This window comes from Actinoalloteichus fjordicus (assembly GCF_001941625.1).
Classification (GTDB): Bacteria; Actinomycetota; Actinomycetes; order Mycobacteriales; family Pseudonocardiaceae; genus Actinoalloteichus_A; species Actinoalloteichus_A fjordicus.
In genome coordinates this window covers 3,055,103-3,285,788 of record NZ_CP016076.1, presented here as the reverse complement: position 1 = coordinate 3,285,788, position 230,686 = coordinate 3,055,103, and the positions used below count along the sequence as shown (strand labels likewise).

Annotated in this window: 191 protein-coding genes, 5 pseudogenes and 2 CRISPR repeat arrays (1 of these 198 only partly in view); of the genes and pseudogenes, 98 read left to right on the top strand and 98 right to left on the bottom strand. The window is 71.2% G+C overall.

Going from position 1 to position 230,686, the window contains the following annotated elements; genetic code table 11:
* Window positions 1-44 precede the first annotated feature (44 nt).
* The 6 genes from UA74_RS14565 to UA74_RS14535 all read left to right on the top strand — a co-directional run bounded on the left by UA74_RS14565 (window position 45) and on the right by UA74_RS14535 (window position 6,406).
* Window positions 45-815, top strand: a complete 771-nt coding sequence (locus tag UA74_RS14565) for a thioesterase II family protein (RefSeq protein ID WP_075743831.1) — start codon at window positions 45-47, stop codon at window positions 813-815.
* A gap of 119 nt (window positions 816-934) precedes the next feature.
* The gene (locus UA74_RS14560; protein ID WP_198043030.1) at window positions 935-1,663 is read left to right on the top strand and encodes a 4'-phosphopantetheinyl transferase family protein; all 729 of its coding nucleotides are present in this window, start codon (window positions 935-937) and stop codon (window positions 1,661-1,663) included.
* Between the two features lie 609 nt (window positions 1,664-2,272).
* Window positions 2,273-3,301: an iron-siderophore ABC transporter substrate-binding protein gene (locus UA74_RS14550; protein WP_075740790.1), complete on the top strand. Its 1,029-nt coding sequence runs from the start codon at window positions 2,273-2,275 to the stop codon at window positions 3,299-3,301.
* 14 nt (window positions 3,302-3,315) lie between these two features.
* Window positions 3,316-4,428, top strand: coding sequence for a FecCD family ABC transporter permease (locus UA74_RS14545; protein ID WP_232237763.1), 1,113 nt, complete (start codon window positions 3,316-3,318; stop codon window positions 4,426-4,428).
* Window positions 4,425-5,513, top strand: a complete 1,089-nt coding sequence (locus UA74_RS14540; protein ID WP_198043029.1) for a FecCD family ABC transporter permease — start codon at window positions 4,425-4,427, stop codon at window positions 5,511-5,513. The genes UA74_RS14545 and UA74_RS14540 overlap by 4 nt, the downstream gene beginning before the upstream one ends.
* The gene (locus UA74_RS14535) at window positions 5,510-6,406 is read left to right on the top strand and encodes an ABC transporter ATP-binding protein (protein ID WP_083683209.1); all 897 of its coding nucleotides are present in this window, start codon (window positions 5,510-5,512) and stop codon (window positions 6,404-6,406) included. The genes UA74_RS14540 and UA74_RS14535 overlap by 4 nt, the downstream gene beginning before the upstream one ends.
* 56 nt (window positions 6,407-6,462) lie before the next feature.
* On the opposite strand, the gene UA74_RS14530 is transcribed toward UA74_RS14535, so the two are convergent.
* From UA74_RS14530 to UA74_RS14500, 7 genes are all read right to left on the bottom strand, one after another.
* Window positions 6,463-7,083, bottom strand: coding sequence for an L-threonylcarbamoyladenylate synthase (locus UA74_RS14530; RefSeq protein ID WP_075740789.1), 621 nt, complete (start codon window positions 7,081-7,083; stop codon window positions 6,463-6,465).
* A gap of 405 nt (window positions 7,084-7,488) precedes the next feature.
* Window positions 7,489-8,697, bottom strand: a complete 1,209-nt coding sequence (locus UA74_RS14525; RefSeq protein ID WP_075740788.1) for a COG1470 family protein — start codon at window positions 8,695-8,697, stop codon at window positions 7,489-7,491.
* A gap of 151 nt (window positions 8,698-8,848) precedes the next feature.
* Window positions 8,849-10,744, bottom strand: a complete 1,896-nt coding sequence (locus tag UA74_RS14520; protein WP_075740787.1) for an alkaline phosphatase — start codon at window positions 10,742-10,744, stop codon at window positions 8,849-8,851.
* A gap of 587 nt (window positions 10,745-11,331) precedes the next feature.
* Window positions 11,332-12,288 (bottom strand): hypothetical protein, encoded by a 957-nt coding sequence (locus tag UA74_RS14515; protein ID WP_232237762.1) that lies wholly within the window; start codon window positions 12,286-12,288, stop codon window positions 11,332-11,334.
* Window positions 12,285-13,664: a hypothetical protein gene (locus UA74_RS14510; protein WP_232237761.1), complete on the bottom strand. Its 1,380-nt coding sequence runs from the start codon at window positions 13,662-13,664 to the stop codon at window positions 12,285-12,287. The genes UA74_RS14515 and UA74_RS14510 overlap by 4 nt, the downstream gene beginning before the upstream one ends.
* Complete coding sequence (locus tag UA74_RS14505; protein WP_075740786.1) at window positions 13,661-13,969, bottom strand: DUF6403 family protein; 309 nt, start codon at window positions 13,967-13,969, stop codon at window positions 13,661-13,663. The genes UA74_RS14510 and UA74_RS14505 overlap by 4 nt, the downstream gene beginning before the upstream one ends.
* A gap of 423 nt (window positions 13,970-14,392) precedes the next feature.
* Window positions 14,393-15,310, bottom strand: a complete 918-nt coding sequence (locus UA74_RS14500) for a helix-turn-helix domain-containing protein (protein WP_075740785.1) — start codon at window positions 15,308-15,310, stop codon at window positions 14,393-14,395.
* Between the two features lie 158 nt (window positions 15,311-15,468).
* Between UA74_RS14500 and UA74_RS14495 the strand changes: the two genes are divergently transcribed.
* A complete protein-coding gene (locus tag UA74_RS14495) occupies window positions 15,469-16,962 on the top strand; it encodes an aldehyde dehydrogenase family protein (protein WP_075740784.1) in 1,494 nt (497 codons plus the stop codon).
* A 349-nt stretch (window positions 16,963-17,311) separates the two neighbouring features.
* On the opposite strand, the gene UA74_RS14490 is transcribed toward UA74_RS14495, so the two are convergent.
* Window positions 17,312-17,530: a hypervirulence associated TUDOR domain-containing protein gene (locus UA74_RS14490; protein ID WP_075740783.1), complete on the bottom strand. Its 219-nt coding sequence runs from the start codon at window positions 17,528-17,530 to the stop codon at window positions 17,312-17,314.
* A 640-nt stretch (window positions 17,531-18,170) separates the two neighbouring features.
* Between UA74_RS14490 and UA74_RS14485 the strand changes: the two genes are divergently transcribed.
* Together UA74_RS14485 and UA74_RS14480 are read left to right on the top strand one after the other, a co-directional pair.
* Entirely contained in the window at window positions 18,171-22,112 is a 3,942-nt protein-coding gene (locus UA74_RS14485; protein WP_232237760.1) for a Dyp-type peroxidase, read from the top strand.
* Window positions 22,113-22,812: 700 nt separating this feature from the next.
* Window positions 22,813-23,985 (top strand): type I restriction endonuclease, encoded by a 1,173-nt coding sequence (locus UA74_RS14480; protein WP_075740782.1) that lies wholly within the window; start codon window positions 22,813-22,815, stop codon window positions 23,983-23,985.
* Window positions 23,986-24,317: 332 nt separating this feature from the next.
* On the opposite strand, the gene UA74_RS14475 is transcribed toward UA74_RS14480, so the two are convergent.
* Complete coding sequence (locus tag UA74_RS14475) at window positions 24,318-25,139, bottom strand: serine hydrolase domain-containing protein (RefSeq protein ID WP_075743823.1); 822 nt, start codon at window positions 25,137-25,139, stop codon at window positions 24,318-24,320.
* Between the two features lie 196 nt (window positions 25,140-25,335).
* Window positions 25,336-26,574: a D-arabinono-1,4-lactone oxidase gene (locus UA74_RS14470; protein ID WP_075740781.1), complete on the bottom strand. Its 1,239-nt coding sequence runs from the start codon at window positions 26,572-26,574 to the stop codon at window positions 25,336-25,338.
* 148 nt (window positions 26,575-26,722) lie between these two features.
* On the opposite strand from UA74_RS14470, the gene UA74_RS14465 reads away from it, so the two are divergent.
* Window positions 26,723-27,118: an effector-associated constant component EACC1 gene (locus UA74_RS14465; protein ID WP_075740780.1), complete on the top strand. Its 396-nt coding sequence runs from the start codon at window positions 26,723-26,725 to the stop codon at window positions 27,116-27,118.
* 6 nt (window positions 27,119-27,124) lie between these two features.
* Window positions 27,125-28,540, top strand: coding sequence for a caspase family protein (locus tag UA74_RS14460; protein WP_075740779.1), 1,416 nt, complete (start codon window positions 27,125-27,127; stop codon window positions 28,538-28,540).
* 80 nt (window positions 28,541-28,620) lie between these two features.
* Here UA74_RS14460 and UA74_RS14455 read toward each other — a convergent pair whose 3' ends face one another.
* Complete coding sequence (locus UA74_RS14455) at window positions 28,621-29,169, bottom strand: TetR/AcrR family transcriptional regulator (RefSeq protein WP_075740778.1); 549 nt, start codon at window positions 29,167-29,169, stop codon at window positions 28,621-28,623.
* A gap of 15 nt (window positions 29,170-29,184) precedes the next feature.
* On the opposite strand from UA74_RS14455, the gene UA74_RS14450 reads away from it, so the two are divergent.
* Entirely contained in the window at window positions 29,185-29,520 is a 336-nt protein-coding gene (locus UA74_RS14450; protein ID WP_075740777.1) for a nuclear transport factor 2 family protein, read from the top strand.
* Window positions 29,521-29,730: 210 nt separating this feature from the next.
* Here UA74_RS14450 and UA74_RS14445 read toward each other — a convergent pair whose 3' ends face one another.
* Window positions 29,731-31,656 (bottom strand): beta-N-acetylhexosaminidase family protein, encoded by a 1,926-nt coding sequence (locus UA74_RS14445; protein ID WP_083683207.1) that lies wholly within the window; start codon window positions 31,654-31,656, stop codon window positions 29,731-29,733.
* Between the two features lie 178 nt (window positions 31,657-31,834).
* Between UA74_RS14445 and UA74_RS14440 the strand changes: the two genes are divergently transcribed.
* Window positions 31,835-32,362, top strand: coding sequence for a DinB family protein (locus tag UA74_RS14440; protein ID WP_075740776.1), 528 nt, complete (start codon window positions 31,835-31,837; stop codon window positions 32,360-32,362).
* Between the two features lie 257 nt (window positions 32,363-32,619).
* Here UA74_RS14440 and UA74_RS14435 read toward each other — a convergent pair whose 3' ends face one another.
* From UA74_RS14435 to UA74_RS14415, 5 genes are all read right to left on the bottom strand, one after another.
* The gene (locus UA74_RS14435; RefSeq protein ID WP_075740775.1) at window positions 32,620-33,846 is read right to left on the bottom strand and encodes a right-handed parallel beta-helix repeat-containing protein; all 1,227 of its coding nucleotides are present in this window, start codon (window positions 33,844-33,846) and stop codon (window positions 32,620-32,622) included.
* 178 nt (window positions 33,847-34,024) lie between these two features.
* Entirely contained in the window at window positions 34,025-35,128 is a 1,104-nt protein-coding gene (locus UA74_RS14430) for a glycoside hydrolase family 43 protein (RefSeq protein WP_075740774.1), read from the bottom strand.
* Window positions 35,129-36,089: 961 nt separating this feature from the next.
* On the bottom strand, window positions 36,090-37,019 hold the full coding sequence (locus tag UA74_RS14425; RefSeq protein WP_075740772.1) for an AEC family transporter: 930 nt from the start codon (window positions 37,017-37,019) through the stop codon (window positions 36,090-36,092).
* Window positions 37,020-37,523: 504 nt separating this feature from the next.
* Entirely contained in the window at window positions 37,524-38,900 is a 1,377-nt protein-coding gene (locus UA74_RS14420; RefSeq protein WP_075764543.1) for a glutamate decarboxylase, read from the bottom strand.
* A gap of 260 nt (window positions 38,901-39,160) precedes the next feature.
* The gene (locus UA74_RS14415) at window positions 39,161-39,526 is read right to left on the bottom strand and encodes a group I truncated hemoglobin (RefSeq protein WP_318533303.1); all 366 of its coding nucleotides are present in this window, start codon (window positions 39,524-39,526) and stop codon (window positions 39,161-39,163) included.
* A 392-nt stretch (window positions 39,527-39,918) separates the two neighbouring features.
* Between UA74_RS14415 and UA74_RS14410 the strand changes: the two genes are divergently transcribed.
* A complete protein-coding gene (locus UA74_RS14410) occupies window positions 39,919-40,923 on the top strand; it encodes a small ribosomal subunit Rsm22 family protein (RefSeq protein WP_075764541.1) in 1,005 nt (334 codons plus the stop codon).
* A gap of 127 nt (window positions 40,924-41,050) precedes the next feature.
* Here the strand turns inward: UA74_RS14410 and UA74_RS14405 are convergent, their stop codons facing one another.
* Window positions 41,051-42,292 (bottom strand): MFS transporter, encoded by a 1,242-nt coding sequence (locus tag UA74_RS14405; protein ID WP_075764539.1) that lies wholly within the window; start codon window positions 42,290-42,292, stop codon window positions 41,051-41,053.
* 1,017 nt (window positions 42,293-43,309) lie between these two features.
* Between UA74_RS14405 and UA74_RS14400 the strand changes: the two genes are divergently transcribed.
* A complete protein-coding gene (locus UA74_RS14400; protein ID WP_075740683.1) occupies window positions 43,310-44,584 on the top strand; it encodes a cytochrome P450 family protein in 1,275 nt (424 codons plus the stop codon).
* A 124-nt stretch (window positions 44,585-44,708) separates the two neighbouring features.
* On the opposite strand, the gene UA74_RS33540 is transcribed toward UA74_RS14400, so the two are convergent.
* The 3 genes and pseudogenes from UA74_RS33540 to UA74_RS14390 all read right to left on the bottom strand — a co-directional run bounded on the left by UA74_RS33540 (window position 44,709) and on the right by UA74_RS14390 (window position 46,566).
* Window positions 44,709-45,020, bottom strand: a complete 312-nt coding sequence (locus UA74_RS33540; protein ID WP_232237759.1) for a hypothetical protein — start codon at window positions 45,018-45,020, stop codon at window positions 44,709-44,711.
* Window positions 44,954-45,604 (bottom strand): annotated as a pseudogene (locus UA74_RS14395) (LLM class flavin-dependent oxidoreductase). The gene UA74_RS33540 and the pseudogene UA74_RS14395 overlap by 67 nt, the downstream one beginning before the upstream one ends.
* On the bottom strand, window positions 45,601-46,566 hold the full coding sequence (locus UA74_RS14390; RefSeq protein ID WP_075740682.1) for a zinc-binding dehydrogenase: 966 nt from the start codon (window positions 46,564-46,566) through the stop codon (window positions 45,601-45,603). The pseudogene UA74_RS14395 and the gene UA74_RS14390 overlap by 4 nt, the downstream one beginning before the upstream one ends.
* Window positions 46,567-46,938: 372 nt before the next feature.
* Between UA74_RS14390 and UA74_RS14385 the strand changes: the two genes are divergently transcribed.
* Window positions 46,939-47,643 (top strand): lytic polysaccharide monooxygenase auxiliary activity family 9 protein, encoded by a 705-nt coding sequence (locus tag UA74_RS14385; protein WP_083683206.1) that lies wholly within the window; start codon window positions 46,939-46,941, stop codon window positions 47,641-47,643.
* A 123-nt stretch (window positions 47,644-47,766) separates the two neighbouring features.
* Here the strand turns inward: UA74_RS14385 and UA74_RS34265 are convergent, their stop codons facing one another.
* Window positions 47,767-48,105, bottom strand: a complete 339-nt coding sequence (locus UA74_RS34265) for an integrase core domain-containing protein (RefSeq protein ID WP_198043028.1) — start codon at window positions 48,103-48,105, stop codon at window positions 47,767-47,769.
* 68 nt (window positions 48,106-48,173) lie between these two features.
* A complete protein-coding gene (locus UA74_RS14375; RefSeq protein WP_075740681.1) occupies window positions 48,174-49,055 on the bottom strand; it encodes a dioxygenase family protein in 882 nt (293 codons plus the stop codon).
* 200 nt (window positions 49,056-49,255) lie between these two features.
* On the opposite strand from UA74_RS14375, the gene UA74_RS14370 reads away from it, so the two are divergent.
* The gene (locus tag UA74_RS14370; protein WP_075764537.1) at window positions 49,256-49,717 is read left to right on the top strand and encodes a MarR family winged helix-turn-helix transcriptional regulator; all 462 of its coding nucleotides are present in this window, start codon (window positions 49,256-49,258) and stop codon (window positions 49,715-49,717) included.
* Window positions 49,718-49,997: 280 nt separating this feature from the next.
* Here UA74_RS14370 and UA74_RS14365 read toward each other — a convergent pair whose 3' ends face one another.
* Window positions 49,998-50,603, bottom strand: a complete 606-nt coding sequence (locus UA74_RS14365; RefSeq protein ID WP_198043027.1) for a TetR/AcrR family transcriptional regulator — start codon at window positions 50,601-50,603, stop codon at window positions 49,998-50,000.
* A gap of 98 nt (window positions 50,604-50,701) precedes the next feature.
* Between UA74_RS14365 and UA74_RS14360 the strand changes: the two genes are divergently transcribed.
* Complete coding sequence (locus UA74_RS14360) at window positions 50,702-51,574, top strand: NAD(P)-dependent oxidoreductase (RefSeq protein ID WP_075740679.1); 873 nt, start codon at window positions 50,702-50,704, stop codon at window positions 51,572-51,574.
* 216 nt (window positions 51,575-51,790) lie between these two features.
* Window positions 51,791-52,558 (top strand): GNAT family N-acetyltransferase, encoded by a 768-nt coding sequence (locus UA74_RS14355; protein ID WP_075740678.1) that lies wholly within the window; start codon window positions 51,791-51,793, stop codon window positions 52,556-52,558.
* 53 nt (window positions 52,559-52,611) lie between these two features.
* On the opposite strand, the gene UA74_RS14350 is transcribed toward UA74_RS14355, so the two are convergent.
* From UA74_RS14350 to UA74_RS14335, 3 genes are all read right to left on the bottom strand, one after another.
* On the bottom strand, window positions 52,612-53,406 hold the full coding sequence (locus UA74_RS14350; protein WP_075740677.1) for a DeoR/GlpR family DNA-binding transcription regulator: 795 nt from the start codon (window positions 53,404-53,406) through the stop codon (window positions 52,612-52,614).
* 40 nt (window positions 53,407-53,446) lie between these two features.
* A complete protein-coding gene (locus tag UA74_RS14345) occupies window positions 53,447-54,808 on the bottom strand; it encodes a GntP family permease (protein WP_075740676.1) in 1,362 nt (453 codons plus the stop codon).
* Between the two features lie 225 nt (window positions 54,809-55,033).
* A complete protein-coding gene (locus tag UA74_RS14335; RefSeq protein WP_075740675.1) occupies window positions 55,034-56,416 on the bottom strand; it encodes a homoserine dehydrogenase in 1,383 nt (460 codons plus the stop codon).
* Window positions 56,417-56,633: 217 nt separating this feature from the next.
* Here UA74_RS14335 and otnK point away from each other — a divergent pair, with 217 nt between their 5' ends.
* Window positions 56,634-57,905, top strand: a complete 1,272-nt coding sequence (gene otnK / locus UA74_RS14330; RefSeq protein ID WP_075740674.1) for a 3-oxo-tetronate kinase — start codon at window positions 56,634-56,636, stop codon at window positions 57,903-57,905.
* Window positions 57,902-58,558 (top strand): class II aldolase/adducin family protein, encoded by a 657-nt coding sequence (locus tag UA74_RS14325; RefSeq protein ID WP_075740673.1) that lies wholly within the window; start codon window positions 57,902-57,904, stop codon window positions 58,556-58,558. Before otnK ends, UA74_RS14325 begins: the two co-directional genes overlap by 4 nt.
* A gap of 116 nt (window positions 58,559-58,674) precedes the next feature.
* On the opposite strand, the gene UA74_RS14320 is transcribed toward UA74_RS14325, so the two are convergent.
* Window positions 58,675-60,009 carry an MFS transporter gene (locus tag UA74_RS14320; protein WP_232237758.1) on the bottom strand — a complete coding sequence of 445 codons (1,335 nt, stop codon included), beginning with the start codon at window positions 60,007-60,009 and terminating at the stop codon, window positions 58,675-58,677.
* Between the two features lie 1,269 nt (window positions 60,010-61,278).
* On the opposite strand from UA74_RS14320, the gene UA74_RS14315 reads away from it, so the two are divergent.
* The gene (locus tag UA74_RS14315) at window positions 61,279-61,893 is read left to right on the top strand and encodes a glycoside hydrolase family 25 protein (RefSeq protein WP_075740672.1); all 615 of its coding nucleotides are present in this window, start codon (window positions 61,279-61,281) and stop codon (window positions 61,891-61,893) included.
* 114 nt (window positions 61,894-62,007) lie between these two features.
* Here UA74_RS14315 and UA74_RS14310 read toward each other — a convergent pair whose 3' ends face one another.
* The 5 genes from UA74_RS14310 to UA74_RS14290 all read right to left on the bottom strand — a co-directional run bounded on the left by UA74_RS14310 (window position 62,008) and on the right by UA74_RS14290 (window position 70,794).
* The gene (locus UA74_RS14310; protein ID WP_232237757.1) at window positions 62,008-63,222 is read right to left on the bottom strand and encodes an ABC transporter substrate-binding protein; all 1,215 of its coding nucleotides are present in this window, start codon (window positions 63,220-63,222) and stop codon (window positions 62,008-62,010) included.
* Between the two features lie 190 nt (window positions 63,223-63,412).
* Entirely contained in the window at window positions 63,413-65,620 is a 2,208-nt protein-coding gene (locus tag UA74_RS14305) for a hypothetical protein (RefSeq protein WP_198043026.1), read from the bottom strand.
* A 341-nt stretch (window positions 65,621-65,961) separates the two neighbouring features.
* Entirely contained in the window at window positions 65,962-67,890 is a 1,929-nt protein-coding gene (locus tag UA74_RS14300; RefSeq protein ID WP_075740671.1) for an ABC transporter ATP-binding protein, read from the bottom strand.
* 189 nt (window positions 67,891-68,079) lie between these two features.
* Window positions 68,080-69,636, bottom strand: a complete 1,557-nt coding sequence (locus UA74_RS14295) for an MFS transporter (protein WP_075740670.1) — start codon at window positions 69,634-69,636, stop codon at window positions 68,080-68,082.
* A 360-nt stretch (window positions 69,637-69,996) separates the two neighbouring features.
* Window positions 69,997-70,794 carry an isocitrate lyase/PEP mutase family protein gene (locus UA74_RS14290; RefSeq protein WP_075740669.1) on the bottom strand — a complete coding sequence of 266 codons (798 nt, stop codon included), beginning with the start codon at window positions 70,792-70,794 and terminating at the stop codon, window positions 69,997-69,999.
* A gap of 278 nt (window positions 70,795-71,072) precedes the next feature.
* Between UA74_RS14290 and UA74_RS14285 the strand changes: the two genes are divergently transcribed.
* Window positions 71,073-71,792, top strand: a complete 720-nt coding sequence (locus UA74_RS14285) for an ArsR/SmtB family transcription factor (protein ID WP_075764533.1) — start codon at window positions 71,073-71,075, stop codon at window positions 71,790-71,792.
* A 554-nt stretch (window positions 71,793-72,346) separates the two neighbouring features.
* Here UA74_RS14285 and UA74_RS14280 read toward each other — a convergent pair.
* Window positions 72,347-72,961 carry a winged helix-turn-helix domain-containing protein gene (locus tag UA74_RS14280; protein ID WP_075740667.1) on the bottom strand — a complete coding sequence of 205 codons (615 nt, stop codon included), beginning with the start codon at window positions 72,959-72,961 and terminating at the stop codon, window positions 72,347-72,349.
* Window positions 72,962-73,061: 100 nt separating this feature from the next.
* On the opposite strand from UA74_RS14280, the gene def reads away from it, so the two are divergent.
* Complete coding sequence (gene def, locus UA74_RS14275) at window positions 73,062-73,736, top strand: peptide deformylase (RefSeq protein ID WP_075740666.1); 675 nt, start codon at window positions 73,062-73,064, stop codon at window positions 73,734-73,736.
* Window positions 73,737-74,088: 352 nt separating this feature from the next.
* Window positions 74,089-74,748, top strand: a complete 660-nt coding sequence (locus UA74_RS14270) for an endonuclease V (protein ID WP_198043109.1) — start codon at window positions 74,089-74,091, stop codon at window positions 74,746-74,748.
* 299 nt (window positions 74,749-75,047) lie between these two features.
* Here UA74_RS14270 and UA74_RS14265 read toward each other — a convergent pair whose 3' ends face one another.
* Window positions 75,048-75,500, bottom strand: a complete 453-nt coding sequence (locus UA74_RS14265; RefSeq protein WP_075740664.1) for a GNAT family N-acetyltransferase — start codon at window positions 75,498-75,500, stop codon at window positions 75,048-75,050.
* Window positions 75,501-75,660: 160 nt separating this feature from the next.
* On the bottom strand, window positions 75,661-76,872 hold the full coding sequence (locus tag UA74_RS14260) for a citrate/2-methylcitrate synthase (RefSeq protein WP_075740663.1): 1,212 nt from the start codon (window positions 76,870-76,872) through the stop codon (window positions 75,661-75,663).
* A gap of 91 nt (window positions 76,873-76,963) precedes the next feature.
* On the opposite strand from UA74_RS14260, the gene UA74_RS14255 reads away from it, so the two are divergent.
* On the top strand, window positions 76,964-78,121 hold the full coding sequence (locus UA74_RS14255) for a citrate synthase (RefSeq protein ID WP_075740662.1): 1,158 nt from the start codon (window positions 76,964-76,966) through the stop codon (window positions 78,119-78,121).
* Between the two features lie 112 nt (window positions 78,122-78,233).
* Window positions 78,234-79,040 (top strand): LLM class flavin-dependent oxidoreductase, encoded by an 807-nt coding sequence (locus UA74_RS14250; RefSeq protein WP_075743811.1) that lies wholly within the window; start codon window positions 78,234-78,236, stop codon window positions 79,038-79,040.
* A gap of 366 nt (window positions 79,041-79,406) precedes the next feature.
* Here UA74_RS14250 and UA74_RS14245 read toward each other — a convergent pair.
* Together UA74_RS14245 and metH are read right to left on the bottom strand one after the other, a co-directional pair.
* A pseudogene (locus UA74_RS14245) lies at window positions 79,407-80,069 on the bottom strand (HAD family hydrolase); the annotation flags it as partial.
* A 518-nt stretch (window positions 80,070-80,587) separates the two neighbouring features.
* Entirely contained in the window at window positions 80,588-84,151 is a 3,564-nt protein-coding gene (metH, locus tag UA74_RS14235) for a methionine synthase (protein WP_075740659.1), read from the bottom strand.
* Between the two features lie 50 nt (window positions 84,152-84,201).
* Here metH and UA74_RS14230 point away from each other — a divergent pair, with 50 nt between their 5' ends.
* Window positions 84,202-85,107, top strand: a complete 906-nt coding sequence (locus UA74_RS14230) for a PAC2 family protein (protein ID WP_075740658.1) — start codon at window positions 84,202-84,204, stop codon at window positions 85,105-85,107.
* Window positions 85,108-85,420: 313 nt separating this feature from the next.
* On the opposite strand, the gene UA74_RS14225 is transcribed toward UA74_RS14230, so the two are convergent.
* A complete protein-coding gene (locus tag UA74_RS14225; RefSeq protein ID WP_075740657.1) occupies window positions 85,421-85,744 on the bottom strand; it encodes a DMT family transporter in 324 nt (107 codons plus the stop codon).
* Window positions 85,745-85,781: 37 nt separating this feature from the next.
* On the bottom strand, window positions 85,782-86,936 hold the full coding sequence (locus UA74_RS14220) for a carboxylate-amine ligase (RefSeq protein WP_198043025.1): 1,155 nt from the start codon (window positions 86,934-86,936) through the stop codon (window positions 85,782-85,784).
* A 646-nt stretch (window positions 86,937-87,582) separates the two neighbouring features.
* Between UA74_RS14220 and UA74_RS14210 the strand changes: the two genes are divergently transcribed.
* Window positions 87,583-88,299 carry a SanA/YdcF family protein gene (locus tag UA74_RS14210; RefSeq protein ID WP_075740655.1) on the top strand — a complete coding sequence of 239 codons (717 nt, stop codon included), beginning with the start codon at window positions 87,583-87,585 and terminating at the stop codon, window positions 88,297-88,299.
* A gap of 195 nt (window positions 88,300-88,494) precedes the next feature.
* Here UA74_RS14210 and mshC read toward each other — a convergent pair whose 3' ends face one another.
* Both mshC and UA74_RS14200 read right to left on the bottom strand, forming a co-directional pair.
* Window positions 88,495-89,733 carry a cysteine--1-D-myo-inosityl 2-amino-2-deoxy-alpha-D-glucopyranoside ligase gene (gene mshC, locus UA74_RS14205; protein WP_075740654.1) on the bottom strand — a complete coding sequence of 413 codons (1,239 nt, stop codon included), beginning with the start codon at window positions 89,731-89,733 and terminating at the stop codon, window positions 88,495-88,497.
* A gap of 199 nt (window positions 89,734-89,932) precedes the next feature.
* Complete coding sequence (locus tag UA74_RS14200) at window positions 89,933-90,196, bottom strand: hypothetical protein (RefSeq protein WP_075740653.1); 264 nt, start codon at window positions 90,194-90,196, stop codon at window positions 89,933-89,935.
* A 375-nt stretch (window positions 90,197-90,571) separates the two neighbouring features.
* Between UA74_RS14200 and UA74_RS14195 the strand changes: the two genes are divergently transcribed.
* The 4 genes from UA74_RS14195 (at window position 90,572) to UA74_RS14180 (ending at window position 95,360) form a co-directional block, all read left to right on the top strand.
* Window positions 90,572-91,540, top strand: a complete 969-nt coding sequence (locus tag UA74_RS14195) for an arsenic resistance protein (RefSeq protein ID WP_083683203.1) — start codon at window positions 90,572-90,574, stop codon at window positions 91,538-91,540.
* Between the two features lie 292 nt (window positions 91,541-91,832).
* A complete protein-coding gene (locus UA74_RS14190) occupies window positions 91,833-92,435 on the top strand; it encodes a TetR/AcrR family transcriptional regulator (protein ID WP_198043024.1) in 603 nt (200 codons plus the stop codon).
* Between the two features lie 116 nt (window positions 92,436-92,551).
* A complete protein-coding gene (locus UA74_RS14185; RefSeq protein WP_232237756.1) occupies window positions 92,552-94,279 on the top strand; it encodes an MDR family MFS transporter in 1,728 nt (575 codons plus the stop codon).
* A gap of 82 nt (window positions 94,280-94,361) precedes the next feature.
* Complete coding sequence (locus UA74_RS14180; RefSeq protein ID WP_157434174.1) at window positions 94,362-95,360, top strand: DUF6461 domain-containing protein; 999 nt, start codon at window positions 94,362-94,364, stop codon at window positions 95,358-95,360.
* Between the two features lie 263 nt (window positions 95,361-95,623).
* Here the strand turns inward: UA74_RS14180 and UA74_RS14175 are convergent, their stop codons facing one another.
* A complete protein-coding gene (locus UA74_RS14175) occupies window positions 95,624-96,109 on the bottom strand; it encodes a hypothetical protein (protein ID WP_075740648.1) in 486 nt (161 codons plus the stop codon).
* 181 nt (window positions 96,110-96,290) lie between these two features.
* Here UA74_RS14175 and UA74_RS14170 point away from each other — a divergent pair, with 181 nt between their 5' ends.
* The 3 genes from UA74_RS14170 to UA74_RS14160 all read left to right on the top strand — a co-directional run bounded on the left by UA74_RS14170 (window position 96,291) and on the right by UA74_RS14160 (window position 99,162).
* Window positions 96,291-97,562, top strand: a complete 1,272-nt coding sequence (locus UA74_RS14170; RefSeq protein WP_198043023.1) for a sensor histidine kinase — start codon at window positions 96,291-96,293, stop codon at window positions 97,560-97,562.
* 4 nt (window positions 97,563-97,566) lie between these two features.
* Window positions 97,567-98,229 (top strand): response regulator transcription factor, encoded by a 663-nt coding sequence (locus tag UA74_RS14165; protein WP_075740646.1) that lies wholly within the window; start codon window positions 97,567-97,569, stop codon window positions 98,227-98,229.
* A 117-nt stretch (window positions 98,230-98,346) separates the two neighbouring features.
* Entirely contained in the window at window positions 98,347-99,162 is an 816-nt protein-coding gene (locus tag UA74_RS14160) for a DUF4097 family beta strand repeat-containing protein (protein ID WP_075740645.1), read from the top strand.
* Window positions 99,163-99,405: 243 nt separating this feature from the next.
* Here UA74_RS14160 and UA74_RS14155 read toward each other — a convergent pair whose 3' ends face one another.
* Window positions 99,406-99,843, bottom strand: coding sequence for a nuclear transport factor 2 family protein (locus UA74_RS14155; RefSeq protein ID WP_198043022.1), 438 nt, complete (start codon window positions 99,841-99,843; stop codon window positions 99,406-99,408).
* Between UA74_RS14155 and UA74_RS31795 the strand changes: the two genes are divergently transcribed.
* Window positions 99,833-100,021, top strand: a complete 189-nt coding sequence (locus UA74_RS31795; protein ID WP_157434172.1) for a hypothetical protein — start codon at window positions 99,833-99,835, stop codon at window positions 100,019-100,021. The genes UA74_RS14155 and UA74_RS31795 overlap by 11 nt on opposite strands.
* A 430-nt stretch (window positions 100,022-100,451) precedes the next feature.
* Here the strand turns inward: UA74_RS31795 and UA74_RS14150 are convergent, their stop codons facing one another.
* Both UA74_RS14150 and UA74_RS14145 read right to left on the bottom strand, forming a co-directional pair.
* Window positions 100,452-102,461: a vWA domain-containing protein gene (locus UA74_RS14150; protein WP_404799991.1), complete on the bottom strand. Its 2,010-nt coding sequence runs from the start codon at window positions 102,459-102,461 to the stop codon at window positions 100,452-100,454.
* A gap of 23 nt (window positions 102,462-102,484) precedes the next feature.
* Window positions 102,485-103,903, bottom strand: a complete 1,419-nt coding sequence (locus tag UA74_RS14145) for a sigma 54-interacting transcriptional regulator (protein ID WP_075740643.1) — start codon at window positions 103,901-103,903, stop codon at window positions 102,485-102,487.
* 297 nt (window positions 103,904-104,200) lie between these two features.
* On the opposite strand from UA74_RS14145, the gene UA74_RS14140 reads away from it, so the two are divergent.
* The 3 genes from UA74_RS14140 (at window position 104,201) to UA74_RS14130 (ending at window position 105,760) form a co-directional block, all read left to right on the top strand.
* A complete protein-coding gene (locus tag UA74_RS14140; protein WP_232237754.1) occupies window positions 104,201-104,959 on the top strand; it encodes a HipA family kinase in 759 nt (252 codons plus the stop codon).
* Window positions 104,956-105,339, top strand: a complete 384-nt coding sequence (locus UA74_RS14135; RefSeq protein WP_075740642.1) for a DUF3037 domain-containing protein — start codon at window positions 104,956-104,958, stop codon at window positions 105,337-105,339. Before UA74_RS14140 ends, UA74_RS14135 begins: the two co-directional genes overlap by 4 nt.
* Window positions 105,340-105,511: 172 nt before the next feature.
* Complete coding sequence (locus UA74_RS14130) at window positions 105,512-105,760, top strand: hypothetical protein (protein ID WP_075740641.1); 249 nt, start codon at window positions 105,512-105,514, stop codon at window positions 105,758-105,760.
* A 186-nt stretch (window positions 105,761-105,946) separates the two neighbouring features.
* On the opposite strand, the gene UA74_RS14125 is transcribed toward UA74_RS14130, so the two are convergent.
* Together UA74_RS14125 and UA74_RS14120 are read right to left on the bottom strand one after the other, a co-directional pair.
* A complete protein-coding gene (locus UA74_RS14125; protein ID WP_075740640.1) occupies window positions 105,947-106,744 on the bottom strand; it encodes an SAM-dependent methyltransferase in 798 nt (265 codons plus the stop codon).
* 273 nt (window positions 106,745-107,017) lie between these two features.
* Window positions 107,018-107,485 (bottom strand): cytidine/deoxycytidylate deaminase family protein, encoded by a 468-nt coding sequence (locus tag UA74_RS14120; RefSeq protein WP_075766133.1) that lies wholly within the window; start codon window positions 107,483-107,485, stop codon window positions 107,018-107,020.
* 149 nt (window positions 107,486-107,634) lie between these two features.
* Here UA74_RS14120 and UA74_RS14115 point away from each other — a divergent pair, with 149 nt between their 5' ends.
* A complete protein-coding gene (locus UA74_RS14115) occupies window positions 107,635-108,030 on the top strand; it encodes a GNAT family N-acetyltransferase (protein ID WP_075740639.1) in 396 nt (131 codons plus the stop codon).
* Window positions 108,031-108,307: 277 nt separating this feature from the next.
* Here UA74_RS14115 and UA74_RS14110 read toward each other — a convergent pair whose 3' ends face one another.
* Both UA74_RS14110 and UA74_RS14105 read right to left on the bottom strand, forming a co-directional pair.
* On the bottom strand, window positions 108,308-109,102 hold the full coding sequence (locus UA74_RS14110) for an SCO1664 family protein (protein ID WP_075743806.1): 795 nt from the start codon (window positions 109,100-109,102) through the stop codon (window positions 108,308-108,310).
* Window positions 109,103-109,118: 16 nt separating this feature from the next.
* The gene (locus UA74_RS14105; RefSeq protein ID WP_075740638.1) at window positions 109,119-109,685 is read right to left on the bottom strand and encodes a DUF3090 domain-containing protein; all 567 of its coding nucleotides are present in this window, start codon (window positions 109,683-109,685) and stop codon (window positions 109,119-109,121) included.
* Between the two features lie 113 nt (window positions 109,686-109,798).
* Here UA74_RS14105 and UA74_RS14100 point away from each other — a divergent pair, with 113 nt between their 5' ends.
* The gene (locus tag UA74_RS14100) at window positions 109,799-111,763 is read left to right on the top strand and encodes a S9 family peptidase (protein WP_075740637.1); all 1,965 of its coding nucleotides are present in this window, start codon (window positions 109,799-109,801) and stop codon (window positions 111,761-111,763) included.
* Window positions 111,760-112,686 carry a S66 peptidase family protein gene (locus UA74_RS14095; protein WP_075740636.1) on the top strand — a complete coding sequence of 309 codons (927 nt, stop codon included), beginning with the start codon at window positions 111,760-111,762 and terminating at the stop codon, window positions 112,684-112,686. The genes UA74_RS14100 and UA74_RS14095 overlap by 4 nt, the downstream gene beginning before the upstream one ends.
* A 441-nt stretch (window positions 112,687-113,127) precedes the next feature.
* Here the strand turns inward: UA74_RS14095 and UA74_RS14090 are convergent, their stop codons facing one another.
* Window positions 113,128-113,691 (bottom strand): TIGR03086 family metal-binding protein, encoded by a 564-nt coding sequence (locus tag UA74_RS14090; protein WP_075740635.1) that lies wholly within the window; start codon window positions 113,689-113,691, stop codon window positions 113,128-113,130.
* A gap of 205 nt (window positions 113,692-113,896) precedes the next feature.
* Between UA74_RS14090 and UA74_RS14085 the strand changes: the two genes are divergently transcribed.
* A complete protein-coding gene (locus UA74_RS14085) occupies window positions 113,897-114,574 on the top strand; it encodes a class I SAM-dependent methyltransferase (protein ID WP_075740634.1) in 678 nt (225 codons plus the stop codon).
* 66 nt (window positions 114,575-114,640) lie between these two features.
* On the opposite strand, the gene UA74_RS14080 is transcribed toward UA74_RS14085, so the two are convergent.
* The 3 genes from UA74_RS14080 to UA74_RS14070 all read right to left on the bottom strand — a co-directional run bounded on the left by UA74_RS14080 (window position 114,641) and on the right by UA74_RS14070 (window position 116,266).
* Window positions 114,641-115,069 carry a hypothetical protein gene (locus UA74_RS14080; RefSeq protein ID WP_157442218.1) on the bottom strand — a complete coding sequence of 143 codons (429 nt, stop codon included), beginning with the start codon at window positions 115,067-115,069 and terminating at the stop codon, window positions 114,641-114,643.
* Window positions 115,070-115,327: 258 nt separating this feature from the next.
* Window positions 115,328-115,528, bottom strand: a complete 201-nt coding sequence (locus UA74_RS14075) for a cold-shock protein (RefSeq protein ID WP_075743805.1) — start codon at window positions 115,526-115,528, stop codon at window positions 115,328-115,330.
* Between the two features lie 291 nt (window positions 115,529-115,819).
* Window positions 115,820-116,266, bottom strand: a complete 447-nt coding sequence (locus tag UA74_RS14070; protein ID WP_318533302.1) for a very short patch repair endonuclease — start codon at window positions 116,264-116,266, stop codon at window positions 115,820-115,822.
* A gap of 472 nt (window positions 116,267-116,738) precedes the next feature.
* On the opposite strand from UA74_RS14070, the gene UA74_RS14065 reads away from it, so the two are divergent.
* Window positions 116,739-117,830 (top strand): DNA cytosine methyltransferase, encoded by a 1,092-nt coding sequence (locus UA74_RS14065; RefSeq protein WP_075743803.1) that lies wholly within the window; start codon window positions 116,739-116,741, stop codon window positions 117,828-117,830.
* A gap of 456 nt (window positions 117,831-118,286) precedes the next feature.
* Here the strand turns inward: UA74_RS14065 and UA74_RS14060 are convergent, their stop codons facing one another.
* From UA74_RS14060 to UA74_RS14045, 4 genes are read right to left on the bottom strand one after another with little or no spacing between them, the layout of a single operon-like run.
* Window positions 118,287-120,353 (bottom strand): ATP-binding cassette domain-containing protein, encoded by a 2,067-nt coding sequence (locus UA74_RS14060; protein ID WP_083683202.1) that lies wholly within the window; start codon window positions 120,351-120,353, stop codon window positions 118,287-118,289.
* Window positions 120,354-121,331 (bottom strand): ABC transporter permease, encoded by a 978-nt coding sequence (locus tag UA74_RS14055; RefSeq protein ID WP_083683201.1) that lies wholly within the window; start codon window positions 121,329-121,331, stop codon window positions 120,354-120,356.
* Window positions 121,328-122,386 (bottom strand): ABC transporter permease, encoded by a 1,059-nt coding sequence (locus UA74_RS14050; RefSeq protein ID WP_404799990.1) that lies wholly within the window; start codon window positions 122,384-122,386, stop codon window positions 121,328-121,330. Before UA74_RS14050 ends, UA74_RS14055 begins: the two co-directional genes overlap by 4 nt.
* A 1-nt stretch (window position 122,387) precedes the next feature.
* Window positions 122,388-124,208, bottom strand: coding sequence for an ABC transporter substrate-binding protein (locus UA74_RS14045; RefSeq protein ID WP_083683199.1), 1,821 nt, complete (start codon window positions 124,206-124,208; stop codon window positions 122,388-122,390).
* A gap of 350 nt (window positions 124,209-124,558) precedes the next feature.
* Between UA74_RS14045 and UA74_RS14040 the strand changes: the two genes are divergently transcribed.
* From UA74_RS14040 to UA74_RS14030, 3 genes are all read left to right on the top strand, one after another.
* On the top strand, window positions 124,559-125,386 hold the full coding sequence (locus UA74_RS14040; RefSeq protein ID WP_075764529.1) for a M55 family metallopeptidase: 828 nt from the start codon (window positions 124,559-124,561) through the stop codon (window positions 125,384-125,386).
* Window positions 125,387-125,681: 295 nt separating this feature from the next.
* A complete protein-coding gene (locus tag UA74_RS14035) occupies window positions 125,682-127,274 on the top strand; it encodes a DHA2 family efflux MFS transporter permease subunit (protein WP_075764527.1) in 1,593 nt (530 codons plus the stop codon).
* Between the two features lie 211 nt (window positions 127,275-127,485).
* The gene (locus UA74_RS14030) at window positions 127,486-128,391 is read left to right on the top strand and encodes a glycoside hydrolase family 16 protein (protein ID WP_075740630.1); all 906 of its coding nucleotides are present in this window, start codon (window positions 127,486-127,488) and stop codon (window positions 128,389-128,391) included.
* 351 nt (window positions 128,392-128,742) lie between these two features.
* Here the strand turns inward: UA74_RS14030 and UA74_RS14025 are convergent, their stop codons facing one another.
* Entirely contained in the window at window positions 128,743-129,360 is a 618-nt protein-coding gene (locus UA74_RS14025; protein WP_198043020.1) for a DUF4041 domain-containing protein, read from the bottom strand.
* A gap of 1,108 nt (window positions 129,361-130,468) precedes the next feature.
* On the opposite strand from UA74_RS14025, the gene UA74_RS30780 reads away from it, so the two are divergent.
* Window positions 130,469-131,473 carry a peptidoglycan recognition protein family protein gene (locus tag UA74_RS30780; RefSeq protein WP_232237753.1) on the top strand — a complete coding sequence of 335 codons (1,005 nt, stop codon included), beginning with the start codon at window positions 130,469-130,471 and terminating at the stop codon, window positions 131,471-131,473.
* Window positions 131,474-131,594: 121 nt separating this feature from the next.
* Here UA74_RS30780 and soxR read toward each other — a convergent pair whose 3' ends face one another.
* Window positions 131,595-132,146 (bottom strand): redox-sensitive transcriptional activator SoxR, encoded by a 552-nt coding sequence (gene soxR / locus UA74_RS14015; RefSeq protein ID WP_157434170.1) that lies wholly within the window; start codon window positions 132,144-132,146, stop codon window positions 131,595-131,597.
* Window positions 132,147-132,914: 768 nt separating this feature from the next.
* On the opposite strand from soxR, the gene UA74_RS14010 reads away from it, so the two are divergent.
* Together UA74_RS14010 and UA74_RS14005 are read left to right on the top strand one after the other, a co-directional pair.
* The gene (locus UA74_RS14010; RefSeq protein WP_075740628.1) at window positions 132,915-133,727 is read left to right on the top strand and encodes an SAM-dependent methyltransferase; all 813 of its coding nucleotides are present in this window, start codon (window positions 132,915-132,917) and stop codon (window positions 133,725-133,727) included.
* 692 nt (window positions 133,728-134,419) lie between these two features.
* A complete protein-coding gene (locus UA74_RS14005; RefSeq protein WP_157442216.1) occupies window positions 134,420-137,206 on the top strand; it encodes an AfsR/SARP family transcriptional regulator in 2,787 nt (928 codons plus the stop codon).
* 43 nt (window positions 137,207-137,249) lie between these two features.
* Here UA74_RS14005 and UA74_RS14000 read toward each other — a convergent pair whose 3' ends face one another.
* Window positions 137,250-137,606, bottom strand: a complete 357-nt coding sequence (locus tag UA74_RS14000) for a hypothetical protein (RefSeq protein ID WP_075740627.1) — start codon at window positions 137,604-137,606, stop codon at window positions 137,250-137,252.
* A 413-nt stretch (window positions 137,607-138,019) separates the two neighbouring features.
* Between UA74_RS14000 and UA74_RS13995 the strand changes: the two genes are divergently transcribed.
* Entirely contained in the window at window positions 138,020-138,385 is a 366-nt protein-coding gene (locus UA74_RS13995; protein WP_075740626.1) for a hypothetical protein, read from the top strand.
* Window positions 138,386-138,522: 137 nt separating this feature from the next.
* Here UA74_RS13995 and UA74_RS13990 read toward each other — a convergent pair whose 3' ends face one another.
* Window positions 138,523-139,947, bottom strand: a complete 1,425-nt coding sequence (locus UA74_RS13990; RefSeq protein WP_075740625.1) for a helix-turn-helix transcriptional regulator — start codon at window positions 139,945-139,947, stop codon at window positions 138,523-138,525.
* Window positions 139,948-140,333: 386 nt separating this feature from the next.
* Window positions 140,334-141,602, bottom strand: a complete 1,269-nt coding sequence (locus tag UA74_RS13985) for a mandelate racemase/muconate lactonizing enzyme family protein (protein ID WP_083683196.1) — start codon at window positions 141,600-141,602, stop codon at window positions 140,334-140,336.
* A gap of 200 nt (window positions 141,603-141,802) precedes the next feature.
* Here UA74_RS13985 and UA74_RS13980 point away from each other — a divergent pair, with 200 nt between their 5' ends.
* From UA74_RS13980 to UA74_RS13950, 7 genes are all read left to right on the top strand, one after another.
* A complete protein-coding gene (locus tag UA74_RS13980) occupies window positions 141,803-142,681 on the top strand; it encodes an ABC transporter permease (RefSeq protein WP_075740624.1) in 879 nt (292 codons plus the stop codon).
* 68 nt (window positions 142,682-142,749) lie between these two features.
* The gene (locus UA74_RS13975) at window positions 142,750-143,772 is read left to right on the top strand and encodes an ABC transporter substrate-binding protein (RefSeq protein WP_075740623.1); all 1,023 of its coding nucleotides are present in this window, start codon (window positions 142,750-142,752) and stop codon (window positions 143,770-143,772) included.
* A 28-nt stretch (window positions 143,773-143,800) separates the two neighbouring features.
* Window positions 143,801-144,616 (top strand): ABC transporter ATP-binding protein, encoded by an 816-nt coding sequence (locus UA74_RS13970; RefSeq protein ID WP_075743797.1) that lies wholly within the window; start codon window positions 143,801-143,803, stop codon window positions 144,614-144,616.
* A gap of 567 nt (window positions 144,617-145,183) precedes the next feature.
* On the top strand, window positions 145,184-146,344 hold the full coding sequence (locus tag UA74_RS13965) for a Gfo/Idh/MocA family protein (RefSeq protein ID WP_075740622.1): 1,161 nt from the start codon (window positions 145,184-145,186) through the stop codon (window positions 146,342-146,344).
* Between the two features lie 79 nt (window positions 146,345-146,423).
* Complete coding sequence (locus tag UA74_RS13960) at window positions 146,424-147,614, top strand: SLC5/6 family protein (RefSeq protein ID WP_157434168.1); 1,191 nt, start codon at window positions 146,424-146,426, stop codon at window positions 147,612-147,614.
* Between the two features lie 793 nt (window positions 147,615-148,407).
* A complete protein-coding gene (locus UA74_RS13955; RefSeq protein WP_075764523.1) occupies window positions 148,408-151,890 on the top strand; it encodes a ThuA domain-containing protein in 3,483 nt (1,160 codons plus the stop codon).
* Between the two features lie 99 nt (window positions 151,891-151,989).
* On the top strand, window positions 151,990-152,856 hold the full coding sequence (locus tag UA74_RS13950; protein WP_075740618.1) for a sugar phosphate isomerase/epimerase family protein: 867 nt from the start codon (window positions 151,990-151,992) through the stop codon (window positions 152,854-152,856).
* Window positions 152,857-153,069: 213 nt separating this feature from the next.
* On the opposite strand, the gene UA74_RS32815 is transcribed toward UA74_RS13950, so the two are convergent.
* Together UA74_RS32815 and UA74_RS34260 are read right to left on the bottom strand one after the other, a co-directional pair.
* Window positions 153,070-153,471 (bottom strand): PPOX class F420-dependent oxidoreductase, encoded by a 402-nt coding sequence (locus tag UA74_RS32815; RefSeq protein WP_232237841.1) that lies wholly within the window; start codon window positions 153,469-153,471, stop codon window positions 153,070-153,072.
* Window positions 153,472-153,564: 93 nt separating this feature from the next.
* A pseudogene (locus UA74_RS34260) lies at window positions 153,565-154,479 on the bottom strand (NAD(P)-dependent oxidoreductase); the annotation flags it as partial.
* Window positions 154,480-154,552: 73 nt separating this feature from the next.
* Between UA74_RS34260 and UA74_RS13940 the strand changes: the two are divergent.
* Entirely contained in the window at window positions 154,553-154,957 is a 405-nt protein-coding gene (locus tag UA74_RS13940; protein WP_075743796.1) for a MerR family transcriptional regulator, read from the top strand.
* Between the two features lie 629 nt (window positions 154,958-155,586).
* On the opposite strand, the gene UA74_RS13930 is transcribed toward UA74_RS13940, so the two are convergent.
* From UA74_RS13930 to UA74_RS13920, 3 genes are all read right to left on the bottom strand, one after another.
* Window positions 155,587-156,114, bottom strand: coding sequence for an avidin/streptavidin family protein (locus UA74_RS13930; protein ID WP_198043019.1), 528 nt, complete (start codon window positions 156,112-156,114; stop codon window positions 155,587-155,589).
* 458 nt (window positions 156,115-156,572) lie between these two features.
* Window positions 156,573-157,424, bottom strand: coding sequence for a hypothetical protein (locus tag UA74_RS13925; RefSeq protein ID WP_157434167.1), 852 nt, complete (start codon window positions 157,422-157,424; stop codon window positions 156,573-156,575).
* 309 nt (window positions 157,425-157,733) lie between these two features.
* Window positions 157,734-159,626, bottom strand: coding sequence for a S9 family peptidase (locus tag UA74_RS13920; protein ID WP_075764519.1), 1,893 nt, complete (start codon window positions 159,624-159,626; stop codon window positions 157,734-157,736).
* 296 nt (window positions 159,627-159,922) lie between these two features.
* Here UA74_RS13920 and UA74_RS13915 point away from each other — a divergent pair, with 296 nt between their 5' ends.
* Window positions 159,923-160,678, top strand: a complete 756-nt coding sequence (locus tag UA74_RS13915; protein WP_075764517.1) for a helix-turn-helix domain-containing protein — start codon at window positions 159,923-159,925, stop codon at window positions 160,676-160,678.
* Window positions 160,679-160,854: 176 nt separating this feature from the next.
* Window positions 160,855-161,853: a CRISPR direct-repeat array (repeat unit 37 nt; unit sequence GTTGCGATCCTCACCGGCCCCGAAGGGCCGGTGCCAC).
* A 128-nt stretch (window positions 161,854-161,981) separates the two neighbouring features.
* Here the strand turns inward: UA74_RS13915 and cas2 are convergent.
* The 7 genes from cas2 to UA74_RS13880 all read right to left on the bottom strand — a co-directional run bounded on the left by cas2 (window position 161,982) and on the right by UA74_RS13880 (window position 169,536).
* Complete coding sequence (cas2, locus tag UA74_RS13910) at window positions 161,982-162,290, bottom strand: CRISPR-associated endonuclease Cas2 (RefSeq protein WP_075764515.1); 309 nt, start codon at window positions 162,288-162,290, stop codon at window positions 161,982-161,984.
* Window positions 162,275-163,291, bottom strand: a complete 1,017-nt coding sequence (gene cas1 / locus UA74_RS13905; RefSeq protein WP_075764513.1) for a CRISPR-associated endonuclease Cas1 — start codon at window positions 163,289-163,291, stop codon at window positions 162,275-162,277. The genes cas2 and cas1 overlap by 16 nt, the downstream gene beginning before the upstream one ends.
* A complete protein-coding gene (gene cas4, locus UA74_RS13900) occupies window positions 163,284-163,919 on the bottom strand; it encodes a CRISPR-associated protein Cas4 (protein ID WP_075764511.1) in 636 nt (211 codons plus the stop codon). Before cas4 ends, cas1 begins: the two co-directional genes overlap by 8 nt.
* A gap of 12 nt (window positions 163,920-163,931) precedes the next feature.
* On the bottom strand, window positions 163,932-164,825 hold the full coding sequence (cas7c, locus tag UA74_RS13895; protein ID WP_075764509.1) for a type I-C CRISPR-associated protein Cas7/Csd2: 894 nt from the start codon (window positions 164,823-164,825) through the stop codon (window positions 163,932-163,934).
* Window positions 164,826-164,900: 75 nt separating this feature from the next.
* Window positions 164,901-166,658, bottom strand: a complete 1,758-nt coding sequence (gene cas8c / locus UA74_RS13890; protein WP_232237750.1) for a type I-C CRISPR-associated protein Cas8c/Csd1 — start codon at window positions 166,656-166,658, stop codon at window positions 164,901-164,903.
* The gene (cas5c, locus tag UA74_RS13885) at window positions 166,655-167,323 is read right to left on the bottom strand and encodes a type I-C CRISPR-associated protein Cas5c (RefSeq protein WP_075740606.1); all 669 of its coding nucleotides are present in this window, start codon (window positions 167,321-167,323) and stop codon (window positions 166,655-166,657) included. The genes cas8c and cas5c overlap by 4 nt, the downstream gene beginning before the upstream one ends.
* The gene (locus UA74_RS13880) at window positions 167,320-169,536 is read right to left on the bottom strand and encodes a CRISPR-associated helicase/endonuclease Cas3 (RefSeq protein ID WP_083683193.1); all 2,217 of its coding nucleotides are present in this window, start codon (window positions 169,534-169,536) and stop codon (window positions 167,320-167,322) included. Before UA74_RS13880 ends, cas5c begins: the two co-directional genes overlap by 4 nt.
* 428 nt (window positions 169,537-169,964) lie before the next feature.
* Between UA74_RS13880 and UA74_RS33530 the strand changes: the two genes are divergently transcribed.
* Window positions 169,965-170,099, top strand: coding sequence for an NUDIX domain-containing protein (locus UA74_RS33530; protein ID WP_318533310.1), 135 nt, complete (start codon window positions 169,965-169,967; stop codon window positions 170,097-170,099).
* A 433-nt stretch (window positions 170,100-170,532) separates the two neighbouring features.
* Here UA74_RS33530 and UA74_RS13870 read toward each other — a convergent pair whose 3' ends face one another.
* Together UA74_RS13870 and UA74_RS13865 are read right to left on the bottom strand one after the other, a co-directional pair.
* Window positions 170,533-171,024 carry an SRPBCC family protein gene (locus tag UA74_RS13870; protein ID WP_075740604.1) on the bottom strand — a complete coding sequence of 164 codons (492 nt, stop codon included), beginning with the start codon at window positions 171,022-171,024 and terminating at the stop codon, window positions 170,533-170,535.
* Between the two features lie 288 nt (window positions 171,025-171,312).
* A CRISPR array of direct repeats spans window positions 171,313-172,086; the repeat unit is 37 nt; unit sequence GTTGCGATCCTCACCGGCCCCGAAGGGCCGGTGCCAC.
* A 282-nt stretch (window positions 172,087-172,368) separates the two neighbouring features.
* Window positions 172,369-172,995, bottom strand: coding sequence for a 2'-5' RNA ligase family protein (locus UA74_RS13865; protein ID WP_075743794.1), 627 nt, complete (start codon window positions 172,993-172,995; stop codon window positions 172,369-172,371).
* 310 nt (window positions 172,996-173,305) lie between these two features.
* On the opposite strand from UA74_RS13865, the gene UA74_RS13860 reads away from it, so the two are divergent.
* From UA74_RS13860 to UA74_RS13835, 6 genes are all read left to right on the top strand, one after another.
* Window positions 173,306-174,529: a helix-turn-helix domain-containing protein gene (locus tag UA74_RS13860; RefSeq protein WP_083683192.1), complete on the top strand. Its 1,224-nt coding sequence runs from the start codon at window positions 173,306-173,308 to the stop codon at window positions 174,527-174,529.
* A 288-nt stretch (window positions 174,530-174,817) separates the two neighbouring features.
* Window positions 174,818-175,153, top strand: coding sequence for a hypothetical protein (locus tag UA74_RS13855; protein ID WP_075740602.1), 336 nt, complete (start codon window positions 174,818-174,820; stop codon window positions 175,151-175,153).
* Window positions 175,150-175,443 carry a hypothetical protein gene (locus UA74_RS13850; protein ID WP_157434166.1) on the top strand — a complete coding sequence of 98 codons (294 nt, stop codon included), beginning with the start codon at window positions 175,150-175,152 and terminating at the stop codon, window positions 175,441-175,443. Before UA74_RS13855 ends, UA74_RS13850 begins: the two co-directional genes overlap by 4 nt.
* Entirely contained in the window at window positions 175,440-175,679 is a 240-nt protein-coding gene (locus tag UA74_RS13845) for a hypothetical protein (RefSeq protein WP_075740600.1), read from the top strand. Before UA74_RS13850 ends, UA74_RS13845 begins: the two co-directional genes overlap by 4 nt.
* Window positions 175,676-176,071, top strand: coding sequence for a hypothetical protein (locus UA74_RS13840; RefSeq protein WP_075740599.1), 396 nt, complete (start codon window positions 175,676-175,678; stop codon window positions 176,069-176,071). The genes UA74_RS13845 and UA74_RS13840 overlap by 4 nt, the downstream gene beginning before the upstream one ends.
* A gap of 116 nt (window positions 176,072-176,187) precedes the next feature.
* On the top strand, window positions 176,188-177,093 hold the full coding sequence (locus tag UA74_RS13835) for a MarR family winged helix-turn-helix transcriptional regulator (protein ID WP_075740598.1): 906 nt from the start codon (window positions 176,188-176,190) through the stop codon (window positions 177,091-177,093).
* 327 nt (window positions 177,094-177,420) lie between these two features.
* Here UA74_RS13835 and UA74_RS13830 read toward each other — a convergent pair whose 3' ends face one another.
* Entirely contained in the window at window positions 177,421-177,801 is a 381-nt protein-coding gene (locus tag UA74_RS13830; RefSeq protein ID WP_157434165.1) for a hypothetical protein, read from the bottom strand.
* A 44-nt stretch (window positions 177,802-177,845) separates the two neighbouring features.
* Window positions 177,846-178,133: a hypothetical protein gene (locus UA74_RS13825; protein WP_075740596.1), complete on the bottom strand. Its 288-nt coding sequence runs from the start codon at window positions 178,131-178,133 to the stop codon at window positions 177,846-177,848.
* Between the two features lie 25 nt (window positions 178,134-178,158).
* Here UA74_RS13825 and UA74_RS13820 point away from each other — a divergent pair, with 25 nt between their 5' ends.
* Window positions 178,159-178,734 carry a CGNR zinc finger domain-containing protein gene (locus UA74_RS13820; RefSeq protein WP_075740595.1) on the top strand — a complete coding sequence of 192 codons (576 nt, stop codon included), beginning with the start codon at window positions 178,159-178,161 and terminating at the stop codon, window positions 178,732-178,734.
* A 50-nt stretch (window positions 178,735-178,784) separates the two neighbouring features.
* Here UA74_RS13820 and UA74_RS13815 read toward each other — a convergent pair whose 3' ends face one another.
* The 3 genes from UA74_RS13815 to UA74_RS31790 all read right to left on the bottom strand — a co-directional run bounded on the left by UA74_RS13815 (window position 178,785) and on the right by UA74_RS31790 (window position 180,545).
* On the bottom strand, window positions 178,785-179,345 hold the full coding sequence (locus tag UA74_RS13815; RefSeq protein WP_075740594.1) for a hypothetical protein: 561 nt from the start codon (window positions 179,343-179,345) through the stop codon (window positions 178,785-178,787).
* Window positions 179,338-179,907: an RNA polymerase sigma factor gene (locus UA74_RS13810; RefSeq protein WP_075740593.1), complete on the bottom strand. Its 570-nt coding sequence runs from the start codon at window positions 179,905-179,907 to the stop codon at window positions 179,338-179,340. The genes UA74_RS13815 and UA74_RS13810 overlap by 8 nt, the downstream gene beginning before the upstream one ends.
* 134 nt (window positions 179,908-180,041) lie before the next feature.
* The gene (locus UA74_RS31790) at window positions 180,042-180,545 is read right to left on the bottom strand and encodes a hypothetical protein (RefSeq protein ID WP_157442215.1); all 504 of its coding nucleotides are present in this window, start codon (window positions 180,543-180,545) and stop codon (window positions 180,042-180,044) included.
* Between the two features lie 377 nt (window positions 180,546-180,922).
* Here UA74_RS31790 and UA74_RS13800 point away from each other — a divergent pair, with 377 nt between their 5' ends.
* The 5 genes from UA74_RS13800 (at window position 180,923) to UA74_RS13780 (ending at window position 185,019) form a co-directional block, all read left to right on the top strand.
* Window positions 180,923-182,215 carry a sensor histidine kinase gene (locus UA74_RS13800; protein ID WP_075740591.1) on the top strand — a complete coding sequence of 431 codons (1,293 nt, stop codon included), beginning with the start codon at window positions 180,923-180,925 and terminating at the stop codon, window positions 182,213-182,215.
* Window positions 182,205-182,645: a roadblock/LC7 domain-containing protein gene (locus tag UA74_RS13795; RefSeq protein WP_075740590.1), complete on the top strand. Its 441-nt coding sequence runs from the start codon at window positions 182,205-182,207 to the stop codon at window positions 182,643-182,645. The genes UA74_RS13800 and UA74_RS13795 overlap by 11 nt, the downstream gene beginning before the upstream one ends.
* A 25-nt stretch (window positions 182,646-182,670) precedes the next feature.
* Window positions 182,671-183,027 (top strand): DUF742 domain-containing protein, encoded by a 357-nt coding sequence (locus UA74_RS13790; protein WP_075740589.1) that lies wholly within the window; start codon window positions 182,671-182,673, stop codon window positions 183,025-183,027.
* Window positions 183,002-183,598, top strand: coding sequence for a GTP-binding protein (locus UA74_RS13785; protein WP_075740588.1), 597 nt, complete (start codon window positions 183,002-183,004; stop codon window positions 183,596-183,598). The genes UA74_RS13790 and UA74_RS13785 overlap by 26 nt, the downstream gene beginning before the upstream one ends.
* Window positions 183,599-183,777: 179 nt before the next feature.
* Window positions 183,778-185,019 carry a styrene monooxygenase/indole monooxygenase family protein gene (locus UA74_RS13780; protein WP_075764507.1) on the top strand — a complete coding sequence of 414 codons (1,242 nt, stop codon included), beginning with the start codon at window positions 183,778-183,780 and terminating at the stop codon, window positions 185,017-185,019.
* Window positions 185,020-185,092: 73 nt separating this feature from the next.
* Here the strand turns inward: UA74_RS13780 and UA74_RS13775 are convergent, their stop codons facing one another.
* On the bottom strand, window positions 185,093-186,979 hold the full coding sequence (locus UA74_RS13775; protein WP_083683191.1) for an ABC transporter ATP-binding protein: 1,887 nt from the start codon (window positions 186,977-186,979) through the stop codon (window positions 185,093-185,095).
* Between the two features lie 155 nt (window positions 186,980-187,134).
* On the opposite strand from UA74_RS13775, the gene UA74_RS13770 reads away from it, so the two are divergent.
* On the top strand, window positions 187,135-187,707 hold the full coding sequence (locus UA74_RS13770; RefSeq protein WP_075740586.1) for a TetR/AcrR family transcriptional regulator: 573 nt from the start codon (window positions 187,135-187,137) through the stop codon (window positions 187,705-187,707).
* A gap of 161 nt (window positions 187,708-187,868) precedes the next feature.
* Here UA74_RS13770 and UA74_RS13765 read toward each other — a convergent pair whose 3' ends face one another.
* Window positions 187,869-188,762, bottom strand: coding sequence for a LysR family transcriptional regulator (locus UA74_RS13765; RefSeq protein ID WP_075740585.1), 894 nt, complete (start codon window positions 188,760-188,762; stop codon window positions 187,869-187,871).
* An 83-nt stretch (window positions 188,763-188,845) separates the two neighbouring features.
* Between UA74_RS13765 and UA74_RS13760 the strand changes: the two genes are divergently transcribed.
* The 13 genes from UA74_RS13760 to UA74_RS13700 all read left to right on the top strand — a co-directional run bounded on the left by UA74_RS13760 (window position 188,846) and on the right by UA74_RS13700 (window position 201,270).
* Window positions 188,846-189,571, top strand: coding sequence for an SDR family oxidoreductase (locus tag UA74_RS13760; RefSeq protein ID WP_075740584.1), 726 nt, complete (start codon window positions 188,846-188,848; stop codon window positions 189,569-189,571).
* A gap of 163 nt (window positions 189,572-189,734) precedes the next feature.
* Complete coding sequence (locus UA74_RS13755) at window positions 189,735-190,166, top strand: hypothetical protein (protein ID WP_075740583.1); 432 nt, start codon at window positions 189,735-189,737, stop codon at window positions 190,164-190,166.
* A gap of 52 nt (window positions 190,167-190,218) precedes the next feature.
* Complete coding sequence (locus UA74_RS13750; RefSeq protein ID WP_075740582.1) at window positions 190,219-190,959, top strand: hypothetical protein; 741 nt, start codon at window positions 190,219-190,221, stop codon at window positions 190,957-190,959.
* Between the two features lie 422 nt (window positions 190,960-191,381).
* Complete coding sequence (locus UA74_RS13745) at window positions 191,382-192,416, top strand: BMP family ABC transporter substrate-binding protein (protein ID WP_075740581.1); 1,035 nt, start codon at window positions 191,382-191,384, stop codon at window positions 192,414-192,416.
* A gap of 7 nt (window positions 192,417-192,423) precedes the next feature.
* Entirely contained in the window at window positions 192,424-193,998 is a 1,575-nt protein-coding gene (locus UA74_RS13740) for an ABC transporter ATP-binding protein (RefSeq protein ID WP_083683190.1), read from the top strand.
* Window positions 193,995-195,020, top strand: a complete 1,026-nt coding sequence (locus UA74_RS13735) for an ABC transporter permease (protein ID WP_075740580.1) — start codon at window positions 193,995-193,997, stop codon at window positions 195,018-195,020. The genes UA74_RS13740 and UA74_RS13735 overlap by 4 nt, the downstream gene beginning before the upstream one ends.
* The gene (locus UA74_RS13730) at window positions 195,017-195,931 is read left to right on the top strand and encodes an ABC transporter permease (RefSeq protein WP_075740579.1); all 915 of its coding nucleotides are present in this window, start codon (window positions 195,017-195,019) and stop codon (window positions 195,929-195,931) included. The genes UA74_RS13735 and UA74_RS13730 overlap by 4 nt, the downstream gene beginning before the upstream one ends.
* The gene (locus tag UA74_RS13725) at window positions 195,928-196,710 is read left to right on the top strand and encodes a nucleoside phosphorylase (RefSeq protein ID WP_075740578.1); all 783 of its coding nucleotides are present in this window, start codon (window positions 195,928-195,930) and stop codon (window positions 196,708-196,710) included. The genes UA74_RS13730 and UA74_RS13725 overlap by 4 nt, the downstream gene beginning before the upstream one ends.
* Window positions 196,707-197,894: an acyl-CoA dehydrogenase family protein gene (locus UA74_RS13720; RefSeq protein ID WP_075740577.1), complete on the top strand. Its 1,188-nt coding sequence runs from the start codon at window positions 196,707-196,709 to the stop codon at window positions 197,892-197,894. Before UA74_RS13725 ends, UA74_RS13720 begins: the two co-directional genes overlap by 4 nt.
* Window positions 197,895-198,117: 223 nt before the next feature.
* The gene (locus UA74_RS13715) at window positions 198,118-199,284 is read left to right on the top strand and encodes a s-methyl-5-thioribose-1-phosphate isomerase (RefSeq protein WP_083683189.1); all 1,167 of its coding nucleotides are present in this window, start codon (window positions 198,118-198,120) and stop codon (window positions 199,282-199,284) included.
* Entirely contained in the window at window positions 199,281-200,018 is a 738-nt protein-coding gene (mtnC, locus tag UA74_RS13710) for an acireductone synthase (protein WP_075740576.1), read from the top strand. Before UA74_RS13715 ends, mtnC begins: the two co-directional genes overlap by 4 nt.
* The gene (gene mtnB, locus UA74_RS13705) at window positions 200,015-200,692 is read left to right on the top strand and encodes a methylthioribulose 1-phosphate dehydratase (protein WP_075740575.1); all 678 of its coding nucleotides are present in this window, start codon (window positions 200,015-200,017) and stop codon (window positions 200,690-200,692) included. The genes mtnC and mtnB overlap by 4 nt, the downstream gene beginning before the upstream one ends.
* The gene (locus UA74_RS13700; RefSeq protein WP_075743791.1) at window positions 200,692-201,270 is read left to right on the top strand and encodes a 1,2-dihydroxy-3-keto-5-methylthiopentene dioxygenase; all 579 of its coding nucleotides are present in this window, start codon (window positions 200,692-200,694) and stop codon (window positions 201,268-201,270) included. The genes mtnB and UA74_RS13700 overlap by 1 nt, the downstream gene beginning before the upstream one ends.
* Before the next feature lie 333 nt (window positions 201,271-201,603).
* Here UA74_RS13700 and UA74_RS13695 read toward each other — a convergent pair whose 3' ends face one another.
* The 4 genes from UA74_RS13695 to UA74_RS13680 form a co-directional block, all read right to left on the bottom strand.
* Window positions 201,604-202,896 (bottom strand): glycosyltransferase, encoded by a 1,293-nt coding sequence (locus UA74_RS13695; RefSeq protein ID WP_075740574.1) that lies wholly within the window; start codon window positions 202,894-202,896, stop codon window positions 201,604-201,606.
* Between the two features lie 381 nt (window positions 202,897-203,277).
* Window positions 203,278-204,375, bottom strand: a complete 1,098-nt coding sequence (locus UA74_RS13690; protein WP_075740573.1) for an alcohol dehydrogenase catalytic domain-containing protein — start codon at window positions 204,373-204,375, stop codon at window positions 203,278-203,280.
* Complete coding sequence (locus UA74_RS13685) at window positions 204,372-205,829, bottom strand: aldehyde dehydrogenase family protein (protein WP_083683188.1); 1,458 nt, start codon at window positions 205,827-205,829, stop codon at window positions 204,372-204,374. The genes UA74_RS13690 and UA74_RS13685 overlap by 4 nt, the downstream gene beginning before the upstream one ends.
* Window positions 205,830-206,364: 535 nt before the next feature.
* Window positions 206,365-207,063, bottom strand: coding sequence for a TetR/AcrR family transcriptional regulator C-terminal domain-containing protein (locus UA74_RS13680; RefSeq protein WP_075740572.1), 699 nt, complete (start codon window positions 207,061-207,063; stop codon window positions 206,365-206,367).
* A gap of 167 nt (window positions 207,064-207,230) precedes the next feature.
* Between UA74_RS13680 and UA74_RS13675 the strand changes: the two genes are divergently transcribed.
* The 4 genes from UA74_RS13675 (at window position 207,231) to UA74_RS13660 (ending at window position 211,165) form a co-directional block, all read left to right on the top strand.
* On the top strand, window positions 207,231-208,382 hold the full coding sequence (locus UA74_RS13675; RefSeq protein WP_075764503.1) for an acyl-CoA dehydrogenase family protein: 1,152 nt from the start codon (window positions 207,231-207,233) through the stop codon (window positions 208,380-208,382).
* Window positions 208,383-208,502: 120 nt separating this feature from the next.
* On the top strand, window positions 208,503-209,690 hold the full coding sequence (locus UA74_RS13670; protein WP_075764501.1) for a thiolase family protein: 1,188 nt from the start codon (window positions 208,503-208,505) through the stop codon (window positions 209,688-209,690).
* Window positions 209,691-209,804: 114 nt separating this feature from the next.
* Window positions 209,805-210,563 carry a 3-oxoacyl-ACP reductase FabG gene (gene fabG, locus UA74_RS13665; protein WP_075764500.1) on the top strand — a complete coding sequence of 253 codons (759 nt, stop codon included), beginning with the start codon at window positions 209,805-209,807 and terminating at the stop codon, window positions 210,561-210,563.
* Window positions 210,560-211,165, top strand: a complete 606-nt coding sequence (locus UA74_RS13660; RefSeq protein ID WP_318533301.1) for a MaoC family dehydratase — start codon at window positions 210,560-210,562, stop codon at window positions 211,163-211,165. Before fabG ends, UA74_RS13660 begins: the two co-directional genes overlap by 4 nt.
* 98 nt (window positions 211,166-211,263) lie before the next feature.
* On the opposite strand, the gene UA74_RS13655 is transcribed toward UA74_RS13660, so the two are convergent.
* The 9 genes and pseudogenes from UA74_RS13655 to UA74_RS13615 form a co-directional block, all read right to left on the bottom strand.
* Window positions 211,264-212,628, bottom strand: coding sequence for a PucR family transcriptional regulator (locus UA74_RS13655; RefSeq protein ID WP_198043016.1), 1,365 nt, complete (start codon window positions 212,626-212,628; stop codon window positions 211,264-211,266).
* Window positions 212,629-212,831: 203 nt separating this feature from the next.
* The gene (locus UA74_RS13650; protein ID WP_198043015.1) at window positions 212,832-215,921 is read right to left on the bottom strand and encodes a helix-turn-helix transcriptional regulator; all 3,090 of its coding nucleotides are present in this window, start codon (window positions 215,919-215,921) and stop codon (window positions 212,832-212,834) included.
* A 713-nt stretch (window positions 215,922-216,634) separates the two neighbouring features.
* Complete coding sequence (locus UA74_RS13645) at window positions 216,635-217,624, bottom strand: NADPH:quinone oxidoreductase family protein (RefSeq protein WP_075764497.1); 990 nt, start codon at window positions 217,622-217,624, stop codon at window positions 216,635-216,637.
* A gap of 143 nt (window positions 217,625-217,767) precedes the next feature.
* On the bottom strand, window positions 217,768-219,414 hold the full coding sequence (locus UA74_RS13640) for a long-chain-fatty-acid--CoA ligase (protein WP_075764495.1): 1,647 nt from the start codon (window positions 219,412-219,414) through the stop codon (window positions 217,768-217,770).
* A gap of 34 nt (window positions 219,415-219,448) precedes the next feature.
* Window positions 219,449-220,618: an acyl-CoA dehydrogenase family protein gene (locus UA74_RS13635; protein WP_075740565.1), complete on the bottom strand. Its 1,170-nt coding sequence runs from the start codon at window positions 220,616-220,618 to the stop codon at window positions 219,449-219,451.
* Window positions 220,619-220,679: 61 nt separating this feature from the next.
* Complete coding sequence (locus tag UA74_RS13630) at window positions 220,680-221,441, bottom strand: ABC transporter substrate-binding protein (RefSeq protein ID WP_075764493.1); 762 nt, start codon at window positions 221,439-221,441, stop codon at window positions 220,680-220,682.
* 34 nt (window positions 221,442-221,475) lie between these two features.
* Window positions 221,476-221,757, bottom strand: a pseudogene (locus UA74_RS13625) (ABC transporter permease subunit); the annotation flags it as partial.
* On the bottom strand, window positions 221,754-222,692 hold the full coding sequence (locus tag UA74_RS13620) for an ABC transporter ATP-binding protein (RefSeq protein ID WP_083684040.1): 939 nt from the start codon (window positions 222,690-222,692) through the stop codon (window positions 221,754-221,756). The gene UA74_RS13620 and the pseudogene UA74_RS13625, both read right to left, overlap by 4 nt.
* Window positions 222,689-223,522, bottom strand: a complete 834-nt coding sequence (locus UA74_RS13615; protein WP_198043102.1) for an ABC transporter ATP-binding protein — start codon at window positions 223,520-223,522, stop codon at window positions 222,689-222,691. Before UA74_RS13615 ends, UA74_RS13620 begins: the two co-directional genes overlap by 4 nt.
* A gap of 843 nt (window positions 223,523-224,365) precedes the next feature.
* Here UA74_RS13615 and UA74_RS13610 point away from each other — a divergent pair.
* From UA74_RS13610 to UA74_RS13590, 6 genes and pseudogenes are all read left to right on the top strand, one after another.
* Complete coding sequence (locus tag UA74_RS13610; RefSeq protein WP_075743786.1) at window positions 224,366-225,370, top strand: phosphotransferase family protein; 1,005 nt, start codon at window positions 224,366-224,368, stop codon at window positions 225,368-225,370.
* 605 nt (window positions 225,371-225,975) lie between these two features.
* Window positions 225,976-226,083: pseudogene (locus UA74_RS33920) on the top strand (SDR family NAD(P)-dependent oxidoreductase); the annotation flags it as partial.
* An 80-nt stretch (window positions 226,084-226,163) separates the two neighbouring features.
* Window positions 226,164-226,778 (top strand): SDR family oxidoreductase, encoded by a 615-nt coding sequence (locus UA74_RS13605; protein WP_250637854.1) that lies wholly within the window; start codon window positions 226,164-226,166, stop codon window positions 226,776-226,778.
* A 401-nt stretch (window positions 226,779-227,179) separates the two neighbouring features.
* On the top strand, window positions 227,180-227,959 hold the full coding sequence (locus UA74_RS13600; protein ID WP_232237747.1) for an SDR family oxidoreductase: 780 nt from the start codon (window positions 227,180-227,182) through the stop codon (window positions 227,957-227,959).
* Window positions 227,960-228,091: 132 nt separating this feature from the next.
* Window positions 228,092-229,306 (top strand): acyl-CoA dehydrogenase family protein, encoded by a 1,215-nt coding sequence (locus tag UA74_RS13595; protein WP_075740558.1) that lies wholly within the window; start codon window positions 228,092-228,094, stop codon window positions 229,304-229,306.
* 323 nt (window positions 229,307-229,629) lie between these two features.
* The gene (locus UA74_RS13590; protein WP_157434607.1) at window positions 229,630-230,475 is read left to right on the top strand and encodes a metallophosphoesterase family protein; all 846 of its coding nucleotides are present in this window, start codon (window positions 229,630-229,632) and stop codon (window positions 230,473-230,475) included.
* Here the strand turns inward: UA74_RS13590 and UA74_RS13585 are convergent.
* A protein-coding gene (locus UA74_RS13585) for a hypothetical protein (protein WP_075764489.1) crosses the window boundary here: on the bottom strand, window positions 230,403-230,686 show its 3' portion. 61 nt of this gene lie beyond the right edge of the window; 284 of the gene's 345 nt are visible here — the last part of the coding sequence; its start codon lies off the right edge, out of view; its stop codon occupies window positions 230,403-230,405. The two genes, UA74_RS13590 and UA74_RS13585, sit on opposite strands and share 73 nt — an antisense overlap.

Genomic DNA, 230,686 nt, shown 5'->3' with positions numbered 1-230,686 from the left:
CGATCCACCATGACGAATCCCTGAAGGGAAGGATCACCAGCAGCATGACCACGATCGGCGACACGAACGACCGCTGGGTGCGGCGCTTCCATCCGACCCCGACGGCGACCGCGCGGCTGCTCTGCCTGCCGCACGCCGGGGGATCCGCGAGCTATTTCTTCCCGGTCTCACGAAGACTGGCTCCGGGCATCGAGGCACTCGCCGTCCAGTATCCGGGCAGACAGGACCGTCTCGGAGAGAAGTCGATCGAGTCGGTCGAGGAGCTGGCCGACCGCCTGGTGGACGTCGTACTGCCGTTCCGAGACAAGCCGCTGGGCCTGTTCGGCCACAGCCTTGGCGCACTGGTCGCATTCGAGCTGGCGTTACGCCTGGAGGAACGCGGCGTCGTGCCCGTCGGGCTGTTCGCCTCCGGCAGGCGCGCACCGGTCACCGTGCGGCAGGGCGAGGACGCTCATCTCCGCAGCGACGACGAGCTGATCGCGGCGGTCAGGCAGCTCGGCGGCACCAGTACGAGCCTGCTCGACGACAAGCAGATAATGGCGATGGTGCTGCCGTCGATCCGTGCCGACTACCGCGCGGCCGAGACCTATCGGCATCGGCCGGGACCCCGACTGGCCACACCCGTGTACGCCTTCCTCGGCGACGCCGACCCGAAGGTGACGGTCCCGGAGGCCGAGAGGTGGGCGGAGCACACCGAGGGCGGCTTCGACCTCACCGTCTATCCCGGTGGTCACTTCTACCTGAACTCCCACGCCGACGCCGTGATGGATCGGATCGCGGCGCAGCTGACCGACAAGGTGCCCGCGGGCGGCTGACCTTCGCCGGAGACGGTGTCCGGCGAGGGTCGCCGAACCGCCGGACTCGACGCAGCGCCGCCCTCGACCCTGCCGCACCGGCCGCGTCGAGGGTTGCGCTGCGCTGGTGCCCACGACCGATGAAGCTCGCGGCCGAGCCGCGTCCTGCCGAGAGGGAACTCGTGATCGAGAAGATCCTGCCGTCCGAGGTCGTCGCAGTGGAGAGGCGGGACGATCCACCGGAGGCGACGCTGTTCCCGGCCGAGGAGGCGGTGGTGGCGGCCGCGGTGGACAAGCGTCGACGGGAGTTCCGCACCGTGCGGCACTGTGCCAGGCTGGCGCTGGCGGAACTCGGCCTGCCGCCCGCTCCACTACTGCCCGGTGAACGGGGCGCCCCGGTGTGGCCTGCGCGCATCGTGGGAAGCATGACGCACTGTGCAGGCTATCGGGCCGCCGCCGTGGCCAGGACGTCGGCGGTGGTCTCGGTCGGCATCGACGCCGAGCCGCACGACCGACTGCCGGAGGGGGTGCTCGCCGCGATCGCCCTGCCCGCCGAGTGCGACCGCCACGCCACGCTGGCCCGCACCGCGCAGGGCGTGCACTGGGACCGCATCCTGTTCAGCGCCAAGGAGAGCGTCTACAAGACCTGGTTCCCGCTGACCGGTCGTTGGCTGGGCTTCGAGGAGGCCGACATCACGATCGAGCCGGACACCGGCACCTTCCGGGCGCGACTCCTGGTACCCGGCCACACGCGGGACGGTGGTGAGCTGACCGGCTTCACCGGCCGCTGGCTGGTCGACGACGGCCTGGTGATCACGGCGATCGCCGTGCTGCCCGAGGAGTCGGCGCACCGGGAGGACGGCAGCTGACGACGACCGGCAGCCGGCGCAGGACGGCGCCTGCTGCCGGTGCCGCCGCCGAGGAGAGTCCGGCTCTCGATCACCGTGGCCGCGACCCGATCGCGAGCTGCGAGCGTTCACACGGCTGCGGCGAGGTGACCATTCGCGCGTGCGCGGCGAAGCAGCCGCGTGATGGGGCCGCAGACGGTCTTCCCACCTGACGAGGATGGTCGACGACTCGGGCTCAGGTCGGCACCGGCTCGAGGCTCCGCCCTCGCCGCAGCGGCACAGCGGCGGGCCACCCCGGCAGACGACTCCGCCGGCCGGAACACCTGGTCGACGGCGGACGAGCCGCGTCGCGCCCGCGAGCCCGGTCCGCCGCAGGACGCCGACCGGCGGATCTGATCCGCACGGGCCTGCTCGCCGTCGGTGGTCGCCGGACCTCGGCACACGTGACGCCGACCACCGTCCGACACCACCGAACCGATCTTGCGGTTAGGTTAGTCTAACCTTCATCAACCATGCATGAAGTGCGATTGCGGCCCGCAGGCGTCTGACGCCGCGTGCCGCACCCGCATTGTGCACCGTCGGCGCCGACCGACGTGCATCACCTACTGGGACGAGAACGAGGAACCATCGATGAACTCCGCGCTGGGTCGACGTCGGACCGCAGGTGCCGTGATCGCCGTGGCGGTCGTCGCACTCGCGAGCTGCTCGACCACGACTGAGAACGGCGGCACCGAGGCAGGCACAGGTGACGGGACGTTCCCGGTCCTGATCGAGAGCGCCCTGGGCGAGGCGGAGATCCCCGAGAGTCCGGAACGCGTCGTGACGCTCGGGCAGGGCTCGGCGGAAACCGCCATCGCCCTCGGTCGCACCCCGGTCGGCGTCGAACGCTACGACTGGGGCAGCGACGAGACCGGTTACCTGCCCTGGGTGCACCAGGCGATCACCGAAACCGGTGAGGAGCTGCCGGAGCAGTTCACCGGCGGCGAGGACATCGACTTCCCCGCGATCGTGGAGCTCGCTCCCGACGTGATCCTGGCGCCCTGGTCGGGCATCACGCAGGAGCAGTTCGACATCCTCAACGACATCGCCCCCACCGTGGCCTACCCCGGCCTGGCCTGGAGCACCGACTGGGACGAGCAGATCGAGCTCATCGGCCGGGCGCTGGGCATGTCCGACGAGGCGGCGGCGCTGATCACCGACATCGAGGACCGGTTCGCCGAGGCGGCGGCCTCTCGCCCGGAGTACGCCGACGTCACGTTCTCCTACGTCTACACCACCGGCCCCGGCACGCTCGGCGTCTTCCTGCCCGACGAGCAACGGGTCGCGATGGTGAGCAGGCTGGGACTGACCGTCGATCCGGTGGTGGAGACCTTCCCCGAGACCGAGGGAACCGATTCGGCGTTGATCGGCCTGGAACAGGCCGACCAGCTCGCCGAGAGCGACCTGGTCTTCACCTTCTACTCGGACGCCGAGACCCGCGAGCAGATCGAGGGCCAGCCGTTGTACGCGGCGATTCCCGCCGTCTCCCGCGACTCGCTGGTGGCCAGCGACGAGAACCCCTTCGTCACCGCCTCGTCGATGATCAATCCGCTGACCGTCCCGTGGACGATCGACCGCTACCTGCCGCTGATCGACGACGCGATCTCCCGGATCGGCTGACGGACCGTACTGACGTGGCCTCCGTCTCCCCGTCGTCGAGCGCCTCGGTGACGAGTTCCTCGGCGACGAACCCCTCGACGACGTCCGCTCCGACCGCGTCCGCCCCGCCGCCGCGACGCGGCGGGGTTCGCGGCGGCGGCACCCGGCGGTACCTGCTGCTGCTCTGCGCGGGACTGGTGCTGCTGGCCTGCACGGTGCTCGCGAGCCTGGTCTTCGGCTCCAGGGTGACCACCCCGGCCGACGTGCTGTCGGTGTTCGACGGCACCGCCGACCCGTATCTGACCACGGTGATCGAGAGCCGGTATCCGCGCACGCTGCTGGGCGTCCTCGCCGGGGCGGGTCTCGCCGTCGCCGGAACCCTGCTTCAGGCGATCACCCGCAATCCGCTCGCCGAGCCGGGGCTGTTGGGCATCAACATGGGCGCGGCGGCAGGAATCGTGACGGCGACGATGTTCCTCGGCGCGCGGGCCGCCGTGACGACCGTGTGGTGGGCGCTGCCGGGTGCGATCCTGGCGGGTCTGCTGGTCTATGCGATCGGCGCGGCGGGCCCGGCCTCCGGGCTGGTCCGACTGGTGCTGGCGGGCGCGGTCGTCTCGGCCGTGCTGGGTGCCTACATCCAGGCGGTCACCCTGAGCCTGCCCGAGGTGTTCGACGGTCACCGGCACTGGGTGGTCGGATCGCTGGCAGGCCGGGACCTCGACGTGGTGCTGATGATCCTGCCGTTCATGCTGGTGGGAATGGCCTTGGCCCTGCTGTTGGGGCCCGCGTTGAACGCGCTGGCCCTCGGCGACGAGACTGCCTCGTCGCTCGGGGTCAACGCGACGCTGATTCGGGCGGGCGGGCTGGCCTCGGCCGTACTGCTCAGCGCGGCGGCCACCGCCGCAGCGGGCCCGATCGCCTTCATCGGCCTCGCCGTGCCGCACATCGGGCGCGCCCTGGTGGGCATCGACTTCCGACGACAGATCCCCTGCGCGCTGCTCCTCGGACCAACCATGCTGCTGGCCGCCGACGTCGTGGGTCGCGTCCTGCTGCGCCCTCAGGAACTCCTGGTCGGCGTGGTGGCGGCCTTCGCAGGGGCCCCGTTCCTGTTGCTGGCGGTACGCCGGATGAAGGGGGGCGCCTCGTGACACGTCACCGAGCGACCGCCGAACCGGTCGGGCAGGCACGGCCGGTGCGGATCGATCCCAGGCCCGTGCTGCGACTCGGCCCGGCTGTGACGCTGCCGGTGCGGCCGAGGTCGTTGCTGCTCGCGCTGATCCTGGTGCTGGCGACCCTGCTCGCGGGCGCGGCGACTCTCTCACTCGGGCGGCTCGGCGTCCCACTCTCCGACCTCTTCGCCGCGTTCACCGGTCGGCTCGACGCGCAGACGGCGTTCGCGCTGGAACGCCTGCGGGGGCCTCGCCTGGTCGTGGCGATCGGTACCGGGATCGCCCTGGGCATGGCGGGGGCGTTGTTCCAGTCCGTCGCCCGGAATCCCCTGGGCAGTCCGGACGTGATCGGCGTCGGAGCAGGCGCGGGAGCGGGTGCGGCGTTCTTCGCCCTCCTGGTTCCCGGCCTGCTGCCCGCGTCGGTCGGCGCGGTCGTCGGCGGGGCGGCTGCGGTGCTGCTGGTGTACGTGTCGACGGGCACCGGCTTTCGTGAACCCGGTCGCCTGATCATCGCCGGGATCGCCGTCGCCGCGATGGCGACCGCGTTCACCCACTACGTCGTGTTCGTGGTGGCCCGTGATCGGGCGTCGGTGCTGGCCGCATACCTCAACGGCAGCCTGTCGGCCCGGTCGTGGGAGCACGCCGCGACCATCGGCATCGCGCTCGCGGTGACGGTGCCGTTCGTGGCCGTCCTGGCAGGCCGGATCGCGGTGACCGAGATGGGCGACGAGCTGGCCGACGGATTCGGGGCCCGGCCGCAGGCGACCAGGGCATGGGCGGTCGTGCTGTCGGTGGTCTTGTCGGGGGCTGCGGTCAGCGTCGCGGGGCCGATCTCGTTCATCGCACTGACCGCGCCGAACATCGCCAAGCGGCTCTCGCGCAGCCCGGGCCCGAACCTGGCGCTGTCCGGCCTGACCGGCGCGCTGCTGCTTGTGCTCGCCGACCTCATCGCGCAACACTCCCCGCTGGGCGACGGGCTTCCGGTGGGGATCTTCACCATGGGAATCGGCGGGCTGTACCTGGGACTGCTGTTGATCCGCGAATGGAGGAAGGGCACGCTATGACTCCCCAGCACGGCCGCACCACGCGGCGGGCGCGGGTCGACGCCCGTGGCGCCGTTCCGTCCGACGAGTCCGATCACGAGGACGTCTGGTGTCTGCGGGCCGAGGGCATCACGCTCGGCTACGGCGGCGGCGAACCCGTGGTGCGGGATCTGAGCCTGGACATCCCGCGCGGCGGACTGACGGTAGTCATCGGGCCGAACGGCTGCGGCAAGTCGACCGTCCTCAAGGCGCTCGGTCGGGTGGTCGTGCCGTCCGAGGGCGACGTCCTCCTGCACGGCAGAAGCCTGCGGCGGTATCGCGGCAAGGCGGTCGCGCGTCGGCTGGCGCTGCTGCCGCAGACGCCGATCGCGCCGGAGCGGATCACGGTCCGGGACCTGGTGGGGCGTAGTCGCTATCCGCATCACTCGCTGCTGCGGCAGTGGAGCGACGCCGACGACGACGCGGTGGCCGAGGCGCTGGACCGCACCGGCCTGACCGACAGCGCGGACCGACAGGTCGGCGAGCTGTCCGGCGGGCAACGGCAACGGGCCTGGTTCGCGATGGTGCTCGCGCAGGAGACCGACATCGTCCTGCTGGACGAGCCGACGACCTTCCTCGACATCGCCCACCAGTTCGAGCTGCTGGAGCTGTGCGCACGACTGCATCTGGACGGCCGCACCATCGTCGCGGTGCTGCACGACCTGAACCAGGCCGCGCGGTATGCCACCCACCTCGTCGTGATGGCCGGAGGCCGCATCGTCGCGCAGGGGGCTCCGGCCGAAGTGCTGACCGCCGAGCTGGTCACCGAGGTCTTCGGCTTGGCGTGTGACGTCATCGTCGACCCGCATGCCGGGACCCCGCTGGTCATCCCGCTTCCCCGAGCGCGAGGGCCGCTGGCCGACGCGAGGGACTGACGGACGCCCCGCAGCGGCGCCGTGCCGCAGCACGGGCGCCGGGGCGGCCGACCGGGCTACTCGAAACGGCTCGGGTCGCCCGCGCCGCGTCGCACGATCACCGGCTCGTCCTCGGAGAAGTCGATCACGGTGGTCGGCTCTGTGCCGCAGTCGCCGGAGTCGATCACCGCGTCGACGACGTGATCGAGCTCCTCCTTGATCTCCCAGCCCTGGGTCAACGGCTCCTCGTGGTCGGGCAGCAGCAACGTGCTCGACAGCAGCGGCTCGCCGAGTTCGGCCAGCAGCGCCTGGGTGACGACGTGATCGGGAATCCGGACGCCGACGGTCTTCTTCTTGGGGTGCAGCAGCCTGCGCGGCACCTCCTTGGTGGCGGGCAGGATGAAGGTGTAGCCGCCGGGCGTCGACGCCTTGACCGCACGGAACACCGCGTTGCCGACGTGGACGAACTGGCCGAGCTGCGCGAAGTCGCGGCACACCAGCGTGAAGTGATGCCGGTCGTCCAGCCGTCGGATCGACTTGATGCGATCGAGGCCGTCGCGGTTGCCGAGCTGGACGCCGAGGGCGAAACAGGAGTCGGTGGGATAGGCGATCAGGCCGTCGGAACGCACGATGTCGACCACCTGGCCGACGGTGCGCCGTTGGGGGTTCTCCGGGTGCACGTCGAAGTACTTCGCCATCCGGGGAGTCTAGGGCCGCCGCACACGGGCCGGTCGAGGACCGGCTGCGCGCGGCACCGGGGTACGGCGGTGCCGGGTCACCCGTCCACGGCCTGAGGCTGGGGCGATGCGGCCTCGAAGGCGGCGTCGGACGGTGTAGATGAGGGGTACCAGCGACACAGCCAGCGGGAAGGGACCCCGCGACGGGTCGACGACCGGGTCTGCCGGGGCGGGACGGGCAGCCCACTCCGACATCCGCCGCGTCGGCTCAGCGTGGGGCGGCGACCGTCCGCCATGGACGAATCGGTGTCACGACGCGGGAGGGTGTCGACGCCCGGCAGCACGGAACCCGCCGCCCCGACGAGGCCGGGTCAGGTGCAACCGCCGTCGCAGCCCCGGCGTTGCCGAGGTGGCGCCGTCGGCGCCCTAGGCCTGCTCGCCCGCGCGCGCGGCCGCCAGCGCCTCGGCCACCCTCGCCTCGACACGGGCCTCGGCCCTGGCCTGTCCGCGTCGTCGGGCCACCCGCCACCAGAGCACGACGCCCGCCACGGCGAGCAGGACCAGAAGCTGGGGCCAGGGCAGCACCCAGGTCGAACTCGACGCCGACGCGCTCGTCAGCTCGGCGTCGACGACGTCCTCTCCGACGACGAGCGGGGTGACCTCGACTCCGGTCGTCAGGCTGCCCAGCGGCCAGACTCCGTCGACGACGACGCTGCCCTGCATCGACCGGCCGGGCAGGATCTCCCGGATCGCCTCGGGCTCGGCGTTGCGGCCTCCCCAGCCGAAGGGTCCCTGGACCGCCACGGCCTGATCAGCGCCGATCCGGACGTTTCCCGCATTGACGATCGTGTAGTCGACCCGCATGCTGCCCGGCGCGAAGGGGTTCCAGGACGGCATCGAGGTGATCTGGACGTCGTGGACGGCGAGACTCGGCACCACCTCGCCCGCGACGCGCAGGTGAATCCGGGCCCCGACCCTGGTCGTGAAGGCCATGGCGTCGCCGTCGGTGCGCAGCGTCGCCGTGATGCCCGCCGGATGGTCACCCGGTGTCGCGTCGGCAGGCGGGGCGATGACGACGGGCACGGTCGTCGAGGAGTCCGCGTCGATCTCCAGAACCACCGACTCGCCGGGGTCGTTCCCGTCGAGCGAGATCCAGGAGCCCGGACCTGCGACGGCGGCCGCAGCGGACTCCGAGTCGTCACCTGCGGGTTCGGCGTCCTCAGGGAGCAGATCGAAGCGGCCGTCGGCGGTCACGACGCCGTCGCCCGCGTGCACCTCGAACGTCGCCGGGTGGGGACTGAAGTTCGTGACCACCACGTGATCAGAGACCTCGCCGCCGGGCTCGACCTCGTGCCGGAAGGAGACCCGGCCGTCGGGCGCCTCGCCGTCGGAGGGCTCGACCGCCCAGGTCGTCCTGGCCTGCCCGTCGGACTGGGCGGGGACCTCGACGGGAGTCCGTGCCGATGCGATCACGGGCGGCGTCACCGTCATCGCGGCGATGAGCAGACAGGCTGCCGACGCGATCCGCTGTATCGCCGTCCTCGGCGGGCGCGGCGAACGGCCGTCTGCGATGCGGGGGTTGATCGTCGGCCTCGCGGCGGAGGCACGGCCGGGTCTGGGGTGAGCGGCGGTCATCAGGGCGTGTCCTTCTCCGGGAGCGCCCTGCGGAGCGGGCGAGAGGAAGAATCGACATCCCCAGCCGTCGACGGACCCGAGGACCGTCGACGGCTGAAGAGTGCATCGGGGAGACGGCCTCGCCGAGGAGATCGACGAGGAATCCGCCAGGTCAGTCGACGGGGAAGAGCGACACGGTCAGGCTGCCCTCGTAGTCGCCTGCTCGGGTGTCGACCGGCACCTCCAGCGCGAGGTCCGCGCTGATCTCGGTGGTGCCGAACCGAGCGTCGGCGACCGCGGAGGCGAGCGTCGAGGACTCGGCGAGGCCGGGGCCGCCGTCGAGCACCGTCGACACCGGGGAACCGACGGTCACGCCCGGCTTCTCGGTGACCAGGCCGGGCGTCCAGCCGACGTGCCCGGCGCGGATCACCTGCGGGCCCGAGGTGAGCGCCGCCGAACGGCCGGTGACCGTCCAGCCGCCGTCGCCCACCATGTCCTGAGGCCGTGAGTCAGTGACCGACACGGTCGGCAGGGTGCCGGTGGAACGGAGCCGGTCGCCCGCGTTGCGGGCCTCGCCGAGCTGGATCGCGTCGCCGTAGTCGGCGACCGACAGGGTCAGCCTGCCCGGCTCGGAAGCGTCCTGCCCCGGCACGGTGGCCCGCATCGGGATGCCGTCGTCCTCGGGTCCGTCCGCATACCCCCAGGCCTCGAACGCCACCCGAGCGACGTCGATGTTGTCCAGGTAGGCACCGCGCACCGGGTCGGTCCCGGTGGCCGAGGCGGCCAGGGCGTCCGAACCCGCGCCCTTGGCGAAGAGCGGGACGAGCTGATTCGTGTGGTTGCCGGAGAACCATGCCTGGTCGGGAAGCTGTCCCTTGGCTCCGGTGATCGGCGTCCAGGTCGGGTCGGACCGGCTGCCGTCGAGGTAGCCGGTCTCGTGGTCGGCGGTCACGATGACGAGGGTCTCGTCCCAGCTGCTCTCGGTCTCGACCCAGTCCACGACGGTCTCGACCGCGCGGTTGAAGTCGACCGTCTCCTCGATGTTGCGGGTCGTCTCGTTGGCGTGACCGGTCCAGTCGATGGCCCCGCCCTCCACCATCAGGAACAGGCCGTCCTCGTCCTGGCCGAGGACGTTGAGCGCGCCCTGGGTCAGCGTCGGCAGATCGGGGACGTCGTTGGCCGGGACCTCGAAGGGCAGCACCCCGTCGACGTCACCGGAGCGCGCCTGCTGAAGGGTGGAGGCGACCTGGGTCAGGCCGAGGTACTTCTCCGGCAGCCGCTCGCCCGCCGCGATCGCCTCGAAGTCCGCCTTGTCCTCGACCAGCTCGAAACCGGTCTGGCCGTCCTGCAGTCGGTTCCAGCTGCGCTCGCTCAGGTAGTCGTGGCGCGGCGTGTCCAACAGCTGGTTGTCGTCGTCGTAGAGCGGGTGACCCGCACCGACGATCACGTCCAGCGGCCCGGCGATCATCTCGTCGGAGATGTCGTGCAGGGCGTTGCGATTGCCGTTGTGCGCTCCCCAGGACGCCGGGGTGGCGTGGGAGAACTGCACCGAGGTCACGACGCCGGTGGCCTTGTCGATCTCGGCGGCACGCTCGGCGACGTTCTTGACGGCGTTGCCCTCGGTGTCGAGGCCCAGGACGCCGTTGTTCGTCTTGACGCCGGTGGCCAGGGCGGTGCCCGCCGCAGCCGAGTCGGTCGCGCCCTCGGAGATCCAGTCGAAGTCCGACCAGGCCGCGGTCGGGTCGTACTCCGCCCGCCCGTTGGCGGCGTGCGTGGACATGCCGACCTGAACGGGAAAGGACTCGTACACCTGGGACGGCGTGCCCGGCAGATGCTCGATGGTCCCGGCGGCCGGGTCCACGGCCACCTGGTGGTTGCTCGTGCCGTGTTCGTAGAGGCTCGCGGCGTCGACATGGTTGTAGCCCATGCCGTCGCCGATGAGGATGATGATGTTCTTCGGCCCGTCGGAGTCCGCCAGCGCGGGACTCGTCGCGCTCAGGGTCAGACCGACCATGGTGATGCCTGCGCCTGCAAGGGAGAGCAGACGTCTGGGGGTGCGTTTCGTCATCGTCTCGTTCCTGTCGGAAACCTCCGAGGGCCTGTACCCGGTGGGTACCGGCCGGAACAGAGCCAATCGGCCGAACCGAGCGAGGACGTGAACCCCCGAAGACACGGGTGGGAAATCGCGGCGACTTCTCCCCCATCCCTACCCGGTCACCAGCGGGAAGGGAACCACCGCGCGTCATCCGTCCGATGTCGACCTGGCCTCCGGAGTCGGCCCGACGACGGGTGAGAGTCACGAAAGCCGCGCGGACCGGGCGGGGCCGATGCCGGGCTGGTGTCGTGGCCGTGCGGTTCCCCGCCGCCCATCAGAGGATCGTCGGCTCCACCCGAGACGCGGGAGCGGAGACGCCGTCGGCAGGCTCGGCCGAGCGTGACCGCGACCCGCCGTGCGAGTCTCGTCGCCCACCGCCGCAGCCGTCGACGATGCAACCACTGCGCAGGGGCACCCGGCCCGGCCCTGCGCGTCGACTCCGGAGGAGATCGTCCGTCGACGACGGCCGCCGAGGAGGCGAGACTCGCGGCCTGCCGAGCGGCGGGGTGGCAGGGCGACGCCGCCCCGCACCCGAAGACCGGTCGCGGGGCTCGACGTCCTCAGCGGTCGCGCACCCGCAGGAAGGCCAGGGACCGACACCGCGCGGTCATCGCCTCCACCCGCGCCACCAGCTGCTCGACGTTCCGGCCCGACCCCGCGTCCAGTCTCGTGATCTCGGTGAGCAGTTCGGTGTAGTCCGAGACCACCCGCCGGTACCGGGCGGCGAACTCCCGTCGTTGCGCCGCGGTCTGTCGGGAGACCGGCGCCTTGCCGCGCCCCGAGCCGCCCGTGACCAGGACGTACTGCCTGTCGAGTTCGAGAATCTGCCCCGCCAGGACGCTCGCGGCAGCGGTCAGCTCGCTGCGTGCGTCGTCGACCGCCTCCCGACGACCCCGCCGCAGCACCGCAGACCGACCCGTCCGATAGGCGGTCACGTACACCAGTGCGGAGCCGAGCACGACCGCCGCGACCGCCGCGCCCGCGACGAGGTACCGGGGTAACGACGGACTGATGGTCCGCGCACCGTCCGGTACGGTCCCGGCCCGCACCAGCCCGTCATAGTTGATCGCGATGAGCTTCATCGCCTCCAACGGCTGGTCGACGAACTGGTCGATGCCGCTGCCGATCGTCATCTCCGCGACGAACGCCCGGCCGAAGTTCTCGTCATCGGCGTCGGGAAGCAGCGCGCAGCCATAGGTGGCGAACTCGTCGTCGTCCCGACTGATCATCAGCACCACGGTGCCGTTGGCCGCGCCGCGCACGCTGTGACAGCCCTCCCGCAGATCGGCTCCGGGCTCCAGGACCCCCACCGCCACCCGGCGATTGCCGAGGATCCGCTCCGCAGCGTCCTCGTCCAACTCGACGCCGGGTGCCGCGTAGACCGAGGAGGTGCGAAGGTCCCTGGCGAGGGGACCGTCGAGGATGCCGCCGGACCAGAGTGCCCAGCCCGCGAGGATCAGCAGGCCGAGGACGGCGAGCGTGAACCGTGAGTCGGAGAACCCGTGACGCCGCCTCATACCGGCCTGCCCTGCAGATAGTCGTCGGGCCGATAGTCGTCTCGCCCCATCGCCGTGGCGGTGTCGTCGAACTCGACCTCGGCCTTGTCCAGCAGCTCGTGGACGTGCCGCTCCGGCAGGTTCTGCCTTAACGCCTCGCGCGCGGCATGGAGTTGACTGATCCCCCTGGTCAGCGAGGGATCGCTCGTCTCGTCGGTCAGCGCGGACACCTCGACGGCCAGGGTGGTGAGGCCGGCCAGCCTGGCGGGCGCGGCGGTGTGGCGGACCCGGTCGCCTGCGGCTGTTCCGGCCGAGACCGGCCGCCGCAGCAGCCGAGACGACAACACGAGGAATGCCAGGACGCAGACCACGAACAGCCACGGCAGGGCGGGCAGCGCGACCCGCAGCGGATCGAAGGGCTGGTACGGCAGCGGGCGATCGAACAGTCCCGCATACCGCACGTCGGTCACCCGGTTCAGGTAGACGAAGAGGATGTTGCGCTGGGGGTAGGCGTAGGTGCTGATGCGCTCTTGGAACCGGCTGTAGACGCTCGCCGCGACCACGTCGCCGAAGTCCTCGGCGCCAGGGCCGTGGTACTCGATCCAATAGCCGTACATCACCACGATCGAGGTGTCGGGGAAGAGCTCCGCGAGCGCGGGTCCGTACCGCGCCATCGGCTCCCCGAAGGACTGCCGGGGAAAGGCGACGTACAGGGCGCCGTCCGGGAACGCCGATGCCGAGGCCTCCGCCGGGACGTCGGTCAACGTCGCACCCTCGGCGATGTACACCCCGCTCGCGCGCAGGTCGGCCGCGACCTCGGCCAGCTCCGCCTCGCTCGGCTCCCGCACCTCGAGCGGATCGCCGGGCTCATCGGGGCTCGGCTCCTCCTGCAACGCGGCGATCAGGGCGATCAGCATGCCCGTCACGTCTCCGGTGGCGAACTGGACCTGCCACTCCGGCAGGGTGGTGGTCGACACCCCGTACATCCCGCCGGACACCTCGGTGCCCAGCACCCGGATCGTCGCGTTCTCCACCTCGCGCACCCTGTCCTGCTCCGCCTCGTCGAGGCCGGGGGGTGCGACGAGGATGCGCACGTCGGAGTCGCCGATCGCCTCATCGACCCGGGTCTGGTCCCACTCGGCGATCGAGCCGGGCAGCCGCACCACCGGGTCGGCTCGCACCAGCTCCGTCATCTCCTCGACGGAAGGGACTCCCACGTCGCCGAGTTCCCCCGCCGAGCCCTCCTCGACGGGAGTCGACGAGGAGGGCGACTGCCCGTAACTGACGTCGATGCGCTGCTGCTGGGCGAAGAGGAAGACGATGAGGATGACGGCGGCGGCGGCGAGCGCGCCCCATCGCAGCGCGCCATGCCACCGGGACAGCACTCGTCCGATCACGGTCGCTCACCCCGCCACAGCCGGTCCGCCCGTCGGGCGTGTTCCGTCGCCGTCGACGCCGCCGCCACCCCGCCGTGCTCGGCGGCGATCAGCTCGGCGCGCAGGAGCAGGTCCTCCGCCTCCGGGACCCGCGTGACGGCAGCGTCCCGGCTCACGGCCGCGCTCGCGATCGCCGCCCGTGCCGTGGACCAGGACAGCCGTCGTCGCTGCCGCCTGCCCCGTGATCGGGGCAGCAGCGCCGAGGCGAAGCCTGCGGCGAGCAGCACCACCACACCGACAGGCCAGATCAGCCAGCTCAAGGACACGTCACCTCCACCCCAGGGTCGCGCAGCGCAGTCGAGTACCGCTGCGCTGAACCGAGTTCACCCGCGATCAACCCGTCGGCCCACGACGACGCTCGGCTGTTCGCACACCGGCGACGCCTGGCGTCTCGGCGGAGCAAGGCACCTGACCTGCGCTCGAGCGGGAGCCTCTCACGGTCGGCCTGCCGAACAGCCCGGTTCGAACGATTCGACGGCGTTCTGTGTCCGGACCGTCGCCGGAGACCTCCGTCGGGTGCGATGCGGACACCCGCCAGTCGCCGTACGAACACGACAGGTCACCGGCGTCGGCACTCGGGCTCCGGTTCGTACACCGATGCGCGGCCCCGATCGGCCACCCCGGCTGCCAGGAACCGTCCAGCCCGAGAAGAGGCCACGTCGGACCGTGTCGCCTGTTCCGGGTGCGGTTCAGTCCCGTTCGGAGCCGACCCGCGGGCCGAGCCCGAGGACCTCGGTGGCGACTCCTCGGGACGGTGTCGGCGGCGGGGAGAGCAGTCCTGCCAACAGTTGCAGCCGCTCGGCATCGGCGCTGTCCGGAACGGCGGTATAGGCCATGAGCACCGGTCCGGGGCGCCCCGGCAGCGGATAGGCGTCCCAGTCCAGCGTCAGCCCGCCGACCATCGGATGCCGGAAGGTCTTGGTGCCTCGGGTCTGCTCCCGAACGTCGTGCCGAGCCCAGAGCCGCCGGAAGTCCTGGCTGCGGACGCTCAGGTCGCCGACCAGCCTGCGGGCTCGAGGGTGATCCGGATCGGCGGCGACCGAGGCACGCAGCATTCCGATGTACTCGATGGCACTGGCCTCCCAGTCCGGGCAGACCTCCCGGGCATCCGGGTGGTGGAACAACGCCGTCAACACGTTCCGCTCGTGGCGGGCGGACCCGTCCAGGCCGCCGAAGAGGGCGCCTGCCAACGGGTTCCAGGCGAGTACGTCGAGATGACGCCCCAACACCATCGCGGGTCCGCTCATGGTGTGCAGCAGTCGTCGAGTCGTCTCGGGCACCTGCTCCGGTGACCGCCTGCTGCGTTCGGGCCGCACCGGACGTCGGACGGCGCGCGCGAGGGTGTGCAGGTGCCGAGTCTCGTCGTCGGTCAGCGCCAAGGCCCTGGCCAGCGCGTCGAGCACCTCGTCAGAGGGCCGAAGATGCCTGCCCTGCTCCATGCGCTGGTAGTAGTCGGTGCTCACCCCGGCCAGCAGGGCCAGTTCCTCCCGGCGCAGGCCGACGACCTTGCGGCGCGGACCCGGTTCGAGCCCGACGTCCTGTGGACGCAGGCGGGCACGGCGCGCGCGGAGGAACTCGGCGAACTCACGGGTGTCTCTGTCGTCCACACCCGCCACTGTCCTCTCGCCTGCCCCGCCGTGGGTGGGACCGGCGTTCCTAGGCAGGAAGTGCCGACCCGGCGTCGGCCAGAGGTCCGCAGAGTCGACGTCGAGCCGCGAACCCGATTCCGGCCCGATCCGCCCAGCTCGCACCACCTGGAGACGTCGTGACCACTCCCCCGTTCCTCGACGCGGCGACCCCGCGACCTCGCCCCGCGTTCCTCGACGACGGCCCGCACGGCCTGTTCATCGGCGGGCGCCTGCGGCCTGCACAGACTCAGGAGACCTTCCCGACGATCGATCCGACCACCGAGACGGTGCTGACCGCGATCTCGGCCGCAGGCACCGCCGACGTGGACGCCGCCGTCGCCTCGGCGCGGGCCGCGTTCGAGGCCCCGTCGTGGTCGGCGATCAGCCCACAGGCCCGGAGCAGACTGCTGTTCCAGATCGCCGACGTCATCGAGGCGCACCGCGAGGAACTCGCGACGCTGGACACCCTCGACATGGGTGCTCCGCTGGCGGGGAGCCTGCTGATGGTCGACCACGCGGTGGAGGTGTTCCGCCACTACGCGGGCTGGCCCACCAAGATCTACGGCCAGACCGGCCCCGGGGACCCGTCCCGACTGGACTATGTCCTGCGGCAGCCGCTCGGGGTCGTCGCGGCGATCACCGCCTGGAACGGCCCCATGCTCCAGACGTCGTGGAAGCTCGCGCCCGCGCTGGCCACCGGCAACACCGTGGTCCTGAAGCCCGCCGAGCAGAGTCCCCTGAGCGCGCTGCGGTTCGCGGCGCTGCTCGCCGAGACGGACCTGCCCGCCGGAGTGGTCAACGTCGTCACCGGCACCGGGCCCGTCACCGGCGCCGCCCTCGTCGCGCACCCTGGTGTGGACAAGGTCTCCTTCACCGGATCGGGGCCGGTCGGCAAGCGCATCCTGACGGCCTCGGCGGACACCCTCACCCGGGTCACCCTCGAACTGGGCGGCAAGTCGCCGACCATCGTGTTCGCCGATGCGGACCTGCGGGCCGCCGCGGCGACGGCGGCACTGGCGTTCTGCGGCGGCAGCGGCCAGGGCTGTGTCTCCGGCACTCGCGTCCTCGTCCAAGAGCCGGTCCGAGAGCAGTTCGGCGAACTCCTGGCCGAGGAGCTCGGCCGTTACGTTCCCGGTGATCCGTTCCATCCCGACACCGTCATGGGGCCGATCGCCCACCGAGAGCACTTCGACCGGGTCGTCTCCTACTTCGACGTGGCACGCGAGGACGGCGCCCGTATCGCTCTCGGCGGTCGACCCCTCGGTGAGACCGGGCTGTTCCTTCCGCCGACCCTGATCGAGAACGTCACCAACGACATGCGCATCGCGCAGGAGGAGATCTTCGGTCCGGTGGCGGCGATCATGTCCTTCACCGACGCCGACGACGCCGTCCGGCTGGGTGACGACACGGTGTACGGCCTCTCCGCCTCCGTCTGGACTCGCGATCTGTCCACCGCGCACCGCACCGCCGCGGCGTTGCGCGTCGGCACGGTCTGGGTCAACACCTGGGGCGAGATGACCAGCGGCACCATGCCCTTCGGAGGCTTCAAGGAGTCCGGCATCGGTCGCGAACACGGCACCGACGTCCTGGACGCCTACACCGAGACCAAGGCGGTCATGATGCGTCTCTGACCAGCGCGCCGATGCACCGCGCGTTCTGGTGCACCGCTCGCGGTGCGGCGTATGTCGCGGCGGCCTGGTTCATCGCCGCAGGCCCGACGTCGACGGCCTTGGGGAGCACCCGGCGATCAGCGCCGTCCTCCCCGAGGCTGTGCGGCAGGCAACGGAAGGGTCGCTTCGATCGCTCTCGACGCCGATACCGCCGTATCGAGTCGCTCCGACTCCCCGGTCGACGGATGGCAGCACGACGACCGCGCGTGAGGTCCGTGGCAGTCCCGTCACGAACGGGTGTGCCGGGCGCAGTGCGTGACCTCGGGTTCGACCGTCCGTCCAGGATGACGCGAGCTGACACCCCACCGCATCACGAACGTCGCCTGCGCAGTGCGTCCGGCCGATGCACGGCGTCCCGCCCGCTCTTGGCACTGCGCACGCGGTACTGCGGGTCGTCCGCCGAGGCACGCACGGTGCGCCCCGCCGCCTCGGTGTCGTCGGTGATCTTCTCGCGCACTTCGCCCGCCGCCGTACTGCCGTGGCTGCTCCACTCGACGGCGTCGCCGGGCGAGAACTCCTGTCGTGCCATGATCCGTCCCTCCTCCTTCTGGTCGTCGCTCGTCTCCTCGGCTACCCGGCCTGCGCGAGGGCGAATCCGGGCACCGCAGCAGCCGGGCCGGGCGCGAGCTCGCCCGTCGACATCCCTGCACCGATGACCGGGCGGCGGATTCGGATCGAGGCGTCGAGCAGAATGTGAATAGGAATCACGGATCAGATCACCCGGTCAAATCCCCCGACCGAGGGATGACACGGCGACGGGCCGACGACTAACTTGTCGGTTGCCTGACCTACGCACGGGAAACACTATTACAAGTAAGAATCTTCCCTTCTCGCGTCGCCGCTTTTCGGAGGAACCCGATCGCCGTCGTCGCCAGTCTCGACTGTCCGTCCGACGGCACGGCCGCTTCCTCGGCGCAAGCCTCGCGATGCCGTGCCACCTCGTCGTTCGCCCGGTAACGCGCGCCGACTCGTGAGCACTTGCCCGGACACCGAACTTCGGAGTGTCCGGCCCGACCCGAAGACAACAACCAGATTCATTTTCTGTGCGTTCTCGCTCCGCTGCGCATTTCAGACGTTCCCTCCAGGCGGCGACTCGACGCATTCCACCCGATCCGTGTCCGCGTGATACGCGGACGCCGCCGCAGCCCTGCGACGAGAAAGGTTCCCCCGTGCCCGATTCATCGACCAGCACCGACTCGGCGCAGACCACCGTCCCCAGCCCCCGCCCAGGGCCGACAGCCCGCCCCGTTCCCCCGGAGAACGTGTTGGAGGGACACGAGGTCTGGCGACATGTCCAGCCCGGCCTGGTCTATCCGTCGCCGCACGCCCTCTTCGCCACCTTCTGGCGAGCGCCGAACGGCTCCCCCGTCACCAGAGCACTGCTGTCCGGGGTGATGTCCACGGTCCGCGAGACGATCCACGAGCGCTACGGCGACGCCAACACGACGGCGGTCGTCGGCGTCGGTTTCCGGCTGTGGCTGGAGATCTGCGAGCAGGAGGGCGTCGCACCGCCGACGGGCATGACCATGCTCTTCCCCTCGGCGTCGAGCGACGCGGGCAGCACCTCGGACGTCTTCGAGCGATCCCGTGGCACCTTCGCCGATTCACAGGCCGATCTGTGGTTCCACCTGAAGTCAGACCGCGACGGCGACTGTGCCGCCGTGTTCGAACTGGTGTCAGAGCTGCTGGCCGACAGCGGCTGCGTCGACCCGGCTCGGACCGTGTCCCAGGAGGCGGCGACGAAGTCGGTACGCAAGGACAAGCTCGGCGGGAAGGTGCTCGGCTGTCGATTCTCCGAGAACCTGAACAACCCCACCGATCCGGTGACCATCGAGGGCCACACGATCGTCGGCAACGAGGACCCGGCGTACGCGGGATCCTCCTTCGTCCTCGCTCAGCGTTTCGCCTTCAACTGGGACCACATCCTCAACATGGGTCCGGACCAGATCGAGGATCTCGTCGGCCGCACGGCCGAGGACATCATCGTGCCGACCAGGGACGAACGCAGCCACATCAAGTGCTCCCGAGCGCAGGGCGACGCGGGTGACACGATGCGAATCCTGCGGCTCGGCCTGCCCTACGGCACCTCCGACGCCGTCAGTCGCGACGACCTGCGCCGTAAGGGTGCGAGCCTGCGTGACGAGCACGGCGTCTACTTCGCGGGCTACGCCAAGGACGTCCGCGTCCTGGAATCGATCATGTCCACCCAGATCGGCGACCAGCCGGGATACATGGCCGACCGCCTGTTGACCTCCGCACACGCCGACATCGGCGGCTTCTACTTCATTCCGAGTCAGACCGCCCTGGAGCTGGCGCCCATCACTCTGGCGAACCTGTCCGACGTCGGCTGGGACGAATTCCCCGGTATGGACTGGAATCGCCTCGACCGCCATTTCACCGAGCGGTCGCGCAACGGCTACATGTACTACAACCACCGCGACTACCTGTTCCGCATGACCACCATGGCCGGGGACGATCGGCAGCGTTTCCTGCCGCCGTCCAAACGAGTGCTCCGGCTGCTGAGCAAGACCTTCTCCCGCTGGCAGGACAACTGGTACTTCGACCGCGTTCAGCCGGAGCCGGGGCACCTGTCGGTCCTCGTGGCGAAGGAGTTCGGTGCCGAACGCGCGGCGGAGATCATGAACCGCCCGGTGACGGAGCGTATGGGCTGGGCCGTGAAGCTCAGTCTGGGCAGTGTGTTCGCCAGCAAGGAGTACGGCTTTCGAGGACGCACGACCGACGCGGCGGGCAACTGGGTGAACGGCGCCGACACCTATCACCTCGATCCACTGGAGATCATCGTCGGCGGCATGCCCGCTCTCGGGCTCGGCCAGGGCAAGTACGTCGTGGACTACATCCGGCAGGACGAGAAGCTCGGCAACTTCTTCCGCAACCTCGGTCATGCCTCCGGGGTCGGACACGTCGTCCCCGACTACCAGCGGCTGCTGGACCACGGGCTTGGCGGACTCATCGACGACGTCGCGACCCGGCTGGCCGAAGCGACCGATGAACAGAAGCGGCAGTTCTACCTCGCCACCCGCCTCGCGTTGGAGGGGGTCCAGGCACACTGCCTGGCCTTCGCCGACCTGGCAGCGGACACCGCAGCGGAGCTGCCCGTCTCCTTGGAGACCGAACGGCGCAACCTCACCGACGTCGAGGCGAGGATGCGGAGGCTCGCCGTGAATCCGCCGGAGAGCCTCGTCGAGGCCACCCAGTTGATCTTCACCCTGCACTCGTGCCTCCACCTGATCGGAGAACCGACGGCGATCGGCAGGCTCGACCAGCTCCTCCAGCCCTTCTACGATCGCGATCTCGCCCTGGGCGAGATCGACGACGACCAGGCACAGGAGATCATCGACTGCCTGTGGGTCAAGCTCGGCGAGAGCGTGCTCTGGAACCGCATGTTCGTCGACGATCACCAGCCGGACGGCAACATGGCGATGGGCGGCGCGGCGGGGAACTACCCGCAGGGCGGGTCCAACAACCAGTGGGTGCAGCAGATCACCGTCGGCGGCACGCTGGCCGACGACGAGCCGGGGGCAGGCAGGCCCGCCTACAACCGCATGACGATGCTCTGTCTTCGGGCGGCCCGCCGACTGCCGTTGAACGCGCCCTGCCTGTCCCTCCGAGTGCGGTCCGACATTCCGCAGGAGTACCTGGACGAGTCGGCACTCGCACTCATCAGCGGCGGTGCCCATCCGATCCTGATCAACGACGAGAAGGTCATCCCTGGACTCGTGCGCAGCGGGGAGGACATCGGCGCGGGCCGAGGGCCGACGGAGTTCACCCCGGTGGCCGAGAAGGCGGGGGAGAAGTGGCGCAGCACCGTGCCGCTGAGCGTCGCGCGAGACTACGCCTGCGACGGCTGCTACGAACCGCAGTTCGTGGGGAAGAACTGGTTCACCCTCGGCAACGTCAACACCCTGCAGGTCCTGGAGGCCACCCTCAATCAGGGCAAGTCGTGGCTGACGGCGGGACCGATGTTCTTCCGAGGCCAGCGGGTGTCGTTCACCTCGCCGAAGCCCGGTGAGATCGCCTCCTTCGACGAGGTGCTGGACCTGTTCTTCACCCACCTGTCCTGGATGTACGCCAAGCAGGCCGACGGAATGCTGGGACTGTACGGGCAGATGAGCGACGTGTGCCCGTCCCCGCTGCTGTCGGTCTTCGTCGACGACTGCGTCGAGAAGGGCATGGACTACTACGCGGGCGGCGCCCGCTACAACGTGATCGCGCCCTGCTTCACCGCGCTGCCCAACGCCATCAACTCGCTGTACGCCGTGCGGCGCCTCGTCTTCGATCCGACGACGGCGGTGACCTCCCTGCCGGAACTCGTCGAGGCGCTGATGTGCGACTGGGGCGAGTCCATGGTGGAGCCGTTCGTCAGCACACTGGCGGGCGAGGGCCGGATCGCCGAACGCGCCGAACGCTTCCGTGACATCCGAGCGGCCGCGCTGGTGCTGCCGAAGTACGGCCGAGGGAATCCGGAGGTCGACTCCTTCGGGAACGACTTCCTCCAGCGGATGTCCACGACGGTGCTGGGCGTGTTCACCGATCCCGCCGCCCCGACCGCGCGCACCATGGTCGAGCTGGCCGGGCGGTACGGCACGGCCGAACATCCCTTCGGTCTCCAGATGCAGCCTGGGGTCGGCACCTTCGAGAACTACCTGGAGTTCGGTGCCGCTGCGGGGGCGTCGGCGGAGGGACGCCGTGCCGGCGAGCCGCTGGCCACCGATCTCAGCCCCACGCCCAGTCCCGGTGACCGGCCCGTCGACCATCAGGATGCCGAGTTCCTGACGGTGTTGAAGAGCCTCAGCGGCGCGGGTTCCGCCGAGCTCTGGGACACCGCGCCCACCGACTTCAACATCAGGGAGGACTTCGATCTCGGTGTGCTGAAGGAGGTCCTTCGTACCTTCGCGCAGGGCGCCGGGTCCAATCTGCTCACCGTGACCTGTGCGAACCCGGAGACCTTCGCCGCGGCCTGCCGTGATCCGGAGAAGTACGACCTCCTCCGGGTCCGGATGGGCGGCTGGTCGGAGTTCTTCATCTCGATGTTCCCCGAGCACCAGCGCACCCACGAACGCAGGCCGTTCAGCGTCGAGCCGATGCGGTAGCCGCCGTCGGGTGCATCGGGGCGGCGGCCGTGTCCCCCACCGGACCGCCGCTTCCCCGATCACCTCACTCGCCGGGCGGAGAGCGGGTAGGCGCAGATCGCGTCCTGCGGTGTTGCCCTCGGCGTCGGGGCGCACGACCCACCGCGAGTCGACAGCCTCCGACTGCTGGTCGGAGAGGCACCCGTCCGCCGACCGGGTACGCACAGTGGCCCAGCTCTCGCCGTCGTCGTAGGACACCTCCACCGTCAGCTGGGTGACGTCCCCGGTGGCATCGTCGACCCGTTCCGAACGGCGACGCGATCGCGCCCGCCTCCCCTCCCCTCGCATCGCAGATCAGCAGGGCGGCCGAGGCGACCGGCTCACCGCGGGCCCGTCACTCGCCGGGGAACGTCGTGCCGTACCGGCTTGTCCCGACATCGGTCGGACAAGCGGAGTCTGTCGAGTCGGTGTCCGTTCCAAATCCGAGGGGCCGGCCGCCTCATCGGTCGGGAGCGGCCTCCTCGCCGAGCGAGAACCGGCGATGACACGAATACGAAACAGCCCGGTGACAGAGCGGTCGACTTCGCTAACACCGGGCCGCGCACTCTCGATCCAGCTCGTGCAGTTGATCGAAGGCCATCCCGCCGCGAATACCGGATTCCCGCGACGAGAGAACCGACGCACTGCGCGAGCTCATGTTCCCGGCGAGAGGATCAGCGGCATGGACATTGCGGAGCGGACGCAGGAACTGGCGCTGAAGGTCCATCAGCACAAGGGGAGCGTCGAGACGGAAGAGGCGACGAAGAATGCCTTCGTCATGCCCTTCATCAGCTCCGTTCTCGGCTACGACGTCTTCAATCCCGCCGAGGTGATCCCGGAGTTCACCGTGGACGTCGGGATGAAGAAGGGCGAGAAGGTCGATTACGCCATCGTGCACGATGGCGAGGTCCAGGTGCTCGTCGAGGCCAAGAAGGTCAACGACCCGCTCCGCATCGAACATGCCTCGCAGCTGTTCCGGTACTTCGCGGTCACGAACGCACGAATCGCAATCCTGACCAACGGCGAGACCTACCACTTCTACACCGATCTCGACGCACCGAACCGGATGGACGACAAGCCGTTCCTGATCTTCGATCTCACCGACATCGACGAGACGCTGTTACCGGAGTTGGCGAAGCTGACCAAGGAGTCCTTCGATCTGGACTCCGTGATCAACGCCGCGGGCGAACTCAAGTACGTCGGAAGGATCAAGCGGGTCCTCGCCGCGCAGTTCACCGAGCCCGACGACGAGTGGGTTCGGTTCCTGACCACTCGCGTCTATGAACGCTCGTTCACGCAGCGCGTCCGTGATCAGTTCCTGCCGCTGGTGGACAAGGCGATGCGCCAGTTCCTCACCGAACAGGTCAACGATCGTTTGAAGACGGCCCTCGGCTCCTCGGGCGGATACGTCAGCGGCCGGGTCGCCCCGTTCGACGACATGGGTGCGGCGGACCTCGGCGGGCCGACGATCACCGACTCCGGCGAAGCGCCTGCGGACGTCGACGAGGAGGCAGGTGAGGCACGTCGCGGCATTCTCACGACCGAGGAGGAGCTGGAGGGCTTCCGCATCGTCCGGGCGATCGTGTGCAGCGAGGTGCAAGCCGCTCGGATCACGGCTCGAGACACCAAGACGTACTTCGGCGTGCTGCTCGACGACAACAACCGCAGACCGATCGCGCGACTGTGGTTCAACAGGTCTCAGAAGTACCTCGGCGTGTTCGACGCGGCGAAGAACGAGACGCGCATCCCGATCACCCACGCCGAGGAGATCTACCAGCACGCCGATCAACTGCGTGCGACCGTCGCCCGCTATCTGACGGGTTCGAACGGCGCGGCAGGGTCGAGCGCCGGGTAGCCCGCCGACACGAGCCGCCCGATCGCCGCCGCACCGAAGGTGCGGGTCTCCACGTCACCGGCTGCCGCGCCGTCGGCAGGCGGCGATACGCCCGACGAGTCCGGGGCGGCAAGGCGGCGGCGTGCCGCACTCGCGTCGCGGAAGGTCGATCATCCGAGCCGACTCGGACGTCTCGCAATGGTGGCACAGCGATCGGTGCGGACCGGCTCAGTCGCCGAGCCGCCCGCGACTGGTCTCGACTCCGTACGGAGCGACGCCGGACCGTCGACCGGCCGAGCTCGGCGCAGCGGCTCGCTCAGCCCGCGCGCTGAAGACCACCAGGTCAGGAGGCCTCATGATCGCCCACGCAGTTCGGTGACCAGTGCATCGTTGAACTCGGACCAGGCCCGGATCGCCCACCGGCCGAACACGCGGTCGGTCAGGGCGATACAGGCGACCTTGAGCACGGGGTCCACCCAGAGGAAGGTGCCGGACTGACCGAAATGGCCGAACGTCGACGGCGAGGTGAGCGTCCCGGTCCAGTGCGGCTCCTTGCCGTCGCGCAACTCGAAGCCGAGGCCCCAGTCGTTGGGACGCTGCATCCCGTAACCGGGCAGCACTCCGTCCCGGCCGGGGAACGCCACGGTGGTCGCCTCGCTCACCAGCTCCGGTGACACCAGCTGCGGCGACTGCAGTTCCGCGGCGAATCGGACCAGATCGGCCCCGCTGGCGACGGCTCCCGCCGCCGGGCTGCCGGCCAACACCGTGCTCGACATTCCGAGCGGCTCCAGCACCGCCTCGGCCAGGTACGACGCGAAGGAGATCCCCGACGCCTCCTCGACCGTCGCCGTGAGCAGGTCGAACCCGCCGTTGGAGTAGACGCGTTTCGCGCCGACCTCGGCGACCGTCGTGCCGCCCTCGAAGGCGAGGCCCGAGGTGTGGGCGATCAGGTGGCGCAGCGTCGAGCCTGCCGGGCCCGCGGGGTGATCCCACTCCACCGCGCCCTCTTCTACGGCGATCAGCACGGCATAGGCCGTCAGCAGCTTGGTGACCGAGGCGAGCGGGTACACCCGGTCCAGGTCGCCGTACTGCCCCAACAGCGCACCGTCGGCGCCGACCACCGCGATCGTCGCGGTGTCCACCGGCCACTCGGCCGCGATCTTCGGGCTCGTCAACTGCTGCAACCGCTCCACGCGACAGACCCTACGAGACCGGAGCAGGCTGGACCGCCTGCCCCCGTCTGCGGACGCCCACCGCGCCGGGTTGCCCGGATCCGACGGCGACAGCAGCGAAGCCGTCGGCGCCTCCGCCCACCGATCGCCTCGTCCCGGGACACGCCCGGCCGTCGGCGAGCCGCAGGCTCGGCGAGCGTCAGCCGAACCAGCCCTCGACGAGGTCGTTGCGGAACCTCCTCGTCGGGTCGTGCCTGTCGAGGAGGGCACGGAAGTCGTCCCAGCGCTCGTATCGGGCGCGCAGCACCTCCGGAGGCAGGGCGAACAGCTTCCCCCAGTGCGGCCTGGTCGCCCACGGCGCGAGGGCCTCCTCGATCCGCAGCACGATCCGGCCCACCGCTGCGGCGTCGGGCCGCCAGGTGAAGTGCACCGCCACGCTGGGTCGTCGGTAGGTCGGGCTCAGCCAGTGCTCGTCGGCGTCGATGGTGCGGATCTCCGAGGTCAGCAGCACCGGGGCGAACTCGGCGTGCAGGTCTGCCAGCGCGCGGAGCGCCTCGGGAGCGTGCTCGCGGGCGACGAAGTACTCGGACTGCAGCTCCGCTCCCACGCTGGGGGTGAAGTCCGCCCGAAAATGCGGCAGCCGTTCGTGCCACGGGCCGGGCTCGCCGAGTTGGGTCGTGCAGTGGTGCGCGGGCTGGCCGGGCACGGGGTGGCGGGGCTCGGTCGCCTCGCGGGCGCCGGTCCAGCGCAGGTCGGCGGACGGGTCGCCGGTGCGCACCTTGGTCCACACCTCCGCCGTGCCGCTCCAGGTGGTGAACGCGCTCACGCTGTAGGCACAGGAGAGCACCGCGTCGAGATTCGTCACCAGCGCCTCCCACGGCATGTCCTGGAAGACGCGCTGTGCCACGTCGAACGCCGGACACACGGCCAGCTCCATCGCCACGACGACGCCCAGCGCGCCGAGCGACACCACCGAGCCCGCGAAGTCCTCGTCCGTGGTGTCCAGCCGCAGCGTCGAGCCGTCGGCAGTGACGAGGTCCACCGATCTGACCAGGCCCGCGAGGGAGCCGATCGCCGTACCCGATCCGTGGGTCGCGGTGGCGCAGGCCCCGGCGGCCGTGATGTGCGGCAGGGACGGCAGGGCGGGCAGCGCCACGCCGTGGGCGTGCAGCCGGGCCGCCAGCTCGGCGAGCCGCATGCCTGCGCCGACGCGCACGGTGTCCTGGCGAAGGTCGAACACCGCAGGCAGGTCGTCGAGCGAGATCAACGTCCCGGTGGTGTCGGCGATCCGGTTGAAGGAGTGGCCCGCGCCCACCACATGGGCCGAGCGGGAGCCGGTCACCAGCTCTCGAACCTGATCGACGGAACGAGGCGACTCGACCCGGTCCGCGGCGAAGGTGACGCTGCCCGACCAGTTGGTGCGCGTGGTGATGGTCACCGCCGTGATTGTGCCGCGTGGCGGACGACAGGTCGACCCGTCCGCGTGAACGACGTCCGCCCGCCGATCTCGACGAGCCTGGCCCCCGACTCCGTCGCGGACGAACTGTTCGAAGCCGCCTGATCACCCACGGTGGCATGATGACCTCATGCACCCGATCGACCGCTCCGCCGACGCGATCGCCCCTGCCGCGCTGAGTCTCGCCGTGCGCGGACCCGGGATGTCGGACCAGCTGGGCGCACTCCGGAACTGGCTGGTTCGGGAGAACGCGCTGCGGGGCAGACTCGAGCTCCGGCGCCGCCCCGGCGCCGAGGGCGAGATGGGCGCGCTGGCAGACGTCCTGCTGGTGGCACTCGGCGCCGGGGGAACCGGCGCGGTGGTGGCCCGGTCGATGTCGACCTGGCTGGTCCAACGCCGATCCGACGTCACCATCACCGTCACGGCGCCGGACGGCCGACAGGTCCACGTCGACGTGCAGCGGGCGCGGAATCCGGTGGCGGTGATCCGCGAGGTCGAACAGCTGACCGCACCCGAGCGGGAGTGAAGGCGCATGGCCGACATCTGGTTCGCCGACGGCGGCGCCAGCCGGGTGGTCCTCATCGGAGCGAGCGCCTTCGGCTCCGACGACCTCCCTCCGATCCCCTCGGTGCGCAACAACCTCGCCGACCTGCAGGCGGCGTTCCGCGACCCACTGCGCGGTCTGTTCGGCAGCGACCCCGATGAGCACTGCGTCGTACTCGACCTCGACGAGGCAGGCCGGACAGACACCGCGCACGTCGGTGCGACGCTGTCCCGCGCGGGCAAGGAGGCCGTCGACCTGCTCCTGGTCTACTACGCGGGTCACGGCATGCTCGACGACGACGGCGCGCTCTATCTGGCCGCCGCTCATACCGATCCGCAGCTGTTGGACTTCACAGCGCTGCCGCTGGACGTGATCAAACGCGGTCTGAGCCGGTCGCGGGCGCGAGCACGGGTGCTGATCCTGGACTGCTGCTTCTCGGGTCGAGCGGTCAACGCCATGGCGAGCCCGGCAGCCCTCGTGGCGGGCCAGCTGGACCTCGAGGGCACCTACATCCTCACCTCTACCACCGCGACCACTCCCTCGCACGCGCCACGGGGGCACCGCAACACCGCCTTCACCGCGGCATTGCTGCGGGCGCTCTCCGCACCGACCCCGTTGACGATGGACGAGATCCACCGGCACGCCGAGAGCGAACTCGGCGCGCTGGGCAGGCCGCTCCCCCAACGTCTCGCCACCGGCGGCGTCAGCAGGCTCGCCCTCACTCGAGGTCCGACGTCCGCACCCGCCGGGAAGGCGTACGCCTCGCGCCCGCGTCGTCCGCTGCCTCGTACGCTCGGCAGGACGCTGGCAGCGGCGGCGATCGCCGGAGCGGCCCTGATCGGGCTGGCCGTCCTCCAGCAGACACGACAGTCGCCGCTCGGCAGCGTCGATCAGTCGACGCTGCCGGACGTCCCGCCGTCGTCGGAGCCCGGTTCGCCGCGTTCCGACCGCCCGTCGGGGACACCGACACCGAGCACGTCACCGCCCGATCCACGGGAACTCGTGGTCCCGCTGTTCGGCACGAACGAGACATCGGACGGCGCGGTCACCATCGGGGTGACGGCCGCCCTCGGGATGACCAGTCAGGACGGCTCGAAGTATGCGGCGGGCGGGGCGACCGGGCCCGGCGGCGGCGGAGTCGCGGTCAGCGCCGACGACAGCACCGGAAGCAGCACCACCGGGTTCGTGGACTTCTTCGTCGAGGCACCGGGTGAGACGTGTACCGCGTTGGGACTGGCGATCGGTCAGTCGACGGTCGTCCCCGGCGGCGACGAGAACTGGATCGAGATCGTCGTCGTCGGCATCGCCGACCTGTCCCGACGCGGCGCGGAGAACCTGCCCGTGACCTTCCACGTGTCGCAGCAGGCGGGTCCCGAACCGGTGGCCGACAAGATGTGCACCTGAGCCGGCGGCAGCGGAACCGACGCCGCCGCGACGGTTCGCACCGCACTGCCGCCGAACACCGCCGTCAGGAGCCGGGCGGATCACGACGGAGCCCGTGCCGCAGGCAGCAGGCCCCGCACGAGCGTCTCCACCGAGGACCGGAACGAGGTCTCGAAGTCGTGGCCGACCGCGTGCCCGGCGGCCTCGTACTCGGCGAACCCGGCGGCGAGCGCGTTCACCGAGATCCAGATCGCGACCGGGTCCGCCGTGGGCCCGGCCGCCCGACAGGCCTGCTCGACGGCCAGGAACGGATGGGCGATCTCGTCGCCTCGTCCGCAGGCGAGCCGGATCAGGGGCACGACGTTCGGGTGGGCGCGGTAGGCGCGGTAGAGCGCGTCTGCCTGGGCGACGATCGTCTCGTAGGGCGATCGATCCGCCGGGCTGAGGCGGGCCTTGGCCAGCACGGTCTCGGCCAGGCCGTCGACGAGGTCCTGTCTGCCGCCCACGTGGTTGTACAGCGCCATCGGAGTCACGCCCAGCCGCGCGGCGAGACGACGCACGCCCAAGGCCGAGGTGCCCTCCGTGTCGACCAGTACCAGCGCCTCAGCCAGGACTCGCCGTCGAGTGAGCGTCGGTCTATCCGCCTCCATATGTACACTGTATATATGACCGTGCTGCAGGAGCTGCTTGCCGTCGAGCGACGATTGGCCCACGGCAGCGGCGAGGACTACGCCGCCGTCCTCCACGAGGACGCTCTCGTGATCGTCCCCGGTGCCGTGCTCGACAAGGCTCAGTGCATCGACGCGATGAACTCGTCGCCGGGCTGGGACGAGACCTCGTTCACCGACGAACGGCTGGTCGAGACGGAGCACACCGCGACCGTCGTCTACACCTTCGCGGGACGGCGCGGCGCATCGACGTACACCGCCACGCTGGCCAGCACCTACCTGCGACACGGCGACGGCGGGCGACTGCTCGTCCATCAGCAGACGCCCGCGTAGTCGATCAAGGCGGCCGCGGCTTCTGCGGACGATCACCGACCCCTGCACTACGGGGCCGGTTCCGGCGACGGTGGCCGTCGGACAGGCCGCTGCCAGGTCGATGCCGCAGAAGGCGGGGACAGAGCCGCCCGGTGCCGACCGCCACGACGGAACCGGCTCGGACGATCGAGGAGATCGCCCGAGCCGGTGTCGGTCCGCTCGCAGGCAGGCTCAGCCTCGGCCGACGAGCCCCGGTGCGTCGGCGATGAAGACGTCCAGCACGCCGTCGGCGATCTTGATCGGCCCCTGCGGTCGCGTCGTGCCGGGGATCGTCTGGATCGCCGCGGCCTCCCGGGCTAACTCCGCCGCGTGCGCGAAGGCCCGGTCGGCACCGGCCGGATCGTCCTCGGCCCGGTCGATGCCGTCGATCGTGGACTCCAGGGCGCCGCCCCACAGGGTCAACGCGTCCAGCCACGGCCTGGTCTGGGCCGCGAAGGCCGGATCGTCGACGCCTGCCCGGATCTGTTCCGAGGCGGTGGCCAGCAGCCTCGCGCGCTCCCGTAGTCGGTCCAGCGGCTCGCCGTGCGGCTGGTCACGCACCGCGTCGATCTCGGCCTGGAGCGCGGGCGACTGCGGCTGCCACGGCACCTCGCCGAAGGTCGGCGCCAGGTGCGAGGTGTCGAAGAACGCGAGCAGTGCACGTGCGGTGTCCGGGTCACCGTCGGCCAGGTAGTCGGCGGCGGCCCGCCAGGTCGTGTCGGCGTCGTAGTCCCGGCTGTTCCACGCGAACGACGCGCCGCCGAACAGCGCGACCTTGCTCGGCGCGGCCTGGTTCATCGGGTTGAGCACGATGCCGCTGAGTGCCGAGTCCAGTTCGGCGTCTCGCTTGTCGTAGGGGGCGAGCAGCAGCCTGCCTGCGGTCTGCCCGAAGTCGTTCACCGGGTAGTTGTCCCAGAGGTAGACCTTGCGGCCCCAGACCTGCGCGGCCCGCTCCGCGTCCTCGACGGTGATCGAGGACGGCACGACGTCGGTGCCGGTCCACTGAATGACGATCCGCTCGTCGAGCGTCTCGCGCAGCACCGTCTTATAGGGCGAGTCCTCGACGTCGGAGTACTCGGTGGGCACCATCTGCAGCGGGTTGGCGTCGGGCAGGGTGTCGAGATATCCACGCTGAACGGCGTTGAGCAGCTCCGCCTGCGCGCGGCCTGCGGCCGCCTGACCGGGTTCGCCGTAGTGCTCCCGGTCGCCTGCGCAGTTCCACTCGGTGTAGTCGATGTCGTCGAAGGCGACGTAGAAGCTGCGGACGCCGCGCTGATAGAGCGAGTCCAGTTTGTCCGTCAGACTCTGGAGGTCGGCCGGGTCGCTATAGCAGATGGACAGTCCCGGCGAGACGGCGTAGGTGAACTGCACGTGATGGGTGGTCGCCTCGGTGACGAGCTCCTCGAGTTCGTCGAGGTCCTCCGCCGGATACGGCTCGCGCCACCGTTCGCGCAGGTAGAGGTCGTCTTTCGGCGTGTACACGTAGGTGTTCGCCTTGACGTCGCCGTAGAAGGCCAGCTGATCGAGGCGGTCGGCGTGTGACCACGGGGCGCCGTAGAACCCCTCGATGCTCCCGCGCAGGGCCATCACGGGGTGATCGACGACGGACACGGCAGCGAGGGCGCCGTCGCGGGCGAGCTGCCGGAAGGTCTGCGCGGCGTAGTAGACGCCGTCGCCGTCGTTGCCCGCCAGGGCCACCAGGCCGCCTCGGCCGCGGGCCGCCCCCGCCAGCGAATAGCCCTCGGGGACGAGTTCGTCGGGTCGTTCGCCGCCCGCGTCCGCCAACGCGTCGGCGACCACCGGATCGTCGATCGCACCGACCACCACGGTGAGTTCGGCGCGTCCGTCGACTCGGATGTCGTGGGCGCCCGCCTGGCGGAGGGTGCGGCGAACGAGGTCCTCTGTCGACTGGTCGACCTCGGCGCCGAGCACCAGCGCGACCTCGCGCGGCACCCGGACGTCGCGGCCGTTGGGCGTGATCTGCTGCGGGGTCGGAGTCACGATCGGCACTGTGGACACGGGGCCCTCCTCAGCTGCGACCGCCGTCCCCGATGCCGACAGCGCGAGGGCGGACAGCAGCGCGACCAGGGCGGCGGTACGGGACGAGCGTGGAAACACGGGACCTCCTGGGAAGTTGGTCCAGACCAACTACAGATCAGCACAGCCGCTCACGTCGGGTCAAGACCTCCGCTTCCCGACATCCCACGACCGCCCGCGCCCGCCTGCACACCACCGCAGGCAGGCGCGGGCACAAAAGCACTGTGGCTCAGAGTCGCGGGCGTGACACGATCGGCCGATGTCGACATCCCGTGCCGAGCTGCTGCGCTGGCAGTTCGACCTGACCTGGGCACTGACGGAGTTCCACCTGGCGCAGCTGACGCCTGCGGACTTCGGCTGGGAGCCCGGCAGGCCCTGCTGGACGATGCGGCCCGACGCCGACGGCGGTTGGGTGGCGGACTTCGCCGAGGTCGAGCCCGATCCGGTCCCTGTCCCGACGATCGCGTGGCTGACCTGGCATGTCGGGTGGTGGTGGAGTGTGACGATCGATCACGCACAGGGCAGGACGCCCCGCGACCGCACCGAGATCGCCTGGCCCGGCCCCGGTGCCCCGACGATCGACTGGCTGCGCGGGCTGCGTGACGAGTGGGCCGTGGTGTCGGATCGGCTCACCGACGCGGATCTGGACGCGCCCGCGCCGTTCCCGTGGCGGGACAGCCCGGAGCTGACCGTCGCCCACATGCTCGCCTGGGTCAACACCGAGCTGACGAAGAACGTCGCCGAGATCGGCCAGCTCCGACTCCTGCGTGCGGCCTCGGCGGGCTGACCGCCAGGGGCTCCGCAGCCTGGTCGCGGGCCGAGGTGACCACCGAGGCGGGCAGAAACCCTCGCGATGGATGGCACGGACACGGCGTCCGGCCCGCTCGGCCTGTATGAGCCCGCCGAGCGGTGGAGCGCGGCCACGCACCCCTCGAGGTCGCCCGGACTGGTGCGCAGGCGTCAGCCGGTTCCGCGACACCGGGTCGGTCGGGCGCCGAGCCGAGGCTCCGCGCCCGACCAGGCGAGGCTGAGCGGATCACGGCCTCAACACACGTTGTAGCCGCTGTTGACCCGGGTGATGTTGCGGAAGGTGATGTTGCTGCCGTTGCACGGATTCTCCGTGACGGCGGAGTTGGTCACGGTCAGATTCTGGATGGTGATGTTGGAATTCGGGGCGAACTCGGTCCGCGCCGCGAGCCGGATGTCCCCGGGGCCGGTGACGGTGCCGCTCTGGGCGGCGATGGTCACGTTGTGGCAGTTCTCGATCAGGATGGCGTTGTTGCCGGTGTTGGCGATGTCCACCCGGTCGATGACCGCTCCGCCGCTCTCCGAGACACAGAAGATCCCCCGGCCGCCGCCCCGCGCGATGACCTCGCCGACGCGGATGTTGGTGGGGTAGCTGCTGCCGACGCGACCGTTGCGGTTGGCCATGCGGAAGGCCGCGTACCCGGTGCCCGCCCCGGTGCCCTGACCGTCCACTCTGGTCACGGTGGCGTTGATGGTGTCGTTGAGCAGCAGTCCGGACTCGCCGGTGTTGCGGGCCGTCACGGTGCCGATGGTCAGCCCGTCGACGCCGTAGGTCTCGACGCCGTGCGCGCTGGCCCCGGAGACGAAGACGTTGTCGATCCGGATGTTCCTGCTGCGGACGCTGGTGTCCCCTCGGTTGTCGATGCGGATGCCGAGGCCGCCGGACAGCCGCATGTCGATCTGTCCGAGGTGGACGTTGGTGACGTTGCGCATGAAGATGCCGTACAGCGGGGAGCCGGTGACGCTGAGGTTCTGCACCTCGATGTCGGTGGCGCCCCTGGCGTAGACGGGGGCCTGGTCGCCCGAGCCCGATCCGGTGACGTTGATGGTGCCGCAGACGTCGAGCACCGTGTAGCTGGGCAGTGAGATTCGGGTTCCGGCGCTGATCGAGCCGGAACTCCACACGACGACCCGCTCCTTGGTGGTGCGTCCCGAGGAGAGGCTGCCGATCGCCGCCTGCACGGCGGCTCGCATGTCGTTGCCGGTGTAGACGGTCGAGGTGCCCCGGCGGGCGGTCCAGGTGCTGCCGTTCAGGTACGCCTCGGCGTGGAACGTACCGCCGCCGCATTGGGTGGGGATGTTCGCGCCCGTGTCGGCGGGGGCGGCAGCGGGCCGGGCGTCGTCAGCGGTGGCCGAGGCCTGCGGCGGCGCGAGCACCTCGGCCGCGCCGGTGAGGGCCGCCGTCGCGACCATGGCGGCGCCGACCAACAGGCGCAGCCAGCGTGATGCCGTCGGACTGGTCATGGGGTCTCCTTCGCGTGTCGAGCCCGCCGACGGCCCGCGACGGGGCGGTGGGCCGGGCGGGGAACTGTCGTGAAGGACCCGGCAGGCCGGGCATCCGGCCGGGTACCGATCGAATCGAGGCGGCGGCGGGGCGGGTTCGCCGAACCGGCCCGCCCGCAGCGGACCGCCATGTGTGGTGTCACCGGGGGGCCTGCGCGGCGAAGGCCTCGGTCAGCCGGTCGTGCTCGGCCTGGGTGACCGGCAGGACCGTGCCGTGTCGGGGCGAGGCAGGCAGGTCGTAGTCACGCGACATCGTCCATCGGCCCTCGGCGAGGTCGGTCGTCTCGAACGGCACGTAGCCTCGGCCGCCGAACTCGTCGATGAAGAGGTACCACTTGTCCACGGTGTTCGACTTGAACACCGTGGGTCCTTCGCCCCGTTCGATGCCGGGGCCGTCCTCGGTCGGCCGGCCGATGCATTCGGCGACGAGGTCCCATGACGGGTCGAGGAGATCCTCGGCGCGTTCGGCGACGATGTACTTGCCGCAGGGGTTGGACGCGCTCGCGTCGCGTTCGTCCTTGGTGAAGCGGTAGTAGGCGCCCTGGTGTTCGATGAGCGTGGAGTCGATCACCGAGTGGCCAGGGTCCACCCACACCGCAGGCTCGCTGAACTCGACGAAGTCCCGCGTCGTGGCGTACAGCATCCGGTGGTGGCTGTCGCCGACGTGGTCCGGGTCGTCGGCCGCGTAGAGCGTGGAGGCCCAGAAGACGACGTAGACCTCGCGGTCGGCGTCCCAGAACGCCTCGGGTGCCCAGGTGTTGCCCGCCGTCGGCGGCGAGACCGTCGCCATCCGCTGATCGGACCAGGTCACCAGGTCCTCGGACTCCCAGATCATGATCGAGCGGCTGCCGTGTCGCTGCGCGCCGTCCCAGTCGCCGTTGCCGTGGATCCGCAGATCCGTCGCGATCAGGAAGAACCGGTCGCCCTCGGGCGAGCGGATGAGGAAGGGATCACGTACTCCCCGGTCGCCGAGGTCCGAGGTCAGCACGGGCCGCCCGCCGCCCAGCTCGTCGAAGGCCAACGGGTCGTCGCCTCGGCTGGCCGCGAAGTAGACCTGTTCCCCGTCGGCGGTCCCCTCGCCGGTGAAGTACACGAAGACGTAGCCCGCATAGGGCTCGCGGCTCGGGGTGTCGGCGGGGGCGGTCGGGGCGAGCACGCCCGTTCCCGTGGCGAGCACGGCCGCCACCGCGACGGCGGCTCCCCGTCGGGTCGTCGTGCGGGGCGTCGCTGGTGAACCGGACATCGCAGTTCCCTCCCGCCGCCGTGACGTCCAGCTGGGACCGCTCGGTCGGCGTCGTCGTCTACCGGTATCGGTCGCGGTGATGGAGTGGGGTGGTGCCCGCTGCGTCACGCTGCCGGGGCGGCGGGGTGTCGGTGCGTCGGGGGGCCGACCTCGCTGCCGTGATGCCGGCTGAACCGCGGCGGGCACTGCCTCGACGCGGGTCGGTGCTCGTCGCTCCCCGACGGGCATCCGCCCGCCGGACCGGACGCAGGCAGCCTGCACCGGGCGCGCGGCGTTCCGGCGTACCGGGGGCCGTTTCGGGGGTCGCCTCGTTCGAGGCGTCCGGGAACAGCCGAGGCATCATTGCCTCCCAGGTGTTCGAAATGTCGAATTCAGTTCGACGGAAAGCGTTTCCCCAGACGGTAGTGGGAGCGTGAACATCCGTCAACCCTCGGCGACCCTCCTTCACCAGCTAAGCGATGCCGATCGGCTGCCGACCTCGCCGACCCGCGCGAGACGAGCAGTCATTTAACCGTTCGGAATATCGAATCGAATTCGATATGCTGTCGAATCGCCGACGGAGCTGAGGGGTCGGCGGATCGCGGCGGTGTGTCCCGCCGCCGCAGGCATCGAGACCCTGTCTCGGGTCGGCACCAGGCAGCTCGGCACTGAGACGCAGGGTCGCCGCCGAGGCGCGGACCGCAGGCCGACGCCGGGATCGATCCACACCTCGGCCCCGGCTCACGCCCTGGGGAGTCGGCATGATCGTGATCTGCTCAAGATGCACGTGCGCGGGCCGCGAGGCCGGGAAGTCGGCCGACCGGACCGATCCGTCGGCGCAGGCCGCGACGCCTCGCGCCGCCCCGTGCCCGGCAGGCGGCGCCTGACCGCAGCGGAACTCGCGGGTCGGCGACGGCCCGATCAGCCGAGGAGCCGCGTCGCCGCCCCGGACTGCCTGCCGCGCCACGCCGGCGCCCGGAGGTCAGGCGAGCAGCGCGACCACCAGGAACAGCACCGGCAGGCTCAGGATCGTGGTGGTCAGCGCGGACTCCCGTGCCAGCGCGACGCCCTGATCGAAGCGCACGGCATACCCGAACACGTTCTGCGCCGAGGGCAGCGCTGCGCACACCACGACGGCCAGCAGCGCGTGGCCTTCCAGGCCCAACAGCAGCCCGAGGAGCAGCGCGAGCAGCGGATGAACGAGGTTCTTGATCACCACGACGGCCACGAGCGACGGAACGATCTCCTTCGACCGGCCGGGCAGGGCCGCTCCGCGCAGGGAGATGCCGAACGCCAGCAGCATCCCCGGCACGGCGAGGTTCGCCAGCAACTCGATCGGCGCCATCACCGGTTCCGGCGGGATGAAGCCGGTCGCCGAGACAATCAGGCCTGCGGCGGTGGCGACCGCGATCGGGTTTCGCAGCGGGGCGGTCACCGTGCGCAGCAGGGCCGGGCGAGTGCCGTTGGCCCGCTCCGAGAGGATGTCGAGGACCGTGGTGAAGACCGGAGTGAGCACGCCGAGCTGGAACAGCAGGATCGGCGCCATCTCGGCCGCGTCGCCGAGGGCGTAGGCGGCGATCGGCAGGCCGAGATTACCTGCGTTGACGTAACCGGCGGCCATGGAACCGATGGCGGTCTCGCCGCCCGGCCGCCGACGCAGCATGCCGACCGGCACGTAGAGCAGGCAGGCCAGGGAGCTGGTCACGCCGGTGACGAGCAGGGCAGAGGAGAGCACGGCGCCGACGTCGGCGCGGGCGAGGGTGACGAACAGCAGAGCGGGCGTCGCGACGAAGAACGACGTTCGGGAGAGCACCTGCGTGGCCGACGGGCCGAGTACGCCGGTCCGCCCCACCAGATAGCCCACCAGGATGACGGCTCCGATGACGAAGAAGCCTTCGATCACGCCGTTCATGCGACAGTCACGTCATGCCACCGTAGGCCTGTGACGGCCGTCTACCTGAGCCGGGTGTCCCCCAGCCGAGCTGTCCGGTTACTCCGAGTACGAATCGCCCGGTACGCCGAGCAGGCTGCGCTCCCATTGCCTGTCCGTCCCGGCTCCGCGTCGGGCCACGGAGCGTTCCGCGCCGCGTAGTGGCATGGGCCGTCATGCCGAGGCGCGCCCGACGCCGGGTGATGCGGAGGCGGGCCTCCCCGGCAGACGGCATCGCTCGTCCCGGTCGGCCCCCGAAGATCCGGCCGGCACCGGGTCACGTCAAGGCCGCGGCGGGCCTCGGCAGGCGCCGAATCGGTCAGCCTCCGCCGAGGACGGTCCGTGCAGATTTGGCCGTCGCGCCTCGGCGGCGGACAGACAAGAGCGAGAGGACAGCCGGGCCGAACGGCAGACACCGGCCCGTTCGGTCGTCCGAGTCCCCGCCGCCTCTCAGCCGTCCGCCATCGCCGCCGACCGGCCGCAGGCTCAGTGGTGGAAGGCGGTCTCCGTGGCATGCCCGCAACCGGGCGAGGAGTCGAGATCGGCGAGTACTCGACGCAGTTCCTCGACGAACAGGTCGCCGAGGTCCTGGGTGAAGCCGTTGCGGCAGACGATCCGCAGGACCGCCAGGTCCTCCCGATCGGCCGGGAAGGTGTAGGCGGGGACCTGCCAGCCGCGTTCTCGCAGCCGACGCGAGACATCGAAGACGGTGAAGCCTGCGGCGCGCTCATTCGTGGTGAAGGCGAACACCGGCAGTTCGTCGCCCCTGGTGAGCAGCCGGAAAGGCCCGAGCTCCGCGATCTGGTCCGCCAGTCGAGTGGCCACGTCCCTGGCGGCCTGTTGCACCGCGCGGAAGCCCTCCCTGCCCAGCCGGGCGAAGGTGTAGTACTGCGCCACCACCTCGGCGCCGGGCCGGGAGAAATTGAGCGCGAAGGTCGGCATCTCTCCGCCGAGATAGTTGACCTTGAACACCAGTTCGGCAGGCAGCCGGTCCCGATGCCGCCACAACACCCAGCCCACACCGGGATAGACCAGCCCGTACTTGTGGCCGGAGGTGTTGATCGACGCCACTCTCGGCAGGCGGAAGTCCCAGGTCAGTCCGGGATCGAGGAACGGGGCGATCATGGCGCCGGAGGCGCCGTCCACGTGCACCGGGATGTCGAGACCGGTGCGCCGCTGAAGTCCGTCGAGCGCGGCGGTGATCTCGGCGACGGGCTCGTAACTGCCGTCGAAGGTGGAGCCCAGGATCGCGACGACGCCGATGGTGTTCTCGTCGCACCGCGCGACGGCCTCGTCGGCGCTGAGGTGGAACCGGTCCCCCGCCATCGGCACGAGCCGGGGCTCCACCTCCCAGTACTGGCAGAACTTCTCCCAACAAATCTGCACGTTCGCGCCCATCACGAGGTTGGGCCTGCCCGGTCCGCGCCACCGACGCTTGAACGCCATGCCCGCGAGCATGCAGGCCTCGGAGGAGCCGGTGGTCGAGCAGCCGATGACATCGGCGGGTTCGGGCGCGTGCCACAGGTCGGCGAGGATGTTCACGCAGCGACGCTCCAGCTCGGCGGTCTGCGGATACTCGTCCTTGTCGATCATGTTCTTGGCCACGCAGTCGTTCATCAGCTCGCGGGCCTGCGGCTCCATCCAGGTGGTCACGAAGGTCGCGAGATTGAGTCGGGCACTGCCGTCGAGTTCCAACTCGTCGCGCACGAGCTGAAGCACGGCGTCGGGTGGGACGGGCCCCGCCCCCAGCCGCTGATGGGGCAGCGTGATCTCCGAGCCCGGCGCGGGGTCGGCCAGGCCGTAGAACGGATTGCCTGCTCCCTGGGGGGTCGGCCCCTGGCGGCGGCCCGAATGCAGCACCATCCGCCGAGCGTAAGCCCGCCGTGCGCGCCCCGCCGGGCACCGTGACCGGCGCAGACGACGGCCGAGACGCGGACGTCAAGGTCGCGCCGACCCGGCACGCGCGGCCTGCGGCTGAGGCCGACGACTCGAGTGTCTGCGGCTCAGGCACGGGACGCCGAAGGCCCGACATGGTGTCGGCAGACCTCGGCGGTCCGAGACGGCCGACCGCCGGGGCCGCAGGCGCCACCGGGCCCGCCGCGGCACCGCAGATTCGTTCGCCGTCAGGCCGCCGAGCTCACGATGTCGCTCGACAACGGCGCTATCGCGGCGATGATCCGCCCGATGGTCGCCGCGGGCACGCCTGCGTCGGCCAGTGAGTCGGCGAGATGTCCCGCGACGCGGTCGAAATGCGCCTGCTCGATCCCACGACCGCGATGCACGGACTTCATCGACGCCCCCGTGTAGGGCCCCGGGCCGCCGAGCGCGGCGGCGAAGAACTCCACCTGACGGCCCTTGAGCCGGGCCAGCCGCACACCGGTGAAGAAGGGGGCGAGCTGGGGATCGGCCAGCACACGCACGTAGAAGTCGTCGACGACGGTGATCAGTGCCTCGTGACCGCCGATCTCTTCGTAGATGGTCGTCATCATCCGTCCCTTCCACCAGGAAAGACAGCACCAGGTGATCAGGCAACCACGTTCCGATTACGGCGAGGTCAACGGTCGGTCACCGCGACAGATGCACGACCGCACACCCGGCCGCCGTCCGATGTGAGACCTACGCCATACGGACCCGCCCTGCATGCACCGACGCCCGTCACACGGACGGTCGTGGACCTGCGACACACACTCGAGGCGCTACGGTCCGATCCGCCCCGCAGGCCGAGCAGCACAAGAAGGCCGCGAAACGCCGGGCCGCGTCGGCCTGCCACCGCCGGTCGCCCACGCCAGGGGTGATCCGAGGGTGCGCCTGCTCTCCCGCTCGACCACAACGCGGGGCCGGCGCCGAGGAGGCCCCGGCTCGCTCGGCAGAATGGTCTCCCATGTCGGCACTCCCCCACGATCTGATGTCCGCGCTCGACGGTGCGCTGACACGCTTCCCCCGCCAGACCCTGGCGCGGTCGGTAGACCGACTCATCCAGCATTACCGGGAGGGCGCCCCGCCCGCACAGCCGATCCTGAACTCCGATGTGGACGTCGCCGCGTACGCCTGCTACCGGATGCCCGCCACCTATGCGGCAGTTCGCTCGGTGTTCGACCAGGTCATCACGGTCGCCCCCGGATTCTGGCCGCGTACTCAGATCGACGTCGGCGGCGGCACGGGAGCCGACGTGTGGGCTGCGGCCGACGCCTGGTCCTCGCTCACTGACATCACCGTCCTGGAGCAGTCCGCCCCGGCGGTCGCCCTCGGCCGACGCCTCGTCGAGGCCGCCTCGGCCGCGCCGGTCCGTCAGTCCTCGTGGACGCGCGCCGCCATCGACACCACCGCCGACTCGCCGGCCGCCGACCTCGTCACCCTGTCCTACGTGCTGGGTGAACTGCCGGAACGTCGCAGAGCCGAGACCGTGCGCTGGCTGTCCCGCAGCACCGGCATGCTGGTGATCATCGAACCCGGCACGCCCGCAGGCTACGAACGGATCGTCGCCGCGCGGGACCTGCTGCGTGACCTCGGCCTACGGCTGGTGGCGCCCTGCCCCCACGAAGACGTCTGCCCCATCCCCCGAGGCCGGGACTGGTGCCACTTCTCGACACGGCTCCCGCGCAGCGCCACCCACCGCTATCTCAAGGACGGCGCCCTGAGCTTCGAAGACGAGAAGTTCTCCTACGTGGTCGCCTCACCGCACGACTGGCGACGCGCCGCAGGCCGAGTCCTGCGTCATCCGCAGAAGCCGAAGGGGCAGGTGGCGCTCCGACTCTGCTCGGACGACGGAAAGATCGCCGATGTCACGGTCTCCAGGCGACAGGGCACCCGTTATCGGGCCGCCCGTGACGTCCGCTGGGGCGGCGAGTGGCCGCCCGCCGACGACGATCTGATCGACATCGACTGACGCCGGGCCCGCGCCGAGCCGTGCGGGCCGACCCCGCATCGGGTGGAGAACACCCGCGCAGCAAGTCGGGACCGTGCGCACTTCGCGCCGACTACCGGCAACGGCAGGCGTGCCGAGGACCGAGGACTCAGCCCCGCGTCCGAGGAGCACCGGCCGGGGCGAGCACCCGACTGCGACTCGCGCGGGCGACCACGACGGACAGCAGAGCCACGGCCAGGCCGGTCAGGCTCAACGCGACCCCGACCCACGTCGTGGACGCGTAGCCCCACCCGGCCGTGATGGCCAGGCCGCCGAGCCACGCCCCGGCGGCGTTGGCGATGTTGAGCGCCGAGTGGTTCGACGCCGAGGCCAGCGACGGCGCGTCCGGCGAGGCGTCCATCAGATGCACCTGAAGCGCACCGGCCAGCACCTGCGACGTGAACCCGATCAGGAACACCGAGACGACGGCGAGCACCGGCAGGGTTGCCGTCAGCCCGAACAGCGCCAGCACCGACGACGACGCGATCAGCGAGCCGATCACCGATCCCAGCACCGACCGGTCCACGAACCGCCCGCCGATGAGGGCCCCCACGGTCTGCCCTAGACCGAACACCGCCAGCATCCACGGCACCGCAGCCTCGGGAAGGCCGGTGACCTCGGTGGTGGTCGGCGAGATGTAGGAGTACACGGCGAACATGCCACCGAAGCCGATCATCCCGGTGACCAGCGCGAACCACACCTGAAGCCTGCCGAAGGCCCGCAGCTCGCCGACGATGCTCGCCCCATGCGTCGCCGCGATCCTCGGCACGTACCGGTGCACCGCCAGCGCGGTGACCACCGCGATCACCGCCACCGCCCAGTAGGCGCTGCGCCAGCCGACCTGCTGCCCCACCGCCGTCGCGACCGGGACCCCCGCAAGATTGGCGATGGTCAGTCCGATCATGATCCTGGCGACCGCGCGACCCCGCCGACCAGGCGGGACGAGCGCGGCCGCCACCACGGCGGCGACCCCGAAGAACGCCCCGTGCGGCAGCCCGGCGACGAACCGGGCGGCCACGAGCAGCGAGGCGCTCGGCGCCACGGCGGACAGCACGTTGCCCACGGCGAGCGCGACCATCAGCCCCATCAACAGGCCCTTACGCGGCAGTCGGGCGGCCAGACTCACGATCAGCGGCGCACCCACCACGACACCGAGTGCGTAGAAGGTGATGGCATTGCCGGTCGCCGGGATCGAGACGCCGAAGGACTCCGCCATCTGCGGCAACAGGCCCATCGTCGCGAACTCGGTGACCCCGATGCCGAAGCCGCCCAGCGCCAGCGCGGCCAGGGCCTTGGTGACATCCCGACGATCGCGGCTCGATCTCGCCTCGGCGTCGACGGACGGCGTCATGACAGCGTTCCTCCACGGATCGGTTTCAGGGTTCGAGGGGCTCGGCAGGCGATCCGCACAGCACTGTCACCGATCAGCACCTCGAACCTTAACCACGGAACCGACACCGAGCCCATGAGACTCGACTCACCCGCCGACGGGGACCGGCTCCGACGGCGGGTCGCCGAGCAGGCCTCCTGTCGACGGCGTGCCTGGCGTCCCGACCCCGAAGGTCGAGCGCCCCGACCGGCGACGACGTTGACGGCGACGCAGGGGGGTCACTCGGTGACGACGACGCTCCAGGCCACCGCTGCGGTGCGACGAGCCGCGATACGCGGTCTGCGACCCGATCGAGGTCGAGGGCTACCCGGCGCTGCGGGGGCTCGACGGGCACGGGCAGCCGATGCCGGAGATCGACGTCACGCAGGGGGAGAGCGCCCCGATGACCTCGGCCCCCGGCCGAGGTCGTCGAACCCGGCGACACCTGGCGGCCGTGACCTTCTGGCGCAACACCGTGACCGAATCCACGGTCGTGGCGGAGCGGGCCTCGGCGCTGGTTGCGATCCTCACCGGTCCCGAAGGGCCGGTGCCACTGGCCGATCAGGGCGGGCGCCTGGCCGTGCTGTCGGCGGTTGCGATCCTCACCGGTCCCGAAGGGCCGGTGCCACCCTGCTTGTCCAGGGATAGTGCTGTTTCGAGCGTCCCGATGTTACCGGAAGGTGATCGACATGCCCGAAGGACACTTCGGACTGACCTGGCGTGCCGTCCGACGCCTGCCCTCCCCAAGCCGAACGGACGGGACTCGGTAGATCAGCAGCGCGCCGGGCGCCGGTCCCTGATCAGCCAGCCGAGGCCGGAACGTGCGCCCGCGAACACCGATCTTCGCGCGGACCCCGCAGACGCAGCCGACTCGAACTCGGCGAGTCCGGAATCGTCCCGAGCGAGTCCGAACCGCCCGTCGCCCCGATTCCAGATGTTGACGCCATATGTTCTAATCATCTCAAACAGCTCGATCCCGCCGAACAGGGAGCGTCAGTCATGACCGTCATCGATCCGGACACCACGGGCCGCGACACTGTCGACATCCTCGATCCCGACCTGTTGCGCGATCCGGTGAGCGGCTACTCCCGAATCCGCGAGCAGGCGCCGTCGGCCTGGGCGAACGTGCCCGGCCTCGGCCCGATGCACCTTGCCACCCGTTACGCGGACGTCCGGCTAGTCCTGAACGATCCGCGCTTCGTCATGGCCGCCCCGCAGCGGGCCGCAGGCGGACCCGACCCGATGGAGCTGCAGCTGCAGGCTCGCGGGGTTCCGCCGGAATGCATGCCGTACCTGCGCGCGGGGCTCACCGACACCGACGGGGCCGACCACGCACGCCTGCGGACCCTCGTCTCCCGCGCCTTCACCGTCCGCCGCGTCGCCGCGCTGCGCCCTCGCGTGGTGGAGATCACCGAGCGCCTGCTCGACCGGCTCGTCGAGACGGCGAGGGCCGCCGACGACGGCGTCGTGGACCTGCTCGCCGACTTCGCCTACCCGCTGCCGATCATCGTGATCTGCGAGCTGGTCGGCATCCCCGAGGCGGACCGGTACCGCTGGCGCCGCTGGAGCGAGGTCCTCGTGACGGGCAGCGGGCCCGAGTTCGGCGAGGCACTGCGCGAGATGATCGCCTGGACTCGGGAGCTGATCGAGCAGCGACGCGCTGCCCCCGCCGACGACCTGATCTCGGGGTTGATCCACGCCCAGGCGGTCGACGGCGATCGTCTCGACGACGTGGAGATGGTCTCGTTGATCCTCACACTCGTCATCGCGGGGCACGAGACGACCGCTCATCTGATCGGCAACGGCACGGCCGCCCTGCTCACCCATCCCGAGCAGTACGCACTCCTGCGCCGGGACCCGGAGATCACGTCACGCGCGGTGCACGAGCTGCTGCGCTGGTGCGGTCCGGCGCTGGCGGCGCGCATGCGGTACGCGAGCGAGGATCTGGAGGTCGGCGGCGTCGTGGTGCGCCGGGGCGAGGCGGTGATGCCCATGCTGGTCGGGGCCAATCACGATCCCAGGATGTTCCCCGAGGCCGACCGGCTCGACATCACCAGGACACCGGAGAGCGGTCGACGCGAGACCCACCTGGCCTTCGCGCACGGGCTGCACTACTGCCTCGGGGCCGCGCTCGCCCGGCAGGAGGGCGAGGTCGCCTTCGCGGCGCTGGCCAGGCGTTTCCCCGGGCTCGCCCTCGCCGTCGAGCCGACGAGACTGGAGCGGCCGATGGCACCGGGCTCCCTCCGGCTGACCGCACTGCCGGTGACGCTCTGACCGCGACCTCGCCCAGCGCCGCCGCCCGGCTCGGCGGACCCCGCCTGCGCTGACGGACGTCGGGGTCCGGATCGCCCTGCGACGAGAGCAGGTCGACGCTTGCGGTGACGAACCGGCCGCGCCGTCAGTCGCCCAGCAGTCGCGCCGACTCGGCCAACAGCTCAGTCTGCCGCATCCGATCCTCGGTGAAGGGCATCCCGATCACCCGACTCACCCCGGCATCCGCCAGCTCGCCGAGTCGCTTGGCGAACTCGGCGGGATGACCGGTGACCAGCGAGCGTCGGGCGGCCTCGGCGCTGATGCCGTACTCGGTGAGCGACCGCACCTGCACGTCGATCATCGAGGCAGGCACGTCGCCGAGGCCGATGCTCAACCCGACGGTGACCCGAGGCGTGGGCCTGCCCTCCTCCTCGGCCAGCGCGGGCAGCCGTCGCACCCCCTCGGCGACCTCGGCCGGGTGGTGAAGGCCGGATACCACTCCTGGCCGTGCCGCACGACCCGTCGCAAGGTCTTCGCGCTCCCGGCGATCAGCACCGGCGGCATCGTCGCGCCCGGTGCGAGGGTCACCGGTTCGCCGTCCACCGTCGTCGCCCGGCCCGCCACCAGGTCCGGCAGCACCGCCAACGCCGCGTCGGTCTGCCTGCCGCGTTCTCGGTAGGGCCTGCCGACGGCCCGCCACGCGGCGTCGCCGTGCAGGGAACCGCCGATGCCGACGCCCAGCAGCAGACGATCACCGGAGAGATACTGCAGGGTCGCGATCTACTTGGCGGCCCAGGCGACCGGCCGCAGCGACAGGATCAACACGCCGATGCCGATCTTGACGCGCTCCGTCGTCGCGGCGACGGCGGCGAGCAGCAACGTGCTGTCGTACTTCGGGCTCGCCGGGATCAGGTGATCCCCCGTCCACACCGACTCCAGCCCGAGTTCCTCGGCGTGGCGGGCGTGGTCGACCACGACGGCGGGCGCCGTCTCGCCGTCGACGGGCGACGGCAGGAACACGCCCACCTGCACCGGGGTCATCGTCGGACCTCCAACAGGGTCTTGCCCACCGTCGCCCGCGACTCGATCGCCGCGTGAGCGGCGGCGGCGTCGGCAAGCGCGAACCGCTGCCCGATCACCGGGCGCAGCCTGCCCGCCTCGGCCGCCGCGAGGGCCTGCTCGGTGAAGTGCCGCATCGCCTCGGGACTCGCGACGCCCTTGACCAGCCGCACGCCCCGCTCGGCGGCCGCCTCCTCGGAGATCCCCGCCCATTCGCCGCTGGCGAATCCGTAGCTGAGCATCCGCCCGCCGTCGCCGAGCAGCTCGAACGCAGCCCGGCCGAGGTCGCCGCCGACACCGTCGAAGACGACGTCCAGGCCGCCCGCCGCCGCCCGGACCTGCTCGACCCAGTCCGAGGCGAGATAGTCGACGGCCGTCTCCGCCCCGAGTCGGGACGCCACCTCGACCTTGGCGGGGCCGCCTGCCGCCGCCACCACCCGCGCGCCCGCAGCGCTCGCGAGCTGGACGAGCAGCGTGCCGACGCCGCCTGCCGCCGCCTCGACCAGCACGCGCTCGCCCGGTTGCACCGCGACCGCGTCGACCAGCCAGCTCGCGGTGCGACCGTCGGCGAGCAGCGCCACCGCCTCGTCCAACGCCACCGCGTCGGGCACCTCGAACAGGGCTGCCGCATCGACGGCCACCTGCTCGGCGTAGCCGCCCCGGCCGCCCGCACTGGCGATCACCCGCCTGCCGATCAGACCGGAATCGACGTCCGGGCCCACCGAGGCGACGACCCCGCCGACGCCGTTGCCCGGAATCATCGGCAGCGCAGGCGGGTCAGCCCGAACCGGCCCGCCGCCGGACCGGAACTGGGTCTCCACGAAGGTGATGTTGGCGAAGGCCACCGCGATCACGACCTGCCCCGGTCCGGCCACCGGGTCGGGCGCCTGCCCCGCCACCAGGACCTCCGGCCCGCCCCACTCTCGCAACCACACTGCGCGCATCTGATTCCCTTGATCGGAGTGACACCGCCGAGACGAGCCTGCAACCTCAACAGGACTCAAGGTCAAGTCGGATGATCTTGCCCCGTCGACGCGTCGTCGCAGCGTCAGGACCACACCCCCGGGCCGAGGACACCACGTTCGGCGATCCGTCGCGGCAGCGCATTCGATGCCGCCGTGGTCGAATTCACGCCGCCCCGTCGTCGATCTGGGGCATTCCCCCACATTCATTCGTTCGGCCACGATAATCCCCGGTTCGCGAATTCACTTCGATGTTGGAGAATTGCCGATGATTTGGTCCGGACGGCGCATTCCGAAACCAGGTAATCGCTCTAGGCTGGGCCGGGACAATTCCTCCGACGATGTGGGGATGACATGTCCACCCAAACTCTGCTGCCGCGATCGGCGGCCATGAAGATGCTGGCCGTCGCGGGTGTCGTGGTGCTGTTCCTGTCGACGTTGTGGGCGGGTTCCGCCTTCGGACACGGCTCGACGATCGATCCGCCGTCCCGAAACTACGGCTGTTGGCAACGCTGGGGGCACGACTTCCAGAATCCGGCGATGGCCACCCAGGACCCCATGTGTTACCAGGCCTGGCAGACCGACACGAACGCCATGTGGAACTGGAACGGCCTTTATCGAGAAGGGGTCGGCGGCGACCATCAGGGCGCCATCCCCGACGGCACCCTGTGCAGCGCGGGCAACACCGGCGGCACCCGATACGCCGCACTCGACGAGCCCGGCCCCTGGGCGGCCGTCGAGCGGAGCACCCGGTTCACCGCGACCGTCCACGACCAGGCGCTGCACGGCGCCGACTATTACCGGATCTATGTGACGAGACAGGGCTTCGACCCGCTCACCGACGAACTCGGGTGGGGCGATCTCGAACTGGCGGGCCAGACCGGCCGGATCGCCCCCGGCGACGGACGGCCCAGCGGGGAACCCTCCCTCGGCGGCGTCTCGGTGGACATCGAGGTGAACGCCCCCGGCCGCTCCGGCAGGCACATCGTCTACATGATCTGGCAGGCCAGCCATTTCGATCAGACGTTCTACGGGTGCAGCGACGTGATCTTCCGCTAGCCCGTGGTCGTTCCCGTCTCCTGGGTCGGCGAGGCGGGACGGCGGAACGCACCACGGTCGCCGAACCGGCCTCGCAGGCCGGAGCCGGTTCGGCGACCGACGGGTGCGGCGGAGTCGGGCCGCCTAGGTGTAGTGCCCTGTGAGGTTGTTGATGCGGGTGATGGGTGGTTGGCCGGCGAGTGCGGTGTGTGCTCGGTGGTGGTTGTAGTGGTGGAGGAACTGGGCTAGGGCGTCGGCGCGGTGTTGGGAGTTGGTGAAGACCTGGGCGTAGGCCCATTCCTCGGCGAGGGTGCGGTTGAGTACGAGCCGTTCGGTCCGCAGGACCGGTGCCGAGTCGGCGGGCGCCGTCGCCCGCTCCGGCCGTCGCCCGCCGGTCACGGTCGGTTCGGCGTCCGTCGATCGGGGCCTGCCGCCCGTCCTGCGGCGCAGCGGGAGAACGGCGCTTCGGGCGACTGTAGCCACCGAGACGGCGATCGACGTCGTCCTCTCCGACGGCTCGGGCGGACGGCGCGTCCGGACGGCGGCCCGATTCAGGCGACCTGGAAGGACCGCTTGGAGAGCCCCATCATGTAGCCGTCGATGGTGGTGGTCACCGGTCTGCCGGGATCGTCGGCCGCGCCGAGCGTCACGAACAGCGGGATGTAGTGATCGACGGTCGGGTGGGCGAAGGGCATGCCGGGCGCGGCCGAGCGGTAGGCGGCCAGGGTCTCGACGTCTCCCCTGGCCAGCGCGTCGGCGGCCCAGGCGTCGAAGTCGGTCGACCAGCCGGGGATCACGCCCTGCGTGATGATCTCCCTGGTCAGGTGGGGCAGCCCGTGCGTCATGAAGCCGGACCCGATCACCAGCACGCCCTCGGCACGCAGGGCACGCAGTCGCCGCCCGATGTCGAGCAGTCGGTCCGGATCGTGCGTGGGGATGCTGAGCTGGAGCACCGGCACGTCGCCCAGCGGGTACATCACCTTGAGCGGTACCCAGGCCCCGTGGTCCAGGCCCCGACTGCGGTGGCGGTGCACCGGCTCCGTGTCGGGCATCGCGGCGGCGACCCGCCGGGCCAGTTGGCCTGCGTCCGGCGTCGGATAGGTCATCTCGTAGTACCGACGGGCGAAGCCGCCGAAGTCGTAGACCAGCGGCGTGTGGGCGGCCGAGGCGGACAGGCTCAGCGGCGCCGCCTCCCAGTGCGCGCTGACGATCAGGATGCTTCGCGGCTTGGGCAGCGCGAGCGACCAGGCGAGCAGCTGCCGCATCCACGGCGCGTCGTCGAAGAGCGGGGGCGCGCCGTGGCTGAGGTAGAGGGCGGGCAGCGGGCCATCCTCGGGAGTCCAGGCGCGGTGGGTCCTGGCGGCGGGAAGCGCGCCGAGAAGGAACTCGTCGAAGGCCCCTGCGGGCACCTCGGGGTCGAAGATCGAGTTCATCGGGTCGGTCCTTCCTCGCGACGGTGCCCGCGTAGGCGGCGGGCGGAGGCCCTCTGGCGCGCTGATCAACCGACCCGGCCGGGACGAGGGTGCCTGCGGAGCCGAGTTCGAGTGTTCAGAGCGATCACTCTATTGAAGCTTCAATAAACACCCTAGCCGGACTCGATTGAGACTTCAACGAAGCTTTGTAAGCTGGGGTGATGACCGAAGCGGGAAGGTGGCTCAGCCCGCGGGAGCAGGACGTCTGGCGGTCCTATCTCCACGCGCAGCAGGCCCTGCGTGAGGCGCTCGATCAGCAGCTCCGGCGCGATGCGGGCATGCCGCACGCCTACTACCAGATCCTGGTCGCGCTCTCGGAATGCGAGGGTCGGCGCACGTCGATGACGAATCTGGCCGGGAAGGTCGGCTCCTCGCCCAGCAGGCTCTCGCACGCCGTGAACCGACTCGGGGCGCGCGGCTGGGTGTCCCGACACCGTGACCAGGACAACCGCCGTATCGTGCTGGCGAGCCTGACCGAGCAGGGTTTCGCCGCCCTGGCCGCCGCCGCCCCCGGTCACGTCCGCGAGGTGCGGCGCATGATCTTCGACCGGCTGAACCCCGAGCAGCTCGACGCGCTCGCCGCCGTCACCGCCGCGATGACGGCCGAGCCCGGCCCGGCCTAGCCCCCGCCGCAACGCATCGCAGGCGGCAGGCGCGATCCCGGGCCCGTGGCGCGGCGGACCGGTCGCGCCCTCCGCCGCGCGACCGGTCCGCCCGCACACGCGGCTGCGTAGCGCACCGATCCCCGGCCGCGATCTCGACCGCCTCGACCAGCAGGTGCGCAGGCCCGGCGGGACCGCCCGAGGCCGACTCTCCGGCGAGCGCAGCCCGCGACCGGCCGCGAGCCGAGCGGCGCGCAGGCCGCCCTGGACAGCCGACACCCGGCCGTCGGCGCCGACCTCGCTATCGATAAGACCGGACCAGCCGGGCCAGGTGGCGGCCCGCGACGAGCAGCGGCTCCTCCTCACGACGCACCTGGGCGGTCACCTCAGCGCCCTCCAGCGCGTTGATCACCGTGCAGGCCAGCTCGCGTGCGTCGGGTTCGTCGAGGCCGTCGGCGATCAGCCGGTCGGCCACGATGTCCTGCCAGTTGCGCAGGGCCCGGTCGCAGGCGCGCTGGATGTCCGGGGCCCGCCCGAGGGTCTCCAAGGCGGTGGCGGTGACCGGGCAGCCGTCGGTCCAGTCCGACTCGCGCAGTCCCTCGGCGAGCAGCCGGGTGACCGCGATCAGCGCGTCCGCCGGGTCACTCGCCGTGGCGAGTCCTTCGCGCAGCAGGTCGGCGAACTCCTGGTCGCCGTGTCCGATCGCCTCGGCGGCAAGCTCCTGCTTCCCGCCGGGGAAGAAGTGATAGACGGAGCCCAGCGTGGCCCCGGCGGCCTGCGCGATCTGCTTGATCGGGGTGCCCTCGTAGCCCTGGCGTTGAAGGAGCCGCGCGGTCACCTGGACGATCCGATCACGGGTGCCGAGGGACTCCGGCAGCCTGACCTGCTTCGACTCGGTATGGGTCACGCGAAGAGGTTACCGAATCGAACGCTCGTTTTAGTCTGCGCCAGCGGGCCCGTCCCCGGTCGCGGCGGCCGACGAGCGCATCGACGACAGGAGGACCCGTGAGCAGGCAGGCAGTGACCGTCATCGGACTGGGCCCAATGGGGCAGGCGATGGCCTCGGCCCTCCGCAGGGCAGACCATCCCGTGACGGTGTGGAATCGCACGGCGAGCAAGGCGGCGGCGCTGGTCACCGAGGGCGCCGTCCTCGCCGCGACGCCCGCCGAGGCCGTGGCCGCGAACGAACTCGTGATCCTCAGCCTCACCGACTACGCGGCGATGTACCCGATCCTCGAACAGGCGGGCGCCGCGCTGGCGGGCCGGGTGATCGTCAACCTCAGCTCGGACACCCCGGAGCGGACTCGCGAGGGCGCGGCCTGGGTGACCGCCCGAGGCGCCCGACACCTCACCGGGGGCGTCCAGGTTCCGCCGCCGCAGGTCGCGACGCCCGGCGCCGCCACCTTCTACAGCGGTCCCGAGGAGGTCCTCGACGCCCACCGCTCGACGCTGGAGGTGCTGACCTCGGTGGACTTCCGGGGAGCCGATCCCGGTCTGGCCGCGCTGTACTACCAGCTGACGATCGACCTGTTCTGGACGACGCTGGTCGGCTACGTGCACATGCTCGCCGTCGCCGCCCCGCACGACATCAGCGCGCGGTACCTGCTGCCCTACGCCGCGCCTGCGCTGGCCGGGATGCCGTACTTCCTGGAGTTCTACGGCGAGCGGATCGACGCGGGCGATCACCGAGGCGACGTCGACCGGCTGAGCATGGCCGAGGCCAGCCTCGATCACGTCGTACACACCACCCGGGCGGCAGGCGTCGACCCGACACTGCCCGCCGCCGTGCTCGACCTCGTCCGGCGCGGCGTGGCGGCCGGGCACGGCTCGGACAGCATCAGCAGCCTGATGACCGTGTTCCGCAGGCCCGCGTCCTGAGGCGAGGCTCGGCTCGGTGCCGACTCATCGCAGAGCCGACCGCACCGCAGGGCCGACTCGCCGAGAGGCTGCCGCACCGCAGGGCCGTCGACTCCGCAGCAGGAGCCGACCGCCCTGCCGAACGGCCGGGGCCGCCACCACGGGGCCCTGCCACGGGACGGACCAGACTTCCGGCACGACGTCGCCGTGTCGGACCGCCGTGTTTGTCTGTACGACATGTACGCACCGACACCCGTCCTGTCCGAACTGATCCGCCGCTGGCAGATCGGCTGGGGCATCGCGCGGGAGCTGCCGCCCGCCGAGGAGGCACGCGGCGGACTGCACGTCCGGCACGGCGAGACCGACCGGCACACCGAGATCATCGCGCTGCACGCCGACGAGGACCTCGACTCCGTCCGCGCGCTCGCCGAGGAGACGGCCGACTCTCCGCACTGGGACTGGCTCACCGTGCCCACCCGGCACCCCGAGGCCGTCGCGGCCGTCCTGGCCGCTGCCGGGCTGGCGATGGACGCGGGCAACGAGACGTTCATGACGGTGCGACTCGACGAGACTCCCGACGATCACCCCGCCCCCGAGCCGTACACGAGCACCGTCGCAGGCACGGGCTCGGTGCTCGAGGCGACGGTGCGCCACCCGTCACGGGCGACGGCCGCGCGGGGACTCATGGCGTTGACCGGCCGCGACGCCGTGGCGCACGCCGTCGAGACCCGGCCTGCCCATCGGCGACGCGGCCTGGCGTCGACCGTGATGACGACGCTGAGCCGGGAGGCCGCGGCGCGCGGCGCCACGACCGGCCTGCTCGTGGCCAGTCCCGACGGCGAACGGCTGTACTCCGCGCTGGGCTGGTCCGCCCAGGCCTCGGTCCTCATCGCCAAGAACGGGGTCGGGGGCCGGGCTCGGCACTCCGGCGGAGCCCGTCGCTCGCGGCACCCCGAGCTGCGTGAGCACGGCGCGCTGCGGAGTGCGGAGCCGACCCGGATCTGAGCGGCGTCGACGCGCGGGCGGCCGGACTGCACACCGGCCGCCCGCGCGGGGACTCACTCGCCGCCCGGTGCCGTCAGCGCCAGTTCGATGCCCAGGTCCCGGATGCCCTCGGCCGCGGCCTCGGCCAGGCCGTCGTCGGTGATGATCGCGTCGAAGTCCCGCAGACCGGCGATCCGATACATGCCGTAGGTGCCGTACTTCGGGCTGCCCGCCACCAGCACGGAGCCAGAGGCCGCCGCCATCGCAGCGCGCTTGACCTCCACCTTCGCGGACGAGGGCGTCGTGACGCCCCGCTGAAGATCCCAGGAACTCGTGGAGATGAACGCCAGGTCCAACGAGAGCTGTTCGAGCGTCCTGGCGGCCAGCCGGCCCACGCTGGACCGGTTGGCATGCTCGATCCGCCCGCCGACGTGGATCAGCTCGACCTCCGTGCAGCCCACCAGCGCGTCAACCACGGAGAAGTCGTTGGTCACCACCGTCATCCCCGTGTGCTCTAGGACGTGGGGCACCATCGCGAGCATGGTCGTCCCCGCGTCCAGGTAGACCGTGGCGTCGTCCCGCAGGAGCCGAGCGGCCTCGCGGGCCATGGCGAGCTTCTGCGGTCGCTCGGTCATCGACTTGTCGACGAAGCTCGGCTCCTGACGGACCTGACTGGCGATCCGCACGCCGCCCGGAACCGAGAACGCCCGACCTTCCCGTTCCAGGGCGGCGATGTCGCGACGCACCGTCATGTGCGACACCCCGAGGATCTCGGTGAGCTGATGCACGCTGAGCACCATCTGACCCCGCAGGTGCTTGAGCAGCAGTTCACGTCGCTGATCCGGGATCAACGGCGTCTCCTCGGCCATGATCGAGACCTCCCTCGCGTGCCTGACGGTACAGGGACCGTCAGACCGCTCCCAGAGCCAGCAGGACGTTCAGCACGATGAATCCGGTGATCCCCGAGAGCAGCGAGGCGACACCGATCGACTTGATGCCCTGTCCCACCGTCATGTTCGACAGCGTGGTGGTGACCCAGAATCCGGAGGAATTGGCGTGCTTCATGATCTGCGCCCCGGTGGCGCAGGCCAGGTAGACCGCCAACGGCGACAGGCCGAGGCTCTCGATCAGCGGCTGCATGATCGCCGCCGCCGTCATGACGCCGAGAATGTTGGAGCCGGTGATCGTGCAGACCGCCGCCGCGACGAGGAACGGCACGAAGATCGGCGAGATCCCCACCGTCTCGATCCCGCCCGCGATGCTCTCGGCGACGCCGGTGGCCCGGATGATCTGGGCCAGCGCCCCGCCGACGCCGGTCACCGCGATCGGCATGGCCGCGAGCTTGAGGCCCTGCTCGAAGACGTCGGAGAGCACCTCCTTGCTGTGCCAGCGACGGCCGAACAGCGGCAGCGCGGAGATACAGCCCAGGAACAGCGCGACGACGGGCTCGCCCAGGAAGCCGAGGACCTGCCCGCCGGTCGACTCCTCGCCCAGCACCGGCACCAGGAACGACGCCAAAATGATGATCGAGATCGGGAACAGGACGGGGATCAGCGACAGCGTCAGGCTGGTCTTCGGCTTCGTGTCGACGCCCCCGCCGGAGCCGCCCGATCCCGCGGCGCCGAGGTCCAGATCGTCGACATACTCCGGCTTGGGGTCCACGTGGGTCTTCGTGCGCAGCAGGTAGAAGGTGGCGACGAGGATGCCGGGGAAGCCGACGACGAAGCCCCACAGCAACGCCTGGCCGATCTCGACGCCGAGCAGCGAGGTCGCGGCGAGCGGGCCGGGACCGGGCGGCATCGTGGAGGTGAAAACGTAGGCGCCGATGTAGAGGATCGGGCCGAGCTTCATCATCGAGATGCCGGTTCTGTGCGCCATCACCGAGACGATCGGGATGAGCATGAGAACGACGGTATCTGCGATCAACGGGATTCCGATGACCATCGAGGCCAGCGCGATGCCCCAGGGCAGCTTCTTACCGGGGAGCAGCCGCTCGGCCTCCTCGGTGATGCGCAGCGCGGCGCCGCCGAGTTCGAGCATCTTGCCGAGCACACAGCCGAAGATCACCAGCAGGCCGACGCTGGCCAGCGTCGAGCCGAAGCCCTCGGTGATGATCTCGATGGTGCCGAGCCCGCCCATGCCCAGCGCCAGACCCAGCGCCGTGACGATGATGAACAGCGTCGGCACCGGATGGACCTTGAAGCGGGCGATCAACAGCACCAGAACGAGAATCGCGGTGCCGAACGCCACCAGCGTGTAGACGTCGGACATGGGTCGCCTTTCGAGTGTGTCGGTGATCCGCTGCCGCTGTGCGGGGGATCGGCTCGACGGAGATGCACGGTGGTGGAGTCGGCCGGGCGATGGTCCCGGCCTGCGCGGTGGGCGCGGCCGAGGCCTGGCGCTCGCCCTCGATCACGATGGGAGGGCGGGTCGCGCTCCGGGCGGTAAGCAGACGCGGGCTGCGCCGCGGTCCTCGGTCCGCTGTCGTCGTCATGATCAGCGGCCGCTGACGGCCAGTCCGTCGTGCCAGGCCGCGAGGAGGTCCTCGTCGTGACCGGTCAGGTCGTCGAGGGTGATCAGTTCGCCCTCGGCGACGTCACGGGAGAGGGTCGCCCCCGCCGCGAGGTAGAGGGGTGCGGTGTCCGCCGGGGCCTGGTCGCCCGACAGGAGCACGGCGGCGACGCCGTCGACGTCGTGGTGGTGCCCCCCCATGGTCAGGACGGTGCCTGCGGCCAGCGGCTGCCGCGCCCGGCCCGCGAGCACGGCGTGCTGCCGGGGGGCGGCGCCGCCGGAGGGACGGCCGTGCAATACCGCCGAGAGGAGGGTGATGGGCGTCTCGACGCCCATCAGGTGATAGGGCAGGTAGACGCACGCATAACGCCCGTTCCTGCTGAGAACGTGACCCTTCTGGGCCAGGGTGGCCCAGGTGACCGGGTCGTGCGTCCGGACGACCGCGAACACGCCGCCCGCGAAGCTGGCCTCGCCGGGCAGCCGCAGTGCGCTGAAGACGTCGACGACTCCTGACCGATGCAGGATGCCGCCGTCCTCACGCAGCGCGTAGACGTCGGCCAACTCGGCGGTGCGGACCACCGGGTAGTGCAGCGCCTCCACGTCGGGGACGCAGCCGGTGCTGTTGGCCACCACCGACATCTCGCAGTGGTCGGCGGTGGCGCTGCGCTGGAGCGCGGCCACCGCCTCAGCCCTGGCGGCCAGGGTGGCGGGGACGTCGTCGCCCAGGCTGAGCAGCTCGCCGAGGGCCGGGGCGGCGACGGTCTCGTCCAGCTGTGTGACGCTCCCGGTGGCGGGATCGAAGACGAGGTCGTACTCCCCGGACTTCCCGACGGCGACGATCTCCAGACCGAGCACCCGCGCCCAGCTGTGCAGGCCGATGAGGTTGGCGGGCTGGTCGCCGTCGGCGGTGGTGTAAACGAGGCCGTTGCGCTCGGCGAGGGCCGCCAGTGCGACGCCTGCCACCGAGTCGACCTCTTTGCTGACCATGGCGACGTGTCGGCCGTCGGTCAGGGCCGCCCTGGCGGCGGCATGACCGATGGCGGGGTTCCCGGTGGCCTCCACGAGGATGTCGTAACGGGCGGCCGTCAGCAGTGCGACGTCGTCGACCAGGGCCACCGCACCACGTGCCACGGCGGCGCCGACCTCGGCGGGGTCCTCGGCGACGACGAGGTCCGCCTCGACGAACCCGAGTTCCAGGCACAGCGCACGCAGCCCCGGCACGTCCAGGTCGCACAGCACTGACGGCGTGAGTCCCGGCATCACGCGGGACTGGGCCAGCAGCGTGCGGGCGAAGCCGCCCTTGGCACCCGTGAGGGCGAAGGTGACGGTCTTCTCGACCGCCGACGCGAACAGCAGCTCGTGATTCATGGGTTCTCCTGTGCTTGCCCGGTCGCCGTGACCCGAGTGGGAGTGGACCTTCGCGGCGTACACAGACCCGTGAGACTGCTGCCACGACGCAACAACGGACGCAAACTAACCTTGGATTCACAGCCAAGTCAACCTATGTATCATTTCTTCACATCCGGGCGGTGGGTTGCGGGTGACGCCACGATCCGCCCCGTTCACGACAGACCAAGGAGGTCGTATGCCCGTGCTGGGCGGCATTGCCGACGACTTCACCGGCGCGACCGACCTCGCCACCAACCTCGTCGCGCGCGGCCTGCGCACGGTGGTGACGTTGGGCGTCCCGTCGGGTGAGGACCTGCCCGCCGACGTCGACGCCGTGGTGATCGCGGTGAAGACCCGCACCGCCGAGGTCACCGAGGCCGTGACCACCGCGAGGGCGGCGCTGCGAGCCCTGCGCGAACTCGGCTGCGAACGGATCTACGACAAGTACTGCTCGACCTTCGACTCCACGCCGCAGGGCAACATCGGCCCCGTCGTCGACGCACTGCTCGCCGACCTCGACGCGCCGGGCACGGTCATCGTGCCCGCCTTCCCCGACACCGAGCGGACCGTCTACCAGGGGCGACTGTTCGTCGGGTCCGAACTGCTCGACGACAGCTCCATGCGACACCACCCGCTGACGCCGATGACCGAGTCCCGCGTGCGACTGCTCCTCGAACCGCAGACCCGACACGCCGTCGGCGAGGTGTTCCACCAGGTGGTCCGGCGCGGACCGGCCGCCCTGCGGGCCGCCCTCGATGCGGAGTTCGCCGCCGGGAGGCCGCTGGTGGTGGTCGACGCGATCGACGACGACGACCTCCGCACCATCGCCGAGGCCACTCGTGACCTGCCGTTGATCACCGGCGGCTCCGGTCTGGCGCTGGGCCTGGCGCAGGCGGATCGCGCGGGCGAGCCCGCCCGGCAGGCCGCGCTGATCCCGGTCGTCGACGGCCACCGCGCCGTCCTCGCGGGCAGCGCCTCGGCCGCGACGCGCGCCCAAGTGGCCCACGCCAGAGATCGACTGCCCTGGTGGAAGCTCAACTTGAGCGCGCTGCGGGCCGACCTGGACGCCGAGGTCGCCGCCGTCGTCGAGTGGGCCCGCGCCCGCTGGGCCGAGGACGCCCTGCGGCCCGTGCTCGTCTACGCGGTCGACTCGCTCGCCGACGTCGAACCACCGCCATCCGACGGCGGAGAGCCCGCCTCCGTACTGGTCGAACGTGCGCTGGGCCGCTGCGCCACGCTCTTCGCCGAGCACGGCATGGGCAGGCTGGTCGTCGCGGGCGGCGAGACCTCCGGGACGGTGCTCACCGCGTTGGAGGTCACCCGCCTCCGACTCGGCGCGCCCCTCTCCCCCGGCGTCTCGTGGGCGGCGGGCACCACCCGCGCGGGCGCCGTCGTCAATCTCGCGCTGAAGTCCGGGAACTTCGGTGACGAGGACATCTTCACCTCAAGCTGGGAGCGACTCGCGTGACCGACCACCGCCACGCCCTCGTCGACGCCGGTCGACGGCTGGACGCACTCGGGCTCAGCCCCGGCACCTCCGGCAACCTCAGCATCCGGGAGGACGACCGGATTCACATGAGCCCCACCGGGGTCTCCCTCGGCGCGTTGTCGGTCGACGAGCTGTCCGTGCTGGACCTGGGCAGCCCGGCGGACCGGGCGCATGTGGCGGGTCCGAAGGCGTCCAAGGAGTTCCCGCTGCACCAGGCCCTCTACCGTCGCGATCCCGAGGTGCGGGCCGTGGTGCACCTGCACTCGACGCACGCCGCCGCCTACTCGTGTCTGCCCGCCTGGTCGCAGCACAGTGCGATGCCGCCGATCACGCCCTACTTCGTGATGAACGTCGGCCAGCTGCCACTGATCCCCTATGCCGCACCGGGCGATCAGGACCAGGCGCTGGGCATCGAGTCGCTGACGTTCCCGTTCCGTGCCGTGCTGCTGCAGAACCACGGGCCGGTCGTCGGCGGGGCGAGCATGGACCGCGCGGTCGCGATGGCGATCGAGATCGAGGAGACCGCACGCCTGCTGCTGGCGTTGGGCGCCCGGCCGCCCCGGACCCTGGAGCCCGCCGAGGTCCGCGAGCTGACCGAGCGCTACCAGTCGCCGTGGACCCACGTCGGGTGAGTGCGAGCCGCCGATGAGCAGGCGATTCGAGTGAGCCTGGGCGGTCCGGAGGCCGTCACGCAGCGCCGATCTCCGGACTCCGCCCTGGGTTCACGCCCCGACGACGGGTGCGAGTGTCATCGGGAGGAGGACGCCGGTTCCGCCGACCGCACCCGCAGGCTGATCACGAAGGCGATCAGCGTCAGGCCGCCCAGCACCACGCCGACGCCCGGATAGCCCGCCAGTCCGAGGCCGGCACCGCCGAGGGCGGCACCGACGAAGACGCCCAGGCTCATGCCTGCCGCGTTGATCGTGAGGGCCGTGCCGCGCAGGGCCGGACAGCGGCGGACCAGGAGACTGACCACGCACGCGGCGACGACGGCGTGCGCTGCTCCGAGCAGCCCGGTCAGCAGGAGAGCCGCAGGCAGCGACCGCGTCAGGTAGAAGCCGGCCATGGCCAGGAACGCGATCAGCAGTCCGCCCGCGAGCAGCCGTTCGGCAGCAAGTCGGGAACCGATCCGGTTCGCCAGTCGCCCGGTGAAGAGGTTCCCCACGAAGAACGCGGCACCGCTGAGGGTCCAGACGAACGCGAACGGGCCCGGTTCCAGCGCGAACCGCTCGGCGTAGAACGGCGCGAGATAGGCCAGGTAGCCCATGAAGGCCGCCGTGCGCAGGGCCGCGATCAGCAGCAGCGGCACGGCACCGGGGATGGCGGCCAGCGCGCGGAAGGAGGCGAGGTAGCCGAGTCGCGGCCGGACCTCGACAGGCTGCCTGCTGCGGCGCGACCGCACCAGGAACAGGCAGGCCAGCAGCAGCGAGATCACGGCGACGGCCAGCAGATTGCCCTGCCAGCCCCAGAGCAGCCCCGGTGCGACCACCAGCGGCGCGGCGAGCATCGCGGCCAGCGACTGGGTGGCGGTCACCAGCGTCGCGGCCCGCCCGGAGGCCGCATCGGCGGCGAACCGATCGGCCGCCGCCGTGGCCAGCGCGGGACTCAACACGGAGGTCGCCGCCCCGATGAGGAAGCAGAAGGCCGCCAGCGCGAGGAAGTGACCGACCGCGCCCAGCGCCGCCGACAGCCCCAGCAGCCCGAGGGCTCCCGCCGCCGCGAGGTCCCGAGGAATCCGGTCGATCAAGGGTGCGAGCAGTGCGCCGACCACCAGCGAGGCCAGCCCGCCGAGCCCCCGCAGCCCGCCCATGGCCGCAACGCTGCTGTCGGAGTGCGCCGCGATGGCCACCAGATAGGTGCTGAACACGGTGAAGGGCAGCAGACTGACGGCCGAGGCCACCAGCACCGGCCACAACAGGCCTGCCATGCGCAGATCGCCGGGGACCTCCGAGAGCGACGATGCCGACTGCGGGCTCGTCTCGTCCGGGGCCGCCCCGCCGGAGGGCTCCGCCGCGTCGTCGATCGCAGTCCCTGTGTCCGTCTGCCGGGCGGCGGCGGACGACGTGCCGGTGGTCAGCACCATGTCGCCTCATTCCCGTCCGAATCGGAACCCATCCTCACGGCTGCTCCGCCTTTCTGTCCTCGACACGGTGCCATAGGTCATATTCGTGTGTCATATGCAGAACCCGCGATATCGACTCGGGTTCATGGCTCACGAATACACGTCGTCGTCCCAGGGCGGCCCGAATGTCACCGGGTGCGATGGGCCGTGGTCGGCATGACCTGCTGCGACGTCCCAATCTGTCTGCCTCGCGCACTGGCGTCGATGGTTGGTCGAGGAATCTACTTCTCGACGAGCGCCTCGCTACGGTATGACACCGACTGATCACCGAAGAGGGCGTGGTCGGCGACATCGGCGGTGCGTCGCCGGAGCCCGCTCCGATTCAGGAATTGCCATCAGCGCATGCGAATTCCGCAGCATACGGCGGGGAACGGGAATTCAGCCGCGCCGACGTGAATCGAGGATGCCGCCGGACGGCCTGCGGGTCCGACGAAGGCCCGAACGAGACGGCACGACACGACGGGGTCGGTGAATCCGTCGGACCACGGCATGAATCGACGTCGAGTCCACACCTCGGCCCGAGCGGGGACGCCGGCTCGACGACGCCGTCCGATCACCCTCGACGGGGACGGACCACCCCTGCACCCACGTCGACCGGCGGACATGCCCCGGCCCGAGCGGCCAACGACATCACGGTGCGAGGAGCAGCAGAGCGATCGCCGGTGCCCGAAGGTCGCCGCACCTGCCCCGGCAGGTTCGGCGCTCGACCGGGCGGCCGCCGAGGCTTGCTCATGACGGGCACGCGGTGTGCCGAGGGTCTGCAATGCCCAGTGGACGAGTGCCACGGTCACCCCGCACTCGGTGCGTCACCCGAACCGGCGATGCCTTGATTGTCGGCGAAGCAGTCGAGAATGCCGTCGATTCCGCACCGGAAAAATACGCGCCGTAACCACCGCAGCCGCACGCCGCCACTCTCGGGTCAATTCCGAGGCACGCCGTTGACTTTGCTCCACAGTTACACAATCGTTGCAATCAGTGACATTCCGGCCCGGTGGTCGGATTCGAGATCTGAAGGTAGGCGACAACGGCGACGGCGGCGACCAGGTGCGCCGCATACGAGAAGTGCACCGGTCCGTCGCGGCCCTGCCTTGTCGCGCTTCGGCGTGGTTCGCGGTCCGACTCGCCTTGATCTCGCCCCGCCGCGCGGACGGCCGAGCACGTCCGCGCCCCGGAGCCTTCGTGCCGGAGTGCCGCCGTACATGTTCGTCACCAGGATTGAGAGGCCCGGCCATGGCCGACCACGGGATAGACATCTCCCATTGGAATGCAGTCGACGACTGGAATGCCGTACACGGCGACGGCATCGTCTTCTGTTCGCACAAGGTCACCGAGGCGACCGGACACGTCGACTCGCAGGCGGCGAAGAACATCCCCGGCGCGCGCGACGCCGGGATCGCCACCGGCGGATACCACTTCGCCCGGCCGGGCGAAGTCGCGGGTCAGGTGGCCCATTTCGTCCACCATCTCCAGGAGAACGGACTGCTGGAATCGGGTTCGTTGCTGCCGATGCTCGACATGGAGGCCGCCGAGCTGCGCGACGACGCGGACGCGGTCACCCGTGACTTCATCGCCGAGTTCCGCAAGGCGACCGACGTCCGGCCGATCCTGGTGTACTCCAGCCTCGACTGGTACCAGAACGTGCTGCGGCCGGACGACTGGGCCGACGAAGACGTGTTCTTGTGGCTCGCCAGGTTCAACGGCGATCCCGGCAACCCCGGCTGGTCGCATCCGAGGCTCGCACTGCATCAGCACACCGACCGGGGCAGCGTGGCGGGCATCCCCGGCGGCGTCGACCGCAACGTCACCCTCGGCGGGTTCGGCGTCGGCGATCTGACGTTGGGTTAGCCGGACCTCGGAGGCGCCGCGTGCGGTCCAGCAGGCACCTGCCTTCCGCGCGACACGCCGGGAAGGCAGGGCAGGCCGAGCGGGACCGGCGCGCCCGCCGGCCTGCCCTGCCCGTCAGATCTCCTGCTCGGCCCGTTCCATGAACTGCTCGACCGCTTCGTCGATGGACAGTTGTCCGAATCCGATCACCGAGTTGAGTCGCTGCCATTCTCGTTTGAGTGCGCTGTTGCCCGGCGGTGGTGCGGACGGGGGTTCTTCGAGTTCGTCGGCGAGGGCTTCCTCGTAGTCGTAGACGAGTTGGTCGGGTCCTTCGAGTTCGGCGCCGACGGCTTCGCGGACGTCGTCGTTGACGGGCATGCCTCTCGAGGTGCCGAGGATGAGGCCCGCGTCGACGTCGTTGAGCAGGAAGTCGACCAGGGCGGCCGACTCCTCGGGATGCTCGCTGCCTGCCGCGATGCTGATCAGGGTGCCGGGCTTGGCGAACTGGCCGATCCGCTCGCTGCCCTCGGTTCTGGGCATGGGGGCGAGCGCGATGCCCGAGGGCAGGACGGAGAAGAAGGTGGTCGTCGCCGAGTCCCAGGCGAATTCGGAGTACGCGCCCTCCATCGCCAGCGGAGAATTGGTGATGGCGCCGTCGATCTGGGCCGTGACCTCGGCGGGGGTGGCCGCCTCGGTCGTACGGAATTCGTCGAGCAGTTCGAGATAGGTCCGCAGGTCCGCAGCGTCGAACCCGATCTCGCCTGCGTCGGTGTAGAGGTCTTTGTCCTGTTGGCGGAGCCAGACCTGGAAGGTCTCCCAGGACCAGCCGAAGTCGGTGGTCCCGTAGCGCTCGCCGTCGGTGGACTCGGTCAGGGCCTGGCTGCTGCTCAGCAGGTCCTCCCACGTCCAGCCCGCCTCGGGCAGCGGCACCCCGGACTCCGTCCAGGCCTGTTCGTCATACGCCCACGCATGGGTGTTCTGCGCCATCGGCAGCGCGTACATCCTGCCGTCGATCTCACCGGAACGCGCCAGCAACGGCGTGATGCCCTCGGTGCCCAGCTGATCCTCGTCGAACTCGTGGAGATCGGCAAGGACGCCCCGATCCCCGTACTCCCGCAGATACGCGTAGTCCATCTGGATCACGTCCGGCGCGTTGTTGCCCGCGACCTCGGTCGCCAACCGCTCGAAGTACCCCGAGAACGCCGCATACGAGGTGTTGACCGTGATGTTCGGATTCCGCTCCTCGAACAACGCGATCGCCTCCTCGGTGATCCGCGCGCGGTCATCGTCACCCCACCAGGTGAACCGAAGCTCTACCTGGCCGTCGTCCGCACCACACCGCCACCGCACGCGGCGAGCAGTCCGGCCGCCGCGAGGATCGCCGCCGCCGTCCGTCCCCGGTGTGCCGGGGAACGTCGTCGCACACCCATTCGAGTCTCCTGTCCTGGATTCCGCTCGCCAAGCCCGGCCGAGCCGAGAGGTCGCCGGAGCCGAGCAGGAGCGCGGGCGTTCCGCGCGACGACTCCGGGTCGAGGAGCGGTCAGAGGGCCGGGGCGAGCCCCTCCCAGCGCACCGTCCACCGACCGTCGTCGGGGAAGCCGGGCGTCTCGCCCGTCGGCCCGTCGCCCCAGCCCGCGCACATCATCGCGACGGCATAGAGCAGCCCGCCCGCGCCGGGGAAGTAGGGCGAGGGCACCCCGGACTTGCCGCTGGCGGGCAGGCCGGTCTCGGTGAACCCGAACCGCTCGTGCAGCAGGAAGTCCACCGCGCGTTCGGCATCGCCCAGTCGTGCGGCGTTCATCGCCAGCAGCGGGAAGTCCCAGCTGTAGAGGTTCTCCACCGGCCAGGTCTTGTACACCTGAGCTGCGGTGGCGCGCATGATCTCGACGTCGACACCGTCGCCGGGCAGCATGCCGTAGGGCGCGATCGGGTCGGGATGGTTGGTGTTGTGCACCGTCCACATGTCCTCGACGCCCTCGTACAGCACGTACAGGCCGTCCTGCACCGGCAACGGCGCCAGGTCGGCCAGCACCGCCTCCCAGCGCGGATCGCGGTCGAGGCCGAGCCGCTCCCGCCACTGCAGGGCCACGCGCAGCCCGAACCGCCAGTAGGAGAGTTCGAAGGCCGGGTTGGACGTGGTGGCGGAGTCGTTGCGCTCGTTGGCGGTCATCACCGGCGGGCCGAGGACGTAGCGGCCGCCCTCGGACTCCTGGTGGGCGAAGGAGGCCATGAAGTCGGCGGTGGCGAACAGGACCTCCTCCCATTTGAGCAGGGTGCGGCGCCGGGGATGCGCCTGGTAGTCCAACTCCGCCAGAAACATCACGTGCGGCACGTGCCAGAGCAGCAGGGCCGTGGGGATGTTGGGTGACTCCCGCCCCTGCGCGGTGGTCATCTTCGGCCAGCGCGCGCCGAGGAAGCCCTGCTCGGCGGCCCGGTCGCGAGCCGACGGGAGCAGACGTCGATAGATGTCGGTGCTGCGGTCGAGCAGCGGCCATCGATTCCACAGGGCGTAGTGCGTGGCGTGCCACCAGTACATCTCGGTGTGGAACTTCCCGTACCAGCCGTTGTTGACCAGCCCCGACTCCTGGGGCGGCTCGCTGCCCGCCTCGTTGACCGCGAGGTGGTACTGGCTGAGCACGATGCGGCGTTCCAGCTCCGGCCACCGTTCGTCGGCCGAGCCGGAGAGGTCCACGGCGCCGCCGGACCGCCAGAATCTCGGCCACCAGTGGGCGCTCGCGCGCTCCACCGCGTCGACCGACGGCGGGGTCGAGGACAGTTCGGGTTCGAACAGGACGGTCGCCGCCAGCGTCGCCGATCGACCGCCCGTGAGGTGATATCGGTGGACCCGCTGTTCGTCCCTGGTCAGGCGGGCGGGGCCGCGCCAGGCGACGCCGACCTCGTAGACGGTCTCGTCCAGGCGATGGGTGAGAACGGCACGGCGTGATCCTCGGCGGCTCACCTCGGTCGTGTGGTCGCCGGGACGGTCCCAGAAGCCCACGTAGGGGGCCGAGAACTTGTCCTGGCCCGCCGCCGTGGCGTAGGGGAAGTCGAGGAAGACCGCGAGCCTGCCGAGCCGGATCAGCGGCGAGGTGACCCGCAGCGCCACCGCGTCGGTCTCGGGATCGCAGCTGGTCTCGACCTCGACGGAATGGCCGTCGAAGACGAACCGACTGTGGAGCCGTCCCGTCCACAGCTCCAGGTGCTGGTGGGTCTCGGTGAGGTCGGTGAGGACCGCCGCCGTCCCGTCGGCCCTGGTCAGGGTCAGGCCGATGCGGCCGAGGTTGATGCGGTGCGGGTTCTCCCGTAACCAGTGGTGCAGTTCGGGCTCGTCCTCGTCGCCGGTCCAGTAGTAGACGTCCCGGCCGTAGGTGTCCCAGACGGTGCCGCGATAGTCCTCGATCTGCTTTCCGGGCGGCAGGGCGTCGGAGTGCCAGCCCCAGTCGGCCATGGTGGCGAACGGCGCGAAGGTCTGGAGCCCGGTGATGTCGGCGCCGAAGGCGAACCGGCCGTTGCCGACCTGCACCGGAAGGTCGGGGTCGTCGTCGGTCCTGCGGATGTCGTGGCGCGCGACCAGCGCCTGCCGGTCGATGCGCTCCGCTCCGGCGGACGCCTCGGCTCCCGCGCCCTCGGCGGCGCCGTCCCCGGTCGCGGCGCTGCGGGCGTCTGCCTCTGCCGCCAGCACCCGAGCAGCGAGCGGGGCGGCGAGCGTGCCGCCCATGCCGTGCAGTACCGATCTCCGGTTGACCATGTGTGATCTCCCTCGGTGAGCGTGATCGCCAGGACGTCAGCGGTCGTCCTGTGTCGTGCCGGGTCCTGTTTGGTGACAGTAGGAAGTGCACGACGTGACGACCACCACTCTGACCGGATGCGGCCGAGAGTGGTCGTGATCACACTTTTCGCGACCGGCGGGGTTCCGGGACACCGCAGACCGGAGCCGAGCCCCGCCCCACACGACCATGGGCCGGGCGGGCGGCTCATCGGAGCCCCGCCGACCCGACGGGCCGGGCCCGCTGGAGACGGCGCCGCTCACCAGCGCCGGACGGCGCCTGTCCTCGGTGGACGGCGCCGATCCGGCCGGTGATCCGCCGGTCAGCCGATGGGCTGGGCCGCGTCGGGCAGCCCGGTCTGCCCCGGTTGCTCGGCCTGCTCGTCATCGGACTGGTCGAACTGGGTGCGGTGCAGCTCCTCGTACCGCCCGCCCGCCGCGAGCAGCTCGGTGTGGGTACCGCGCTCCACCACCCGGCCGTCCTCGATCACCAGGATGAGGTCGGCGGCGCGGACCGTGGAGAGCCGGTGGGCGATCACCACGGACGTCCGGCCCGCCAGCGCCTCGGCCAGTGCCTCCTGCACGGCCGCCTCCGACGTGGAGTCCAGGTGTGCGGTGGCCTCGTCAAGGATGACGACCTTGGGCCTGGCCAGCAGGAGTCGGGCGATGGTCAGCCGCTGGCGTTCGCCGCCGGAGAGCCGGTAGCCGCGTTCGCCGACGATCGTGTCCAGTCCGTCCGGCAGCGTCGCGACCAGGTCGTCGAGGCGCGCCCGACGGAGCATCTCCCACAGTTCGGCCTCCTCCGCCTCGGGTCGGGCCAGCAACAGGTTCGCTCGGATCGACTCATGGAAGAGGTGCCCGTCCTGAGTGACGAGCCCCAGGGTCTGGCGGAGTCCGGCGGCCGTGAGGTCTCGGACGTCGATGCCCGCCAGCCGGACCGCGCCCTCGTCCACGTCGTACAGGCGAGGCAGCAGCGAGGCGATCGTGGACTTGCCCGCGCCGGAGGACCCCACCAGGGCGACCATCTGTCCGGGTTCGACCCGGAAGGACACGTCGTGCAGGACCTGGACACCGCCTCGGGAGTCGAGCGCGGCGACCTCCTCCAGCGAGGCCAGCGACACCTTGTCCGCCGAGGGGTAGGCGAAGCTCACGTGATCGAACTCCACCGACACGGGCCCTTCCGGCGCGGGTAGCGCGTCAGGCTTCTCGGCGATCAGCGGCTTCAGGTCGAGCACCTCGAAGACCCGCTCGAAGCTCACCAGGGCGCTCATCACCTCCACGCGGGCGCCCGCCAACGCGGTCAACGGGGCGTAGAGCCGGGTGAGCAGCATGGCGAGGGTGACGACGGCCCCCGCGTCCAGGCCGCCGTTCAGCGCCAGGTAGCCGCCCAGGCCGTAGACCAGGGCGAGCGCCAGCGCCGAGACAAGGGTGAGCGCGGTGACGAACACCGACTGCACCATCGCCCGCCGGACGCCGATGTCCCGGACTCTGGCGGCCCGGTCGGCGAACTCGCGGGACTCGTCCGCAGGCCTGCCGAAGAGCTTCACCAGGGTCGCGCCCGGCGCGGAGAACCGTTCGGTCATCTGGGTGCTCATCGCCGAGTTGTGGCTTGCGGCCTCCCGCTGGAGCCGCGCGAGTCTGGCACCCATCCGGCGGGCGGGCACGACGAACACCGGGAGCAGCACCAGCGAGAGCAGGGTGATCTGCCAGGAGATGCCGAGCATCAGCACTAAGGTCAGCACCAGGGTCACCAGGTTGCCGACGACGCCGGAGAGGGTGTCGCTGAAGGCCCGCTGCGCGCCGATGACGTCGTTGTTCAGCCTGCTGACCAGCGCTCCGGTCCTGGTCCGGGTGAAGAAGGCGACCGGCATCCGCTGGACGTGATCGAAGACGCTGGTGCGCAGATCGAGGATCAGTCCCTCGCCGATGCCCGCCGACAGCCAGCGGACGACGAGCCGCAGACCTGCCTCGGCGACGGCGATGCCCGCGATGAGCACCGCCAGCCACACGACGACGTCGACCGGCGCGCTCTGCACGATCGCGTCGACGACCCGGCCTGCGAGCACCGGTGTCGCGACGGTGAGCACCGCCGTCACGATGCTGAGCACCAGGAACTGGATGAGGCGGCTGCGATGCCGCTTGGCGAAGCCGCCGATGCGGCGCATCGTGGCGGCGGAGAAGGGTCTGCGGTCACGGTGATCGGCTCTGGTCACGCTGTAGAGCGAGTTCCACGCCGTGGACTCCATGCTCATGGAGGGCTCCTGATCAGTTCGGGTTCGTGGTCGGCGACGGCCGCCGTGTCGGCGGTTCGCCCCGGTGGCGGGACGGTGGTGGACCTGAAGGATCGCCTATCGCGCCGACACCCGGTCACCGTTCGACCGGCCCGTGACGATCGACGACCCGGTCCTGGCCGGGCGACCGCTAGTGGCGCCGGAGCCGCGTCACACCGGGTCCGGCTCCTTCTCAGCGGTGTGCGACTGCCCGGCCGCCGCGGTGTCGGCGCGGCCGAGCAGCACCGCGACCAGCACGGCCAACCCGATGGCGATCACGCTGCTGGTCATCGCGACCAGCCGCATCCCGTCGACGAAGGCAGGCCGGGCCGCCTCCAGCAGCGCGGCCGCCTGCTCCGCAGGCAGCCGACCAGCCGAGGCCACCGCTCCGCCGAGCGTCTCCCGCGCCGGCTCCGCCACCGAGGCGGGCAGGCCTGCGGGCAGGCTGTCGACCATCGCGGACCGGTAGACGACGCTGCCGAGGCTGCCGAGCATGGCGATGCCCAAGGCGGCACCGAGCTCGCCGCTGGTCTCCGAGATCGCCGAGGCGGCGCCGACGCGCCGAGCCGGCGCCGCACCGATGATCTGATCGGTGGCCAGCGTCATCGTCGGCCCGAGGCCGAGCCCGATCAGCACGAAGGCGAGGACCAGGGTCGACAGCCCCGCCGTGTCGATGCCCGTCAGGACGATGGCGCCGATTCCGGCCAGGACCAGCCCCGTCGCCATGACCGGCGCGGGCCGGGCATGTCGGGTGATCACCGGGACCAGCAGCGTCCCCGCCGTCGAGGCGATCACGGACGGGATCGTCCACAGCCCCGCCTGCAACGGAGAGAGCCCGAGCACGAGCTGGAGATACTGTGCGCCGAGGAGCTGGACGCCCGACATCGCGAAGATCGCCAACAGCTGCGCGGCCACCGAGACTGAGAAGGCGGGGATGCGGAACAGCTCCGCGTCCAGCAGCGGATCGGCCAGGCCACGCTGCCGCCGCAGGAAGACGATCGCCAAGGCCACCCCTGCGGCCGCCGCGACGCCCTGCGGCCAGCCGAGACCGTCCTCCGCGAGCGCCTTCAGGCCTCCGACCGCGAGCAGGATCGCGACCAGCGACAACGCCGCGCTGATCAGGTCGATCCGCCCCGTGCCGGGGTCGCGCTGCTCCGGCAGCAGGAACGGCCCGACCGCGAGCAGCAGCACCATCACCGGGACGCCGAGCAGGAACACCGAGCCCCACCAGAAGCTGTTCAACAGCACGCCGCCCGCCAGTGGGCCGATGGCCGTGCCCACCATGAAGCAGGTCATCCACACCCCGATGGCCACCCGCCGCTGCGCCGCGTCCTCGAACATGACGCGAATCAACGACAGTGTCGAGGGCATCAGCGTCGCGCCCGCGACACCGAGCAGTGCCCTGGTCACGATGAGCATCTCGGCGCTGGTGGAGAACGCGGCCAGGATCGAGGCCGTGGCGAAGGCGGTGGCGCCGATGAGCAGCAGCCGCCGCCGTCCGATGCGGTCGCCGAGGGCGCCCATCGTGACCAGCAGGCCCGCGACGAGGAAGCCGTAGACGTCGAGGATCCACAGCAACTGGGCTCCGCTGGGAGCCAGGTCGGCGGTCAACGCGGGCACCGCGAGGTGCAGCACGGTCATGTCCATCGCGATGAGCAGCGTGGGCAGAGCCAGCACGGCGAGGCCGAGCCACTCTCGTGCGCCCGCCGACGGCGGTGCGTGCGTCATGACGATCCCTTCGATCTCCGCGCGGGCCGGTGCCGCACTGGAGATCGACGATAGAACCTCAATATTACTTCAGGTCAAGTCCCGCTCGGCCTCGATCGGCAACCGAGCCGCGCGGCAGTCGAGCCGAGGCCGCCGAGCCGGGGTACGGCCGACGCCGACCCGCCGCCTGGCACAGCCCGCGACCGCAGAAGGCTGCGCCCCGACGCTCCGGTCTCACCGGGCCGCCGCGACACCTCCCGTCGGCGCCCGCCTGCGACGGTCCCGACGAAACACCGGACGACGACACCACGCGGCGCCCGACCGACACCATCCCGTCGGGACCGGACGCACCGGGCAGCACGGCGTCCATCATCGCCGCGCTCAGGCCCGGTGCTCCGCGAAACGGGTGATCTCCGCATACGAGTAGGCCGCCGAGGCGATCGGAGCGCCTTCCCGGAGCGCCACCGCCGTGTCGACGGCCGCGGCCACGGCGGTCCGAAAGAGCAGCGACCCGGTACTGATCCGCCGCACACCCAGCTCGGCGAGGCGGTCGACGCCCAGCCCACCGGGCTGGAACAGTACGTTGAGTGGCACCGGGAGCGCTTCGACGAGGACCGCGACGTCGGCGGGCTCGGTGATCCCCGGCACGAAGACCCCGTCGGCCCCCGCCGCCGCATACCGTCGAGCCCTCACCAGCGCGGCCTGCACCGACGGGGGCTCGGCGACCAGCCAGTGCGTGTCGACCCGGGCGTTGAGGAACAGCGCGGGCGCGCGTGCGGCGATCTCGGCGATCAGCTCGCACTGACTGTCGACGTCGGCGAGCCCGTCCGGGCGGCCGTCCTCGACGTTGACGCCCGCGATGCCGAGAGCGGCGAGCTCGGCAGCCCACTGCGCGACCGCCGTCGGATCGTCGTGCAGACCTGCCTCGATGTCGACGGTGACCGGCACCGGCAGCTCCACCAGCAGCCGGGCCAGCGCCGTGGTCGCGGTGAGCGAGACTCCTCGGCCGTCGGGCAGCCCGACCGAGGCGGCGACGCCGAGGCTGGTGGTGCCGACGGCGGCGAACCCGGCGGCGACCAACGCCGCCCCCGAGGAATGATCCCAGGCGTTGGGCAGCAGCAGGGGCACGGTCCCGTGATGCAGGGCGTGGAACACCCGTGACGCCTCGGTCCGCTTCATCGTCGTCTCCCGTGGTCGTGTCCCCGCGCGCCGGATCGGCGTCGGGTCGCAGCTCGACATGCGGACCAGCGGCGAGGCCTCGTCCCGGATCGAGCACCGTCGAGGCTCCCGGCTCGTCGGCGGTCGACCGCGTGCCCGCAGGCCGCTCCGTTGCGGCTGCGCACCGCGTGGCCCTGCTCTCGTCGCGGCCCGCCTCGTCCTCGCCCGGTCGCTGACTGCGAACGCTAAGGGCGACACGGTTCGGCCGCCGCCGAAGTGTCACGACGCAGAATGGGGTCATGGCTCCTGCGCATCGAGGCGAGGCACTCGCGAACCTGGCAGGCCTGCTCGCCGATCGCAGCCGAGCGGCCATCTGTCTGGCGCTGCTGGACGGCCGGGCGTGGACCGCGATGGAACTGGCAGGCCACGTCGGAGTCGCAGCCTCGACCACGACGGAGCACCTCAACCGCCTGGTGGCGGGCGGGCTGCTCGTCGAACGGCGCCAAGGCAGGCACCGCTACGTCGAACTGGCGAACCCGGCGACCGCCACCCTGCTCGAAGACCTGGTCTCCTGGCTCGGTCCGCTGCCCGAGCGGCCGAGCGGACTGCGGGCGGTCAACGCCGCCGTCGCGACCGCTCGCGCCAGGACCTGCTACGACCATCTCGCAGGGACACTCGGGGTCTCGATCACCGATGCGATGCTCGGCGGCGGGCTGCTCGACACGACGGCAGGCCTCGCCCTCACCGCTGCGGGGCGGGGCTGGCTGGTCGACACGATGGGCCTGTCCGAACAGGTGCTGCGGGCCGGACGCCGCCCCGTGGTGCGGGCGTGCCTGGACTGGACCGAGCGCCGCTCCCACCTTGCGGGCGCCGTCGGGGCAGCCCTGTGTGCACGGCTGCTGGAACAGGACTGGATCCGCCGGGTCCAGCCGGGTCGCGCGGTCCGACTGACCGCCGCCGGGGTGACCGGACTGCACGCGACCCTGGGCCTCGACGCGCGAGCGCTGGGGCTGCACTGATCTGCTCGCACCGGCAGGCCATCGGTGTCGCCGGGTCAGGGCGGACGGCGCGCCGTCGGCGAAGCCGCACCGCACCCGTGGCAGGCCGAGTCGGGTCCGTTGTGGTGTGCCGTCTCGCGTTCCGGCGGGGATCGCCGTCGGAACACCCGTCGATCCGGTCAGGTCGCGGGCCCGCCCTCGGCTCGATCCGGGCCCCGGGATCGCCGCAGGCGCGACTTTCGTCCGCCCCGGCCCGCCTCCGGACGCACCGGGGCGGCATCGGTCGGCTCGGACGCCCGGCTGCGTTGCGGGCCGAGGAAACCGGCACCAGGCGACCCCGTCGCGGCGACCGTCGGGTAGGAAAATCGGCCGCGCGCGGCGGCCGCTCGTAGTCATCAGGCAGGAGCCGAGACCAGCAGGCTGCGACGACGCGATGTCGTCCGAGGGCCGTCGCGCCTACCGTTCGTTAGGCGGGCGCACCTCGACATCCGCCGATGATCAGGTCCGATCCGCGCTCCGGTCGAGACGCCTGCCGCGCGTCATCGCCGCGCGGCGGATCACTTCGCCGTGTCGGATCACTCGGGAGCAGGCTCACCCGAGCCGATCCCGGGCCTTCGCCCGTCGTCGGCCGCCGCGTCCGCGATCAGCGGGAAGAGCCGTGTGATCGCGGCGACCGGCGCGGCCCCCTCCGGGCGGGCCTCCGAGCGCGCGTCTCGGCTGCGATACCGCGCGAGCAGCTCCCGAACGGCGGCGCCCAGCTCCGTCAGCTCCTCCGGCGTCAGATAGACCACGGCGCTGAAGGCCTCGTCCCGCTGCCAGCGAGCCGGGGCCGCCGAGCGGTGTTCCAGCCAACGCCGGTGGCTCTCGTCCTCCAGACCGCGCGCCAGTTCACCGAAGCCCGCCTCCTCGGCGGGCACGACGTCGGGCCGCTCGGTCCGCAGAAGCCGCCACGGTCGCGCCCGCCCGCCCTCGTGCGGGGCCTCTTCGATGTAACCGTGTCGGGCCAGGCTGCGCAGGTGGAAGGAGCACAGCCCTGAGCTGTAGCCGAGCGCCTTGGCCGCCTCGGTCGAGGTCAGGGTCTCGGTGTCCTTCATCAGGTCGAGGAGGGCCGCCCGCACTGCGTGTTCCGGAAGATCGTCGTGGTGTGCCGAGGGGGCCGGGTCGGAGTCGGGGATACCATCACTGCTCACGTTGCAAAGTCTGCTACTTTGCAAAGCACTTGGCAAACTTCGCGGCCCGCGACGACGTCAGCAGCACGCCGGGCCGCACCGCAGAGAGGTGTCGTGCCCCATGACAGTGGGTTCGGATCGTCCCCGCTTCGTCGATCGCCGAGTACGTGTACTGGGCAAGCCGGTCGACGGCGCCTTCCCTCGTCGGGCTCCCGAGGCCGAGCGGGGCTCGGTGCTGCGGGTGACGGTCGTCGGCGAGGAGGTCCTGCATCGTCCGTGCCAGGACGTCGTCGACTTCGGCACGCCGGAACTGACCCGCCTGATCGACGACATGTTCGCGACCATGTACGTCGCCGAGGGCGTCGGCCTGGCGGCGAACCAGGTCGGCGTCGACCTGCGGCTGTTCGTGTACGACATCCCGGACACCAGCGGAGTCCGGCACGTGGGCCACATCGCCAATCCGGTGGTCGAGGACATCCCCGCCCCGGAACGCAGGCTGGCGGACGGCATGGAGGGCTGCCTGTCGGTGCCCGGCCCGTTCATGACGGTGGCACGCCCCGACCGCGCCGTGGTGCACGGCCAGGACATGCACGGCGAACCGCTCACGCTGGAGGGGACCGACTTCTTCGCCCGCTGTCTCCAGCACGAGACCGATCACCTCAACGGCAGGCTCTACATCGACCGGCTCTCCGCGCGCGACCGTAAGGCGGCGCTGCGCGAGATGGCCGAGCGACGCGAGGAGATCTTCGCCGCCAGGGCGGCCCGCGCCGAGGCGCTGAAGGACATGAGTCACTGAAGGACTGCGGGACTGAAGGACTGCGGGGCCGAAGGCTAGCGGCTCTGAAGGGCAGCGGGGCGCACGACGAGGTGACCGGGGAGGACTGCGGGCCGCCCCGCGCGAACGGACCGGGAGCACCAAAGGACCTGACCACGGGACCGGTCCGGCTCTCTGACCGCGAGCAGCGGTCGCGGCACGCTCGGTGCCGGGCAGAATCGGTCTCGGGCGGAGTGTCGCCAGGGGGCGGTGTCCGGCCGGGCCTGCGGGTCCGTCCACCTCGGCCGAGCCGCCAGGAGGAGTCGCCGGCAGGCAGCGCAGCCGCCCGCGAGCACCGTTCACCGGGGCGCACCCGCCTAGCATTCTCCGCGTGATCCAGGTTCGTGATCTTCATCCATGGCCGACGACCGAGGTCGAGGCGCTCGCCGTGCAGGAACGCCTACGGCCGCTGGTCCGGCTGGAAGCGCCCGTCCGCCCGCCGAAGACCGCAGCGGGCCTCGACGTCGCCTACGTCGGCGACGACGGGACGCTGGTCGCCGCCGTGACGGTGCTCGACGTGGCGACGCTGGCCGTGCTCGACAGCGTCGTGGTGCGCGCCACGACGTCGTTCCCCTACGTGCCGGGGCTATTCGCCTTCCGCGAGGCGCCCGCGCTGCTGCGGGCGCTGGAACAGGTGAAGGTGCTGCCGGACGTCCTGGTGTGCGACGGCCAGGGACTCGCCCATCCGCGTCGATTCGGGCTGGCCTGCCATCTGGGCGTGCTGACCGATCTGCCGAGCATCGGGGTCGGCAAGAACTCGCTCGGACCGTACGACCCGCCCGGGAGTGCTCGCGGCGAGTGGACGCCGCTGCTACTGGACGGCGAGGTGGTCGGCCGGACCCTGCGCACGAGGCCGAACGTGAAGCCGGTCTTCGTCTCGGTCGGCCACCGCAGCGACATCGAGGCGGCGTGTGCGCTGGTGCTGCGGCTCACGCCGTGTCATCGACTGCCGGAGACCACCCGCACGGCCGACCGCCTCGGCCGGATCAGCTGATCTCGGCAGCGATGTGCCGCGGTCGGTCGCCGACCGGCCACGGCGAGCCGTGCAGATCGGGGCCGTCTTCTCTCCCGGCGGCCGAATGCCCTGCCCCGCCTGCGGCCCGACACCGCCGCCCGGGAACGCGGACGACGTCGAGGCGGGCGCAGGCACACGCCCTGATCGGGCTTCGCCGCCGGTCTGCGCCAGGCGGGCGGACGACGCCTCGAAGGCGACGAGGTCAAGTGCGGGCCCACGCACGCGCACGCCACCGCCACCGCCACCGCCCGGCGCAGGCCCACAACGGCCGACTGCCGTCAGTCCAGGAGCCGCTCGCCGACGACCTCGCCGTGGAAGATCTGTCCCGTCGGGGTGAAGCCGATGCGACGGTAGAAGCCCTCGGGTCCCGCCGGGTGCACCTCCCACATGACGGTGACGCGCCGCTGTCCCCGGCGACGCGCCTCCGCGCAGAGCTCCTCGACAGCGAATCGTCCATAGCCCCTGCCCTGATGACCCGCCGCGATGTTGAGTCGCCAGATCCCGCACCGGAACAGGTCGACCGGGTTCTCCGGGTCGAAGCCCGCCATCACGAAGCCGACCAGATCCTGGTCGTCGTAGACCAGGCGTGGCCAGGCGGACTGAGGCTGGGTGTAGGCCTCGGCCAGCGAGACCGCGACCGGTGCGACGACCGCTTCCTGATCCGGTTCGACGGTGAGTGCGCAGGCATCCCGAACGTTGTCCGGCGTGACGGGTTCCAGGCGAAGGGGCATGGCCGGGCACGCTAACCGTCGGCACTGACAGTTTCGATCACGCTGAGGCCTGTCGTGTCGGCGCAGCTCCGCCGACACGACAGGCCGCGACGCCGGGACGCCGATCGGCACGCGGGCCGCCAGGCGGGCGCCCCGGCTCGCGCAGACCCCGCGTCGGCCGTCAGCGAATCGGCCGGGCTCCGGTGTAGACGCCGACCGGCCGGAACCGCAGGGAAGGCTCCCGGTACTCCTCGATCGCATGGGCGAGCCAGCCGACGACCCTGGAGACGGCGAAGACGGCCTCACCCGCGTCGGGGCGCATGTCGTAGGCGTGCATCATCGCCGCGAGCGCGAGGTCGATGTTCGGAAAGGCCGACGGGTTCTGACCGCGCAGTCGGTCCGTGACGGTGTCCAGTGCTCGCAGGGCCGGTTCGGCCTCGCCCGACTCGCGCAGCAGGGCGATCAGGAGCTCGGCTCGCGGATCGCGCCGCTGGTAGACCCGATGGCCGAAGCCCGGCACCGTGCCGGAGGTGCGCAGCCGGTCCGACAACGCGTCGACCGGATCGGACAGCGCCTCGCCGAGGAAGCGGTAGGCGAGGCTGCTCGCGGCTCCATGGCGGGGCCCGTCGAGCGCGCCGAGCCCGGCGGAGACCACGGCGTACGGATTGGCCCGCGTGTTCGCCGCGACCCGTGCGGCCACGGTGGACACCGCGAGATCATGATCGGCCAGCAGGATCAGGACCGCCGTGAGCAGTCGGGGGCGCACCGGCCGCGAGGTCAGGACCGGCCACACGCGCAGCGCGACCGTGTCGCCCTGCGGGGCGTCCGGCGCGTGCGCTGCGGCCAGGACGCCGAGCAGCGTCTCCCCCGCGCGGATCACCGACTCCGGGCTCAGCGCGAACCGCAGCGGGTCCAGTGCGCCCAGCGCGACGACGGCGACTCGCAGCCGATCCGTCAGTCGCGCGGTCCTGGGCAGCACCGCGATGGCGGCCTCGGCCGACTCGACGAGATCGGCGGGCGCGGGAAACGGCGGACGGTCGGCGAGGTCGCCGGTCCAGAGCAGATGCGCGACAGACTCGACCGTGGTGGTCGTGGCGAGGTCGACCGCGCGATGGCCCCGGAAGTACAGCTCGTCGTCGGCGATCAGGGTCAGTTCGGTGCGAATCCGCTCGACCGCTCCCGAGGCCTGCCTGCCGTCCCGGCGCCGCTCGGCAAGGCCTTCGACCTCGTCCTGCCGGAACACGCTCCCCCGGCCGCCTCTGGCCCGCACGCTGCGGAGCAGACCTCTGCTGACGTAGGCGTAGACCGTCGCCTCCTTGACGTCCAGGCGATGCGCCACCTCGGAGGTGGTCAAGTAACGCGAATCACCCTCGACGGCAGTGGAGTCGGCCATGACCTGCGATCCTCCCGTGAATGTTGACTGTATCAATATTGACAATACATGACCGCAAAGTCGACAGTGCAGGCAATCAAGGAGGTGCACCATGTCTGTCACGGTGGACGGATCGATCGAGGTTCCGCCGGGTCTGCGTGACGTCGTCGTCACGACGACCGAGATCGGCGACGTTCGCGGGAGAGAGGGCTTCTACCACTACCGGCAGTACTCGGCGATCGACCTGGCCGCGTCCTGCTCCTTCGAGGAGACGTGGTTCCTGCTCCTTGAAGGACGTCTCCCCAGTGCGGCGGAGCTGACGAGCTTCGTCGCGGAGATCGCCCCGCTGCGAGTGCTGCCCGACCAGCTGCGCACACTGCTGCCCTCGATCGCGGCGCTCGGCGCCGCCGCCGATCCGATGTCGGGCCTGCGGACGGCCCTGTCCGCCTTGGGCGCGGCCCATGGACTGCCCGCGCTGTGGGACGCCGCCCCGGATCGACGGCGGGCCGACGCGCTGCTGGTGTGCGCGGTGACCCCGACGATCCTCGCCGCGTTGTACCGACTCCGCGCCTGTCTGGAGCCGATCGAGCCCCGCGCGGAGCTGTCGACCGCCGCGAACTGGCTCGCGATGCTCGGGATCTCCGACCCCGCTCCCGCGCACGTCCGAGCCGTGGAGACCTATCTGATCGCGACCATCGACCACGGCTTCAACGCCTCCACCTTCACCGCCAGGGTCGTGGCCTCGACCGGAGCCGATGTCGCGTCGGCGGTGACCGCCGCGATCGGGGCGTTCACCGGGCCACTGCACGGCGGCGCCCCGGACCGGGCGCTGGACTCCGTCGACGAGATCGGCACCCCCGACCGCATCGACGACTGGGTGCGCGCGAAGGTGCTGGCGGGCGATCGCATCATGGGCTTCGGCCATCCCGTCTATCGCACCGAGGACCCGAGGGCCGTACTGCTGCGGGAGAAGGCACGCGAGTTGGGCGGGCCGTTGGTGGAGTTCGCTACGACGGTGGAACGTCGGGTCGTCGAGATCCTGGCAGAGGTGAAACCAGGACGAGAGCTGTACGCCAACGTGGAGTTCTACGCGGGCGTGGTGATGGAGTTGTGCGGGATTCCGCGCTCGCTGTTCACCCCGACCTTCGCCGTCAGCAGGGTGATCGGCTGGACCGCCAACATCCTGGAGCAGGCCGAGGGCGGCCGGATCATCCGCCCGGCCGCCCGCTACGTCGGCCCGAGCGCACCGCAGCCGCTGCCGCCTCGCTGATCACGACCCCGGTGCACGCCTCGCCGGGTGGGCCTGCGGCGCCTGCCCACCGATCGCCGCAGGCCCGATGCCCGGGGGAACAGGCCGACGCGTGCGGCTGTTGTCACACGACATGACCATCGAGACAGGTGTGTTTCTTCCGTCCTCGTCGCCCCGCCCAGGGCAGCCGATCTCGGTCGAGATCCGGGAGAGCGCACGATTCGCCGAGGAGGCCGGTCTCGACTCGGTCTGGTCCACCGACCACCTGGTGGCGAGCGCTCCGATCATGGACAGCACGGTGGTGCTGGCCACCGCGGCGGCGGTGACCGAGCGGATCACCCTCGGCTTCGGCGTGCTGCTGCCCGCGCTCCGGCCCGCCGCCTGGGCGGCGAAGCAGGTCAGCACGCTGCAACTGCTGTCGGGCGACCGCATCGTGCTCGGCGTGGGCACCGGCAATCCCGAGCACGGCGACATCGGCTGGCGAGCGGCGGGGGTGTCCTTCCAGGACAGGGGCGCGCGCACCGACGAGGCGCTGCGGGTGCTGCCCGGCTTGATCACCGGAGCGGCGACCGTCCTCGACGACGGGACGGCGGTGACCCTGGCTCCGGGATCGACCCTGCCGCCCGTGCTGGTCGCGGGCAACGGGAGACGGGCTCTGCGTCGGGCGGCGGAGTTCGGCGACGGCTGGCTGTCCATCGGAATGTCCGTGGAGCAGGTGGCCTCGGCTCTCGTCTCCCTGACCGAGCTGGCCGAGGAGCACGGTCGGCCGAGCCCGCGCGCGGCGGTCGTCGCTCCCGTGCTGGGCACCGATCCGAGGCAGGCCGCAGACCAGCTCGCGGCGTACGCCGCCGCAGGCACCGAGCGGGTCGTTCTCGCGCCGACCGGGGCGGGCTGGCGACAGGACTACGAGTTCGCCGCAGCGGTGCGGGCAGCGGTCTAGTCGAGCCGGGTCCCCGGCCCCGCTCCGCGCCGGGCGGCTGTGTCGGGTAGTCGGTGTCGGTGTCGGGGGGTCGGGTCGGCAGTCTGGCCCGGCAGTGGCGGCGGGACAGCATCGGTAACGGCCGGGGTCGGTATGGCGTGGTCGGCGACGCCGAGCGCCCGGCAGTCTCACCCGCAGCCGCGCTCAGCTGCCGCCCACTCTCTGCACCGCCCTGCCTGCCTGCCTGCCGCCGCCCGGCCGCAGGCAGGCCGAGTCTCCCCAGCGACCTCGATCAGCAGGCCCCCTGGCCCGGTGACCTTCGGAGCATTCGGGGGCAGCGAGACCACCGGCTCACGCCGTGACCGGGGACCGCTCGACGTCGGCGACTCAGGACGTCATGGCAGGCAGCAGCTCCGAGAGGAGGACGGGATCGACACCGACGAGCGACTCCCGCAGCACGCGGCGCTCCCCTGACTCGACGGGCACCTCACAGGGCACGACGAGCACCGTGCACCCCGCCGCCACCGCCGAGGCGACACCGACCGGCGAGTCCTCGACGGCGACGGCGTCGGCGGGATTCACTCCGAGCGCGGCGGCGGCCTGGAGATACGGGGCCGGGTGCGGCTTGTTGTGCGGCACCTCGTCGCCGAAGACCGCGGCGGCGAACAGTTCGGAGCCGACGGTCTTGAGCGCGACCTCGCCCAGCGAGCGGATCGTGGAGGTCACCAGCGCCATCGGCACGCCGGCGTCGTGGACGGCGTGCAGCGCTTCCTGCGCACCGGGCCGCCAGAGCAGATCGGTGCGGAACAGCTCCCTGGTGAGGTCGGCGACCCTGGTCCCGGCCGAGGCGACCGACTCGGGCGTCACCGGCAGGCCGAGGTCGCCGAGCAGGATTCCCATGCTGTTGCTCATGTTCGAGCCCACCATCGCGGCTCTGGCCTCGGCACTGATCACGCCGCCCAGCTCGGCCGCGGTCTGCTCCAGGGCGATCGCCCAGAGCTTCTCGGAGTCGAGCAGGGTGCCGTCCATATCCCAGAAGACGGCGGCGAGCCGCCCAGGAGATCCAGCGGCGAGCTCCCCAACGGATCCAGCGGCGAACTCCCCATGAGATCCAGCGGCGAACTCCCCAACGGATCCAACGCCGAACTCCCCCGGGGCTCCAGCGCCGAACTCCCCAGCAGATCCACCGGCGAACTCCCCAACAACAGATCCACCGGCGAGCCGCCCCGCCGCTCCGTACTCCTCTTCGGCATCAGCCGGACCGGCTGCGTCGGCGACGCGGAGTTCGACGACCTCGACGACCTCGACGGCGGCGCCGGAGACGTCTGCGGACGGCAGTCGAGCGGCGTCCACGACGGTCGATCCGCCGGGCTCGACAGGAGTGGCGGGGGTGGCAGGGGATTCGGCGACGGCACGCTCGTCGGATTCGGTGGCGGGCCTGGCTCGGCCGTCCTGCGGGGACGGTCGGGTCACGTGTGCTCCTCGGGTCGCGATCACCGGCACACGGCGGCAGGGGCCGAGGATCGAAAACCGCCTCGCGGCTCCTCGGCCCCGTGCGCCGGGCGGGATCAGGTGTTGAAGTAACCGGCCTCGGGGTGGTGGGTGACGATCGCGTCGGTGGACTGCTCCGGGTGCAGCTGGAACTCCTCCGACAGCTTCACGCCGATCCGCTCCGCGTCGAGCAGTTCCACGATCTTCGCGCGGTCCTCCAGGTCGGGGCAGGCCCCGTAGCCGAGGGAGAACCGAGCCCCACGGTAGGCGAGGCGGAAGTACTCCTCGACCTCGGCCGGGTCCTCGTCGGCGAGCGAGCCGCCGGAGGACCAGTGCAGCTCCTCCCGGACGCGCCGATGCCAGTACTCGGCCAGTGCCTCGGTGAGCTGGACGCCCAGGCCGTGCACCTCCAGGTAGTCCCGGTAGGAATCGGTGGCGAACAGCTCGTTGGCGAAGTCGGCGATCGGCTGGCCCATGGTCACCAGGGTCAGCGGCAGGACGTCCACCACGCCCTCCTGGATCGCCAGGTCCCTCGGGCGGAAGTAGTCCGCCAGACAGAGCCGTCGATCCTTGGCCTGGCGGGGGAAGGTGAAGCGGAAGCGCTCCGCCGCGTCCGGCCTCGGCTCGGTGAGCACGACGACCGAGTCGCCGTCGGCGACGCACGGGAAGTAGCCGTAGACCACCGCCGCGTGGGCGAGGATGCCCTCGGTGGACAGCCGGTCCAGCCATTCCCGCAGCCGAGGACGGCCCTCGGTCTCCACCAGCTCCTCGTAGCTGGGCCCGCCGCCGCCCTTGACGCCGCGCAGCCCCCACTGGCCGAGGAAGGTGGCCCGCTCGTCCAGCATCGCCGCATAGCCCGCCAGCGGGATTCCCTTGACCACCCGGCTGCCCCAGAACGGCGGTGTCGGCACCGGGACGTCCGTGGCGATCTCGGATCGCGCGGGCTGCACCACCTCGGCGTCGACGGCGGCGGCCTTGGCCTTGCGCTCCTCGGCGATCCGCCGGGACCGCTCGTGTCGGGCGCGACGCTCGGCGATCCTGGCCTCCTCCTCGGGGTCGGCGATCACCAGGCCGCCCCGCTTCCTGGTCATGATCCGGTCCATCAGCCGCAGGCCCTCGAAGGCGTCCCTGGCGTAGCTGACGTGTCCGGAGTAGACCTCGGAGAGGTCGTTCTCCACGTAGGAGCGGGTCAGTGCGGCGCCGCCCAGCAGCACCGGCCAGCGTTCGCCCACTCCCCTGGTGTTCATCTCCTGAAGGTTCTCCTTCATGATCACCGTCGACTTCACCAGCAGGCCGGACATGCCGATGACGTCCACCCGGTGCTCCTCGGCGGCGTCGAGGATGGCGTTGATCGGCTGCTTGATGCCCAGGTTCACGACCTGGTACCCGTTGTTGGACAGGATGATGTCCACCAGGTTCTTGCCGATGTCGTGCACGTCGCCCTTGACGGTGGCGAGCACGATGCGGCCCTTGCCGTCGGAGTCGCTCTTCTCCATGTGCGGTTCGAGGTGGGCGACGGCGGTCTTCATCACCTCGGCGGACTGGAGCACGAACGGCAGCTGCATCTGGCCGGAGCCGAACAGCTCGCCGACGGTCTTCATCCCGGAGAGCAGCGTGTCGTTGATGATCGCCAACGCGGGGCGCTCGACGAGGGCCGCCTCCAGGTCGGCCTCCAATCCCTTGCGCTCGCCGTCGACGATGCGCCGCTGCAGCCGGTCGAACAACGGCAGAGCGGCCAGCTCCTCGGCCCTGGAGGCCCGCGCGGAGGACGCGGTGGCCCCCTCGAAGAGCTCCATGAGCCGCTGCAACGGGTCGTAGTCCTCCCGCCTGCGGTCGTAGACCAGGTCGAGCGCGACCTCCCGGTGCTCGTCGGGAATCCGTGCCATCGGGAGGATCTTCGACGCGTGAACGATGGCGGTGTCCAACCCGGCCTCCACACACTCGTGCAGGAACACCGAGTTGAGCACCTGCCTCGCGGCGGCGTTCAGTCCGAAGGAGATGTTGGAGATGCCGAGCGTGGTCTGCACCGCAGGATGCAGACGCTTGAGTTCGCGGATGGCCTCGATGGTCTCCACGCCGTCGCGCCGGACCTCCTCCTGACCGGTGGAGATCGGGAAGGTGAGGCAGTCGACGATCACGTCCTCGGTGCGCATTCCCCAGTTCGTGGTCAGGTCGTCGAGGATCCGGGTGGCGATCCGCACCTTCCCCTCGGCGGTGCGGGCCTGTCCCTCCTCGTCGATGCACATGACCACGACAGCGGAGCCGTGTTCGGAGACCAGCTCCATGGTCCGGTGGAAGCGGGAGGTCGGCCCCGTGCCGTCCTCGTAGTTCACCGAGTTGACGACGCAGCGCCCGCCGAGGCGTTCCAGCCCCGCGCGCAGCACCTCCGGCTCGGTGGAGTCGAGCATGACCGGCAGCGTGGACGCGGTGGCGAGCCTGCCCGCGAGTTCGCTCATGTCGGCCGCTCCGTCGCGGCCGACGTAGTCGACACAGAGATCGAGCAGGTGAGCGCCCTCCCTGGTCTGCGCGCGGCCGATCTCGACGCAGTCGTCGAAGCGGCCGTCGAGCATCGCCTCCCGGAAGGCCTTCGAACCGTTGGCGTTGGTGCGCTCGGCGATCATCAGGACGCTGGCGTCCTGCCGGAAGGGCACCGCCTGGTAGAGCGAGGCCACCCCCGGTTCGGGGCGAGGCCTGCGCGGCGCAGGGGTGAGCCCGGCGACGGCGTCCACGACCGCCGAGATGTGCGCGCCGGTCGTGCCGCAGCAGCCGCCGACGAAGCCGACCCCGAACTCCGTCACGAAGCCCGCGAGGGCCTGGGCCAGCTCCTCCGGGCCCAGCGGATACTCGGCGCCGTCGGGACCGAGCTGCGGGAGTCCCGCGTTGGGCATCACCGACAGCGGAATCCTGGCGTACTGGGACAGCTGGCGGAGGTGCTCGCTCATCTCGGCCGGACCGGTGGCACAGTTCAGGCCGATCAGGTCGATCCCCAGCGGTTCGAGTGCGACCAGGGCGGCGGTGATCTCGCTGCCGAGCAGCATGGTCCCGGTGGTCTCCACGGTGACCTGGGCGATCACCGGGACGGTGATGCCCTCGTCGAGCATGGCCCGCCGCGCCCCGAGCACGGCCGCCTTGGTCTGCAGCAGGTCCTGACAGGTCTCGATCAGGATGGCGTCGGAGCCGCCGGAGAGCAGCCCCCGTGTCTGTTCGGCATAGGAGTCGCGCAGCGTCGCGTAGGTGACGTGCCCGAGCGTGGGCAGTTTGGTCCCCGGACCGACCGAGCCGAGCACGAACCTCGGCTTCTCCGCCGAACTGAACTCGTCGGCCGCCCCCCGCGCCAGGGCCGCACCGGTATGCGCCAGTTCTCGAATACGGTCGGCAATGTCGTAATCAGCCAGATTGGCGAGGTTTGCCCCGAAGGTATTGGTCTCGACTGCATCGGCACCGGCCTCAAGATATCCTCGGTGCACCGCGCGAACGACATCCGGCCGAGTGACATTGAGGATTTCGTTACAGCCTTCCAGCCCCGCGAAATCATCCAGTGTGAGCGGCCAGGACTGCAGCATCGTCCCCATGGCCCCGTCGGCAACCAGGACCCGGGCGGAGAGGGCGTCCAGAAACGGCGACGTGACACGATCCGACATGCGCCCAGCCTACGGTCTTCAGCCTAGGGCCAGGGTCGTAGTCTTGAGCGGTGACCGACCCGGAATTGAGCGCTGACGAGGCTGAGGCGACGCCGCCGACCCTGACCGATCCGGTACTCGTGGCCGCGTTCGAGGGTTGGAACGACGCTGGTGACGCGGCTAGTACCGCTATCGAGCACCTACAACTCGCCTGGGATGCCACCCCCCTGTTCGAGCTCGATCCCGATGACTACTACGACTTCACGGTGACTCGACCCACCATCCACCTGGTGGACGGTGTCACCCGACGAGTTGAGTGGCCTACGACGAGGATGACTGTCTGCCGTCCTCCGGGTGCAGCCCGTGACGTCGTTCTGCTCCACGGTATCGAGCCGAACATGCGCTGGCGATCGTTCTGCGCCCGCCTCGTCCAGGAGATCGAGAAGCTCGGCGTCACGACCGTCATCACCCTCGGCTCCCTTCTCGCCGACACCGCGCACACCCGGCCGGTGCCGATCACCGGCAGCGCCTATGACAGCGAGGCCGCGACGCGTTTCAACCTCGAACGCTCTCGATACGAAGGCGCTTCGGGCATCCTTGCGGTGTTCCACGACTACTGCGTGCAGGCAGGCATTCCCGCCGTCTCCTTCTGGGCCGCGGTGCCGCACTACGTCTCGCAGGCACCCGCGCCCAAGACGACACTGGCCCTGCTTCGCCGCGTAGAGGACGTCCTCGACATCGAGGTTCCGGTCGGCAGCCTCCCCGAGCAGACCGAGGAATGGGAGCAGACCGTCTCGGAGATGGCCGACGAGGACGAGGACGTCGCCAACTACGTACGCGCCCTCGAAGAGCGCGGGGACGAGATCACCCTCACCGAGGCCAACGGCGACGCCATCGCCGCCGAGTTCGAGCGCTATCTGCGGCGACGACACCGTGGCGGCTGGGGCTCCGGCGGCAAGGCAGGCGGCTCCGTCTGAGCGGCGGGTCGGCCGAGCGGGCGGGCCGGCTGAGCAGGCGGCTCCGTCTGAGACCGTCCCGGCTGCTCGCAGGGCAACTCGACACGGCCAGGCCGGGCTCCTGCCACGACGACGTCGTGCGCCTGCTGCTACTCAGCGGCGGTGTCGGCCCCGACGACTGCGAGACGGCCCGGCGCTCCGGGCAGACAGCGCAGTCCGCGGCAGGCCGGGCCGACACCGGCCCGCCGCGACCGCCTGAGGACCTCGGAGGTTCACCACGTGCGAAAGCCCACCGGCGCGACGGCCGTCGGGCGCCAGGCCGGGTCGGCGGCGATCAATGGGCGGCCCCCAGCTCCAAGGCGAGGACTCCCCCGATGATCGCCACGATCCCCAGGCTCTGCACCCAGGTCATCCCGTCACCGAGGAAGACCGCGCCGATCACCGCGACCAGGGCGACCCCGGCGCCCGCCCAGATCCCGTAGGCGATCCCGAGCGGAACCCCGTGGATCAGGGTCCTCGAGAGCAGGAAGAACGCGGTGGCATAGCCGACCACGGTGATGATCGACGGGATCAGTCTGGTGAACCCCTCGGACAGTCGCAACGAGATCGTCGCCGTCACCTCGGTCACGATGGCGAAGGACAACAGCAGGTAACCCACGGCGACGCTCCTGAATCCTGGACAAACGTCCAGCACTCTAGTCGATCGGCGCTGCGGACTCCTCAGTCCGGCGGCGCCGCAGGGCCGCCTGCTCCTCGTCCGCCGTCGCGGCCCGGCCCGCCAGCAAGTCGACGAGATCCCGAGAGGACCCCCGCCTGCCGAAGGCGGCGCGCTGGCGGGCGGCCGCCGAACCCCGCCGCCGAACCGAGGCGAGCAGCTCCGCCACGAGGAGCTCGTCGCCCATCGCGACCAGTCCGGGCCGTGCCCAGGCGAGCATCCGGTCGATCAACAGTCTCGCGGGCAGCAGCTCCCCGGTCGCCGGATCGAGGCCCATGCCGTCCACCCCGTCGCGCGCGGCCCGCCAGAGCGCGAGCCGCAGCGTCGAATCGGCGGCAGGCGGCGCGGGCAGGCCTGCGTCGATCCTGGCCAGCGCGGTCGCGGCCAGGCCCCGCACGACCAGCGCGAAGAGCACCGCGTCCTCGACGGTGGGCATGACGTCGGCCACGCGGATCTCGATGGTGGGCAGATGAGAGGAGGGCCGGATCATCCAATAGACCATCCCCTGGTCCAGCGCGGCACCCGAGCGCAACAGCTCCCGCACCGCAGCCTGGTACTCCGCCACCGAGCCGAACATCGGCGGCGGGCCGCCGGAGGGCACCTGCCGCCACAGGACGCTGCGCCAGCTGGCGTGTCCGGAGTCGCGCCCTCGGAAGTACGGCGAATTGGCGCTCAGGGCGAGCAGACCCGGCAGGAAGGCGCGGAGCTGATCGCTCACCGCGACCGCGTGATCGAGGTCGGGCATCCCGATGTGCACATGACAGCCGCAGGTGAGCAGGCTCTCCATGACTCCGCCCAGCTCATGGGCGATGCGTCGGTACCGACGGGTCTCGGTGAGCGCGTACGGGAGGCTCGGCTCGTGAATCGGCACGCCGCAGGCCAGTAACGTCTGTCCCGCCCGCTGCGCGGCGGCGACCAGTTCTCGACGGCCCTGGCCCAGGCGCCCCGCCAGCTCGTCGGCGGTCCGGCACACCGGGGAGACCGACTCCACCTGGAACTCGGTGATCTCGGCCGCGTACTCGACCTCCCCCGCACGCGCCGTCCGAAGTACTTCGGCAGCCCCCGTGGTGCACCGCCCCGTACGGCTGTCGACGAGGAAGAACTCCTCCTCGACACCGAAGGTGAGCGGTTCCACCGACGGCGGTCGCTGAACAGGGAGTCCACCCGAAAGGCCACCGTTGGCACCGGTGGCGATGGGCGTGATCCGTCGGCCGTCCGCTGTGAACGTCATCGCAGGTGAACCAACCCCTCGCTTATCGGCCTGGCCGGCCGGGGGGATGAGCAGAAGATCTCCATGGTCTGCCCTGTGTTGCCGAGCCGGCTACGGTCGGCGATCGTTGTCACCCGGGTGACACGCCGCGTGCGGCCGGAAGCACCAGTGGTCGTCGTCCCACCGGCGGCCTGCCGTCGGCACACCGCCCCGGGCCCGGCAGCGCGGTCTGGGCGGGCGGGACCTCGCGCAGCCCGCACGCGATTCGACCCGCCTCGGGCGGACCGCCCGCGCCGACGCCGACAGTCCCGTCTTTCGCCGAGAAGACATCCGACGCACCGGGCTCCGGCACCGTCGACCCGGCCGAGTTCCAGGGTAGTCCTGCCGGCAGCCGGGCCGGTCGGATCGGCGGCGACACCGCACGAGCACGCACACCCACCGGGCGTGCCTGCCCGACCATCCGCAGCCCGCGGTCCGCACAAGATCATGAATGTCGCCAGGCACACAGAGCGCGAACGAACGGGCATGGGTTTAATCGATCTCGTAGGACTTCTCACGAGGGGCGGGCACCATGCGACGGCGTTGGCGATGGGCACTGGCGGGCACAGCCGCCCTGGCGGTACTGCTGGGCACCCCCGCGGCCTGGGCCTACGGCAGCAGCGCAGGCCGGATCGTCGACCCCGACGACGCACCGGAGACGGATGTCGCGCTGGTCCTCGGTGCGGGCGTGCGTCCAGAGGGCAGACCGTCCCGGCTGCTCGCCGGGCGGCTCGACGTGGCGGCCGAGCTCTACCACGAGGGCGTCGTGCGTGTGCTGCTGCTCAGCGGCAGCGTCGGCCCCGGCGACTACGACGAGCCGGGCACGATGCGGGACTATCTCGTCCAACGCGGTGTCCCTCAGGAGGCGATCGTCGAAGACCCGTCGGGCAACGACACCTGGGAGTCGTGCGTGCGCACGCGAGACGTCTACGGCGTGCGGGAGCTGATCGTGATCAGCCAGCGGTTCCACCTGCCCCGCGCGGTGGCCCTGTGCAGGTCGGCCGGGCTCGACGTCCACGGCGTTCCGCACGAGTCCGGCCAGACCAACCCGGGCGGTACCCGCTTCGGGTATCTCCGTGAGACCGGCGCCCGGCTGCCCGCGATGATGACCGCGCTGTTCAAGAGCCCCGAGGAGGTCATCGAGGCCGACCCGGACTCGGCGGTCACCGACGCGCTGGCCGCGTCCGCCGTCGCCTCGGCAGGCGCCCCGCCCCGGCCGCCCACGACGGAGGGTCGCGAGGCCGAATGATCGAAAACACCGAGGGTGACACCTCCGCTGCCGTCCCGAGGCCCTGACACCGCGAGGTAGGTGCTCCTCGCCGCAGCCCGCACCTCGCCCGGTGTCAAGGCGCGGCACGACCGCCCTGCCCGGCCTGCGGTGACCTGGCTCCGGGCCGGCGAGGGTCCCGCCGAAGCGAACAGATGCGACGGCGGCCAGGGTGCGTTACAGGGCGACGCCGAGCAACGCGTCGACGGACTGTCTGATCAGCGCAGGCGCGGCCGGGTCGGTGCCTCGGCGGGTCAGGGCCCCGTCGGCCCAGGCGTCGAGCGCGGCCAATGCCCTCGGCGTGTCGAGATCATCGGAGAGGTGATCCCGCAGGCGAGCCAGGACGGGCTCGGCAGGCGGCCCCTCGGCCAGCGCGACCGCAGCACGCCACCGCTCGGCGCGCGCCCGGCCTGCGTCGAGCACCGCGTCGGTCCACATCCGGTCGCTGCGGTAGTGCGAGTCCAACAGGGCCAGCCGCAACGCCGCCATGTCGACGCCGTCACCACGAAGCCGGGACACGAACACGAGGTTGCCACGCGACTTGGACATCTTCTCGCCGTCCAGGCCCACCATGCCGGTATGGGAGTAGTGCCGGGCGAACGGCCGCTCACCGGTCAACGCCTCCGCGTGGGCGGCGCTGTACTCGTGATGCGGGAAGATCAGGTCCGAGCCGCCGCCCTGGACGTCGAAGCCCATGCCGAGATGTCTGCGGGCGATCACCGAGCACTCGACGTGCCAGCCGGGCCTGCCCGGCCCCAGCTCGGACTCCCAGGACGGCTCGTCCGGCCGGGCCGTCCGCCACAGCAAGGCGTCCAGGGGGTGCCGCTTGCCCTTGCGATCCGGGTCGCCGCCGCGCTCTGCGAAGAAGCCGAGCATCTGCGCCTCGTCGTAGTTCGACTCGTAGCCGAAATGCCCGCTGGCGCGGTGGTCGAAGTAGACGTCCGGGTACTCCTCGTCGTCGACTCGGTAGGCCGCTCCGGAGGCCAGGAGTTCGAGCACGGCCTCCGAGATCTCTGGCACCGACTCCACCGCGCCGATGTAGTGCCGGGGCGGCAGGACTCGCAGGGCCTCCATGTCCTCGCGGAACAACGCCGTCTCGCGCATGGCGAGGACCACCCAGTCCGTCTGGTCCCGGATCGCCCGCTCCAGCAGCGGGTCGTCGACGTCGGTGACGTTCTGCACGTAATGGACGTCGTGACCGTTGTCGAGCCAGATCCGGTGCACCAGATCGAAGGTCAGGTAGGTGGCGGCGTGACCCAGATGCGTCGCGTCGTACGGAGTGATGCCGCAGACGTACATCCGGGCGGTCGCGGACGGCGCGGTGGGTCGCACCTGCGCCGAGGCGGTGTCGTAGAGCCGCAGGGGACGAGGTGTGCCGGGCAGGGCGGGCACCGGGGCCGACGACCAGGTTTCCATGCGTTCGACCCTATGCGCGACGGGCGACGACCAGGCTGCCGGGTCGACCGCCGTCCCGCGATCTGGTCGTCGCCGTCCTCGAACTCGTCACGGCGAGCCGGGTCCGGGCGCAGTCGGTCGGACCGATCAGCCGCATCCCGTCGGGAGGCAGGCCGGATCTCGGCGACCGCCCGGGGCGAGGCCCTGGCGAGACCCGGAGTCAGAGTCGGGAGCGAATCTCGGCGATCAACTCCACCTGACGCAGGTAGTCGCCGCCGTCGACCGCGAAACCGAGCTCGTCGGCCCCGGCCTCGACGTAGGCGGCGACCCGCTCGGCCGCCCCTGCGGGGCCAGCGCGGCCGTGCCGACCGTGTGCATCGCAGCGAGCGGCCGGGCGACCGAGAAGGTCGCAGTCTCCGTAGTGCGCGGCGTCGTCTCGCGAGCCGTGTCGTTGGCGAAGCTGATCACGGGTGATCCTTCGCATTAATTTTCATCATCGCTGAAGCAATGGGGATCATCGTGTCGGCCGACGATCGGTCGCGCCGCCCCGCACGGCCCCTCCAGCGCTCGGACCCCGGATGATCCCGGCGCTCTACCCTCCACACGCAGGCCCGGCGCGGAGCCGGATCAGACATCGACTGTGGAGGCGAGCGCGGCGAGGAGACGGCGGCGGACACATCCCCCTGCGTCACCACGGCCGCCGTCGACCGACGCGGCGAAACACCAGCCGAGCACCGGATGACCCGACCAGGGTCGAACGTCGATCGGCGCCGGGACGGATCATCCGCCCGGCAGCAGGCCGGACGGCGAACGAGGAGTTCTCGACGTGGCAGGAGATGCGGCAGTACTGGTCGCGCGGATGGAGCGGCACCAGGTCGCCGTCTATCTGACGGCGATGGCGGCGGGCGCGATCGCAGGCTGGACCGTCCCCTCCGTCGGGCCTCCGCTGGAACACGCGATCAACCCGGTGCTGGGCGCCCTGCTGTACGTGACCTTCCTTCAGGTGCCCTCGACCGAACTGCTGCGGTCCTTCCGGGCAGGACGCTTCCTCGCCGCCACGCTGGTGGTGAACTTCGCAGTGGTGCCGCTGGTGGTCGCCGCGATGTTCCTGCTGCTGCCCGCCGACCAGGCGATCCGCCTCGGCGTGCTGCTGGTGCTGCTGACCCCGTGCGTGGATTACGTGATCGTGTTCTGCGGCCTGGCGGGCGGCAGCGGCCGACGACTGCTGGCGGCCACGCCGCTGCTGCTGGTGCTGCAGATGGCGCTGCTGCCGCTGTTCCTCCTGCTGTTCCTCGGCCCGGACCTCGCCGATGTGGTGGAGGTCGGACCGTTCGTGCAGGCGTTCGTCGTGTTGATCGTCATCCCCCTCGCGGCGGCCTGGCTCACGCAGGCCTGGGCCGCTCGCAGGCCCGCCGGGCAGGCCGTCCAGGCAGGCGCGAGCGCCGCGATGGTGCCGCTGATGGCGGCGACCCTGGCGACGGTGGTGGCCTCGCAGGTGCCTGCCCTCAGCGGCGATCTCGCAGGCGTGATCGTCGTGGTGCCGTTCTACCTGGCCTTCCTGGTGGCGATGCCCTTCGCCGGGCTCGCCGTGGTCCGGCTCTTCCGGCTGGACGCGCGGTCCGGCCGGGCGGTCGTGTTCAGCGGCGCGACCAGGAACTCCCTTGTCGTGCTGCCCCTGGCACTGGCGCTGCCCGACGCGCTGGCCGTCGCGGCGTTGGTCGTGGTCGCACAGACCCTGGTGGAGGTGGTGGGCATGGTGGTCTACGTCCGCGCGATCCCCCGCCTGCTGCCCGCCCGCCCCGAGGCGCCGCCGACCGCTGAGGTCTGACCCGCCCCGCAGGGCCCCGCCGGTGGCCGACGTCTGCACGGACCGCGGGGCCGTCGCGAGCCAACCACCGCCCGGCCGCATCGGAACTCCACTGGGTCGAGCCGAGGTCGTTCTGCGCCGAGCCGGACGAGCAGCCGCCACGAACGGCCGAGGCACCCCACCGTAGATGCGACAGAGTGCCACCAGATCGGCCGAGACCTGGTCAATCAGCCCCCACAACGTGTTCGCACTCACTCATTAGGGTGAGATTTGCAGGTTGTGCAGAATCTGCATGTCGTGCACGCTTGACGTCATGGGGGACAGCACCACGGGTGAGGGATTGCGGGCGCGGCGCCGACGCGAGACAAGTGACCGCATCCAGCAGGCCGCGCTGGCCCTCGTACTCGAGCACGACTTCGACCGCGTCACCGTCGAGCAGATCAGCACCCGCGCGGGCGTGTCCGTCCGTACCTTCTTCAACTACTTCCCCAGCAAGGAGACGGCGCTCATCCAGGGTCCGCCGCCGATTCCCGAGCAGGCCAGGGCGCTGTTCGTGGCGGGCACCGGCGACGTGCTGGCCGATCTGACGTCACTCTTCGCGGCGCAGAGCGACGAGATCGAGGCCAGGCGGGCCACGATGGAGTCCTTCCATCAGGTCGTCCGGGACAACCCGCAGCTCGTGCCGCTCCAGTTGCAGCGGTTCCACCAGTTCGAACTCGAGCTCGGTGAACTGCTCGGCGCGCGCCTCGGCCTCGACGACGAGGACGACACCGCCCGGCTCGCCGCCGCCGTCGTGCTCGCCGCCGTCCGGGTGGGCATGGAGCGCTGGTCCCGAGACTTCGACTCCTCCCCCGCCGCCGAGGTCGCCCGTGCACTGGCCGATCTCCGCGCGCTGTGGGCATCGATCGTGTCCTGAACCCCTCCGCCGATCCTCGTCGTGGTCGGCGATCCCGCGCCGATGCCGTCGCAGCCGGCAAGTCCTCGCGTCGTGATCCACCGACGCGTCTCGTCGTGTCCGAACAGGAGAATCTCGTGAGTCAGACCGTCGTGGAGTCCCCTCCGCCGCCGCCGGAGAAGCAGAACGAGTCGGAGCGGCCGGTCCAGGGCTTCGGCTGGATCTATGCGGCCCTGATGGTCGTGATGCTGCTGGCCGCCCTCGACCAGACCATCATCGCCACCGCGCTGCCCACCATCGTCGGGGAGCTCGACGGGGTCAGCGCGATGGCGTGGGTGGTCACCGCCTACATCCTCGCGGTCACGATCGCGATGCCGGTCTACGGCAAGATGGGCGACCTGCTCGGCCGACGCAATCTCTTCCTCGGCGCCATCGTGCTGTTCGTCCTCGGGTCGGCCCTGTGCGGGTTCGCGCAGAACATGGGGCAGCTCATCGCCTTCCGCGGACTGCAGGGCATCGGCGGCGGCGGCTTGATGATCATGTCGCAGGCGATCATCGCCGACCTGGTCCCCGCCCGCCAGCGCGCCAAGTTCATGGCGCCGATGGGGGCGATCTTCGGTGTCTCGGCCGTCGTCGGGCCGCTGCTCGGCGGGTACTTCACCGACAGTTCGAGCTGGCGCTGGGCCTTCTGGATCAACCTGCCGCTGGGCATCGCGGCGCTGGTGATCTCCTGGCTCGGCATCCGGCTGCCCAAGCGCAGCAGCCGGGTCCAGGTGGACTTCCTCGGCATCGGCCTCATGGCGATCGCGGTGACGTGTCTGACGCTGTTCGCAAGCTGGGGCGGCACCCGCTACGAATGGGGTTCGCCGCAGATCCTGGGGCTCGCGGCGGGCACCGTCATCGCGGGTGCACTGTTCTGCCTTGCCGAACGGTTCGCCGCCGACCCGGTCATCCCGCTGCGGCTCTTCCGCAACAGCATCTTCACCGTCTCCACGATCCTCGGCCTGCTGGTCGGCCTCGGGATGTTCGCGGCGATCAGCTACATCCCGACCTACCTGCAGATGGTCTACGGCGCCAGCGCGACGGAGTCCGGTCTGCTCGTCATCCCGATGGTCGTGGGCATGCTGATCTCCGGCATCGGCTCCGGTTTCGCGATCAGCAAGACCGGGCGCTACAAGGTCTTCCCCATCGTGGGCACCGCGATCACGACGGTGGCGCTGTTCCTGCTGTCGACGATGGAGATCGACGACCCGGTGGCCCTGGTCTGTCTGTACCTCGCCCTCGTCGGCTTCGGCATCGGCCTGGTGATGCAGGTCCTGGTCCTGGCCGTGCAGAACTCGGTGAGCCCCGCCGAGATCGGCACCGCGACCTCCAGCAACAACTTCTTCCGCGAGATCGGCGCCACGCTGGGCGTGTCGGTGGTCGGATCGCTGTTCAGCAGCAGGCTCACCGCGCAGCTGGACCAGAACCTCCCGCAGGGAGCCGACATCGAGGTCCCGCATGTGGAGTCGATCACTCCCGCCATCGTGGCCGGGCTGCCAGAACCCCTCCAGGACGCATTCGTCGTCTCCTATGCGAACGCTCTCACCCCGGTGTTCCTTTACCTGGTACCGGTGTTCCTCTTCGGGACCGTGCTGGCGCTGTTCCTCAAGGAGAAGCCGCTGGCCGCCACCGCGCCCGGCCTGCACGGCGACTCGACCGGGACGCCGACAGCGGCACCGGGACAGCCGGGTGCATCCTCGGATTCCGAGGACGCGCCGGGGCCGGTGGCCGGTGCTGTCGTCGGGTCCGCCACCCCCGCAGAGGAGAGCACCGGGCTGGTCCACTCGGAGCAGCCGCGCACGACGGCCGGCGACGAACAGTAGTCCAGTCGGCACTATCCTCGCGCACGACCACGCCTTGGCGGGCCGGTGCCGACCGGCCACCGCGATCCTGGAGAACACGCAGATGAACGACGAGACCAGAACCCAGGCCGAGCACAGCTGGCCCGCCGGAACGGGCGGCAGGCCGGGGTTCTGCTTCTCCTTCGTGCGCGAGACGCTGCCCGAGCAGGCCCTGTGCCTGCTCGGCGGCGTCGAGGACGACATCGTCGTGGCGACCCAGGAGCGAGGGCTTGAGCTGACCAGGTCCTTCGACCTGGGCTACCCCGAGGTGGCGCGCGCGGTGCGGCTCGGCTCCTGGACGGTGCTGATGGAGATCGACGGCTTCCAGGGCACCCGGCGGGAGGTGCTGCGGGGTCTCTCGACCGGCGGGGAGGCCGTGTCGGTGTTCCGGGATGCGGGAGACACCGGTCAGATCACGCACGCGGTGGACGGCGTGGTGCGCACCTGCTTCGACCAGCTCGCCCCCGACCGCCGCTGGGGCGCCGAGCCGGACGCCCTGGTGGATGCGATGGCCTCGGTCGGCCTGCACGACCAGGGCCGAGGCGCCGCGGCTCCCGCCGTCGACCCGGACTCGGCGGCGCTGGCACTCGTCGAACGCCTGACCGGTGTGCGACTGACGGAGGCCGACACCACCGGACATCTGCTCACCGTGCCCTTCCACGCTCCGCTACCCGACGCCCGTCCGTCGCTGCGACTCGCCGCCCTCGAGCCGCACGCCCCCGAGGCGGCGGCCAGGCTTGCGGAGAAGAGCAGGCCGACGTCACGCGGTGAGCTGATCGAACTGGTCCGGGGCATGGCCGAGGGCGCAGGACTGAACGACTCCGAGGCCCTGCGCAGAGCGCTGGCCGAGGCCGAGGCGGGCCACGAGGTGGCGCTGGATCGGGGTTCCCCGGTGTACGAGCAGGTGCTGGCCTGGCAGGTGGATCAGCAGCGGGCCCGTCGATCGACGGGGCTGCCCGCGGAGACCCGGCTCGACGCCGAGGCCCGAGCCGCGATCCGGGCACGTCACGAGGTGGGGCTGGCCGTGCGAGACGCCCTCGCGGTACTCAACAAGGTGCGCTGAGGACGGCGATGTCATACCGGCCTCGGTGACGATGAGGCCCGCGTGATGCGGCGACGTCGGCCCGCGCCGCCGACCACGGCTGACGCGAGAGGCGAGACCCGACCGGCGGGCGCGGCGCAGGCAGGCGGTCGTGGTGGCCCGCTGCGCGGCAGTCGGCGGGACGGGCGGAGCAGGCCGGTCCGGCATGCCGCCGACACGGGGTGGCGCGACGGTCGGCCCTGCGGCACGGGCCCCGACGACGGCAGGCCCCCAGGAGTGATCCGTCAACGGCGCCGGGTGAGAACCGCATAGAGCAGCAGCGCCGCCAGCGGCAGGCCGGTGAACGCGAGTTCCGGCAGGTCCATGCCGAACACCAACACCCACCAGCCCTGATCGGTGCCGCCCGCACCCGGAGCGACCAGCGCGCCCAGCCAGGTCGCCGCCCCGTACAGGAGGGCGAACGGCTGATCCTGATACATCAGAAGGACCGCTGCGATCAGCAACATCACGGCGGGGGCGCGTCGGGACGCGGTTTCCGCTCCCTTCATCGGTCCTGGCGCGCCGCCGGGTGACGACGAGGCCGCAGAGCCTGCTTCCCACCCAGACCGGACCGACGGCGTCGTCGTCCGTCTGTCGCCCGCGCCGTCCTGGTGCGGCAACCACTCGGCGGTTCCGCCCGGCCCGACCCGACGCCAGGCCCGCTCCGTCGGATCGACCGCGCGTGCCTCGCCGGAACAGCCCTCCTCGGTGCGCTCTCGCAACCCGATCATCTGTTCGCTCCCCTCACCGGCTCCAGGGAAACGCTATGAGCGGCAGAGGTTCCTGGTCGATGACGACACCACCCCAAGGCGGGGTGGTGCTACCACCACCCCACCTGTGGTGCCTCCCCGCTGTCCGGCCGTCCCACCCGCCTCTAGATTCACGATGGTCATCACAGACAAGGAGCCGCACGTGATCGAGAGCGCCGCCCGGTCGAGTCGACGACCCGGCACGGGCGCCCGCGGCGTCCTGGACAGTCTCGTGGCGATCGTCCACTGCCTGACCACGCTCGCGCTGTCCCTGTGCTACCTGGTGGTCCTGCTCGTGTTCGCCCTCGGCGTGCTCTTGGTCCCGCTGCTGTTCGTCGGCATCCCGATCGCCGCGGCGGCCTGCTGGGCGGCACTGGGCGTGGAGTGGATCGAGCTGCATCGGATCAGCGCCGTCCTCGGACTCGACCTCACCGGGCTGGACCGGGAACGGCTGCCGGAGGACGACCTCGTCCCGAGGACACGGCGGCAGGGTCTGCTGCGGCGCGGGCTGAATCGACGGGCGCTGACCGCACTGGCCTACACCCTCGTCCAGGTGGGGTGGGGGATCACCTCCGGTGCCGTGCTGCTGTTCGCCCTCTCGGCTTCGACGGCCTACCTCGGCCACGGCGTGCTGCTCGTCGCGTCCGGTGGTGCGGACAGCAGGCAGATCGTCCTGAGCCTCGGCGGCGGGGTGGTCGGGCTCGTCGTGAGCGGTTGGCTGGCCCGGCGATTCGCCATGATTGAGGTGCTGCTGCTGCGAAGGATGGTGCTTCGCAACAAGATGCGGGCGCTGCGCCGACAGGTCGAGGAGCTTCGGGAGCGCAGGCTCCGGATGGTCGACGCCGCCGAGGCCGAGCGCAGGCGGCTGGAGCGTGACCTGCACGACGGGGCCCAGCAGCGGCTGCTGTCCGTGACCATGACCCTCACCAGGGCGCGAGCCAGGATCGGCAAGGACACCGCCGCCGCCGAGGTGCTCTTGGCGGAGGCCCACCAGGAGGCCAAGGCCGCGATGACCGAGCTACGGGACCTGGCACGCGGACTGCATCCCGCGATCCTCACCGACCACGGGCTGGACGGCGCCCTGCCCGCCGTCGCGAGCCGCTGCGCCGTTCCCGTCGGCCTGGACGTCGAGCTGGACTCGCGTCCCTCGGCCCGCACCGAGGGCGTCGCCTACTTCGTGGTGTCCGAGGCGCTGACCAACATCACCAAGCACTCCGAGGCCACCACCGCCTCCGTCCGGCTGCACCGCGACGGCGAACGGCTGTGGATTCGAATCGCCGACGACGGCGTGGGCGGTGCCACGGTGGACGGTGCACCGGGCGGCGGGCTGGCCGGGCTGATCGACCGGGTGTGGGCCGTGGACGGCGAACTGGCGCTGTCCAGCCCGCCCGGCGGACCCACGGTCGTCACGGTCGACCTGCCCTGGGAGGCGTGAGACGATGCGCGTGGTGATCGCCGAGGACTCGGTGCTGCTGCGTACCGGGTTGCTGCGTCTACTGCGGGACGAGGGGATCGACGTCGTGGCGGACGTCGGTGACGCGGACGCGCTGCTCCGCAGCGTCGAAGACCTCCGCCCGGAGTTGTGTCTGGTGGACGTACGGATGCCGCCCGGCTTCTCCGAGGAGGGGATTCATGCCGCCGTGGAGATTCGTCGTCGGCATCCCGACATCGCGGTGGTGGTGCTCTCACAGTACGTGGTCGGCCGGTACGCGGCGGAGCTGATCACCGGCGGCGCGACCCGAGTCGGCTATCTGCTCAAGGACCGGGTTGTCGACCTGGACGACTTCCTCGCCGCGCTGCGCCGGGTGGTCGCGGGCGGCACCGCCTTCGACCAGGAGGTCATCGCGCAGCTGCTCACGCGCAATCGGGACGACGCCAGGCTGGGCAGGCTGAGTCCGCGCGAACTGGAGGTGCTGGGCCTGATGGCCCAGGGCCTGAACAACGCAGGCATCGCCGAACGCCTGATGATCACCGAACGCGCGATCGAGAAGCACATCAACGGCATCTTCACGCGGCTCGACCTCGGTCACCAGGACCATGAACATCGGCGCGTCCGGGCTGTTTTGGAGTACCTCCGCAACCACGGCGTCCCCGAGGGGTGACGTCGCGGGCCGCCCGTGCGGCATGCCGAGCCGGCCCGCGACGCCGGAGTCGGGCCGTCATCGAGGCACGGCCGGGCGGGATGGTCGACGACGACCACACACGATCAGGAGCGAGGGATGAGCGACGTGACGAGCCGACGGGCGCGGCCGAGACCCGACCTGGCCTGGTTGGCCCGGCCCGCCTGGCTGATCGGCGGGTCGTTCGTCGCGCTGATGATGGTGGTCTCCGGCGGCATGTACGGACTCGCGGTGCTCACCCAGACCAGTGAGACCACGACCGTGAGCCACTCCGGCGACATCCGAAGACTGACGATGATCATCGACTCGGGTGACGTCCGCGTCGAGGCGTCGGAGGAGGCGACCACGACGGAGATCATCCGCACCTGGCACAGCGACGCCTCGACCCCGCAGACCTGGTCCGAGGTCACCGAGTCGGACGAGACACTGAGCATCACCGAGTCCTGCCCGGTGCACATGTACGACTTCTGCGCGACCGACTATCTGATCCGGCTCCCTGCCGGCGTCGAGGTCGACGTCGAGACGGGCACGGGCAGCGTGAGCGTCGTGGACACGATGGCGCCGCTGACCGTCCGAACCTCGGACGGCGAGGTCTTCGCCGAAGGCCTCGCGGGGGAGGTGCTGATCGCGGCCCATACCGGCGACATCGAGGTCAGCGACGTCGATGCCGAGCGCATCATGCTGGAGACGTACTGGGGCGACGTCACGGTGCACACCACCGCGCCGTTCGCCTCGCTGTCGGCGGTGTCGGGCCAGGGCGACGTGACCGCCTGGATCGCCGAGGAGCACGCGCCGTATCGCGTTCAGATCACCGCAGGCTCCGATCAGGTCGTCCACGTCGCCCAGGACCCGTACCAGGGGCCCCTGGTACGGGTGGGGGCCGAGGCGGGCCACGCCTCGGTGCTGCCGACCTGAGCGGACCGCGACGGGGAGCCGCTCGCCGTCCGAGTCCCCTCGTGGACGGTGCCGACAGCGGCGCGGGGTTCGTTCTGCGTCGTGTCGGGCTCTCCGGCCGCCCGGAGGATGCCGTGTGCCGCAAGGTGTTCGACGCTCCGTCGCCCCGCGACGATCAGCCGGACGGTCTGCTCCGAGGGCGTGGTCAGGAGTCCTCGGCGTCATCCCGCGTGAATCGCCGAAGTCCACCGCCCTCGGTCGTGGTCACTCCCTGTTCGGCACAGCGCAGGGCCCTCGTGGGACCGAGTGGCGACCGGGTCGGGGGCGCGCGTCAGCAGGTCGGATCGCCGAAGGTCTGGCAGTAGGTGATCGGGTTGCCGTACTCCTCGACCTTGGTAGGCGACCCTCGTGCCCGTCCAGGCGGACGACGTAGGCGTTGCGGTAGGGCCTGCCGTCGGCGGTGGTGAAGTCGCCGTTCGCCTGGCGGAAGGAGGTGGCGCCGTCGGCGGTCACGCTCACCCGCTCGTCGACGAAGTCGATGGTCGCCATGTTCGTGAACACGCCGGTCAGGTAGCCGAGGACCTGCTCATCGCCGACGAAGCGGGCCGCAGGCTCCGGTTCTCCGGTGAAGGACAGTGCCACCGTCAGCTCCACGTCGCGGTCGATCATGTCGACGACGGCGGAGAGGTCCTTGGCCTCCATCGCCGCGACGAAGGCCGAGATCATCGCGCTGCTGGCCGAGAGCGGCGCCGATCGCGAGACCGCCTCGCTCGCCGCCGAGCTGGGGATCGCGTGCTTCCATGCCGGACGCGCGGCAGCGGACAACGAACCGGCACGCCTCACTGCCGCCGTCGACGCCGCCTTCGCCCGACTCGGCTAGTTGTTCTGCCCCCAGCGCGGTCGGCATCGATCCTGTTCAGGAGAGCCTCAGACACTTGTCGAGGCCCGAATCGGGCGCGTGCCGCACAGGCCGAGAATCACTCCCGCGTACGCACGGTTGACAGCGCGGCCCGCCAACCGCGGGCGATCACGATCGAGCCGTCCCTGCGCAGGGTCGATTCGCTGACGGCACCGTCGGTTGCCAGTGCCCGGGAGCCATCCCCGCATGCGCGGGGCCGATACTTCCTGACCTGCTCGTCTGGTGACGACCAAGGCGCCAAGCTGCCACCTGACCCACGCCACTCCAGGCGGTGGCCAGGCCTCGTCACGGACCCGCCGCCCGCCCAGAAACTCAACCGAGATCACGCCGTCAGGCGACCGATCGACGACCGGCAGCGCCCGTCGCCCGAGACCGCCGTCTCGGGTCGTCCTCAGCGGCGGGACCGCCGGGTGCGCAGATAGTCGCCGACCACCGCCGCGCCCAGCCCGTCGAGATCCGGGGCGAACACCCGGCCGCCCGCCCGGCGCGCGAGCAGGTCGACGAACACGGTGAGCCGCTCGTCGTCACCGAGCCGGAACACGCTGAGCGCGGTGCCCGCCCTGGCCAGCGCCTCCACCTCCGCCAGCGTGGCGCGCAGCGTCTCCGGCCGAGGCGGGTAGTCGAACACCGCCTCGCCGTCGGGTTCCAGATGCGCGGTGGGCTCGCCGTCGGTGACCACCAGGACGACCGGCATCGCATCGGGGTGCCGCCGCAGATGTCGGCCTGCGAGCAGCAGGGCGTGGTGCAGGTTGGTGCCCTGCTCCATCGTCGCCTCCAGCTCGGTGAGGCCCGCGATGTCGGTGGTGGCGGCCCGCCTGCCGAAGGTGACCAGGTGGAGGTCGTCGCCCCGGAACCGCGTGCTCACCAGGTGGTGCAGGGCGAGCGCCGTGCGCTTCATCGGCGCCCAGCGGCCGTCCTGGACCATCGACCAGGAGACGTCCACGCACAGCACCACCGCCGCTCGGGTCCGCGTCTCGGACTCGGCGACCTCGATGTCGGCCACCGCCAGCACGGGTCCCGGCAGGGCGGCCCGCCGCAACGCGGCGTTGCGCGCGGTCCGGGCGGCGTCCCACGGCTCGGTGTCGCCGAACTGCCACGGCCTGCTCGCCCCGGTCGGCTCGCCTGCCGACCCCGCTCGTCGCGTGTCGCGCTCCCCGCGCCGCGTCCTGGTCTGATCCAGGACGTCGCGCAGCAGGTCCTGGCCGAGCGTGCGCAGGGCGCGCGGCGTGAGCCGGAGACTGCCGTCCGCGCTGCGACTCAGCAGGCCGCCCCGCGTGAGCTCCTGTTCCAGCTCGGTCAGCCCGCGCACGGCGATTCGCGCGTCCGGGCCGAGCCTGCGCTCCAGCGCGGCCAGGTCGACGTCCTCCAGGCGGGCACCCGGATAGGCCTGGCCGAGTTGCTCGGCCAACTCGTCGAGCTCGCCCAGCTCCGTCAGCGCCTCGGCGGCCTCCGACAGTGACAAGGGCTGAGAGCCTCGGAACCGGCCGCTGCCCTGCCAGTCCTCCCCCGGACGCAGCGACTGGAGTCGGGCGTCCAGCTCGCCGAGGGCCTCGGACAGCCGGGGATCGCCGAAGGCCTGTCTGGACAGTTCGGCCAGCTCGGCACGCTGCTGGGGCGACAGCGAGTTGAGCGTTCTGGCCGCGGCGGCCGCGCGGGCCGCCAGCACGTCGATCAGCTCCTCGACGTCGCGAGGCTGTTCCGGGAAGAACCGGCCGTGCTCGGCCATGAACGCCGTGAACCTCGCGGGCACGTCGGGCTCGCCTGCGGCGTGCGCGGCGAGCAGGGCATTGAGGTCGGCGAGCATCGCCCGCACCTGGGCCACCTGCTCCGGCCCGGCGTCGCGCATCGCCTGCCGCATCCCCTCGAACCGGGCGTCCAACAGCTGTTCGCCGAGGAGTTCCCGAATCCGCGCGTAGTCGACGGCCGCCTGATCCGAACGCCACTGGTAGTCGCCCAGCTCCCGCACCGCCCGGCCGGGATTGGTCGGCAGGGCGTCGAGCCGCATCTCGCGGAAGCGCGCGTCGTCGGTCGGCTCGGGGAACAGCACGCGCCGCTCCTCCGCCAGCGCGCGGGCGAGCAGCTCGCGGACCTCGGTCAGCGTCCCGTCGACCCGATGCCGCCGTTGCAGCCGGGAGCGCTGCTCCCAGACGCGTCTGGTCAACTCGTCCAGTCCGGTGCGGTCGGGCAGTCCTCGCCGCAGCAGCTCGCGCAGCGCGGCCCTGGTCGACGAGCCGTCCATGACGTCGCGGCCCAGCTCGGCCAGGGCCGCCCGCAGGTCGATCGGCGGGGCCAGCGGGTCGGGTCCGCCGTGCCAGCGGACGTAGCGGTAGCCCGCGACATCCCCTTCCGGGCCCTCGCGCCCGGCCCGGCGGGGCTCGCCGCCCTCAGCGCCGTCGTCCATCTCGTCCTCGATTCCGTGCCAGGTCACGCGCCGTAGACGGTCTGCTCGTCCTCGGTGTCCTTGCCGAGCTGTCGCGACAGGTAGAGCAGCTCCAGCGCCAGTTCGACGGCGGAGGCGATCGGTCCCGCCGGGCCGGTCGGGTCGGCGCCCAGCCGTTTGGCGATCTCGGCCGTCGCGGGCAGCTCCGGCAGCGCACGCAGCAACGCCTCGGCCGTGACCCGCTCGCCCGTGGTCACCGGCGTGCCCGCGACGGCCTCGGCGAGCGGCCCGAGGTCGACGCCTGCGAGCAGGTGGCGGGCGGTGTCGGCGGTGGCGCGACGCAGCAGGTGGCCGAGCAGCTCCTCCTCTCGGCCCTCCTCCCCCGCCTCGAACTCGATCTTGCCGCGCAGGACGGGGACGACGCCGTCGAGGTCCACCGGCCGGGCCACGGCGTCGGCCTCGCCCGTGCGGGCGGCACGACGCAGCGCCGCAGCCGCGACCGTCTCGGCGGCGGCCACCGCGAAGCGCGCCGACACCCCGGATCGCTGGTCCACCGCCGTGGACTCCCGCAGCGCGCGGACGAACCGGGCGAGCACCTCCAACAGGTGGTCGCCGACCTCCGCGACCAGCTCGGCCTCCTGCCGGACCAGCGCCGTCTCCGCCGCGATCTCCAGCGGGTAGTGGGTGCGGATCTCCGCGCCGAACCGGTCCTTGAGCGGGGTGATGATCCGACCCCGGTTCGTGTAGTCCTCGGGGTTGGCGGTGGCCGCGACCACGACGTCCAACGGCAGGCGCAGCGTGTAGCCGCGCACCTGGACGTCGCGCTCCTCCATGACGTTGAGAAGGGCGACCTGGATGCGCTCGGCGAGGTCGGGCAGTTCGTTGATCGCCACGATGCCGCGATGTGCCCGGGGAACCAGACCGAAGTGGATGGTCTCCGGGTCGCCGAGGCTGCGGCCCTCGGCCACCTTGACCGGGTCGACGTCGCCGATGAGGTCGCCGACCGAGGAGTCCGGGGTGGCGAGCTTCTCGGTGTAGCGCGCGGAGCGGTGCACCCAGCCGATCGGCAGGTCCTCGCCCAGCTCGGCGGCCCGACGCAGGCTCGCGGGGGTGATCGGGTCGAACGGGTGCTCGCCCAGTTCGGCGTCGCGGATCACCGGAGCCCATTCGTCGAGGAGCCCGACGAGGGTCCGCAGCAGCCTCGTCTTGCCCTGGCCGCGCTCCCCGAGCAGCACGACGTCGTGTCCCGCCAGCAGCGCTCGTTCCAGCTGAGGCAGCACCGTCCGGTCGAAGCCCACGATGCCCGGCCAGGGATCGACGCCCGCCCGCAGCGCGGCCAGCAGGTTCTCCCGCAGTTCGGCCTTGACGCCGCGCAGCCGGTGTCCGGTGGCACGCAGCGCGCCCACGGTGGCGGGCAGGTCGTCGGGGATCGCGGGGGCGGCAGGGACCGGGAGATCGCTCACGCCTCGACGCTACGCAGAATCGGCGGACGAGACCACGTCGAGTGACTCCAGCTCACGACGGACCGGCCCGCCACGTCGATCGTCCGTCGAAGAACGTCGCGGGCAGCGGCGGACACCGACGAGCACCGGGACTGCGGCAGGCTCCCGGTCCGGGCAGTAGCCGGCCGCACGGCCACCCGGCCCGCCTCGCGCCGAGGACAGCCGGTGACGCGCGTCGCGGGCCTGCCCGTCCAGCCCGAACCGGGCGCATTACGGTGTGCTCGACGATGCGCAGGGCATCGAGGGAAGGCGGCCAGGGTGATCCCGACGGTGACCGGGACGCGGTACGTGACACCGCTCCGCGAGGGCGGCTCCCTCCCCGGCCTGGTCGAGGCCGACGACGAGGGCACCTACGTCGTGAAGTTCCGGGCGGCGGGTCAGGGTCCCAAGGTGCTGGCGGCGGAGATCATCGCGGGCGAACTGGCCCGCAGACTCGGCTTTCGAGTGCCGGATCTGGTGCTGGTCGAGATGGACCCGCGCATTGCCCGGCACGAGCCGGACGAGGAGGTCCAGGAGCTGCTCGCGGCCAGCAGCGGGCTGAACCTGGGCATGGACTTCCTGCCGGGTGCGTTCGGCTTCGATCCGGAGGCGTTCCCGCCGGACGCCGAGGAGGCCGCGCGGGTGCTGTGGTTCGACGGCCTGATCAACAACGTCGACCGCAGCTGGCGCAATCCGAACCTGCTGCGCTGGCATCGCGAACTCTGGCTGATCGACCACGGGGCGGCGCTCTGGTTCCACCACGACTGGCCTCGGGCCGGGACGGCGGCGGGCAGGCCCTTCCGGTCGGAGGATCATGTGCTCGTCCGACATGCGGCCGACCCGGCGACGGCCCACCGCGAACTGGCGCCGAAGGTGACCGAGTCACTGCTCACCGAGATCACGGCGCTGGTGCCCGATCGCTGGCTCGTCGACGAGGACGGCGACTCGGACGCGTTCCATCGGCGAGCCGCCTACGTGGACTACTTCCTGCGTCGGATCGAGTCGGCACCGAGCTGGCTTCCCGGAGGGACGGCATGAGCGAGCTGGTCGTGTTCGAGTACGCGACGCTGCGCGTGATGCCCCGCATCGAGCGCGCCGAGTCGATCAACGCCGGGGTCCTGCTGTACTGCGGCAGGCTGGACTACCTCGGTGCCGCCGTCGATCTGGACGCCGACCGACTACGGGCGCTGGACCCCCACGTCGACGTGGAGTCGGTCGTCGCGGCGCTGCACGCCGTCGAGCGGGTGTGCTCGGGCGCCGATCGACAGGTGCCCGCGTGTCAGACCAGCCTCGGACAGCGGTTCCGCTGGCTGACCGCGCCGCGCAGCACGGTCGTGCAGACCGGCGCGGTCCACGCCGGACTGACCGACGATCCAGCGGCCGAGCTGGACCGGCTGACGACCGCACTGGTGCGGTGACGCCGATCGGCGGCCCTAGGTTGCGGATTTGCACCGATCGTGGCGTGTCGACTTCGATGCGAGACTCCTGATCGCTGCGCGCCTACCATCGCGGGAGACGTGTCCCGACGTAGTCGGACTCGACACATCCGAGAGACAGCAGGCTCTCGTCTCTCGGAGGAGAGGAAGCACGATGAACCGTTCCAGCGCTCGTCATCGCATCGTGACCGCCCTGGTCTCAGCCGCGTTCATGACCCTGGTCTTCGCGCTGTTCGCCGGGCTGGCCGACATCCCCCTCACGGGTCTGCCGCTGACCTACCTGGCCTTCTTCGGACTGTGGACGCTGGCCGCCTGGGCGGCGACGCCGCTGTTCGAACGGATCGACGCCTTCGCCGCCGACCAGAAGCACCGATTCGGCCAGCACGGATCAGGAAAGGCCTGAGCCTGCCACGGCCCGACCGCGCACGGCGGCCGGGCGCACCGGTCGGCGAGCGACGGTCCCCGTCGCCTGGCCGCGTCGACGTCCCGGCGGATCTCCGGCCACGCGCCGATCAACCGGGCCGTCGAGACGTCGGCGGGTGATCCGGCTCGATCCCGACGCCCCTCCGCCAGGCGATCTCGGGTCGGCTCAGTCGACCGAGGCGACCGCCGCGTAGAAGCCCGCATGCTCCGCGTCGGCGTTGAGCACGCCGTGCCACTCCGTCGCGTCCACCAGGCCCGGCGCCAGGAGGGTGAAACCGGTCAGCATCGCCGTCAGCCGCTCTCGACTGCGCGGCAGCACCGGGGTGTCGGCCCGCTGGTAGACCCGTGAAGCCGCCCTCGCCTGTTCGGGATCGTGATCGGCGGTCACGTGCGAGATCACCAGCCTGCTGCCCGGCGCCATCGTCTGGCGGTACCCGGCGAGGATCTCCTCCGGCCGTCGCTCCTCGGGGACGAAGTGCAGCACCGCCACCGCGAGCAAGGCGACCGGCTCGGCGAAGTCGATCACCTCGCGGACCGTCGGTGCGGCCAGGACCTGCTCCGGATCACGCAGGTCCGCCTGCGTGATGGTCGTCTGTGGATCGTCCGCCAGCAGGTGGCTGCTGTGGGCGACCGCCACCGGCTCGTTGTCGACATAGGCCACTCGACAGCTCGGCTCGGCCGCCTGCGCGATCTCGTGCACGTTGCCGACCGTCGGAATGCCCGATCCCAGGTCGAGGAACTGCCGGATGCCCTGCTCGACGCAGTGGCGCACCGCCCGCCCGAGGAAGGAGCGGTTCGCGGCCACCGCCTCCCGCATCCAGGGCATGACCTGTAAGGCCTGTTCGGCGAGATGCCGATCGGCGGCGAAGTTGAAGGCGCCGCCGAGGTAGTAGTCGTACATGCGCGCGGCGTTGGGCCGGTCCAGGTCGATCCCGGTGCCGGTCCAGCTCACATCGGTCTCCATCGTGCTGCTCCCTCCGAGAGAACAAGCCGAGCGACCGAGTCACGGCGACGCCGCACCGGTCGAGTCGACCGTCCGGCGTCATTGCCCGCTGCGCAGCCTGCCGAGGTGATCCACTTCGGTCAAGGGGTTGACATCGGAGCAGAAACAGCGTTCTCGCTCGCTCCGTCCTCGCCCCCGGCCGACGCCGTGGCGTTCGGCCCCGGCCGACCTGTGCCGTGCCCGGCGGCGTCGACGCTGGCTCGCCGCGCGGGACCGACCCGACGTCCGGGGTGGTCAGCCGCCGAGGAGGTGGGCGTTGGGATGGCGGGCGAGGTCGGCGAACTCGCTCAGCTCGATCACCTCGCGCCCTGCGGCGCGGAGCTGCTCGGCGCCTTCGCAGTCGACGAAGGCCTCGGGCTCTCGCCAGGCGAAGACGATGCGCGGGATGGGCGTGTCGAGGATCAGCCGGGTGCAGCTCCTCGGATGCGAGGACCGGGTGCTGCACGGTTCCAGTGAGCTGTAGATCGTCGCGGTCGCCAGCCGAGGATCGGTCGGGGACAACCGGGCGAGCGCGATCTCCTCCGCGTGGTCGTGGGAGCCGGTCTCCCGCGAGTATCCGGTGGCGATGACCTCGCCTGCCGCGTCGGCGACGAGCGCACCGACGGAGAAGGCGCTCGCGGAGCGGGGGCACTCCTCGGCGAGGGCGACGGCCCGCAGCAGCAGTGCGCGGTCGTGGGAGGACGGGACGGCGGGTGTGGTCATGACCGTCCAGTCTGCCCGCCGGGGCCCGGCGACGGGGACTCGGCAGGTGCCGGGCTCGGCAAGATCGCCCGGCCGGACCTCCCGCGGACCCGTGACAGGCACGATTCGCATCGGACTCCGGCGCCGATCTGCTCGATTACTGTCCGGCGATGGAGATCGAGTACGCGTGGCGCGGCGGGTTCGACAGCGCGGCCGTCGAGCGGCTGCACGCCGAGGGCTTCGGTCATGCGCCCGTTCCGCACGACTGGTGGGGTCAGGTCAGCCGACACAGCCTGGGCTGGGTGTGCGCGTGGGCGGACGACGACCTCGTCGGCTTCGTCAACGTCGCCTGGGACGGGGCCGGTCATGCCTTCCTGGTGGACACGGTGGTGGCCGAATCCCTCCAGCGTCGAGGTGTCGGGGCGGAGTTGGTGGCGGTGGCGATGCGGGAGGCCTCGGCGGCGGGCTGCGAGTGGCTGCACGTCGACTTCGAAGGCCGCCTGAGCGGCTTCTACCTGGACGCCTGCGGATTCCGGCCGACCAAGGCTGGCGTCATCGCCTTGTAGCGCACCGGCAGACGTCTGGCTGGCGCACCCGGACGCCGGGCGCCGATCCCCGGTGCCCGGGGCGGCGCCCCCGATCGGCAGGGTCATCTCGAGCGGTCCATCCCCGCGTGCGCGGGGCCGATACCATGAGTGCATTTGCTCGGTCGATTCCCGCGGGTCCATCCCCGCGTGCGCGGGGCCGATACTTGTTGACCTGCGGCTATCCAGGCCGATGACACCCTTTCCGACCACGTGATCCCCGTCATGACGGACAAGCGCAAGAGTCCTGGCGGACCGGTCAGAACGCGGGCCACGGGATCGCGGGCCAGCCCTCGGATGGCGAGGGGTACACGCCCGCAGCGGCCAGCCGGTCGAGGCGCAGACCCAACGCCTCGACCTCCTTGCGTGTGAGGTGATCATGGAGTTCCTCGCCGAGCGGGCCCGCCAGCCGGGCGCGCAGCGAGCCGAGGACCTCCAGCGTCTCCTCGCCCACGGGCTGGTCGATCCAGCCCCACAGCACCGTGCGAAGCTTGTCCTCGGCATGGAGGCAGATGCCGTGATCGACCGCGTACACCGCGCCCTCGGCCGTGCTCAGCACATGCCCGCCCTTGCGGTCCGCGTTGTTGATCACGGCGTCGAGCACCGCCATCGTCCGTAGGCGCGGATGATCGGCATGGACCAGCACGGCGGGCTCACCCGCTCGGTCGTGAGCGTGCAGCACCGGCCGCCAGCCCGCCGGGATCGCGTCCACACCCACCACGTCCACCAGCTCGGAGTCGGTGTCGGTGTCGATCCATAACTGCACCATGCCCGGCCCGAACGGCCCGGGGCGCAGCACCGTCGGCGGGACCAGGTCCCACCCCGCGGCCGCGCTGATCAGGTAGGTCGCCACCTCGCGGCCCGCGAGCGTGCCGTCGGGGAAGTCCCACAACGGCTGCTCGCCCCGCACCGGCTTGTAGACGCAGTGCGCCTCGACACCGTCCAGTTCGATCGCGCAGAACAGCGTGGCGTTGGAGGCGGCGACCATCCGCCCCTCGACCTCGATGCGGCCTCGGCGCAGGAAGTCGAGGGCAGCGGGATCATCGGGCTGCACCGGCACCGGCTTCGCCTCAGCCCTCGTCGCCGCGGCGATAGCCGTTCTGCCGGGGACAGATGTGCCCGGCGGGGTCCAACGGCTCGCCGCACAGCGGACACGGCTTGCGTCCGGCGTTGACCACCCGTTCGGCCCGCGCCGCGAAGGCCCTGGCCTGCAGCGGAGTGAGGAACACCCGGAGCGCGTCCGGACCCTCCTCGGTGTCGTCGAGTACGACCGACTCGTCGACCTCCTCCTCTGTCATCGCCAGCAGTTCGATGACCACCGCGTGCGTCTCGGCGTCCCAACCCAATCCCATGGTTCCGACGCGGAACTCCTCCTCGACCGGGACGTCGAGTGGTTCCACGTCGATGACCGCCTCGGGCGCCGCACCGGGGACCTCGGTGTCGAAACGCAGCGCCACCTCCTCAAGGAGGGCGCCGATGCGTTCGGCGAGCACCGAGACCTGTTGTTTCTCCAGCTGAACGCTCACCTTGCGGACGTCCTCGGACGCCTGCAGGTAGAAACTGCGCTCGCCAGGCTGCCCGACGGTCCCGGCGATGAACCGGTCGGGTTGACGGAATACATGAATGACACGAGCCATGACACCGACGACACTAGGCCACCGGGCTGCACCGGGCAGCGCGCTCCCCCCGGTTCGCGACGGAATCCCTCTGCTTCTGTGTTCCGGGGCACGCGCGCGGCTACGCTGCCGGGGTGGTGACGATCTCTCCCTACGGAACGTGGACCTCGCCGATCGACGCGGCCGACGCGGCGAAGTCAGGCGGTGGAGTCCTCGCAGCGGACCTCGCCTTCGGTGCGGCCTGGTGGACGGAGAGCCGTCCGGAAGAGGGCGGCCGGGTCGCGCTGATGCGTGAGACCGACGACGGGATCGTCGCCGAGGTGCTGGGGGCGCCCTGGAACGTCCGCAACCGGGTGCACGAGTACGGCGGCAGGCCCTGGGTCGCCTTCGAGGCCGACGGTCGCAGGCACGTGGCCTTCACCCACTGGGACGATCAGCGGGTCTACCTGCTCGACCTCACCGATCCCGAGGCCGTTCCCCGGCCTGCCAGCCCCGTTCCCGACCGGCCGCAGGGCGCTCGCTACGGGGAACTGGTGGCCGGTCCCGGTGGCCGAGAGGTCTGGTGCGTCCGGGAGACGGTCGTCGGCGACTCCCGCGTCGACGTTCGGCGTGATCTCGTCGCCCTGCCCGTCTCGGGCGCGGCGGGCGAGGACGCGACGGCCGTGCGGGTCCTCGCCGCGAGCCACCACTTCCTCACCGCCCCCCGGCCGAGCCCGGACGGCAGGCACGCCGCGTGGATCGGCTGGGAGCATCCCGCGATGCCGTGGGACGGCACGGAACTCTGCGTGGCGAAGATCACCGAGGACGGCTTCGAGCCCCATCGAGTGCTCGCGGGCGGACCGACCGAGTCGGTGTGTCAGCTCCGTTGGGCCGACGACGAGTCCCTCTACGCGCTCACCGACCCGGCAGGCTGGTGGAACCCGCACCGGGTCACCCTGGCCGGGGTCGTCACGCCGCTGCTGACCGCCGAGGTCGAGATCGGCGGGCCGCTGTGGCAGCTCGGCGCGAGCTGGCTGGCGCCGTTGGGCGACGGCAGGCACGCGGTGCTGTGCGGCGGCAGACTCGCCCTGCTCGACGAGGCCGACGGCGGTCTCACCGACGTCGAGTCCCCACTGCCGACCTGGCGCTCGACGCTGGCCTGCGACGGGAAGACGATCATCGGAGTGGCCAGCGGGCCGAAGAGCAAGCCCGCCGTCGTGGCCGTGGACGTGGCCACGCTGACCCCGCGAGTCCTCACCGGGCAGCCTGCGGGTCTGCCTGCCCAGGCCTGGCTCCCGGTGCCGACGACCCGGATGTTCACCGGGCCGGACGGGCAGCAGATCCCGGCCCACGTGTATCCGCCGACCAACCCGGACTTCGCGGCCCCGGACGGTGAGCTGCCGCCGTTCCTCGTCCACGTCCACGGCGGGCCGACCGGTCAGAACACCACCGTCCTCGATCCCACCATCGCCTACTTCACCAGCCGGGGCATCGGTGTGGTCGCCGTCGACTACGGCGGGTCCTCCGGCTACGGCCGGGCCTTCCGCGAGCGGCTGCGCGAGTCCTGGGGCGTGGTGGACGTGGCCGACTGTGCCGCCGTCGCCGAGGCGCTCGCCGCCGAGGGGACCGCCGACCGGCAGCGCCTGGCGATCCGGGGCGGCAGCGCGGGCGGCTGGACCACCGCCGCGTCGCTGACCACGGTCTCGGTCTACCGCTGCGGCACCGCCATGTACCCGATCCTGGACCTCACGGGTTGGGGCTCCGGGGAGACCCACGACTTCGAGTCCCGCTACCTCGACAGCCTGGTGGGCCCTCTCCCGGAGACCGCGCAGCGCTATCAGCAGCGGTCTCCCGTGAACAACGTCGACCGCCTCGCCGGGCCGATCCTGCTGCTGCAGGGGCTCGAAGACGAGATCTGCCCGCCGGAGCAGTCCGAACGGTTCGTCGACGAACTCGACGGACGCGGCATCCCCTTCGCCTACCTCGCGTTCGAGGGCGAACAGCACGGCTTCCGTCGTGCCGAGACCGTTCGGACGGCGTTGGAGGCCGAACTGTCCTTCTACGCGCAGGTTCTCGAGTTCGAGGCCCCCGGCGTGCCGACCTTGTCCCTGCGCCGATGACGGGCGCCCGACGCCCTCGCAGGCTGGTCCCCGGCGATCGGGTGGCGATCGTCGCCCCCGCAGGACCGGTGACGGCCCCGGTGCTGGCTGCCGGGGTGGCGATCCTGGAGAGCTGGGGGCTCGACGTCGTGGTGGGCGCCCACGTCCTGGACCGGCATCCGGACTTCCCCTACCTGGCGGGCCGGGACGAGGATCGCGCCGAGGACCTCACGAAGGCCTGGCTCGACCCGGACATCGCGGGCGTGCTCTGTGCCAGGGGCGGCTACGGCTGCACCAGAACCCTGCAACGGCTCGACCTCGCGGCGTTCGCCGGGGCACCGCCGAAGGTGTTCGCCGGGTCCAGCGACGTGACGGCCCTGCATCAGGCCTTCGGCAGCAGGCTGGACCTCGTGACGCTGTTCTCGCCGATGGTGGGCAGCGCGCCGTTCGTCGATCACCCCGGCGCCGTGGAGACGCTGCGTCGAACCCTGCTGGAACCGGAGTCCGCCCTCGTGCTGGGCAGGCCGGGAGCGGGACCGCTGGTGTCCGGCCGGGCACGAGGACTCAGCTGGGGCGGAAACCTCAGTCTGCTGGCCGCCGACATCGGCACCACCGACGCCTATCCGCCGCCGCCGGGGGCGGTCGTGCTGCTGGAGGACGTCGGCGAGGACCTCTACCGACTGGATCGGATGCTCACCCAGCTGGACCGGGCGGGCTGGTGGCAGGACGTCGCGGGCTTCGCGCTCGGCTCCTGGACCGACTGCGGACCGCTGGCGGACGTCCGGACGCTGGTGCTCGATCGGCTGGGCGGGCTGGGCGTGCCCGTCGGCTGGGAGCTGGGCTTCGGCCACTGTGATGATCAGCTCACCGTGCCCCTGGGCGTGCCGGTGGAGCTGGATGCCGATGCGGGCACGCTGAGACTCGACGAAGCCGCTTTGACCTGACCGGTCCCCGGCACGGCGACGGCCGTCCGGGGAGCCCCCGCGATGCCGGCGGCGGCCCTTCTCGACGCCGAACCCGTCGAGACGGCCGCACCGCCGTCGGAAGGCGCCGAGCCGACAACTCGTCGGGCCCCCGACGGGGCGGGCGCTCGCCCGCCTCGTGACGCCCCGCGCCGAGGCGTCCGACGGCGCGGGGCCGCCCGCCCGGCTCCACCTCGATGCTCGGGCCCCGTCGAGCATGGCGGCCCGTACTCCCCGTACTGCATCGGCGGACGCCGGAGACCGGACAGTCGGCCGGTCCACGCCCGCGCCGCTCGGCTCTCGCCGATCGCGGCATCCCCTCGCCCGGACCCCGTCGCCGTGGTGCCGCACGCCCACGCCGACTCCCGGAGGGCCACTCGGATGGCGGGCGGCGTCACCCGGTGCCGTCGGGCGGCGAGTCGATCAGACCTGCCTGCCCAGCCAGGCCAGCAGCCGGTCCTGTTCATTCGCCCCCGCGGGCGCAGGCAGCGGCGGCGCGAAGAGACCCGCACCACGCCACTCGTCGATATGGGGTCGCAGGTCGTCGTGGACGGCGGAGACGAGGCCGTCATCCAAGGCGCTGTCCACGCCGATCCCGACGGCCAGATCCCAAGCGTGCACCGTCAGGTCGTCGACCATCTGCCAGCCGTACTCCGCCGCTGGAATGAGCCCGGTGCTGACGTGCACCATGCCCTCCACCGCACCCGGCTCCTGCCAGGCCTCCTCGGCGACACGGGCGGCAGCCGACCAGGCCGCGACCGGATCGGAGCCGAGCTGGTCGCCGTCGAAGCGGTCACCCACCTCGGCGACGGTGGCGCCGTCCAGCAGCAGCGGTACCCAGAGCTGCTCGACGACCAGATGATTCACCAGATCGTGGACCGTCCATTCGGCACACGGCGTGGCCGCGTCCCAGCGGTCGACGGGCACCGCCCGCACACGACGGTCGAACTCCTCCATCGCCCGGCGGTGGGCATCGAGCAGGTCCATCGGTTCCTCCTCGGGTCGCGAACGGTGGGCGGGCCACCGAGTCGTCCTCGAAAGCCTAAGACGCGGCTCCGAATCCGCAGGAGGATCATTGCGCAGCCGACGGCACTCGGATCGCCGGTCACGGAGCGGAGTCGGCACCCCGGTTCGGCGAGTCTGAGGCGAACCCGGGCGACCGCGTGCGTCCGCCTTGCACGAGGATCACGGCGTGCATGGCGACGAACTCAGCACGGCCGCCCGGATCGACTTCATCCACGCCCAGACGGCCGTCACCACCACTCCCCTGGTCCCAGAGGTCCGGTTACGGCTGGCTGCCGAGGCGATCGAGCTGTGGGAGCGCATCGAACACTCGTCCGGGCGATCGGACACTCCCCCGCCGTTCTGGGCCTTCCCGTGGGCGGGCGGGCAGGCGCTGGCCCGACATGTGCTCGATCATCCGGAGCTGTTGGCGGGGCGTCGGGTGCTCGATCTGGCGTCGGGTTCGGGACTGGTCGCGATCGCCGCCGCGCTGGCGGGTGCCGCCGACGTCGTCGCCAGCGACATCGATCATCTCGCCGTCGCGGTGATCGGGTTGAACGCGGCGATCAACGAGGTCGCGGTGACCGCAAGTCCGGCGGACCTGCTCGACGGCGACGGGCTCGGCGCCCAGGTGGTCCTGGCGGGCGACGTCTTCTACGAACGGCCGATGGCGGCGCGGGTGCTGCCGATGCTGGCCAGGGCGCAGGCCAGAGGGGCGCTGGTGCTGGTCGGCGATCCGGGGCGGATGTATCTGCCGCGCAGTCGATTCGACGCGCTCGCCGACTACGAGGTCCCGGTGGTGGCCGCGTTGGAGGACACGGCGGTCAAACGGACCACGGTGTGGCGGATGGCGGCAGAGCCGAGTTGATCAGCAGGCGTCGGAAGACTCGACGAGGGCGGAACCGGGCCGGCTTTCGCCCGTGGGCGGGGCGGCTCAGGGGGTGACGGAACGTCGCCCGGCGCGGCGGTGGCCTCGATTGCTCAACACCGTCATCAACAGGCTCGGGTCGTCGACGCTCAGGGTCACGCGGCGGACGGCGATGCGCTTGCCGAGCTTGCGAGCGTGTGCCGGGGCCTCCAGGAGGATCTGGACCAACGCCGTGCGTGCTCCGAGCAGCCGCACGCCGTCCGGGCCGGCGTCTGCGCCGGGGACGCGGTGGTGCGGCAGGACGATCACCGAGGAGACCGATCGGAGCGGGAACGCGGTGCGGAAGAACCGGCCTGCACGGATGACCACCTGATGCAGTCCCACGTCGACCCGACAGCTGCGCGGCGTCGACCCGGTCAAGGTCAGCATGATCCGACGGAGCCAGTTCATCCGAAGTCGGAACCGGACCGCGCCTAGGTCGACCCTCCGTGTCACTGCATTTCTCCCTGTGTCGTGCACCCGGTGCGGCCGGGTTGCGCACCCGAGTGCGGCCGGACGAGAGGTCATCCGGTCTCCACGACGGCTACCCGGACTTCCGGCTCCACGTTAACGGGCTCGTCACCCGCCGAACAACGGATGCGCCGGAAGTCGACCTCGATCGGTGAACCATGTCCACATACCCGAGGTGCCCCGACGAGACGAACTCGTCGGGGCACCTCGTTCACACCTGGGTGTTCACACTTGGGTTCGAGATCAGATGGGGCGAACCTGCTCCGCCTGCGGACCCTTGTTGCCCTGGGTGATGTTGAACTCCACGCGCTGGTTCTCCTCAAGCGTACGGAAGCCCTGAGTGTCGATGGAGGAGTAGTGGACGAACACGTCCGGCCCTCCGTCCTGCGCGATGAAGCCGAAGCCCTTCTCCGAGTTGAACCACTTGACGGTGCCCTGAGCCATGAACTGTGTCTCCTTGTAGGGACGATTCGGGATCCGCACCTCGCGGATCCCGGGTTCTGGTTCGTCGTCCCCCGTCATGGACCGGGGCCCACGTACAGAAAACGCCCGCTATGTGGCTCCGCGGGCGTCCAAGAACATGCGAGGAACTGCAACAGCAACCGGCGCAACCGTAGCACGATCGCGGCGGGTAGGTAGCGGCCCAATGGGCGAATCTCTCCCGGCGTGTCGACACGGGGTCTCGGTGCGTCCCAGGGCCGACCCAAGATCGCCCCGGATCGATGGTCGGGCCGGTCACGAATGCTTCGGGCGGGCTTCGCGGCGGACCTCCTCCGCGATGCGCAGAGCCGCCTCGTCCACCGACTCGTGCTCCCAGAGACGCAACGGCCGCCAGCCTGCCTCGATCAACAGTCGGTCGGTCTCCCGGTCGCGTTCGCGGTTGCGACGGACCTTCTCCGCCCAGTACTCGGCGTTGGTCTTGGCGACCGTGTGATGTCGTGGGCAGCCGTGCCAGAAGCAGCCGTCGACGAAGACGGCGACCTTGACGCGGGTGAAGAGCAGATCCGCCGTGCGCCGCAGGCCGGGCAGCGGACGAGCGGAGACTCGATACCGCAGTCCCATGGCGTGGACGGCTCGGCGCACGGCCAGCTCCGGCCGAGTGTCCCGCCCCTTGTTGGCCCGCATGCCCGTGCGCACTCCCGGCGAGGAGGCCCAGGACTCCGCCTTCGCCGCACCCGTCACGCCGGGCAGCCTAATGACCGCCCGCGACGCCGTCGGCATACCCGACGCACGCGCACGCGCGCGACGAACCCTCGTCCGGGGGCCTGTGGCTGCCGAGAACGGCCGTGCCGCCCGCCCGCATGCCCAAACGCCGGAGGCGCCGATCGCGCCGCGCTGAGGCCTGCTGATCCACTCTGGTGCGAGCTGCGGCATCGGGCTCCGCCTCATCATGACGGTCCGAGGCGCACGAGCCACCGCCCAGACCGGCTCCGGCCCGCCCCGGCTCGACCGGACTCCCGGCCGCCGTCCCCTGGCGGCTCGGCACATCGCGGGCTCAGCCCACGCGCCTGGCGGTGCAGGCCCCACGAGGACGACCCCGGACGTCGCCGAGGAATCCGGACGAGCCGGAGTCGGCAGGCTCGCGACCCGGCGGAACGGCGGGCCGACCACGGGGTCCGTCCCCCGTCCGGCTTACGATGACGCCGTGCCGACGATGATCGACCTGTTCGCAGGGTGCGGCGGGATGACCGGCGGGTTCGTCGCGGCAGGCTTCGACACGGCCCTCGCGGTGGAGTCCAATCCGTACGCCGCCGCCACCTACGCCGCGAACTTCGGCGAGGATCACGTGCGGCCGGTCGACATCGCGACCGTGCCGGCGGCGGAGGTTCCGTCGGTGGACGTCGTGGTCGGCGGGCCGCCGTGTCAGGGCTTCTCCAGCCTGGGCAGTCGTGACCTCGCCGACCCGCGCAACCAGCTCTGGCGGGAGTACGTACGCGTCGTGCGCGCGGCGAACCCGAAGGTGTTCGTGATCGAGAACGTCGACCGCTTCCTCAGCAGCCCCGAGTTCGGCCTGCTGCGGGCCGAGGTCGACGGGGGCAGTCTGGCCGGCTACACGCTGACCTACGGCCATCTGAACGCCGCGGACTACGGCGTGGCGCAGCGCAGGCGCCGCACCATCATCATCGGCTCCCGCGTCGGCCCGATCGCGCTCCCGGACCCGACGCACGGCCGAGGTGAGACGGAGGGCGGGGCCGCGAGCCTGCTGCCCTGGGCAGGCACCCGCAGCCGCATCGCCGAACTGCCGGAACGTCCGCACACCACCGAGCTGCCCAAGACGACGACCACGTTCTTCGGTCGGGTCTTTCCCGGCGTCTTCAGCGGGCTGGACCTGCATCTGGGCCGACGGCCGACCGAACTGTCCCTGCGGCGCTACGACTCCGTTCCGCCGGGCGGGGGGCGGTTCGACGTGCCGAGAGAGCTGCTGCCGAGGTGCTGGCGGGACAAGCCCACCGGGACCACCGACGTGATGGGCCGGATGCGCTGGGACGCGCCCTCGCTGACCATCCGCACCGAGTTCTTCAAGCCGGAGAAGGGCCAGTACCTGCATCCGCAGTGGGAGGCGGACGCACCCGCCCGCCGGGTGAACCGGCCGATCACCCACTACGAGGCAGCCCTGCTCCAGGACTTTCCCGCCGACTTCCGCTGGTGCGGCACGAAGGCCGAGATCGCGAGACAGATCGGCAACGCGGTGCCCCTCGGCCTCGCCCGCGCGTTGGCGGGGCAGGTCTCGGCGGCGCTGGCCTGACGCGGGCGCGCGGCAGCCGCCGCTCAGGTGACGGCAGCGGTGGACCGGACGTGCCGATGCCGGACGTCGGGCGCGGGCACCTTCTTGACCTCGCCGGACAGCGCAGGAAGCCGATTCGGTCCGCGCCGCGCGGCAGGCTGCGAGGTCCGATCGCCGTCGAGGCCGACCGGCAGACAGCTCGTGTGGCGCAGCGGCACGCACGGGTCTGCGGCCCCCTGAGCCGGCGGCCCGCGGCACCACGGCACTGCGACGTGGTGCGCCCCGCGCCAGAGCGGCGGCCACCGAGGCCGAGCAGTGGCACGGCGGGCAGTCCCCCGGACACACACGTGGCTCGCGGCTCAGCAGGCGAGACAGCGCGCAGCCGGGCGAGCGACGGCCGTGGTACGAGACGGCGGCACGGCCGAGGCCGAAGACCGCCGCCTCCCTCGTGGTCGACCTCGGCGGCGGTCTGGTCCGTCAGGTCCGGTCGGTCTCGCCGCCCGTCGTCGACTCCGTACCGCTCGACAGGCCCGCCGTGTCCCCGCCTGCCGGGCCCACAGCGGTCAGGCCGGCGGCCGAGGGCTCCACCGCCGCAGGCTCGGCGTCGGAAGGCTGCGCGGAACGGAGATCCGCCGAGTCGACGGCCTCGCCTGCCGTCGCGGCTGTCGCGGCTGCGGCGCCGGGGGGCGGGGCCGGCGGCAGGTCGCCGCCGGGCGCAGCCGGATCCGTCACCGTGATGCCGAGTGCGGGGGTGCCGAGATCAGGAGTCCCGAGCAGATCAGGCCGATGACGCGCGAGCGGCGCGGGCACGGCCGCGAGGAGCCTGCGGGTGTACTCGTGCTGCGGATCGGACAGCACCTCCTCGACGGTCCCCGTCTCCACGATCCGGCCCCGGTACATCACGGCCACGCGATCGGCGATCGCCCAGGCCAGTCCGAGGTCGTGCGTGATGACCAGGGTGGACAGGCCCAGTCGGACACGGAGGTTCAGCAGGAGGGCGAGGATCTCGCCGCGCACCGAGGCGTCCAGGGAGGCGACGGGCTCGTCCGCGACCAGCACCCTCGGCGACAGCGCCAGGGCGCCCGCGATCACCACCCGCTGCCGCTGTCCGCCGGACAGCTCGTCCGGCAGCGCGGTGAAGAAGCGCTCCGCAGGACGCAGTTCGGCCTGTTCCAACGCGGCGGCGACCAGCTCCTGCTCGTCGCCGGGAACCTGGTGGATCCGCAGGCCCTCCGCCACCGACTCGTAGACGCTGTGGCGCGGGTTCAGGGCCCCCGTCGGGTCCTGGAGGACGAGTTGGACCTGGCGACGGTAGTCCCGCAGGCCACGCCCGCCGGTCGGCAGCGGCTTCCCCTCGAACAGCACTCGCCCCGCCGCCAACGGCTGCAGGCCGACCAGCGAACGGGCCATGGTCGTCTTGCCCGATCCGGACTGTCCGACCAGCGCGACGATCTCGTCTCGTTCGACGTGCAGGTCGACGCCGTCGACCGCGCGGGTCCGGCCGCCGTGCCTGCCTCGGAAGACCACGGAGACGCCCGTGGCCGACAGCAGCGGCTGAAGGGCCCCGGTCGTCGGCTCGGGCGCGGGCACGGGGGCCGACGCGGGGTCCAAGGCCACGATCCGCTCGACCCCGGCCCCCGCCCGTCCCGACGTCAGACGTGATGCCGGGTCGCCGACCTCCGGGAACGCCGCCGCGAGTGCGCGGGTGTGCGCGTGCTCGGGATCGGCGATCACCGCCTTGGCCGGGCCTTCCTCGACGATCTTCCCCTCGTGCATCACCGCCAGCCGCTCACAGCAGGAGGCGAGCACCGACAGATCGTGACTGATCATCATCAGGCCGAGGCCTCGATCGGCCACCAGGCGGGTCATCAGTTCCAGGACCTGGGCCTGCACGATGACGTCCAACGCCGTGGTCGGCTCGTCGGCGATGATCAGCCGGGGCGAACAGGCCAGCGCCATGGCGATCATCACCCGTTGCCGCTGGCCGCCGGACAGCTCGTGCGGGTAGGCCGAGGCACGGCCGGCAGGCAGTTCCACCTGGCCGAGCAGCTCGACCACCCGCCGGTCGACCCTCGAGGAGGACGGCCGCGAGTTCCCGCCGGTCGCGGCCCGACCGCCCTTGCCCGCCGAGTCTGCGGGCGCGGTCGTGCCTGTCCCCGGCGGCGAGGCGGACGCCGAGGCGTCGATGCCGTGCAGCCGGATCGGCTCGGCGATCTGCTCGCCGACCGTGCGGACCGGGTTCAACGCGTGCATCGCGCCCTGGAAGACGACCGAGGCCCCGGCCCAGCGCACCGCGCGGAGCCTGCTCCAGGACATGGTGCGGACGTCCTCGCCGTCGAGCAGCACCTCGCCGCCCAGCTGTGCCGTACGCGGGAGCAGTCGGAGCACCGACATCGCCACGCTGCTCTTGCCGCAGCCGGACTCGCCCGCCAGGCCGAGGGTCTGACCCGCGTCCAGGCTCAGGTTCACTCCGCGCACGGCGGGCACCGGCCCCCGCGTCGACCGGTAGTCGACGGTGAGGTCTCTCAGCTCCAGCAACGTCACCTAACGCCCCCGCAAACGTGGATTGAGCACTGTCTCCAAGGCCCTGCCGCACAGGGTGAAGGCCAGCACGACCGTGACGATGCCCAGACCGGGCGGCAGCAGATACCACCAGGCGCCCCCGGTGACCGCGCCGGTGTCCATCGCGGACTTCAGCATCGCCCCCCAGGACACCTGCGTCGGGTCGCCGAGCCCGAGGAACGACAGCGTGGACTCGGCGATCACCGCGCTGGCCACGGCCAACGTGGTGTTGGCGAACACCAGCGGCAGCACGCCCGGCAGTACGTGACTGCCGATGAGATGGCCGTGGCCCGCACCCAGTGCCTTGGCCCGCTCGATGTAGGGCCTGGCCTCCACCGCGAGGGTCTGGGCGCGGACGAGTCGAGCGGTGGTCGGCCAGGCCGTGAGGCCGATGGCCAGCACGATGGTGCCCAGGCCTCTGGCGAGCACCGTGGACAACGCGATCGCCAGGACCAGCGAGGGGACGACCAGGAAGAAGTCGGTGACCCGCATCAGCGCCGCCGAGGTGAGCCCGCCGAAGTGCGCGGCGAGCACGCCGACGAGCGTGCCGATGCCCACCGACAGCACCGTGGCGGCCAGGCCGACGAGCAGCGAGATCCGCGCGCCCCACCAGGTGAGCAGCAGCACGGACCGGCCGTTCTCGTCGGTGCCGAGCCAGTACTGCATGCTCGGCGGCTCGAGCCGGTCCGCCGTGGCCTGGGTGACGTCCAGCCCGGTGGCGTCCGTCAGCAGCGGCGCCGCCAGTGCCAGCACGGCGATGACCGCCAGCGCGATGAGACCGACCAGGCCGGCCCGCTGACTGCGGAAGGACGTCCAGCCGGTGGCGAAGGCCCGTCTGCGCCGGGCCCAGGCGATGGCCCTGGGGCTGCGGGGCTTGACGACCGGCCCGTCGCCCCCGGCAGGCGGGACCGAGACCCGCTCGGCAGGACCGTCGTCGCTGGGGCTTCGCGTCTCGGTCATGAGGCACGCACCCTGGGGTCGAGGAATCGATAGAGGAGGTCGGCGACCAGGTTCATCGCCACGACGGCACCCGCCAGGACGATGAAGGTGCCCTGGAGCAGCGGCAGGTCGGGCACGTCCAGAGCCTGGTAGGTCAGCAGGCCGAGCCCCGGCCAGGAGAACACCGTCTCCACCATGATCGCCCCGGACACCACGAGCCCCAGGTGCAGGAAGATCAGCGTCACCGTCGGCAGCATCGCGTTGGGCACGGCATGCCTGCGTCGCACCAGCTCGTCCCGCAGTCCCTTGGCCCGCGCCGTGGTCAGGTAGTCGGCGCCCATCTCCTCCAGCAGGGAGGAGCGCATCACCATCTGATACTGGGCGAAGATCACCGCGACCATCGTGATGCAGGGCAGCACCAGGTGATGTGCCACGTCCAGGACGTAGGGGATCACGCCGGGGGGAGTGTCGGGCGAGGTGATGCCCCCGGTGGGGAACATGCCGGGGATCGGCCCGACGCCGACGGCGAAGACCATCAGCACGATCAGGCCGAGCCAGAAGGTGGGCACCGACCAGAGGGTCAGCGCCACGCCCGTGGCGGTCCGATCGAACCGACTGCCGTGCCGCCAGGCGCTGCGCGTGCCCAGCCAGATGCCCAGCAGCACCGCGAGGATGGTGGCCGAGCCCGCGAGCAGCACCGTCGGCCAGAAGCGCTCGGCGATCAGGTCCGAGACCGGCCTGCTGTAGAAGTAGGACACCCCGAGGTCGCCGCGCAGCACGCCGAACAGGTAGTCGATGAACTGCTGCCACAGCGGCAGATCGAGGCCGAAGCGCTCTCGCAGCTCCGCGATCTGCTCGGCACTGACCGCCCGGCCCCTGGTCATCGTCTGCACCGGGTCGCCGGGCAGCACCCGGAACAGGAAGAACCCGAGCAGGATCACCAGGAGCAGGCTCGTCGCCGCACCGGCGACCTTGCTCGCCACGTACCGAGCAAGGCCGCTGCCGCCCCCTGAACGCCCCTCCGAGTCCGGGGCGTCGCCCAGAGACTCGGAGGGGGCGAGCACATCACTCACCAGGTCACTCCCGATCGTCGGCCGTAGCGCGACGACGTCGGGCGATCAACACGGCCGCCCCGCCGCCGAGCAGCACCACGACGGCGATCCCGGCCAGGATCACGCCGGTGTCGACACCGCCCCCGCCGCCTGCGGCACCGTCGGCGGGCTGCGCGCCGTAGTAACCCCAGTATCCGTTCTGTTCCCGGATCACGCCGCCGGGATCGGGCTGAAGCTGGAAGCCCTCGAACCGGTCGGACCGGTACGCCTCGAGTGCGTTCTCGTAGAACAGCGTCATCGAGGACGACTGCTCGTAGAACAGCTCCTGCATGTCGGCGACCAGCGCCCGCCGTGCCTCGGGGTCGAACTCCGCCAGCTGGGCGGCGTAGAGGTCGTCGAACTCCTCGTCGCAGAAGAACGCGTCGGTCGTGCCGCCCGTGCCGTCCTCGCCAGGACGCTGGCCACAGGTCTGAATGCCGAGCACGTAGTCGGGGTCGGGGTTGACGCCCCAGCCGCTGAACGCGAGGTCGTAGACGCCCTCGCCGGTCAGCTCGTTGAGCCGGGTCCCCGCCATGATCTGGAGGTCGACCTCGATGCCGATCTCACCCAGCCAGTTCCGCACGAACTCACCCGCCTGGGTGTCGAACGCGCGGTCACTGCGGCCGTAGAGGCGGAAGGACAGCGGTCGGTCGTCGCCGTCGACTCGGACGCCGTCGTCGCCCATCGGGTAACCGGCCTCGTCCAGCAGTTCGTTGGCGGCGTCGAGGTCGAAGTCCCAGCGCTGCTCCTCGGACGGCGTCCAGTGGTAGTCCTGGAAGACCGGCGGGATGTAGCCCGCGCCCGGTTCGCCGTACCCGCCGAGCACCCGGTCGACGAGCACGTCCCGGTCGATGGCCTGGTTGATCGCCTGCCGGACGCGGACGTCCTCCAGCGCCGGGTGGCCGTCCCCGATCGGGGTGCCGTCCCGCGTCGCCGCGCCGGGGTTGGTGGCCAGCTCGTAGAACCGGCGGCCCTGCGCCTCGTTGACGGCGATGCCCTCCACGTCGCGCAGCGCGTCGACCTGCGCGGGCGTAAGCCGGTTGACCAGGTCCACCTCGCCCGTCCGCAGGGCCTGGACGGCCGCGTCGGCGTTGCGGTAGAAGAGGAACTGGAGTTCGTCGATCTCGGCGGGCCCCCGGAAGTAGTCGGGGTTGGCCTCCATCCGGATGAACTGCTCGGCCCGGTACTCCGTCAGGATGAACGGACCGCTGCCCACGACCGGCATCGTGTCGTTGGTGAAGGACGCGATGTCGTCGACCTCGGACCAGATGTGCTCCGGGACGATGGGGATGTCCAGGGCGAGCATGGTGGCCTGCGGTGTCGCCGTCGTGACGACCAGTGTGGTCTCGTCCTCGGCGACGACCGACTCGAAGGCGCTGACGAAGTTGCCGTTGGCCGTGCGGGCGGCCTCGTCCTCGAGCATCAGGTTGTAGGTGAAGGCCACGTCCTCGGCGGTGACGGGCTCCCCGTCCGACCACTGGACGTCGTCACGCATGGTGAAGGTCCAGGTCAGGTTGTCCTCTGAGGTCTCCCAGCTCTCGGCGAGCCCGCCGACGGGCGACTGGTCCTCGGCCGAGGGCAGCGTGACGAACTCGTACATCAGCCGCATCAGCTCGGTGGACGAGGCGAAGATCGCGATGAACGGGTTCAGCGAGTCGATGTTCTGCGTCACCGCCACTCGCAGCACGGTCGGCGACTCCGCCGTCTCCTCCGTCTCCGCGCCCGCCACGCCCGGCGCGACGGCGGGTGCCGTCACCGCCGCGATCACTCCGACGGCAGCCGCCACGGCGCCTGATCTGACTCTCATCCGGTGAGCCCCTTTCCACCCAGTGGGAGAAAACCAACCACCTGACACCAAGGCGAGTCAATGACTTCCGATCCACTTTCGCCCGCCCGAACACAGCCGTAACCTGATCTTCGCCTCCCCGGGATCAACGCCTCTACCTCGAAGCAAGTCGTCGCCGGTCGACTGACCGACACCGCGCTCGCATCGCTCCGCACGGGCCGCCGCGGCAGGCTCGGGCCGGTCGAGACAACGGCGTCGGTCCGCCACAAGAGTGACCATCGGGCGGGGCGCAGGAGTGCTTTGTCCACGGACGTGGGCGCGGCGTGCGTCGGTGATCGGCTGCGGCGGCGCCGATGCCTACGCTGTGCGACATGCGCATCCTGATCTCCGCCGACATGGAGGGCGCCACCGGCGTCACCTGGACCGACGACGTCCGCCCCGGCACCGAGCAGTGGCAGCGGTTCCGCCGCGTCTTCACCGGCGACGTCAACGCCTGCGTGACCGGGCTGTACGCGGCGGGCGCCACCGAGGTCCTGGTCAACGAGGCACACTCCTCGCAGCGCAATCTCCTGCTGGAGGATCTGGACGAGCGGGCTCGGCTGCTCACCGGGCGGCACAAGCCGCTGTCGATGATGCAGGGCGTGGACTCCGGAATGGACGGAGTGGTGTTCCTCGGCTACCACGCGGCGGCGGGTGCCGAGGGGGTGCTCTCCCACACCTATCTGGAGAACTCGATCACCGGGGTGTGGCTGGACGGCGTTCACGCCAGCGAGGGACGGTTGAACGCGGCGCTTGCCGCCGAGCACGGCGTGCCGGTCGTCCTGGTCACCGGCGACGACCAGACCTGCCTGGACGCGGTGAGCTACGCGCCGGAGGCCGCGCTGGCGCCGGTCAAGGAGTGCGTGAGCCGGTATGCCGCGATCTGCCTGCCGCCCGCAGGCACACACGCCTTGATCGCCGCGCGGGCCGAGCACGGGATGGCCTCGGCCGGGCGATTCGAGGGCACGGCGGCGCCGCATCGGATCGAGGTGGAGTTCGATGCCGCGCACCTGGCGGCGGCGACGGCGGTGATCCCCACCGTCGAGCAGCTCGACGTCCGCAGGGTCGGCTTCGACGCACCGACGATGACCGAGGCCATGAAGTGCTTCAAGGTGGTCACGGCGATTGCCGCGGGCGCGATCCAGGGCATCTACGGCTGACGACGAGCGGCGCGCTCCTCGATCCTCGTTCGAGCGGGGCTCCCTAGGGTCGGGCCGCACCCGGTTCGAGTCCGATGCCCGCCGACGAAGGGTCGCTCGCGATGGCTGCTCGCCGCTCCTCCGTCTCGATCGGACGCCCCCTGCCGCGCCGCCGGGCACTCGCGCACCGGCCGCCGGGCCCGCCTGGTCGCGGCCCGGTGCAGGCGTCGCCCCCTCTTCCGGCCACCGCACCGGCTTCGGGCCGGAGAGCGAGAGCGGTCCCGGTCGCGGAGCCGCGCAGCGGCGGCACACGCCGATGACGACCGTGGAGAGCACCGAGCCGAGCAGGCGGACGGTCAACGCCGTGGTCGCCGGGCTGATCCTCGGCGTGTTCCTCGCCGCGCTCGACGGAATGATCATGATGTCGGCCCTGCGGACCGTGGCCGACGAACTCGGCGGGCTGACCGTGCAGGCCTGGGTGACGACCGCCTATCTGATCACGATGACCGTCTCGACGCTGTTATACGGAAAGCTGTCGGACATCTTCGGCCGCCGACGGCTCTACCTGATCGCGATCGTCGTCTTCACCGTCGGCTCGCTGTTGTGCGCCCTCGCGCAGTCGATGTATCAGCTCGCCGTGTTCCGCGGCATCCAGGGTCTGGGCGCGGGCGGGCTGCTTCCGCTGGCACTCGCCGTGATCGCCGACCTGCTCCCACCGCACCGACGGGTCCGCTACCAGGCCAGACTCGGTGCGGTCTTCGGCCTCGCAGGCGTGCTCGGCCCCGTCCTCGGCGGCGTGTTCGCCGAGGCCGAGACCCTGGCGGGCATCGCGGGCTGGCGCTGGGTCTTCCTGGTGAACGTCCCGCTGGGGGTTCTCGCGATCATCGTGGTCGGCGCCCTGTTCCGGATCGAGACGCCCAGGGTCGACCACCGGGTGGACTGGTGGGGCGCGCTGACCCTCATCGTGGGCGTGGTGCCGCTGCTGATCCTCGCCGAGCAGGGGCGCGAGTGGGGCTGGACGTCTCCGGCGGCGTTGACGGCGGCGGGCGTGGGCGTGGTCGGGCTGATCGCATTCGCCCAGGTCGAACGGTGGATGGGCGACGCAGCCCTGCTGGCGCCGCGCCTGTTCCGCAGACCGGCCTTCGCACTGGTCAACGTCGTCAACTTCCTCGGCGGAATGGGCATGTTCGCCGGGATGGCGCTGGTGCCGCTCTACCTCCAGATCGTGCTCGGCATGGCACCCGCCGCAGCAGGCCTGCTGTTACTCCCGCAGGCGTTGGCGATGACCCTCGGCGCCATGCTCTGCGGGCCCGTGATCGCCCGCACCGGCCGGTTCACCGTGTTGTTGGCCAGCGGACTCGCGATCATGGCAGGCGCCTATCTGCTGCTCGGGTTCGCGGCGACCCCCGACCTGTGGCAGGCGGCGCTGGTGCTCACGCTGCTGGGTCTCGGCACGGGGATGTACTTCCAGGTGGTGCTCACGGCGTTGCAGAACAGCGTGGACCGGACGGAGATGGGGGTGGCCAGTTCGCTGTCCGGCTTCTCCCGCCAACTCGGCGGCGTCGCGGGCACCGCCGTGGTGCTGTCGCTGCTGTTCACGCTCAGTGGAGAACGCATCGCGACGGCCTTCCGGTCGAGTCTCGACTCACCGGAGTTCACGGCGCGGATCGCCGACGAGGCGACTCTCGGGACATCGGAGGCGGCGCTGGTGGCCGAGATGCGGGCCGGTTCGGTCGATCTGAACGACACGTCCTTCCTCAGCACGCTCGACCCCCTGCTGGCCGCCCCGATCGTCGACGGCCTGGCACGCACCTTCGCCGTGGTCTTCACCGCCGTCGGGGCGATGATGCTGGGGTCGGTCCTGCTTGCCACGCTCATCCGGGAGCGACCGCGTCGAGACGGCGGCTGAGCAGCCCGCCCCGACCCCGTGTCCCCGAGCGACGAGGCGGAACCGATCTGCCATTCGAGGTAATCTCCGCAGCTCAGAATCGATTCAGCGCCGATCACCCCTGGTGATGGTGATCAAGCGACGGCTAACGTCTGCTTCCAGAAAATCGTTCACTACATTCGTGGTGCGTGAGTAGGCGGCGGCTCGCACGATCACGAGAAGGAGTCTCCCTATGAGACGAGGTCGCGCCACTCTGGCGCTCGGCGCCGCAGCCACCCTCCTGGTCGCCCTGCCGGTGCTCCCGGCGGGAGCACAGTCCCCCACCGACACCGATGCCGCCGCGGTCGTCTTCTTCGATGACTTCTCCGGACCCGGCATCGACTCGTCGAACTGGACCGTCGAGGTCACCGGGACGAACTTCGGCACGGTCAACAACGAGCAGCAGGCCTACATCGACTCCCCCGAGGTGCTCTACATCGACCAGAACGTCGACGGCGCCGACAGCGCGCTGGCGATCCATCCCCGGTACCGCCCCGGCACCGTCGCGCCAGACGGCCGGACCTACGACTTCGTCTCCGGTCGCCTCAAGACCCAGGACAAGCGCGACTGGACCTACGGAAACTTCGCCGTGCGCCTGAAGCTGCCGCAGGGCAGCCAGGCCTCCGGTCTCTGGCCCGCCGCCTGGATGCTGGGCAGCAGCATCGGCCACGGCACGCCATGGCCGTCCAGCGGCGAGATCGACATCATGGAGAGCGTCGGCGAGCCCTTCACCAACGTCTCGCTGCACGGCCCCGGCTACTCGGGCGACACCCCGCTGCACGCCCGGCAGTACTTCGACGGGCTCGACCCGTGGGACTGGCACGTCTACAGCGTCGAATGGTCGCCGCAGGGCTTCACCTTCTGGATCAACGACCGACACGTCTACACGGTCAGCCGCGCCGAGGTCGAGCAGTACGGACAGTGGGTCTACGACGATCCGGAGTTCCTGCTGTTGAACTTCGCGCTCGGCGGCGACTACCCGCACGGCGTCAACGGGGTGAGCCAGCCGTATCACGGCATCCCGCAGTCCACCGTGGACCTCGTCGCGGCGGACGACGCCCGTTACCTCATCGACTGGGTGAAGGTGGAACAGAACTGACCTACTTGCCGACCCCGACCGACTGGGTCGGATGTTCGTCCGTGGGGACGGGACAGGTGTGAGCAGGCGGCCTTTTCGGGGAGGCCCCACGCTCACAACGGTGCGGGAACCGTCCCTACGGCCTCCAGGGTGCGGGGTTCGTGGTGTGTGGCCCACGAACCCCGCACCGCTACTTCCGGGGCGCCTTCCGAGAAGCCGTGGTCCCGCCGACGGCGCGGCCGCCTCCTGACCACGGGCTCCGCAGGCCCGCCCGGCCGGAGCCGACTCGGCCGCCGAGCCCCCGTCCGCGCTGCGCCACGACACGCTGAGCCCGGTCGGGGATGGGTCCCCCGCGAGCCGAGGCCGCTTCGATCAGCCGTCACGAGGCCCCCGCTGCGACGGCGCCTGCGGCGAGGCTTCCCGAGCCGCCGCCCGCCGCCCGGGCGGCAGTGTGCCCGCCGCCAGTTCCAGTTCACGCCGCCGCAGCGCGTGATAGGCCGGAGCGATCCGCACCGCGAGTGAGGACCCGATCCGGTCGATGACGTCGACGGAGCGCTCGAGTCGCTCCAGCGCCGCGGACAGTCCGATCCCGCGCAGGTCACGACCGCAGGCGGCGGCCGCATCGTCATACGCACGCAGTAGCAGCTCGGCCAGATCACCGCCGCCCGCAGAACCGCCGCGCGGCCGGGAGCCGCCGGTGAGCCGGGAGGACGTGGACCGCAGCGCGCGACCCGCTCTGGCCAGCCTGCGACGACGTCGACGAACCTCCGCACGGACCGTGCCGTCCGCTTCGTCCCGCCGAGCAGGGTCGACGCCCGGCTCACGACGCGAGGACTCGGCGATCGAGCTGCCGGGGGAACCGCGCTCCCCCGCGCCGTTCCGGCCCGCCGACGGCAGTCGAGTCGGCTCGTCCTGCAGTATCCGACGGGCCGCAAGTGTCTGGGGCCCGCCCGCCAGGAATTCCAGGGCGTCGACGCGATCGCGTCGCAAGCGCTCCTCACACCGCCGGAGCACCTCAAGCTGCTGCCGTCTGCCGAGCACTGACCGCACCACTCCATTAGTCGGCGACGTCCGGATCGGCCGCCTCGCGCGAGTCACACACCTTGCAGATCGATCGACCGCCGGCTTGTGTTACAGCACGATCACGACGCCCTATGACCTGCCCTGACCGGGCAGGCACCGGGAATGTCGCTGTCGATTTCGTCGGGGCACCTCAGCCCCGACCGCATCCGGTAAAGCACGGCGGCGGACCAGCCGCTTTCACCGGCTCGATCCGCACCGTCGGCATCCTCGGCACGAGTCGCCGCCGATATCGCGCTGCCAATGCCGGAGAACCCCGCGATCCCCGTGTGCGACGGGTCCGATCCACGATGACCGGACCAGACGAGAGACGGGCGGAACAACGGCTTCGCGAAAGAGACAAACCGCAGATACACCACATCTGAGCTGGGGCGATGGCCGATTGCATCGCCGGGAACGCATGACGGCCGTGCGGCACCTCGACAGCGGAGCGCCCGATCACGCCGCCGCGACCACGGCGAGTGCACGACCATATGAAATCCGCGTGAGCAAGCGGCCGGTCGGGCGAACAATCCGATCCAGACGGACCAATTGATAGCCAATCGGAAGCGATGCCGGTTATTATTCGACCAAGGCCGACAAGGATTGGTCGACTGCGAACAAGACCAGACCTCGCCACCGATGATCTCCGCATGTCGGGCGGATCAAGGCTCCACGAGGCGTTCAGTGAATGCCGTCGACGAGAACGGAGAACGGCTGACATGACCACCGCAGGTCGGCGGGTCTCCGCCCGGTTTCAGCGTTGCGCGGGCACGGCGATCCTTTCGGTGACCGCCGCGCCCGGTGCTCGCCGGGACGGCCGAGCACAGTCGGGCCGCCGATCCCCTGCCCCGACCGGACCACCGAGCCGGATCTCACGGCCGTCCGCCTGCGGGACGGCAGGCTGGTGAGGAGTCGGACGTGCCGTGCCGCGCAGGCAGGCCGACCGAGCGGCCCGTGCGTGCGAGGGCCAGCAAGGCCCTGATCCGCTGTCGGATCGGGACGTCGGAGGACAGTCCAGGCGACCGGTTGCATCGTCGTGGCATCGCCGCCCGACGCGACCGTATCGAGCCACGCCGAGCCGCGAACCCGCCATGCCCAGGCGGGCAGGCTCGCCGAGCGCCCGTGGTCGCCACTCACCGCCGGGTTCGACGGTCGAACCGAGGAGGAGTCCACCATGGAGATCATCAGTCGCGCCGCATGGGGCGCCCGCTATCCGGACGGTTTCCGGGCCGCGCCATTGCCTGCACAAGAGGTGTGGCTGCACCACAGCGTCACGTCGGGGTCCGGCGCCGCAGCGGTGCGGACGCTGGAGGACATCGGCCAGTCCCGCTTCGGCGGGGGGATCTCGTACACGTTCGCGATCGACTCGACGGGCGCGATCTATCAGGGCCACAGCGTCGACCGTCAGGGCGCGCACACCGGGGGCCGCAACGACATCTCAAGAGCGATCTGCCTGATCGGCAACTACGAGACCCAGCAGATGACCGACCAGCAGATCCGCGCCGTCGCCTGGCTGCTCCGCCACGGCGCGGCCCATGGCTGGTGGCGGGCCAACCAGCTCAACGGCGGGCACCGGGACGCGCCCGGCGCCTCCACCGCCTGTCCCGGACGCCACGCGCAGGCACGAATCGGTGAGATCAACCGGCTCGCCGCATCCGACGATCTGGAGGACGACATGACCCCCGACGAGCGCACCGCCCTGTTCGAGATCCGAAACAGCCTGCGCCAGGGCCTGAGCAACTCGCACCCGCCCGGCGACATCTGGCTGGCACTCACCGAGCTGCGCAACCGGATGACCAGGCTCTACCAGGACCTCACTCCCGGCCAGAGCGGGCAGAAGTACCCCGGCGACACCTATCTTCAGCTCGTCGCACTGCGCAAGCAGGTCGACGTCCTGACCGCGATGGTCGCCGAACTCGGCGCGGCGAACGGCAACATCGACGTCGACGACCTGGTCGCCCGGATCCGGACGGCACTGGCCGAGGACTCGACGATTGCGGCCGCCGACGTCTCGGCGAACGAGAGCGCGCAGGCGTCCTGATCCACCTCCTGCCCGGCGGCAGGCGGGCCGTCGACGTCGTCCGGAGGACGACAAGGACCTCAGGCGGCGGGGTGGCGGTGCGGACAGCGGCCGCCACCCTCGGGGTAGGACCGGCCCCGCCTCATCCGCAGTCCGCATCGGACGCGGGTCGTCCAGACGCCGTCGACCTGCTTCCTGCGGTCGCAGGCTCGGGCTCGCAGCCCGCCGCCCACTCCGAGGGAGTGCATTCCAGCCTGCGGGCACCGGGCCCCTGATCGGCGAGTTCATCGTGCGGATTCGACAGCACGCAGGTGTCGAGCGACAGACAGCCGCAGCCGATGCAGTCGGTGAGGTCGTCCCGCAGCCGGACGAGCTGCCCGATGCGCGAGTCCAGCTCGGCCCGCCAGCCCGTGGACAACGTCTCCCAGTCCGAACGGGTGGGGGTTCGCCCGTCCGGCAGGCGACGCAGCGCGGCGCCGATGGCCGCCAGGGGGATTCCGACCCGCTGCGACACCCGAATGAACGCCACCCGGCGGAGCGTGTCCCGCCGGTAGCGACGCTGATTGCCGGTGGTCCGTCTGCTGCTGATCAGCCCCTGCCGCTCATAGAAGTGCAGTGCGGAGACGGCCACGCCGCTCCTGGCCGCGAGCTGCCCGACGGTGAGCTCCTTCGCGTTCCACTCCGGCATCATCATCTACGGCCTCCTAGAACCTCAATGTTTGTCAAGGTTAACCGAGGAGCCGGGCAGCCCGCGACCGAGCCGAACTGCCGACGACGACGAACGGGCCGCTCCGGTGATGCGCCGCCGCATGGTTCGGGACGGCAGGCGTCGGGCGACGCACCGGGTCACTCCGAACCGTCTGCCGGGCGCGCCGATCACCATCCGATAACCTCATGGCGCACCGAGCTGAATATCCCCTGCGCAGACAGGGTGGCACCGGCCGGCTGGGCCGGTGAGGATCGCAACGTCGTACTCGAAGTTCAAGTGGCACCGGCCCGCCTGAGCCGGTGAGGATCGCAACGGCGGAGGGCAGCTACACCTACGTCATCGACGGAGGTGGCACCGGCCTGCCAGGCCGATGCGGGTCACAATCAAGGCCGAGGCGTCGACCGGCAGGGCGCGCGCACCGCGATGGCACCGGCCCGGTGAGGCGGCGAACACGCAACGAACATCACGGCAAGCCCGACCATGGACGCCTCGGCTCGAGACCCGTCACCCAGGCACCACGCTCCCGCGCACCGCCAGGAGACGGGCGGACCCGGCTTGCGCCGCACTGCACCCGACCAGGGGTGAGATAGCGCCGCCCCAGGTCTTCCCCCGGCCGTCTTCGCTGGTCGTGAGCATGAACCTACTTAATTTTATTCAGAACTGAAGTGATAATGCCGAAGAACCATCACGTGCCGTCGCCCTGCGAACGGGGGTCGACGGGCGCATCCTTGACGACATGACGGGCGAGGTTCGATGACCTTCGCGGGTGCCGAGGCGGGGCGGAGTCGGTTCCCCGATCGGATCGACCTCGACGTCCCGAACGTGGCGCGGATGTACGACTACTACCTGGGCGGGGCCCACAACTTCGCCGCCGACCGGGCCCTCGCCGATCAGGCCATCGCTATCTCCCCCGACCTGGTCGACTCCGCACGGGCCACCCGCGACTTCCTCCGCCGCATCGTGGTCCACGCGCTGGACCGTGGCATCCGCCAGTTCCTCGACCTCGGGTCGGGCATTCCCAGCCGGGGGCACGTCCACGAGATCGCTCATCGCTATCACCCGGAGACCCGGATCTCCTATGTCGACCACGATCCGGTGGCCGTCGCGCACTCGGTCGCCATCCTGCGCGGCGTGGAACAGACCGCCGTGACGCTGGCCGACCTCCGAGACGTCGAGGACGTGCTGGTCCGAGCCACCCGCATCCTCGATCTGGACGATCCGCTCGCGGTGCTCGCCACGGCGGTGCTGCACTTCGTGCCGGACTCCGACCGGCCCGGCGACGTCATCGCCCGCTATGCCGAGGCGGTGGCGCCGGGGTCGCTGGTCGCGCTGTCCCATGGCTCGAACGTGCAGCCCCCCGAGGTGACGAAGGGGGTAGAGGACCTCTACCGGGCGACCGCGACGCCCATCACGCTGCGTTCTCCCGAGGTCCTGCGTCGGTGGCTGGCCGACGCGAACCTGGAGGTGGTGCTGCCGGGGATCGTCGACGTCACCCGATGGCGGCCGGACAGTCCGACGCTGCCCGAGCTCAGCTCCATACACGGCGGCGCCGGTCTCCGCCGCTGAGCATTCCGGCACTGAACAACACGACGGAATCAGCAGGCGCCGCCGAAGCGAGGCGGCCGAGACTGGGCTTCGCGGAGGACCGCAGGCCGCGCCGCCGTCTCCGGCGCCCGCGCGAGACGGGCGCCCCGGCCTGCGGGTTCTCGCCGACGTCCGAACCTGGCCCGCGTCCGGTGATCGAGGCAGCAGCCCGGTCTCGGGCCTGACCGTCCCGACGGGTCCGAGGCGAGCCGCGTGCCCGTCGGCGGCGCGGCGTACCGCGCCGCCGAAGAGAGCGGACAGTCGCGGAATCGGCGGACTCGTCCAGACCGCCTCGACGGCGGTCACCCCCGGACTCGACGTCCGTCCGGCCCACGATCGCGCCTGTCCGCGCCGGCTGCGTCGGCTGCTCCGTTCTGCTCACCCCTGGCACCCGACACCGTGCTCCCGGCGGGCGTCATCCTGCCGCATCGACCATGGGTGAAATCCGAAGGAAACCTTGCCGCGCAGGTAAGCGCGCTGTAGAGGCGGAGGCCGGTGCCGCAGCGGACGCGGGCGGCCGATGCGGGCCGGGTGAATCCGGAGGACGGTCATCGCGCCCGTCGGTGACTCCGACATGATCAGCGGGTCGCCGAGCGCGATCGGGCGACCGACGGGCGCTCGACCGTATCCCGGCGACTTCTCCGCGAGTGGGAGGAACCGATGAGAGGAACGTGGTGGCGAGGACGACCGACTTCCGGGTGCTCGGCCCGATCGAGTTGTGGACCGCCGGGCGGCGCGTCGACATCGGCAGCCCTCGGCGGCGCAGTGTGCTCGCCGCGCTGCTGGTGGACGCCAACCTCATTCTGACTCCTGCGGTCCTGATCGACCGGGTCTGGGGTGAGGCCGTTCCGCCGTCGGCCCGCAGCGCCCTCTACAGCCACCTGACCCGCATCCGCGCCAGCCTCGGCGAACTGGACGACCCGGCCGTTCTGCGCAGGACCAGCGGCGGCTATCTCCTCGACGTCGATCCCGAGCTGATCGACCTGCACCGCTTCCGCAGGCTGGCCGAGGAGGCCAGGAGCGGGGAGCTGTCCGACGAGGAGGCCTCGGCCGCGTGGTCGGCGGCGCTGGGCCTGTGGCGCGGAGTCCCGCTGGCGGGCACGGGCGGCGAGTGGGTCGAGGAGACCCGCGACCGACTGACCGGCGAACGGACCACCGCGACCGGCGATCACCACGACCACGAGCTGGGCAGGGGACGGCACGTCGAGCTGCTCGACGAGCTGCGCACCGCGACGGCCCGCCAGCCATGGGACGAGCGGACCGCCGGGCAGTACATGCTGGCCGCCGCGCGGTCCGGACGACGAGTGGAGGCGCTCCAGCACTATGACCGGCTGCGCAACTCACTGGCCGAGGAGATCGGCGTCGATCCCGGACCGGCATTGCAAGGCCTGCACGCGAGCATCCTGCGCGGCGAGTCGGCACCGCAGCAGGCGCCCGCGCGCAGGCCCGCCGCGCTCCCGGTGCCCGCGCAGCTCCCCCACGACGTGCCCGGCTTCACCGGTCGGACCGCCGAACTCGCCGCGCTGGCACGCCGAACGACCGACGGCCGGCGCGCGGTGGTGGTCTGCTCGGTCGACGGCACCGCCGGGGTGGGCAAGACCGCGCTGACCATCCACTTCGCTCATCACGTGGCCGAGGAGTTCCCCGACGGACAGCTCTACGTCGACCTGCGCGGTTTCGACGCGACCTCGCCTCCGCTTGCCGCGGCGGACGCACTCGGCCGGTTCCTTCGGGCGCTCGGTCTGGACACCCGGCAGGTCCCCGTCGACGCGGAGGAGGCGTCGGCGCTGTTCCGGAGCATGCTCGCGGGCAGGCGGATGCTGATCGTGCTGGACAACGCCGCCACTCCCGATCAGGTCCGCCCGCTGCTGCCTGCGACGGCCGCCAGCCTGGTGCTGATCACGAGCAGGCACAGTCTGGTCGGGCTGCGGGCCCGCGACGGCGTCACGGCACTGACCCTGGACGTCCTGACCACGGCGGAGTCGGTGGAGCTGCTGCGGCACATCGTCGGCGCGGCGCGGGTCGCCGAAGAGCCTGCGGCCGCGACCACGCTCACGGCGTTGTGCGGGCGCCTGCCGCTCGCGCTGCGCATCGCGGGTGAGCGCATCGCAGCCGATCGCACGCTCACCCTCGGCGAGCTGGTCGCGGAACTGACCGAGGAGAGCGCCCGCCTCGACGTGCTCTCGGCCGATGGCGACGAACTCGCCGAGGTCCGCGCGGTGATCTCCTGGTCCTACCGAGGCCTGGACGCACCGTCGGCACGGCTGTTCCGGCTGCTGAGCCTGCATCCCGGTCCCGAGTTCGGCACGGAGGCCGCCGCCGCGCTGGGCGGGCAGCCGCCCTCCTCGGCGCAGCCGCTGCTCGCCACGCTGACCGGCGGGCATCTCCTGGCCGAGGCAGGACACGGCCGCTACCGCTTCCATGACCTGGTCCGGCTCTACGCCGCCGAGCAGGTCCTCGCCGAGGAGCCGCCGGACGAGCAGGAGGCCGCCCGTGATCGGCTGCTCGGCTGGTATCTGCGCGGCGCCCACGAGTCGAGCAGCACACTGAGCCCGCATCGTCGCCGGGCCGAGATCACCCGGCTCGTCGGCACCCCGTCTCCGCCGCATTTCGCCGACCGTGCCGAGGCTCTGGCGTGGTGCCAGACCGAACGGGTCAATCTGAGCACCGCCGTCCGACAGGCCTTCGACACCGGGCGCTTCGCCCTGGCCTGGACGCTGGCCCAGGCGATGTGGGACTTCTACTACCTGCGCAGCCACTGGGCCGACTGGCTGACGACGCACCGCCTCGGCCTGACGGCGGCCCGTCGGGCAGGCGATCGGATCGGCGAGGCGGGTCTGCTCACCAGTCTGGGGCATGTGCACTGGGAGCTGGGCCGCTACGAGGAGGCGCTGCGTCTCGCGGGCGAGGGCCTCGCCGTGTGGCGGGCCGAGGCGGACGGCTGGGGCGAGGGCATGGCCCTGCACATCGTGGCGGGAGCGCTGCGGGGCACGGGCAGGCCCGCGGAGAGCATCGAGCACTACCGCCGGGCGTTGACGGCGCATCGCCGGATCGAGAACCGGTGGGGCGAGGCCTGGACGCTGACCAGTCTCGGCGTGGCCTATCGCGATCACCGCAGGCTGTCCGAGGCTCTGGACGTCACCGAACAGGCCAGGGCGCTGTGGACGCGCATCGGGGACCATCACGGCGAGGGGACCACTTTGAACGACCTCGGCGACGTCCACCGGGAACTCGGCGACCACGAGGCCGCCCTGCGCAGCCACCGCGCGGCCGCGTCGGTCAACGGGCGCAACGGAAACCGCTGGGGCGAGGCCTGGGCACTGGACGGCATCGCCCGCACGATGTCCGACCTCGGCCGCATCGAGACCGCCCGCGAACACTGGCGGCAGGCGGCGAGCATCTTCGAGGAGCTGGGCGACGCGCGAGCCGAGGAGGTCCGGCGGCGGCTGGCGGGAGGATGAGCGCTCGGTGGCGGGAGCCCCGGTGGCGCCGTCCCGCCCCGCCTTATCGTTCGGCTTCGATGCGCTCGAAGATGTCGGCGTCGGTCTCCTGCTGCCAGCCGGGCAGCTCGTCCCAGTCCGCGACGTAGGACGGCTTGGGGTCGGGAAACTGCCGGTAGATCTGGCCGATCCAGCACAGGGCGACGAAGCGGCCCTTCTGGCTGCGGGTCAGTCTCGCAGTGGCACCGTCGGCGGCGCGGACGAAGGCAAGGACCAGTTCGCAGACGGCGGCCGCTGCGGCGCGCTCCCAGTCCGGCGTCGTCTCCCACGGAGTGATGTAGCCGGGCTTGGGCCGGCCAGGATAGTGCCTGGTGACCCCGGCGATCCATGCCTCGCGGAACAGCCTGCCTGGTTCGTGCATGGTGAACTCCCTGTCGTCAGCCGGTAGTGGTGCGCCGAGCCGCGAGGGCGCTGATATCGGCGTCAATCGCGTGGATGTGTTGGTCTGCAAGCAGGGAGGCCAGATGTGATTGCAGCCCCTGCAGCTTGCGCATGATCACATTCGACCTCGTGTCACGAGCCAGGGTCGGCGCGGTGGCCCGACACATTCGCTCGGCGGCCGTCGATGCTGGTGACCACCGTCGGTGCGTCCTCGCTGCCACCTCTCTGCCGCATTCTGGCTGTAGCCCTCCTTCGCTACTTCCGGTTGCCTGCACGTAACTCACTGCATCCATGCCCGACCATATCGGAGGCCCTCATGCCGGCGACGACCACTCGAACCAGGGGAGTGCGACACCCGGCAGGCCCGGACATCGGTTCGTACCGCCCTGGCCGGTGACGGCGAGTCTGTGCGAGGTGGTGGAGCACTTCCTCGGCCACACCCCGTGGTGGGAGACCGACACCCGCGTCCTGCTCGCCTACTACGAGGGCTATCAGGCAGCGGCGGCGGCAGCCCCCGCCCACGAGCCGACGCATGTCGCGGGGTGGGACTGGGACGAGGATCTCCGCGCCTGCCTCGACGCCTGTGTGTCGCAGTTCCGCACGAGACTGGCGGCCGAGGTCGAGGCCGAACGCGGGTCGGGTGCCGAAGTCGAGGCCGATGCCTCGGCCGCGCCGGAGAATTCGAGGCGGAGCGGCGCCGACCGCCCTCGATCGTCTCGACGCCCGAGCCGCAGCGCGGGACGTGCCGTGCCCAGATGAGGACGGCAGCGACCGCTGACGGAGAAGCGAACCTGCGGATCTCGCCGCGTCCAGTTCCTCGGACACCTTCTCCGCGCGCACACCCCGTGGTCGCACGACGGTCCTTTTCCACGCCTCGTAAGGCCCGGCGCAGCTGTTCACCGGCCCAGAAGGCGACTCCGATCGCGCCACGCGAGTCGAAGCAGCGTCAAGGAGCAGGCCGAGAGGCGAGGTTCGAGGCGATCGATCGCCTCACCCGTGAACGGCATGTCCAGCCTGCCGCCCTCGCCGACGAGGTGTCCCTCATCGTTGGTCGACACCAAGCCGGTGAACAGTCGATCGAAGGTCTCGTCGTCGATCACGGCGACGGTACGTTGACTCGCAGCCAGGGTCAGCGGGTCCATCACCAGGCCGTAGTGCCAGAGCCGCAAGCGGCCCTCGGCACGCGCCTGCTCGAAGGAGCGGAAGGGCTCCTGCCTGACATAGTCGATCGAGCAGGCTCCGGCTCCGTCGTGCTCGGGGTTGCCGAGGAACTCCTCCGAGTATTCGCGCATGATGTTGCGCCACAAGGAGAAGTCGTTGCGCACGTCGACTGCGGCCAGTGACGAGGGCTGGAACTCTCCGGAGGGCATGACCGTGCACATCCCGCCGCCGTCGGCCACGGCACGACCGTCACGCTGATGCATCATGAACCGGTCATCGCCGCGCGCACCCCTTCGGATGGTCAAGGTGCTGATACCGGGTGACATCAACAGCCGGGCCGGATCGAACGGGACCCCGATCGCCGACCGCAGCGGTAGCGCACTCCAGTCCGGTACGGACCCTCCCGAGGCCAACCACGCCGCCTTGAACTCGTGGGCAAGGGACTCCTTGAGGTCGAACACCTCGAAGAACGTCGTGGTCCCGAACGTCATCGCCACTCCGTGGCGCTGCGACACCCCGAGCAGTCGGTAACTGAGGCGGTTCTCCAGGAGCCGAGGGCGCACCAGGTCCCGCACGGCTCGGCTGTAGCCTGCGTAGCGCTCGCCGCGAGTGGTCAGCGGCAGCACGTGATCCAGCGGCTCGAGCCTCGGGAGCGGACTCTCGGCATCAGCGAAGCTCAACCGCACCGAGTCGAGCTCCACCGGTTCGTCCAACAGCCAGCCGGGGCCGGTCAGGGCATGTCCACCGGGCGCCCGGCAGGCTGCCGGGTACAACCAGGCGGCCAACTCCGCGAGTTCGCGTCCACGCGCGCCGACTGCCCGGCGCACCCGCGGCCACTCCTCCTGGCTCCGCCGCACCTGCTCGGCGATCTCAGGGCCGAACGCCGGGTTCCTGTCGCCTGGCGCCAGTGCCTCGTACGGCCGTGTACCAGCGTCGCCGTCAACGCCGTCGGCCTCGGTGAGCAGTTCCTCCAGTTCCTCCGAAGAGAGGTTCAGTGCCGCCGCGAGGCGCGGGCGAATCCACGGCTGCGGCTCCCGCTCGCCGCCTTCCCAGCGCACCACGGTGGAGCGCTCGACCCGCAGTCGGGCGGCCAGGTCCTCCTGCGTCAAGCCGAGGCTCTTCCGTCGGCGCGCGAGACGGCGGCGCCTGGTCGCCTGCACTCGACCTCCGGAGGAACTCGATCCGACCGCCGTCAACGCTGGTGACCACGGTCGCTGCGTCGTCGCTGTGCCGCTGTGCCGCATCCCGGCCGTGGCACTCCTTCACTACCGCCGGTCGCAGGTACGTGACGCGGTGAATACGCGGAGGACGATAGTCGAGGAGGTCAGGCGAGCATCGTCCGATCCGGACCGGCGAAGCGCCGAATCCCCGGCAGGCTCGTGCCGTGGTCGATGAGGGCAGGTCCGTGCGAGCTGACGACAGGCTTCCCCCAAGCCCGGCGCCGACCGTCTCGACACCCGAGCCGCAGCGCGGGACAACGCCGGGCCGAGGTGATGACGGCGGTCGGGAGCCGCGAGAAGCCGAGCCCGCCGCCCCGCAGTGCGACTCAGCGCCGCAGACCCTCGAACACGTCGACGGCGATCTCGCGGACCACGTCCTCGTCGACCGCGATGCCCAGGCCGGGCCCGGTCGGGACGCTCGCGCGGCCGTCGCGCACGACGACGGTCTCGCCGGTGGCGTAGACGGAGTCGATGAACTGTCGGCCGTTGAGGTCCACCGGGGTGTCGATGCCGAACGCGGCGAACAGGTGCAGCGAGGCGGCCAGTCCGACGTCGGAGTCGGTCAGACCGGAGCCGATCAGCCGGACGCCGCTGTCCTCGGCGAGGGCGCAGAGCCGTTTGGAGAGCGTCAGGCCGCCGCTGCGCTGGACCTTCGCCACGGCGACGTCCACGGCCGCGAGCCGGACGAAGGTGGCCAGGTCGCCGGGGTGTCGGATGCTCTCGTCGAGTGCGACGGGGATCGGGGAGGCGTCGCGGAGTCTGCGCAGGCCCGCGATGTCGTTGGCGGGCAGCGGCTGTTCGAAGACGGCCACGTCCAGTTCCGCCAGCAGTCGAGCCGTCCGCAGCGCCACATCGATCGGGTAGGCCTGGTTGGCGTCCACCCACAGCGGAGCATCGGGCGCCGCCGCGCGGACGGCGCGGACCACGGCCAGGTCCTCGGCCTCGGTGTGCACGCCGATCTTCACCTTGAACGCCCCGTAGCCGAGTTCCCGGCCCTCGGCCACGCACTCGGCGACCTCGGCGGCGCTCTGTCCGGAGACGATCCAGCCGAGGGTGATCTCCTCGGTGCGCCGCTGTCCCCAGAGGACGCCGAGCGGGACGCCGCAGGCCCGGCCCAGCAGGTCGTGCACGGCGACATCGACGGCGCACTTGGCCAGCGGGGCGCCGATGGTGACGCCTCGGTTGATGACGCGATCGAAGGTCGAGGTCAGGCCGTCCAGATCCCAGCAGGGTCGGCCGAGGACCGAGGGGGCGAGGTAGCGGTCGATGGTGCTGACGATGGACTCGACGGTCTCGTAGGTCCAGGCCGGGATCGGGGTCGCCTCGCCCCAGCCCGCGAGGCCGTCGGCGCTCACCTTGACCAGCACGCGCAGGCTCGGCGTTCCGGCGACCGCCACCGAGCCGCCCGCGACGCCGAAGGAGCGTTGTGTCGGCAGTGCGACGACGAAGGTCTCGACGCGATCGATCACCACCTCCGCGAGGCCGGCGACGCCGTTCGACGGCGTCGAACGCCCGATCGACGGGCGGCCGTCAGACGGAAGCGGCCGCTGCCGGGCAGGGCCGATCGAGGGCACGGCGGAGTCGAATTTGTTCATCCGTTCTCCTATTCGAAACGTCTTGACCACGTCCTGCCCGGCTGCCTACCCTACGGCAGTAAGCGCTTTCCAAAAAGGTTTCCGCACGGTGACAGCACCTTTTCCCCACTCGTTTTCGGCAGTTTCATGAAGATCATTGAACGCGCTCTCGGGCACCGATCGGGATTGGCGAAGGACATGATCGAATCGAACGGAGGGTCATGACCGCGCGAAGCACCATCGACGATGCCGACGGCGCCGCCTCGCCCACGGTGAGCGGAGTCGCCGACCGCGGCAGGCCCGGCGCTACCGAACGACTGGCCGGGTTCTTAGATCAGGCCTGGCGCCCGGTCGCCCTGCTGGCGGTGCTCTTCGCGGGCTGGTGGGCGGTGACCGCAGCCGAGCTCGTCGAGCCCTATCTCGTCCCGTCCCCCGGCGACACGCTGCGCGCGATCACGGAGCGGCCGGAGTACTTCCTGGACAACACCCTGGTCACCACCTACGAGACGGTGCTGGGCTTCGTGATCGCCGCCGCCGTCGGCGTGTTGGCCGCCGTGGTGATGGTCTACTCCAGCACGATCGAGAAGACGCTGTACCCGCTGCTGCTGTTCGCGCAGGTCATCCCGAAGATCGCCATCGCGCCGCTGTTCGTGGTGTGGCTCGGCTTCGGCCTGGAGCCCAAGGTGGTCGTCGCGGTGCTGATGGCCTTCTTCCCGGTGGTGATCTCGATGGTCACCGGTCTGAAGTCCATCGACCCGGAGATGCTGGAGCTGTCGGCGACGATGGGCGCGAGCCCGGCCCAGACCTTCTGGAAGATCCGCTTCCCCGCCTCGCTCCCCCACCTCTTCGCCGGCCTCAAGATCGCGGCGACGATGGCCGTCACCGGCGCGGTCGTCGGCGAGTTCGTCGGCGCCAACGAGGGTCTCGGCTTCGTGATCCTGCAGGCGAACGGCAACCTCGACACCCCGGTGCTGTTCGCGGGCCTGATCGTGATGTCGCTGCTGGGAGTGGCCCTCTTCGTGCTCGTCGAGGTGGCCGAGTACTTCCTGCTTCCGTGGCACGCCAGCAGGCGCTCGAACGCCTCGGCCACCACGTTCTAGACCGAGCCTCACCTGAAAGACACCTCACAACCTTCCCGCACCTTCCGCCAGGATCAAGGAGGCTCCTCATGAAGGTCAGCAGGCTCGTGGTCGGCGCCGTCGCGGTGTCGTTCGCCGCCGCAGGCTGCGGCGGCGCCGGGGGTGACACGACCACCAACGCCGACGGCGTCGAGCTGGACGTGGTCACCCTGACGCTGAACTGGTACCCCTACGGAGAGCACGCGCCGTTCTACTACGGCGTGGATCAGGGCATCTTCGAGGAACACGGCATCGACCTGACCATTCAGGCGGGCCAGGGCTCGCAGCGCACCGTGCAGGCGGCCACCGCGAACCAGACCGACTTCGGCTGGGCGGACACCCCGGCGGTGCTGGCCGGGGTCTCGGAGGGCCTGGACGTCACCAGCGTCGGCGTGTTCCTCCAGACCACGCCGTCCTCCGCCCAGTTCTTCAGCGATCAGGAGATCGAGACCCCGGACGACCTGCGGGGCAAGACGATCGCCAGCACTGCGGGCGACGCGCTGAGCGCGACCTTCCCGACGTTCCTGGAGATCAACGGCCTCACCGAGGACGACGTCACCCTCCAGAACACCGACCCGGCGGGCAAGATGGCCGCGGTCATCTCCGGCCAGACCGACGCCCTGCTCGGCTTCGCCACCGACCAGGGCCCGACGATGCAGGAGAGCGCGGACCGCGAGGTGTCCTACCTGCGCTTCGCCGACCACGGCCTCAACTTCTTCAGCAACGGACTGATCACCGCCTCGGAGAACCTGACCGAGCGCGAGGACCTGGTGCGTCGGATGGTCGCCGCCTCCAGCGAGTCCTGGGCGCGGGCGGGCGAGGCCGACACCGCCGAGGTGATCGAGGCGATGAGCGGGGCGAGTGAGCAGCTGCCCTCGCCGGAGGTCCTCACCGAACAGTTCCTGGCGACGTTGGAGCTGCTGCATACCGAGGCGACCGAGGGCATGCCGCCCGGTGTGAACGACGAGGCCGACTGGGACGCCACCATCGAGATCTTCGCCGATGCCGGGGTGATCGACAACGCCGAGGAGGCCTCCGCGTACTGGGACGCCTCGTTCGCACCGGAGGGATGACCACATGACTCGCATGACGGGCGGCAGCATGACCAGTGAGGCCGAGCGGCCCGCAGACCACTCGGGCGTCAGAACACCCGCCGTGGACATCTCCGACGTGGCGGTGCGCTTCCGGACGAAGAAGCGCGATGTCACCGCGTTGGAGAACGTGTCGCTGCAGGTCGACGCCGAGGAGTTCGTGGCGATCGTCGGGCCGTCCGGCTGCGGCAAGTCGACGCTGCTCAAGCTCGTCTCCGGCCTGCTGCGTCCCTCCTCAGGGGACGTCCGGCTGCTGGACGAGGCCGTGACGTCGCCGCGCCGCGACGTCGGCTACGTGTTCCAGCGGGCGGCCCTGCTGGAGTGGCGCTCGGTGCGACGCAACATCGCCCTGCAGGCGGAGATGCGGCGAATGCCGTCGGCGCAGGCGGCGGCCAGGGTCGACGAGCTGATCGCGATGACCGGGCTGCGCGGTTTCGAGGACGCCTATCCGCACGAGCTCTCCGGCGGCATGCAGCAGCGGGTCTCGCTGTGTCGGGCGCTGCTGCACCGACCACCGGTGCTGCTGATGGACGAGCCGTTCGGCGCTCTGGACGCCCTGACCAGGGAGCACATGAACGTCGAGCTGCGGCGGATTCGGCAGGAGACCCGCACGACGGTGCTGCTGGTGACGCACTCGATCTCCGAGGCCGTCTACCTCGCGGATCGCGTGGTGGTCATGACCGCCCGGCCGGGCACGGTGGCCGAGATCATCGACGTGAACCTGCCGGAGGAGCGGGACTACTCCGAGACGCTGGTGCATCCCGAGTTTGCCAGAGCCAGCGGGCATATCCGCGAGCTGCTGGGCGCGGCGACCTCGGCGGAATAACTCGGGGCACCAGTCCCAGGCGGGCCCCGGAGCGGTCCAGGGCCGGTTCGCACCGTCGGCGATGACGTCGTCTGCGGTGCCCGGCTCGGTCGAGCCGGGTCCGGCGGCGTGTCGAACCGGTGCCGTCGCGGGGTCGGCACCGGGCGGGCGCCGTGGGCGTGTCGACTCGGGCGGCGCGCTCCGGGTGTTCGGCGGCCCACGGCGGTCGTGGGCATCGGGCTCGAACCGGCGCCGCATCAGACGTCCGGGCCCGGAGTTCGGCGAGCGAACCGGGACCGGCCGACCCCACCGCAGACGCGACCTACCGCAGACGCAGCCCGAACGCGGCGAGATCAGCACCGGACCGGACCAGCCTGCCGAGGCGCAGGCTTCTTCGGCCTGCCGTCGCCGTGCACTCGACGCCGCCGAGGCGGCCGGGGCGGATCGCGCCGACAGGACACACCCCGACCACACGTCCGCTTCCTGCCCAGGTCCGCGCCGTCGACGGCGGCCGGGCGGCGACGAAGCGGCGAGGCACGAGTTCACGAGCACACGGTCATCGACGAGGAGCTGCGGAGAGGACGAGGCATGGCGGGCACGGGCGATCGGCGCATCGGCATCGTGATGAACGGCGTCACCGGACGCATGGGGTATCGACAACACCTGGTGCGGTCGATCCTGGCCATCCGGGCCGAGGGCGGGCTGCGGCTCGCCGACGGCACCAGGCTCTGGCCCGATCCGGTGCTGGTGGGACGGAATGCGGCGAAGCTGGAGGCGTTGGCCGAGGCACACGGCCTGGAACGCTGGACGACGGACCTGGATGCCGCGCTGGCCGAGCCCGACGCTGAGATCTACTTCGACGCCCAGGTCACCAGCGGTCGGGCCGCCGCCATCGCCTCGGCGATCGCCGCCGGACTGCACGTCTACACCGAGAAGCCGGTGGCGGGCGACGTGGCCGGGGCGCTGGAGCTGGCCAGGGCGGCGCGTGACGCGGGGGTCAAGGCGGGCGTGGTGCAGGACAAGCTGTTCCTGCCGGGACTGCGCAAACTGCACCGGCTGGTGGCGGGCGGCTTCTTCGGCCGAATCCTCTCGGTGCGCGGCGAATTCGGCTACTGGGTGTTCGAGGGCGACTGGCAGGAGGCCCAACGCCCGTCCTGGAATTATCGGGCCGAGGACGGCGGCGGAATCATCACCGACATGTTCTGCCATTGGCGGTATGTGCTGGAGGAGATCTTCGCGCCGGTCCGTTCCGTGCAATGCCTGGGTGCGACACATATTCCGCAGCGATTCGACGAGAACGGCAAGCCCTACGACTGCACGGCCGACGACGCCGCGTACGGGACGTTCGAACTCGACGGCGGGATCGTCGCACAGATCAGCTCCTCCTGGGCGACGCGGGTGTTCCGCGACGAACTGGTGGAGTTCCAGGTGGACGGCACCGAGGGCAGCGCGGTGGCCGGTCTGCGTCGCTGCCGGGTGCAGCACCGTTCGATGACGCCGAAGCCGGTGTGGAATCCGGACATCCCCGCCACCGAGGACTTCCGGTCGCAGTGGCAGGAGGTGCCGGACAACGCCGAGATGGACAACGGGTTCAAGGTGCAGTGGGAGCTGTTCCTCCGGCACGTCGTCGACGACGAGCCGTTCCGGTGGGACCTGCTGGCCGGGGCGCGGGGCGTGCAGCTGGCCGAGCTCGGTCTGCGGTCCTGGGCGGACGGTCGACGTCTCGCGGTTCCCGAGCTGACCCTGTGAGCGCCCCGACGGAACCGGTGCACGGCGGGCACCCGACGGCGCGGCGCTCAAGGCCGCGGTGGGCTGCGGGGGCCGTGCGGTGACGGCCGTGCCGGGCGGCGCCGTGGCGGGCCGGCGCTGGCCGTCGGCGGCGGGCGCCTGGCTGGGCATCGGCGCCGCACCCGGCGCGCTGGTGTTGGGCGCGCAGGTCGCCGAGCGACACGACGGCGTTCTGCCGCTGCTGGTCCTGCTGGCGGGCGGCGTCCTGATGGCCGCGCTGCTGGCAGGACAGGGGCTGCTGGGACTGCTGCCGCCCCTCGGGGAGAACTCGACGCTGTCGGTCGCCTCGGCCCGGTACCTGCCCCCGGTGGCCGACCGGGCCGTGGCGCTGTCGATGACGCTCGCGATGATCGGCTGGTTCGGGTTCAACGTGGGGCTCGGCGGCGCGGCGCTCGGCGCACTGACCGGCCTGCCGGACTGGGCGGCGGCGGTGGCGTTGGCCGCGCCGCTGCTCGGCGTGATCGTGGTGGGCGGCGGCCGGTGGAACGGGCTGGCGATCGTGGCGACCGGCAGTGCGATCGTGTTGATCGGCCTGGTCGCACTGCGCACGCTGCCCGAGGGCCTGCCCGTGACCGTGCAGCCCGCCGGGCCGCGCTCCACCGCCGTGGACCTCGCCGGGTTCCTCGGGTACGTGTCGGTTTTCGCGATGCGCGCACCGGACTTCACCGTGGGTCTGCGCCGACGCCGGGACCTGGCCTGGTGTGTGGGGCTGCTGGTGGTGCCCGCGCTGCTGGCCGCCGTGGTGGGAGCCGGCCTGAGCGCGGCCACCGGTTCCAGTGACGTGGTGGCGACGCTGGCGGGGCCGCAGGGCATGGCGGCGGCGAATCTCTTCCTCGCGGTGGCGGTGGTGGCGCCGACGCTGGCGTGCGTCCACTCCGGATCGTTGGCGTTGGGCAGGCTCGCCCCGCTGCCCGCCCGACTGCTGCCCTGGCTCGTGGCGGTGCCCGGACTGGTCCTGGCGATCCTGCGGGTGGATCGGCTGATGGCCGACTGGCTGGTGCTGCTGGCGGCGGCCGTGCCCGCGCTGGTCGTCCCGATGGTGGTGGAGGCGGCGAGGCGACGACGCGGCAGGCCGCCTCGGCTGATCTCGACGTGGACCTGGCTGCCGCCCTCGGCGATCGCGGTGGCGGGCACGGTCGCCGGGTATCCGGAGTCCGCGCTCGTCGGCCTGGTCCTGTCCGTCCTGGCGGCACTGCTGGCGCAGTGGCGGCCGAGGGCCCCCGCGCGATGACGCCGCCCACGGGTCCGGTGTCGTCGAGGAGCCCGGCCGCCGGGCGAGGACCCGTCCCGCCCCCGCATACCGCGTGAATCGACCGACTGAGCACGACCGAGGGAGGCCATCGAGATCCGTGTGATCGACGACTGAGCCGAGCCTGCCTACGCGGCTTCGGCCGCCGTGGTGTGCGCTGGTCATCGCGCCGAACGGCGCCGTGTCGACCGGCCCGATAATGGGATCGTCAATAGGATTTCTCGGCCGCAGTGCAGCGCCCCGGGCAAACCATTGACGACGCACTATTCACCGTGCTTCCATCGAAGTGACGAACAATCGCGGAAATCGGTTAATTAGTCACCCCGGTGAATTAATGGCCGGCCCGTCGACGCTGTCTCGGGCCGGACCGCGACACCATGGCGGCGAGTGCCCGAGGTCGGGACTCGGCCGCATCGAACCGGCATCGGCGCCGTTCATCGCACTCGGACGGCGACCGTGCACGGACGTCGACGAGGAGAGCGCCGATGACGGCCAGTGCGACCGCACCACCGCGAGGAGAACGAGATCGCGCCGGGCGTAGAACACCGCGAGCGCTCCGACGTCACCGCCGTCACCGAGGCGTTGACGTGCTCGGACTCGACGGCCCACCGAGGACTGGACGGCGCGGCGGCTCCGGCTCCGCCGTACCCGTCACACCGGCTCCGCCGCAGGCCGATGACCGCAGGCCACCTCCGATCGCCGCCGACGGACTCGACGAGCCCGCCGAACGACGACCGATCTCGCATCCGCACTCGCTCGTCCGACTGGGAGCGCCATGAGATATCAGACCCGTCCGCCGCAGGTCCGAAGAAATCGATTCGCCGCCGCACTCGGCGGCCTCCTCACCATGCTGCTGGCCGTCACGGCAGGCCTCGCGGCGGCCCCGACAGCAGGCGCGGCCGAGGCCAGATACTCCGTGCTGGTGTTCTCGAAATGGACGAACTTCTACCACGAATCCATTCCGGCTGGTATCGCGGCGATCGAGGAACTGGGCGCCGCGAATGATTTCGAGGTCGAGGCGACCGACGATGCGGCCGCCTTCACCGACGAGAATCTCGCCCGTTTCGACGCGATCATCTTCAACAACACCAATTCGACCCCGGAGTCCGGCGACCTGCTGGACGCCGATCAGCGGGCCGCCTTCCAGCGGTACGTGCAGGGCGGCGGCGGCTGGACGGGCCTGCATGCGGCCTCGGCCAGCGAGCGGGACTGGGACTGGTACGAGGGCCTGGTCGGCGCGATCTTCGACCAGCATCCCGCGATCCAGCCGGGACGGGTGAAGGTGCTGGACCGCGCGCACCCCTCCACCGCAGGACTTCCGGAGCTCTGGGAGCGCGAGGAGGAGTGGTACAACTGGATCGCCAACCCGACGGGCAACGTGCACACCCTCGCCCAGATCAAGGTGCGGGACGGCATCGAGGGTCTCGACGAGGGCGTCGACCACCCCTTCTCGTGGTGCCAGAACTATGACGGCGGCCGCTCCTGGTTCACCGCGGGCGGCCACGCCAGCGAAGACTTCTCCGACGAGCTGTTCCTCGACCACCTCCTCGGCGGGATCGAGTGGGCTGCCGGGGCCGCCGAGGGCGACTGCTCGGCGACCCAGACCGGCAACTTCCAGCGCATCCCGCTGGTCACCGAGAACCTCGCCGACCCGTTCGAGCTCGCGGTCGCACCCGACCGCAGGGTGTTCTACATCGAGCGCACCGGGGCGCTGAAGATCGTCGACCAGGAGACGCTGGCCGTGAGCACCGCCCTGGACTTCGAGTACACCTCCGACATGACCAGCCAGTCCGACGGCCTGCTCGGGCTGACCCTGGACCCGGCCTTCGAGGAGAACGGCTTCCTGTACCTGCTCTACTCCGACAAGGACGAGGCCAGACTCAACGTCTCCCGCTTCACCGTGGAGGGCGACACCGTCGACGAGGCCACCGAGGCACGCCTGCTGGAGATCCCCACCTTCCGGGGCGAGGGCCGGGCGAACTCGCACATGGCGGGCTCGCTGGCCATCGACGACGGCGGTGTCCTCTACATCGCCACCGGCGACAACACCGACCCCTTCGCCTCCGACGGGTTCGCACCGATCGACGAGCGGGACGGCCGCCGCGCCTGGGACGCCCAGGCCACCGCGAGCAACACCAACGACCTGCGCGGCAAGATCCTGCGCATCACCCCGCAGGCCGACGGCAGTTACACGATCCCCGAGGGCAACCTGTTCGCCGAGGGCACCGAGCTGACCCGGCCGGAGATCTACGTGATGGGCATGCGCAACCCGTTCCGCATCACGGTCGACTCGACCTCCGGCGCGCTGCTGGTGGGCGACTACGGCCCCGACGCCCGTGCCGCGAACCCGAACCGGGGCCCGGAGGGCACGGTGGAGTTCGACCGCATCACCGAGGCGAGCAACCGGGGCTGGCCGTACTGCACCGGCGACAACACCCCGTTCAACGACTACGACTTCGCCACCGGCACCTCGGGCGAGCTCTTCGACTGCGGTGCCCTGGTGAACGACTCGCCGAACAACACCGGGCTGACCGAGTTGCCGCCCGCCGAGCCCGCGTGGGTGCACTACGCCTACTCCGAGTCCGCCGAGTTCCCGGAGCTGGGCACCGGCGGCGGCGGCCCGATGGGCGGGCCGGTCTACTCCTACGACGAGGACAACCCGCTGATCACGAAGTTCCCCGAGTACTTCGACGGCAAGTGGTTCACCTACGAGCTGACCCGCCAGTGGTTCAAGACGATGTCGGTACACGAGACCGACCAGGAGTTCACCGACCCGCGCTTCGAGCCGACGCAGGCGGGCGATCTGCTCTCGATCAACGGCATCTTCGAGGACATGGACTGGATTCAGCCCTTCGAGGCGGAGTTCGGACCGGACGGCTCGATGTACGTGATCGACTTCGGCGAGGGCAGCGGCACCGGCCGGGGCGGCAGCAACGAGGGCTCCGGCATCTACCGGATCGACTACGTCGCCGAGGGCCGGGTGCCCACCGCGCGCGTCGCGGCCGCTCCCGACTCGGGTCAGGGACCGTTGGAGGTCTCCTTCTCCAGCGAGGGCTCCGGCGCGGGCGAGGACGAGTCGGTGACCTACGAATGGGACTTCGACGGCGACGGCACGACCGACTCGACCGAGGAGAACCCCACCCACGTCTACACCGAGAACGGGCAGTACTCCGCGCGGCTGACCGTCACCAACACCGACACCGAGCTGGCGGGCGTGGCCGTCACCACGATCACAGTAGGCAACACCCGACCCGAGGTGTCGATCACGCTGCCCTCGCACGGCGGTCTGTTCGACTTCGGCGACACGATCCCCTTCACCGTGGAGGTGACCGACGCCGAGGACGCCGAGATCGACTGCTCCAAGGTGATCGTGCAGTCGCAGCTGGGCCATGACGATCACCTGCACCCGATGGACAACGTGACCGGCTGTCAGGGCGACATCACCACCGACCAGGGCGACAGCCACGGGCCGGGACAGAACCTGTTCGCGGCGCTGAGCGCCCAGTATCAGGACGACGGCGGCGTCGACGGCACTCCCCCGCTCGTCGGCTCCGCGCACGCCACCCTGGAGCCCAAGCGCAAGGAGGCGGAGCACTTCGAGCAGACCGGCGGTGAGAACGGCGGCGTGGAGGTCCTCGCCCGCGACGACTCCTCCGCAGGCAGTCGAATCGGCGAGATCGAGCACGGCGACTGGGTGGCCTACGACCCGATCAACCTGACAGGCATCGACTCGGTGACGGTCGGCGTCGGCTCGGCGGGCATCGGCGGCACGCTGGAGTTCCGGGCCGACGCGCCGGACGGCGAACTGCTGGGCTCGGTGGACGTCGGCGACACCGGGGACTGGGGAGCGGTGATCTCGCCGACCGTGCCGCTGACCGACCCAGGCGGGCCGATCACGCTCTACGCGGTCTTCGACAATCCCGAGTGGACGCCCGAGGGCACCGACCTGATGTCGGTCGACTGGCTGCACTTCAACGGCCAGGGCGTCACCAAGGAGGAGATCTCCGCCAAGGTCGAGCCGACGGCGACGCCCGGCACCGGCACCGCGCCGCTGACCGTGGAGTTCAGCGCCGAGGTGACCGCGCCCGAGGGCCGGGAGATCGTCGAGCACCACTGGGAGTTCGGCGACAACCAGTACGCCGACGGCGAGTCGGTGAGCCACGAGTACACCCGCAGCGGGCCGTTCACCGCCCGACTGACGGTGACCGACGACACCGGGGTGCGGACCTCGGCGACGGTCGACGTCTCGGTCGACTAGAGCCTGGCGCGGCCCCGGTCGGGGTCCTCCTCCCCGGCCGGGCCGCGCCTGCCACCCCACGGACGAGCAGCGTCATTCAGCGAGAAGGGCTTGAGTGAGATGGGCATCGTGCAACCGGAGTCCCGCCGGGGATTCCTTCGTCTGGCGGGCGGCGCGGCCGTCGCCGTCGGCGCCTCAGGACTGATCACGGCGAACGCGGCGGCGACGCCGGGCAGGCACCGCCGGGTGCCGAGGGAGCACATCGGCATTCAGCTCTACACGGTGCGGAGCCTGATGGAGTCCGACCCCCAGGGCACCTTGAACCGGCTCGGCGAGATCGGCTACGCGACGGTGGGCGTGAGCGGGCTCTACGGCCACCGTCCGCAGGAGTTCCGCGCCATGCTCGACACGGCCGGGCTGCGGGCCGTGCTCACCCACCTGAGCCTGGACGCCATCCGAGGCGACTGGCAGCAGGCGCTGGCCGACGCCCACGTGCTGGGGGTGCAGTCGGTCGTGGTGCCGTCACTGCCCGGCGAACTGCAGAACCCGGCGGGCTACCGTCAGGTGGCCGGGGAGTTCAACGTGGCAGGCCTGGCGGCACGCAAGGCCGGGCTGCGCTTCCTGTATCACAACCACGGTTTCGACTTCGCCACCGTCGACGGCGAGGTGCTCTACGACATCCTGGTGGAGGAGACCGACCGTCGACTGGTGAACTTCGAACTCGACCTCTACTGGGCGGTGGACGGCGGCTACGACCCGGTGGACTACTTCCGCCGGTATCCGGGACGGTTCCCGGTGTTCCACGTCAAGGACATGGCCGCCGACGGCTCCTTCGAGGACGTCGGCCACGGCACGCTGGACTTCCCTCGGATGTTCGCCGAGCGGCGGTCGGGGGTGCGGGAGTACGTCGTGGAGCACGACGCGCCCGCCGATCCGCTGAACAGCGCGCTGCGCAGCTACGAGTACCTGTCGACGATGCGGTTCTAAAGACCGGCCGCAAGCTGCTCGCCGGCCCGTCGTGGCGGTCCCCTTCTCGGGCGACCGCCACGACGGTCCTGGCGGGCAGCCAGCTCGCGGCGGCGGCGAGGCGCGCCTCGCCGCCCGTCCTGGCGCGGACCGATCGGGCGGCGGCCGGGTGAACGGCGGCGGGCCGACATCGTCGCCCGTACCGTCCGTCCGGCGCCGTGGTCGACAGCGCGATCAGCCGATGTCGGCGCCGTAGACGTGGTCGACGGTCATCACCATGAGCACCCGGCGGTCGGACACCATCACCGACCGATACTCGTCCCAGTCGGGGTGCTCGCCCGCAGCGCTGCGGTAGTAGTCCACCAGCGCCTCGACCTCGGGGCCGTGCGGGTCGGTGCCCGGACCGATGAGCGTCGCCGTGCCCTCGGCGGTGGCCCATGCCCAGCCGTCGGCGCTGGTGACCTCCAGGGTGGCGCGCGGGTCCCGGCGCAGATTCACCGTCTTGGCCCGGCCCTCGGTCATCGAGACGTAGAGGACACCGGCCGCCCGGTCGTAGAAGGGCGTGACCGGCGAGAGCTGGGGGCGGCCGTCCGACTTGATCGTCGCGAGGACGCCGAGGCGAGCCTCGGCGAGCAGGGTGTGCGGGTCGAACGGGGTTGCGCTCGCGTCCGGGGCCTGCTCGACATCGGTCGGCTGCGCCTCGGCAGCCGACGCCGCCTGCGTGGCCGAGGGCCTGCGGAACTGCTCGATCATCGCCGAATAGCCCTCGCCGCCGCGCCCGTCGGCCACGGCCCGGTCGGCCAGCGCCGTGAGGAACCTGGGGAGGTCGACGTCGATCCCGAGGGCCGCGCTCTCGTGCACGAGGTGCGCCATCGCGCCACGGTGCGTGTCGATGGTCGCGTCGTCGGCCGGGTACGCGCCGTCGTCGACCTGACGCGCGTATCGGGACAGCCACCCGGTCGTGGTCTCGATGATCGAGACCGCCAGCGGGTGCAACGCCGCAGCGCCCACGCCCGCGGTGCCCACCAGCGCGGCACCGTGGAGGAAGCTGTTGAGCACGCTCCACATCAGGCTGAGCAGGGCCACGTCGTGCAACGACGCCAGCCCGTGGTCCTCGCCGAGGTGCGTGGTCTTCCCACCGAGGACGCGCAGGGTCGGCGCGTGCCGCGCGAAGGACTCCCCCGACCCGCTGTAGAGGATGACGGTGTCCGCGCCGCCGACGGCCTGCGGGTCCGTCATGATCGCGCCGTCGAGGTAGCCGACGCTCCGCTCATCCGCCCACCGCGCGGTCTGGCGCGCCTGCGCCGAGGAGCCCGAGGTCAGGTTCACCAGGACTCGGCCGTCGAGGACCTCGCCCACCGGATCGAGGAGTCCCAGCACGGCGTCGTAGTCCGCGACGCAGACGACGACGAGCGGCGCCGCCGCGACGGCCTCGCCCACGGAGGCGGCGAGCGTCGCGCCCTGGGCGACGAGCGGGTCGGCCTTCGCCGCCGTGCGGTTCCACACGGTGGTGGGGTGGCCTGCTCGCAGGAACGCCTCGGCGAGTGCCCGGCCCATCAGGCCGAGGCCGATCACCGTCACCGGAGCCTGCTCGGCATCGTGGTCGCGGGTCGGGAGCTGCCCGGAAGAAGAGTCGATGGTCATGACACGATCATCAACCTTCACATCGGTATGAAGGTCAAGCGCGCGGCCCGCAATGCATGCGAAAGGAGTCACCGTGCTGATCGGAGAGCTGAGCAGGCGTACCGACGTCCACCCCCATCAACTGCGGTACTACGAGTCCCAGGGCCTCCTTGCGCCCCGGCGCAGCGCGGGCGGCTACCGCGAGTACACCGAGGATGCCGTGCTGATCGTCACGCAGATCAGGCAGTTGCTCGCGGCCGGGCTGTCGACGCAGGAGATCCGCTTCCTGCAGCCGTGCGTCACCGGCGCGGCGCCCGATCTGGAGCCCTGTCCGGAGGCTCTGACCACGCTGCGCGCACGGCTCGGCGGTCTCGACGCCCAGATCGAGACGCTCGGCCGTTCCCGCCGAGCGCTTCAGGAGCACATCGAGGCCACGGAGCGACGGATGCCCGACCGCAGCCGGGAGTGCGAACCCAGCGCGGTCGGATCCTCGGGGTGATCTCGGGAGGTCGGTGATCGGCCTGTTGCTCGGAGGCCCGGCAGGGGCGCGACGGACTCGGGCCAGCGCGCCGAAGACCGAACGGGTCGGCGGCGGTGCAGCCGGTGGACGCCTTGCGGACGGTGCCGCATTGCCCACAGAGTCGGTGTCGCACCGCCCCACCCGGCGGCGGGTCACCGCCGCCGGGTGGGATGACCGCCGTCGAGGTCGCCTCCTCCGAAAGCGGGTCGCCGTCGACCACGGCGACCCGCCCGGCCGGCATCGATCCGACTGCGTCGACCTCGAATCGACACACTCGCGCAGGCGGATCGTCGACTGCGGCTGTCGTCGGCCCGCCGCCGATTCACACCGGGACCATCGGCGGACTTCGACGACACCGGTTGATCCGTTTCTTTCACACCTGATGTCGACTTTTCGCGGAACTGTTTCACGAATTCACTGTCGACGAATCATTGTCGACATCAACACTCGCGGGGAATGGCGACCGATCAGCTCCGATCGAATTCCCGATTCGAGCGCCGCGACCTCGGCAGGCGATCAGCGCCGACGGCGACCGACCTGCCTGCTGCCGAGAGGACCATACGGCCCCGCAGCGATGTGGTCGGCGCCGACCGTCGACTCGCCGGGGATCAGCCCGTCGGGGCCGTCACGCCGGCCGCGCGCGCCCGCTCGATGTCCGCAGGGGACGGCTCGACCCGGCTGAACTCGTCGTGGCCGAGCCGGGCGGAGCTCCACTCGTTCGCGGGCGTGCTCGACGAGGTCAGGATCCACTGGGTGTTGATCCGATCCTCGGCCTCGTCGAAGTACTGTCCGCTCCAGGTCGCGACGGAGTGAGCGTTGCGGAAGGTGTTCTCGTAGGCCACCACCCAGCCCAGCGGGATGCCCTGGCCGGTGGGCGAATCGGTGTCGTAGCGTCCGGTCAGGACGTAGGTGTTCTCCGCGTTGCCGACCGCAGACTCGTAGGTTCCGCTGAGCGACCCGTCCGTCCCGGCGGTGATGACCATGGTGGAGCCGAGCTGGTTGTACCACGTCCCGGTGATGCCGACCGTGCTCGGCGGCCCCCCGGATTCCGGGGCCTCGGCAGCACCTGCGGTGCTGGCGAACAAGGTGAACAACGCGGCGAAGATGACGGCGAACGTCCTTCTTTTTCCAAACACGGAGATCTCCTCGATGAGATGTGAGTGTTCACGTCGGCAGGCTTCGCGATCAACCCCAGAGCATCGCGAGAAGAAGCCCGCCCAGCGAGAGCCGGAGAAGTCGACGAGATTCTACTTCCCGCCTCGGCGTCACCGACCTTAATGGAGGAGAAGAAATCGAACATGACCCGTTCGAGTGGTAATAGGACGGGATTGCCGGAATAGAATGATGCGTCCGCACGCACCTAGTCCGCAGTGCCGGCGCTGCGGCGGGGCCCGGTCTCTCGCGCGCCCGGCGGCATCCGCTCGGCGGTCCGACGCCGACGCCGGAAGTGCGTCGGTGCCGGGGACGGTACAGCCGAACGACAGTAGCCAGCGACACTCGACGGCCCGTCCCCCCATGGGCACCTCAGGTCCCCCACTCACGCGAGCCGCGCGCCACGTCGACCCGGGTGGACCGGCGGCGGGCCGGGCGCTGATCAACCGGGAGCAGACCAGGACCAGTCGTCCCCGTAGACGTGGTGGATCCCCCCTCGGTAGTGGAACATCTCCTTGGCCAGCATCCCGTCCAGGCCGGGTTTTCCCGGCGACCAGGCGTTGGATTCGAACGGCTCCCCGTCGGGGGTGCCGTCCGCACCGACGACGATCGTCTCGCCTCGGGTGGAGCCGTAGTCGACGGTCAGTTCGAGCCGCCACAGATAGCGGTGTTCCGAGGTCAGGGAGGAGATCTCCAGGTCGACGGCCTCACCCTGCTCCACGGCCACCGAACGAACGTCGAGCCACGGACGCGGGCTCCCGCCGGTGGCATCGTCGTACATCAACGTGCCGCCGGGAGTGTCCAGATCCACGAAGACGTTCTCCACGTCGCCCATGCCCTGCGGAGTCTCGTGCAGCACGGTCCCGTCCAGCGGCGGTGCCTGCTCGACGACCAGCGCCCGCGCGGCGACGACCCGGACGGGCTCGCGCCGATTGCCCACCAGCGTGACGCGAAAACTGCTCCGGGTCTTGTAGATGTTCCCGACCGGCACCAGATCCGAGTCGCTCAGGACCGCGCCCCGCGCGCCGAACTCGCGCACCAGGTCGTCCTGCGGCCTGCCGTAGGTGCGTTCCAGGGTCGCCTGGTCGATCACGTCGGGGAACACCCAGGTCTGCGGTGAGACGCCGACCGGGCGGACGCGGGCGGTCACCGCAGGCTCGGCGGCCAGTCTCGCGTCTTCGAACCGGTTCGCGCCCTGCTGGGCGCGGGCCTCCTGCTCGCCTGCCTGATTCAGGCTGATGCCTGCCCCCAACCAGACTCCGCCGACCGTGAGCACCGCCGGGATCATGGCCACGCTGGCCCAGGTCCACCATCGACGCCATTCCGGTTTCGCGGGAGCCTCGCGTCGACGGGATGCTCTACGTCGCCTCGATCTGCGTCCCATGTTCGCCCCCTCACGCCACCCCGAGCATAGCGCGCAGAGTCACGAGATCGACGCGGATCGTGACATCGGAGGCACCTCGTCCGGTACTGACGACCTGGCCGTCGCGTCCGCCACCCCGGCGGGGTCGAGTCTCGAAAGACACCCGCGGCGAGGCCGGACGCCCACCCGCGCTGCCTGCTCGGGCTCGGCGACGAGACGGGGCGCGCTCGGCGCCGCCGGTCACCACGCGTCGTCCTGCCGCCCGCCCAGGTGCCGGGCCAGGAAGCGGTCGACCGCGCGCTGCGTGTCGATCAGGTTCTCCGGACTGCGGAAGAGGTCCCCCTCCTCCTCGACCAGACACTCGGCCTCGACGTCGCGGGCGCGCAGTGCCGCCACGATCTCCTCGGCCTCGGACCGGCCCGCTCGGGCGCCCGAGGCCCGCCGGACCATCAGCAGGGGCGCGCGGAGCTGATCCAGCCTGCTGATCGGCGAGCGGGCCAGCATGTCGGTGCGCTGCGCGGGCTCGTCGGGATCGCCGACGAAGAGGTGCCAGTTGTTGGCCAGGAAGGGCCGGAGCGCCTCGGGCAGCGTCCGCATGAAGCTGACGAGGTTCGACATGCCGACGTAGTCGACGGCGGCGGCGAAGAAGCCGGGGGTGAAGGTGGCGCCGACCAGCGCCGCGTAGCCGCCGTAGGCGCCGCCGAAGATCGCGATCCGATCGGGATCGGCGTAGCCCTGCCGGACGGCCCAGGTGGCGGCGTCGATGAGGTCGTGGTGCATCTTGCCTGCGAACTCCCCGATGGCGGCCTTGACGAAGGCCTTGCCGAAGCCGGTCGACCCGCGGAAGTTCACCTGGAGCACCGCGTAGCCGCGATTGGCCAACTGCTGGACGACCGGGTGGTACCCCCAGCCGTCCCGAAACCACGGACCGCCGTGGACCACCAGGACCAACGGCAGCCCGGCAGGCTCCACGCCCACCGGCAGCGTCAGATACGAGGGCAGCGCGACCCCGTCGCGGGCGGGGATCGTGACCGGTGTCATCGGCGCCAGCGCCTCAGGGTCCAGCGCCGGATACGCGCGGAAGAGCAGTCTGCTCTCTCCCGTCGCATGGTCGTAGAGGAAGGTGGCCCCGGGATCACGATCACCAGTGAAGGAGACGAGCCATCGCCGTTCGCTCTCGTCCGAGGACACTGCGGCGAGATCGCCGTCGGAGAGCTTCTCCAGGTTCGCCAGCACCTCGGCGAACCTGGGGTCCAGAGCGTGGATTACCTGCCGCCCGCCCAGATAGCGGGCCCCGATCAGTTCTCCCGTCCCCTGGCGGAGGATGAGCGGCGACGGAAGCGCGGGGGCCACGGCGGAGCGGCTGTCCAGGTCGAATGTCGGATGGCTGTCGACCTCGGACTCCGCGCCGGTGGCCAGGTCGAGCCGAACCAGCCGAGTCCGGTCGCTGCCCCGGTTGGAGCCGATCCACAGCCCGGTCCCGTCCGGGGTGATCTGAGTCGGGTAGACGGACATCGGGTAGTCGGCGCCCTCACACAGCATGATCGGGGTCAACGTCTTGGTGACACCGTCCCACCGCGACAGTTCGATGTCGCCGTCGATCGTCAGGGCGAGAGCGAACACGTCCCCCTCGGGACCACACAGCCAGCCGCCGACGTCGCCGGGGCTCTGCGCCAGCATCACGAGTTCACCACTGGCGATGTCGACCTCGTAGAGATCCAGCGCATCGAGCCGCTCACTGCTCAGCGTGACGATCGCCTTCCCCGGTCGGCGGGCGGGAAGCTCGAACTGGGCGACCACCGCGCCAGGGAAGGGCGTGAGGTCGACGATCGGCGCGGCCGGGTCCGCGAGATCCACCCGGTAGAGGTGGCCGAGGTCGTCACCGCCGCCGCTGTGGGTGTAGAGCAGCCACCGAGGATCATCGGTCCAGCGGTAGTCCCGCACGTCGCGAGCCTCCTCTGCGGTCACACACCGCGCGGCCTCGTCGACGTCGATGCGCTGCACCCACACGTTCAGGCGGTTCCGCCACAGCGCCAGGTAGGCGATCCTGGTCCCGTCCGGCGAGATCGACGCCCGGCTGCGGGCAGGAGAGGTGAAGAACTCCTCCACGGTGATGAATCTCGGCAACGCCATGTCGATCCTTTCGCTTGCTCGGTGACGACACGCGCCGGGCCGTCTGTATGGAGTTCCGCCCCGGCGGAGCAGACCTTCGGGTGTCCGTCTGCGCACTGCGCCGGTTCAGGAGAAGCCCTGCCGCTACGGCACACTCAAGCCCGACGATGGTGATCCACGTCACTCGGCACTGGACGCGTCGTCGCCGCGGGGCGTCGCACACGTCGATGGGCCGGTCTCGTAACGGTATGGTCTCCGTCGTTGTGCAAGTCGGCGAATCCGCGCCGACGGCTCGGTTGCGCGGAGGGTGGACAGTCGTGGCGTGGAGCACCCGCCAGCTCGCGGAGCTTGCCGGGACGAGTCTGCGGGCCGTGCGGCACTATCACGCCGTCGGCCTGCTCGCCGAACCCGAACGAGGCTCCAACGGCTACAAGCGCTACGGCGTGGCGCACCTCGTCCGCCTGCTGCGCATCAAGCGGCTGGCCGAACTCGGCTTCTCGTTGACGCAGATCGCCGACATGGGCGACGCTGACGAACACCCGGAGCAGGAGCTTCGCGCACTGGATGCCGAGCTGGCCGAGACCATCGAACGCCTGCAACGGGTGCGCGCCGAACTCGCGGTCACCCTGGAGCAGACCGCACCGACCGATCTGCCGACCGAGCTGGGCCTGTCCACCTCCGACATGAGCCTCAGTGAGGCCGACCGAGCATTCATCGTGGTCCTGTCCAGGGTGCTCGGCCGGGAGGCTCTCAACACCTACGCTCAGCTGCTGAGAACCACCGAACCGCACCCCGCGGACAACGACCTCACCGACCTGCCGCCCGATGCCGACGACCAGACTCGCCACGAGCTGGCCAAGCGACTGGCCGCCCACGTCAGCGACCTCGACGCCCGGCATCCCGGGCTCCTGGACGTGAGTCAGGACACGCCGCTCGGCAAGTACGTCACAGCACAGACGCTCAGCGTGGCCATCACCGATCTCTACAACCCGGCGCAGATCGACGTCATGCAGCGCATGAGCAAGATACTGAGGGCTTCCGAGGAGCCTGATGGGGACGGCGACGGGGGCTGAAGCGGACTTCCCGGCGGGCGTCCGGCTTGCCTGCGGAACAGGCGGAGATGGCGGGTGCGCGACCGCCTGCCGTCTTTGGACCGGGAGACTGCCGGTCCGGGGTCGGGTGGCAGTGTCGGCGTCGGCGGGTCGGTGCCACAACGACTCCCCTGCGTTCACCCGACATAGGTGCGGCAGTGGTGATCCGCACCGGCCCGGAAGGGCCGGTGCCACGACGTCGTCTCGACCGTCCGGATCGCGTGGGGAGACCGTTGCGATCCTCACCCGCCCCGAAGGGCCGGTGCCACTCGGGGGTGCGGCGGAGGTCGTCCTTGGCGTACATGGGGTTGCGATCCTCACCGGCCCCGAAGGGCCGGTGCCACCGCCACCCTCCGACAAACGAGTTCGGGCACCACGGAGTTGCGATCCTCACCGGCCCCGAAGGGCCGGTGCCACCCGAACCTGACCAGCCAAGGCCCGTGGCAGCCGCTCATGTTGCGATCCTCACCGGCCCCGAAGGGCCGGTGCCACTGGGGAGGACCTCCTCGACACGTTCACCGAGTACTCGACGTTGCGATCCTCACCGGCCCCGAAGGGCCGGTGCCACTGCGGAGATCCGCCACACTCCAGACCGGTTGACCGTGTTGCGATCCTCACCGGCCCCGAAGGGCCGGTGCCACCCTGCGGCCGATCAGGTGATCGGCGGACGACCGGCGTGGTTGCGATCCTCACCGGCCCCGAAGGGCCGGTGCCACACCTGCACCGCGTCCGCGCGGTCCTGCACGGACAGGTTGCGATCCTCACCGGCCCCGAAGGGCCGGTGCCACCGTGTTGCGTGCCCGGTCGGACATGGCCGTGGCCCGCGTTGCGATCCTCACCGGCCCCGAAGGGCCGGTGCCACGCGGGGCTGGTTCGGCGGAGGAAAGGGCTCCGACGAGTTGCGATCCTCACCGGCCCCGAAGGGCCGGTGCCACCGGGACTGGGAGGACGGGGGCACCTGGCCCAACAGCTGGTTGCGATCCTCACCGGCCCCGAAGGGCCGGTGCCACCCGCTGAGGACGCGGAAGCCTACGCCGAGGCTCTGGAGTTGCGATCCTCACCGGCCCCGAAGGGCCGGTGCCACCTGACCGGCGACGTCGATCTCGGTGGTGAGGGTGTCGTTGCGATCCTCACCGGCCCCGAAGGGCCGGTGCCACCCTGCTTGTACAGGGGCATTGCCTTCTCAAACGCCCCGAGGTTATCGAGTGGTGACCGACACGCCCGAAAGGCACTTCGGACTGACACGGCGTGTCGCCCGACGCTCACCTTCCTCAAGCGCCAGGACTCAGTAGATCAGCGGTGCGCCATGCGGCGCCTCGGGCGAGCGGCCGAGGTGTTGAGCCCTGCCGAGTGCCCCCGCGTTCATCTGGTAGACCCGGATGCTGTCCTGGTCGCCGTCGATCACGTCGAGCAGGCGCTTCTTCATGATCATCCAGTCGACGTCGGAGCACACGATCTCGAACACCGACTTCTGCACCCGAAGCCCGTAGGCCTCGCACACCTTCGCGACCCGCCGTAGGCGCCGGGCGCCGTCCGGCGTGGTGGTGTCGACGTCGTAGGTGACCAGCAGTTCCATCGTCAGCTCGCGATCCACGGGGTATAGGCGGGCTCGTCGCCTCGCAGATGACGAGCGAACAGCCGGGTCTGCACGATGGGCAGTAGCGCAGCAGGAACGTCGCGGTTCAGCCCGCTGTGCCGCCACGCTCGTTCCCTCGCCTGGGACCACTCGGTCAGCACGACAGCACGGCCCTCGTCGGTCAGCGCGACGCCGCCCGCCGGATCGGATCGGGTGTGCGCGGCGGTGATACGCCGCCGGTTGAACAGAGTGAGCACCAGTCGATCGACCAACAGGGGACGCAGTTCCTCCATCAGATCCAGCGCGAGCGACGGTTTGCCAGGGCGGACCCCGTGCAGATAGCCGATATAGGGATCGAGGCCTCGATGTTCGAGAGCGCCGATCACCGACACCTTCAACATGGTGTAGCAGAAGGACAGCACGCAGTTGAACGGATTCTCCGGTGGGCGCCTGCTACGTCCCGGTGGAACGCCTTTGGCCAACAGCGGGATCCCCTCGAAGTAGGCGCGAGCGGCATTGCCCTCGATGCCGAGCAGCTCCGTCAACGACCCGCAGGAGGCCACCGCGATCAGCGCCTCGGCATGGCGTTCGGCGATCGCGCGGATGTCACTCTGCCTTGCGCCGTCGGCGTCCCGCGCGATTCGTAACAGCAGCTGCCGATAGTTCTGCAGCTTCCCCGCGACCACGGACTTCGCGATCGTCAAGCGTCGTGCCGCGTCGTCATACGCGCGGACCTGTTCCAGCCGAAGCAGCGGATTACCCAGCTGCGCTCCCCCTGCCCGGCCGAGGAAGCGGCCGTTGCGCGACAACCACGTGATGCCTCGATCGTCGGCGAGACAACGCAGCATGAGTTCGTCGCTGACGTCGACTCCCCGCCACACCACGAGCTGATCGATCCGGATCAGCGGCTGGATGTGCCGGCCGGGGCGCTCCGGGTGATGGATCCGAATCGTGTCGCCTTCCAGGTGCAGGCTGGTGCCCGGCGTGGAGACGAACAGCGTGCGCAGCAGCTCAGTCATCCCACCGTCCTAACGGCAGTGGCACGAACAGCGACGAGGCGTCGATGCGGGCGTCGGGCATACAGCCTTCCTTCAGAGAGCAGCGATCACACCGCCGGTCGTTGACCGGTGGCGGCAGCGACCCGGCGCGTAACACCGCACGCAGCCGTGCCACGACGTCACGAAGTCGGGCCTGCAGCGCGTCGTCGACCACGACCTCGTGACGTCGGCGCTGCCGGCCGGCGAAGATCACCCCGTGCGGCACGTCGGCGGAGAACATGCCGCGCAGGCAGATCACCTGCGCGGCCACCTGAAGATCAGCGGCGCTGCCCGGCCGATAGCTTCCGGACTTGTGCTCGACCGGAATCGGCTGTCCGTCCGGGAACTCCACGACATCGCAGATGCCGTGGACCCCGAGCGTGGTGTCGCTGACCTCCAGGGCGGTCCAGGTCCGTACTCCCGTCCGGGAGACGCCGGGACCGCCCGCGTCGACGACCTCGTGGGCGAAGTGACCCCGCTGCGTGTCGACGTTGTCGGCGAAGTAACGGTCCAGATGGATCAGGGCGGCCTGCCGAGGGCAGTAGCCGAAGTGCTCGATCGCCGAGATCGGGATGCTGGCCCACTCCTGCTCGGCGGCTGACTCGTCCACCTCGACCCCGGCTCAGGCGATGAGCTTGGTGGCGGTGATCCCGGCAGGCAGGTCGTCGTCGGCGACGGAGACGACGTAGTCGCCGAAGGACCGAGGCGGCAGGTCCGCATCCGGGTCGACCCTCTTCACGGAGACGCGCCCGGCGAGCTTATGCGCGGGGGCGTTGCCGAAGGCGTTGTCATGGCTGAACACGTACAGTCCTCGGGCCGTCATCGTGCCGCGCGCCGACGAGCGGTCGTGGTCGAACATCATCTCCAGGCTGCGATAGAGCAGTTCGAAGTCGCGACTGTCCACGCCGGTCTGAGCGCCTCGGGAGGCGGAGTAGTAGAGCTCGGCCTTGTAGAGCCCGTAGGGGACGGTCCACTTGCTGCCCATCTCGGTGGACTCGCCCTTGTCGATGTCTGGCTGGGTCGTCTGGGTGACGCGGGTGATCGTGTGCTGCTGCGGCGCCACCGGATCGAAGCTGCGGGCGTTGGTGACCTGCAGCGGACCGTAGATCTGGCCGAGGGCCTTCGTGTCTCCGGTGCTCAGCACCGCACCGAAGAGCCGGATGTCGGCGTAGCGCTCGGTGAGCCAGGATCGCCCGGCCTGCAACTCCTCCTCAGTAAGGCGCTTCTTGTTCGAGTCGAGGTTGTTGGCGGTCATCGTCTCCGCCGCGCGGGTGTTCAGCGCGTGACCCGCCTCCACGAAGATCCCGTACCGGGAGTCGCCGTCGGCGGCCAGCGGGAGGGTGTTGCGGATCTTGCGCTTGATCGCGACATCGGTGACCAGACCGTGGCCCGACTCCTCGTCCATCCGAGGCCGGTTGCCGAAGTCCGGATCGCCGTTGGGGTTTCCGTCCGTGACGTCGAACAGGAACACCATGTCGTGGCGGACGGTGGGGTCGAGGTGCGCCGGAGTGCTCATGCGAGAGCGTGCCTTTCGTGAGAATCGCCCTAAGCCGGGCGGAGCAGCGAGAGCGGGATGACGGGGGTACGTCGGTCAGGACTGCGCGGCCTTGCGGGCCCGGGCCTGTTCCCTGTCGTGGGCGCGTTGCTGGTGGTAACCGAGGACGAACTGCATCTGCCTGCGGGCAGGCAGATACGTCGGGAGCGGCTTGCTCGCGTCGGCCAGATCGGCGATCAGGTCCAGCGTCTCGGCGAATGCCACGGCCTTGGCCCGGGTATTCGGGCGCCGCCGGAGCTTGGCCAGCCAGGCCGAGGCGAGCTTGCGTCCTGCGGCCACGGCGGGCGTGGGATTGGCGACGGCACCTGCGAGATGTCGATCGCCGAAGGTCGCGTTGAGCTTGCCCTCGCTGGCGGCATACTGGATCTGTTCCAACACCGAGAAGATGCGGCCGAACAGATACGCGGTATCCTGATTCTTCTCGTCGAGACCGGCGGTCACGGAGGGCTCCTTTTTTTTCGGATCGCATAGCGCCAGACGCAGGAGCGCGGCGCGGGCAGAGTCGATGTGTCCGTCGGCGCCGATGCGGCGCAGTACGTGGTGCGGCACCGACGGCGGTAGAGCGACGCCCCGCAGGGCGCGGGCGAGCAGGTCACGCTGGATGTGTTCCGGGCGGCGGGCGGAGCGGGAGCTGTGGTCGGCGTAGCGGCTGCCTTCCCACCGGCCGGTCGCCATCAGCAGGATGGCGAGTCCGTGACGCTGCGGCTCGTCCTCCCATTCGGAGACCATGTGCGAGTGCTCGTGCCAGAGCGCGAGGTTGCGCAGCGCCGAGGTCAGCGGCATGTCGATCCAGTCCCGGACCATGATCCGAGAGTTGTTTCCGCCGAGAGTGACCGAGCAGAAGCGCTCCGAACTCTCCTGTTGGTCGGCCAGCGCGGCAGCCCGATCCAGATCACCGGAGCGGAGCCGCGAGAGGAGCCGCCGGACCGCGCCGGGGTCCGCGGTGCGGGGCATCACGTCGTAGACGTCACGCGGAGGGGCCCCGACGACCCACCAGGCCATGACGCTGTCCTGGCCGGGCAGCCGATAGGCGTGCTCCGAGCCCAGCAGGTGGGTCAGGCCGGTGCTGAAGGCATTGCCGCAGGTGAAGCAGATCGGAGTGTGCGCGAGGCTCGTGGTCAGGCCGTAGCCGAAGACGTTCTCGTTGACGCTGACCAGCGCGACGTCATTACCCGCTCCCGGCACCAGACGCGCGGCGATCTTGGTGGGGATCGTCTTGACCAGCGCACCGTGCCGCCCGCAGACCAGGCACAACCCGGCGGCGGCGTCCTTGCCGCTCTTGCGCCGGGTGACCTCGTCGGTCCAGAACCGGATCGCCGAGTGGGCCTTGCTGAGCAGCTGCCCGTCCACCGCGAGTAGCACGCCCTGTTTTGCCCCGTACCCCTCCGGGCGCTCCCAGTGGGTGTAGTCGCCGTCCCGATAGAAGGCCCGCACCGTCTCGGCGGCGGGCTCGTGCCCGGCGGTGTCGGCCCACGCCGAGACCAGCTCGATGAACTGCTGATGGCACTGCGCGACACGGTCCGGCTTGGTGGTGTCGTCCCCCCATCCGAGCACGTACTGGACGTCGTCGGCGCCCAACTGCGCGGCGACCTGGATCGAGCGCGTCATCGCGGGCGTCGACTCCCGAAATCCCCGGAGCCGTCCCTTGGCATCGGGTTCTCGGATGTCGGTCAGACGGGCCGGGCGGCCGTCGCTGAAGAGATCGATCCGCCAGACGAACTCCCGTTCCCGGTGGAACGGCGCGCTGTCGGTGGTCTCCTCGGCGTACTGCACCAAGCGCTGCAGCAACATCATGCCCCCACTGGTTGAGCTGCGGTGATTCCGGTGCGGGGGATGTGCATCCGACCGTTCTCCAGTCGCGCGGTGAACCAGGAGAAGGCGACGTCCTCTCCCCTGCGCCGCACGCTGTGCAGCATCACCCCGAGATCGGAGTGGCCGGTGATCCGCTCCCGCTCGTCGATCTTTCCGAAATAGGCGCTGAACTCCCGAGTTCCCAGATACGGCTGGTGGAAGCACTGGCCGCGCTCGACGCGCCTGCGGAACTGGTCGCGGTAGGCAGCCTCGTTCTTCGTGGCATGCGGCTCCAGTTCAACATGCGCATGGATGCGATAGGCCACGTCCCGCAGACACACCGCATGACGTTGCGTCCGATTCTCTGCGGTGTCGACGGTCCGGCGGCGCAGCAAGGCATCCGACGGCGACACCAGATCCGTGGTCTCGTTGCGGCGCTGAGTGAACTGCCGAATCGGGTTGAGCACGTCGATCGCCACCGGCCGCCACCGGAACTCCGGCTTCCAGAAGATCGCCTCCAGCACCCCGATCGCCGCCGTCGGCGTCATCACCGGATAGCTCACCCGTTCGGCCTTCAGCTCAGGGCGGGTGAACAACGCGCCCGGCCCCCAGACCTGCACACTCACCGGCGGCTCCCCCGACGCCGACGGCGATAGTTCCTCCCTCACCAGACCTCCTGCTCAGTCGAACCTGTCGTGTCAAGGCCGTAGGCCCGGTCGTAGGAACCGCGCCATTCATAGAGATCACCGAGGAGCGGCCGACACAACGCCACCACGGCCGGGTCGTCTACGACTCGACGAGGCAGCGACACCACGAAGGGCTGGAGTCTGCGCAGCAGCCGCCCCGCCTCCTCGGGATGTCGCGCGAGCCGCTCCACCAGTTCGGCGGCGGGCGTCGTCCCGTCGTCCTCGGTCACCACGACCGGGACGGTGTCGTCGTCGAGCATCCGAAAGGCCAGCGTCGAATCCCGAACCTGACCCGTTCCGCCCGCGTGCGGCGGCCCCTCGGCGACCGAGAGAAAGTCGAGCCTGCGCCGGTTGTCCTGGATCGCCCTCGCCCGAGCGCCGTTCTCGGCGTTCGACCGCTGATACAACGCGCGGTAATAGACGTCCAGCGCGTCGAGGTCGTCCGGGTCGACCACGCCTGCATCCTGCTGGCCGAACACCTCCCCGGTCACCTTCGTCCCGATCCGATAGCCCGACGGAGCGGACATGTCCTCCGCGTCGAAGACCACCACCAGGCCCGTCTCGGCACGCCCCTCCCGGTTCGCGCGGCCCGCCGCCTGCTGCAACGCCTCCGCCGGGGCGAACGCCCGGAACACCACCGGAAAGTCGACGTCGACACCGGCCTCGATGAGCTGCGTCGACACCAGCCGTACCGGCTCTTTCTCGGAGAGAAGGCGCTGCACCGTCGCCAGCACCCGCCTGCGGTGACCCGGATACATCCGAGTCGACAGATGGAAGACGTCGCCGAAGCCCCGGCCCGCCCAGGATTGATAGATCTCGCGGGCGTCGGCGATCGTGTTCACCACGACCAACACCTGATCGTGTTCGACCGCCGCCTCGGCCACCTCGACGAGGGTCGGCCTAGGATCCAGCCACCAGCGGTACACCACCCGACGCATCTGCCGGAACAGCTCACGGGGCTCGTCCACCACGTCGTGCACGCGCAGTTCGCTCCAGACGTCGAGAGCCTGAAACGACGGCTGCGTCGCCGAGGTCAACAACACCGTCGTGCCGAACTCCTCGGACAGGATTCGCAGTGCATCGAGGATCGGCGTGAGCACTCGCAGGGGAAGCGCCTGTACCTCGTCCAAGACGACCACCGCGTTGGCCAGCCGGTGCAGCTTGCGCATCTGCGACGACTTACGGCCGAACAACGAGTCGAAGAGCTGCACGGTGGTGGTCACGACGAACGGGCTGTCCCAGTTCTCCACCGCGGCCCGAAGCCGCTGTTCCTGCGCCCCGGCATCGGTCGAATGCTCAGCAGGCCGCACTGCCGAGTGATGTTCCAGCACCGCATCAGGCCCCAGCAGCGATCGGTAGACCCCGGCGTTCTGCTCGGTCACCGTGATGAAGGGGACCGCGACGATCACCCGCCGCATTCCGTGCTCCGCCGCGTGATGCAGTGCGAATCCGCCTGCGGCCAGCGTCTTCCCCACTCCGGTGGGGGCAGGCATGCGAAAGATCCCCGGCTTCTCGGCGGCATGTTCGATCGCACGTCGATACACCTGTCGACGGACGTCGTCCAGTGGAGACTGATCACGATGCGCCAGGTGCGCCGCACGCCCGGCCTCGAACCGGTCGCGCAACACGGCCAGGTCGGTGTCCGGTCGGACCTCGGGTGCGGAACGACCTGCGAAATGCGCCGCCGTGTCGAGATGGTCTGCGTCCACCAAGGCCGAGAACGCCAACCGGATGCCCAAGTCGAGGATCGATTCGGACCGTCGCCAGTGCTGTGGAAGCAGGGAGCCCGGTGGAAGATCCAGCACGCGCTCGGCGTCCTCGACCTCGGCGAGAAAGGCACGCACGGTCACCTGATCCGGTTGCGTCTCCAAGAGGTCGTGCAAGGCGCCGAGTTCGGTGAGACCGCCGTGGTGCCCAAGAATCGCCAACGCCGCCGGGCCGGCAACGGAACTCAAGAGGTGCGCGCCCAGCTGCTTGTGCGGGACCCCGACCGCACCCTTGTGCACGTCGGCCTTGCGCAGACCGTCCTGCCAGGACGAACAGGCCTTGCCTGCATCATGGAAAAGCCCGAGCGCGTAGCCGAGATCGCCTGCGCGGAACTCCGCAGCGAATCGCTGCGCAAGTTCGGCAGTGGACAGGGCATGATCGGAGAGGACATGCCACTCCCCCCGCTCATTGGAACTGTGAGCCCACATCTCCGCGCTCCTGTCACACCGTGGGTGTCCCGGCGACCGCCCCCGACGGGCGAGACGATACACAGGGTGACCGACTGACTTCGGTGGGCGGCGCGATAGTCGTCGTTGACCGCACTCGGCCACGCCGCTCGCCCAGCGATCGAGCGCCAAGCTTCGCGCGGCAGCAACCAGGGACGACGGCTCTAGATCCGGGCGGTAGCCTGATCGCGTCCCTGCGACGGCGATCGGCGCACATCAGCGCCGGCTCCGCAGGTCAGCCCCTGTGAGGATCGCAACGTCCATCGTCACGTGCCAGCGGTGGACAAGGTCGCGGTGTCTGTCGACCTGCTCAGAATTTCTGGTCGGTGCGGCCGTCAGCAGCTAGGTTCTGCTTGTCGCCTACGCACAGTGGGGACCCGATGACGATCCCCGGCGGGTAACCCGTCTCAATCAACGGCGTCGTCATCCGCGACGGTGCCGTTCTCCTGCTGCGCAACGAGCGCGACGAGTGGGAGCGGCCCGGCGGCCGTCTCAAACTCGGTAAGACACCCGAGAAAGGCGTGACGCGGGAAATCGTCGAGTGATCCTCGTGGCCCGTCACGACGGGTCCAATTCTGGATGCCTGGCCCTACTACATCGCGCTCGCCCGCAAGACAGTGCTGTTCGTGACCTACGGCTGTCATCCCGACGACACCGAGGCCGACCCGGTGCTCTCGCACGAGCACAACGAGATCGCTCTGATACCGGTCGCCGAAGTCGGCGGCGTGCGAATGGCCGAGGGCTACCAGCTGTCGATCTCCACCCGGGCGGCGCGGCTGCACACCCCGACGCGATGGCCCCGGTTGGGCGGCAGGAACCGTGGCTCTGAGCCTGCGACGGCCCGCTCTCCCGAATCGCGATGGGCGCGTTCGTGCGCGGCAAGACGGTCGGCGATCGGTTTAGCGGGGACTGCCCCCACCCACCCGGCTGTCCTTCGGGGAGAGGGTTGAGAAGAAGTCACCTATCGAAGACCGCTGATCAGCCCTCTGCGTCGCGGACATCTTGTCCCTGCTCGGCGAATGCCTTGAAGTCCTGCATGTGCTGTTGCGACTGCTTGCGGAAGGCGCCGGGCATCAAGAGCCCGACCAGCCGCATCAGCAAGCCGCTGAACCGATACTCGTTCTCGCTCTGCCAGAGCGTCGACTGCGGACCGGCCTCGGTCAGCCGGTCGCGCACGGCGCTCCACATGCCCTCGCCGACGATCTCGCGGTCGAAATGAACAACAATGTCCCTCGGTATCGCGTGCAGGTCCACCGGTTCCCGACGTGTGATGGTCTCGGTGCACTCCATCTTCTGCTTGCCCATCTGCATCACGACTCGCGACGTGGTGCCGACCTGCCCGTGTGTGCCACTGAGCGGCTCGTGCAGCACCAAGCCCCGCAGCCACTCCGGCAGATGCGCCGGGTCTGCCAGCAGCTGGACCACTCGCTCCCTCGGCAGAGCGATCTCGATCGAGACGGTGTACTTCATGGCGGCGCGCTCCGAATTCTCAGATGTGCGAGCGCACGTTAACAGCGCCGGGCGCGCTGAGCTCGGCAAATCAGGGCGCCGCCGGGTTGACATGCATCACCCTGTGTAGTCGATCATCTCGATGTGCCGACGCCGACTCGACCGCTGGCTCGTCGCTGAGCTTACGGATGTCGATGGTCGTCGTGTACTCGGTGGCGTGCGCGGCGCTGCATTGCGACTCGTACGCCGACAGCGTGGCTTGTTCTGATCGGCCCAGGGCACGGGTTCGGTGGCGGTGTCGAAGTAGGTGTTGCGATCCTCACCGACCCCGAAGGGCCGGTGCCACCCGCACTCCGAGATCCGGCAACTGCACGGACGCGATGGTTGCGATCCTCACCGGCCCCGAAGGGCCGGTGCCACTGACGGACTCCGGGGACACCGCCCTTCACGAGGTCGGGTTGCGATCCTCACCGGCCCCGAAGGGCCGGTGCCACCCCCTACCCGGGGGAGTACAACCCCCGCATCCTCGAGTTGCGATCCTCACCGGCCCCGAAGGGCCGGTGCCACCCGTCGGCCTACTCCTCGATGAGGCGGCGCGGATCTCGTTGCGATCCTCACCGGCCCCGAAGGGCCGGTGCCACCCCCGAGTTCTACGCCAGCCACGTGGCGGCAGTGCTCCAGGTTGCGATCCTCACCGGCCCCGAAGGGCCGGTGCCACGTGTGGTCACCGGTGGGGTGATCGGTCACAGCCGCTGGTTGCGATCCTCACCGGCCCCGAAGGGCCGGTGCCACCGGCCAGCGTCACCGGCGGCGCTGGTGGTCGCAGCGGTTGCGATCCTCACCGGCCCCGAAGGGCCGGTGCCACCGCCCCGGCCGGACCGGCCGGGGCACGACGAAAGGAGTTGCGATCCTCACCGGCCCCGAAGGGCCGGTGCCACCGGGCCAGCGAGAGGCCGGCCGCGCCTTCCAGGAGTGGTTGCGATCCTCACCGGCCCCGAAGGGCCGGTGCCACCCGTACCCGTGCAGGGGGGGGTGTACCTGTGGGGGTTGCGATCCTCACCGGCCCCGAAGGGCCGGTGCCACCCTGCTTGTACAGGGGCATTGCAGTTCGAGACGTCGTGAGGTTATCGGATGTTGACCGACACGCCCGGCAGACGGTTCGGAGTGACACGGCGTGTCGCCCGACGCTTGCCCTCCCTAAGCGGCCAGCGACAAGGCCAGTGGATCAGCAGCCCTTCATCCCTCGCTGCTGGCGAACGTAGGAAGTCATCGGACAGTACCGAGAGCGGCAGCATCGAACGGGCAAGCTCGGCAGGTCGCGTCAGTCTCCAGAGTGGACCGGACGGGGTCTTTCAGTCCCATCAGTCACTCAGTGGCCATGTCGCTGCGTGATCCGGTGAGACCCACGGTCGCGACGTCGGTCCATTCGTACTGTCGGTGATCACGGTTTAGTTCGATGAGGCTCAGGGCCGAGACGGTGACTTCCGCGATGTGCGCACCGTGCGCGGCGAGACGGTCTGCGATCGGTTCGGCGGGGCCGCTCACGTTGGAGTAGGCGAGGGTGACGTGAGGTCGCCAGCCATCGGCGCGTTCTGGTACGTGATCCCAGACGTCGTTGATCGCCGAGCGCAGAACACTGCGGGTCTCGATCAGCGGCTCGGCCGGGCGCACGGGCAGGTGGACCGTCTCCGGATCGAGTCCGGCCGGACCGACCGTCACGGCGAACGGTGCTACCTCCGCGAAGCGACGGCGCGCGGCGAGCACGATGGCGTCGACGTCGGTGTGCTCCACCTCATCCGTGAACCCGAGACCCTGCATGGTCAAGTGCAGCCACTCGACGGGAACCGGGTCGAGCCCGCCCAGGCCGTCGAAGCAGGGTGCATAGGCGTCGACGAGGGCTTGCACGCCCGGTTGGGCGGCGAACGTGACATGCCAGGTCCAGAACGACCGGCCGACTCGCCATCCCGGCCGCCACCACCAGTGATCCGCCATCGATTCCACGCGGGGCTCCTCCTACGCAGACACAGCTCCAAGCATTTATGGACCGCCGCAGCCTGGTCAATCAGTCTCACAAAGCTCCGCCCCGCCAAACAAGGTGGAGGGAGTGTCGGACAAGCGCGCAGCGGCCAACCACATCTGCAGATCCGGCATAGCCTCTTCCGGTTCGCCGTCCCACTGCCGTCAATATACCGACAGCTATCAGGCGACGACGCATCGTCGTTCTCTCTGCCTAGACTCGTCATGGAGGCAAAACGGCAGCGCGAGGCTGCGGCTTCGCCGAGACGAGTGGACGTGATCTCCCATGCCTGTGAGCAATGCAGACCATCGTCGTGACGTCGGCAGCCGGTTGCGCAGACACCGGGAACGTAGCGGGAAGTCTCGCGCCGTGTTGGCAGGCTTGGTCGGGAAGTCCGAAGACTGGCTGAAGAAGATCGAACGTGGTGAGCGTGGTCTGCCGTTGGGCATGGCGGCGCAGGTGGCACGTGAACTGGGAATACGGGATCTCGCCGCACTGTACGGCGGTGATCTCTCTGCCCCGGTGCAGATCGCGGAATGTCCCGCTCATCCGGCTGCGGAGATGGTCGGACACGCGCTGACGGAGTATCTGCCCGACACCGAGGCCGCGCCTTCCGTCGACCATTACACAGCGGCGGTGGCGCGGGCCTGGCGTGACTGGCACTCCTCCCCTACCCAGCGGACCTATGCCGCAGGAGAGCTTCCCGGTCTGATCCGAGCCGGCCGGGCTGCGGTGCGTGAGTCCGAAGGGGATGCACGCAAGCGGGCGCGCGGTGCGCTGGCGGATGTCTACCACTTGTGTCAGGCATATCTTGCCTGGCAGGAGAACGGCAGGCACTGGTACTGGCTGTCGGTCGACCGAGGGCAGCAGACCGGTGAAGATGCCGACGACCCTGCCGCCCGGGCGGCATCGCTGCTGTACTCGTCGTTCGCTCTCCGTGTCACCGATCGTGCTGAACAGGCCTTGGAGATGTTGGAGACGGCGACTCGCACTCTCGATCCCCGACTTGCCGACGGTGACGATGAGACCCGTGCCCTCTGGGGTGCGGTACAGCTGGCACGAGCCTCGACCACGGCTCGCCAGCTCAAGGACCCGTCCGCGTGGGTGCACTGGGAGCGAGCGGCAACTGTCGTCGACACGCTGTCACCCCACTATGGACATCATCACCATGGGTTCAGTCGGCAACACGTCGATCTCCACAAGACCTGGATAGCCCAGTCTCTCGGCGACGCCACTGAGGCACTGCGGCACGCCGACGATGTCGACGTCGATGCCATCCCCTCGCGGAGTTGGCAGGCCTCGCACCTGGTCAACGTGTCCCGTGCCCTGCACCAACAGCGTGACAGCGGCGCACTGATCCCGCTGCTCCAAGCGGAGCGCTACTCCTCCGAGGCGTTGCGGTTCAGTGTTTCTGCACGGGACGTCGTCATCAGCCTGGCCACGACCGGCCGATCCACGATTCGCTCCGAAGCGACCAGACTCGCCGAGCGGCTCGACATCCTCGCCTAGGGACAGGGTGTCAAGGGGGACGATCTGTCCCCTTTCATCCCTGCTTGCGCGCCTAACGTCACCGATGATTACCGGAGGTGATGAAGTGGGCACAGGTTGTCGAAGTCGGCTCACCCGGCTGAGTTCGAGCCCGAAGCGTCGTGGCGACGTGCTCAGGCGTTGGCAGCGAATGACACGATGTTGCGAACAGGTGGCGTCTGCCGTTCCAGCTGACAAGCCGCGTGAGAACACGGAGACAAAGCCGGGCTGGCGTTCGCGCGCGGAGCAGGCACCGGGGTCGGTGGCGTCATGACCCTCACCGAAGACCCGTTGTTCCTGGTTCTGGTCGTGCTGTGTGTCGGGCTGCCCTCGGTGGAACTCGCGTGGCGGCGGTGGCGGCGAGCGCACCCGGTGCGGCGGTCCCCGTCGCGGCGGGAGTGGGCTCGGTTGCGCGCCGCGAACCTGCGCACGGTGGCGGCGCGGGACGAGGCCGAGGAACAGGCAATCCAGCGGCGGGCAGCCGTGCGCCGACGGCTCGACGTCGTCGCTGCTCAGTGTCGGGCGGGTGCGGTGGTGGCGGCTCGCCGACGGTCCGCCGCGACTCCGGACGGGTGGGTGCGGGCCTTCTCCGGGAGCCTGACGTGACGCCGACGGTCCTCGCCCCGACACCGCCCCGCCGTCGGCAGTGGGGACAACGGGCCGAGACCGCCGACGGGCCTCGTGACTGTGATGCCGCCGCCGTCGATCGGGCGGTCGGTACTGTCGAGGCGCCCGACAACCAACGTTGGGCAGGCCGGTTCCGGCGGTTGGAGCATCGGCGGGACGACGGCTACCGCTCGGTGACCGTCGCCGTCTGTGGGGCGGTCCTCGTGCCGGTGGACGAGTGGGTGCGGCTGCTGCGCTGCGCGACGTGCTTTCCGGCGGTGGACTCGTGACCAGTGTGGCGTGGTTCGTGCGGACGGTGCGGTCGGGGGACACGCATCTGGCCTCGGCGCAGTGGAACGGCTACGGCCCCGTCCGACCGTTGTGTGCCCCGGAGGTCGAGTTCCGGGCGATGAATCGTCGTCCCCTGACCGTCTGCTTCTACGACGAGCAGCGATGCCCGCTGTGCCTGCCGCATACCGACGATGATCGGGTTCCCGCGCCGAGGACTCTGGCGGTCGTCCGATGAGCGCGGACTCGGCGTGCTGGTTCACTCAGGACGCCCTGCCGCAGGCCGGGCTGTGCCTGGACCGACATCTGGTGTGGGGACGCCGCCCGGCCGAGGGGACGGCGGTGGTCGCCGCCTGCGGGGCCCCGGTGATCGTGAGTCCGTCGCCTGCCTGCGACGTGGACGGCGATCTTCGGCTGATCGGCGTTCGGCCGTGTTGGTACTGCGTCGAGCAGGCGACTGGCGTGCCTGGGCCGACGCAGAACTTCGGCGCCGCCGGGCCTGCCCCGCCACCGCCTCGCGCCGCAGGCGGCGACGGCACGGGTCTTCGAACGTCGGCTCCGGAGCGACCGCCGCTCGCGGGGAGCACGCGCCGTGCGCTGCCCGCTGCCGCCCCGCGTCTCGCGCCCTGACTCCCCGACCGCCGCCCATCGCCCTCGAACAACCATCGAACCCCGCTTCGCCTGCGCGATCGGACAGCCGCGGCAGGTCGAGGCACCTCTTTCGACGACAAGGAGAGACCGGGCCCATGCCCGACGAACAGACGCCCAGGCCGCCGCAGGCCTTCGCCGCACAGGCCGCCACCGAACAGGCCGCCACTCGACAGAACGCCGTCAAGCCGGACACTGCCGGGCAGGCCCCGAGCGGCACAACTTCCCGGACACCGCCGCAGGCCGCCCGCGAGGCGGGAGCCTGCTCGGCACAGGCAGGCGGCACCGACGTCGGACCCGCAGGCAGGCACACGGACGTCACGCACGACTCCGCCGGGCAGGCCGCGACATCGCAGGCCGCCGCCGCTCCTGCCGGCCGAACCGGTCAGTCCGGCGGCACGACGAAGCTGCCGCTTCAGGTGATTCCGCGCATTCACCCGTCGGTTCCCACACGACTGCCCGCAGCCGTGTCGCCGTCACCCGCAACCGCACCGACCGGGTCAGCGGCAGGCTCCTCTCCGATCACCCGGCCCTACCCGCTCGCGGCGAACGGCGGCACGACGCCCGGCCCGCAGGCGGGCAACGCCGACACCGCCGAGCCCTGGCTGGTGTGGGAGGCGCTGCTGGCCGCCGTGCAGCGGTGGACGGTGCAGCCCGCCGAGGCCCTCCGGCACGCGCACGGGATCACCGTCTACGACTATCGCCTGCTGCGGCTGCTCGCACGGGCCCCGCGTCCGATGCGCAAGGCCATCGCGAACACGGCGCTGGATCTGCCGCCCCGCAGCCTCGATCACAGCGTCACCCGCCTCTCGGAACGCGGATATCTGGTGGTGCAGGGAACCCGCGCCGCCCGGCGGCTGGCGCTGACGCCCTCGGGTGCGGAGTTCCTGATCGAGGTGGTGGAGACGCTGCGCGCGGTCACGACCGCCGGCCTCACCGACACCGCCCTGCGGCCGACGGAACGGGCGGTGCTGGTCGCGCTGCTGGGCAGGCTGCGGACGTGAGCCGGAGATCCCGACGAGGGGGGCACGAGAAGGCGTCGACGCTCGGTACCGCAGGGAGAAGGCTCGCCTGCCCGCCGCGCGACGTCAGGAGAGCGCGGCCGCTCGGCAGCGGGTGTCTGCCATGGAGCGGAACGTCGATGCGGCGGCCCGATCCGGCGACGGGAACCGGCATTTCGTGGCACACGCGGAGATCACGTACTCCGGATACCTTCGCGCCACGCCGGGGGTTGCGCTGAACCCGCGGTTCTCGACCACCGTGGATGCCGCCTCGGCGTGGAACGGTGACCAGCGGCGACATCTACCTGTAGCAGCCGTCTGCACGCAGGCTCAGCCGCCCGCGTCGCCGTACTCCAGGCCACCGTCCGCTGCGGCGCCATGCTCGGTGCTGCCGTACTCGGTGCCGCCGTCGCCGAGGGCGAGGAACACCACGCCGGGCGAGCGGCGCCATCTGCGGCCGGACGTGCCCGCCATGGCGAGGTGCGGTGACGTCGTCGCGATGTCGGGCGGCGGGACGAGCAGCAGCGCGGTGACGTGCTCGGTCATCGGGGAGAAGTCGCCGTCCCACAGGACGGGCACCAGGCCTGCGGGCATCGGCCCGTCGTCGACGACGACGCCCCATCTCGGCGGGCTATCCCGAGAGAGGACGCGGGCATCCAGCGGGAAGAAGTCGCTCGGGACTGCTCGCGACTGTCCGGCCGGCTCGCTCACGGCGTCAGGTTACCCGCCCGGGTGATCTCCGAACGGGTCGACGGTCAGAGCCGCCCGCGCGTCTCCCGCGCCTGCGACTCCGATCCGTCGTCGAGCACGGACTGCGCCCGGGCCCGCCTGCGCCAGGGCGCGCGCTCGCGAGCGGAGGCAGGCTCCCACCAGCCCGGCATGGCCGTGGCCAGCAGGGTCGCCGACCGCACGACCAGCCATCGACCGCAGGAGCAGCGCAGGTAGCTCAGCATGCCCTCCGACGTGCGGTGCCGGGAGGCCTCGACGAGATCCTCCCGACCGCAGGAGGGGCAGCGCGGTTTCGATCGCCGGTCGACACTCATCCGCCCAGCGTGGTGTCATGGTTCAGTGTATTTCAACCCTTACGGCGGGCTGGCTGCCGAGATGGCGGCGGCGCTGGTCAACCTCGGGCCGGACGCCTCCCCTGACGACCTGTACGAACTCCTCGTGACCCACGACTATCTGCCCAGGCAGCGGCCGACCCCGCAGCAGACCGGGCGGCTTCTCGACTGGGCTGCCCGGCTTCGGCCGATGTTCGACGAGACCGACCTGGACCGGCAGGTCGACCGCGTCAACGAACTGCTCGCCGAGTCGGCCGCCCGGCCCTACGTCTCTCAACACCACGGACGCACGCCACACCTGCACTTCGCCGACGAACAACGCCCGCTGGAGGAACGGCTCCGGGCCTACACCGCAGCCGGGTTGGCGACGGCGATCTGCCAGGACGCGACGCGCCTCGGCTCGTGCGCGCGGGACGGCTGCGAGGTCGTGTACGTGGACAGCTCACGCAATGGACGACGGCGGTTCTGCTCGACTCGATGCGCCAACCGCGTGTACGTCGCCGACCATCGCAGGCGGCACGCGGCCGAGGGGCGGGACGGCGGAACCCGACACGAGGGTAGGACGACCGAACAGGTCACCTGACCTCGTCGACCAGGGTCACCGAGCACCGCGCCTGCGCAGCGGCACGGTCCTCACCCGGAGTTCTGCGGGGCAGGCGGGGCCAGGCCCGCCTCCTCCTCCGGCGGAAGGTCGGGTCCGCGCATATCCGGCTCTGCGACGCCGGGCTGACCGTCCACGTCCGGGGGATCCATCCCGGCAGTCAGGTCGCTCTCGTGCGACGGAGAGTTCCGTTGCTCCGGCGGAGGCGGGCTCGCAGGCAGGACGGGTTCCTCTGGCGGAGGCGGCATTGTCGGCGAGGCCGGTTCGTCGGGCTCCGGAGGGGCTTCGCCCGCCCTCTCATCGTCCGGGACCACCTCGACCTCCGGGTGGACGCTCGGGGCGCTGTCGCGTGACGAGGGTGTCGGACCGGCGGGAATCGCGGGCGGCGCGTCGTCGGGGCCGCCCGGCAGTACGACCGCGGCCAGGATGATCACCGCTGCCGTCAACCCGCCGCTGATCAGCATCCCCACCGTCCGCCGCACTCGACGTCGTCGGCGCGCGAGTCGGATGATCTTGTCGGCATGCAGCCCGGTCGGCGGCGGCTCCTGCTGCGCGAGACGGGCGAAGTCCGCCCGGAGATCCTCCTCAGGCATCGCCTCTCACTCCATCCGTCGATGACGATGCCGCGACACGTTCGGCGAACTGATCACCCAGTCGTGTACGAAGAGTCGCCAGGGCCTTGAACGTCTGGCTCTTGACAGTCCCCGCCGTGCAGCCCAGTGCCGCGGCAGCCTCGCTGATCCCGAGATCGTGCCAGTACCGCAGGACGAGGACCGCCCGTTGGCGTGCGGGCAGGGTCGCCAGCGCGTCCAACAGCACGATCCGATCGTCGTCGGGAGCCGCCTCGGCGGGGCGCTCCGGGGTCGAGTCCGTCAGCCACTCCCGCCTGCGCCACAGCCTGCGGTGCTCGGACACGAAGGTCCGCACCACCACCTGGCGAAGGTAACCCCCGAGACGATCGCGCTGGTACAGCCGAGGCCACGCGAGATAGACCTTCAGGAAGGCGCTCTGAGTCAGATCCTCGGCCCGGTGCCAGTCGCCGCACAACAGCCGCGCGGTGAACCGCACACCCTCGACGTACTCGTCGAAGCAACGGCGAAACGCCTCATCGTCGGAGGTCGCTGCCGGGGACGAATGTGTGTGCGAAGCACTCACTTCGAAGTCGTCTCCTGTTCCACGGGCCCGCCACGGGGGCGCCGCCTGCGTGACAGCGCCCCCGCCTGCCGACTCGCAGCCTGCGATGAATGATGAACCGACCGTCCGTCGACCGATCGTGGTTCCTCAGCGTCCTACGACTCGGACGCTCGAGGCGCAGGCGACTCGGCCACCGGAGGAGCGGGTACCTCAGACGGCGTGGGCGGAGCCTGGTCCGACGGCGGCGGGACCGCCACGGGCGGCTCGGCCACCGGACGAGCGGGTACCTCCGACGGCGTAGGCGGCACCTCCTCCGAGGGCGGCACCGGCGCCTCCACCGACGGAGGGACCGCCACCGGCGGCTCGGCCACCGGAGGAGCAGGCGCCTCCGACGGTGTGGGCGGCACCTGGTTCGACGGCGGCGGAACCGGCACCTCCCCCGACGGCGGCGCAGGCGGGTCCGCCACCGGCGGCGCGGGCGGCCCGGCGATTTGCCGGTCCCCCGTCTCGTCCGACGGTGCCTGCGCCGTTGTCGACTCCTGAACGGACTCGTCCGAGGACCCGGCCACGACCTCCCCGACGGCCGGAGCCGCCACGACGATCAGCGCGAGCCCGGCTGCCGCGATCGCACCCGTCAGCGCCTTGCGGTTGATGCGCACGAGGTGACCTCTTCTCATTGGCTCGGTGTCGACAAGATCGACGACACTTCACTTCGAAGCACGCGACCGGGGACCGACAAGGTTGCCGGGGCCGCCGTGACGCCGATCACTTCCGGCGGCCCCGCCGAGAAACGAACGCGCCGAGCGGCCCGCGCCGCCCGCACCTCGGCAGAGGCCGCGCACACACAGCGGCTCGCCTCGTCGGACACCCCGCACACGCAGGCACGTATCCACTCAGAGCAACCGTTCGGATACGCTGCGCCGATGCCGTCGAAGTACCCCGAGCCACGCCGGACGTCACCCTCAGTACCTGGGCGCGTACTCAAAGCCCTTATGATCGCCGCCGTGCGGAGCAGCGCCGACGATTGCGAGTCCGAATGGTGAGCCGTGCTCGATCCCTGCTCGACCGGTACCGACGGCATGGTGCCAAGGCATTGCTGGCACAGGCACGAACGGCAGCGGCGCAGCTGTTGACGCCCGTGCCTGCCTCGCCCGTGGCGAAGGCGCCGCCGTCCCCGTTCCAGGACCCGCCGCAGGCCCGTCCCGTCACGCCGCGAGTGGGCGACGACGTGTTGGCAGGCATGTGCGCGGGCATCGCGGTCCGCGATCTCAACCTGGTCGACTCCCTGCTGGCGATGCTGGAGCAGATGGAGGTCGACGAGGACGACCCCGACACCCTGAAGCGGCTCTACCGCCTCGATCACCTGGCCACGAGGCTGCGGCGGAACGCGGAGAACCTGCGGGTGCTGGCCGGGCAGGAGGCGGGCTCGACCACCGAGGAGACCACCTCGCTGATCGACGTGATCCGGGCGGCCATGTCCTCCATCGAGCAGTACACCCGCATCGAGATCGGTCGGGTGGCGGGACTCGCGGTGGCAGGGTTCGCCGCCGACGACGTGAGCAGGCTGGTGGCCGAACTGCTGGACAACGCGGCGGCGCAGTCGCCGCCGAACTCCACCGTCACGGTGAGCGCGCACATCACCGAGCAGGGCAGTGTGCTGCTGCGGGTCGAGGACGCCGGAATCGGACTCCCGGCCGAACGCATCGCCGTGCTCAACAAGCGGCTGGTCTCCGCGCCTCGGCTGGACAACGACTCGATCGAGCACATGGGCCTCGCGGTCGTCCGCTCGCTCGCCCGCAAACACGAGATCAAGGTGTGGCTCGGCAGGCGGGCCCCGCACGGCACGACCGCCTCGGTGCTGCTGCGCACCGAACTGGTTCGAGAGACCGCGCCCGCCGCCTGGGTGAAGCCCGCGGAGCCGCCGGGCAAGACGACGCCTCGGGCCTCGATGCCCGCCCCCAGGGCAGCGGATTCGCCGCCGAGCGAGGTGACGGCGAGCGGACTGCCTCGACGACTGCCTGCGGGCAGGCGAGGCGACTCCTCGGCCGCGTCCCCGACGGCGGCCGCCCTGCGAGAAGTGGAGACGACCACGTCAAGCGGCCTGCCCCGACGGATCTCACGCAGCCTGCGCACCGATGTCCGGCCGGAGGAGTCGGCGCCGAGAACCCCGGCGGCCGTGCCCTCCCGAGGCGAGGCGCAGGCGAGGGCAGGTCGGGCACAGCTCGTCTCCGACCTGGGCGCGTTCGCCGACGGCGAGCAGGCGGCCAGGGCGGGCAGGCACGCGGAGGACCAGCAGAAGCGAGATGGAGAGACAGTCCATGACGACTGACAACGACACGCGGCCGCGCGACTTCGCCTGGCTGGTCAACGGCTTCGTCGACCGGGTGCACGGGGTGACGCACGCCCTGATCATGTCCTCGGACGGCTTCCCGCTGACCTCGTCGGACTCCGTCGACCGCGACGACGCCGAGCAGCTCGCGGCGATCTCCAGCGGACTGCTCAGCCTCGCGCGCAACAGCGCCACGCTCTTCGGCAAGGGCAGCTGCGAGCAGATCATCATCCGACTGACCGGCGGGTACTTCCTCTTCATGGGGATCGGCGAGGACGCCGGGCTCGCCGTGCTCACGTCGCCGGGCTGCGACATGAAGGTCGTCGCCTACGAGATGACGCAGTTCGTCGACAACGCAGGACATGCGCTGACCCCGCAGGTCCGCTCCGACCTGCGGCGCGTGGTCACCGCCCGCCGCACCAGCGACTGAACCGCCGGAGGAGGACCGACGACGGATGGCCACGACCGCGAAGCGCAGCGCCAGGGTGCGCCCCTATGCGATCACCGGCGGACGTACCAGACCACGCCACCACCTCCTGGTGGAGACGCTGATCTCGGTGCCGCACTACGACCCGGAGTTCAGCGAGACGCTGATGCCGGAGGCACGAGCGCTCTACGAACGAGCGCGGATGACGATGTCGATCGCGGAACTCTCCACGCATCTCACCACTCCACTGGGCGTGATCCGCGTCCTGATCAGCGACCTTGCCGCCCAGGAGATGGTGTTCATCCACCCGACCGGTCACGCCTATCAGTACGACCGGCACATCCTGGAGAGGATTCTCGATGGACTCAAGAGACTTCCAGCCTGACTTCTCCTCGTTGACGATCTCGGCGAAGATCGTCATCGCGGGTGGCTTCGGCGTCGGGAAGACCACCTTCGTGACCTCGGTCTCGGAGGTGCCGCCGCTGAACACCGAGGCGTGGATGACGGAGGCGGGCGAGGGCGTCGACACGCTCGACCCGAGCGGAGACAAGACGACCACGACGGTCGCGATGGACTTCGGCCGGATCACCCTGCACCCGGACCTGGTGCTCTACCTGTTCGGCACGCCGGGCCAGGCCCGATTCTGGTTTCTCTGGGACGACCTGTCCCGCGGCGCGTTAGGGGCGATCGTGCTGGTCGACACGCGACGCATCCAGGAGTCCTTCGCAGCGATCAACTACTTCGAGAACGACTCGGACATCCCCTTCGTCGTCGCGGTGAACAAGTTCGACGGCAGGCTGGGCCACGATCTGGACGAGGTGCGAGACGCGCTGGCGCTCGCCCCGGACACTCCCCTGACCACCTGTGACGCGCGCGATCCCGGCTCGACGGCCGAGGCGCTGCGGGAGCTGGTCTCTTACACGATGGACCTCACCGTCTCCTACGGGCCGTCCTAGGCCGGGGAGGTGCCGGTGCGGGCGGAGGTCCGCCGAGATCCCAGGACGCCGAGTCATCGTCTCCGGCCCGTCCGCAGTGGACCGCGCTCCGCCCCAGGAGGGCGGCTCCACGACGGACGAACGGACGCTCGCGACTCGACCGGTTGCATGTCGAAGCACGGCGCTACGAAGGGTGGCACATGCGGAAGGTGTTGATAGTCGGGGCGGGCCAGGCCGGTTTACAGCTCGGCCTGAGTCTGCTGGCACACGGGTACACGGTCACGATCATGTCGGCGCGCACCCCGGAGGAGCTGCGGAGCGGGCGGGTGATGTCCACCCAGTGCATGTTCGGTCCGGCCTTGGAGAAGGAGCGGGAGTACGAGCTGAACCTGTGGGAGGAGGACGCACCGAAGATCACCGGGCTAGGCCTGTCGGTGGCCGGGCCCGCAGGCGACCGGGTGTTGGACTGGGTCGCGCCGACCGGCGAAATCGCCCAGTCGGTGGATCAACGGCTCAAGATGGCGGGCTGGCTGGAGCTGTTCGAGGACCGGGGCGGCACGGTCGTCTTCCACGGCGTGACGACCTCGGATCTGGACGCACTGGCCCGGCTCTACGACCTGGTGGTGATCGCGGCGGGCAAGGGCGAGCTGGTGCAGCTCTTCGACCGCGACCCCGCGCACTCCCCGTTCACCAGCCCGCAGCGTGCCCTGTCGGTCGCCTACGTGCACGGTCTCGGTCCTCGACCGGAGCATCCCGAGACGACCGCGGTGCGGTTCAACGCGATGCCGGGGGTGGGCGAGCTGTTCGTGATCCCCGGTCTCACTCTCAGCGGGCCCTGCGACATCCTGTTCTTCGAGGGGATTCCGGGCGGGCCGCTGGACTGCTGGCAGGACCGGCCGGGTCCGCAGGATCACCTGAGTCGAATGCTCGAGTTGATCAGGCAGTACGTGCCGTGGGAGTACGCACGGTGCGCGGGGGCGGAACTCACCGACGACCGGGCCACCCTCGCGGGCGGCTACACCCCGGTGGTCCGCAGACCGGTCGGTGAGCTGCCCGGCGGCGCCCGGGTGCTGGGCATGGCCGACGTGGTGGTGGCCAACGATCCGATCACCGGGCAGGGCTCGAACAACGCGAGCCGGTGCGCGGCGTCCTACCTGGACAGCATCGTGGAACTCGGCGACCAGCCGTTCGACCAGGAGTGGATGCAGCAGACCTTCGACCGCTACTGGGTCGAGGCCCGGCACGCCACCTCGTGGACCAACACCATGCTGCACCCGCCCGAGCACGTCCCGGAGATCCTCGGCGCCGCGGCGCAGGCACCGGCCGTCGCGGCCCGGTTCGTCGCGGGGTTCTCCGATCCGACCAGCCTCCAGGAGTGGTTCTTCGACGCCGACACGGCCAGGAGCTATCTGGCCTCGGTGACGGCGAGCCAGTCCGTCTGAGGGCCGGGGGCGGGCGGGAGTTGCCGCTCCCGCCCGCCCCCGGAGCTCCGGCCGGTCCACCCCGCCGCCCGGCCTAGCCGACGACGGAGCCGGGGAGGACGGCCGGGACCGCCACGGCCTGGTCGTCGATCGGCGCCGTCCCGGCCGCCAGGAGCGGCCCGACGGTGGTGGCGATCCGCAGTGCCGCCACCAGGTCGCGGTACAGCTCATCGGCCACCAGCAGCTCGGCATGGGTGCCCTGTGCTCGCACCTGGCCCGCCTCCACCACGATGATCCGGTCGGCGTCGATCACGGTGGAGAGTCGGTGCGCGATGGTGACCACCGCGCCTTGTGCCGCGACCCGCGAGATGACCTCGTGCACGGCGGCCTCGGTGAGTCCGTCGAGCTGGGCGGTGGCCTCGTCCAACAGCAGGATCTCCGGGTCGGAGACGAGGGCCCTGGCGAGGGCGATGCGCTGTCGCTCGCCCCCGGAGATCGTCGTGTCGGCGACGGAGGTGTCCAGTCCGTCGGGCAGCGCCCGCACCCGGTCCGCCAGACGAACCTCGGCCAGCGCGGCCCAGACCGCCTCGTCGTCGGCGTCGGGATGGGTGTACAGCACGTTCTCGCGCAGGGTTCCCGGTACCAGCGGGGTGTCCTGCTCGACGTAGACGATGCGACGCCGCACCTCGTCGGCGGACAGCTCGGCGAAGGGGACGCCGTCCAGTCGGAGTTCGCCGCTCTCGGGCTGGAGGAACTTCAAGATCAGCGAGAACATGCTGGTCTTGCCCGCTCCGGAGGGGCCGACGACGGCGGTGTGCCCGGTGCGGACGATGTCCAGACTCACCCCGGTGAGTGCGGGGGCGGAGCCCGGTGCGTAGCGGGCGGTGACGTCGTGCAGCGAGAGCACGGCGTCGGTACGTCCCGCCGAGGAGCCGGTGTGCGCTGGCGGGACCGTGCCCGTGGCACTCCCCTCGGCGGCGCCGTTCGACGTCTCCCCGGGCTCCTCCACCTCGAGGGCCTGGATCTCCCGAATCCGTGCGGCGGCGGCGATGCCGGACTGGAGTTGGCTGAAGGTGGTGGTGAGGGTCGACACCGGGTCCATGAGCTGGAAGGCGTAGAGCAGGAAGGCGACCAGGCTCGAGACCGCCAGCGCGCCCATGCCGACCCGCCAGGCGCCGACCGCGAGGATCAGCATGATCGCGATCTGAATGCCCGCTCCCGCGATGGTCCAGGCGATCGCGTCGATGCGCACGGCGCGGATGCTCTCCCGGCGGGCCTCGCGGGCCTCGTGCAGGACCCGCTCGCTCTCTCGTCCCTCGGCGCGGCTCGCCTTGACGGTGCGCAACGCACGCAACGCGCCCTCCAGCACGCCGCCGAGCCTGCCGACGGCCGCCTGGGCCTGCTGCTGTGCGACGGCGATCTTCGGCATGAGCAGGCCGACGGCGATCCCGACCATGGCCAGGGCGCCCATGGTGGTGGCGAAGAGGACCCAGTCGAGCATCGCCATCAACAGCAGCGCACCGAGCAGTCCCACGATGCCGTTGACGAGCTGGATGATGCTGGAGGCGGCGGCCTCCCGCAGCAGGACCGTGTCGGAGGTGACCCGCGTGACCAGCTCCCCGCTGGACCGGCCGGACAGCTCGCCGATCCGGGTCCGGAACAGGCGACGCACCATGGAGCCTCGGGCGTCGAACACGATCCGTTCGGCCAGGGTGCCCAGGAGGATCCACTGGATCAGCCCCACGACCGCCCCGACGACGAGCAGGATCGCCAGCAATCCGACGGCGGGGCCGATGGGCGCCTGCGCGCCGAGGCCGTCCAGCAGCCACTTGGTGACCATCGGCGTCGCCAGCCCGGCGCCGGTGGTCGCCAGGCCGAGCACGGTGCCTAAGACCAGCACTCGACGATGTGGCCGGACGAACGACCACAGGACTCTCAGATTCGCCCAACGCAGGGCGGGCGATTCGACCGACGCGGTCACGGTTGTGCTCCTCGATTGATCCGGCGACTCCCCGATGAATACTCAAGGTACCAGAATGGACCCATAAGGCCCGATTTTGGGACACCGCTGTGCCGCGTCGAGACACGACTGCGTCATGTTGACACGATAGCCGCCCACGGTGGGACCATGTCCCCGTGTCCACCGTGAAGGCAGGCTTCCGCACCAGGACGAGGCAGGCGATCCTCGAGGCAGCAGGCACGCTGCTGGGGGAACGCCCGTATGCATCGATGAGTGAGATCGCGGAGGCGGCCGAGGTCGGCCGAAGCACCCTGCACCGCTACTTCACCGATCGCACCGAGCTGATCGTCGCGATGTCGGAGGACCTGCTCGAGCGGCTCGGCCGGGCGGTCGCGGAGGCCGAACTCGATCACGGCACGCCTCGTGAGGCGCTGCGCCGCCTGCTGCACGGCTACTTCGACATCGGACCCCGCGTCATGTTCATCGTCAACGAGCTGCACGTCGACTGCAATGAGGCCTTCTACGCCAGGATGGCCGCGACCGAGGGGCCGGTCGAGCGGATGTTGGAACGCGGGCGGGCCGCTGGCGACTTCGACGACGCCCTCAGCACCGACTGGGTTCGGCGCATGCTGTGGTACCTGCTCTCGGCGGCGTGGGACGCCGTCGGCGAGAAGGCCATGTCACGACACTCCGCCATCGAGTCCGTCATTCGGACCTTGGAACACGGCGTCCTCGGGCGGGACGCCTGAGCAGGCGAACCGCCTGCGGGCCGCGCCGGGTGACCGGCTCGCTCGAGGCGTTCCGACTCGCACCGCTTGAGCAGCGCCAACGTGTCGCCGGATCATGGCGCCGTCCGCTGCGGCAGCCGTCGAGCAGGCATCCTGACCCGTACCTCCCCACCACCAGGCGCTCAGCCCTCGGGCACAGGGCCTTCGGGCGCAGGCGGCGTGGTGCTGCGGAGCGCGGCCGCTGCGCGGACGAGCGAGGCCGTCGCCGGTGAGTGACGGCTCGACGGCCAGGCGATCACCGTGGTGATGTGGGGCGCGTCGACGACGGGCACCGCCACGTGATCGGGCCACTGCCAGGCACGGCTGGAGGCGGGAATGACGAGCAGTGTCCTGCCGAGTGCCACGAGCTGAGCGAGCTGTGACTGGGTGCGCACCTCCGGCCCAGGGCCGTCCGGGTAGGACCCGTCGAGCCGGGGCCATCGGGCAATCGGCAGGTCCGGCACGTCGCTGACCTCCGCCAGCGTGAGCTGATCGCGGGAGGCGAGCGGATGGTTCGCGGGCAGGAGCGCGATCTGGCCTTCGACGCAGAGGTCCTCGGTGTCGAACCCGACGAGGTCGTCGACCGGCCGGTGCATGAGCGCCACGTCGGCGCGCCCGTCGCGCAGCGCCCGCGCCTGCTCGCCGACCTCGCACAGCAGGACGTCGATCGGTGGCGCATCGGGTTCGCTCGCCACCGCGTCGAGGAGTCGTTGCAGCAGCTCGTGCGAAGCCCCGGCCTTCGTCACGAGCACCAGCGGCCGCGACGGCTCGCCTGCCCGCCGGGTCCGACGCGCCGCGGCCGCGACCGCGTCGAGGGCCTCGCGGGCCTCGCGGAGCAGCACCCGGCCTGCGTCGGTGAGCGCCGCGCCACGCCGGTCACGGTCGAGGAGCCGGACACCGAGCCGCCGCTCCAGCAGCCGGATCGCGCGCGAGAGCGGCGGCTGGGCGATCCCGAGCCGATCGGCGGCGCGGCCGAAGTGCAGTTCCTCGGCGACGGCGACGAAGTACCGGAGTTCGCGGGTCTCGAGATCGTCCACCGACGAAGCCTACCGGCTGATACCCGGGGAGTATCAGCACTGACCGAATCGATCTTGGACGGCAGGCAGGCGACTCCGCGAGCATGGATCGCGTGAACGACACGAAGACCGCGCTGGTCACCGGCGCGAACAAGGGAATCGGCTTCGCCATCGCACAAGGACTCGGGGCGATCGGCTTCACGGTCGCGGTGGGCGCGCGCGACGAGGTCAGGCGCCAGGAGGCTGTGGAGAAGCTGCGGGCCGCAGGCGTCGACGCATTCGGGGTCGCCCTCGACGTCACCTCCGACGAGAGCGTCGCCTCGGCGGCGGCGACCGTCGAGCGGACGGCGGGACGGCTCGACGTACTCGTCAACAACGCGGGCATCGGAGGCCGGACCGACGGCGACGCGCAGGACCCGACGACGCTCGACCTCGACGTCGTCCGCACCGTTCTCGACACGAACGTGCTCGGGGTGATCCGGGTGACGAACGCGCTGCTCCCGCTGCTCCGCCGCGCAGGCTCGCCGCGCATCGTCAACGTGTCGAGCAACATGGGCTCGCTGACGCTGCAGACCGGCCCGATCCTGGCCGCGTACGCACCGTCGAAGTCGATGCTCAACAGCATCACAGCGCAGTACGCCCGCCGACTCGCCGACACGAACGTCATCGTGAACGCCTGCTGCCCCGGCTACGTCGCGACCGACTTCACCGGTTTCAACTCGCCGAGGACGCCGGAGCAGGGTGCCGCGATCGCGATCCGACTCGCCACCCTGCCCGATGACGGGCCGCGCGGCGGCTTCTTCGACGATGAGGGCGTCATCCCCTGGTGAGGCGGTGGGATGCTCGTCGACCTGGTCGGTCGGACCGGGACGACGAGACTCGGCGCTCGGCCTAGTGGTGATGCATCGACGTGCTCGAGCGCGGCGCCGCCGTTGCGCTGACGACAGCATGCGGGCCTGATCGACGGCGCCGGGCGTCGGAGGTCGGTGCGGGATGTCGGCGTCGGCCAGGCAGCCGCGCGTGGTCGCGCAGCACCGGGGGCAGCCGAAGCCGGGCGCCGTCGCCGGCCCGCTCGGGTCTGCCGAGCGGGCCGACTGCGGGGCGGCCGTCCGACGGCGGGCCGTCTGCCGGAATCACGCGGTGCACGCGGACGCGGTACTGCGGCGCGGTGTTCGGCTGGACGCGGTCGGGCACCCGCTGCGACCTGCCGACGGCGGCGGCGCGCGCTCGAGCGCGCTGGTGACCAGCTCCGTCCCCGTCGAGGCAGGGTCGCGGACGACGACCGGGATGCGGCGCGCGACCCGGCACCGGTGTTCCGCCAAGCCGGACCCGGCAGGCCGACCCGACCCGCTATGTCCCACCCTGCGGGAGAAATCGGCCGATACCCCCGAACGGGTGGCAGCCGGGGCGCCCATCCGGGTGTGATCTGCCCGGATACGAACGGCATGCCGGGCTGCCCCGGCCGAAGGGACGACAGATGAGTACGACGGACCGAGACCCGGACGGCGACGCGGGCGGCACGCGAGCCGGGCAGGACGACGCCCGGCCGAGCAGTGCGGCCGCAGGCGGCGCGTGGCGGTGGGGCGTGGGCGCGGCCGTGCTGGTGGTGCTCGCGCTGATCGGGTTCGTCGCCTGGCCGCTGCTCGGCGGTCCTGAGAACGACACCGACAGTGCCTCGGGCGACGGCACCGCAGCGATCGAGACGACCGTCGAGGCCGACACGGCGGCGGACGACGAAGCCGACTCGGCCGAGGTGTCCTGCACCGCCGAACTCGATCCCGCCGACGAGTTCCTCGCCGCGATCTGCGACCCGGAGTACCACGAGGCCCGCCGCGCGGCCCTCGACGCGGCGGCGGGCGACACCGGCTTCAGCATCGGCGTGCGCGGCGACGTGCCGACCGACGGCTACATGGTGTCCTTCGACGACGCGCCCGGCCTCACGCTGGCGGGGACACTGCTCGCCGACACCGACGCGCTGGAGGCGGAGGTCGACGAGTTCCTGCTGACCAACCGCGAGTTCTTCGCCGAGCGAACCGGCTCCTACCTGGGGGGCTGGATCAACCCGGACACCGAGGAGCTGGTGATCGGGGTCTCCGAGCGCTACACCGATCGCGAGGAGTCGCTGCGGGTCGGCGCACAGCGGAATCAGATCGCGGTCTACGACCTGGGCGAGGGCGAGGACATCCTGGTGGCGGAGGCGGTGCCCGCAGGAGGCTGAGCGCGACGGTCGCCTCGGCGGGCCGGGCCACGATCGGAACCGGCCCGCCGTGGCCTGCGGCGGGCGGCAGCGGGCGGCCGGGCCACGGCGGGGCAGCGGCGGCGGCCTGGGGCGCGGCCTGTCGGTCAGGCGGTCGGTCACGGCGGTCCCGCACGACGGGACGACCGGGCGCAGGGTCGTCCCGGCCTGCGGGGAGCTGGTCAGCGGTCGCGGTGACCTCGGATCGTCTGCGCTCGGGAGCGCATCCGACCACGCGAGGAAGCTGGAGAAGTTTCATATACTGGGATCACAGCGGTGAAGATCGGTGTCGAGTTCTCATATCGTGGCTATCCGCATACCATCCACTGGACCGTTCGGGTGAGGCCAGGCCGCGTCGCGCAGCCTTGGTGTCACCCACCGTGTTCGAGCCTCGAAGGACCGTCATGCCGCGCTCCCTCCGATATGCCGCCGTGCTCTCGCTCACCGCCGTGGCCGCCATGAGCTGCAACGCCTCGTCGAACGAGACCGGAGGCGACGGGGCCGACGGACCGTCCTTCGTGCTGGTGACCCCCAACCCGATCGGCGTGAACGACTTCCTCCGGCTCTCCGTGGAGGGCGTCGAGAACGCCGCCGAGGAGCACGGCGGGACCTCCAGCGTCTACGAGAGCAGCGACCCCGCCTCGATCCAGCAGAACATGGCCGCGGCCGTCCGGGAGGCGCCCGACGTGGTCGTGGCGGTGGGCTTCAACTTCGCCGACGTCCTCGCCCAGGAGGCCGAGCGCAACCCCGAACAGCAGTTCCTGTTCATCGACTCCTGCACCGAGGAGAGCTTCCCGAACGTCACCTGCGCGACCTTCCGCGAGCACGAGGCCAGCTACCTCGCGGGCGCCCAGGCGGGCCTGCTCACCGAGACCGACCACGTCGGCGCCGTGGTCGTGCTGGACTCCCCGCAGTTCCACCGCTTCTCCGACCCCTTCGGCGAGGGCGCCGCACAGACCAACCCGGACGTCGAGTTCACCCAGCTCTTCATCGGCGGTCAGAACCCGTTCAACGACCCGGCCCGCGCCAAGGAGTTGGCGGGCACGCTGGCAGGCAGCGGTGTGGACCACGTGATGGGCGCGGCCTCGGCGGCGGGCAACCTCGGCGTCTTCGAGGCGGCGGAGGAGGGCGGGTTCTTCGCCTTCGGCGTCGACTCCAACCAGTGCCCGGCCAGCCCGGGCCAGGTGGTGGACAACGTGGTCAAGCGCACCGACGTGGTCATCGCCGACGGCATCGACGCGATCCTGGGCGGTGCGCCCGGCGATGACCGCTCTTACGGCCTCGCCGAGGACGGCCTGTCGTTGAGCGGGCTGCTCGATGACGCGAGCGAGTCGCAGTGCACCATCGCCGAGCACCCCGAGGTCATCGAGGAGGTCGCCGCCCTGCGCGATCGGATCGTCGCGGGCGACATCACCGTCGTCGACCCGGCGGGCTCGTGACCACCTGATGACGGACAGCACCTCCGACGACCCGCGCGGCAGGCCCGCCGACGCCCCCGACAGCAGTGTCGACGAGCAGTCGCCCGCGGTCGTCCTGCGCGGAATCACCCGACGGTTCCCCGGCGTAGTAGCCAACGACGGCGTGGACCTGCGGGTCGAACGCGGCGAGATCCACGCGCTGATGGGCGAGAACGGGGCGGGCAAGTCGACCCTGATGTCCATCCTCTACGGCGCGCTGCGCCCGGACGCGGGCGAGATCGAGCTGTTCGGCGAGCGAGTCGAGCCCGCCGGGCCCGCTGCGGCGATCGCGGCGGGCATCGGCATGGTGCACCAGCACTTCATGCTCTTCCCCGGCTTGTCGGTCACCGAGAACGTGATCTACGGGCAGGAGCCGGTCCGGCGGGGACTCGTGGATCGCGCCGCCGCCCGCGCCAGGGTCGTCGAGCTGATCGAGCGGTTCCGCCTCGGCGTCGATCCGGACGCCCGGGTGCGTGACCTGCCGCTGGGCGTGCGCCAGCGGGTGGAGATCCTCAAGCTGCTGTACCGGGACACCCGCGTGTTGATCCTCGACGAGCCGACCGCCGTGCTCACCCCGGACGAGGTGGACCGGCTCTTCGACGTGCTGCGCGGCCTGGCTGCGCAAGGACGCAGCGTCATCCTGGTGACGCACAAGCTGGGCGAGGTGCTCGCGGTCAGCAGGCGGGTGACGGTGCTGCGGGACGGCCGGGTCGCCCAGGTGATCCCCACCGCCGAGGCGAGCGCGGCGAGCCTGGCCTCGGCGATGACCGGCCGCGACGTCGAGCTGGACATCGTGCATCCCCCCGGCTCCCCCGGCAGGCCGGTACTTGCGGTGCGGGAGCTGACGGTGGCCAGGCGGGGCGGCCGACCGCTGGTGGACTCGGCCTCCTTCACCGTGCGAGCGGGCGAGATCGTCGGCATCGCCGGGGTGGCGGGCAACGGCCAGAGCGAGCTGATCGAGGCGATCGTCGGACTGCGCACCGCCTCCGGCGGCGAGGTCCGGGTGCTGGACGCCGACGTCACCCGGCTGCGGATCGCGGCCCGACGGCGGGCAGGCCTGGCCTACCTGCCCGAGGACCGGGGCGCGGTGGGCTCCGCGCCCGGCGCGTCCATCGCCGAGAATCTCGCGGCCGGCTTCCAGCGAGGCAGCCTGCGCTCGCGGGGCGGGCTCCTGCGCCCGGCCGCGATGCACGCCCATGCCAGGGCGATCATCGAGCGTTTCGGCGTGCGGGCGGGCGACACGCGCTCGCCGATCCGCTCGCTGTCCGGCGGCAATCAGCAGAAGGCGCTGTTGGGCCGGGAGATCACCCGCAAGGCTCCGCTGCTGGTGGTCGAGCAGCCCACCCGGGGCGTGGACATCGCAGCAGTGCAGGCCGTGCACGCGGAGCTGATCGCCTGCCGGGACGCCGGGCATGCGGTGCTGCTCGTCTCGGCGGAGCTGAGCGAGATCCGCGGGCTGTCCGACCGCGTCCTGGTGTGTTACGAGGGTCGGCTGGTCGCCGAGCTGTGGCGGGACGAGGCGACCGAGGAACGGCTCGGACTGGCGATGGCGGGTGACTCATGACCGACGTACTGCGTGGGCGCCGGGGCGCGGTGCTGATCGCGCTCGGCGCGGCGTTCGTCGTCGCCACGGTGCTGCTCGCCGCCACCGGGGCCGACCCGCTGCGGGCGTATCAGGCGCTGGTGGTGGGCGCGTTCGGCCCCGACGGCTTTCCCGGCACGCTGGCGTATCTGGTGCCGGTGCTGGGCATGGCGATAGCCCTGGCGATCCCGCTGCGGGCCGGGATGGTGAACCTCGGCGGCGAGGGTCAACTCGTCCTCGGCGCGATCACGGCGGTGATCATCGGCCTGCACAGTCCGCTGCCCGCCGGGTTCACGGTGCTGCTCGCGGTGGCAGGCGGCGTGCTGGCGGGGGCGTCGTACGCGGCGCTCGCCGCCCTGTGCGAGACATCGCTGGGCGTCCCGTTGCTGGTCAGCTCGCTGCTGCTGAGCTACCCGGCGATGTCGCTCGCCTCGTACCTGGTGCGGTTCCCGCTCGCCGACCCCGGTTCCAGTCTCCCGCAGAGCAGGCGGCTCCCCGAGGGGGTGGCGCTGCCCGGGATCGGCCTCGGTGAGGTCACCATCGGGCTGTTCGCCGTCCTGGCGGTCGTGGTGGTGTTCCTGGTCGTCGACGCGCGGACCCCGGCGGGCTACGAGGTGCGGATGACCGGAGCCGGTCCCCGGTTCGCCGCCTATGCGGGCATCGACCGGCCCGCGCTGACTCTCCGGCTGCTGGCGGCCTCCGGCGGTATGGCTGGCCTGGTGGGCGCGATCATGGTGCTGGGCTTCCCGTTCCGCTTCATCGACGGTGCGTTGATCTCGCCGCAGTACACCTGGATCGGGCTGATGGCCGCGCTGCTGGCCGGGGCGAGCCCGGTCGGCACCGCACTGGCCGCGTTCTTCTTCGCCGCGTTGACCAACGGCGGCTTCGACATGGAGCGGGTCACGCAGACACCGCGTGAGCTGACGGCGATCCTGCAAGCGGTGATCATCGTGTTCCTCGCGGCGTCCACCGGTCTGCTGCGCCGCCGGGGAGGGTCCCGATGACGATCGATCCGGCACTGTTCGCCGCCGCGCTGCGGGCCCTCACCCCGATCCTGTTCGCCGCCCTGGCCGGGGCGCTGTGTCAACGGGCGGGGGTCTTCAACATCTCGTTGGAGGGCACCATGCTCGTCGGCTGCTTCGCGGGCGTGGCGGGCAGCTGGTTCAGCGGCAGCGCCTGGGTGGGCGTGCTCGCGGCGATGGCGGCCTCGGCGGCGTTCTCGCTGATCCTGGCGGTCGGCCACGTGACGCTGGGCGCCGATCCGATCGTGCTGTCGGTGGCGATGAACATGCTGGCGGTGGGGTTGACGGCCTTCCTGCTGCGCACGGTGTTCGGCACGCAGGGCAGTTTCAGCGACCCCGCGTTGCAGGGCCTGGGGCGGGTCGACATCCCGCTGCTGGCCGACGTCCCCGTGCTCGGCCCGGTGCTGTCGGGCCATTCCCCGCTGCTCTATCTCTCCTGGCTGGCGGTGGCGGGGCTCGCGGTGCTGCTCTACCGGCATCCGTGGGGCCTGCGGCTGCGCGGCGTCGGCGAGAACCCCGAGGCGGCGACGAACCTGGGCGTGAGCGTCACCCGACACCGTTACGGCGCGATCGTCGTGGGCGGCGCGCTGTGCGGGCTCGGCGGCGCCCAGCTCGCGTTGGGCAATGTGACCTTGTTCGCCGAGAACATGACGGCGGGACGTGGCTGGATCGCGGTGGTCGCCGTCATGCTGGGTCTGGCGGCACCGATCGGCGTGTTCCTGGCGGCACTGCTGTTCGGTCTCGCCGAGGCGTTCGGCTTCCGGCTCCAGGCCGTGGGCCTTCCGCAGCAGGCGGCGGACGCCGCGCCGTACGTGGTGACCCTCGTGGCACTGTTCCTCTCCAGCCGTCGCATCCGGCGACGGGACGAGGCGAAAGGGACCCTCACTCGATGACCGACTCCCCCGACTCGCAGGCCGAGGGCACGGCCGACGTGCTGCCCGTGACGAAGATCCCCCGACGCGGCCTGCCCGGCCTGGCCCTGGTCGTCGGCGACCCCGCGCGTGCCGACGCCGTCGCGGCCCGGCTCACCGAGGGGAGGCTGATCGGCGAGAATCGCGAGTACCGGACGTATGCGGGCACCTGGCGGGGTGTCGAGCTGGTGGTGTCCTCGCACGGCGTCGGCGGACCCGGCGCCGTGTGCCTGTTCGCGGAACTCGCCGAGGCGGGCGTGCACACGTTCCTGCGCTTCGGCACGGCCGGATCGCTGCGTCGCGACATCGGCGACGGTGACCTGGTGATCGCCGAGGCCGCGGTGCGCGACGACGGCGTCTCCCAGCAGCTCGTCCATCCGGAGTACCCGGCCTTCGCGACGCCGGAGGCGACGCTGGCGCTGACGGCGGCGGCACGCACGCACGGCGTCACGCATCGGCGCGGCGTCGTGTGGACCAGGGCGGCGTTCAGCCCGGCGGTGCTGACCCTGCCGGTGCGGGAGTACACGGCGGCCGGGGTGGCGGCCATCGAGATGGAGTTGTCGGCGCTGTACGTGTTCGCGAGCCTGCGCGGGCTGCGCGCGGGTGGCGCACTGGTCGTGGACGGCTATGCAGGGGACGACGACGTGGACGCCACCACCTACGCGCCGCACCGACAGGTCGTCGTGGACGCGGTACGGCGCAGCGCCGACGTCGTGTTGGACGCGCTGATCGCCTTGGCCGAGAGCGGAGAACGAGTATGAGCACGCCGATCGAACAGCCGAGCGTGCTGCACATCGCCGAGGAGGTGGCCGCGCGGCTGCGCGCCGACGCCGTCGAGCGGGAACGCCGGGGCGCCGAGCCGGTCGCAGAGGTGGCACTGCTGCGCGAGTCCGGCCTGCTGCGGCTGCTGGTGCCCGTCGAGCACGGCGGGCTGGGCGGCGACTGGCCCACCGCGCACCGGGTGATCGCCACGGTGGGGGCGGCGGACGCCTCGATCGGTCATCTGCTGGGCTATCACTACTTCCAGCTCTGGCGGACCCGCCTGTTCGACGTGCCGGAGCAGCAGGCCCGGCTGGAGCGCGCCACGGTCGAGGGCGGCTGGTTCTGGGCCGGGGTCAGCAACCCTCGGGACGCGGCGCTGGTCGCCCGGGCGGTGCCGGGCGGGCTGGCCGTCAGCGGACGGAAGTTCTTCGCCACCGGGGCCAGCGTCGCCGACCGGCTGATCGCCAGCGGCACCGAGGCCGACACCGGCCGCAAGATCGCCTTCACCCTGGACGCCTCGGCGGCGGGAATCCGCTATCTGGGCGACTGGGACAACCTCGGACAACGGCTGTCGGCCAGCGGCGGCGTCGAGTTCACTGATGCGTTCGTGCCCGAGGGCGACGTGCTGGGGGCGCAGCCCGCCCCGGACGAGCCGCGCGCGTGGCGGGACTCGCTGAGCCCGCTGGGCTTCCAGCTGCTGCTGAGCAGACTGCACGTCGCCATCGCCGAGGGCGCGCTCGGCGAGGCGGGCCGTTACACGGCCGAGCAGTCCCGCGCCTGGCCGCTGTCGGGAGTGGAGGCGGCGACCGACGACCCGTATGTGCTCGCCGAGTACGGCAGGCTCGACGCCCGGCTGACGGCGGCGACGCTGCTGGTGGACGCGGCCTCGCGCGCGTTCGAGGCAGCCGAGGCGCTGGGCACCGGGCTGACGGCCGAGCGGCGCGGCAAGCTGGGGGTGCTGATCTCCAGGGCGAAGGTCGTGAGCACCGAGGTGGTCAACGAGGTGGGCACCAGGATCTTCGAGCTGACCGGAGCACGGGCCACCGGCGCCCGCCACGGGCTGGACCGCTACTGGCGCAACGCCCGCACGCTGACGCTCCACGACCCGGTGAGCTACAAGGCCCGCGAGATCGGCCGTCATCTGCTCACCGGCGAGCTGCCGCCGGTGACGGGCTACAGCTGAGATTCGGGTTCGGACTCGCCGGGTTCGGGTGTGCGCGGGGTTCGGGTTCGGTCGGGGCCTCCGGTGCGGAGTCCAGTCGCCGAGTCCGGGCCGGTGGCCTGCCCGTCTCGGCGGCGCCGGCGGCCGGGTCACGGAGCCCGGGTCCGGCGGCAGGGCGAGCCGCCGGACCGCAGGCGACGCATGACAAGACAGAGACGACGAGCGGGAACAGGGGTGTGAGGACATGACGGCGGCGGAGCAGCCCACCGCGACCACGCGGGCGGCGAGCGGCGGGCCCGATCCGCAGGCCCCGATCGCCCCGGCCGAGGCGCCGGGCCCGGTCCTGGCGCACAGCGTGCGGCTGGCGGACGACGGGGTGCACATCCTGGACCGGCGGGTCTTCCCGTTCGAGCGGCAGTGGGTGCACTGCCGCACTGCCGAGGACGTCGCGACTGCCATCAAGGACATGGTCACCCAGTCCTCCGGGCCGTACTTCGCCGCACTGTGGGCGATGGTGCTGGCCGCCAGGCAGGCCCGCGATCTGGACGCGCCCGCCGCCCACTCCCGACTGGTCGCCGCAGGCCGGGCGCTGATCGCCAGCCGTCCCACCAACGACGCGCTGCGCAAGGCGGTCGCCTCGGTGTTCGCCGAGCTGTCGGAGCCGGGAACACCCGACTCGGACCCCGCAGGTGTCGACGCGGCGCGGCCGCCTGCGGGCTTCCCCACCGGGGACGCCCTCGTCGAGGCCGCCCTGCGCGGCGCGCGAGCCGGTGACGAGGACTATCGATCCCGCAGCCGAGCGCTGGGCGAGCACACCGCGGCCCTGCTGCCCGACGGCGCGACGGTGCTGACCCACTGCTGGGCCGACCTCTACCTGGTGGAGACGGTCGCCGCCGCCGCGCGGCGCGGTCGGACACTGCGCTTCTTCTGCACCGAGACGCGGCCGTATCTCCAGGGCGCCCGGCTCACCGCCGAGACGCTGGCCGAGATGGGCGTGGACGTCACCCTCGTCACGGACGGGATGGGCGCCTCGATCCTGGCGGAGGGGCTGGTGTCCGCGCTGGTGACGGCGGCGGACCGGGTCACGATGGACGGACACGTGGTCAACAAGGTCGGGACCCTCGGTCTCGCCGTGGCCGCGCACGCCTTCGACGTGCCCTTCTACGCGCAGGTGCAGACGCCCGACGCGGGCGCCCGCACCGCCGCCGACGTCCCGATCGAGTACCGCGACGGCGACGAGGTGCTGCACACGCTGGGACGCCGCACCGCGAGTCTGCGGGTGCGGGGGCACTACCCGGCGTTCGACGTCACCCCGCCGAGGTTCGTCACCAGGGTCGTCACCGATCGGGGCGCCCTGGACCCCGGCCTGCTGGCCGACTATCACCGCAACAGAGAGGACACGACGTCATGACCGGCAGTCTGACGGCCCGCTGGGTCGTGGTCGACATCGAGGGGACCCTGACCCCGACGAGCCAGGTGCACGTGGTGCTCTACGACTACGCGCGGCCGAGGCTCGGGCCCTGGATCGACGCCCACCCCGAGGACGAGCAGGTACGCGCGGCCGTCGAGGCGACCAGGGCAGAGGCGGGACTGCCCGCCGACGCGGGCACCGCCGAGATCGTCGCGGTGCTGCACTCCTGGATGGACGCCGACCGCAAGGCCGCCCCGCTCAAGAGCCTCCAGGGCCTGATCTGGCAGGAGGGCTACGCGCGACGCGAGCTGATCTCGCAGTACTTCCCGGACGCGTTCCCGGCGCTGCGGCGCTGGCGGGACGGCGGGCTGGACTTGGCGGTGTTCTCCTCCGGCTCGGTCGCAGGCCAGATCGCCTCCTTCTCCCACAGCAACGAAGGCGACGTCACCGGCCTGTTCCGCCACCACTTCGACACGGTCAACGCCGGGCCCAAGCGGGAGGCGCCGTCCTACCGGGCCATCGCGGCCGGCCTCGGCGATCCGCCTGCGGGCGAGATCGTGTTCCTCTCCGACGTGCCCGCCGAACTCGACGCCGCCGCCGAGGCGGGCTGGCAGACCGTCGGGCTGGCGAGGTCGGGCGAGCCCTTCGCCGAGGCCGATTTCGGGCCGCACCGGGCGATCGCGTCCTTCGACGAGGTGGAGATCGTGGCGGCCGCAAAGGACGATTCGCGATGACCGACTCCCCTACGACGTTCACGCCCAGTGCGACGCAGCTCGACCAGGCGGGCCGGGCGCTGGCGCAGGAGGCCGCCCGCTACACGCGGATGGGCTGGATGCGCGGCACCTCTGGGAACCTGTCGGTGACGTTGAACCACGATCCGCTGCGGCTGGCCGTGACCGCCAGCGGGCTGGACAAGGACGAGCTGACCTCGCGGGACTTCGTCGTCGTCGACGGGTCGGGCGAGGCGGTGCCCGGCGGCCCCGAGCCTGCCCGCAGGCCGTCGGCGGAGGCCGGGCTGCATGCCAGGATCGCCGCCGTCGCCGGGGCGGGCGCCGTCGTGCACGTCCATGTGCTCGCCCCGGTGGTCGCGGCCGAGCGGTGGCCCGCAGGTGTGGAGCTGCGCGACCTGGAGATGCTCAAGGGCTTCGGCCGTGCCGCGCACGACGACGTGGTGACGGTGCCGGTGGTGGCCAACAGCCAGGACATGACCGTCCTCGGCGACGCCTTCGAGGCGGGGTTCGATCCGGCGACCCCGGCATTGATCGTGGCTCGGCACGGCCTGTATGTGTGGGGAGAGGACCTGCATTCGGCGCGGAATCGCGCGGAGTGCCTGGAGTGGCTGCTCCGGTTCACCCTGGAGACCAGGGCCGACGCCGGGGAGCACACGGCGAGAGGCAGGTGGACGTGATGACGTTGTTGACGGTCTGGCCCGAGGACGATCCGACCTCGGTGCTGCGACGCACGGAGGACCCCCAGGAGATCAGCGCGGTCCTCGCCGAGCTGAAGGTCCGCTTCGAGCAGTGGCCCGTGGTGACGGACCTGCCCGCCGAGCCCACCTCCGAGGAGGTGCTCACCGCCTATCGGGAGCGCGTCGACAAGGTGATCGACGAACAGGGTTATGTGCTGGTCGACGCGCTGCACATGACGCCGAGCGATGACGCGGAGTGGCAGGAGAAGGCGGCATCCGCCCGGAAGCGCTTCCTGTCCGAGCACACCCATGACGACGACGAGGACCGCTTCTTCGCCAGGGGTTCCGGGGTGTTCTACCTGCACGTCGACGGCAAGGTGCACGCGGTGCTGTGCGAGGCGGGCGATCTGCTGAGCGTGCCCGCGAACACCACGCACTGGTTCGACATGGGCTCCCGGCCGGACTACGTGTCGGTGCGGTTCTTCCACGACGAGGAGGGCTGGGTGGGCGACTTCATCGAGGACTCCATCGCACACCGCTTCCCCAGCTTCGACGAGCTGGCCGCCGGGCGGGGCTGACCCCGGGGCACGACGGTTCAGCTGTTCTCTCTCCGGCCGCGCGGGAGCGTTCCCGCGCGGCCTCTAGTGCCTCGTGGCCGGGGCGTCGGTGAACAGGTCAACGCGACGCCGGACTGGGCTGTCTCATCAACAACGCGCGCGAGCTCCTGCGCGCCGACGTGATCGGCATCGGGCTCGTCGTCTACGCCGCGCTGGGTCTGGCCACCGCCGCACCGGGCAGGCTGCGGTGTCTGGTGGCCTTCCGGCCGGGGGTGATCTCGCCGACCCTGGCCGCACAGACGGGGGCGATTCACCAGCGGTCCTGTCGGCGGCAGGCCGCGCCGCCGCACCGCGCTAGTCGGCGGAGCCCGGTGCGGCGGAGCGGGCCGGGTCCGCCTGCCCGCGCGGCGCGGGGGGCGACGCCTGCCGACCGCCGAGTTCGGCGAGTCGGACGAGGAGTGCCTCCGGGCCGGGCATCGCCTCGATCTCGGCACGGACCAGCGCGCAGCTGCGCCGGATGTCGGCGGAGCCCAGGACGTGGTCGAGACTGCTGGTCAGCGTGGCGACGTCGAGGTCCCGCTCGGCGAGCACGACGCCCGATCCGCTGCGCCGCACCGCGTCGGCGTTCAAGGGCTGATCGGCCATTCTCGGCAGCACGAGCTGCGGGGTGCCGTGGGCGAACGCGGTGAAGGTAGTGCCCGATCCACCGTGGTGGACCACCACCGAGCAGTGCGGCAGCACCGAACTGAGCGGGACCCAGCCGGACACGATGACGTTCGACGGCAGTCGCCTGCGGATCGTCTCGTCCGGCGTGTCGACGGCGAGGACGACCTCGGCGTCGCGGGCCGCCGCCACCGTGATCGCCGACTGGACCACCTCGTCCACGCCCGCGCCCGGCAGCACCGAGCCCATCGTCAGGCAGATCCGAGGACGTCGGGGCACCGCGCAGACCACGTCGCTGAGCAACGCGCCGCCGTTGTAGGGCACGTAGCGCAGCGGCAGTCCGCGAGCCGACCTCGGCGGGCGCAGGATCTCGGGGCACAGGTCGACCACGGCGGCGGGCGGTTCGAGACGGTCCGCGACGCCGTGGCGGGTCGCGACGTCGTCGAGCACGCCCAGCAGTCCGGTGGCGGGCGGATGGGGCAGGCCCATGCCGTGCAGAACCGAGGGGATGCCGACCGCGGTCGCGGCGATCTCGCCTGCCGCGAGGAACGAGGTGAACACGAGGAGGTCGGCTCGCCAGTCACGGGCGATGCGCACGGTCCCGTCGATCATCCGGCCGCTCACGGCGAACAACGAGGCCAGGAAGTCGGCGTCCTCGGCGGGTCGGTGGTCTCGGACCGCCGACCAGGAACTTCCGAACGCGGCGGTCATCCCCTGCCACTGTGCGGCGGGATCGCCCTCGGTGGCGTGTTCGCCTGCCGTGCGGCGGGCGAGGGCGCGGGGCGCCAGTTGATGGTAGCCGGCGGTGGCGCTGCCGTCTGGCGAGACGTCGACGGCGGGTAAGCCGGAGCGGACCGCCATGTCCAGGCTCGGCCCGGTGGTCGCCACCAGGATCTCGTGGCCTGCGGCACGCGCCGCCCACATCGTCGGCACGGCGGGCAGCAGGTGCCCGACGCCGGGCGCGGCCACCAGGAGTATCCGCATCGATCCCCTTCCTCTCACCCGACGAATCAGGTTCGTCGGACTAGCGACGTCGTCGGTGAATCGGACAGTTGATCACCGCTGCGCGCGAGCGTCTCGCGTCGCCGGGCGACAGGACAAGCCGCGATCGACTGACACGACTCGTCCTCGAGTCGCTCTCGAGCGGGCTTCGAGGCTCGTCGCCGCGCCCGCCGGGGATCGCCGTCGGTCGGCGCGGCGGGCAGCCTGCAACCGGTGCGGGGCGGCGACCTCGGCACGCCGTTCGACGGCCGCCAATGCGCAGGGCGGGCCTGGTGCGGCGCCGCAGGACGGGGGTCCGGCACAGCGCCGTAACGCTTCGCCGGGCCGCCACGAGAGGCCCGACCGACCTTGCGGAGGGGCGGGTCAGCCCGGGAAGGACACCACCGAGCGGGCGCCCTCCCCCCTCGCCAGTCGATCGAGGGCGGCGGGCGTCTCGGCCAAGGAGATGCGGTGGGTGATCAGCGGAGTCACGTCGAGATCGCCTGCCAGGACGTCGCGGGCCAGTGCGGGCACGTCGCGGTCGGGATCGGCCGCGCCGTACACCGAGGAGCGCAGCACCCGGCCGGAGTGGAAGACGTCCAGTGCGCTGAGACTGATCACGTCGTCTCGAGCGCCCATGCCGACGACGATCACCCCGCCACCGCGCCGCACCGAGCGCCAGGCGGTCTCGATGGTCGTCGCCCGGCCGACACACTCGAAGGCGTGGTCGACGCCGCGCCCGTCGGTGCGGGCCCGGATCGAGCGGACGAGCCCGCCGTCGGAGACGAGGAAGTCCGTCGCGCCCGCCGCGATCGCGAGTGCGTGCTTGGACTCCGTGACGTCGACCGCCAGGATCTGTTCCGCGCCCGCATCGCGAGCGGCCAGGACGGCGGACAGGCCGACCCCGCCGAGTCCGATCACGACGACGGACTCCCCCGCCGCGACCCGCGCGGTGTTGCGGACGGCGCCGACGCCGGTCAGCACCGCGCAGCCCAGCAGCGCGGCCTGGTCGAAAGGCAGTTCGGCGGGCACCGGGATGACCGCGTGCTGCGGTACCACGACCTCCTCGGCGAGTGCGCCGAGACCGAGCGTGACGTGCAGCGCCGCGCCGTCGGCGGTGGCGCCCCGTGCCGAGGACGGCCTGCCTGCGGTGTCACAGAACCACGGCCTGCCCGCCGCACAATGCCAGCAGGTCCGGCACGCAGGCGACCAGTTGAGCACGACGTGCTCCCCGCCGGAGACGCGATCGGTCCCCGGCCCGACGTCGGTGACGACGCCCGCCGCCTCGTGGCCGAGTGCCAGCGGGAAGGACGGGGCGAGCGTGCCGTTGATCATCGACAGATCGGAGTGGCAGACCCCGGCGGCCCGAATCCGGACCCGGACCTCGCCCGGTCCCGGATCGGGCAGCCGCACCTGTTCCACAGTGGGCGACAGGTCCGCACGACGCGCCAGCAGGGCCGACACGGTGCGTCCGCCGCTCATCGCTGGATCGCCTTCACCTCGGTGAACTCCGCGATGCCGTGCGCGCCCAACTCCCTGCCGAGACCGGACTGGCGGTAGCCGCCGAAGGGCGCGGCGGGGTTGAACGCACCGCCGTTGACGTCGACCGCGCCGGTACGCAGCGACCGCGCCACCGCCAGCGCCCGTTCGGCGTCGGCGGACCAGACCGCTCCGGCGAGGCCGTAGCGCGAGTTGTTGGCCACCGCGACGGCCTCGGCGTCGTCGGCGACGGGGATGATCGCCAGGACCGGGCCGAAGACCTCCTCCTGAGCGAGCGCGCCGTCGGGATCGACGTCGGCGAACACGGTGGGGGCGACGAAATGGCCCTGCGCGGGCACTTCGGCGTCGGATCCGCCGATCACCAGCCTGGCTCCGTCGGCGACGGCGCGGTCGACGTGGCCGAGTACCCGATCACGCTGCGCGGCCGAGACCAGCGGGCCGAGGCGGGTCTGCGGGGCGACGGGGTCGCCGAGGGTGAAGCGGCGGGCGGACTGCTCGGCCAGTTCGACGGCCTCGGCATACCGGCTGCGGTCCACCAGCATCCGACTCCACGCGGTGCAGGTCTGGCCGGAGTTGAGGAAGGCCTTGCCGACGCCTGCACGGACGGCGGCGGGCAGGTCGGCGTCAGCCAGGACGAGGTTGGCCGACTTGCCCCCCAACTCCAGGGCGACGCGGGCGATCCGATCGGCGGCCAGGTGGGAGATCCGGGCGCCGACGGCCGTGGAGCCGGTGAAGGAGACCATGTCGACGTCCCGGTGCCCGGCCAGCGCCTCGCCGACCACCGGACCGGTGCCGACGACCAGGTTGAGCACGCCGGGCGGCAGTCCCGCCTCGTGGACGGCGTCGAAGAAGAGGTACGCCGTCAGCGGGGTCACCTCGCTGGGCTTGAGGACCACCGGACAGCCCGCCGCCAGCGCGGGCGCCACCTTGGCGACCACCTGATGCAGCGGGTAGTTCCACGGGGTGATCGCGGCGACGACCCCGACGGGCTCCCGGACCACCAGGGAGTTGCCGACGGTCTCCTCCGCTGGCGGCCGGGCGGCCGTCTCGGCGATGCCGCGCAACACCGTCAGCGGCATTCCGACATGCACGGCGGCGGCCACCCGCTGCGGCGCACCGAGTTCCCGGCCGATGGTGGCGGCGAGGTCCTCGGCCCGCGCCGCGACCGCGTCGGCCAGTCGGGCGAGGTGCTCGGCCCGCACGGCGGGCGGGGTGGCCGCCCACGGCGTCGCGGCGGCACGGGCGGCGGCCACCGCCCGGTCCACGTCCCGTACGGACCCGGCGGGCACCGTGGCGATGATCCGCTCGGTGTAGGGGTTCTCGACGGGGATGACGCCCCCGCCGAGCGGCTCCGTCCACTGTCCGTCCAGATAGAACCTGCTGCGGTCGGCGGCTCGCGCCGCCCCGGCTGATGTGGCGACGTCTGCGCTGGTCATGGCATCCCTGCTCGTCGAACGGCCGAGGGTGAGCGACGAAAGTGGACTAGCGCCGCTAGTTTTCACCTTAGCGCCGCGACCGCCTCGCCGATAGAGGCTGCGGCCGGGAGGTGCGCCGACGGCGGGCGGCGCGGGAGAGCGGCTCGACACGACGACCGTCGAGGCGACGGCGACGAAGTCGGGGGAAGGCGAAGACAGAGCCGGGAGGACAGCGGCAGCGGCGAGGTCGGCAACGGCGCGACGACGTCCGACGACGCGAGATTCGAAAACCCACGCTGCCCGACGTGATCACCTCCGCACGCGGCAAGGCACGGGAGCGAACCGGACTCGAGCAGGCCGCCCACCCCCGCGGGACGGGCGGACGGCGGACGGCACTGCGACGCTCCGGCCGTCGAACCGACGATCCGCCCAGGAGGACGCGCGCCCTGCGGCGTCGAGGCGGCTGCTCGGCGCCGAACCGCCGCATCGGCCGCCGGGAGGCATGGAGGCCACTCGGAACCGGCGCTCCCGCGATCGGGAGCACACCCCGCCCCGGCTAAGGCCGGGCCTGTCCGGTCGTCGCAGATCCGCCCGTCGCCGAACTACCCGCCGCAGGCGGCAGCGGGCCGACGACCTCCGCGTAGACCTGACTCAGCCCGGCGAGCAGCATGTCGACCCCCAGCGCGAAGGCGCCCTCGTCGACGCTGCGCTGGTGATCGGCGAGCAGGTGCGCCTGCGACAGGTGCGGGTACCGCTCCTCCTCGTACAGCGCGGGATCGGCCTCGAAGCCCCTGGCGAAGGAGCCCAGCGCCGAACCCGCGACGACGTAGCGCATCACGGCGCCGATGTGGGTGGCCCGCGCGGGCGGCCAGCCCGCGTCGACCAGGCCGCCGTAGACCGCGTCCGCCATCGCCAACGCGGCGGGCCGCCTGCCCGGCCCTCGTGCCAGGACCGGCACGATGTTGGGGTGCGCGGCCAGGGCGTCGCGATAGGAGTGCGCCCATCGGCGCAGCGCCGTCCGCCAGTCGTGTTCGGCGAAGAAGGAGACGTCGACCTGCGCGATGATCTCGTCCGCGACGGCGTCGAGTATCTCGTTCTTGGTCGCGAAGTGGTTGTAGAGCGAGGGCCCCCGGACGCCCAGTTCGAGGGCGAGGCGTCGCGTGGAGAACGCATCGAGCCCGTCGGCGTCGATCAGCACCGTGGCGGCCTCCACGATGCGGGCCCTGCTCAGCCGGGGCTGACGCGGCCGAGCCATACCGACCTCCTCGGCGGCGGGGACGACGACCGCCGCGCACGGAACTCTGTCACATCACCCCTGGACGCCGATAAACTTCCAGCGCTAGTTTATGGGGGATCACGATTTCCAGGGGCTGTTCCCAGGGCACGATTCCCGGCACACGATTCCCAGGGCACGGAGGCGAGATGGACCTGACCCTCTCATCGGAGCAGGCGGCGCTGCGCCGCCTCGCCGCCGACTTCGTCGACCGTGAGGTGGTGCCGCATGCCGCCGACTGGGACCGTCGCGAGTCGATCGACCTCGAGCTGATCCCCCGCCTCGGTGAGGTGGGGTTCCTCGGCATGACCATCCCCGAGTCCTACGGCGGCTCCGGCGGAGATCACCTGTCCTACTGCCTCGTGCTGGAGGAGCTGGGACGGGCGGACTCCTCGGTGCGCGGGGTGGTCTCGGTGTCCCTCGGCCTGGTGGCCGCCTCGATCCTGGCGTACGGCACGGAGGCACAGCGCCGCTGGTGGCTGCCCAGGCTGTGCTCCGGGGAGGCGCTGGGGTGCTTCGCACTGTCCGAACCGGACACCGGATCGGATGCAGGCTCGCTGCGGACCCGTGCGAGCAGGCAGGACGACGGCTGGCTGCTCACCGGGGCGAAGACGTTCATCACCAACGGCACCTGGGCGCAGGTCTGCGTGGTCTTCGCCAGGACCGGCGGTCCGGGCCCTCGGGGGATCACGGCGTTCCTGGTGCCCGCCGACTCCCCCGGTCTGACCCGCCGCGAGATCCACGGCAAACTCGGCCTGCGCGGCCAGGCGACCGCCGAGCTGACCTTCGACGACGTGCTGCTGCCCGACTCCGCCCGGCTGGGCGAGGTCGACCGGGGCTTCGGCATCGCGATGTCCGCCCTGGCCAAGGGCCGGATGTCGGTGGCGGCCGGGTGCGTCGGAGTGGCGCAGGGCGCACTCGACGCCGCGGTGGCCTACTCCCGAGAGCGCGAGCAGTTCGGCAAGCCCGTCGCGGGCCACCAGCTCGTGCAACGACTGATCGCCTCGATCGCCGTGGACGCCGCCGCCGCGCGCCTGCTGGTCTGGCGGGTGGCCGATCTCCTGGACCGTGGCCAGCCCTTCGAGACCGAGTCCTCGATGGCCAAGCTCTTCGCCAGCGAGGCCGCCGTGCGCGCCGCCGACAACGCGGTGCAGGTCTTCGGCGGCGCGGGCTATCTCGACGAGTTCCCGGTGGCCAAGTATCTGCGGGACGCCCGCGTCACCACGCTCTACGAAGGCACCACCGAGATCCAACAGCTGATCATCGGCCGGGCGCTGACCGGCATCGGCGCCTTCAGATAGGTCGGCGCCGCCTGCCGAGGGCCGCCGTTCCTGCCGCGGCGGACCGATCCCACGGGCGCCGAGCGCACCCCACCTTCCGCCCGACCATCCCGCCGCCCGTCCCCTCCGAGGAGCCCGACCATGCGTGCCGTCCACTTCGTCGCCGCCCGTCGCACCCCGATCGGCCGACTGCGCGGGGCACTGCGCGCCGTCCGACCCGACGATCTGGCCGCCCAGGTCATCGCGGGCCTGCTCGCCGACGTGCCGGCCATGGACCCGGCGAGGATCGACGACGTCTACTGGGGCGCGGCCAATCAGTCCGGTGAGGACAATCGGAACGTGGCCAGGATGGCCGTGCTGCTCGCGGGCCTGCCGGACTCGGTGCCGGGGGCGACGGTGAACCGGTTGTGCGCCTCCGGGCTGGAGGCGGTGATCACCGGCGCTCGGGCGATCGCCGCAGGCGAGGCCGAGGTCGTGCTGGCGGGCGGTTCGGAGTCCATGAGTCGAGCCCCGTTCGTGCTACCGCGTCCCGCCGACGGTCTGCCTCACACGATGGAACTGGCCGACACCAGGCTGGGCTGGCGGCTGGTCAACGAGAAGGCGGGCGAGCGACACGGCGTGCTGGCGATGGGCGAGACGGCCGAGGAGGTGGCGACCCGGTGCTCGATCTCACGGGAGCGTCAGGACGCCTTCGCGCTGCGCAGCCATCGCCGGGCGGCCGAGGCTCGGGCAGCAGGCCGCTTCGACGACGAGCTGCTGCCGGTCCGCACCCCCGACGGCGATCTCGTCGACGCCGACGAGGGCATCCGGGAGGACACCTCGCCTGCGCGACTCGCGAGCCTGCGCCCCGCGTTCCGCGCCGGGGGCACCGTGACGGCGGGCAACTCCTCGCCGCTGAACGACGGCGCCGCAGGCCTGCTGCTGGTGAGCGACTCGGCGCTGGCCGATCTCGGGGTCACGCCGTTCGGCCGCTACGCGGGAGGCGCCAGCGTCGGCGTGCACCCCGACGTCATGGGGCTGGGACCGGTGCCCGCCGTCCGCGCCGTGACCGCCAGGACGGGCCGACGCGTGGCGGACCTGGACGCGGTGGAGGTCAACGAGGCGTTCGCGGCGCAGACGCTCGCCGTCGTCGATGCGCTCGACCTGCCTGCGGAGCTGGTCAACCCCGACGGCGGAGCCATCGCCCTCGGGCATCCCCTCGGCTGTTCCGGCGCTCGAATCCTGACCACCCTGCTGCACCGCATGCGGCGGACCGGCGCGAGGCGAGGACTGGCGACGCTGTGCGTCGGCGTCGGACAGGGCACGGCGATGCTGATCGACCGCGATTGATCAACGAAAGGCCTGCGGCGGCATGGCATCAAGAGCCACCGAAGACGCCACCCCGACCGCCGACACACCCGTGAGAGACGACCGAGACGTCACATCATCGAGAGAGGGATCACCGTGAGCAGATTCGCCGAACGGATCGCCGTCGTCACCGGTGCCGCGCAGGGCATCGGCGCCGCCACGGCGCGCAGGCTGGCCGCCGACGGGGCGTCGGTGGCCGTGGTCGACCTGACCGAGGACCGGGCCAGGCCCGTCGCGGCGGAGATCGTCGAGGCGGGCGGCACCGCCGTCGCGATCGGCTGCGACGTCGCGGTGGAGCGTGACGTGGCGGCGATGACCGCCCAGGTCCTCGACCGCTTCGGCAGGCTGGACATCCTGGTCAACAACGCCGGGATCACCAGGGACAACCTGTTGTTCAAGATGCCCGCCGCCGAGTGGGACGCAGTCATCTCGACCAATCTGACCAGCATGTTCCTCTGCTGCCACGCGGCGCAGCAGCCCATGGTGGCCGCCGGATACGGCCGCATCGTCAATCTCAGCAGCCGCTCGGCGCTGGGCGCCAGAGGCCAGGTCAACTACGCGGCGGCCAAGGCGGGCGTCCAGGGCCTGACGGCGACGCTGGCCATCGAGCTGGGCCCCTTCGGGGTGACGGTCAACGCCGTGGCACCCGGCTACATCGCCACCGCGATGACGGCGGCCACCGCCCAGCGCGTGGGGCTGGAGGCCGACGATCACCAGCAGCGGGCCGCGACACAGATCCCGCTGCGCCGGGTGGGACAACCGACGGAGGTGGCCGAGGTGATCGCCTTCCTCGCCTCCGACGCGGCGTCCTACGTCAGCGGCCAGACGCTCTACGTCAACGGCGGTGCGCGGTGACCGCCCGAGGCGATGCCGAAGACGATCGCGTTCCCGGCCCACGTGCGGCGGTTTCCCAGGACCCGGCCGGAGCGGGTGACGCGGCGGTCGGGGCGGGCGCGCGGTCGGCGGCTCCGGAGCCGACCTCGGACGCGGTCCCGTTGCGCGTCTTCGCCTCGTTCGCCGAGCTGTCCGAGGCGGTGGGCATCGTGATCGGCCCCGGCCCGTGGGAGTCGATCGAGCAGGCCCGCGTCGACGCCTTCGCCGAGGCCACCGAGGATCGACAGTGGATTCACACCGATCCGGAGCGGGCGGCGGACGGCCCGTTCGGCGGGACCGTCGCGCACGGCTACCTGACCCTGTCGCTGCTGCCGATGCTCAACCGGGGCCTGTACCGGGTGGCGGGCGTGCGGACCGGGGTGAACTACGGACTCAACCGCGTGCGGTTCCCGGCACCGCTGCGCACCGGCAGCGCGGTCCGGGCCACCAGCCGGATCGACGAGGCGACGCCGCTCGGAGACGGCGCCCTCCAGCTCGTCGCGACCGTCACCGTCACGGCGCGAGACGCCGAGCGCCCGTGCTGTGTCGCGCAGACCGTCTCCCGGCTGTACCCGGCCGAGTGATCTCGCTCGCACGGCGCGGCCACTCCTCGGCCGCCCGTGCGGGCCCGGCCCGCCGCGACGCCGGCCCGCCCGCCGCCCGCCGCCCGCCGGAGAGGGCCTCACGGCAAGACTCGGCGGGCCTCCAGCGCGAGGGACAGCTCAACGAGGTCGCGGGGCCGGTTCAGCGATCGGCCGGTGAGCTGCTCGAAGCGGCGTAGTCGGTTGAGCACGGTGTTGCGGTGGCAGAACAGCAGACTGCCTGCTCGCAGCGCCGATCCGTCGCTGTCGAGCCAGGCGGTCACCGTCGACAGCAGCAGTTCCCGGTCGGGCGCGTCCAGCGCGAGGACGGGGCCGAGGGCGCGCTCGACGAGCGCGGCGCCCAGATCCGGGCAGGAGACGGCCATTGCGGCGGGCAGGTGGTCGTGCAGCAGCGCCGCCTCGCCGTCCCGAGTGCAGGTGGTCACCGCGATCTCGGCGAGCCGACAGGCCGAGCCCAGCGCCGCGAGTCCGCCCGCCACCGGGCTGATGCCCGCTCGCCCGCCTGCGGGAACCCGCAGCGATCGGGCCAGTTCCTCGAGGCCGCGTTCGGCGCCGAGCAGCACGATGCCCCGATCGGACTCCGCGCCGATGTGCCAGACGATCCGCGCGCCCGCGACCTCCGGCGGTAGGAAGGAGCCCCGGTAGGAGCTGCGTTCGCCGCCGGTCACGACGACCACCGCGTAGCGGCCGTGTTCCGGCAGGTCGAGCGCGGCGGCGACCGCCGGGACGTCGGCGATGCGCGCAGCCCCGTCGAGCACGGCTCCCACCAGGGCCCGCAGCCGCTCGTGGCGGCGCCTGGTCAGCCTGGTCTCCACCTGCCGGTAGGCCTCGGCGACCAGTCCACAGTGCTCGTCGACGAAGTTCCAGACGTCAGCCGCCACGTGGACGAGCAGGTGGACGTCGTCGGGATCGTTCCGGGTCGCGGTCTCCACCAGGCCCTGCCAGACGATGCCGCCGCCCAGCCGGAAGGCGTGCAGCAGCGCGTCCAGCGGAATGCCCTGTTCGGCACGCAGCGCGCCGATCCGCCAAGAGCACCGCCGCGCGGGCTCCCTGGTCTCCTTCGGCCGCAGCAGGGCACGCACGTTGTTCTCCAGGGACTCGTGCACCTCCTGCCACAGCTCATCACGGTCCACCGCCGCCGCTCGGTAGGCCGACTCCTGCGCCCGCAGCGAGGTCACCAGCCGATCGGTCAGCTCGGGGAGTTCGCCGAGCAGCACGGCGGCGGTCCGGTGCAGCAGCGCGACCGCCGTGCCGTCCGCCCTGGACCGGATGGGCGGTCTGGCCTCGGGCAGGCCGGGCAGCGACCGGGCGTCCAGCCGGGCGGATCGTGAGGACGCCGACCCGTGCTGCGGCTCGACGCGGCGCAGCCTGCCGCCGAACATCGGCGGCCCGACGGGCTCTGACGACTCGGCGCCCGTGCGGCCCGCCGTCATCGGTCTCACCATGGCTCTCCCTCGACCTCGACATGGGCGCTGATTCACGGCTCTCGACTCGCGGACTTCCGCCGCTTCCGCCGCATCGGTCCCCGGGCGCGGCGGGTCGTCGGCGGAGGCAGGCTCGACCCGCGGCGGGGCGCGACGCCGCCCGGAGCACGGTCGGCCCGGCGGCCGCTCGGGGGCGCCCGACCCTGTCGAGGCGGCGACCCGCCTCACCGCAGGCCCGCCCCTGGTCGCCCCGACCCGGACACGGCGGGTCCTCGCGGCGCATGCGGGGTGGTCTCCTGCGGGGTCGTCCCACCCGGAGGTCGGCGGCGCCGCACCCCCGCCGCGCCGGGCGGCTCCTGGCGGGCAGGCACCTCGACCACGTCGTCGCCCGTCTCCGCCGCCAGGACGTGCACCAGCTCGACGCGAGACCGCACCCCGAGCGCGGCGAACACGTTGCGCAGGTGGTGGTCGATGGTGCGCGGGCTCAGGCACAGCGTCGAGGCGACCTCGCGATTGGTCGCGCCCGCCGCGACCTGGCGGGAGATGCGGAGCTGCTGCGGGGTGAGCCTGCCCAGCAGTCCGCCTCGGCCGCCCGTCGCCGCACCCGTCGCGCGCAGCTCGTCCCGGACCCGGTCGGCCCAGATCCGGGCCCCACAGCTCTCGAAATGCCGCAGCGCGCCGCGCAGCTGCTCCCTGGCCTCCCGTGGGCGTCGCCGCCTGCGGAGGAACTCGCCGTGCAGGCGTCGGGTCCTGGCGCACTCGAACTCCGTTCCCACGGCCTCGTGCAGCCGCAGTGCCGCGCCGAACAGGGCGTCCGCCTCGGCCGGGTCCGCGTCGAGCAGCGCCCGACAGCGCAACGCCTGCGCGAGGGCCACCGTGTCCCCGACCGCGCGGACCCGCTGCTCGAAGCGCCGCAGCAGCCCGCCGACGGGCCGAGGATCCCGGGCAAGGACCGAGGCCTCCACCAGACACGGCACGGCCAGGAACCGCACCGCGAAATGACTGTGCCCGGATCTGCCCTGTACCAGCGGAAACAGTCGATCCGCCGCCTCCTTCGGGCGGGACAGCGACAGATCGAGCCGCGCGAGACTCCATTCGGCCAGACTCACGGCCAACGAGAGTCCTCGGGCTCGGCCCGTCGCGATGACGGCGGCCGCGTGCTCTCGGCAGGCGACGGCGTCCCCCGCGACGGCGGCGGACATCGCCAACGCGGCCCGCAGATGCAGTGCGCAGTTGCCCTGCCCCGCTGTCCGGGCGGCGGCCAGCCCCGCCACGGCGTGCTCGGCCGCCCTGGCATGTTCACCGAGGCGCAGCTCCGCGTAGACGAGCAGTTCCAAGGCCCGAGGGACGATCGCCGTCCGACCGCCCGCTCTGGCCCGCGCCACCGCCCGGCTGCCCGCCTGCCTGGCCAGGGCCGATGCGCCGAGGATCGCGGCGCTGGTCGCGATGTCGAGCAGGACCTCCGGCGCGGCCTCGCCCGCCGCCCGGCGGCGCAGTTCGCGCACGGTGGCGGTCGCGGCACGGTGATCACCGCGCAAGACGGGGAGCAGACCGGCGGCGTCGTCCACCCGCCGAGGCGGTGTCGGGGCATCGGCGCGCAACGCCGCGACGGCGCCCGTCACCGTCGCCAGGCCGCGACGATCACCCGCCGTCCAACAGGCCTCCGCCGTCTTCGCGAGCGCCTCGGCCGCCAGACCGGGCGCAGACTCGCTCAGCAGAGCCGCCGCCAGGAGCAGGGCCTCCCGCGCGTCCTCGACGATGCCGTCCCGCAGTTCGACGATCCCCCGGAGGTACTCGGTCCGGCCCCGCAGCGTCGCCGACCTCGTCGAGGCTCCGGATCGAGCGAGCAGCGACCTGACCTGGTCGGTCCGGCCCGCCGCCCAGGCGTGCTCGGCGGCGCGGATCAGCCGGGCGCCGCGACGATCCCGGTCCCCGGTCAGCTCCGCAGCCCTGGACAACGCGTCCGAGCAGGCGGACGCGGCAGCCGTGCAGGCGTCGCCGTCGGACCCGACGCGGTCGACCGCCGCCTCGATCGCGTCCGCCAGAGCGGCATCGGGGCCGACGGCGCAGGCCGCGCGATGCCGCAGCGCGCGCAGCGACCGCTCCGGATCGTCCGCCACGGCGGCCAGCAGCCCGTGCGCCGACCGACGTCTGGCCTGCGACTCGCCCCGGTACACGGCCTCGGGCAGGAGTCGGTCCGCGAAGCCGAGACCGGGTCCGTCCACCCGCACCAGGCCCGCGGCCTCGGCGGGTTCCAGGCAACTCGGGTGCAGTCCGGCCCGCTCGGCCGCGCGCAGCAGGACACCGACGTCCACGACGCCCTCGATCTCCAATTCCACTGCGGCGAGTAGAAGCAGCAGCCGGGTGTCACCGGGCAGCCCGTCCAGCCGGGTCCTGACCAGCCACGACAGCGACGCCGCTGGCAGCAGGTGCCGGGGCAGCGGGACGAGGCCTGCGAGCTGGCCGGGTGCGAGCCCGGCGACCAGTTCGGTGAGGAGCCGGGGGACGCCCCGGCCGCTGTGCAGCAGCAGCTCACGAACCGTCGGTCGCAGCGGGCCTGCCACGAGGTCGTCCAGCATCGCGGCGGCGTCGGACTCGGTGAGCGGCCGGAGCCTGCGCACCGGGATCTCCGGCGGCCATCGCCGGGCGTCCTGGCGCGCCGTCAGCAGCACGGTCACCCCGTGGGCGGGCGTCAGTCGGCGGACGGCGAAGGAGAGGGCCGCGCGGGAGGCCGGGTCCAACTGGTCGGCGTCGTCGACGCAGCACAGCAGGCCGCCCTCGGCCGCCAGGCCTGCCAACGCGTGCAGCAGTGCTCGGCCGACGCGGCCCGCGTCCGTCTCGGGCGACTCGCGGGGAGTAGGGACCGACTGCGCCATGAGTCCCGGCGACGGTGCAGAGCGCGCCGAGCGGGGTCGCCGGGCGGGAGCGTCGACGGCGGCCACGACCGGAACGACGGCACTCGCCTCGTGATCCACGGGGTCGACGTCCTGGTCGACGAGGTCCATGGCGGCCAGCAGCGGCCGGGTCCGGGAGTCACCGACGGCGTGCAGCCGGTCGGCGACCGGACGCAGCAGCGCGTGCAGCCCGCTGTGTCGCAGACTCGACTCGGCGGCCACCGCACAGGTGCGCAGCACCGTGGCAGCCGGGATGCACCGGGCGCCGTGCTCCAGCAGGGTGGTCCGGCCCAGTCCCGGAGAACCCAGGATGAGCAGCGCACCGCCGCGCCCGTCACGCGCCTGCCTGCGCAGCTCGTCGATCGCCGTTCGTTCGGCGGCCCGGCCGTGTACTCGGATACCGACCGCCCTGTCAGGCACTCCGATCACCCTGATCAAGTTACGCACGGGTTACGTGCCGGGGAAGAGGCGACGGCACGGCCGGTTCCCCGGCCCGCCCTCGTCCTGAACCGTGACGGCCGGTGAAAGGCACTGGTCAGGGCTCCGTCGTCATCGGGTCCGCTCCAGCAGGCGCAAGCGCCACGCTGTGACCGCTCACATCGGAGTGCCCGCGCTCCTGGGCACCGTGACAGACCGGAGCCGCTGGGCTGCGGCGACCGGCGGATCGGCCCTCGCTGCGGGAGTTCGCCATGCTGAGCCACCTCGGCCGGGCTCGTCGCCGTGGTTCCGGCGTCGCTCACGCAACGCGGGCGGCGGGGTCGACGGCTCGTCTTCGCCGGTGCGCAGCGGCGACGCGATGGGCGGCGTGGGGCGGCCCCACCGCCGCGTTCGACCGCGCGGAACAGGCGCAGCGACTCGACGAGCAATCCGTTCGCCGTCGGCGCGGCCTGCGCCCACCGTCGAGGCCGCCCCCCGTCGGTCGCGTACTGCCCATGACGAGGCTCAGCTCCGGTGTCCCCGCGAGTGGCTCGTGCCCATAGTGGACGGACCCGTTGCCGCCACGCCTGCCGGGCCGCGACACGGACGGAGGCAGACGTGGGCCGCCGCCGAGTCGCCGTGGCATGGCTTCCTCCGGCGGCAGGGAACCCTTTCTCCGGACCGCCGCCGGGCAGCTCCGCCCGGCGCTCGCCCCCTCAGCGGCCCGGCTCGACGACGAGCCTGCCGACCGTGCGGCCGTCGGCCAGCCGCTGGAGCGCATCGGGGACGGCGGCCAGGCCGACCCGCTCGGCGACCAGCGGACGCACCGTCCCCTCGCCCGCCATCCGACTCAACTCCAGATGTGCCGCCGCCACCGCGTTCGGGTCGCGGCGGGCGTACAGCCCCCAGTGCAGGCCCAGGATCGAGTAGTTCTTCACCAGCGCGTGATTGAGGCCGGGCTGCGGGATCACCCCGCCCGCGAAGCCCACCACGACGATGCGTCCCTCGAAGGCGATGCACTTGGTGGAGCGCTGGTAGGAGTCACCGCCGACGGGGTCGTAGACCACGTCGGCGCCCCGGCCGTCGGTGGCCTCCTTCACCACGTCGACGAAGTCCGCCTCGCCCCGCACCACGACGATGTCGGCCCCCGACTCCCGCGCCACCTCGGCCTTGGCGGCACTGCCGACGACCCCGATGACGGTGGCGCCCGCCGCCGCGCCGAGCTGGACGGCGGCGCTGCCGACCCCGCCCGCGGCGGCATGGACGAGCAGGACCTCGCCCGCCCGCAGCGCCGCCCGCCGATGCAGACCGAACCAGCCGGTCTGATAACCGATGCACAGCGCGGAGGCCTCCGCGTCGCTGAGCACCGCCGGAGCGGGCAGGGCGGCCTCGGCGGCCATCACGGTGTACTCGCCGAAGGCACCGCGCGGCAGCACCGACAGGCCGATCACCCGGTCCCCCACCCTGTGCCCGTAGGCCTCCGGCCCGATCGCGACGACCTCGCCGCACAACTCGACGCCGGGGGTGAAGGGCAGCGGCGGCCGCACCTGGTACCGACCCCGGCAGAGCAGGACGTCGGCGAAGTTGACGGCGGCGGCGAGCACCCGCACCCGAATCTGCCCTGGGCCGGGTGCCGGGACGTCGACGTCCTCCTCGACGAGCACCGCACCCGGTTCGCCGTGTTCGTGGACCTGCCAGACCCGCACGAGTCCTCCTCGGTGACGAGGGCGGGCGCCCCGCGCAGGGGCCCGCCGAGTTCTGCAACGCTGTGCGGGCGGTCGGCGTCCGGCCTGCCCGACCCGCAGGCGCCGACGGCGATGCCGATCGGCCTGGGAACGAGAGCAGCCGATCAGCCGCCGTGGGGCCTGGTCTGCTCGCCCGACGCGACGGCCGCAGCCTCCCCCGCCGCCGGCGCTCCCGGCTCCGACGAGTCCGACTCCCCCGCCCCGGACTCGGACTCGGCGGCGGCGTACCGGCGGCGCAGCTCCCGCTTGAGGACCTTGCCGCTGGGGCCGAGCGGCAGCTCGGAGACCAGCTCGACCAGCCGGGGGTACTTGTGTCTGCCGATGCGGTCGGTCGCCCACTCCACGAGCTGCGCGGCGGTCGGCGGCGCGGCGGGATCGGCGGCCACCACGACGGCGCACACCTCCTCCCCGTGCCGAGGGTGCGGCAGACCGATCACCGCCACCTGCCTGATCCCCGGATGACGCATGAGGGCGTCCTCGACCTCGCTGGGATAGACGTTGAACCCGCCCCGGATGATGACGTCCTTGGTCCGGTCGACCACCGTGATGAAGCCGTCGGCGTCCTTGGTTCCCAGGTCCCCGCTGCGGAACCAGCCGTCCACGACGGCCTCGGCCGTCGCCTCGGGACGGTTGTGATAGCCGAGGAACACGTTGTGCCCCCGGATCACGATCTCCCCCAGCTCGCCCGTCGGCAGCAGTTCGATGCTCCCGAGCACGTCATGCCGGGCGATCTCCACCTCCACGCCCCAGATCGGATGGCCCACGGTGCCCGGCCGGGTGCCCATCCTCGGCTGATTGGTGGTGGCGGTCGGCGAGGTCTCGGACAGGCCGTAGCCCTCGTAGACGGTGGTCTCGAACCGCTGCTCGAACTGCTCCAGCACCGCCGAGGGCAGCGAGGCCCCGCCGGAGACGCTCAGGCGCAGCGACGGCAGCGCCGCGCGGGGCAGCGTGCGGGCCGCCGCCAGCAAGGCGACGTACATCGTCGGCACGCCGTGGAAGATCGTGACGTGGTGTTCCACCATCAGTTCGAGCGCGGCGACGGGCTCGAAGCGCCGCATCAGCACGAGCGTGGCGCCGACCCGGAACGCGGTGTTCATCGCGACCGTCTGCCCGAAGGCGTGGAAGAGCGGCAGACAGCCCATGACGACGTCCACCTGCCGGGTGTCGTTGGCGTCGTAGGCGTTGACGGTGGCGTTCATGACCAGGTTGAGCTGGCTGAGTACGGCACCCTTGGGCGTCCCGGTGGTCCCGCTGGTGTAGAGGATCACCGCCGGGTCCTCGGCCGACCGGGTGCACAGCGTCGCCAGTGGGCTCACCCGCCCCGCGACGTCCTCCAGCCTCGGCGGCCCGTCGCCCTCGGGGGCCCCGACGGTGACCACCGGCAGGTCGAGGGCCGCGCCGCCGCGCACGGCGGCCGGGGCGAGCGCCCGATCGCTGAGCAGCAGTGTCGAACCGCTGTCCCGCAGCACATGTGCGATCTCCTGCGGGGCGAGCAGCAGGTGGACCGGGACGACGACGGCCCCGGCGGTGAGCACGGCGAAGTAGGCGCGAGGGAAGTCGGCCGAGTTGGCCGCCATCAACGCGACCCGGTCGCCCGGCCGGACGCCGAGTTCCCGCAGCCCGGCGGCCAGCGAACGGACCTCGGCCCACAACTCGGCGTAGGTGAGACGGACGGCGTCGTCGATCACGGCCACCCGATCGGGATGGGTGCGGGCGGCCTCGGCCAGGATGCAGGCCAGCGACAGAGACATGGACCCTCCAGAAGTCGTCGACGAAGAGGTCACCTCAGCCGAGGTGGCCGCCGATCTTGGTGTGTCCGCGCAACAGGTCGCGGGAGATGATCAGCCGCAGCATCTCGTCGGTGCCCTCGAAGATGCGGAACAGCCGGACCTGCCGGTACCACTTCTCGATGGGCAGCTCACGGGTGTAGCCGATGCCGCCGTGGATCTGCATCACCCGGTCGACGACCCGGTTGACCATGGCCGCGCCGAACAGCTTGGCCTGGGCCGAGGCGTGCCGGGGGTCGATGCCCTGATCGACGGTCCACGCGGCCCGCAGCACGAGCGCCCTGGCCGCCTCCAGCTCCACCTCGGAGTCGGCGATCATCCACTGGACGGCCTGGTTGGAACCGATGGTCCGGCCGAACGTCTCCCTGGTGTTGGCGTACTCCACCGCCATGCCCAGCGCCCGCTCGGCGATGCCGATCCCCTGGGAGGGAATGGCGTAGCGGCCCTTGCCGATCCACTGCATGCCCAGCGTGAAGCCCTGGCCGATCTCGCCGAGGACGTTGCGGCCGGGCACCCGGACGTCGTCGAAGACCAGCGCGGCGGGGCCGCCCTCGCCCATCGTGTCGATGTACTCCGATCGCCAGCCCATCTCGCGGTCGACGAGGAAGGCGGTGGAGCCGCCCCTGGCGCCCAGGTCGGGGTCGGTGACGGCCACGACGATGGCGAAGTCGGCCTCGTTCCCGCCGGTGATGAAGACCTTCTCGCCGCGCAGTATCCAGTCGTCGCCGTCCCGGCGGGCGGTCATCCTGATGTTGGCCGCATCCGAGCCCGCGCTGGGTTCGGTGATCGCGAAGCAGGAGAGCCGATCGCCCGCGATCGTGGGCAGCAGGTATTCGGCCTGCTGCTGTTCGGTTCCGTGATAGAGGATGTTGTCGGCGTCGCCGCCGAAGCGGAACGGCACGTGGGAGCGACCGGTCTCGGTCCAGATCAGCGACTGGGTGACGGCGGGCAGGTCCATGCCGCCGTGGCGTTCCGGCGTCGACAGGCCCCAGAAGCCGAACTCCTTGGCCTTGAGCTGAAGCGCTCGCAGCTCGGCGCGTTCCAGCCCCGGCAGGCCACGGCGTTCGCGGCGCAGTGCCTCCTGTTCGAGCGGCATGACCTCCTTGGCCATGAACACGCGGACCGTGTCGCGGATCGCCTGCTGTTCGTCGGTGAGCGAGAAGTCCATCGATACTCCGGTTCGTGACGGATGGTCGTCGCGGCGGGAGGCACGTCCGGCCTCCCCATGTTCAGCCGGACGTCGGGAAGGTGTAGTCGTCGACGGCGGGCGCCCGGCTCGCCGACTCGATCTCGACCAGCCCGCCGTCGGCGCCGACCTCGGGCCGCAGCAGGTAGGAGTCGAAGGACGGCGGGCGGTTCGGGTCGGAGAAGTCCATGGCCATGCCCAGGTCGCCTTCGACGAGTCCCTGGGTCCGGTGGGCGGCGATGATGCCCGCCCGGCTGAGATCGCCCTGGTCGCAGGCGATGCGCAGGGCCTCGGCGAGGAACTCCATCACGCCGTACCCGGAGAGGACGCCGCCGTCGATGGACTCGCCCGGATAGGCCGACTGGTAGGACTCGACCAGCTCGCGGACGCCGGGGATGTCGCTGGAGGCCGCAGGTGCGCCGCTGACCATGACGAACAGTCCCTCCAGCGCGGGCGCCGCCGCCGTCTCCAGAAGCTGGGAGGCGTAGGCGGGGGTGGAGCCGATCACCGGAACCTCCCAGCCGCTCGCTGCGGCCACGCCGACGAAGGAGGCGGTCTGTGCGGGACCGGCGCTGAACAGCACGGCGGTCACCCCGGCCTCGCGCAGCGCGGTGACCTGGGCGCTCATGTCCTGATCGGTGGGCATGACCCGCTGCTCGACGATCGTCAGTCCCTCGCGTTCGGCGGCGAAGGTCGAGCCGCTCAGCGCGTTCTCGCCGTACTCGTTCTCGAAGAAGACGTGCCCGATCGCGTCGCCCTCGGCGACCAGCGAGCTCCGCAGCAGGTAGTCGACCGCGTTGATCATGTCGACGCAGCAGGATGTCGACGCCGATGGTGACGATCGCCAGCACGTGGGTCTCGGCGGGTCGACGTCGCATGCAGACCAGTTCGATCAGCCCGGCCAGCGCGGCCGAGGCGAGGACCGCCGTGGCCAGCGCGCCGAGGAAGCCGAGCGGCTCGTGCAGCACGGCGGTCAGGTAGCCGCCGAACAGCAGCAGCGAGCCGTGGGCGAAGTTCATCACCCCCGAGGCCCGGAAGATCACCACGAAGCCGACCGCGATCAGCGCATACACCGAGCCGAGCGACAGCCCGGTGAGCAGCACCTCTGCCAGGGTGGTCATCGGTCCTCACCGGCCTCGGTGCCGGGCGGCCGCGCCCGGTCCGGCGTCGGCTCGGGCGGGTGGGACTCGGCCTGCCTGCTCGGCGCGGCAGGCGTCGGTGCCGATGCCGCCGGGCGGGCGTCGGTGCCTGCGCCGAGGTAGGCCCGGATCACCTCGGGATCGCGCTGGACGCGTCGAGGAGTGCCGCAGGCGATCCGACGGCCGAAGTCGAGCACCGTGACCTCATCGGCGATCCGCATGATCAAGCCCATGTCGTGCTCGACGACCAGAACGGACAGGCCCAGCGCCGCGCGCACCTCGGCGATGGTGGCGGCCATGCGCTGCCGTTCCGCGGTGTTCATCCCCGCCACGGGCTCGTCGAGCAGCAGCAGCCTCGGCTCCATGCACAGCGCCCTGGCCAGCTCGACCCGTTTGCGGTCTCCGTAGGACAACAGGTCGACCGGCGTGTGGAACAGCCTGCCGAGGTCGACGAAGTCGGCGATCTCCCTGGCCCGCTCCCGATGAATCCGCTGTTCGCGGGCCACACCGGGCAGCCCCAGCGCGGTGGCGGTGAACCCTGCCCTGGTCAGGACATGCCTGCCGAGCATGAGGTTCTCGGCGACCGTGCCTCTGGTCAGCACGATGTTCTGGAAGGTGCGGGCGACGCCGAGGGCGGCGATGCGGTGCGGCGGGCGGCCGGTCAGCTCCTTCTCGCCGAAGCGGACCGTCCCCGAGTCCGGCGGGCACACCCCGGACAGGACGTTGAAGAACGTGGACTTCCCGGCGCCGTTCGGTCCGATCAGCGCGTGCACGCTGCCGGGCTCCACCGTGAGGTCGACGCCGTCCAGGGCGAGCAGGCCCGCGAAGCGCACCGTCACGGCGCGGGCGACGAGTCGCTCCGCCCCGGCATCGGTCGACGCCGGGGTCGGCCCCGGGGCGGCCGTGTCCTGGTTCATCGCCGCCACCGCCGGAGGGTGCGGACCGGCCGGTCTGGCGCTGGCGACGCTGATTCGTCCCCCGCCTCGGCGGCCTCGGACGACTCCGGCGCCTCGGGCGCCTCGCCGAGATAGAGCCTGCGCACCTCGTCGGTCGCGGCCAGTCGCGCGGCGGGGCCCGCCAGGCGCACCCGCCCGACGTCCAGCACGTAGGCGTGGCGGGCCAGTCGCAGGGCGGTCGCGGCATTCTGCTCGACGAGCAGCACTCCGACGCCCTGCCGGTTGATCTCGGTGATCACCTCGGCGATCAACGAGACCATGCGCGGGGCCAGACCCAGCGACGGCTCGTCGAGCAGCAGCAGCCTCGGCTCGGCCATCAGTGCGCGACCGATGGCGAGCATCTGCTGCTCGCCGCCGGAGAGCAGCCCTGCGCGCTGCCCTCGTCGATCGGCCAGCACCGGGAACAGGGCGAACACCCGGTCGAGGGCGGTCGAGATCCGGGCCGCTCGGCCGGAACCGCGCAGGCCGAGCGTGCCCGCGCGGAGGTTCTCCGCGACGGTGAGTCCGGCGAAGACCCGCCGTCCCTCCGGGACCTGCACGACGCCCGCTCGCACGGCGGCCGCCGGGTCGCGGCCGGTCAACGCCGTCTCCTCGACGGTGATGCGCCCGCCGTCCACCGTGCCGCCGTGCAGCGGCAGCGTGCCGGAGACGGCCCGCAGCAGCGACGTCTTTCCCGCCCCGTTGGCGCCGAGCACGGCGACGACCGCGCCGTGCGGCACCTCGATGCTCACCGCGCGGACCGCCCGGACGGCCCGTCCGTAGGTGACGTCGAGATCGCGCAGGCGCAGCAGCGCCGAGTCGTCGCCGCTCGACGCCGATTCGGCGGTCGCGCTCATGTCGCTCCCTCGCGTCGGGTGTGCCCGGGTGATCTGGCCTGGCCGACGGCGGCAGGTCGCCGGGGTCGGGCCGTCGAGCGTTTCGGTGAGCACTCATTCACCTCCGATGGCCGCTGGTCAGGGGCTTGGTGTCCACCGGCCCTGGTCGCACGGGGTCCGGGTCCACGACCCCTGTTCGCCAGGCCGCTGTCAGCTCCGCCGCGCCGGACACGCGGGGCGGGCGGCCCCGACTCGCCCGGCGTCGGGCGGAAGGTGTGACCACGACAACACGGGGTGCGCAGGCGTTCCAGGCCGGCCGAGGAGATCGGGGCAGCCGCCCAGGAAGCAGCCGACCGCCGTGTGAGAGCGCACAGGATCACGTGGGCGGCCTCGGACGGCCGGGGACACTCGACGCTCGACGTCGCCTGCGCGAGACCGGGCGACGGGCCGTCGTACGGTGTCCTGGTCCTGGTTCTGGTGCCCGGTTTCCGGCGGCTGGTCGGCGGCCGTCCCGGCCCCGTCTGGGCCTGCGGTGCAGGACCGGCGGCAGGCGCGGGAGGCCGGCGCGCGAGAGAGCGCCGCGCGAGCCGGGTGATCGAAGCGGCCGGGGAGTGTTCGGAGGGCGGAAGATCGTCATGGACGCCGTGGGGCCGACGGCCCAGCGTCGAGCGTGGACGGACGCGGTGTCCCATCGACCGGGGAGGGACCATCATCGACACGGTGAACGAGAACGAGCGAGACGAGGCCGCCGCCGGCCGGGCCGCACATCCCGAGGCCGCCGAGCACCCCGCGCGAACAGACCCGGCCGATCCGCCCGGCCTGCACCTGGCGCGGCTGCGCGAGCACCTCGGCCGAGAACTGCCGGGCGGTGTCATGGGCGAGCTGACGGCGCGACTGCTGCCGGGCGGCCGGTCCAACCTCACCTACGAGGTGTCGGACCAGGCGGGCGGCCGGTGGGCGGTCCGCAGGCCGCCGCTCGGGCACGTGCTGCCCACCGCGCACGACATGGGTCGGGAGTTCCGAGTGATCAGCGCGCTGCGCGCCACGCCGGTTCCGGTGCCCGACGCGCTGCTGCTGTGCCGGGACGAGGCCGTCGTCGGGGCGCCCTTCTTCGTCATGGAGTTCGTCGACGGCCTCGGCGCGCTGGACGTGCCCGAGCTGCGGGCCCTCGGTGCGGACGGGGCGGCGCTGATCGGCCGCGAACTGGTGGATCGGCTGGTGGCGCTGCACTCGGTCGATCAAGAACAGGTCGGCCTCGGCGACTTCGGCAGGCCTGCGGGATTCCTGGATCGCCAGCTCCGGCGCTGGCGCACGCAGCTCGAATCCTCCCGCAGCCGTCCCACCGGCACGCTCGACGCCCTGCACGCCGAGCTGGGCCGCGAGCTGCCGCGTTCGCAGGCGTCCACCGTCGTGCACGGCGACTACCGGGTGGACAACACGATCTTCGGCCCGGACAAGCGGATGCGGGCGATCCTCGACTGGGAGATGGCCACGCTGGGCGATCCGCTCGCCGACCTCGGGATGCTGCTGGTCTACGGCAGGCGGGCGCCGCTGGACGGCAACGCACCGGTCAACGCCGCCACCGTCCCCGGCTTCCCCACCGAGTCCGACCTCGTCGAGGGCTATGCCGCGGCGTCGGGTCGCGACGTCGAGGGTCTCGCCTGGTACGTGGGGCTCGGGTTCTTCAAGCTCGCGGTGATCATGGAGGGAATCCACTATCGACATCAGCTCGGTCAGACGGCGGGCAGCGGTTTCGACGGCATCGGCGAGCTGGTCGAGCCGCTGGCACTGGCGGGACGCGCCGCGTTGCACGACCAGGTCTGACACCGGCTCTCAACCGGGTGCGGCCGTGCGCTCCCCGTCGCGCGGCCTGCCCGGTCGGCCGGGCCTGGGCGGGCGGGCTCGGAGCCCGATCGACGGCGGCTTCGGACCGGGGACGGGGCGAGCGGACCGCAGGGACGGCGCACAGCGTCGACCGCAGCCGACTGGGCGGGTGCACCGGGTCGCACCGGAGGCGATCGGCGCCGAGCGCGTCGGTCTCGTCGATCGTCCACGGTGCGGACCAGCGACGACATCGCTCGGCATCGTCAGGGGCGACGGTCCGGCGCGGCAGGCGGACGATCACGTCGAGGGCAGACGCGGCCGACGAGGCGTGCTTTCATCCGAGCCGACGATCAGCTCTCGGCAGGAGGTCTGCCGGAGCGGGAACGTGGTTCGGCGCCGTCGACAGGCGACGTCGGCTCGGCTCGGAGTCTCGACGAGGAGCCTGCGTCGTGGCAGGCCGTCTCGACCCGGCGAGCGGACGGCCGCGACGGGCGACCAGCCCGGTGACCGCGCGAGGAGAGATCGCAGACGAGACCGAGTCGCCCACGACGGCGACGCGACGGCCCGCATCGCAGGCGGGGACGGAAGGCGAGGGTGAAGCAGCGATGTCGACTCCCTATTCGATCGACGATCGGATCGCGGTCGTCACGGGCGGCGCATCCGGAATCGGAGCCGCCCTGGCCCGCAGGCTGGCCGCCGAGGGTGCCCGCGCCGTCGTGGTCGCCGACCGGGCCGGTGACTCGGCGGCCGAGGTGGCCGCGACGCTGCCCGACGGGGTCGGGGTCGCACTGGAGTGGACGTCACCGACGGGGACGCGGTCGGGACGGCCGTCGAACGCCTCGAAGCCGAGATCGGCCCGATCGACGTGTGGTGCTCCAACGCGGGCATCGCCCGCGGGCGCGGGCTCGGGGATCTCGCCGACTGGGCCGCCTCGTGGGAGGTCCACGTGCTGGCGCACGTCCACGCCGCCACGCACGTGCTGCCCAGGATGGTCGCCAGGGACCGCGGGCGGCTCGTCCTGACGGCCTCGGCCGCCGGGCTGCTGACCAACATCGACTCGGCGCCCTACAGCGTCACCAAGCACGGGACCGTGGCGCTGGCCGAATGGCTGGCGATCACCTGCCCCGCCGAGGGCGTCGCCGTCTCCTGCCTCTCGCCGCAGGGCGTGCGCACTCCGATGCTCGACGAGGCGGGTCCGGACTCCGCCACGCTCGCCGCCGGGGAGGTCCTCACCGCCGAGCAGGTCGCCGAGGACGTGGTGACGGCCCTACGCAGCGGCGCGTTCCAGATCCTGCCGCACCCGAGGGTCGCCGAGTACGAACGCCGTCGAGCCGACGACCGAGAACGGTGGCTGGGATCGATGCGCCGCGCCCACCGACGGCTGGTCGCCCTCCGGGCCGAGGGCTGAGCGGGCGTGTCAGGGCTCCGCCGCCGCAGCGTTCTCGGCCGCCCCGCGACGACGCGCGCGGGTCGGGTACCCCGATCCGCCGACGCCGACCGGGAGCCCGTGGTCAAGCCTGCGCCCGCGTCAGGGAGGCGCCACCGAATCGGACGCGAGTCCGGCCTGCGGGTCGCGGTATGGCGCGGCGCGCGGATCGACGAGGCCGAGGCCGAGAGTCGCAGGCGCGGGCCCTCGTCGATGCCGCGCAGGCGATCGATGCGAGCACGGGGAGATCAAGACACCGCACCAGAGTGTCGAGAAGCCGGCAGGGTCGACAGCGAAGGCAGCGCCGTGGCCACGACGGCATCGACCGGCCAGACAGCGTCGACGGACACGGCAGCGAACGCACCGACGGTCAAGGAGCGGCAATGGACCCGAAGACAATGGACGGCACCCCGATCAAGGCGCGGCGGTTCGCCGGGCAGGTCGCGCTGATCACCGGCGCGAGCCGGGGCATCGGTCGGGCGATCGCGAGCAGGCTCGTCGCCGAGGGCGCGCGGGTCTGCCTCACCGGTCGTGATCCCGAGTCGCTCGCCGAGGCGGTGACCGGCCTCGGCGGCCCGGAGCACGCGATCGGCGTGGCGGGACGCAGCGACGACCCGGCGCATCGGACTGCGGCGGTCGCGACGACCGTCGAGACCTTCGGCAGGCTGGACGTCCTGGTCAACAACGCGGGCACCAATCCGGTGCACGGGCCGCTGCTGGACGCCGAACCGGCAGCGGTGCGCAAGACCTTCGAGGTCAACGTCTTCGCGGTCCTCGGCTGGGTCCAGGAGGCCCACCGCGCCTGGCTGGGCGAGCACGGCGGGCGCATCGTCTGCGTCTCCTCGGTGTCCGGGCTGCGGCCCGCGCCCGGCATCGGCGTGTACGGCGCGTCCAAGGCCGCGCTGATCCGACTCACCGAACAGCTCGCCGTCGAGCTCGCGCCGAAGATCCGGGTCAACGCGCTGGCACCGGCCGTGGTCAAGACCAGGTTCGCCGCCGCCCTGTACGAGGGCCGCGAGTCGCAGGTGGCGGCGGGCTATCCGCTCGGCAGGCTCGGCGTGCCCGCCGACGTCGCCGACGCCGCCGCCTTCCTCGCCGCCGAGGAGTCGTCCTGGATCACCGGCCAGACCCTCGTCGTCGACGGCGGCGTGACCCTGCGCTGACCCGACCCGATCCGCCGCACCCGACCGTCCGCGCCACCGCCGCGATCCGCGCAGGCCGGGCGACATCGGTCCGGACCCGACCGAACCCCGCCCAGATCCATCAGCCGCCGAGACGAGAGGCCAGGAGACATCGTGGACTTCGCGCACGATCATCGCACCGAAGAGCTGCGGGCGACGCTGCTCGCGTTCATGGACGAGTTCGTCTACCCGGCGGAGCAGGCCACGGCCCAGGCCGACGAGGCGAGAGGCCCGATCTGGGCGCGGCCGCCGGTGCTGCGGGAGCTGCGGGCCGAGGCGCGGCGGCGAGGCCTGTGGAACCTGTTCCTGCCGGGCGAGCACGGCGCGGGCCTGACCAACCTCCAGTACGCGCCGCTCGCAGAGATCACCGGGCGCAGTCCCCGGCTCGCGCCGGAGGCGCTGAACTGCGCGGCGCCGGACACCGGGAACATGGAGATCCTGGCCGTGGCCGGGAACGAGGAACAGCGACGACGCTGGCTCGCCCCGCTGCTGGCCGGCGAGATCCGCTCGGCCTTCGCGATGACCGAACCCGACGTCGCCTCCTCGGACGCGACCAACATCGCCACCAGCATCACGCGGCGCGGCGACCAGTGGGTCGTGAACGGCCACAAGTGGTTCATCTCCGGTGCGATGGACCCGGAGTGCAGGCTGCTGATCGTGATGGGCCGCACCGCCGAGGACGGCCCGGTGCGTGACCGCCAGAGCATGATCCTGGTGCCCGCCGACACCCCCGGCGTCGAGATCCACCGGGGCATGAGCCAGTTCGGCTATTCCGATGACGATCACGGCGGGCACGCCGAGATCACCTTCACCGATGTGGCGGTGCCCGTCGACCACCTGCTCGGCGAGCCGGGTTCGGGCTTCGCCATCGCCCAGGCCCGCCTCGGTCCCGGTCGCATCCACCACTGCATGCGGCTGATCGGCATGGCGGAACGAGCGATGGAACTCGTCCGCGACCGCGCCGTGACGCGGACCGCCTTCGGCAGGCCGCTGGCCGACCAGGGCGTCGTGCAGGAATGGGCCGCCGAGTCGCGAGTCCGGATCGAGCAGGCCCGGCTGCTGGTGTTGAAGGCGGCGTGGCTGATGGACACCGTCGGGAACCGGGCCGCGCACACCGAGATCCAGGCGATCAAGATCGCCGTGCCGCGCGCGGTCGAGTGGATCCTCGACAAGGCGGTGCAGCTGCACGGCGCGGCCGGAGTCAGCCAGGACCTGCCGCTGGCCCGGTTCTGGGCCATCGCCCGGTCGCTGCGGCTGGCCGACGGGCCGGACGAGGTCCATCTCCGCTCGCTGGGCCGCCGCGAACTGGCTCCCCGCACCGCACACTGACCGCCCGCCTACTCCGGCCGCCCGGAAGCTCGGTGCGCCACGGCTCAGGCCGGGCGCACCGCCGCCGTCTCGTCCGTCCGGCCCGCTGCCCGGTCGCGACGACCACCGGGCCAACACCGGCCGCCGAGCACCCCGTTTCCCGCCGACACGGCCGCCACAGTGGACTGACGGCGCGGCGGGGTGACATGCTCGCTCGGCGACCATGCAGACCCAGCAGGCAGGCCGGGAAGGTGGACAGTGATGATCCGAGGAATCCGACGCGAGGGCGCCGAATGCGCCCGGTCCAGGCGGGCATGGTCCACCCCGACCGCTCCCGTCGCCGGATGACGGTCTCCTCGGGCGGCAGCCTGCTGGCCACCAGCGATCTGCACGTGACCCACGCGGAGAACCGCGAGATCGTCGAGGCGATTCGACCGACCCACCCGGACGACTGGCTGATCGTGGCGGGCGACGTCGCCGACAGCGTCGCGGACGTCGAGTGGACGCTGCGGCTGTTACGAGACCGGTTCGCCGAGGTCATCTGGACGCCGGGCAACCACGACCTGTGGACGCCGCCCGGCGACACGGTGACCCTGCGCGGCGAGGCACGGTACCGGCACCTGGTGGAGGTGTGTCGAGGCCTCGGCGTGCACACCCCGGAGGACCCGTTCCCGGTCTGGGAGGGCACGGGCGGACCGGTCACGGTGGCGCCGCTGTTCCTGCTCTACGACTACACGTTCCGGCCGGCGGGCACGACGACCAAGGAGGCGGCGCTGGAACGGGCCATGGAGGCGGGTGTGGTCTGCACCGACGAGTACCTGCTGCACCCCGACCCGTACCCGAGCCTGGACGCCTGGGGCCGGGCCCGCGTCGCCGAGAGCGAGCGGCGACTCGCCGCGCTGCCCGAGGGCACGTCGACCGTACTGATCAATCACTGGCCCATGACGCGGCACCCGACGCGCATCCTGCGCTATCCCGAGTTCGCGCTGTGGTGCGGCACCGAGCTCACCGCCGACTGGCACGTCCGATTCAACGCGGCGGCGGTGGTCTACGGACATCTGCACATCCCCCGCACGACCTACCAGGACGGAGTCCGCTTCGAGGAGGTGTCGCTCGGCTATCCCCGCGAATGGCGTCCCCGAGGCCTGCCGCGCGGCGTGCTCCGCACGATCCTGCCCGCAGGCGGCTGAGGGCGGCGGCGCGCGTCCGCGGAGTCGGCGTTCGAGCGGGGCGGGAGATGCAGCCTGCCGGTGCCCGCCAGGTCCAGCGCGGCGCGCTCGCGCAGGACGACCGTGAGCGTGAGCAGCGTGGCCAGCATCAACAGCGGGCCGGGCACCAACGTCGGATCGAGCAGCGCCAGAATCGGCCCCGACACCATGCCCAGCCCGAGGCCGATGGTGC

Excerpts from the sequence above, each read along its gene's own strand:
- UA74_RS14565 (WP_075743831.1), top strand. The coding sequence starts at position 45 with ATGACCACGATCGGCGACACGAACGACCGCTGGGTGCGGCGCTTCCAT.
- UA74_RS14560 (WP_198043030.1), top strand. The coding sequence starts at position 935 with ATGAAGCTCGCGGCCGAGCCGCGTCCTGCCGAGAGGGAACTCGTGATC.
- UA74_RS14550 (WP_075740790.1), top strand. The coding sequence starts at position 2,273 with ATGAACTCCGCGCTGGGTCGACGTCGGACCGCAGGTGCCGTGATCGCC.
- UA74_RS14535 (WP_083683209.1), top strand. The coding sequence starts at position 5,510 with ATGACTCCCCAGCACGGCCGCACCACGCGGCGGGCGCGGGTCGACGCC.
- UA74_RS14530 (WP_075740789.1), bottom strand. The coding sequence starts at position 7,083 with ATGGCGAAGTACTTCGACGTGCACCCGGAGAACCCCCAACGGCGCACC.
- UA74_RS14525 (WP_075740788.1), bottom strand. The coding sequence starts at position 8,697 with ATGACCGCCGCTCACCCCAGACCCGGCCGTGCCTCCGCCGCGAGGCCG.
- UA74_RS14520 (WP_075740787.1), bottom strand. The coding sequence starts at position 10,744 with ATGACGAAACGCACCCCCAGACGTCTGCTCTCCCTTGCAGGCGCAGGC.
- UA74_RS14515 (WP_232237762.1), bottom strand. The coding sequence starts at position 12,288 with ATGAGGCGGCGTCACGGGTTCTCCGACTCACGGTTCACGCTCGCCGTC.
- UA74_RS14490 (WP_075740783.1), bottom strand. The coding sequence starts at position 17,530 with ATGGCACGACAGGAGTTCTCGCCCGGCGACGCCGTCGAGTGGAGCAGC.
- UA74_RS14480 (WP_075740782.1), top strand. The coding sequence starts at position 22,813 with ATGGACATTGCGGAGCGGACGCAGGAACTGGCGCTGAAGGTCCATCAG.
- UA74_RS14465 (WP_075740780.1), top strand. The coding sequence starts at position 26,723 with ATGCACCCGATCGACCGCTCCGCCGACGCGATCGCCCCTGCCGCGCTG.
- UA74_RS14460 (WP_075740779.1), top strand. The coding sequence starts at position 27,125 with ATGGCCGACATCTGGTTCGCCGACGGCGGCGCCAGCCGGGTGGTCCTC.
- UA74_RS14455 (WP_075740778.1), bottom strand. The coding sequence starts at position 29,169 with ATGGAGGCGGATAGACCGACGCTCACTCGACGGCGAGTCCTGGCTGAG.
- UA74_RS14450 (WP_075740777.1), top strand. The coding sequence starts at position 29,185 with ATGACCGTGCTGCAGGAGCTGCTTGCCGTCGAGCGACGATTGGCCCAC.
- UA74_RS14440 (WP_075740776.1), top strand. The coding sequence starts at position 31,835 with ATGTCGACATCCCGTGCCGAGCTGCTGCGCTGGCAGTTCGACCTGACC.
- UA74_RS14435 (WP_075740775.1), bottom strand. The coding sequence starts at position 33,846 with ATGACCAGTCCGACGGCATCACGCTGGCTGCGCCTGTTGGTCGGCGCC.
- UA74_RS14430 (WP_075740774.1), bottom strand. The coding sequence starts at position 35,128 with ATGTCCGGTTCACCAGCGACGCCCCGCACGACGACCCGACGGGGAGCC.
- UA74_RS14425 (WP_075740772.1), bottom strand. The coding sequence starts at position 37,019 with ATGAACGGCGTGATCGAAGGCTTCTTCGTCATCGGAGCCGTCATCCTG.
- UA74_RS14420 (WP_075764543.1), bottom strand. The coding sequence starts at position 38,900 with ATGGTGCTGCATTCGGGCCGCCGCCAGGGGCCGACCCCCCAGGGAGCA.
- UA74_RS14415 (WP_318533303.1), bottom strand. The coding sequence starts at position 39,526 with ATGATGACGACCATCTACGAAGAGATCGGCGGTCACGAGGCACTGATC.
- UA74_RS14410 (WP_075764541.1), top strand. The coding sequence starts at position 39,919 with ATGTCGGCACTCCCCCACGATCTGATGTCCGCGCTCGACGGTGCGCTG.
- UA74_RS14405 (WP_075764539.1), bottom strand. The coding sequence starts at position 42,292 with ATGACGCCGTCCGTCGACGCCGAGGCGAGATCGAGCCGCGATCGTCGG.
- UA74_RS14400 (WP_075740683.1), top strand. The coding sequence starts at position 43,310 with ATGACCGTCATCGATCCGGACACCACGGGCCGCGACACTGTCGACATC.
- UA74_RS14390 (WP_075740682.1), bottom strand. The coding sequence starts at position 46,566 with ATGCGCGCAGTGTGGTTGCGAGAGTGGGGCGGGCCGGAGGTCCTGGTG.
- UA74_RS14385 (WP_083683206.1), top strand. The coding sequence starts at position 46,939 with ATGTCCACCCAAACTCTGCTGCCGCGATCGGCGGCCATGAAGATGCTG.
- UA74_RS14375 (WP_075740681.1), bottom strand. The coding sequence starts at position 49,055 with ATGAACTCGATCTTCGACCCCGAGGTGCCCGCAGGGGCCTTCGACGAG.
- UA74_RS14370 (WP_075764537.1), top strand. The coding sequence starts at position 49,256 with ATGACCGAAGCGGGAAGGTGGCTCAGCCCGCGGGAGCAGGACGTCTGG.
- UA74_RS14355 (WP_075740678.1), top strand. The coding sequence starts at position 51,791 with ATGTACGCACCGACACCCGTCCTGTCCGAACTGATCCGCCGCTGGCAG.
- UA74_RS14350 (WP_075740677.1), bottom strand. The coding sequence starts at position 53,406 with ATGGCCGAGGAGACGCCGTTGATCCCGGATCAGCGACGTGAACTGCTG.
- UA74_RS14345 (WP_075740676.1), bottom strand. The coding sequence starts at position 54,808 with ATGTCCGACGTCTACACGCTGGTGGCGTTCGGCACCGCGATTCTCGTT.
- UA74_RS14335 (WP_075740675.1), bottom strand. The coding sequence starts at position 56,416 with ATGAATCACGAGCTGCTGTTCGCGTCGGCGGTCGAGAAGACCGTCACC.
- otnK (WP_075740674.1), top strand. The coding sequence starts at position 56,634 with ATGCCCGTGCTGGGCGGCATTGCCGACGACTTCACCGGCGCGACCGAC.
- UA74_RS14320 (WP_232237758.1), bottom strand. The coding sequence starts at position 60,009 with ATGGTGCTGACCACCGGCACGTCGTCCGCCGCCGCCCGGCAGACGGAC.
- UA74_RS14315 (WP_075740672.1), top strand. The coding sequence starts at position 61,279 with ATGGCCGACCACGGGATAGACATCTCCCATTGGAATGCAGTCGACGAC.
- UA74_RS14305 (WP_198043026.1), bottom strand. The coding sequence starts at position 65,620 with ATGGTCAACCGGAGATCGGTACTGCACGGCATGGGCGGCACGCTCGCC.
- UA74_RS14300 (WP_075740671.1), bottom strand. The coding sequence starts at position 67,890 with ATGAGCATGGAGTCCACGGCGTGGAACTCGCTCTACAGCGTGACCAGA.
- UA74_RS14295 (WP_075740670.1), bottom strand. The coding sequence starts at position 69,636 with ATGACGCACGCACCGCCGTCGGCGGGCGCACGAGAGTGGCTCGGCCTC.
- UA74_RS14290 (WP_075740669.1), bottom strand. The coding sequence starts at position 70,794 with ATGAAGCGGACCGAGGCGTCACGGGTGTTCCACGCCCTGCATCACGGG.
- UA74_RS14285 (WP_075764533.1), top strand. The coding sequence starts at position 71,073 with ATGGCTCCTGCGCATCGAGGCGAGGCACTCGCGAACCTGGCAGGCCTG.
- def (WP_075740666.1), top strand. The coding sequence starts at position 73,062 with ATGACAGTGGGTTCGGATCGTCCCCGCTTCGTCGATCGCCGAGTACGT.
- UA74_RS14265 (WP_075740664.1), bottom strand. The coding sequence starts at position 75,500 with ATGCCCCTTCGCCTGGAACCCGTCACGCCGGACAACGTTCGGGATGCC.
- UA74_RS14260 (WP_075740663.1), bottom strand. The coding sequence starts at position 76,872 with ATGGCCGACTCCACTGCCGTCGAGGGTGATTCGCGTTACTTGACCACC.
- UA74_RS14255 (WP_075740662.1), top strand. The coding sequence starts at position 76,964 with ATGTCTGTCACGGTGGACGGATCGATCGAGGTTCCGCCGGGTCTGCGT.
- UA74_RS14250 (WP_075743811.1), top strand. The coding sequence starts at position 78,234 with ATGACCATCGAGACAGGTGTGTTTCTTCCGTCCTCGTCGCCCCGCCCA.
- metH (WP_075740659.1), bottom strand. The coding sequence starts at position 84,151 with ATGTCGGATCGTGTCACGTCGCCGTTTCTGGACGCCCTCTCCGCCCGG.
- UA74_RS14210 (WP_075740655.1), top strand. The coding sequence starts at position 87,583 with ATGCGACGGCGTTGGCGATGGGCACTGGCGGGCACAGCCGCCCTGGCG.
- mshC (WP_075740654.1), bottom strand. The coding sequence starts at position 89,733 with ATGGAAACCTGGTCGTCGGCCCCGGTGCCCGCCCTGCCCGGCACACCT.
- UA74_RS14200 (WP_075740653.1), bottom strand. The coding sequence starts at position 90,196 with ATGCGAAGGATCACCCGTGATCAGCTTCGCCAACGACACGGCTCGCGA.
- UA74_RS14195 (WP_083683203.1), top strand. The coding sequence starts at position 90,572 with ATGGAGCGGCACCAGGTCGCCGTCTATCTGACGGCGATGGCGGCGGGC.
- UA74_RS14190 (WP_198043024.1), top strand. The coding sequence starts at position 91,833 with ATGGGGGACAGCACCACGGGTGAGGGATTGCGGGCGCGGCGCCGACGC.
- UA74_RS14180 (WP_157434174.1), top strand. The coding sequence starts at position 94,362 with ATGAACGACGAGACCAGAACCCAGGCCGAGCACAGCTGGCCCGCCGGA.
- UA74_RS14175 (WP_075740648.1), bottom strand. The coding sequence starts at position 96,109 with ATGATCGGGTTGCGAGAGCGCACCGAGGAGGGCTGTTCCGGCGAGGCA.
- UA74_RS14165 (WP_075740646.1), top strand. The coding sequence starts at position 97,567 with ATGCGCGTGGTGATCGCCGAGGACTCGGTGCTGCTGCGTACCGGGTTG.
- UA74_RS14160 (WP_075740645.1), top strand. The coding sequence starts at position 98,347 with ATGAGCGACGTGACGAGCCGACGGGCGCGGCCGAGACCCGACCTGGCC.
- UA74_RS14155 (WP_198043022.1), bottom strand. The coding sequence starts at position 99,843 with ATGGAGGCCAAGGACCTCTCCGCCGTCGTCGACATGATCGACCGCGAC.
- UA74_RS14150 (WP_404799991.1), bottom strand. The coding sequence starts at position 102,461 with ATGGACGACGGCGCTGAGGGCGGCGAGCCCCGCCGGGCCGGGCGCGAG.
- UA74_RS14135 (WP_075740642.1), top strand. The coding sequence starts at position 104,956 with ATGAGCGAGCTGGTCGTGTTCGAGTACGCGACGCTGCGCGTGATGCCC.
- UA74_RS14130 (WP_075740641.1), top strand. The coding sequence starts at position 105,512 with ATGAACCGTTCCAGCGCTCGTCATCGCATCGTGACCGCCCTGGTCTCA.
- UA74_RS14125 (WP_075740640.1), bottom strand. The coding sequence starts at position 106,744 with ATGGAGACCGATGTGAGCTGGACCGGCACCGGGATCGACCTGGACCGG.
- UA74_RS14120 (WP_075766133.1), bottom strand. The coding sequence starts at position 107,485 with ATGACCACACCCGCCGTCCCGTCCTCCCACGACCGCGCACTGCTGCTG.
- UA74_RS14115 (WP_075740639.1), top strand. The coding sequence starts at position 107,635 with ATGGAGATCGAGTACGCGTGGCGCGGCGGGTTCGACAGCGCGGCCGTC.
- UA74_RS14105 (WP_075740638.1), bottom strand. The coding sequence starts at position 109,685 with ATGGCTCGTGTCATTCATGTATTCCGTCAACCCGACCGGTTCATCGCC.
- UA74_RS14095 (WP_075740636.1), top strand. The coding sequence starts at position 111,760 with ATGACGGGCGCCCGACGCCCTCGCAGGCTGGTCCCCGGCGATCGGGTG.
- UA74_RS14090 (WP_075740635.1), bottom strand. The coding sequence starts at position 113,691 with ATGGACCTGCTCGATGCCCACCGCCGGGCGATGGAGGAGTTCGACCGT.
- UA74_RS14075 (WP_075743805.1), bottom strand. The coding sequence starts at position 115,528 with ATGGCTCAGGGCACCGTCAAGTGGTTCAACTCGGAGAAGGGCTTCGGC.
- UA74_RS14065 (WP_075743803.1), top strand. The coding sequence starts at position 116,739 with ATGATCGACCTGTTCGCAGGGTGCGGCGGGATGACCGGCGGGTTCGTC.
- UA74_RS14055 (WP_083683201.1), bottom strand. The coding sequence starts at position 121,331 with ATGACCGAGACGCGAAGCCCCAGCGACGACGGTCCTGCCGAGCGGGTC.
- UA74_RS14045 (WP_083683199.1), bottom strand. The coding sequence starts at position 124,208 with ATGAGAGTCAGATCAGGCGCCGTGGCGGCTGCCGTCGGAGTGATCGCG.
- UA74_RS14040 (WP_075764529.1), top strand. The coding sequence starts at position 124,559 with ATGCGCATCCTGATCTCCGCCGACATGGAGGGCGCCACCGGCGTCACC.
- UA74_RS14035 (WP_075764527.1), top strand. The coding sequence starts at position 125,682 with ATGACGACCGTGGAGAGCACCGAGCCGAGCAGGCGGACGGTCAACGCC.
- UA74_RS14030 (WP_075740630.1), top strand. The coding sequence starts at position 127,486 with ATGAGACGAGGTCGCGCCACTCTGGCGCTCGGCGCCGCAGCCACCCTC.
- soxR (WP_157434170.1), bottom strand. The coding sequence starts at position 132,146 with ATGATGATGCCGGAGTGGAACGCGAAGGAGCTCACCGTCGGGCAGCTC.
- UA74_RS14010 (WP_075740628.1), top strand. The coding sequence starts at position 132,915 with ATGACCTTCGCGGGTGCCGAGGCGGGGCGGAGTCGGTTCCCCGATCGG.
- UA74_RS14000 (WP_075740627.1), bottom strand. The coding sequence starts at position 137,606 with ATGCACGAACCAGGCAGGCTGTTCCGCGAGGCATGGATCGCCGGGGTC.
- UA74_RS13985 (WP_083683196.1), bottom strand. The coding sequence starts at position 141,602 with ATGAACAAATTCGACTCCGCCGTGCCCTCGATCGGCCCTGCCCGGCAG.
- UA74_RS13980 (WP_075740624.1), top strand. The coding sequence starts at position 141,803 with ATGACCGCGCGAAGCACCATCGACGATGCCGACGGCGCCGCCTCGCCC.
- UA74_RS13975 (WP_075740623.1), top strand. The coding sequence starts at position 142,750 with ATGAAGGTCAGCAGGCTCGTGGTCGGCGCCGTCGCGGTGTCGTTCGCC.
- UA74_RS13970 (WP_075743797.1), top strand. The coding sequence starts at position 143,801 with ATGACCAGTGAGGCCGAGCGGCCCGCAGACCACTCGGGCGTCAGAACA.
- UA74_RS13965 (WP_075740622.1), top strand. The coding sequence starts at position 145,184 with ATGGCGGGCACGGGCGATCGGCGCATCGGCATCGTGATGAACGGCGTC.
- UA74_RS13955 (WP_075764523.1), top strand. The coding sequence starts at position 148,408 with ATGAGATATCAGACCCGTCCGCCGCAGGTCCGAAGAAATCGATTCGCC.
- UA74_RS13950 (WP_075740618.1), top strand. The coding sequence starts at position 151,990 with ATGGGCATCGTGCAACCGGAGTCCCGCCGGGGATTCCTTCGTCTGGCG.
- UA74_RS13920 (WP_075764519.1), bottom strand. The coding sequence starts at position 159,626 with ATGGCGTTGCCGAGATTCATCACCGTGGAGGAGTTCTTCACCTCTCCT.
- cas1 (WP_075764513.1), bottom strand. The coding sequence starts at position 163,291 with ATGACTGAGCTGCTGCGCACGCTGTTCGTCTCCACGCCGGGCACCAGC.
- cas7c (WP_075764509.1), bottom strand. The coding sequence starts at position 164,825 with ATGAGCACTCCGGCGCACCTCGACCCCACCGTCCGCCACGACATGGTG.
- cas8c (WP_232237750.1), bottom strand. The coding sequence starts at position 166,658 with ATGATGTTGCTGCAGCGCTTGGTGCAGTACGCCGAGGAGACCACCGAC.
- UA74_RS13880 (WP_083683193.1), bottom strand. The coding sequence starts at position 169,536 with ATGTGGGCTCACAGTTCCAATGAGCGGGGGGAGTGGCATGTCCTCTCC.
- UA74_RS13870 (WP_075740604.1), bottom strand. The coding sequence starts at position 171,024 with ATGAAGTACACCGTCTCGATCGAGATCGCTCTGCCGAGGGAGCGAGTG.
- UA74_RS13865 (WP_075743794.1), bottom strand. The coding sequence starts at position 172,995 with ATGGCGGATCACTGGTGGTGGCGGCCGGGATGGCGAGTCGGCCGGTCG.
- UA74_RS13860 (WP_083683192.1), top strand. The coding sequence starts at position 173,306 with ATGCCTGTGAGCAATGCAGACCATCGTCGTGACGTCGGCAGCCGGTTG.
- UA74_RS13855 (WP_075740602.1), top strand. The coding sequence starts at position 174,818 with ATGACCCTCACCGAAGACCCGTTGTTCCTGGTTCTGGTCGTGCTGTGT.
- UA74_RS13840 (WP_075740599.1), top strand. The coding sequence starts at position 175,676 with ATGAGCGCGGACTCGGCGTGCTGGTTCACTCAGGACGCCCTGCCGCAG.
- UA74_RS13835 (WP_075740598.1), top strand. The coding sequence starts at position 176,188 with ATGCCCGACGAACAGACGCCCAGGCCGCCGCAGGCCTTCGCCGCACAG.
- UA74_RS13825 (WP_075740596.1), bottom strand. The coding sequence starts at position 178,133 with ATGAGTGTCGACCGGCGATCGAAACCGCGCTGCCCCTCCTGCGGTCGG.
- UA74_RS13815 (WP_075740594.1), bottom strand. The coding sequence starts at position 179,345 with ATGCCTGAGGAGGATCTCCGGGCGGACTTCGCCCGTCTCGCGCAGCAG.
- UA74_RS13800 (WP_075740591.1), top strand. The coding sequence starts at position 180,923 with ATGGTGAGCCGTGCTCGATCCCTGCTCGACCGGTACCGACGGCATGGT.
- UA74_RS13795 (WP_075740590.1), top strand. The coding sequence starts at position 182,205 with ATGACGACTGACAACGACACGCGGCCGCGCGACTTCGCCTGGCTGGTC.
- UA74_RS13790 (WP_075740589.1), top strand. The coding sequence starts at position 182,671 with ATGGCCACGACCGCGAAGCGCAGCGCCAGGGTGCGCCCCTATGCGATC.
- UA74_RS13785 (WP_075740588.1), top strand. The coding sequence starts at position 183,002 with ATGGACTCAAGAGACTTCCAGCCTGACTTCTCCTCGTTGACGATCTCG.
- UA74_RS13780 (WP_075764507.1), top strand. The coding sequence starts at position 183,778 with ATGCGGAAGGTGTTGATAGTCGGGGCGGGCCAGGCCGGTTTACAGCTC.
- UA74_RS13760 (WP_075740584.1), top strand. The coding sequence starts at position 188,846 with ATGGATCGCGTGAACGACACGAAGACCGCGCTGGTCACCGGCGCGAAC.
- UA74_RS13755 (WP_075740583.1), top strand. The coding sequence starts at position 189,735 with ATGTCGGCGTCGGCCAGGCAGCCGCGCGTGGTCGCGCAGCACCGGGGG.
- UA74_RS13750 (WP_075740582.1), top strand. The coding sequence starts at position 190,219 with ATGAGTACGACGGACCGAGACCCGGACGGCGACGCGGGCGGCACGCGA.
- UA74_RS13745 (WP_075740581.1), top strand. The coding sequence starts at position 191,382 with ATGCCGCGCTCCCTCCGATATGCCGCCGTGCTCTCGCTCACCGCCGTG.
- UA74_RS13740 (WP_083683190.1), top strand. The coding sequence starts at position 192,424 with ATGACGGACAGCACCTCCGACGACCCGCGCGGCAGGCCCGCCGACGCC.
- UA74_RS13735 (WP_075740580.1), top strand. The coding sequence starts at position 193,995 with ATGACCGACGTACTGCGTGGGCGCCGGGGCGCGGTGCTGATCGCGCTC.
- UA74_RS13730 (WP_075740579.1), top strand. The coding sequence starts at position 195,017 with ATGACGATCGATCCGGCACTGTTCGCCGCCGCGCTGCGGGCCCTCACC.
- UA74_RS13725 (WP_075740578.1), top strand. The coding sequence starts at position 195,928 with ATGACCGACTCCCCCGACTCGCAGGCCGAGGGCACGGCCGACGTGCTG.
- UA74_RS13720 (WP_075740577.1), top strand. The coding sequence starts at position 196,707 with ATGAGCACGCCGATCGAACAGCCGAGCGTGCTGCACATCGCCGAGGAG.
- UA74_RS13715 (WP_083683189.1), top strand. The coding sequence starts at position 198,118 with ATGACGGCGGCGGAGCAGCCCACCGCGACCACGCGGGCGGCGAGCGGC.
- mtnC (WP_075740576.1), top strand. The coding sequence starts at position 199,281 with ATGACCGGCAGTCTGACGGCCCGCTGGGTCGTGGTCGACATCGAGGGG.
- mtnB (WP_075740575.1), top strand. The coding sequence starts at position 200,015 with ATGACCGACTCCCCTACGACGTTCACGCCCAGTGCGACGCAGCTCGAC.
- UA74_RS13700 (WP_075743791.1), top strand. The coding sequence starts at position 200,692 with ATGACGTTGTTGACGGTCTGGCCCGAGGACGATCCGACCTCGGTGCTG.
- UA74_RS13695 (WP_075740574.1), bottom strand. The coding sequence starts at position 202,896 with ATGCGGATACTCCTGGTGGCCGCGCCCGGCGTCGGGCACCTGCTGCCC.
- UA74_RS13690 (WP_075740573.1), bottom strand. The coding sequence starts at position 204,375 with ATGAGCGGCGGACGCACCGTGTCGGCCCTGCTGGCGCGTCGTGCGGAC.
- UA74_RS13685 (WP_083683188.1), bottom strand. The coding sequence starts at position 205,829 with ATGACCAGCGCAGACGTCGCCACATCAGCCGGGGCGGCGCGAGCCGCC.
- UA74_RS13680 (WP_075740572.1), bottom strand. The coding sequence starts at position 207,063 with ATGGCTCGGCCGCGTCAGCCCCGGCTGAGCAGGGCCCGCATCGTGGAG.
- UA74_RS13675 (WP_075764503.1), top strand. The coding sequence starts at position 207,231 with ATGGACCTGACCCTCTCATCGGAGCAGGCGGCGCTGCGCCGCCTCGCC.
- UA74_RS13670 (WP_075764501.1), top strand. The coding sequence starts at position 208,503 with ATGCGTGCCGTCCACTTCGTCGCCGCCCGTCGCACCCCGATCGGCCGA.
- UA74_RS13655 (WP_198043016.1), bottom strand. The coding sequence starts at position 212,628 with ATGGTGAGACCGATGACGGCGGGCCGCACGGGCGCCGAGTCGTCAGAG.
- UA74_RS13640 (WP_075764495.1), bottom strand. The coding sequence starts at position 219,414 with ATGTCTCTGTCGCTGGCCTGCATCCTGGCCGAGGCCGCCCGCACCCAT.
- UA74_RS13635 (WP_075740565.1), bottom strand. The coding sequence starts at position 220,618 with ATGGACTTCTCGCTCACCGACGAACAGCAGGCGATCCGCGACACGGTC.
- UA74_RS13630 (WP_075764493.1), bottom strand. The coding sequence starts at position 221,441 with ATGATCAACGCGGTCGACTACCTGCTGCGGAGCTCGCTGGTCGCCGAG.
- UA74_RS13620 (WP_083684040.1), bottom strand. The coding sequence starts at position 222,692 with ATGAACCAGGACACGGCCGCCCCGGGGCCGACCCCGGCGTCGACCGAT.
- UA74_RS13600 (WP_232237747.1), top strand. The coding sequence starts at position 227,180 with ATGGACCCGAAGACAATGGACGGCACCCCGATCAAGGCGCGGCGGTTC.
- UA74_RS13590 (WP_157434607.1), top strand. The coding sequence starts at position 229,630 with ATGACGGTCTCCTCGGGCGGCAGCCTGCTGGCCACCAGCGATCTGCAC.